Annotated in this window: 216 protein-coding genes and 4 pseudogenes (1 of these 220 cut by a window edge); 190 read left to right on the forward strand and 30 right to left on the reverse strand. The window is 42.4% G+C overall.

What is annotated here, in order from left to right:
• The first annotated feature begins 65 nt into the window (after positions 1-65).
• Both MKX35_RS14100 and MKX35_RS14105 read left to right on the forward strand, forming a co-directional pair.
• Positions 66-3,242: a GNAT family N-acetyltransferase gene (locus MKX35_RS14100; protein WP_076299324.1), complete on the forward strand. Its 3,177-nt coding sequence runs from the start codon at positions 66-68 to the stop codon at positions 3,240-3,242.
• Positions 3,229-4,104 (forward strand): amidohydrolase family protein, encoded by an 876-nt coding sequence (locus tag MKX35_RS14105; RefSeq protein ID WP_042189698.1) that lies wholly within the window; start codon positions 3,229-3,231, stop codon positions 4,102-4,104. Before MKX35_RS14100 ends, MKX35_RS14105 begins: the two co-directional genes overlap by 14 nt.
• A gap of 130 nt (positions 4,105-4,234) precedes the next feature.
• Here MKX35_RS14105 and MKX35_RS14110 read toward each other — a convergent pair whose 3' ends face one another.
• On the reverse strand, positions 4,235-4,789 hold the full coding sequence (locus MKX35_RS14110; protein WP_076299323.1) for a helix-turn-helix domain-containing protein: 555 nt from the start codon (positions 4,787-4,789) through the stop codon (positions 4,235-4,237).
• 124 nt (positions 4,790-4,913) lie between these two features.
• On the opposite strand from MKX35_RS14110, the gene MKX35_RS14115 reads away from it, so the two are divergent.
• The 3 genes from MKX35_RS14115 to MKX35_RS14125 all read left to right on the forward strand — a co-directional run bounded on the left by MKX35_RS14115 (position 4,914) and on the right by MKX35_RS14125 (position 7,906).
• The gene (locus MKX35_RS14115) at positions 4,914-5,495 is read left to right on the forward strand and encodes a LysE family transporter (protein WP_076286530.1); all 582 of its coding nucleotides are present in this window, start codon (positions 4,914-4,916) and stop codon (positions 5,493-5,495) included.
• 118 nt (positions 5,496-5,613) lie between these two features.
• Entirely contained in the window at positions 5,614-7,014 is a 1,401-nt protein-coding gene (locus MKX35_RS14120) for an ADP-ribosylglycohydrolase family protein (RefSeq protein WP_076299322.1), read from the forward strand.
• An 88-nt stretch (positions 7,015-7,102) separates the two neighbouring features.
• Entirely contained in the window at positions 7,103-7,906 is an 804-nt protein-coding gene (locus tag MKX35_RS14125) for a CAP domain-containing protein (protein WP_256716285.1), read from the forward strand.
• Positions 7,907-8,023: 117 nt separating this feature from the next.
• Here the strand turns inward: MKX35_RS14125 and MKX35_RS14130 are convergent, their stop codons facing one another.
• Positions 8,024-8,302 carry a hypothetical protein gene (locus tag MKX35_RS14130; RefSeq protein ID WP_076286528.1) on the reverse strand — a complete coding sequence of 93 codons (279 nt, stop codon included), beginning with the start codon at positions 8,300-8,302 and terminating at the stop codon, positions 8,024-8,026.
• Between the two features lie 82 nt (positions 8,303-8,384).
• Between MKX35_RS14130 and MKX35_RS14135 the strand changes: the two genes are divergently transcribed.
• The 9 genes from MKX35_RS14135 to MKX35_RS14175 all read left to right on the forward strand — a co-directional run bounded on the left by MKX35_RS14135 (position 8,385) and on the right by MKX35_RS14175 (position 19,686).
• On the forward strand, positions 8,385-9,962 hold the full coding sequence (locus tag MKX35_RS14135) for a spore germination protein (protein ID WP_076286527.1): 1,578 nt from the start codon (positions 8,385-8,387) through the stop codon (positions 9,960-9,962).
• Positions 9,952-11,133 carry a Ger(x)C family spore germination protein gene (locus MKX35_RS14140; RefSeq protein WP_076286526.1) on the forward strand — a complete coding sequence of 394 codons (1,182 nt, stop codon included), beginning with the start codon at positions 9,952-9,954 and terminating at the stop codon, positions 11,131-11,133. The genes MKX35_RS14135 and MKX35_RS14140 overlap by 11 nt, the downstream gene beginning before the upstream one ends.
• A 33-nt stretch (positions 11,134-11,166) precedes the next feature.
• Entirely contained in the window at positions 11,167-12,273 is a 1,107-nt protein-coding gene (locus MKX35_RS14145) for a GerAB/ArcD/ProY family transporter (protein ID WP_076299321.1), read from the forward strand.
• A gap of 92 nt (positions 12,274-12,365) precedes the next feature.
• A complete protein-coding gene (locus tag MKX35_RS14150) occupies positions 12,366-12,791 on the forward strand; it encodes a MarR family winged helix-turn-helix transcriptional regulator (RefSeq protein ID WP_042189684.1) in 426 nt (141 codons plus the stop codon).
• Between the two features lie 151 nt (positions 12,792-12,942).
• Positions 12,943-14,328 carry an MFS transporter gene (locus tag MKX35_RS14155; RefSeq protein WP_076299320.1) on the forward strand — a complete coding sequence of 462 codons (1,386 nt, stop codon included), beginning with the start codon at positions 12,943-12,945 and terminating at the stop codon, positions 14,326-14,328.
• Between the two features lie 166 nt (positions 14,329-14,494).
• Positions 14,495-15,895, forward strand: a complete 1,401-nt coding sequence (locus MKX35_RS14160) for an MFS transporter (protein WP_081382841.1) — start codon at positions 14,495-14,497, stop codon at positions 15,893-15,895.
• Between the two features lie 93 nt (positions 15,896-15,988).
• Complete coding sequence (hcp, locus tag MKX35_RS14165) at positions 15,989-17,281, forward strand: hydroxylamine reductase (RefSeq protein WP_076299318.1); 1,293 nt, start codon at positions 15,989-15,991, stop codon at positions 17,279-17,281.
• A 243-nt stretch (positions 17,282-17,524) separates the two neighbouring features.
• Positions 17,525-18,097 (forward strand): hypothetical protein, encoded by a 573-nt coding sequence (locus MKX35_RS14170; protein WP_076286522.1) that lies wholly within the window; start codon positions 17,525-17,527, stop codon positions 18,095-18,097.
• A gap of 380 nt (positions 18,098-18,477) precedes the next feature.
• Positions 18,478-19,686 carry a hypothetical protein gene (locus MKX35_RS14175; RefSeq protein WP_076299317.1) on the forward strand — a complete coding sequence of 403 codons (1,209 nt, stop codon included), beginning with the start codon at positions 18,478-18,480 and terminating at the stop codon, positions 19,684-19,686.
• Between the two features lie 175 nt (positions 19,687-19,861).
• Here the strand turns inward: MKX35_RS14175 and MKX35_RS14180 are convergent, their stop codons facing one another.
• Complete coding sequence (locus MKX35_RS14180; protein WP_076286520.1) at positions 19,862-20,335, reverse strand: hypothetical protein; 474 nt, start codon at positions 20,333-20,335, stop codon at positions 19,862-19,864.
• A gap of 270 nt (positions 20,336-20,605) precedes the next feature.
• Here MKX35_RS14180 and MKX35_RS14185 point away from each other — a divergent pair, with 270 nt between their 5' ends.
• The 13 genes and pseudogenes from MKX35_RS14185 to MKX35_RS14245 all read left to right on the forward strand — a co-directional run bounded on the left by MKX35_RS14185 (position 20,606) and on the right by MKX35_RS14245 (position 37,199).
• Complete coding sequence (locus MKX35_RS14185) at positions 20,606-21,883, forward strand: hypothetical protein (RefSeq protein ID WP_256716284.1); 1,278 nt, start codon at positions 20,606-20,608, stop codon at positions 21,881-21,883.
• A 122-nt stretch (positions 21,884-22,005) separates the two neighbouring features.
• A complete protein-coding gene (locus tag MKX35_RS14190; RefSeq protein ID WP_076299315.1) occupies positions 22,006-22,416 on the forward strand; it encodes a DUF6855 family protein in 411 nt (136 codons plus the stop codon).
• Between the two features lie 182 nt (positions 22,417-22,598).
• Positions 22,599-24,131, forward strand: a complete 1,533-nt coding sequence (locus MKX35_RS14195; RefSeq protein ID WP_076299314.1) for a flavocytochrome c — start codon at positions 22,599-22,601, stop codon at positions 24,129-24,131.
• Between the two features lie 156 nt (positions 24,132-24,287).
• Positions 24,288-25,895 carry a DcuS/MalK family sensor histidine kinase gene (gene dcuS / locus MKX35_RS14200; RefSeq protein WP_076299313.1) on the forward strand — a complete coding sequence of 536 codons (1,608 nt, stop codon included), beginning with the start codon at positions 24,288-24,290 and terminating at the stop codon, positions 25,893-25,895.
• Complete coding sequence (locus MKX35_RS14205) at positions 25,892-26,599, forward strand: response regulator (RefSeq protein ID WP_076299312.1); 708 nt, start codon at positions 25,892-25,894, stop codon at positions 26,597-26,599. The genes dcuS and MKX35_RS14205 overlap by 4 nt, the downstream gene beginning before the upstream one ends.
• A 178-nt stretch (positions 26,600-26,777) precedes the next feature.
• Positions 26,778-28,121 carry a 2-hydroxycarboxylate transporter family protein gene (locus MKX35_RS14210; RefSeq protein ID WP_076299311.1) on the forward strand — a complete coding sequence of 448 codons (1,344 nt, stop codon included), beginning with the start codon at positions 26,778-26,780 and terminating at the stop codon, positions 28,119-28,121.
• A gap of 70 nt (positions 28,122-28,191) precedes the next feature.
• On the forward strand, positions 28,192-29,382 hold the full coding sequence (locus tag MKX35_RS14215; RefSeq protein ID WP_076299310.1) for an NAD(P)-dependent malic enzyme: 1,191 nt from the start codon (positions 28,192-28,194) through the stop codon (positions 29,380-29,382).
• Between the two features lie 19 nt (positions 29,383-29,401).
• Positions 29,402-29,812, forward strand: a pseudogene (locus MKX35_RS14220) (MFS transporter); the annotation flags it as partial.
• A 442-nt stretch (positions 29,813-30,254) separates the two neighbouring features.
• Complete coding sequence (locus MKX35_RS14225) at positions 30,255-32,126, forward strand: SLOG domain-containing protein (RefSeq protein WP_076299308.1); 1,872 nt, start codon at positions 30,255-30,257, stop codon at positions 32,124-32,126.
• 108 nt (positions 32,127-32,234) lie between these two features.
• Positions 32,235-33,656 (forward strand): hypothetical protein, encoded by a 1,422-nt coding sequence (locus tag MKX35_RS14230; protein WP_076299307.1) that lies wholly within the window; start codon positions 32,235-32,237, stop codon positions 33,654-33,656.
• Between the two features lie 11 nt (positions 33,657-33,667).
• Positions 33,668-34,207, forward strand: coding sequence for a TIR domain-containing protein (locus MKX35_RS14235; protein WP_076299306.1), 540 nt, complete (start codon positions 33,668-33,670; stop codon positions 34,205-34,207).
• A gap of 1,657 nt (positions 34,208-35,864) precedes the next feature.
• Entirely contained in the window at positions 35,865-36,470 is a 606-nt protein-coding gene (locus MKX35_RS14240) for a YkoP family protein (protein ID WP_179086687.1), read from the forward strand.
• Positions 36,471-36,548: 78 nt separating this feature from the next.
• Positions 36,549-37,199, forward strand: coding sequence for a polysaccharide deacetylase family protein (locus tag MKX35_RS14245; RefSeq protein WP_179086686.1), 651 nt, complete (start codon positions 36,549-36,551; stop codon positions 37,197-37,199).
• 21 nt (positions 37,200-37,220) lie between these two features.
• Here MKX35_RS14245 and MKX35_RS14250 read toward each other — a convergent pair whose 3' ends face one another.
• Positions 37,221-38,060, reverse strand: a complete 840-nt coding sequence (locus MKX35_RS14250) for an AraC family transcriptional regulator (protein WP_076299305.1) — start codon at positions 38,058-38,060, stop codon at positions 37,221-37,223.
• Between the two features lie 271 nt (positions 38,061-38,331).
• Here MKX35_RS14250 and MKX35_RS14255 point away from each other — a divergent pair, with 271 nt between their 5' ends.
• From MKX35_RS14255 to MKX35_RS14295, 9 genes are all read left to right on the forward strand, one after another.
• Positions 38,332-39,204 (forward strand): chitosanase, encoded by an 873-nt coding sequence (locus MKX35_RS14255; RefSeq protein ID WP_076286561.1) that lies wholly within the window; start codon positions 38,332-38,334, stop codon positions 39,202-39,204.
• An 88-nt stretch (positions 39,205-39,292) separates the two neighbouring features.
• A complete protein-coding gene (locus MKX35_RS14260) occupies positions 39,293-41,881 on the forward strand; it encodes a metallophosphoesterase (protein WP_076299361.1) in 2,589 nt (862 codons plus the stop codon).
• A gap of 218 nt (positions 41,882-42,099) precedes the next feature.
• Positions 42,100-43,053 (forward strand): ABC transporter permease, encoded by a 954-nt coding sequence (locus MKX35_RS14265; protein ID WP_076286513.1) that lies wholly within the window; start codon positions 42,100-42,102, stop codon positions 43,051-43,053.
• Between the two features lie 43 nt (positions 43,054-43,096).
• A complete protein-coding gene (locus tag MKX35_RS14270) occupies positions 43,097-43,978 on the forward strand; it encodes a carbohydrate ABC transporter permease (protein ID WP_076299304.1) in 882 nt (293 codons plus the stop codon).
• 56 nt (positions 43,979-44,034) lie between these two features.
• On the forward strand, positions 44,035-45,666 hold the full coding sequence (locus MKX35_RS14275; RefSeq protein ID WP_042189649.1) for an extracellular solute-binding protein: 1,632 nt from the start codon (positions 44,035-44,037) through the stop codon (positions 45,664-45,666).
• A gap of 137 nt (positions 45,667-45,803) precedes the next feature.
• Positions 45,804-48,161, forward strand: a complete 2,358-nt coding sequence (locus MKX35_RS14280) for a hypothetical protein (RefSeq protein ID WP_076299303.1) — start codon at positions 45,804-45,806, stop codon at positions 48,159-48,161.
• 120 nt (positions 48,162-48,281) lie between these two features.
• Positions 48,282-50,087: a sensor histidine kinase gene (locus MKX35_RS14285; protein WP_042189645.1), complete on the forward strand. Its 1,806-nt coding sequence runs from the start codon at positions 48,282-48,284 to the stop codon at positions 50,085-50,087.
• 16 nt (positions 50,088-50,103) lie between these two features.
• Complete coding sequence (locus MKX35_RS14290; RefSeq protein ID WP_076286509.1) at positions 50,104-51,684, forward strand: response regulator; 1,581 nt, start codon at positions 50,104-50,106, stop codon at positions 51,682-51,684.
• A 138-nt stretch (positions 51,685-51,822) separates the two neighbouring features.
• Positions 51,823-53,658 (forward strand): hypothetical protein, encoded by a 1,836-nt coding sequence (locus MKX35_RS14295; protein WP_076299302.1) that lies wholly within the window; start codon positions 51,823-51,825, stop codon positions 53,656-53,658.
• 378 nt (positions 53,659-54,036) lie between these two features.
• On the opposite strand, the gene MKX35_RS14300 is transcribed toward MKX35_RS14295, so the two are convergent.
• A complete protein-coding gene (locus MKX35_RS14300; protein ID WP_076286507.1) occupies positions 54,037-55,386 on the reverse strand; it encodes a lytic polysaccharide monooxygenase in 1,350 nt (449 codons plus the stop codon).
• Positions 55,387-56,029: 643 nt separating this feature from the next.
• Here MKX35_RS14300 and MKX35_RS14305 point away from each other — a divergent pair.
• The 3 genes from MKX35_RS14305 to MKX35_RS14315 are packed head-to-tail and all read left to right on the forward strand — an operon-like array spanning position 56,030 to position 59,642.
• Positions 56,030-57,355, forward strand: a complete 1,326-nt coding sequence (locus tag MKX35_RS14305) for a glycosyltransferase (protein ID WP_076299301.1) — start codon at positions 56,030-56,032, stop codon at positions 57,353-57,355.
• A 45-nt stretch (positions 57,356-57,400) separates the two neighbouring features.
• Positions 57,401-58,501, forward strand: a complete 1,101-nt coding sequence (locus MKX35_RS14310; RefSeq protein WP_081382839.1) for an acyltransferase — start codon at positions 57,401-57,403, stop codon at positions 58,499-58,501.
• 4 nt (positions 58,502-58,505) lie between these two features.
• Positions 58,506-59,642, forward strand: coding sequence for a glycoside hydrolase family 18 protein (locus tag MKX35_RS14315; RefSeq protein ID WP_076299359.1), 1,137 nt, complete (start codon positions 58,506-58,508; stop codon positions 59,640-59,642).
• Between the two features lie 195 nt (positions 59,643-59,837).
• On the opposite strand, the gene MKX35_RS14320 is transcribed toward MKX35_RS14315, so the two are convergent.
• On the reverse strand, positions 59,838-60,731 hold the full coding sequence (locus MKX35_RS14320; protein WP_076285337.1) for a M23 family metallopeptidase: 894 nt from the start codon (positions 60,729-60,731) through the stop codon (positions 59,838-59,840).
• Positions 60,732-60,924: 193 nt separating this feature from the next.
• On the opposite strand from MKX35_RS14320, the gene MKX35_RS14325 reads away from it, so the two are divergent.
• Together MKX35_RS14325 and MKX35_RS14330 are read left to right on the forward strand one after the other, a co-directional pair.
• Complete coding sequence (locus MKX35_RS14325) at positions 60,925-61,299, forward strand: hypothetical protein (protein ID WP_060622951.1); 375 nt, start codon at positions 60,925-60,927, stop codon at positions 61,297-61,299.
• Between the two features lie 172 nt (positions 61,300-61,471).
• A complete protein-coding gene (locus MKX35_RS14330) occupies positions 61,472-63,112 on the forward strand; it encodes an alkaline phosphatase (RefSeq protein WP_076285338.1) in 1,641 nt (546 codons plus the stop codon).
• 131 nt (positions 63,113-63,243) lie between these two features.
• On the opposite strand, the gene MKX35_RS14335 is transcribed toward MKX35_RS14330, so the two are convergent.
• Positions 63,244-64,290 (reverse strand): DUF418 domain-containing protein, encoded by a 1,047-nt coding sequence (locus tag MKX35_RS14335; protein ID WP_076299300.1) that lies wholly within the window; start codon positions 64,288-64,290, stop codon positions 63,244-63,246.
• Positions 64,291-64,474: 184 nt separating this feature from the next.
• Here MKX35_RS14335 and MKX35_RS14340 point away from each other — a divergent pair, with 184 nt between their 5' ends.
• The 4 genes from MKX35_RS14340 to MKX35_RS14355 all read left to right on the forward strand — a co-directional run bounded on the left by MKX35_RS14340 (position 64,475) and on the right by MKX35_RS14355 (position 68,808).
• Positions 64,475-65,623 carry a VanZ family protein gene (locus tag MKX35_RS14340; RefSeq protein WP_076299299.1) on the forward strand — a complete coding sequence of 383 codons (1,149 nt, stop codon included), beginning with the start codon at positions 64,475-64,477 and terminating at the stop codon, positions 65,621-65,623.
• A gap of 152 nt (positions 65,624-65,775) precedes the next feature.
• Positions 65,776-66,543 carry an ABC transporter ATP-binding protein gene (locus tag MKX35_RS14345; RefSeq protein ID WP_042189627.1) on the forward strand — a complete coding sequence of 256 codons (768 nt, stop codon included), beginning with the start codon at positions 65,776-65,778 and terminating at the stop codon, positions 66,541-66,543.
• On the forward strand, positions 66,530-68,449 hold the full coding sequence (locus tag MKX35_RS14350) for an ABC transporter permease (RefSeq protein WP_076299298.1): 1,920 nt from the start codon (positions 66,530-66,532) through the stop codon (positions 68,447-68,449). The genes MKX35_RS14345 and MKX35_RS14350 overlap by 14 nt, the downstream gene beginning before the upstream one ends.
• A gap of 5 nt (positions 68,450-68,454) precedes the next feature.
• On the forward strand, positions 68,455-68,808 hold the full coding sequence (locus tag MKX35_RS14355; RefSeq protein WP_076285453.1) for a YxeA family protein: 354 nt from the start codon (positions 68,455-68,457) through the stop codon (positions 68,806-68,808).
• An 82-nt stretch (positions 68,809-68,890) separates the two neighbouring features.
• Here MKX35_RS14355 and MKX35_RS14360 read toward each other — a convergent pair whose 3' ends face one another.
• The gene (locus MKX35_RS14360) at positions 68,891-70,282 is read right to left on the reverse strand and encodes a sensor histidine kinase (RefSeq protein ID WP_076299297.1); all 1,392 of its coding nucleotides are present in this window, start codon (positions 70,280-70,282) and stop codon (positions 68,891-68,893) included.
• A gap of 6 nt (positions 70,283-70,288) precedes the next feature.
• On the reverse strand, positions 70,289-70,990 hold the full coding sequence (locus MKX35_RS14365; protein WP_076299296.1) for a response regulator transcription factor: 702 nt from the start codon (positions 70,988-70,990) through the stop codon (positions 70,289-70,291).
• 188 nt (positions 70,991-71,178) lie between these two features.
• Between MKX35_RS14365 and MKX35_RS14370 the strand changes: the two genes are divergently transcribed.
• The 13 genes and pseudogenes from MKX35_RS14370 to MKX35_RS14430 all read left to right on the forward strand — a co-directional run bounded on the left by MKX35_RS14370 (position 71,179) and on the right by MKX35_RS14430 (position 84,482).
• Positions 71,179-71,352, forward strand: a complete 174-nt coding sequence (locus MKX35_RS14370; protein ID WP_179086685.1) for a hypothetical protein — start codon at positions 71,179-71,181, stop codon at positions 71,350-71,352.
• Positions 71,330-71,670, forward strand: a pseudogene (locus tag MKX35_RS14375) (MMPL family transporter); the annotation flags it as partial. The gene MKX35_RS14370 and the pseudogene MKX35_RS14375, both read left to right, overlap by 23 nt.
• 304 nt (positions 71,671-71,974) lie before the next feature.
• A complete protein-coding gene (locus MKX35_RS14380; protein ID WP_060622962.1) occupies positions 71,975-72,838 on the forward strand; it encodes a MurR/RpiR family transcriptional regulator in 864 nt (287 codons plus the stop codon).
• Between the two features lie 571 nt (positions 72,839-73,409).
• Positions 73,410-74,315: an N-acetylmuramic acid 6-phosphate etherase gene (murQ, locus tag MKX35_RS14385; protein WP_076299295.1), complete on the forward strand. Its 906-nt coding sequence runs from the start codon at positions 73,410-73,412 to the stop codon at positions 74,313-74,315.
• Between the two features lie 57 nt (positions 74,316-74,372).
• Positions 74,373-75,827 carry an ABC transporter substrate-binding protein gene (locus MKX35_RS14390; protein ID WP_036688723.1) on the forward strand — a complete coding sequence of 485 codons (1,455 nt, stop codon included), beginning with the start codon at positions 74,373-74,375 and terminating at the stop codon, positions 75,825-75,827.
• Positions 75,828-75,931: 104 nt separating this feature from the next.
• Positions 75,932-76,834, forward strand: coding sequence for a carbohydrate ABC transporter permease (locus MKX35_RS14395; RefSeq protein ID WP_060622964.1), 903 nt, complete (start codon positions 75,932-75,934; stop codon positions 76,832-76,834).
• A gap of 18 nt (positions 76,835-76,852) precedes the next feature.
• Complete coding sequence (locus tag MKX35_RS14400; RefSeq protein WP_036688719.1) at positions 76,853-77,713, forward strand: carbohydrate ABC transporter permease; 861 nt, start codon at positions 76,853-76,855, stop codon at positions 77,711-77,713.
• Positions 77,713-78,933, forward strand: coding sequence for an anhydro-N-acetylmuramic acid kinase (locus tag MKX35_RS14405; RefSeq protein ID WP_076299294.1), 1,221 nt, complete (start codon positions 77,713-77,715; stop codon positions 78,931-78,933). The genes MKX35_RS14400 and MKX35_RS14405 overlap by 1 nt, the downstream gene beginning before the upstream one ends.
• On the forward strand, positions 78,934-79,905 hold the full coding sequence (locus MKX35_RS14410; RefSeq protein ID WP_076299293.1) for a GNAT family N-acetyltransferase: 972 nt from the start codon (positions 78,934-78,936) through the stop codon (positions 79,903-79,905). It abuts the gene before it with no gap.
• A gap of 2 nt (positions 79,906-79,907) precedes the next feature.
• On the forward strand, positions 79,908-80,615 hold the full coding sequence (locus MKX35_RS14415) for a PIG-L deacetylase family protein (RefSeq protein WP_076106428.1): 708 nt from the start codon (positions 79,908-79,910) through the stop codon (positions 80,613-80,615).
• A gap of 98 nt (positions 80,616-80,713) precedes the next feature.
• Positions 80,714-81,856 (forward strand): exo-beta-N-acetylmuramidase NamZ family protein, encoded by a 1,143-nt coding sequence (locus MKX35_RS14420; RefSeq protein ID WP_076141025.1) that lies wholly within the window; start codon positions 80,714-80,716, stop codon positions 81,854-81,856.
• Positions 81,857-81,873: 17 nt separating this feature from the next.
• Positions 81,874-83,436, forward strand: a complete 1,563-nt coding sequence (locus tag MKX35_RS14425) for a glycoside hydrolase family 3 protein (RefSeq protein WP_076299292.1) — start codon at positions 81,874-81,876, stop codon at positions 83,434-83,436.
• A gap of 128 nt (positions 83,437-83,564) precedes the next feature.
• Positions 83,565-84,482 (forward strand): N-acetylglucosamine kinase, encoded by a 918-nt coding sequence (locus MKX35_RS14430; protein WP_076299291.1) that lies wholly within the window; start codon positions 83,565-83,567, stop codon positions 84,480-84,482.
• Positions 84,483-84,578: 96 nt separating this feature from the next.
• On the opposite strand, the gene MKX35_RS14435 is transcribed toward MKX35_RS14430, so the two are convergent.
• On the reverse strand, positions 84,579-85,787 hold the full coding sequence (locus MKX35_RS14435) for a GNAT family N-acetyltransferase (protein WP_076299290.1): 1,209 nt from the start codon (positions 85,785-85,787) through the stop codon (positions 84,579-84,581).
• Between the two features lie 175 nt (positions 85,788-85,962).
• On the opposite strand from MKX35_RS14435, the gene MKX35_RS14440 reads away from it, so the two are divergent.
• The 4 genes from MKX35_RS14440 to MKX35_RS14455 all read left to right on the forward strand — a co-directional run bounded on the left by MKX35_RS14440 (position 85,963) and on the right by MKX35_RS14455 (position 87,585).
• On the forward strand, positions 85,963-86,157 hold the full coding sequence (locus tag MKX35_RS14440) for a hypothetical protein (protein ID WP_076299289.1): 195 nt from the start codon (positions 85,963-85,965) through the stop codon (positions 86,155-86,157).
• Positions 86,141-86,446: a MurR/RpiR family transcriptional regulator gene (locus MKX35_RS14445; RefSeq protein ID WP_256716288.1), complete on the forward strand. Its 306-nt coding sequence runs from the start codon at positions 86,141-86,143 to the stop codon at positions 86,444-86,446. Before MKX35_RS14440 ends, MKX35_RS14445 begins: the two co-directional genes overlap by 17 nt.
• A gap of 50 nt (positions 86,447-86,496) precedes the next feature.
• Positions 86,497-86,976: an SIS domain-containing protein gene (locus MKX35_RS14450; RefSeq protein ID WP_256716281.1), complete on the forward strand. Its 480-nt coding sequence runs from the start codon at positions 86,497-86,499 to the stop codon at positions 86,974-86,976.
• Positions 86,977-87,090: 114 nt separating this feature from the next.
• Entirely contained in the window at positions 87,091-87,585 is a 495-nt protein-coding gene (locus MKX35_RS14455) for a GyrI-like domain-containing protein (protein WP_256716280.1), read from the forward strand.
• A 72-nt stretch (positions 87,586-87,657) separates the two neighbouring features.
• On the opposite strand, the pseudogene MKX35_RS14460 reads toward MKX35_RS14455, so the two are convergent.
• A pseudogene (locus MKX35_RS14460) lies at positions 87,658-87,792 on the reverse strand (helix-turn-helix domain-containing protein); the annotation flags it as partial.
• Positions 87,793-88,148: 356 nt separating this feature from the next.
• Between MKX35_RS14460 and MKX35_RS14465 the strand changes: the two are divergent.
• Positions 88,149-89,237, forward strand: coding sequence for a DUF1648 domain-containing protein (locus tag MKX35_RS14465; protein ID WP_076299288.1), 1,089 nt, complete (start codon positions 88,149-88,151; stop codon positions 89,235-89,237).
• Between the two features lie 210 nt (positions 89,238-89,447).
• Positions 89,448-90,437, forward strand: a complete 990-nt coding sequence (locus MKX35_RS14470; RefSeq protein ID WP_076299287.1) for an aldo/keto reductase family protein — start codon at positions 89,448-89,450, stop codon at positions 90,435-90,437.
• 8 nt (positions 90,438-90,445) lie between these two features.
• On the opposite strand, the gene MKX35_RS14475 is transcribed toward MKX35_RS14470, so the two are convergent.
• The gene (locus MKX35_RS14475) at positions 90,446-91,345 is read right to left on the reverse strand and encodes a LysR family transcriptional regulator (protein WP_076299357.1); all 900 of its coding nucleotides are present in this window, start codon (positions 91,343-91,345) and stop codon (positions 90,446-90,448) included.
• 243 nt (positions 91,346-91,588) lie between these two features.
• Here MKX35_RS14475 and MKX35_RS14480 point away from each other — a divergent pair, with 243 nt between their 5' ends.
• The 7 genes from MKX35_RS14480 to MKX35_RS14510 all read left to right on the forward strand — a co-directional run bounded on the left by MKX35_RS14480 (position 91,589) and on the right by MKX35_RS14510 (position 101,477).
• Positions 91,589-92,431 (forward strand): sugar phosphate isomerase/epimerase family protein, encoded by an 843-nt coding sequence (locus MKX35_RS14480; protein ID WP_076299286.1) that lies wholly within the window; start codon positions 91,589-91,591, stop codon positions 92,429-92,431.
• A gap of 410 nt (positions 92,432-92,841) precedes the next feature.
• Entirely contained in the window at positions 92,842-94,341 is a 1,500-nt protein-coding gene (locus MKX35_RS14485; RefSeq protein ID WP_076299285.1) for a sensor histidine kinase, read from the forward strand.
• Positions 94,319-95,011 (forward strand): response regulator transcription factor, encoded by a 693-nt coding sequence (locus tag MKX35_RS14490; protein ID WP_076299284.1) that lies wholly within the window; start codon positions 94,319-94,321, stop codon positions 95,009-95,011. Before MKX35_RS14485 ends, MKX35_RS14490 begins: the two co-directional genes overlap by 23 nt.
• Before the next feature lie 149 nt (positions 95,012-95,160).
• Positions 95,161-96,672: an S-layer homology domain-containing protein gene (locus MKX35_RS14495; RefSeq protein WP_076299283.1), complete on the forward strand. Its 1,512-nt coding sequence runs from the start codon at positions 95,161-95,163 to the stop codon at positions 96,670-96,672.
• 141 nt (positions 96,673-96,813) lie between these two features.
• On the forward strand, positions 96,814-97,422 hold the full coding sequence (locus tag MKX35_RS14500) for an ankyrin repeat domain-containing protein (protein ID WP_081382836.1): 609 nt from the start codon (positions 96,814-96,816) through the stop codon (positions 97,420-97,422).
• A 203-nt stretch (positions 97,423-97,625) separates the two neighbouring features.
• Positions 97,626-100,706, forward strand: coding sequence for an ATP-binding protein (locus tag MKX35_RS14505; protein WP_341044282.1), 3,081 nt, complete (start codon positions 97,626-97,628; stop codon positions 100,704-100,706).
• A 174-nt stretch (positions 100,707-100,880) separates the two neighbouring features.
• Positions 100,881-101,477: a DUF1349 domain-containing protein gene (locus MKX35_RS14510; protein ID WP_076299280.1), complete on the forward strand. Its 597-nt coding sequence runs from the start codon at positions 100,881-100,883 to the stop codon at positions 101,475-101,477.
• Between the two features lie 4 nt (positions 101,478-101,481).
• On the opposite strand, the gene MKX35_RS14515 is transcribed toward MKX35_RS14510, so the two are convergent.
• The 4 genes from MKX35_RS14515 to MKX35_RS14530 form a co-directional block, all read right to left on the reverse strand.
• A complete protein-coding gene (locus MKX35_RS14515; RefSeq protein WP_256716279.1) occupies positions 101,482-102,018 on the reverse strand; it encodes a CDP-alcohol phosphatidyltransferase family protein in 537 nt (178 codons plus the stop codon).
• Positions 102,019-102,137: 119 nt separating this feature from the next.
• Positions 102,138-103,817 carry an ABC transporter substrate-binding protein gene (locus MKX35_RS14520; protein ID WP_076299279.1) on the reverse strand — a complete coding sequence of 560 codons (1,680 nt, stop codon included), beginning with the start codon at positions 103,815-103,817 and terminating at the stop codon, positions 102,138-102,140.
• A gap of 105 nt (positions 103,818-103,922) precedes the next feature.
• Positions 103,923-105,533, reverse strand: coding sequence for a response regulator transcription factor (locus tag MKX35_RS14525; RefSeq protein WP_076299278.1), 1,611 nt, complete (start codon positions 105,531-105,533; stop codon positions 103,923-103,925).
• Between the two features lie 4 nt (positions 105,534-105,537).
• Positions 105,538-107,349, reverse strand: coding sequence for a sensor histidine kinase (locus MKX35_RS14530; RefSeq protein ID WP_042189548.1), 1,812 nt, complete (start codon positions 107,347-107,349; stop codon positions 105,538-105,540).
• Between the two features lie 155 nt (positions 107,350-107,504).
• Here MKX35_RS14530 and MKX35_RS14535 point away from each other — a divergent pair, with 155 nt between their 5' ends.
• The 15 genes from MKX35_RS14535 (at position 107,505) to MKX35_RS14605 (ending at position 122,670) form a co-directional block, all read left to right on the forward strand.
• Positions 107,505-108,455 (forward strand): ABC transporter permease, encoded by a 951-nt coding sequence (locus MKX35_RS14535; RefSeq protein ID WP_042132288.1) that lies wholly within the window; start codon positions 107,505-107,507, stop codon positions 108,453-108,455.
• 15 nt (positions 108,456-108,470) lie between these two features.
• A complete protein-coding gene (locus MKX35_RS14540) occupies positions 108,471-109,343 on the forward strand; it encodes a carbohydrate ABC transporter permease (protein WP_076285371.1) in 873 nt (290 codons plus the stop codon).
• A 209-nt stretch (positions 109,344-109,552) separates the two neighbouring features.
• A complete protein-coding gene (locus tag MKX35_RS14545) occupies positions 109,553-110,905 on the forward strand; it encodes a sodium-dependent transporter (RefSeq protein ID WP_076285372.1) in 1,353 nt (450 codons plus the stop codon).
• Positions 110,906-111,148: 243 nt separating this feature from the next.
• Entirely contained in the window at positions 111,149-111,820 is a 672-nt protein-coding gene (locus MKX35_RS14550; protein WP_076299277.1) for a GntR family transcriptional regulator, read from the forward strand.
• A 20-nt stretch (positions 111,821-111,840) separates the two neighbouring features.
• Complete coding sequence (locus MKX35_RS14555; protein WP_076299276.1) at positions 111,841-113,001, forward strand: amidohydrolase; 1,161 nt, start codon at positions 111,841-111,843, stop codon at positions 112,999-113,001.
• A 46-nt stretch (positions 113,002-113,047) separates the two neighbouring features.
• Positions 113,048-114,091, forward strand: coding sequence for a methionine ABC transporter ATP-binding protein (locus MKX35_RS14560; RefSeq protein ID WP_076299275.1), 1,044 nt, complete (start codon positions 113,048-113,050; stop codon positions 114,089-114,091).
• A complete protein-coding gene (locus tag MKX35_RS14565) occupies positions 114,066-114,725 on the forward strand; it encodes a methionine ABC transporter permease (RefSeq protein WP_042189536.1) in 660 nt (219 codons plus the stop codon). The genes MKX35_RS14560 and MKX35_RS14565 overlap by 26 nt, the downstream gene beginning before the upstream one ends.
• 31 nt (positions 114,726-114,756) lie before the next feature.
• Complete coding sequence (locus tag MKX35_RS14570) at positions 114,757-115,776, forward strand: uroporphyrinogen decarboxylase family protein (protein ID WP_076299274.1); 1,020 nt, start codon at positions 114,757-114,759, stop codon at positions 115,774-115,776.
• 11 nt (positions 115,777-115,787) lie between these two features.
• A complete protein-coding gene (locus MKX35_RS14575) occupies positions 115,788-116,615 on the forward strand; it encodes a MetQ/NlpA family ABC transporter substrate-binding protein (RefSeq protein ID WP_076299273.1) in 828 nt (275 codons plus the stop codon).
• Positions 116,616-116,633: 18 nt separating this feature from the next.
• Entirely contained in the window at positions 116,634-117,440 is an 807-nt protein-coding gene (proC, locus tag MKX35_RS14580; protein ID WP_076299272.1) for a pyrroline-5-carboxylate reductase, read from the forward strand.
• Between the two features lie 2 nt (positions 117,441-117,442).
• A complete protein-coding gene (locus tag MKX35_RS14585) occupies positions 117,443-118,207 on the forward strand; it encodes a VOC family protein (protein ID WP_076299271.1) in 765 nt (254 codons plus the stop codon).
• A gap of 428 nt (positions 118,208-118,635) precedes the next feature.
• Complete coding sequence (locus MKX35_RS14590; protein ID WP_076299270.1) at positions 118,636-119,820, forward strand: NAD(P)/FAD-dependent oxidoreductase; 1,185 nt, start codon at positions 118,636-118,638, stop codon at positions 119,818-119,820.
• 39 nt (positions 119,821-119,859) lie between these two features.
• The gene (gene sigJ, locus MKX35_RS14595; protein WP_076299269.1) at positions 119,860-120,723 is read left to right on the forward strand and encodes an RNA polymerase sigma factor SigJ; all 864 of its coding nucleotides are present in this window, start codon (positions 119,860-119,862) and stop codon (positions 120,721-120,723) included.
• 247 nt (positions 120,724-120,970) lie between these two features.
• Positions 120,971-121,933, forward strand: a complete 963-nt coding sequence (locus MKX35_RS14600; protein WP_076299355.1) for a helix-turn-helix transcriptional regulator — start codon at positions 120,971-120,973, stop codon at positions 121,931-121,933.
• 110 nt (positions 121,934-122,043) lie between these two features.
• Positions 122,044-122,670 carry a type 1 glutamine amidotransferase family protein gene (locus MKX35_RS14605; protein WP_076285381.1) on the forward strand — a complete coding sequence of 209 codons (627 nt, stop codon included), beginning with the start codon at positions 122,044-122,046 and terminating at the stop codon, positions 122,668-122,670.
• A 170-nt stretch (positions 122,671-122,840) separates the two neighbouring features.
• On the opposite strand, the gene MKX35_RS14610 is transcribed toward MKX35_RS14605, so the two are convergent.
• Positions 122,841-123,119 (reverse strand): GyrI-like domain-containing protein, encoded by a 279-nt coding sequence (locus MKX35_RS14610; protein ID WP_341044289.1) that lies wholly within the window; start codon positions 123,117-123,119, stop codon positions 122,841-122,843.
• Positions 123,076-123,270, reverse strand: a complete 195-nt coding sequence (locus MKX35_RS14615) for a hypothetical protein (protein ID WP_076285382.1) — start codon at positions 123,268-123,270, stop codon at positions 123,076-123,078. Before MKX35_RS14615 ends, MKX35_RS14610 begins: the two co-directional genes overlap by 44 nt.
• 529 nt (positions 123,271-123,799) lie before the next feature.
• On the opposite strand from MKX35_RS14615, the gene MKX35_RS14620 reads away from it, so the two are divergent.
• Positions 123,800-123,898, forward strand: a complete 99-nt coding sequence (locus tag MKX35_RS14620; RefSeq protein WP_139328621.1) for a sporulation protein YjcZ — start codon at positions 123,800-123,802, stop codon at positions 123,896-123,898.
• An 83-nt stretch (positions 123,899-123,981) separates the two neighbouring features.
• Here MKX35_RS14620 and MKX35_RS14625 read toward each other — a convergent pair whose 3' ends face one another.
• Positions 123,982-124,701, reverse strand: a complete 720-nt coding sequence (locus tag MKX35_RS14625; RefSeq protein WP_076299268.1) for a class I SAM-dependent methyltransferase — start codon at positions 124,699-124,701, stop codon at positions 123,982-123,984.
• Between the two features lie 402 nt (positions 124,702-125,103).
• Here MKX35_RS14625 and MKX35_RS14630 point away from each other — a divergent pair, with 402 nt between their 5' ends.
• Both MKX35_RS14630 and MKX35_RS14635 read left to right on the forward strand, forming a co-directional pair.
• On the forward strand, positions 125,104-126,096 hold the full coding sequence (locus MKX35_RS14630) for a hypothetical protein (protein WP_076299267.1): 993 nt from the start codon (positions 125,104-125,106) through the stop codon (positions 126,094-126,096).
• Between the two features lie 15 nt (positions 126,097-126,111).
• Entirely contained in the window at positions 126,112-126,372 is a 261-nt protein-coding gene (locus MKX35_RS14635; RefSeq protein ID WP_042189518.1) for a helix-turn-helix domain-containing protein, read from the forward strand.
• Positions 126,373-126,414: 42 nt separating this feature from the next.
• On the opposite strand, the gene MKX35_RS14640 is transcribed toward MKX35_RS14635, so the two are convergent.
• Positions 126,415-127,311, reverse strand: a complete 897-nt coding sequence (locus MKX35_RS14640; RefSeq protein WP_076285386.1) for a LysR family transcriptional regulator — start codon at positions 127,309-127,311, stop codon at positions 126,415-126,417.
• Between the two features lie 105 nt (positions 127,312-127,416).
• Between MKX35_RS14640 and aroA the strand changes: the two genes are divergently transcribed.
• The 4 genes from aroA to MKX35_RS14660 all read left to right on the forward strand — a co-directional run bounded on the left by aroA (position 127,417) and on the right by MKX35_RS14660 (position 131,477).
• A complete protein-coding gene (gene aroA / locus MKX35_RS14645) occupies positions 127,417-128,763 on the forward strand; it encodes a 3-phosphoshikimate 1-carboxyvinyltransferase (protein WP_076299266.1) in 1,347 nt (448 codons plus the stop codon).
• Positions 128,764-128,781: 18 nt separating this feature from the next.
• Complete coding sequence (gene aroC, locus MKX35_RS14650; protein WP_076299265.1) at positions 128,782-129,837, forward strand: chorismate synthase; 1,056 nt, start codon at positions 128,782-128,784, stop codon at positions 129,835-129,837.
• A gap of 117 nt (positions 129,838-129,954) precedes the next feature.
• Positions 129,955-130,872, forward strand: a complete 918-nt coding sequence (locus MKX35_RS14655) for a hypothetical protein (protein WP_076299264.1) — start codon at positions 129,955-129,957, stop codon at positions 130,870-130,872.
• A 77-nt stretch (positions 130,873-130,949) separates the two neighbouring features.
• Complete coding sequence (locus MKX35_RS14660) at positions 130,950-131,477, forward strand: DNA topology modulation protein (protein WP_076299263.1); 528 nt, start codon at positions 130,950-130,952, stop codon at positions 131,475-131,477.
• 329 nt (positions 131,478-131,806) lie between these two features.
• On the opposite strand, the gene MKX35_RS14665 is transcribed toward MKX35_RS14660, so the two are convergent.
• Together MKX35_RS14665 and MKX35_RS14670 are read right to left on the reverse strand one after the other, a co-directional pair.
• A complete protein-coding gene (locus MKX35_RS14665) occupies positions 131,807-132,481 on the reverse strand; it encodes an SOS response-associated peptidase (protein WP_076285391.1) in 675 nt (224 codons plus the stop codon).
• A 134-nt stretch (positions 132,482-132,615) separates the two neighbouring features.
• Positions 132,616-133,167 (reverse strand): MurR/RpiR family transcriptional regulator, encoded by a 552-nt coding sequence (locus tag MKX35_RS14670; protein WP_143759402.1) that lies wholly within the window; start codon positions 133,165-133,167, stop codon positions 132,616-132,618.
• Between the two features lie 373 nt (positions 133,168-133,540).
• Here MKX35_RS14670 and MKX35_RS14675 point away from each other — a divergent pair, with 373 nt between their 5' ends.
• The 3 genes from MKX35_RS14675 to MKX35_RS14685 all read left to right on the forward strand — a co-directional run bounded on the left by MKX35_RS14675 (position 133,541) and on the right by MKX35_RS14685 (position 136,254).
• Positions 133,541-134,188, forward strand: a complete 648-nt coding sequence (locus MKX35_RS14675) for a FusB/FusC family EF-G-binding protein (protein WP_076285393.1) — start codon at positions 133,541-133,543, stop codon at positions 134,186-134,188.
• 201 nt (positions 134,189-134,389) lie between these two features.
• The gene (locus tag MKX35_RS14680; RefSeq protein WP_076299261.1) at positions 134,390-134,863 is read left to right on the forward strand and encodes a MarR family transcriptional regulator; all 474 of its coding nucleotides are present in this window, start codon (positions 134,390-134,392) and stop codon (positions 134,861-134,863) included.
• Positions 134,864-135,018: 155 nt separating this feature from the next.
• Positions 135,019-136,254, forward strand: a complete 1,236-nt coding sequence (locus tag MKX35_RS14685; protein WP_042189497.1) for an MFS transporter — start codon at positions 135,019-135,021, stop codon at positions 136,252-136,254.
• A gap of 76 nt (positions 136,255-136,330) precedes the next feature.
• Here MKX35_RS14685 and MKX35_RS14690 read toward each other — a convergent pair whose 3' ends face one another.
• Positions 136,331-136,555, reverse strand: a complete 225-nt coding sequence (locus tag MKX35_RS14690) for a hypothetical protein (RefSeq protein WP_076285396.1) — start codon at positions 136,553-136,555, stop codon at positions 136,331-136,333.
• Between the two features lie 171 nt (positions 136,556-136,726).
• On the opposite strand from MKX35_RS14690, the gene MKX35_RS14695 reads away from it, so the two are divergent.
• The 7 genes from MKX35_RS14695 (at position 136,727) to MKX35_RS14725 (ending at position 143,007) form a co-directional block, all read left to right on the forward strand.
• Complete coding sequence (locus MKX35_RS14695) at positions 136,727-137,566, forward strand: DegV family protein (protein WP_076285397.1); 840 nt, start codon at positions 136,727-136,729, stop codon at positions 137,564-137,566.
• 196 nt (positions 137,567-137,762) lie between these two features.
• On the forward strand, positions 137,763-138,467 hold the full coding sequence (locus MKX35_RS14700) for a response regulator transcription factor (RefSeq protein WP_042189491.1): 705 nt from the start codon (positions 137,763-137,765) through the stop codon (positions 138,465-138,467).
• Positions 138,445-139,890, forward strand: a complete 1,446-nt coding sequence (locus MKX35_RS14705; RefSeq protein ID WP_076299260.1) for a sensor histidine kinase — start codon at positions 138,445-138,447, stop codon at positions 139,888-139,890. The genes MKX35_RS14700 and MKX35_RS14705 overlap by 23 nt, the downstream gene beginning before the upstream one ends.
• A 16-nt stretch (positions 139,891-139,906) precedes the next feature.
• Positions 139,907-141,016, forward strand: a complete 1,110-nt coding sequence (locus MKX35_RS14710) for an AI-2E family transporter (protein ID WP_042189487.1) — start codon at positions 139,907-139,909, stop codon at positions 141,014-141,016.
• Between the two features lie 35 nt (positions 141,017-141,051).
• Positions 141,052-141,402, forward strand: coding sequence for an Asp23/Gls24 family envelope stress response protein (locus MKX35_RS14715; RefSeq protein ID WP_042129003.1), 351 nt, complete (start codon positions 141,052-141,054; stop codon positions 141,400-141,402).
• A 79-nt stretch (positions 141,403-141,481) separates the two neighbouring features.
• The gene (locus MKX35_RS14720) at positions 141,482-141,862 is read left to right on the forward strand and encodes a hypothetical protein (protein ID WP_076299258.1); all 381 of its coding nucleotides are present in this window, start codon (positions 141,482-141,484) and stop codon (positions 141,860-141,862) included.
• A gap of 128 nt (positions 141,863-141,990) precedes the next feature.
• Positions 141,991-143,007: a S66 family peptidase gene (locus tag MKX35_RS14725; RefSeq protein WP_076299257.1), complete on the forward strand. Its 1,017-nt coding sequence runs from the start codon at positions 141,991-141,993 to the stop codon at positions 143,005-143,007.
• Positions 143,008-143,054: 47 nt separating this feature from the next.
• On the opposite strand, the gene MKX35_RS14730 is transcribed toward MKX35_RS14725, so the two are convergent.
• From MKX35_RS14730 to MKX35_RS14745, 4 genes are all read right to left on the reverse strand, one after another.
• Complete coding sequence (locus MKX35_RS14730) at positions 143,055-143,339, reverse strand: YxcD family protein (protein ID WP_076299354.1); 285 nt, start codon at positions 143,337-143,339, stop codon at positions 143,055-143,057.
• Positions 143,340-143,347: 8 nt separating this feature from the next.
• Positions 143,348-143,776 carry a membrane protein gene (locus MKX35_RS14735; protein WP_042194151.1) on the reverse strand — a complete coding sequence of 143 codons (429 nt, stop codon included), beginning with the start codon at positions 143,774-143,776 and terminating at the stop codon, positions 143,348-143,350.
• Between the two features lie 200 nt (positions 143,777-143,976).
• On the reverse strand, positions 143,977-144,537 hold the full coding sequence (locus MKX35_RS14740; protein ID WP_042189481.1) for a beta-class carbonic anhydrase: 561 nt from the start codon (positions 144,535-144,537) through the stop codon (positions 143,977-143,979).
• Positions 144,538-144,558: 21 nt separating this feature from the next.
• On the reverse strand, positions 144,559-144,894 hold the full coding sequence (locus MKX35_RS14745; RefSeq protein WP_076299256.1) for an iron-sulfur cluster biosynthesis family protein: 336 nt from the start codon (positions 144,892-144,894) through the stop codon (positions 144,559-144,561).
• A 163-nt stretch (positions 144,895-145,057) separates the two neighbouring features.
• Here MKX35_RS14745 and MKX35_RS14750 point away from each other — a divergent pair, with 163 nt between their 5' ends.
• From MKX35_RS14750 to MKX35_RS14790, 9 genes are all read left to right on the forward strand, one after another.
• On the forward strand, positions 145,058-146,575 hold the full coding sequence (locus MKX35_RS14750) for a carboxypeptidase M32 (RefSeq protein WP_076299255.1): 1,518 nt from the start codon (positions 145,058-145,060) through the stop codon (positions 146,573-146,575).
• A gap of 56 nt (positions 146,576-146,631) precedes the next feature.
• Complete coding sequence (trhA, locus tag MKX35_RS14755; RefSeq protein WP_042189474.1) at positions 146,632-147,279, forward strand: PAQR family membrane homeostasis protein TrhA; 648 nt, start codon at positions 146,632-146,634, stop codon at positions 147,277-147,279.
• A gap of 149 nt (positions 147,280-147,428) precedes the next feature.
• Positions 147,429-147,785 carry a YlxM family DNA-binding protein gene (gene ylxM, locus MKX35_RS14760; RefSeq protein WP_036688609.1) on the forward strand — a complete coding sequence of 119 codons (357 nt, stop codon included), beginning with the start codon at positions 147,429-147,431 and terminating at the stop codon, positions 147,783-147,785.
• A 20-nt stretch (positions 147,786-147,805) separates the two neighbouring features.
• Positions 147,806-149,191, forward strand: coding sequence for a signal recognition particle protein (gene ffh, locus MKX35_RS14765; protein ID WP_042189471.1), 1,386 nt, complete (start codon positions 147,806-147,808; stop codon positions 149,189-149,191).
• Positions 149,192-149,238: 47 nt separating this feature from the next.
• Positions 149,239-149,511, forward strand: coding sequence for a 30S ribosomal protein S16 (rpsP, locus tag MKX35_RS14770; protein WP_036688604.1), 273 nt, complete (start codon positions 149,239-149,241; stop codon positions 149,509-149,511).
• Between the two features lie 22 nt (positions 149,512-149,533).
• Positions 149,534-149,764: a KH domain-containing protein gene (locus tag MKX35_RS14775; protein WP_042128982.1), complete on the forward strand. Its 231-nt coding sequence runs from the start codon at positions 149,534-149,536 to the stop codon at positions 149,762-149,764.
• Between the two features lie 92 nt (positions 149,765-149,856).
• A complete protein-coding gene (gene rimM / locus MKX35_RS14780) occupies positions 149,857-150,381 on the forward strand; it encodes a ribosome maturation factor RimM (protein WP_076299254.1) in 525 nt (174 codons plus the stop codon).
• Positions 150,381-151,163 (forward strand): tRNA (guanosine(37)-N1)-methyltransferase TrmD, encoded by a 783-nt coding sequence (gene trmD, locus MKX35_RS14785; protein ID WP_042194150.1) that lies wholly within the window; start codon positions 150,381-150,383, stop codon positions 151,161-151,163. Before rimM ends, trmD begins: the two co-directional genes overlap by 1 nt.
• A gap of 221 nt (positions 151,164-151,384) precedes the next feature.
• On the forward strand, positions 151,385-151,519 hold the full coding sequence (locus tag MKX35_RS14790; protein WP_256716277.1) for a hypothetical protein: 135 nt from the start codon (positions 151,385-151,387) through the stop codon (positions 151,517-151,519).
• 307 nt (positions 151,520-151,826) lie between these two features.
• Here MKX35_RS14790 and MKX35_RS14795 read toward each other — a convergent pair whose 3' ends face one another.
• Positions 151,827-152,003 carry a hypothetical protein gene (locus tag MKX35_RS14795; protein WP_156113147.1) on the reverse strand — a complete coding sequence of 59 codons (177 nt, stop codon included), beginning with the start codon at positions 152,001-152,003 and terminating at the stop codon, positions 151,827-151,829.
• 206 nt (positions 152,004-152,209) lie between these two features.
• On the opposite strand from MKX35_RS14795, the gene MKX35_RS14800 reads away from it, so the two are divergent.
• Positions 152,210-152,437, forward strand: coding sequence for a hypothetical protein (locus tag MKX35_RS14800; RefSeq protein ID WP_042189469.1), 228 nt, complete (start codon positions 152,210-152,212; stop codon positions 152,435-152,437).
• Between the two features lie 57 nt (positions 152,438-152,494).
• Here MKX35_RS14800 and MKX35_RS14805 read toward each other — a convergent pair whose 3' ends face one another.
• Positions 152,495-153,445, reverse strand: coding sequence for a hypothetical protein (locus tag MKX35_RS14805; protein ID WP_076299253.1), 951 nt, complete (start codon positions 153,443-153,445; stop codon positions 152,495-152,497).
• Positions 153,446-153,859: 414 nt separating this feature from the next.
• On the opposite strand from MKX35_RS14805, the gene MKX35_RS14810 reads away from it, so the two are divergent.
• The 11 genes from MKX35_RS14810 to MKX35_RS14860 all read left to right on the forward strand — a co-directional run bounded on the left by MKX35_RS14810 (position 153,860) and on the right by MKX35_RS14860 (position 163,232).
• Entirely contained in the window at positions 153,860-154,150 is a 291-nt protein-coding gene (locus tag MKX35_RS14810) for a hypothetical protein (protein WP_042189467.1), read from the forward strand.
• A gap of 147 nt (positions 154,151-154,297) precedes the next feature.
• Complete coding sequence (rplS, locus tag MKX35_RS14815) at positions 154,298-154,642, forward strand: 50S ribosomal protein L19 (RefSeq protein ID WP_042128973.1); 345 nt, start codon at positions 154,298-154,300, stop codon at positions 154,640-154,642.
• A 296-nt stretch (positions 154,643-154,938) separates the two neighbouring features.
• Entirely contained in the window at positions 154,939-155,547 is a 609-nt protein-coding gene (gene lepB / locus MKX35_RS14820; RefSeq protein ID WP_042189466.1) for a signal peptidase I, read from the forward strand.
• A gap of 29 nt (positions 155,548-155,576) precedes the next feature.
• Positions 155,577-156,437, forward strand: coding sequence for a ribosome biogenesis GTPase YlqF (gene ylqF, locus MKX35_RS14825; protein ID WP_042189465.1), 861 nt, complete (start codon positions 155,577-155,579; stop codon positions 156,435-156,437).
• Positions 156,438-156,700: 263 nt separating this feature from the next.
• Positions 156,701-157,312: a ribonuclease HII gene (locus MKX35_RS14830; protein ID WP_076299252.1), complete on the forward strand. Its 612-nt coding sequence runs from the start codon at positions 156,701-156,703 to the stop codon at positions 157,310-157,312.
• A gap of 72 nt (positions 157,313-157,384) precedes the next feature.
• Complete coding sequence (locus tag MKX35_RS14835) at positions 157,385-159,541, forward strand: hypothetical protein (RefSeq protein WP_076299251.1); 2,157 nt, start codon at positions 157,385-157,387, stop codon at positions 159,539-159,541.
• Positions 159,538-159,846 (forward strand): EscU/YscU/HrcU family type III secretion system export apparatus switch protein, encoded by a 309-nt coding sequence (locus tag MKX35_RS14840; RefSeq protein ID WP_042128964.1) that lies wholly within the window; start codon positions 159,538-159,540, stop codon positions 159,844-159,846. The genes MKX35_RS14835 and MKX35_RS14840 overlap by 4 nt, the downstream gene beginning before the upstream one ends.
• Positions 159,843-160,229, forward strand: coding sequence for a YraN family protein (locus MKX35_RS14845; protein WP_042189462.1), 387 nt, complete (start codon positions 159,843-159,845; stop codon positions 160,227-160,229). The genes MKX35_RS14840 and MKX35_RS14845 overlap by 4 nt, the downstream gene beginning before the upstream one ends.
• A gap of 153 nt (positions 160,230-160,382) precedes the next feature.
• A complete protein-coding gene (locus tag MKX35_RS14850) occupies positions 160,383-160,796 on the forward strand; it encodes a hypothetical protein (protein ID WP_139328534.1) in 414 nt (137 codons plus the stop codon).
• Between the two features lie 38 nt (positions 160,797-160,834).
• Positions 160,835-161,344, forward strand: a complete 510-nt coding sequence (locus tag MKX35_RS14855) for a metallophosphoesterase (protein ID WP_076299250.1) — start codon at positions 160,835-160,837, stop codon at positions 161,342-161,344.
• Between the two features lie 190 nt (positions 161,345-161,534).
• Positions 161,535-163,232: a YifB family Mg chelatase-like AAA ATPase gene (locus tag MKX35_RS14860; RefSeq protein ID WP_076299249.1), complete on the forward strand. Its 1,698-nt coding sequence runs from the start codon at positions 161,535-161,537 to the stop codon at positions 163,230-163,232.
• A gap of 311 nt (positions 163,233-163,543) precedes the next feature.
• On the opposite strand, the gene MKX35_RS14865 is transcribed toward MKX35_RS14860, so the two are convergent.
• A complete protein-coding gene (locus MKX35_RS14865) occupies positions 163,544-163,972 on the reverse strand; it encodes an organic hydroperoxide resistance protein (protein WP_042189459.1) in 429 nt (142 codons plus the stop codon).
• Between the two features lie 142 nt (positions 163,973-164,114).
• Between MKX35_RS14865 and MKX35_RS14870 the strand changes: the two genes are divergently transcribed.
• The 66 genes and pseudogenes from MKX35_RS14870 to pnp form a co-directional block, all read left to right on the forward strand.
• A complete protein-coding gene (locus MKX35_RS14870; RefSeq protein WP_305953481.1) occupies positions 164,115-164,603 on the forward strand; it encodes a MarR family winged helix-turn-helix transcriptional regulator in 489 nt (162 codons plus the stop codon).
• A 351-nt stretch (positions 164,604-164,954) separates the two neighbouring features.
• Positions 164,955-166,115, forward strand: coding sequence for an ADP-forming succinate--CoA ligase subunit beta (gene sucC, locus MKX35_RS14875; protein WP_042128955.1), 1,161 nt, complete (start codon positions 164,955-164,957; stop codon positions 166,113-166,115).
• Positions 166,116-166,177: 62 nt separating this feature from the next.
• Positions 166,178-167,107: a succinate--CoA ligase subunit alpha gene (gene sucD / locus MKX35_RS14880; RefSeq protein WP_042128953.1), complete on the forward strand. Its 930-nt coding sequence runs from the start codon at positions 166,178-166,180 to the stop codon at positions 167,105-167,107.
• A 221-nt stretch (positions 167,108-167,328) separates the two neighbouring features.
• Positions 167,329-168,447 carry a DNA-processing protein DprA gene (gene dprA / locus MKX35_RS14885; protein WP_076285410.1) on the forward strand — a complete coding sequence of 373 codons (1,119 nt, stop codon included), beginning with the start codon at positions 167,329-167,331 and terminating at the stop codon, positions 168,445-168,447.
• Positions 168,448-168,483: 36 nt separating this feature from the next.
• Positions 168,484-170,583: a type I DNA topoisomerase gene (topA, locus tag MKX35_RS14890; protein ID WP_076299248.1), complete on the forward strand. Its 2,100-nt coding sequence runs from the start codon at positions 168,484-168,486 to the stop codon at positions 170,581-170,583.
• The gene (gene trmFO, locus MKX35_RS14895; RefSeq protein ID WP_143759400.1) at positions 170,583-171,965 is read left to right on the forward strand and encodes an FADH(2)-oxidizing methylenetetrahydrofolate--tRNA-(uracil(54)-C(5))-methyltransferase TrmFO; all 1,383 of its coding nucleotides are present in this window, start codon (positions 170,583-170,585) and stop codon (positions 171,963-171,965) included. The genes topA and trmFO overlap by 1 nt, the downstream gene beginning before the upstream one ends.
• 129 nt (positions 171,966-172,094) lie before the next feature.
• Positions 172,095-172,637: an ATP-dependent protease subunit HslV gene (gene hslV, locus MKX35_RS14900; protein ID WP_042189455.1), complete on the forward strand. Its 543-nt coding sequence runs from the start codon at positions 172,095-172,097 to the stop codon at positions 172,635-172,637.
• 33 nt (positions 172,638-172,670) lie between these two features.
• Positions 172,671-174,071 (forward strand): ATP-dependent protease ATPase subunit HslU, encoded by a 1,401-nt coding sequence (gene hslU / locus MKX35_RS14905; RefSeq protein WP_076299246.1) that lies wholly within the window; start codon positions 172,671-172,673, stop codon positions 174,069-174,071.
• 378 nt (positions 174,072-174,449) lie between these two features.
• A complete protein-coding gene (gene flgB, locus MKX35_RS14910) occupies positions 174,450-174,857 on the forward strand; it encodes a flagellar basal body rod protein FlgB (protein ID WP_076299245.1) in 408 nt (135 codons plus the stop codon).
• Between the two features lie 6 nt (positions 174,858-174,863).
• The gene (gene flgC, locus MKX35_RS14915) at positions 174,864-175,313 is read left to right on the forward strand and encodes a flagellar basal body rod protein FlgC (protein WP_042189452.1); all 450 of its coding nucleotides are present in this window, start codon (positions 174,864-174,866) and stop codon (positions 175,311-175,313) included.
• A gap of 92 nt (positions 175,314-175,405) precedes the next feature.
• A complete protein-coding gene (gene fliE / locus MKX35_RS14920; protein WP_042189451.1) occupies positions 175,406-175,717 on the forward strand; it encodes a flagellar hook-basal body complex protein FliE in 312 nt (103 codons plus the stop codon).
• A 35-nt stretch (positions 175,718-175,752) separates the two neighbouring features.
• Positions 175,753-177,339: a flagellar basal-body MS-ring/collar protein FliF gene (gene fliF / locus MKX35_RS14925; RefSeq protein ID WP_076299244.1), complete on the forward strand. Its 1,587-nt coding sequence runs from the start codon at positions 175,753-175,755 to the stop codon at positions 177,337-177,339.
• 4 nt (positions 177,340-177,343) lie between these two features.
• Positions 177,344-178,360, forward strand: coding sequence for a flagellar motor switch protein FliG (fliG, locus tag MKX35_RS14930; RefSeq protein ID WP_042128934.1), 1,017 nt, complete (start codon positions 177,344-177,346; stop codon positions 178,358-178,360).
• Complete coding sequence (locus MKX35_RS14935) at positions 178,353-179,201, forward strand: FliH/SctL family protein (RefSeq protein ID WP_042189449.1); 849 nt, start codon at positions 178,353-178,355, stop codon at positions 179,199-179,201. Before fliG ends, MKX35_RS14935 begins: the two co-directional genes overlap by 8 nt.
• Complete coding sequence (gene fliI / locus MKX35_RS14940; protein WP_279306853.1) at positions 179,170-180,507, forward strand: flagellar protein export ATPase FliI; 1,338 nt, start codon at positions 179,170-179,172, stop codon at positions 180,505-180,507. Before MKX35_RS14935 ends, fliI begins: the two co-directional genes overlap by 32 nt.
• 9 nt (positions 180,508-180,516) lie before the next feature.
• Positions 180,517-180,960: a flagellar export protein FliJ gene (gene fliJ / locus MKX35_RS14945; protein WP_076285416.1), complete on the forward strand. Its 444-nt coding sequence runs from the start codon at positions 180,517-180,519 to the stop codon at positions 180,958-180,960.
• Between the two features lie 18 nt (positions 180,961-180,978).
• Positions 180,979-181,920 (forward strand): MotE family protein, encoded by a 942-nt coding sequence (locus MKX35_RS14950; protein WP_305953480.1) that lies wholly within the window; start codon positions 180,979-180,981, stop codon positions 181,918-181,920.
• Positions 181,921-181,945: 25 nt separating this feature from the next.
• Entirely contained in the window at positions 181,946-183,421 is a 1,476-nt protein-coding gene (locus MKX35_RS14955; protein ID WP_076299243.1) for a flagellar hook-length control protein FliK, read from the forward strand.
• Between the two features lie 32 nt (positions 183,422-183,453).
• Positions 183,454-183,951 carry a flagellar hook capping FlgD N-terminal domain-containing protein gene (locus MKX35_RS14960; RefSeq protein ID WP_076285418.1) on the forward strand — a complete coding sequence of 166 codons (498 nt, stop codon included), beginning with the start codon at positions 183,454-183,456 and terminating at the stop codon, positions 183,949-183,951.
• Positions 183,948-184,334, forward strand: a complete 387-nt coding sequence (locus MKX35_RS14965; protein WP_076299242.1) for a TIGR02530 family flagellar biosynthesis protein — start codon at positions 183,948-183,950, stop codon at positions 184,332-184,334. Before MKX35_RS14960 ends, MKX35_RS14965 begins: the two co-directional genes overlap by 4 nt.
• A 103-nt stretch (positions 184,335-184,437) precedes the next feature.
• Complete coding sequence (gene flgG, locus MKX35_RS14970) at positions 184,438-185,256, forward strand: flagellar basal body rod protein FlgG (protein ID WP_076285419.1); 819 nt, start codon at positions 184,438-184,440, stop codon at positions 185,254-185,256.
• A gap of 89 nt (positions 185,257-185,345) precedes the next feature.
• A complete protein-coding gene (locus tag MKX35_RS14975; protein WP_042128923.1) occupies positions 185,346-185,570 on the forward strand; it encodes a flagellar FlbD family protein in 225 nt (74 codons plus the stop codon).
• Positions 185,567-186,034 (forward strand): flagellar basal body-associated FliL family protein, encoded by a 468-nt coding sequence (locus tag MKX35_RS14980; RefSeq protein WP_042189445.1) that lies wholly within the window; start codon positions 185,567-185,569, stop codon positions 186,032-186,034. Before MKX35_RS14975 ends, MKX35_RS14980 begins: the two co-directional genes overlap by 4 nt.
• Positions 186,035-186,073: 39 nt before the next feature.
• Complete coding sequence (gene fliM, locus MKX35_RS14985; RefSeq protein ID WP_076119558.1) at positions 186,074-187,072, forward strand: flagellar motor switch protein FliM; 999 nt, start codon at positions 186,074-186,076, stop codon at positions 187,070-187,072.
• Entirely contained in the window at positions 187,062-188,363 is a 1,302-nt protein-coding gene (fliY, locus tag MKX35_RS14990; protein WP_076299241.1) for a flagellar motor switch phosphatase FliY, read from the forward strand. Before fliM ends, fliY begins: the two co-directional genes overlap by 11 nt.
• A 26-nt stretch (positions 188,364-188,389) precedes the next feature.
• Complete coding sequence (locus tag MKX35_RS14995; protein WP_036688523.1) at positions 188,390-188,755, forward strand: response regulator; 366 nt, start codon at positions 188,390-188,392, stop codon at positions 188,753-188,755.
• 9 nt (positions 188,756-188,764) lie between these two features.
• Entirely contained in the window at positions 188,765-189,292 is a 528-nt protein-coding gene (locus MKX35_RS15000) for a flagellar biosynthetic protein FliO (RefSeq protein WP_076299240.1), read from the forward strand.
• Positions 189,289-190,053, forward strand: coding sequence for a flagellar type III secretion system pore protein FliP (gene fliP / locus MKX35_RS15005; RefSeq protein ID WP_042189441.1), 765 nt, complete (start codon positions 189,289-189,291; stop codon positions 190,051-190,053). Before MKX35_RS15000 ends, fliP begins: the two co-directional genes overlap by 4 nt.
• Before the next feature lie 21 nt (positions 190,054-190,074).
• Complete coding sequence (fliQ, locus tag MKX35_RS15010) at positions 190,075-190,344, forward strand: flagellar biosynthesis protein FliQ (protein ID WP_036688516.1); 270 nt, start codon at positions 190,075-190,077, stop codon at positions 190,342-190,344.
• A 9-nt stretch (positions 190,345-190,353) separates the two neighbouring features.
• A complete protein-coding gene (gene fliR / locus MKX35_RS15015; RefSeq protein ID WP_042194135.1) occupies positions 190,354-191,139 on the forward strand; it encodes a flagellar biosynthetic protein FliR in 786 nt (261 codons plus the stop codon).
• A gap of 22 nt (positions 191,140-191,161) precedes the next feature.
• Positions 191,162-192,256, forward strand: a complete 1,095-nt coding sequence (gene flhB / locus MKX35_RS15020; protein WP_042189439.1) for a flagellar biosynthesis protein FlhB — start codon at positions 191,162-191,164, stop codon at positions 192,254-192,256.
• A 17-nt stretch (positions 192,257-192,273) separates the two neighbouring features.
• A complete protein-coding gene (gene flhA / locus MKX35_RS15025) occupies positions 192,274-194,307 on the forward strand; it encodes a flagellar biosynthesis protein FlhA (protein ID WP_042189438.1) in 2,034 nt (677 codons plus the stop codon).
• Positions 194,304-195,665: a flagellar biosynthesis protein FlhF gene (gene flhF / locus MKX35_RS15030; RefSeq protein ID WP_076299239.1), complete on the forward strand. Its 1,362-nt coding sequence runs from the start codon at positions 194,304-194,306 to the stop codon at positions 195,663-195,665. Before flhA ends, flhF begins: the two co-directional genes overlap by 4 nt.
• Positions 195,662-196,543, forward strand: a complete 882-nt coding sequence (locus tag MKX35_RS15035) for a MinD/ParA family protein (RefSeq protein ID WP_076299238.1) — start codon at positions 195,662-195,664, stop codon at positions 196,541-196,543. The genes flhF and MKX35_RS15035 overlap by 4 nt, the downstream gene beginning before the upstream one ends.
• Before the next feature lie 33 nt (positions 196,544-196,576).
• Positions 196,577-197,908, forward strand: a complete 1,332-nt coding sequence (locus MKX35_RS15040) for a protein-glutamate methylesterase/protein-glutamine glutaminase (protein WP_076299237.1) — start codon at positions 196,577-196,579, stop codon at positions 197,906-197,908.
• Positions 197,909-197,942: 34 nt separating this feature from the next.
• On the forward strand, positions 197,943-200,015 hold the full coding sequence (locus MKX35_RS15045) for a chemotaxis protein CheA (protein WP_076299236.1): 2,073 nt from the start codon (positions 197,943-197,945) through the stop codon (positions 200,013-200,015).
• A 27-nt stretch (positions 200,016-200,042) separates the two neighbouring features.
• Positions 200,043-200,504, forward strand: a complete 462-nt coding sequence (locus MKX35_RS15050; RefSeq protein ID WP_076285425.1) for a chemotaxis protein CheW — start codon at positions 200,043-200,045, stop codon at positions 200,502-200,504.
• A 36-nt stretch (positions 200,505-200,540) separates the two neighbouring features.
• Complete coding sequence (locus tag MKX35_RS15055; RefSeq protein ID WP_371915738.1) at positions 200,541-201,134, forward strand: chemotaxis protein CheC; 594 nt, start codon at positions 200,541-200,543, stop codon at positions 201,132-201,134.
• Positions 201,127-201,624, forward strand: coding sequence for a chemotaxis protein CheD (locus MKX35_RS15060; RefSeq protein ID WP_076285426.1), 498 nt, complete (start codon positions 201,127-201,129; stop codon positions 201,622-201,624). The genes MKX35_RS15055 and MKX35_RS15060 overlap by 8 nt, the downstream gene beginning before the upstream one ends.
• Positions 201,625-201,626: 2 nt before the next feature.
• Positions 201,627-202,037 (forward strand): hypothetical protein, encoded by a 411-nt coding sequence (locus MKX35_RS15065; protein ID WP_305953479.1) that lies wholly within the window; start codon positions 201,627-201,629, stop codon positions 202,035-202,037.
• Positions 202,038-202,225: 188 nt separating this feature from the next.
• The gene (locus MKX35_RS15070) at positions 202,226-203,014 is read left to right on the forward strand and encodes a FliA/WhiG family RNA polymerase sigma factor (protein WP_042189430.1); all 789 of its coding nucleotides are present in this window, start codon (positions 202,226-202,228) and stop codon (positions 203,012-203,014) included.
• A gap of 28 nt (positions 203,015-203,042) precedes the next feature.
• The gene (locus MKX35_RS15075; RefSeq protein WP_076299235.1) at positions 203,043-204,446 is read left to right on the forward strand and encodes a DUF342 domain-containing protein; all 1,404 of its coding nucleotides are present in this window, start codon (positions 203,043-203,045) and stop codon (positions 204,444-204,446) included.
• A gap of 149 nt (positions 204,447-204,595) precedes the next feature.
• Entirely contained in the window at positions 204,596-204,907 is a 312-nt protein-coding gene (locus MKX35_RS15080; protein WP_042189428.1) for a hypothetical protein, read from the forward strand.
• 39 nt (positions 204,908-204,946) lie between these two features.
• A complete protein-coding gene (locus MKX35_RS15085; protein WP_076299234.1) occupies positions 204,947-205,525 on the forward strand; it encodes a hypothetical protein in 579 nt (192 codons plus the stop codon).
• Positions 205,522-206,130 carry an endolytic transglycosylase MltG gene (locus tag MKX35_RS15090; RefSeq protein ID WP_076299233.1) on the forward strand — a complete coding sequence of 203 codons (609 nt, stop codon included), beginning with the start codon at positions 205,522-205,524 and terminating at the stop codon, positions 206,128-206,130. Before MKX35_RS15085 ends, MKX35_RS15090 begins: the two co-directional genes overlap by 4 nt.
• A gap of 161 nt (positions 206,131-206,291) precedes the next feature.
• Positions 206,292-206,993, forward strand: coding sequence for a 30S ribosomal protein S2 (gene rpsB, locus MKX35_RS15095; protein ID WP_036688493.1), 702 nt, complete (start codon positions 206,292-206,294; stop codon positions 206,991-206,993).
• Between the two features lie 132 nt (positions 206,994-207,125).
• A complete protein-coding gene (gene tsf, locus MKX35_RS15100) occupies positions 207,126-207,776 on the forward strand; it encodes a translation elongation factor Ts (RefSeq protein WP_042189425.1) in 651 nt (216 codons plus the stop codon).
• A 105-nt stretch (positions 207,777-207,881) separates the two neighbouring features.
• Complete coding sequence (gene pyrH / locus MKX35_RS15105; RefSeq protein WP_036688491.1) at positions 207,882-208,610, forward strand: UMP kinase; 729 nt, start codon at positions 207,882-207,884, stop codon at positions 208,608-208,610.
• Positions 208,610-209,164, forward strand: a complete 555-nt coding sequence (gene frr / locus MKX35_RS15110) for a ribosome recycling factor (protein ID WP_042189424.1) — start codon at positions 208,610-208,612, stop codon at positions 209,162-209,164. Before pyrH ends, frr begins: the two co-directional genes overlap by 1 nt.
• Positions 209,165-209,242: 78 nt before the next feature.
• Positions 209,243-210,010: an isoprenyl transferase gene (locus MKX35_RS15115; protein WP_042189423.1), complete on the forward strand. Its 768-nt coding sequence runs from the start codon at positions 209,243-209,245 to the stop codon at positions 210,008-210,010.
• Positions 210,011-210,031: 21 nt separating this feature from the next.
• A complete protein-coding gene (locus tag MKX35_RS15120) occupies positions 210,032-210,835 on the forward strand; it encodes a phosphatidate cytidylyltransferase (RefSeq protein WP_042189422.1) in 804 nt (267 codons plus the stop codon).
• A 20-nt stretch (positions 210,836-210,855) separates the two neighbouring features.
• Positions 210,856-211,995 (forward strand): 1-deoxy-D-xylulose-5-phosphate reductoisomerase, encoded by a 1,140-nt coding sequence (locus MKX35_RS15125; RefSeq protein WP_042189421.1) that lies wholly within the window; start codon positions 210,856-210,858, stop codon positions 211,993-211,995.
• A gap of 248 nt (positions 211,996-212,243) precedes the next feature.
• Positions 212,244-213,518: an RIP metalloprotease RseP gene (gene rseP / locus MKX35_RS15130; protein WP_042189420.1), complete on the forward strand. Its 1,275-nt coding sequence runs from the start codon at positions 212,244-212,246 to the stop codon at positions 213,516-213,518.
• 25 nt (positions 213,519-213,543) lie between these two features.
• Positions 213,544-214,992: a proline--tRNA ligase gene (gene proS, locus MKX35_RS15135; RefSeq protein WP_042189419.1), complete on the forward strand. Its 1,449-nt coding sequence runs from the start codon at positions 213,544-213,546 to the stop codon at positions 214,990-214,992.
• 369 nt (positions 214,993-215,361) lie between these two features.
• Positions 215,362-219,690, forward strand: a complete 4,329-nt coding sequence (locus MKX35_RS15140; protein ID WP_076299232.1) for a PolC-type DNA polymerase III — start codon at positions 215,362-215,364, stop codon at positions 219,688-219,690.
• A gap of 199 nt (positions 219,691-219,889) precedes the next feature.
• A complete protein-coding gene (gene rimP / locus MKX35_RS15145) occupies positions 219,890-220,357 on the forward strand; it encodes a ribosome maturation factor RimP (RefSeq protein WP_042128863.1) in 468 nt (155 codons plus the stop codon).
• A 26-nt stretch (positions 220,358-220,383) separates the two neighbouring features.
• Complete coding sequence (gene nusA, locus MKX35_RS15150) at positions 220,384-221,481, forward strand: transcription termination factor NusA (RefSeq protein WP_042189417.1); 1,098 nt, start codon at positions 220,384-220,386, stop codon at positions 221,479-221,481.
• A 27-nt stretch (positions 221,482-221,508) separates the two neighbouring features.
• Positions 221,509-221,817 carry an RNase P modulator RnpM gene (gene rnpM, locus MKX35_RS15155; RefSeq protein WP_042189416.1) on the forward strand — a complete coding sequence of 103 codons (309 nt, stop codon included), beginning with the start codon at positions 221,509-221,511 and terminating at the stop codon, positions 221,815-221,817.
• Positions 221,810-222,131 (forward strand): annotated as a pseudogene (locus MKX35_RS15160) (YlxQ family RNA-binding protein); the annotation flags it as partial. The gene rnpM and the pseudogene MKX35_RS15160, both read left to right, overlap by 8 nt.
• Positions 222,126-224,771 (forward strand): translation initiation factor IF-2, encoded by a 2,646-nt coding sequence (infB, locus tag MKX35_RS15165; RefSeq protein ID WP_076299231.1) that lies wholly within the window; start codon positions 222,126-222,128, stop codon positions 224,769-224,771. The pseudogene MKX35_RS15160 and the gene infB, both read left to right, overlap by 6 nt.
• An 18-nt stretch (positions 224,772-224,789) precedes the next feature.
• A complete protein-coding gene (gene rbfA, locus MKX35_RS15170) occupies positions 224,790-225,137 on the forward strand; it encodes a 30S ribosome-binding factor RbfA (protein ID WP_042128856.1) in 348 nt (115 codons plus the stop codon).
• A 70-nt stretch (positions 225,138-225,207) separates the two neighbouring features.
• Entirely contained in the window at positions 225,208-226,185 is a 978-nt protein-coding gene (locus MKX35_RS15175) for a DHH family phosphoesterase (protein ID WP_042189414.1), read from the forward strand.
• Entirely contained in the window at positions 226,182-227,096 is a 915-nt protein-coding gene (gene truB, locus MKX35_RS15180) for a tRNA pseudouridine(55) synthase TruB (protein ID WP_042189413.1), read from the forward strand. The genes MKX35_RS15175 and truB overlap by 4 nt, the downstream gene beginning before the upstream one ends.
• Before the next feature lie 37 nt (positions 227,097-227,133).
• On the forward strand, positions 227,134-228,081 hold the full coding sequence (locus MKX35_RS15185; protein ID WP_042189412.1) for a bifunctional riboflavin kinase/FAD synthetase: 948 nt from the start codon (positions 227,134-227,136) through the stop codon (positions 228,079-228,081).
• Between the two features lie 148 nt (positions 228,082-228,229).
• A complete protein-coding gene (gene rpsO / locus MKX35_RS15190; protein WP_036656390.1) occupies positions 228,230-228,499 on the forward strand; it encodes a 30S ribosomal protein S15 in 270 nt (89 codons plus the stop codon).
• Between the two features lie 392 nt (positions 228,500-228,891).
• A protein-coding gene (gene pnp / locus MKX35_RS15195; protein ID WP_042189411.1) for a polyribonucleotide nucleotidyltransferase crosses the window boundary here: on the forward strand, positions 228,892-230,686 show its 5' portion. 308 nt of this gene lie beyond the right edge of the window; the window shows 1,795 of its 2,103 coding nt (coding positions 1-1,795); it begins with the start codon at positions 228,892-228,894; its stop codon lies off the right edge, out of view.

Here is a 230,686-nt window from a genome sequence, read left to right on the forward strand (position 1 = left end):
ACTCGTAGGAGTTATTTGAATAAAGTTGTATACATACTCTATTTGAGGGAGAAGGAGCTGAGAGCATGACTGTAAAGACTACAGCGGAACAAATCCGCATTATAGAATATGATCCTTCTTACGCTAAGGCGGTTGCAGAAATGTGGAACCGTAGCAACGAAAGCTGGGGTGGAGGCACCAATCAGAGAACAGAGGATACAGTGCGCCGCGAGATGGAAATCTCGTCCAATCTGAATGTGTTTCTCGCCGTTGATGGTGAGGAAGTGGTCGGCTTCTGCAGTTTTGCTCATTACCGTCAAGACGAAGGAGCTTTGTATGTCCCATTGTTGAATGTACGACCTGATTATCACGGATACAAGGTAGGTCGTAATCTGATTTTGAACGCTGTTCGCACAACAATTGAAGCGGGCTGGCCACGTCTTGATCTGTTTACTTGGGCAGGCAATACGAAGGCCGTACCGATGTATAAGAAATGTGGATTCTTTTGGGAAAAAAATGAGGATTACGTTCATCTGATGAACTTTATTCCGACGGTTCTGCAAACGGAAGCACTCGCTCCTTATTTTGAACAGCTGGATTGGTATGCAGATAGTACCCGTGAACTGCCCATTCAGCCGGATGGTCGCCGGGAGCGTGGTTTTGATTTCTTCGATTACACTTGGCAAAAGGGAGAACTCTCCTTACGTGCAGAATTCGAGAAGACCGGTCGCGGCCTGACGGCTCTTGATACACCTGACTATGAAATCTCCACGGAGATTGACGATCACGATCTTGTATTCGGTTCCACCTACAAGATTCGCTATCACATCAAGAATCGTTCGGCGTCTGATCTGGCTATTGAGATCAAAGGCCAAAATGACAAGAATATTCGTTTTGGCTTGTCTGCTGCACCAACACTCGCGCCAGGAGAAACAGTTATCGTAGAAGGTGAGTTCGAGCTTGATCCGATTCGTGAAGAGCAAAACGACAAGAAGACTCACCCCGTGGTTATGAGCAAATGGATCATCGGTGGCAAGCGCGCTGAGTTCCGCATAGGTGTTGCTCCTAAATTCCCGCTGAAAATGATGATGGAGTTGCCAACACGTGAGCTGTATCCGGGTCTTCCCGCTGAGCTATATTTGAATGTTGAGAATAATTTTGCAGCGGAAGCGGAATTTTCTTTTGATTTGCCAGAGGAAGAATTTTTGACGTGGGCGGATCGGACAGTAAGCTTCTCGGTTCCAGCTAAAAGTAAGGCTTCCATCCGAGTACCCTTTACCCTAAATTCATATGGCCTTTATTCACGGGATATTGAGGTGACGGCCGTTCCGGCTGGAGAGAAGGCAGTGTCCTTCATCAGCAAATTATCTGTGCTAATGAAAGGAACACATGGCCGCTTTGGTGGGGAAAACGGGGATCAGTGGGTGGCTGTAAACGGCACCTACTCCGTACATCTTAATAATAACGACAATGGGATGTGGATTGAATATCCCGGCTCGAGCCATAATTTCTGGTTGACCCATCCGAAGTTAGGTAAACCATTCGCCGAAGAATTCTCGAAGAAACAGGCTAAAGAAGTAAAGATCTATTCCGAAGGAGAGGGCCAAATTCTAGAGACTCTTTATGAATCGGATGAATTTCCGGGTCTGGAGATAAAAAGAGTGGCTAAGCTCTTTGCAAACGGAATCGCTGAGTTTTATAGCGAGGTACGCAATACTAGTAACCAAACGTTGGAAGAGGATATGTATCTGCTAACGAATTTCGGATTTTTTGGCAAACGGCTCATCCTGCCTTATCAGGGTCATTACGTAGATATGGGCGATGCTTATTCGGGTGATCCGAGTTATTGGGACAGCGCTCAAATTACGGAAAATTGGTTGTTTAGCAAGGAAGAAAATGTCACATGCGGCGTTTGCTGGGACCCTTCGCTGAAGCTGCTTCGTCCGGAGTATCCACTTGGACTGGAACATAATCTTGGTCAAATCGCTGCTGGAGATGTCGTACGAACAAAGGCGCTGGTGTTCGCTTTAAACACCTTCCTGAAGTGGTCGGATTTCCGCACCTTTGCCCGGAAGCAGCTGGATCCGATCACACCTGTGTTGGATGATCATCTTGAATTAACGCTCGGCGGTGGAAATCCGTTTGCGGCGGGGGCGCTTCATGCGGAGTTAATCGAACGAAAGATGACTCCGCTTAATGGAAGCCTCGAGCTGTATGTACTAACGGATAGAGGAGAGGAGCAGAAAGTCGCTGAGATGGAGCTGCAAAGAGAGCAGAATCTGCACTCCGCGGGCTTTGAGCTCTCACCTGAGGAAGCGGAATCTTCTTCAGAACACAGCCAATCAGGACAGAAGGTACGAGTCGTCTATCGTGGAGAGGATCGTATTCAAGAGCGAACCGGCCTCTGGTTCCCTCAAACGGAAACAGCGGCTGTTGTCTGTGGCACAGAAGAGGGACCAGCGGGTCCTATTTACACTGTGAGCAACGGAGTTCTTTCTATTGCAGCTGCTCCTGATTTCGGCAGTGTTGTGCATTCCCTGAAGCACCATGGAGAAGAATGGCTGGATAGCTCCTACCCGGAAGCAGCACCACGTTCCTGGTGGAATCCTTGGCATGGTGGACTCGGTGTAGGTATTTCAGGCATAGGTGGATTTAGTCGTTTGGAGGAGCCAAGAAGCGCAGCTTGGACCGAGCAAATGGATGTTCAGGGCAATGTATGGAAAGGATTACGTATCACTACTTCGATCGAGAAGCAGGAAAAGAACCGAGGGATTGTTGTTAATCAGCATTACCTTATGCTCCCCGGCGTCCCTGTGCTCTGTGTGTTGCATTCGGTGACCAATGACAGTGGAATGACCCTGCCGAATTATTCGTTGTCGGAGGAGAATTATATCAAACCTTCGCCAGTCTATGCCGAAGGATGGATGGAATTCTCCAAGGAGGGCAAATTCTTATTAGGAACGGTTGAAACTTATCTTGAGGCCAAGGGACTATTGCGAATTGGTGCATCTTCGCGTAAGGATATGCTGCATATGGTGAGCAGTCATCCGAATCAGAGTGCCTCGGCGTATGTGAACAATAAGGTATTTAATCACGGCGTGCATCATCATCTTCCGCTTCTCAATGGAGAAACCGTTTGGACACAGCCGTCCTTCCTGATCATGGGAGAACTCGCTCTGAATTCAGAGGATGTCCGCAGTCTTTTGAAGCTGACCTTTGCTAGACCTACTGACGAAAAGGAGATCTTAAATGCCGATCATTGATATTCACATTCATCTGTCGGACATCGACAGCTTTCATCAAACAGCACTGGATCTCTCCAAAGTCGATTACACTGCTGCCGGGCTCAAAGCGGAGTTTGATAAGAACGACGTTATTCTGGGCATTGGAATGGGGGTATCGGAGCAGACGAAGGGAGCTTTCCCTGACTCTACTTCCCCTAATCCGATGGGCCTTGACTTGGAAGACACTGTGCCGCCTTTCTTAATGGAATGCGTGGGGATCAATCCGAATATGCTCGGAGGCAAGGATGCTCAGGAGGAGCTCGACCGAATTGAGGCACGGCTGCAAGCGCCCGAGGTGGCTGGTATTAAGCTCTACGCCGGGTACTATCATCATTACGTTTATGACAAAATCTATTCACCGATCTATGAGTTGGCAGCCAAGTACGGCACGCCTGTCGTCATTCATACCGGTGATACGTACTCGATGAATGGATTGCTTAAGTATGCACATCCTCTTACCGTGGACGAATTAGCATTCCAACGACGTGATGTGAATTTTATGATTTGCCATCTTGGCGATCCGTGGGTGATGGATGCCGCCGAAGTGGTGGCCAAAAATCCAAACGTCTATGCCGATTTGTCCGGTCTTGTAGTCGGTGATCGGCCTCATTTTGAACGGTTCATGAATGAACCTCTGTTCATGGATCATTTTCGCCGGGCGCTGGTGTATTCCGACCACTATGAGAAAATGTTGTTCGGCACGGATTGGCCACTCGCTCCTATTGACCTGTATGCGGAATTTGTCCGCCGACTTGTCCCTGAGCAGCACCACGAAAAAGTATTTTACGAGAATGCCTTCGCCTTATTTCCACGCATCCAGCAGCGGATTGCGGCGCTCTAAGCATTACGAACAAGCCATCCTTTAGTTCTTCTAAAGGATGGCTTGTTTTTTGTAAAAGGACATTAACTCATCTAGCAACCCTATCATAGAGAACGTAGTCCCAAGTCTCAAGTGCCTTGGAATTTTTTTGCTAAGAGGGGTAGTATAAAATCATGCTTAACCGGGTTATTGTTTGTCCTGGATTATGATATACATGGGGTTTGTCTGCGAGGAATGTGATAGAATCACCTGATTTCAAGAGGTATTCATTGTTATTGACACGGAAAGACAATTCTCCGTCAAACACGGTGATTAATTCTTCGGTACCTTCCATATGAGAATTGGCATCAAGGTATCCACCCTTGTCTATCTCCACGGTATAACCTTCAAACCGTTTACTTTCTTCAAATGGAAAAGATAGATACACTCGATATTTTCCGTTATCTTCAAGCAGTGGCTGAATGTCACTTCTTAAGATTACTCTTGTGTCAGGCTTTGGGTAATCTATCAGCGCAGAAAATGAAATTTTTAAGCCATTGGCGATTTTCCAAAGGGTTGTAATGGTTGGTGTCGATTCGCCTCTTTCGATTTGACCAATCATTGTTTTGCTGACTCCTGTTAATTCCGCAACCTTTTCCAGGCTTAACTCTTTACTTTTTCTTATCTTTTTTATATTTTCCGCAATAATTAGATTTATTTCTTCCACTGTAATTACTCCTGTCTCCATTTACTTTATAACGATCGTGATATACAATAAAACGCACAAATGTACGTTATAACGTCTGATGGATACATTATAGCATACAAGCTGGAAGGGGAGATATAATTTAGTGTTTGTTTCTTTGTTTTTATATGCATTTGTTGCAAGTTTTACTCCGGGACCCAATAATATTATGGCAATGGGTTTTGCAAACCAAGTTGGGCTCAAAAAATCAATGAAATTTTGTTTAGGAGTGGGTACAGGATTTTTTATAATCATATTGTTATGTTCCTACTTTAATCTACTTTTGAATAATCTTCTTCCACAAATTAAATCTATTATGGCTGTAATAGGCGGAATCTACATGCTGTATTTAGCAGTTAAAATGATTACAAGTAAACAAGCAGAAAGTGATACAGCTGGAGATAAACACAATAGCTTTATTGCAGGAATGCTTTTACAATTTATCAATCCAAAAGGGATATTATATGGGATCACAGTTACATCGACATTTATCCTTACCTATCCTTCTTCCTCTTTTAGATTATTGAGTTATTCTTTAATTCTTGCTTTCATCGGTTATATGGGCACTTTTTGTTGGTGTTTGTGTGGTTCTCTTTTCAAAAAAATGATATCTAAATATAGAAGTCAATTTAATGTACTGATGGGACTGTTGTTAGTGTATTGTGCAGTTTCGATAGTGTTGGGATGAAGGATTATTAAGGGAAAATCAATATTCGACCAATACTTTTTTGTCTAGTTATTTTTTACTTCTAAAGCTTATGATATTGATGTATTGTGGATAGATACGAGGACAAAGGAGATGCAATATGCTACCATCACTCACATTTCTTAAACTTCAATTAGAGGGAGTTCTGCGTAATAAATTCGAGCAGGGGCATCAAACCTCCGGTTATTTAGCTAAGTTGGAAAAGCTCCCTGCAAGCTATGATGCCTATCTAGAATTCGCCCATAGCTTGGCTGTCATTCCAATGAGGGACAACTGGCCTTACTATGAGCCAAACGATTTAGATGAGATATGGCGGGAATGTGATCCGGCTCGACCTCTAGGTCAGGTCGGGATTTTGAATCTGAAGGATAGCTCAAAGCGTGTAGAGGCAGGTTTCCTTGCTTCAGTCTGTGGCTCAATGCTAGGCAAACCGATAGAGGTAAACCCCAGCTTGTTGGAATTACGTCAAGCGTTAACTTCTGTAGGGGAATGGCCACTGAATGATTACATTTCTGAAGAAACTCTCCATGCGCTGGATCGTCGTCATTGGTCTTGGTTTGAGACGACACGGGGGCGAATTCGTTATGTGGCACCTGATGATGATATCAATTACACATTAATGGGAATGATGGTGCTAGAACAATTCGGTGATGGTTTTACGAAAAGAAATTTAAGGGATTTATGGTTAAATCACCTTCCGATAAGTACAACTTGGGGGCCGGAAAGAGCTATTTTGATGCGATCAGGGATTAGCTATTTGGAGCATGATAAGGAACTATTCAATCATTCTGTAATAGAGGCTTGGCCTGATTTTATGGTGCAGGGAACGGAACTATGCGGTGCGGCGATTCGTGCAGATGCTTACGGATATGCCTGTCCTGGTCAACCTGCTCTGGCTGCTGAGCTAGCTTGGCGGGATGCAAGTTTTACTCATCGCCGGACCGGCATTTACTCCACGATGTTCATTGCTGCTGCGATTGCTGTTGCTCACGTGCAGCGCGATCCCATTGAAATAATCAATACGGCTCTGCAATTCGTACCTAAAAGAAGCCGATTCTACGAGATTACTAAAGATTGCCTTGAGATGGTAGCGAATGCAGATGACTGGCTGGAAGCGTATAAGAGCATTAACCATAAGTATGCGAATTATTGTCACTGTGATGTTTATCAGGAAATAGGCACCTTAATTAATACCCTGCGATTTGCAGACAATGTTGGTGATGGAATATGCAAGCAGGTGATGCAAGGAAACGATACGGATAGCTTTGGAGCAACGGCTGGCTCTCTGCTTGGGGTTTATTTCGGTCCTGATCACTTAGAATCAAGGTGGCTTAAACCTTTTCAAGATCGGATTCATACGGGGCTTTCTAATTTTCATGAGCAAAGTCTTTGTTGTTTAGCGGAACGGATGGGGCGTCTACCAGAGCTGCTGCAAACCGGTCGATATCAAGTTCAGCCTAGTGAGCTCTATGTGAGCAAGAATACGGATCTCGATACATAATAAGCTTTCAAAAAGTCCACAGCAACAAATGTTGCTGGTGGATTTTTTTGCTTTTTATTTTTTTGAATTAGAGATGAATAATTCAATCGTGCTTTACAAAAACTTTATTCGATTAAGTCACTACTTTGCCAAATCAGGAGGGGTCGTTATTAAACCATTTATCGTAATAGTAGCGCTATTGCTCGTTACAGCTTGTTCGGGTAATCAATCTGCCAACAACCAAATGACTACTCAACAAACGAAGGTTGGACATCATGCTGGCAAAACAGCTACAACAACAACCTTAACTCAAGCTTCTTCTATTTCCACAGAGAATGCTGGGAAATCAACGATTAAGGCTAAACAAGTACCCGGCGATGTAACGAAATGGCTGGATGGGTTTATCCGCACTACTCCACCTACAGGTGGTACAACAGGGGATCAAACCACTTATCCGCAAACTTCCGCTAATCCACAGCATTCTGCTAATCCGCAACAATCGGCCAATCCACAATATTCTGCTAATCCGCAAACATCCACCAATGCATCGGCATCTGTGCAGAAAGTGTTGGAACTGGTAAACAAAGAAAGAACAAACGCAGGCTTGAAACCCCTTAGTTTAAATAGTGAGCTGTCGAAAATGGCTTTGGCTAAAGCGCAGGATATGTCCGACAACAATTATTTTGACCATCAGTCACCAACCTACGGATCTCCGTTCGACATGATGAAGGCATTTGGGATCTCCTATAATACAGCAGGGGAAAATATCGCCAAAGGCCAGTCGAGCCCGGAAGAAGTAATGAATCAATGGATGAACAGCCCTGGTCACCGTGCCAACATCCTGAATAGTTCCTTTACTGAAATTGGAATAGGTTACTATAACAGTGAGTGGGTTCAAGAATTTATTGGTTAGTGTGATCAGCAATCTAAACGTCACATATTAAAAGCTAATTTTAAAACCCATGTCATCAGACATGGGTTTTATTTTTATAAAGGAGGGTAGTTAATTCCACATATGGCTGGATGATCACTATTTCGTCTGGGTTTTGTCGACATGCTCGGATGGTTGACCTTGCGATGATGGAGATTGCTGTGGCAGCCATTTTTGTACCAGTGGCCACATTAAATAAGTTATTGTGCCTACAATCAAGAAATTAAAGATGATGAGTTCTGAGGTACTCATGACGCGAAAAGAGGCCATTAGATTACGAAATGTTTCTTGTATGTTAAAGAGTGAAATGAAGTCAAGCAGAAAGGTCAGTGCTATTACTAAGATTAATAAGAGTATAGTTACGACGAATATTTTCATACTACTTCCCTGCCTTCATTGTTAATCTTCCAATAATATTTGCTGTTAATGGGTAGAATAATCACGCAAAGAGCAGCAAATAATGGAGAGAAAGGTGAAGGGCATGGCAGAGGATGGCAATGCAAGTAGCAAAAGTGCTGGAAGCAATCCACAATGGACCGTCCCTTCAATTCCGATTGATTCAACAGAATTAAGAGTCAATTTAGAGCAGATTCGCCAAAAGACAGGGAATAGTGGAGATATAATTATTCGAGAATTTACGATTGGGGGCTCGGAGGAGGAGCTTCAAGCCGCAATTATTTATGTGGATGGCATTGTTAACAATACAACCATTAATCAATTTGTCATGGAAGTCTTGCTGAACGTCATGCTGAGTAATGAACAAAGGACATTAAATGATCTGGTCCAAGTAATCACTGATAAAATTGTTCCAATCGGTGGTCTGAAGACGCTTGTTCAATGGGATGAACTCTATGATGCTCTGTTGTGGGGGCAGACTATTTTATTAATTGATGGATCGAATGAAGCCCTAGCGATTGCTACATCGGGCGGTGAAGTCCGCGCTATAGATGAGCCCGGTACGGATACTTCTATTCGAGGATCTCGTGAAGGGTTTGTTGAAAGCTTAACGACAAATATTTCGATGGTTCGGCGTCGCATAAGAAATCCTAATTTATGGCTGGAATCGATGACATTAGGTCAAGTTACACATACCAGGATAGGGATCATGTACATAAATGGGATCGCGGATGATAGCATTGTTGAAGAGGCGAAGCGACGTCTCCGCAAGATCAAATTGGATAGCATTCTGGAATCAGGATATATTGAGAAAATGATAGAAGATCAGAGTTTTACTCCGTTTCCAACGGTCCTACCTACAGAACGCCCAGATACCGTCGCTGCTAATCTTTTAGAAGGAAAAATTGCAATTATGGTGGATGGAACGCCCTTTATGCTAATCATCCCAGCCGTTTTTAATCAATTCTTTCAAATTACAGAGGATTCTTATCATCGGTATGATATCAGTGTTGCATTGCGGCTGTTACGAATCGTAATGTTCATCATTTCGATGATTGGACCTTCTTTCTATATTGCAGCAACAACCTTTCATCAAGAAATGATACCAACGCAGTTAGTGATTTCGCTTGTTTCACAGCTAGAAGCAACGCCATTTACCGCGTTTGTTGAGGCGCTATTAATGGAGGTTATTTTTGAAATTCTGCGTGAAGCGGGTGTTCGTATGCCAAAAGCAATTGGATCAGCAGTATCCATCGTTGGAGCACTTGTCATTGGGCAGGCAGCTGTACAAGCAGGTTTAGTGTCAACGGCAATGGTTATTGTTGTTTCACTTACAGCTATCTCTAGTCTAGCGACGCCTGTTTTCTCAATTGCTGTATCCGCGAGATTGTTACGTTTTCTCCTCATGATCAGTGCAGCAACGTTCGGTTTCTTTGGAATGATTCTTACCTTGATTATGATCATTGCACATATGTGTAGTTTACGTTCATTTGGTGTACCTTACATGGCTCCTTATAGTCCAATGATGCATGTAAAGAATAGTCAGATTCATGCACCTTTACCGATTTGGATGAGACATTTGATTCCAAAATTGATGAAGAAGCCTACAACAGAGCAAGTGGGTGATCAAGATGGGACGTAGAATGGCACGGTTTTGTTTGTCGATGGTTATGATTGCTCTCCTTACGGGTTGCTGGGATAGTCGAGAGTTAACGGATATCGGTTTTGTGGTTGCGATGGCGATTGATAAAGGAGAAAAAAAGAACATTAGGGTTACGGTTCAGATCGTGAATCCTGTAAATGTCTCAAGTACACAAGGAGGAGGTAGCCCAATGCCTTTACCTCCAACCACATATTCAGCAGAAGGAAATAATGTATTTGATGCCACTCGCGTTCTCTCACAAAAACTTTCTAGGCAATTGCATTATGGTCATGCGATAGTTCTCTTGGTAGGTGAAGAATTAGCTACAACACAAGGGATAAAGAAGCTTTTTGACGGCATTGAGCGGGATAGTGAGTTTCGTCCTTCCGCTACAATGGTTATCGCGAGGGGAACGACGGGAGAAGAAATCATTAAACAACGAACGAGTCTCGATAATTCACCTGCCATTAAAATTAAGAAAATGGTAGCTGAAACCGAGAAAGCATTTGGTGAAAATATTGATGAGAAAATATACCAAGTCATTCAAGCCATCGTCTCATCTGGTAAAGAACCTACGATTACTGGCATTCAACTCGATTCTACAAATAAAGAAGACAAATTAATGGCTAATGGGATTGCTACTTTTAAAGATGGAAAATTAATGAGGTGGTTAGACGGAAATGAAAGCCGTGGATTCTTATGGGTGTTAGGCAGAGTTAATTCGACATTGTTAACCATGGATTGGAATGGTCAGCCACATACAATCGGGATCGAGAATATACGAACCAAATCATCATTTCATTCAAGCTTTGATAAATCCGGTAAACCAATTATTGAGGTGAAGATTGGCGCGGATGCAAATATTGGTGAGGTTGATGTCCCAATTGATGTAACTAACCCGAAATTGTTCTTGCAAATTGAGCGCCTGTACATGCAAGCCGTTCATGATGAAGCGGTAGCCACGATTAAATTAATGCAACAGCAAAAGTCGGACATTTTTGGATTTGGAGAAGTGGTGCATCGTGATCACCCTAAGCAATGGAGAACGTTAAAGCGGGATTGGAACGATGTGACCTTTCCCACCATTGAAGTAAAAGTGAAAGTGGAGGCTTATTTGCGTAATACTGGGTTGCGTAATAGAACCATAATGGAAAGTATCGATAATAGCTGATAAATGAATTGTTCATAGAGAGAAGGAGTGACATTGGAAAAAGCAAAGATCAGTCCCCGTCAATTGCTTATCCTTGTATTGATGTTTGAAATCGTGAGTGCGATTATCTCCGGATTTGGTGCGGAAGCCAAGCAAGATGCATGGATCACCGCAATCCTCGGAATGCTCGGGGGAATTTGTTTATTTCTAATCTATCATCGATTGTTTTTATTTTATCCGGATCTTCCGCTCACGGAATATGCGAAAAAAATATTAGGGCCCGTTGTGGGTCGTATCGTCGCCTTGTTATATGTCGTCTATTTCTTGTTTAATGGGAGTTTTGTAGTCCGTGAATTCGCCTCAATGGCTGTATCCTTTGTTTTTACACAGACTCCCTTTCTCGTTATTATTGCCTTGATGCTACTTTCGGTTATGTATGTCATTGGAAAAGGTATTGAGGTGTTGTCGAGGACAGCGGAGCTCTTTTTTTCTGTGTTACTTCTTGTTACTGTAACCGGTCTAATTTCGATTGTTACATCTGGGAATGTAAATCTTCAAAATTTAAGACCTGTACTTGAAGAGGGATGGTTAACCGTACTGAGGCAATCGATTCCAAGCACCGTTGTATTTCCTTTTGGAGAGATTATAGTGTTCTTGATGTTGTTTCCCTATGTGAATAAACCGCAACAAGTGAAGAAAACAGTGATTACAGGATTATTGATCAGCGGATCTTTTATCGCGTTTGTTACGATGCTAAATGTGTCTGTCCTCGGTGCGGATCTATTTACAAGAACACAATACCCATTGCTGACAACCTCGGAGTTGATTGAGGGAAGAGCTTTATTAGAACGATTGGATGTATTGTTTCTCGTCACGGCTATTGTCGGTGGTTTTTTCCGTATCGGCATTTATTTATATGCGACGCTAATCGGTGCGGCAACATTGTTCGGTATTCCCTCCTATCGCAAATTAATGATCCCCGTGACTATGGTTATGTTTATTTGTTCCATTGCGATGGCAGGAAACTATGTAGAATTTATCTATACAGGATTACGTGTCGTCCGGTTCTATGTCCAGATTCCTATGCTGTTTATCATTCCACTAATACTTCTAGTGATGGGCTGGTTTCAAGAGAAGAAGAAGCTGAAATCTGCGAAATAAGGAGCTTATATTCTAGAGTTGCATTTATTAGCCTTTACAATTATACTCGTCATAGCAACTATAATCATGTCAATTATCTGGGGGCCATACCATTGGAATTAGAAAAATACATAGGCGTAATTGTACACCGGGCAGATTTAAAGCTGAATAACTATTATCAAAAAGTGGTAAATCCCTTTGATATTACGGTGGACCAATGGGAGATCCTCGTTATTCTTTGGGAGAGTGAAGGGATTACTCAAAAGGATATTGCTGAAAGACTCTATAAAGATCAAACTAACATTGCGCGTATGCTCTTCAAGCTTGAAAAGAAAGGCTTTGTTCATCGTGTAACCCATGAGACGGATAGAAGATCTTTACGTGTATATCTAACCTCTAAAGGGCGTGAAATAAAAGATGAGATTCTTGCTCCCTCTCTTGAAGCGTATAGAAAGACCATTGAAGGGTTAACTGAGGAAGAGGTTGAAACCTTTAGAAGGCTACTTTCTGTCATTCATAATAATGTAAAGGATTTATAGTAGATTTTGTTTGTAAAAAGAGAAGCTCTTCACGCCAATTAGTTGCTATAACGATTATCGTCAAGACCATTTGTTTTGAATCGTTTGTTTTTTATTACTTAATACTTGCTATAGCAACTAATGCTTCGACAATTATAAGGAGGATACAAAGATGAGAACAAGCAATAATAAAATCGGGATTTTTGATGCCCAGTACAGAGCGTTGACTATCGGTATTATTCTGGCAGTCACAACAGTAGCATTTGAAGGATTGGGGGTTACGACGATTGCACCAAAGGTGGCGCAAAGTTTGAATGCGATCCATTATTATGGTTGGATTTTTAGTGCATTTCTTTTATCCCAAATCATTGGCACAATGGTCATTGGACAGCAGATTGATAAGAATGGTGTATATAAATCATTTGTAGTTTCTATTCTAATCTTTGTTACGGGTATCGTCATTGCAGCAACTTCCTTCAATATTTACATGTTGATCGGCGGAAGAGCTTTTCAAGGTTTCGGAGCAGGTGCACTTTTAACTTGTGTATACTCCAGCATTACTTTAAGTTACCCTGACAGTCTAAGAACAAAAATACTTGCAGCTTTCTCTAGTGCTTATATTCTTCCAGCATTAATTGGTCCTTATATCGCAGGGCTTTTAGCCGAAAATCTTTCGTGGAGGTTTGTGTTCTGGCTTGTTCTGCCGTTCATTGTTCTATCTGTATGCTTAACGCTCCCATTATTTCGTAAGTTACAAACTGAAAATAATAATACTTCAACGACGAAAAGAGGGACGTATAAAGAAATATATGCAATTTTATTAACATTAGGAACAGGGCTGCTATTAGCAGGATTAGGATTTTTACCTTCTTGGAAGGGGATTGTGATTTCAATTGCAGGGGGCTTAATTATGATTCAACCTTTACGGAAACTGCTGCCTGAGGGTGCTTTAGTAGTTAAAAAAGGTTTGCCGGCAACCATTGTTACTAGAGGGCTGTTTGTTGCATGCTACTATGCTGTTGAAAGCTATGTTGTTCTAGCTCTAACAAATGTTAAAGGGTTATCGGCAGATATTGCGGGCTTAATCGTTGCTGCCGGGGCTATAAGTTGGTCAATAGCAGCGTGGATGCAATCCAAGCTTGATGAACAAGACCATGGGAGGGGCCGTAGACAACGGGTGACGATTGGCGTTGCTTTTATGATAGTCGGAGTTGCGCTGGTCATAACCGTGATAGGCATTTCAGGTAATGGAATTGTGCTCGCAGTGTTCTCACAAATACTTACCGGTTTTGGAATAGGGCTGGCACATCCAACCACGGGAGCCATTGCACTACATCATGCCGAAGATGGCGATGCAGGTTCAATTTCAGCAAATATTCAATTTATTGATGCGTTTAGTCCTGCTCTTAGCATCGGATTAGGTGGTGCCCTAATTACCATTAGTGAATCCTTTGGATGGGGCGTAATGAGAGGAATCCTCTTGGCCTTATCGATCCAGCTTCTTTTCGTAATTTTAAGCTTTATAGCTACTTTCCGAATTGCGAAGAAGGCAAGCTGAGGCAGATATAATATATGACTGTGAAAGCGAGGGGGAAGATAAGGCTGTACTGACTGGAGCCTATTTAAACATCTCATATCCCAGCTTTATGGGATTGGTCCTGGCAATGGATCTACTTATAATTGTTAGTAATTCTTAGACAAATATGAGTGGGGACGGGATCAGTATGAATGTTGCAAAAAATACAGAGCTAGCGGGCACCCGCAGGTGGCGGCTGGGTATGATGGCGGCTATTTGTATGGGAGCTTTTATTTCCCATTTTACAGCCGGAATTATGAATGTATCGCTTCCTTTTTTTATAAATCATTTTCAGACGGAGCTTGCAAAGGGTTTGTGGATCACAACAGGGTACCTACTAGTGATTACTGCGTTTCTCCCTGTGATGGGAAAACTGGGTGATCGTTATGGGTTTCGCCGCATTCATAATCTCGGATATGTGATTTTTACAGTTGGTTCGATCTTGGTCGCTTTTTCACCTAATCTGCCAATATTGCTTACGCTTAGAGTTGTGCAGGGCATAGGTGCTGCGATGTTCCAAGCAACGAATATTGCGCTCATCACTATCCATATGCCGAAAGAGAAAAGAGGACATGCACTCGGAATTCTGAGTACGGCAGTCGCACTGGGCGGGATGACAGGCCCTATTGCGGGAGGGTTGATTGCGGAGTGGCTTAGCTGGCAGTGGCTATTTTTGATCCATGTTCCTGTGGCAATTGTGGCTACAGTTATGGCTTACCGGTACATTCCGAGCCGTGTGCAAGATCGTAAGTCGGGAACTGTCAGCATCGTGGGGGCTAGCTTGTTCATGGTATGGATCACCTTGCTTCTTCTCGTGATAACAAATGGGAGCAAGTGGGGCTGGGTGTCTACGCAGACGATGGCGAGTTTGATGGGGTTTATCCTGCTGTTGGTCACGTTTCTATTATGGGAACGGAGGCAAAAGACACCTTTTCTACCTCTTCGGGCGCTGAGAATTCCTTCTGTGGCGGGTGGCTTGATCGTTAGCTGTGCCTCTTTTATTCTTTCTAATACCTTGCTTGTCCTTATTCCATTTTATTTGATGGGAGCAGCGGTTCAGTTTTCGTCCTCCACGACCGGTTACATTATGGCGGCTTATCCCATTGCATTGGCCTTTGCAGGTCCTCTTGCAGGCTACTGGTCCGATCGTTATGGTTCTCGTCGGCTGATGCTTATGGGGCTGAGTGCTATGGGAGGCGGGTTCGTCCTGTTGCTAGTATTTTTAGAGAATATCCCGGTCTATGGAATCGCTGCGATTCTATGTCTTATTGGACTTGGGATGGGGCTCATTGCTTCTCCGAATAATAGCTATATTATGCAGCAGACGCCTAAGGAACACGTAGGTTCAATTGGAGGAATAATTGCCTTAACACGAAATGCGGGGATGGTGTTTGGCTCAGCACTTGGACTTGGAATGGTGAGTGGAGAGTTAGGACAGGAGAGTCCGCTTCAGGCGTTCAGAATGGTTTTTGGGATTAATCTTTTCATTTGTATAGGCGTTATTATAATGATGGTTGTTATCAATAGACGGCCATTTAAATCTGCTTGATCTAAAAAAATGTGTGTGTAATCACAACTCAAGGTTTAGTGTTCTGTTACGTTGAGAGTAACGAAAGATTATCTAAATATGGAGGATAACGATATGTTTTGTTACCAGTGTGAACAGACACCGACTGGCGGTTGCACCGTTGTTGGAGTATGCGGCAAAAATGAAACCATTGCGAGTTTACAGGACACGATGATTTTTGCCTTAAAAGGAATTGCAGCTTATGCAACACATGCTCGGCAGCTAGGATATAGCGATCCTGAAGTGGATCGTATTACCCACGAAGCTTTGTACATGACCTTGACCAATTCCAACTTTAATACGCAGGAGCATTTGGAAATGGCGATGAAGGTTGGAGATGCGGCGGTTCGCGTCATGGATCTGCTGGATCGTGCGCATACGGACCGCTTTGGGATTCCACAACCAATCACAGTCAGCCAGAATAAAATTGAAGGTCAATGTATTGTGGTGACAGGGCATAACCTGTATGCACTCGAGGAATTGCTGCAGCAGACGGAAGGAAAGGGCATCAACATCTATACCCACTCGGAAATGCTACCTGCCCATGGCTATCCAGCGCTCAAGAAGTATAAACATCTGAAAGGCAACATCGGCAAAGCTTGGTACGATCAACGCAGACTTTTCGAGCAGTTTCCTGGTGCGATTCTTGCAACTACAAACTGTGTGATGCCGATTAAAGGTACGTATGCAGACCGCTTTTTCTCATATGAAGTTGCAGGACTAGAAGGTGTAGCGAAAATCACGAATGACGATTTCTCCCCCCTAATTAATCGTGCGTTGTCATTACCTGCGGCTGATGTAGAGTCAGATCTGGTACTTACGACAGGATATCATCATGAAACAGTAATCGGGCTGGCACCAGAGATCATTCAGGCTGTCAAAGATGGGCATATCCGCCGGTTTTTCGTCATTGCAGGTTGTGATGCGCCAGGTAAAGGTGGGAATTATTACCGCAAGTTGGCGACATCCTTACCGAACGATACCGTCATTTTAACCACTTCTTGCGGAAAATTCCGCTTTAATGACGTAGATTATGGAACTGTTGGAGACACAGGCATTCCGCGTTATATTGACCTTGGGCAATGTAATAATTCTGGTTCTACGGTGAAGATTGCTTTAGCTCTGGCTGAGGCATTTGATTGTACGGTGAACGAGCTGCCTGTCAGCATCGTGCTGTCCTGGTTTGAGCAAAAAGCGGTAGCCATTCTGCTTGGTTTGTTCAGTCTTGGCATTCAGGATATTCGTATCGGACCGAAACCGCCTGAGTTTATCTCGGATGGGGTGTTGGATGTGTTGGTAGAGCTCTTTGGGTTAAAGCTGATTACCACTGCTGAAGAAGATATGAACGCGATGTTGGCGTTGTCGTAGGTTTAATAATCATGTTATGTGGAATAGTTCGACAGAGGGTGTCCCAAAAGTCATAAAATGACGGAGGGACATCCTCCTTTTTTATGTGGGAGCGTAGCGGTCATTTCCAAAATTCAGGTGAAAAGTAGGTAGACTTAGGACAAGCGATCACTATAATGGAAATAAGATACATTCATAGAACCAATTTATAGCATATAAACAAGAATTCGGCTAAGTAAATAAGCGATTAGAGGAGGCCATCTCGTGGGAAGATCATTCGCAAATTTGCATATCAGGTCGAACAACCTTGAGAACACTGTCGAAGCATTAAGAAAGCTAAGCGAAAGGCATGGCGAAATATTAGGTAAGTCAAATAATGAGGCTACAGAGATCAAAGTTGTCATGTACGTAAGCAAAAACAACGAGAACTGGATCAGCGTGCTCCACGATTATTTTGTATGGGGTACGGTGAAGGAGATCGGCAAAACGTTGTCCTCGCTTATCGAGGAGCCAGTGATGACCGTCGGATATATGAATGAGGAAATATTCGAGTTGTCGTTTTTCGAGAATGGAAACCTTCAAGCCGAAAGAATCTTTTGTGAACAGTGGACGAGGGATGAATATGAACAACTCAAAGAAGAGCGTCTTAATGATGACTACTTGCGGAAAGCGTTGGATATCCGTATTGAGGATTTTGAGGACCTCATTAGTATTACGAGACCGGAACAAGCCGTAGATAAGCTGTCAGAAATCGTAAGAATGTCTTTATGGAGTGATTCGGAGTGGATCCCGCATGAAGAAACTCTCAGAGAACGTTTTGGGACATATGAATTTTGAAAAAAGTATGAAGGAATACCGGAATCATGTTTGCGTTAAAGTTTATCTGTTATCTGGGTATTGTTCGTATGCCATTGATTCTCTGTAAACAGGAGGAGTATTTATGTACATCGTATCCCGGCCAACACCGCCGTCTTTTATGAACAGGATGCTGGGCAGGCGTTTGAAGTTATGAAGCAGTGGCTCTTGTCGAAAGAGTGCGAAGAAGCGATTTCAGAAAATAACAGATGAACTGCTGCCATTAGAGGAATTAGAAAATACATGGAAGTCTCCTAATTTATTGATCAGACGATAGTTCTTTAACCGCGAATATTAGTTCAATTAGCAGTTAATTCACGTCGAATTGATCTTGATGTGTTTTAGTGGAAAGGATGATAGAAATGCCAAATGATAACCAAGCTCGTCCTTCAGCTGGTTCTGTTAGAGAAGTTGGTAGTTATCCTATCGATCTGACAGGTCCATGCAGTCACACTCTTGTCATTAAGCCTGGTGTGGGTAGTCTATCTATTGGTCCGTCGCAATTGGGGAAGAAGGCAGACCTTCATGTCGCGTCTGATGCGCAAATCGATTGGACCGTATTCGATGCCTTTGCCACGCCGGCTGGCTCTCCCTGGCCACGATTTCTACATTATACAGGCAGTGACCCAGGCTTTTTTGACTGGGCAAAGAAACGGCCCATTGAAGAGATGACGTGGACACCGATCCTGTCTGCAGACACGGTGGTGGACACCAGTCAGTCCAATTTGTATGGCTTGCATATCGAGTTGGCCCCATCCGGGAGTTCCCTTAGCCTAAAGCTTCCAAAGCGGTCTTTCCGTCTGAGTGTGTCCGGCGATCTAACACGCTTCTCGGCCACAGGCGATATGCCATCATCCCTGACACTAGCGCCGCGTACCGGCCGACGCAAGAATGATATTCCTTTCTTGCTGCCCGACCTGGGTGAGTTGCACCAGGTAACGAGCTTGACGCTACAGAACACACCGCTGGGACAGCCTATCTCGCTGGAGTGTCTAAATCGGTATCCAAACCTTAACTCATTGAGTTTGTGGGGGAACTTCTGCGACCTGGACATATTGGCTCAACATGCCAAATTAACGAATCTGGAGCTACGTTTCATGCCGGATCTGGGGGAGCTTCCTACCTTGAACGTCTGGCCGTTGCTTGACAGATTCATCGCCTACAATGTGGAAGAGATCGCTGGCAAGCATCTGAAACAGCAAATGAAAAAACGAGCTGAAGCACGCCCTTGGACCGACCATGCTTCAGTGAGCCAATTACGAAAGCCTGAGTGGTGGACGACAGAGTTCGGCCGCCCGTTCTCGTCCTGGCCTAAACGTCTGGCCAAGCTGGCTAATGAAGCTTATAACGTTGCACAGGCAACTTTGTCCGAGGCCCGAACCTTTGCCGAAGCCGAGGCAGCCATTTCTGCCTTCACCGCGCGCTTTAACAACCTCAAAGGCATCGAAACCACCGAACGAGAAGACCTTGCTGAAGCGGTATGGCAACTCAGCCAGTCTGATCATCTGATTGGTCAGCCAATAACAGAGGAGATGGCTCAACGCTGGTTCGATGCATCGCGCGATTACTGAATGAATTGAAAGTCATTACAAGCCTTGAACAGCTACAATCTTTTAAGAAAAGATTCAAAAAAATATGTAATTAGGAGCAATGGAAGGTAAGTAAAAGAATGTACTTCTATTGCTCCTTCTCTCATTTAACCCTCCCAATTTAAAGAATGCACTACATTATACTGGCGGGATATTGTTATATGATTAACCCCATTTCACGGAGTCTATCTTTAATTTTCTTTATACGAGCTTCTTTTTCGGTAGCTTCAGTTAATACCACCACAGATGTTTCGTTATACTTCTTTATAATCCTCTTTAAAGTTAATTCTTTAATATCCTTTTTACTCTGCATTGTAACACGAGGGACAATTGTATGGTTTTCTATGGTTTTGGGATCTGCAGAAATTCGTTCTAGTAAATTAAGTAGAAGCATCAGTCTTTTGTGTCCCAACCTCGGAACTTGGTATAGTTTTTTCCATGAGGAATTTAGTAGGTGATCAAGGTTTATATATCCCTTGGAGTATAGAGCATTTATGAGGCCCGTTAAATTTGGTCCCTGCTCTTCTGCATAAGCAACAGTTACAATACAAGCAATATCCTTACTATAAAGATGCGCTGGAAGTGGGAAAAATTGTATTAACGCCGCATTTCCATCGATGATGTCATTCATGATGATTTACCTCCAATAAAAATTTTTGGTCATTATTCACGTATAGAATTCTGGTGAAGGTTGTGCAAAATATTATTACACTCTGCATTATTAAAACCCAAGCTACTGATCATTTTCTGAACATCAGCAAAGCCCATTGCATGAGCATGTAGAATATTCAGAAGATTTTACTATTTAATAAGTAACAATCGACTCGAATATTCGCTGCTGCGCTTCGTAATCAACACTAAGTAATGGTATGATGTAGGCATCAATTTTATGGGGTGCACTATGATGGATATTCGAATCAAAGAACTGCTTGATGCTACACAGCAAAAATATGGATTGGACAACTACTACTTACAATCTCATGAAATTTATCGCGACGTTACGATACTGGGAGAGACCAACTATTTTCTTAGTATGGAATGGTTTCCTGCACATATGAAGGAAAGGAAGGGCGATTACAATCCGGAAGGAACTGCCGTCATCACGATTGACCTACAATCCCGCAACTATAAAAGTGTGATTTTTGTTGGCGGGATATCTTATGCGAATGGGACACCATTCCAAAATATAGATTTTAACGGAGTCATCCGGTGGATTGAAGATGAGGCAAGGATTGTATACGGTAAACAATTCCACTTAGAGAAGGAACAGATTGGAGAATATCATTTTATTGAAAAAATAGGTAGCATACCAGTCACTCCTGGTGGACGGATCGAGCTTCGCTTCGATGCGGAAGGCAGGCTTGTTTTTTACAGTGTATATGGCCAGTTTCCTTCCAGCTCCATTGTGCACAAAGAGAACTATACTCTCACACTTCAAACGATAGAGCCACAGGCGAGGAAACAACTACAGCTTATAGAATATCCGGTGTACGAGACGAAGCAACTCCTGCCGATCTATGGGATAGAAGAAATCTACATTTCAAATGACGGAACAACCACCATCCCATTTGAGTTTATATCAGGTACGAGAGCACGACTGAATATTGATCAAGTAATACATTGGGAGCAACAGAATACGGAGCTGGAGCCGTTCGAAAGGACGGAGATACGCCTACTTGAGGTAGTTTCCATTGAGCAGGCAATAGCTAGTGAGCCGCATCCGGACTCATTTCCTATCACAGACGCAGAACAAGCCGAATGTATAGCCGCAGTCGAAGCTGGTTTAAGCCAGCTCTTTCCGGATGAATCCGGAGAATGGATGTTGAAGACTTTTCAACGGGAAAGAGGACATATTCAGGCAACACTGAGGATGAAGGCGCCAAGTAATCGTATATTCCAGCGTAAGATCCTCCTGTTCATCGATGTGCAGAATTATAAGGTTATAAATTATATGGATAACAAGCCAATGCTCGATATGTTTGATGAGTTCAAGAGCGAAGAGGGGATTTCTGTAAGCCATGACGAAGCTTATGACAAGCTCAAGGGATGGTTCGAATTAACACCCGTCTATGTGTATGATCCTGGGCAGAAGAAGTATGTGCTGTGCGGGAAGTTAGATTGTAATTATGCTGTGAAGGCCACTAGTGGAGATGTGGTGGAGTTGAGTAGTTTGGAATGATAGTGCAAGCTTTCTTATACTGAGTATGACGAATAAAGGTAATGAAGTATAGTAAGGTGATGCAAATATAATAAAATGAGTAGAACTTACTAATTTTGTGAGTTACTTTGGGAGTTGAAAATATGACGACAGCTACAGGAACCAAGGAAAATCCTTGGAAGTTAAAGACACCACCGCAAACATCCGAGTATGAAATGTATAAGGTCGAAAAAGACGGTAAAGAAATTATAGTTTGCACTGTAAGGAAAACGGTTTTGCATTATGACTACCGCTGTATTGAAGATCTGCACGCCATGCTTATACAAAATGGTGATTGGATGGAGTTAGGAAGTGCTGATGAGCAAAAACCAGCAAAAGAAGGTACCGTTGAAGCATGGGGGCGTTCACCTGAAAACCCTGTCGGCGGTTGGTATGGATTAAAGAAGGGACTTCGGGGGCGATTCGGAATGTATATCCCACCGTTGCTCGAAGAATTGGGTCTTGCGGAAGTAGAGCATAATCCAAGAAACAATCGGATGAAAGCGATCTTGTAAACGAAGGAGAGCCTAAAGGCTCTTCTTTTTTTGAGCCATGCCCCTAACCGGTGGTCTTTCGTACACATTGCAGTGATTAATTTAGTTACAAAACGTTTTTTTTAGTTACATAAACTTTCAAGAGCAGGCCCTTTGCCGTTAAGCTGATTGTAAAAATATTCACAAGGGGGCAAAGCTATAACATGAATAAAAAAGTAACCACTGCTCTTATTCTCGTTCTCTCAGTCATGCTTGTTATCACAGGATGTGGCAACAGCAACAGCAGCAATGGAAACGGGAACAAGAACACCAGCAAGATCAACGAGACAAAGGAAACTGAAGCCGTTTCGGGAGCATCCAAAGCTAGCTATACACCGTACGATCAACTAAAAGATAAATATGACATCATCATTATTGGTGCAGGCGGTGCCGGAATGTCTGCTGCACTTGAGGCGAGAGCAAAGGGTATGAACCCGGTTATTTTTGAAAAAATGCCGGTTGCCGGCGGAAATACAACAAAATCATCTTCGGGAATGAATGCTTCTGAAACAAAATTCCAAAAAGAGCAAGGCATTGAAGACAGCAATGATCTGTTTTATGAAGAGTCCTTAAAAGGTGGCCATGATACGAACGATAAAGAGATGCTTCGTTTCTTCGTAGACAATTCCGCAAGTGCGATTGATTGGCTGGATTCTATCGGGATTAGATTGAATAATATCACGATTACAGGCGGGATGAACGAAAAACGCACACACCGTCCTGAAGATGGCTCTGCAGTAGGACAATACCTTGTCAAAGGCTTGGTGAAAAACGTACAAGAACAAGGCATTCCCCTTTTTGTGAACGCCAATGTCAAGGAAATTACCGAAAAAGACGGTAAGGTCAATGGCGTCAAAGTTATCTTTGACCAAACGGAAGAGAAAACGATTACATCGTCTGCTGTCGTGGTGACAACCGGCGGTTTCGGCGCCAATTTAGACATGATTTCAGGAGTCAGATCTGATTTGGAGGGGTACGTTACCACCAACCAGCCGGGCAGCACCGGTGACGGTATCAAGATGATTGAGAAGCTCGGCGGTACCACAGTCGATATGGATCAAATCCAAGTTCACCCGACTGTGCAGCAGGAAAAATCCTATCTCATTGGGGAGGCTGTTCGTGGGGAAGGAGCGATCCTGGTTTCAAGTGTAGGCAAACGTTTCACAAACGAACTGGATACAAGAGATAATGTCACCGCTGCAATCAATAAGCTTCCTGAGAAGTCTGCGTTTCTTGTATTTGATTCCGGCGTAAAATCTCGCGCTAAAGCGATTGAACAATATGAAAAAATGGGCTTCGTTATCGAAGGAGATTCGATCGAGGCTTTGGCAACAAAAATGGACGTACCGGCAGATCAGTTGAAAACTGCACTAGAGACCTGGAACAGCGCGGTGACGAATAAACAGGATGCCGACTTCGGCAGAACAACCGGAATGGACAATGACTTGTCCGGCGCGCCATATTATGCAATTAAAATCGGCCCGGGAATTCACTACACGATGGGAGGCGTGAAAATCAACACCAACACAGAAGTTTTAAATAAAGACGGACAACCGATTCCAGGCCTTTTTGCAGCAGGCGAAGTTACCGGAGGCTTGCATGGTCAAAACCGGATCGGCGGTAACTCTGTTGCGGAAATCATTATTTTCGGCCGCCAAACGGGTATGAAATCCGCTGATTTCGTAAAAGCTCAATAAGTTATCCCCCCTGTCTCTTTTCGGTTAGACAAACAAACGCTTGGGCTCATCTTAGCCATGCGTTTGTTGTGTTATTATGACGGTGTAGCGTATAAGGTCATAGCGATCCTTGCACGTATACGTTAGAATGAAGAAAAATTTCCGGAGGGACAGCTGATGAAAATTGGCAAACACACACTTCGGCTGCAAACTACAATTACTTTGATGATTGGTGCAGTTCTTATCATAATGCTGCTAGTGGTCTATGTGCTATTTAGTATAAAGGTTTCCTCACAAACAAAATCCTCGTTGGAACAAAAGGCTGTGATCATTTCCCGTACGTTATCGCGTAACCCTCTAATTATTGAAGCGTTAAACAAATCACGCAGCTCGTCTGAATTGCAAAGCTACACTGAGGAAATCCGATTGTTGAACAATGTGGAATTTGTTGTGGTCATGGATATGAATGCAATCCGATACTCCCATCCGGACAAGGACAAAATTGGTAAGCATTTTATCGGTGGCGATGAAGCTGCAGTCTTGCAGGGGCGGGAAAGTATCTCGGAAGCCGAGGGTTCTTTGGGCCCATCTGTAAGAGCGTTTTCACCTGTCTTCTCTGCAAGCGGGAAACAATTAGGAGCGGTGGCAGTAGGGATATCTCTGGGAAACATCAGACTTGCCATAAGAGAGAACGTGGGAATCCTTTATTGGGGATTGCTTATAGGCAGTCTAATAGGGGCTGCGGGAGCATTTCTGCTGGCACGTGTTATCAAAAAAATGATGTTTGGCATGGAACCGGCCGCTATTGCTAAGCTTTTGGAAGAGCGTAACTCCATGCTACAGTCAGTTAGGGAGGGAGTCATTGCCGTTGATAAAGAGTCACGTATTACTTTGATTAATACAGAAGCCAGGCGTTTGCTTGCAGCCATTGGCATGCAGGATGATCCCTTGAACCAGTCGGTAGAGAGCTTTTGGCCATCACTGCGGATGAATACAGTGCTCAAAACCGGTGAAGCCAGCCAGTACTTGGAGGTGGAGCATAGCGGTGTTACGTTACTGGCAAACGTGGTTCCCATTCATGTAAAGGGAGCTGTAGAAGGTGCAATTGCCACATTCCGTGATAAGACGGAGATCAGCATACTTATGGAAAGGTTATCTGGCATCTCCTTATATGCTGAGGCATTGCGTGCCCAGGCGCATGAGTTTATGAACAAGCTGCATGTAATATTAGGATTAACACATATGAAAAGGTATGATCGGTTGGAGGCGTATATAACAAGTACTGTCACAACAACACAGGCAGAGATGGGAACGGTGGTGAGACAAGTGAAGGACCCTGTGATGGCGGGATTTCTATTGGGTAAGCTGAGCCGGGCCAGAGAAGCCGGAGTTCGACTGGTGCTTCTGGAGGATGGGGTTCTGCCGGAGCCTAGCGATCCGGAACGCTCCTGCCAACTCATTACGATAGTCGGTAATCTTTTGGATAATGCAATGGAAGCGCCGGAAGGTAGAGGCAGCAAATATATTCATTTCAGCTTTCAATATCAGGATAAGACGCTGATAGTTACGGTTAGCGATAATGGAAGCGGTATCCCAGATGAGAAATTGCCGCTTATTTTTCAACAGGGGTATTCGACAAAAGGAAATGACCGAGGCATCGGCTTGTATCTGGTTGAGCGGAGCCTTAAAGCTATGGGAGGTAAGATTGTTTGTGAAACAGGAAAGGGAGAAGGGACTCGATTTACGGTTAGTTTACCCTATCGAGCAAAGAGTGATGGTCAATGATTAGTGTATTGATTGTAGAAGATGATCCGATGGTAGCCGAGATGAATAAATTCTATCTGGAGCAAGTGGAAGGTTTTCAGTGTAAAGGCTGGGCAAAATCAGTGGGTGAAGCTCTGATCAAATTGGCAGATGAGTCTTTCGAGCTGATTCTGCTGGATATTTACATGAAAGAGAGCAATGGATTGGAGCTGCTGTCCGCTCTCCGTCGAGGCAGTAAACGAATAGATGTGATTATCATTTCAGCTGCGAGCGATAAGGACAGTATCCGAGACGCGCTTCAGAACGGTGCAGTCGATTACCTTATCAAACCGTTTGAGTTTCAACGCTTTCTCGCAGCTCTTTCCGCCTACAAGGAGCAGCATTTTCTGTTCCGCAATCAGGATTCCCTGGATCAGTCTGAACTAGATAAGCTAACCGGGTATAGGAAAGAGCCCTCGGCCGTTCAGGATTTATCCAAGGGCTTTACCCGGCATACACTGCGGACGGTCTGGAAAGCGGTGGAGACCCATAATGCATTTTCCTTTAGCACTGAAGAGATTGCAGTTAGTTCCGGAATCTCGCGGGTTTCGGTTGGGAAATATCTTGCCGTCCTCGCGGATATGGGAGCGCTGAACAGTGAATTGACCTATGGCACCATAGGAAGACCTGTACAGCGATATCGCATGTCTTCCCGCGGCAGTTCTGTGATTTCTAAATTCATATAGCCTCTTGGAGTGGGCCGCCGGTTCCGTGTTTTAAATGGAATCGGCGGTTTTTGATTGCTTATTTTTGATAGCGCTTACTTTAATAATTTTTATAATTCAATCAATAATTACGTAAAAACAAAAGCGCTTTCATTTCCGCTACTATAAGGCTAGAAAAGAGTTTAGGAGGAAATGAAAAATGCAAAATACGATTCCATCACCTGTTTCCAAAGGAAAGGAAGGTCCCCTGCCAGAAAAGGCTGCCTTCATTCAAAAATGTAAGCAATTTAAGGTCGGTGTCTTTCCGCTCCCTGTGTATCTAGCTCTGGCAGTGGTCATTCTTCTTGCAAGTGTGGCGGGGAAGCTACCGAATGACATGATTGGAGGGTTCGCTGTCATTATGGTTCTGGGTATTCTGCTGAGTGATATCGGTATGAAGCTTCCCTTGTTGAAAAATATAGGCGGCCCCGCAATCATGGCCCTTATGATCCCATCCCTGTTAATTTACTTGAATTTGTTCAACTCTACTGTGACAGACGCTGTCACTACATTGATGAAAGAGGCCAACTTTCTGTACTTGTACATCTCCATCCTGGTGAGTGGCAGTATGCTCGGTATGCATCGCAAAACACTGGTAGCGGGTATTACGCGGATCTTCATCCCGCTGATCGTCGGGACGATTGCCGCAGTTCTGGGCGGATTACTGGTAGGAACGCTCACAGGTTATAGCATGTATCATACTTTCTTCTTTATTATCGTACCGATCCTTGGCGGTGGAATCGGTGAAGGCATTCTTCCTCTCTCCATTGCATACTCAAGCATTCTGGGTGGACACGAAGCGGGTTATTACGTATCGCAGATGATCCCGTCGGCAATTATCGGCAACGTATTCGCCATCATTGTGGCGGGCTTCCTGAAACGTCTGGGCGAGAAAAAGCCCCATCTAAGCGGTAACGGTACACTAGTCAAATCCGGTGACGATCTACAGCATGACAATCCGGATAACAAACCCAAAGATTTCATGATGATGGGTGCGGGACTTCTGATCGCATGCAGTTTCTTCATTGTTGGGGCATTGCTTGCAGATTATGTAGGGATACCCGGACCGATTGTCATGATTCTGATGGCCGTACTGATCAAATGTGTCAAGGCACTTCCCGAAAGATTCGAAAATGGGGCTTACCAGTTGTATAAGTTCGTTGCTGGTAACCTGACATGGCCACTCATGGTAGGTTTGGGCATGCTATACGTTCCTCTGAAGGATGTAGCTGCCATTATCTCTCTACCTTATGTGCTGACCTGCCTTGCCATCGTCTTCAGCATGGTGGTTTCCGGCTATTTTGTGGGAAGAAAAATCAATATGTACCCTGTCGATGCGGCAATTGTAACCGTCTGCCATAGCGGCTTGGGTGGAACCGGAGATGTAGCCATTCTCTCTGCCTCCAATCGTATGCAGCTCATGCCATTTGCCCAGATCTCCACCCGGATCGGCGGCGTCAGCACCGTTATTGTGGCAACTATTCTATTGCGGTTTTGGAGCTGATTAGGATGTCAAGCATACAGCCAGAAAGCTTATAGAGAAAAATACATTGCAATTAACAGGAGGAACAGTAATGAAAATAATGGATGAAGTAATGAAGATGCATGTTGGCGGCAAGCTGGAGACCGGCTTGAAGAACCCTATTCGAAGCATGGAGGATTTATCCAAGGTATATACACCCGGAGTAGCTAAAGTGTGTCAGGCTATCGCTGCAGACCAAGATAAAGCATACGAATATACGATTAAGAAAAATTCGGTGGCGGTCGTTAGTGACGGAACAGCTGTACTCGGACTTGGCGATATCGGTCCCAAAGCAGCCATGCCGGTCATGGAAGGCAAAGCAGCGTTGTTCAAACAGTTTGCAGATGTGGACGCTTTCCCAATCTGCCTGGATACAAAAGATACCGAAGAAATTATCGCGATTGTCAAAGCAATCGCCCCTACCTTCGGAGGTATTAATCTCGAAGATATTTCTTCGCCTCGTTGCTTTGAAATTGAAGCGAGACTTAAGCAGGAGCTCGATATTCCAGTCTTCCACGACGATCAGCATGGAACGGCGATTGTGGTACTGGCTGGAATTTTGAATGCATTAAGAGTATGCAACAAGGACATTAAGAATGTAAAGATAGTGGTCAATGGTATTGGAGCCGCCGGTATCGCCGTATCTAAGATGCTCCTGCATGCCGGTGCTGTAAATTTGATCGGTGTGGACCGCCAGGGTGCAATTAACCGTGCTGTCCATTACGATAAATCGCATTGGAGCGAGTTTGCACTAATTACGAATCCTCATCTGGAGAGAGGTTCCTTATCTGAAGTTATTCAGGGTGCCGATGTATTTATCGGACTATCCGCCCCCGGTGCCTTAAAGCTAGGTGATGTAAAAAGAATGGCTGCTGATCCGATTGTATTTGCCATGGCCAATCCTACTCCGGAGATTGATCCTGAAATTGCCGCGCCTTACGTCAAGGTTATGGCGACAGGGCGCTCCGATTTTCCTAACCAAATCAATAATGTTCTCTGTTTTCCCGGTATTTTTCGTGGAGCCCTTGACTGTGGCGCCACTGAAATCAATGAAGATATGAAACTGGCTGCTGCAGAGGCGATATCTTCGGTAATTGACGCCAGTGATCTTCATGAAACTTATATTATGCCGAATGCGTTTGATCCACGGGTAGTGGAGCGTATCCGGGAAGCGGTTATTCGAGCGGCGCTCAAGAGTGGTGTGGCAAGAATAGGTACGTTAATGGAAAGCAATAATACATGATGTTAGGTAACTCTGCCTTATGCTTGTTTCTCCATTCGCTGGAAGAATATCTAAGCATGTCGGCGTAGGTATAACGCTTCGCGGTGGATTGCTGCAAGCGATCATTGGTTTGGCGTCTATGGGGATGATTTCTAATCTGCCGCTTCTTATCGTGATGAGGATCCTTTTTGTGGGGGGGATCGCACTAGCCGTTCCTTCACTTGTTTCGCTTGTTGGGCAAGTGGGCGGCAAGATGCGCGGGATAGCTGTATCTGTATATACTTTTATATTGTTTACAGGCACAAGCTTTGGTCCGATTATCTCGCTTCAATTGATGAATCATGTAAGTTATTTAATTACGTTTCTTCTATTGGCATGTATTCTGTGCATTGGGTTGCTAGCAGCATGTCTTATTCATCATGAGGAGGCAGGGGAGTTAAACAGCCAGTAAATTTGTGATCAATAAACAAAAGACGATGAAATGACATCATAACGATTGTTTATTCAAGGTAACTTCTTTTGAAGTTACCTTTTTTATTCCTTGCTGAGATTAACGATTACTTATCTGATTTCAATTCTACAACTGGACAAATTCCAGGGTTCTTAAAGAACCTATTACCCATGTGATCTTTAACGAGGAATAATTTGTTTCAGTAAGATGACAAATTATTGAGATGATTCAAAAAAATACATTAAACAACAGCATTCGACATTAGGTGAAGGTTATAATGTTATGTAATTTGGCCTAGATATCTTGAACTAATGATGTTAGGGAATAAGGATTAATCATGCGGATTTTGAATTAAAAAGAGTTTTTCTTCGAAAACACCAGAAAAAATATTGAAACTTATTTAGCACGAAAAATAATTTTAAAATTAGAGCGGAGGTACAATATGGGCGCAGTTCTTATTAATCCAATTCTTACAATCGGGGATGATCCCGTCGCAGATGATTTTTACCATATAGTTCGTTCCGAGTTAGAAGAGTATACAGATGTAAGAAGTCTCAAAACAGCAATGCACTTACATTCAACTTCTTTGCAATCTGATGAAGTGCTGGTTATTTTCAATAAACAAAATGATGAATATTCCGAGAATGTTTTACAACTTTTACGTCATGCTTTGTTAATGAACTGTGTTGTCATTCCAGTATCATTATATAAAGAGTCACGTACTCCAGCTCCTATTATTTCTCTTATCCAAAGTTTTGAAGTAGTTGATCAATTGCGACAAAGAAGATTAACTCATAACAATATGGATACAGTTGCATTTGCGCTGAGTCGGTTAATTATGTCTAAAATTCAGCCAACCATGTCGGTAGATCACATGGACATTTTCATAAGTCATCGACGTATAGATGGGGAAGAGATAGCTGCAGGATTTTACAATGAATTTAGAAGACGTGCAGATGAAGTAGAAGCTTTTAGAGACTTAATTAGCATTAAAACAGGTCAAAATGCTCAGGAGGAAATAGAGAGAAATTTGCGGAATAGTGACGCTGTTATATTTATTGATACTCCTTTATGTGGAAAATCAGAGTGGGTGGAGAGAGAACTCCAAATGGCTCTAGGATTAAATCTACCAATAGTTTGGGTTAAGGTTGGCTCAACCTCCGGTAGAGTGACTCTCAAAGTTAAGCCGGCAGGCAGTCCACACTTTAGCTTTGAATGTTTGGAAATCGATGACCTTATACAGTCACCCAATATTGTCGAGGATATAATTCATAAGGCTTTCCAGATTAGTAGAAATAACGCTATGACTGTTATAGATCATTTTAATAGACTTCAACACCTTGCAAGTTCTAAAAAGATCAAACTCGTTTCTATTAACAAAAAAAACATGATTTATCGAGTGGAAATTCCTAGGAAATTCAATGAGTTTCAGTATTATCAGCGGTCTATAAATCATGTCCTTCAATTGTTTGGACGAAATCCAAAAACTATAGACAGAACTGGATTTGAACCATTAATCTCTGAACTTGGCTTTCAGGTACATCCGGACTTAGGTTATCACTTTGATTCGGGTCTGCTACTTGGTCCAAATACATCGTTAAACTCAACAAATTCAAGTGAACCTATTTGTGTTGATTCTATTGATGAATACGTAACATCACTTCAAAAATATCTGTCTTCTGATAAAATACAGATGGATAAAAAAGGGGTTGTCATATCTGGAGCCTTTCCAGATTATGAACCAGAGTTTCAACAACAACTCACAGATGCAGTTTTCTCTTTTGCAAAAGCTATACTAGATAAAGGTGGGATAATTATTTTTGGGAGTCACCCTACTTTTCAACATCTAATACTAGACTTAGCAAGAAGACAACGTCCGAATGATTATATAAATGCTGTCCATATGTATGTTTCGAAGTATTTTGTTACTCAAGCTACAATTAACGAGACGACGAATAGAGCAACTGTATATGCAACTGAAAATATTAACAATGATTGTGCGGAGAGTTTAACTGCTATGAGACAAGCAATGATCGCTGATGAGGACATAGCAGGTATTATTTTACTAGGTGGAAAGCAACACGCACATATTAAGTCTGGGATTGATGAAGAATTAGAATTAGCTCAGCAAAAAGGGGTGCCTGCATTCATTATTGGATCTGTAGGAGGCCGTTCTTCAGAGTTGGCAAGAGAAATTTCAGTGAAGGGAGGAGACCCAATCAACACTTTAACTGAGGAACAGAATAAAAAGTTATTAACGAGTTTGGACTTCAGATTATTAGCAGACGAAATTTTACAATCCTTGGGCTTTTAAATCAATACATAATGAATATCTTTATCAAACGCTTGCGATAATTACAGACTCTGGAACTACAATATTTCGAAATTAAGATGATAAGATAAAATATTGGATGAATGGAAGATGATGATGAATAAGCCGAAGTACGATATTACAAGGTATTTGTGTGCAGCAGCAGAGATTGGGCCTAAGTTTAGAACTAAAGTTTTTGATCAAATTATTGATAATACTATTCGGTATGTAGCACCATCTTACGGGGTTGATGTTCCTCTTGTTGCCAGACATTGTATCAGAGGACAGATTAGGGACTTTATAATCGAAACTTTATTGTCTATTGTTTTAGTTTGGACACTGTTTTCCTCATTTAACTCTTATGGAATTATAGGTGGGATTTTCCGATTTTTATTGACGTTATTTACATACCCCTGGTTAATTGCAATTATATTAAAATGGTCTAATTTGTATCTTGGTTATAAAACCGTTGCTAAGGACTTGAAGGAATTTGATAAGAAAGGTGATAATAGGTCATTAATCGAAGCACAGTATGAAGAACGTATTAAGGAATTGGAAGAACTTCAGGAAGGGAATGTTGTTTACTACAGTGGCTATAACCCCTTTGTTGGTTCTGGAAATCAGGTGGATGGGTGGTCCTTTGTATGCAGCACCAAATTAAAAGAGGGATTGGAATCTGATCCTAACAATCTTTCACTTTATGCACTGTATGATCTTATTGATAGAAATATGAACTCTTTAAAAATACCGAATTTAACTGTTCGAGATAAGCTTTTCGTTAATGGAAGGGAAATTCGGGAAGACGCTCGATTCCTCCCAAACCTCTATGAATCTCCTATTTCGCATGTTGCAGAGTCTTTAGTTGATGAATTTAAAGAGAAGTGGGAAGAAAATGTTCGCTATTACCAAACGGTACAAGTAGTTGGTTGGCAAGGGAATATTGTGTTTTCTTCATTTTTTAGGATTACTAAAAACGAAAAGCATCTGTTTGTTGAAGCCAATTATTTTGCTGTACCCCCACTTAAGTCTCAATTTTATGAAATAGATCAGTTAAGTTCATCAATTCCATTTGGACGAGTTATGAAGATGGGTGTAGTTTCTATTATACCGGCTATTTTACAATTGCCGCTTTCTCCCTTTCGTGCGATCAAGTATGGAATGGCATTTCTAAAAGGGCAGAAAAACAAAAAGGAATTACTACAACAAGTTGATATTAATCAAAAATTTGATTATGGGGCTTATGAAAGTATAAGAGAAATGGCAGCGAGAACGGATATGCAATATTTCTTTCAAACTACAGATTTGATGATGTATAAAAAGGAAATAGAACGTTGTTTTACTGACAGTATTGTTGAATATCTAGAGAGTACAGGAATTGATACTTCCGAATTTATCCAGCGCAAAGAATCGATCATCAATCAAGGGATTATGATAAACGGTGGACAGGTTAATGGGAATGTTGTATCGGTGGGAAGCATAAAGAATAACATTATAAATCAGGCAAAGAATACTTTTCAAAATAGTAATGTTTAGAAGGAGTCGCTATGTACATAAAACATAATAAAGGGATAGTAATTAATGGTGGGAAAATAAATGGAAATGTTACGTCTATTGGGAGCGTGAATTACAATCAAGACACATCTAAGGGCGATAATGTGACTAGTGATCCAAAACATAAATATGATGTTGCCATGTCTTTTGCTGGGGAGGATCGAAGCTATGTAGAAATAATTGCTAAGGAATTAAAAGCAAAAGACATCAACGTATTCTATGATGAATTCGAACACGTCACTTTGTGGGGGAAGGATCTCCCCACATACCTAGACCAATTATTTACAAATAATTCGTCATTTTGTGTAATGTTTATTTCTCAGATTTACATTACCAAAGCTTGGTGCAATTTAGAACGTGATAGTGCTTTGGATAGGCAACATAGAGATGGAGAATATATACTGCCAGTATGTCTAGACCAAACTTCTATTCAAGGTATTACTGATAGATATGGATATTTAGAAGCTAAGAATTTCAGCCCTGTTCAATTGGCCGAAACGATAATTAAAAAGTTAAGTGAGAATAAACAGTAATAATTAATGTTGAATTTGTTGCAATTCTTTTTTATTTGAATGTTTTTGAGTAGAATCGGTGGTGTGGATCTTGTTTTATCAGGTAGGAAATTGGTAGACTTTTGCTTGTACGTGGCAAGTTCTTAACTTTACGGCATTGCCTTTCTACCCATGATTATGGTTCAGTTTAAATGATGTACGCTGTGTCATGGCTTGTGTCTCGCTACGGAAATTCCAAAGTACTCATTAGTGGGATTCTTATTGTCATCATCGGTATGAGCTTTATGAGCCAGATTTCGACAGACTTAAAGTTTTAAATAGATAATCTGATTTTATTGATCGTACTGGGCTAGGTGTCGGCCTTTATTTATTCCATTTATATCCTTTGGTCTGTCTGGTGTTGATCCGCGTGATGCAGGTTCGGCACCGGGGCTGGTCAATATGGCGCATCAAATGGATGGAGTACTTGAATTGGCTGTCCTTACTGCGTTATTCGGATCGTTAGTCCGAACAGAGGTACCTACAAATTAGGAATTTACGGCTGCGATCTCTACAACATTATGGGATCGATTGAATTTTATTTCTACATCATCTATTAACATGCTTTTGCTACTAGATCAGGTAGCGACAAAGCAGATAGAATCGAGAGCGGAGATACTCATCATAGTGCGAAAATCGCCGCTACTCCCACCGTTGCATGATACATCTTTCAGTAATCTTGACATGACGAAGCAGCTTTTCCCTGAGCAGAGATTTTTACAAAGGGTAAAGCTGCTTTTTTCTTTAGAATTTTACCAAAAGAGGGCTTGGTTCAGGTGATTTTTTTCGAAAGCAATTTAAATTAAATCTTATAAGTAGTGATTAACTCGGCGATGTGAGGTATTAAGTTGCTGTTTTGATACTTAATTTGATTAGCATTTTAGCTGTAGACAGGATGACTTTTAAATAGATTTATGGGAGTATTTCAGGGAATGGAAATCGAGGTCTTATGGCATTGGCAGTAGGCTAACTTTTGTTCATCAACTTATTATTATATATAGGATTTTTAATTAGGAGGTTCAAATAGTAAGAACAGGAGCAAACTCGTTAATATTACACTCCCATTAACCTTCATACTTAGTTTTTGAATGATGATCATGTAAGAATCATCTGAATTTCATTCGATATCTGAAAATCCCAATGGATTTATTAACAGCAAAGACTCGGTAATGTATCGTTTTGGTTGGGTTATTTCTGCTATTGCATATCCTCATAATAATGTGAATTGCTTCCCGTTATCAGAAGAAGTTTTTGAAAATTGCCAAGCGCGACAAACAAATCTATCTTTCTTTATTTTGGGTATTGCTAGTTTTGACACATATGTACCTGCCATTGATGGGAAGTTCGTGTGAATCAATTCTTATAAAATCTCGTTTTGTGAGGTCAGAAAAAGATTTTTTAACTAGATACCCAAAATGTATGTCCTAATGAAAATAGTTGTATAAAAATTTGATATACGCGCAGAGAAATTCCGGTGAATAGCGTCAAATAGAAGTGGACGTTAAAAAGATTTAATTTGGTTCATTATGTTCCTTGTTACAGTCGAACAGTTCTTAAGCTTTTTGTAAGAATCCGATAAGAAAAAAGAAAGTTCTGTTATGTACAATGTATGAAATGAGAGACTATAACTGTATTAAGGATGGTGGATGAGTTGGGTTTCAAAATACGTAAAACCACAGTGCAATCCGTCTGGATGATGTGGGAAAAAGCTTTTGCGTTGCTTTCACATTTTCGCGGATCGCATAAGTCGAGTTTTGGTATATGTACCGTGATGCTAAAAAAACACCGGGGGCAGCCAATTGTATGCCAGGACGCCACGGTCATCAACCAGGGGGAGTGGGTGGGAGAGCTCCACCTCGATAATGGAAGCATCCTGAAGTTGATCCAGTCCGAAGGATCGGATCGTGCTGCACTCCAAACGGCTCGCATGCTGCGTAAATCAATGCAGCAAATCAATGAAGCCTTCGAATCGCAGTCCGAGTTCAGGCAGGTCAAGGCTTTATTGGGGATTACACTGCTCCATCGGGGATTAACACACGGTCTTGGTTTTGAACAACAAAATATAAAGTCCGGTGTTTTTGAACGCATCACCACCATTTATCTTCGATTGCTGCTGTCTGCTATGCATCCGGAAGGGAGACAAAGAATCAGTCGGCGAACCGAACAACTGGTCCCGATGTTACTGATTCATTCACGGGCCTCACTGAAGAATCGCTTCTCACCCGGACAGAACTATTCTGGATAAGTCGTAAGTTTGTTATATGGAGGTGTAATTATTCTTACATATCTTATAGGAGGAATACTATGTACCGCCACTCTTTACATGTTTATTCCAAGTTTGATTACGCGAGTGAGCGGCTTTGGTGTCTTTCGCAAAGGAACGGTAAAAAAACAGGTGGCATTCACTTTTGACGATGGGCCACATCCGAAATATACGCCGATATTGCTGGATTTATTGAAGTTGCATCAAGTGAAGGCTACTTTTTTCGTGCTAGGATCGAGAGCGGAGCAGTATCCAGACCTGATCAGAAGAATGGATCGGGAAGGCCATCAGATTGGCATCCATAATTATTGTCATACCTCTAACTGGCTGATGCTGCCCCGTACTATTAGGCGAGAACATCTGGACCGCTCTGCTGATATTATAGAGTCTATTGTCGGAACCCGACCCAATCATTACCGTCCACCCTGGGGATTAATCAATCTATTTGATTTCTTTCGATACAAACAGTATCGAATTGTTCTATGGTCGCTGAAGGCAGGCGACTGGAACACCCGGGTCTGTCAAACCCGGATGCAGGCCACTCTGTTAAGTGGAATCACCGATGGCTCCGTTGTTTTACTTCACGACAGTGGTGAGACTGTGGGCGCGGACCGGCATGCTCCTTATTTTATGCTGCAATCTTTAGAGGAAGTGCTAAACCAACTGCAGGCAAGAAACCTGCAATTTGTTCGTCTTGACGAAATGTCATGACGTATTCCAGTGTTTTTGCTGTTAAGACTTAAATTGTTTGCGGAAGCAGAGCGGCGAGATGCCCATCAATAATTTGAAGGTTCGTCCAAAATGGGAGGTGTTATCAAACCCAACCATTCCCGCAATTTCAGTAACATTAAAAGAAGAGCCAACCAGCAAATCACGCGCTTCTTTAATGCGGATGTTATTGATATATTCAATGAAGCTGAACCCGGTGGCTTCTTTAAAAGTTCGGCATAAGTAGGAAGAGCTTATGTCGAATTTCTGTGAAATCTCACAGAGCTTAAGCGGTTCCATATAATGTTGATTTACATAATTAACGATGTCCAGGACTTTCTTATGTGTACGATTGGATTCCACTAATGGGGTTACACGGCTGTCAAATAGTTTACGATTAAGATAGAGAAGCAACTCCACCAATATTATTTGTTGGTATTGTTCATATCCGCGAGCTTGCTTCTTTCCCTCCTGGATCATCTTCTGAAAAAGCTGTTCGATGAAATACTGATCCTTCCCGGTCATCTTCAAAGCGCGGTAATCACTTTTGAACAATTCGAGCAGTTCCTCACATTGACCGCCGGTGCAGAAATGCTGCAGGAATTCTTTTTTAAACAGCAGTGTAACCCGTTCATACATATTGCAGCCGGAATTAACCAGTTTGTGCATTTCGTGAATATCCATAAATAGCAACGTACCGCCCGCAACCTGGTAGGTTCTGTCCCCTATAAAATAATAAAAATCCCCGGATATTAAATACAGAATCTCATATGCATCATGATAGTGTCTTGAAGGCATGCTGGTGTATACCTGTTTCTTGCGGCTGATCTCAAAAAGAGTAGACTCATAAAATACCGGTTTCATTCAGCACCTCCTAAGAGGATTGTAGACTTAATCTAGGGGTTATAGCAATATATGTATAAAAATTAATAATTACAAGAAAATACGTGCTGTTTGGACAAACTTTTTGAGATAAGCTTAAATTGAATTACCAAGTGTTGGAAAAAGGAGGGCTGTCATGCTCAGCTAGGTTGGGGATAAGGTTCGCTGCCACTCAAAGTTAAAGCGCTTAAACTATTTAATCAAAGGAGAGATTGCGGTGCTTAATTCAACGAATAGTAAGGTTTCCAAGAAGATGAGATTTTCATTGATGATCCTGCTCAGTTTTTCAATGATTTTTTCTTATGGCTATCTGTCCAGTGCATCTCAACAGAAAAGTTATGCGGCAGGGAACCCTGATTCTAATTTCTCACCGGCAACACTTCAATTCTTGCGCGACAACACAGGTCTGGATGGTGAGCAGTGGAACAATATTATGATGCTTGTCAACAAACCGGAGCAGGACGATCTGAACTGGATCAATTTTTACGGATATTGTGAAGATATTGATGATGACCGCGGATATACGATTGGAATATTCGGTGCGACTACAGGCGGCTCAAATGATACCGGTCCCGACGGTCCGGATCTGTTCAAGGCATATGATGCTGCCAAAGGCGCGAGTAATCCTTCGGTTAAAGGCGCATTGGCCCGGATCGGTGTCAAGGGTTCGATGAAAGGGAAGATCCTCGAAATCAATGAAAGCGAAGAGAGCTTCTGCAGAAAAATCGGCAATTTGCAAAATGATCCCGAGTGGAGAGAGGCTATGTGGAAAACGTTCTACAATATCTACATTAAATACAGTGTGGAGCAGGCCCGCAATCGCGGCTTTAACTCGGCATTAACTATTGGTTCCTTCGTGGATGCAGCGCTGAACCATGGAGCTACCGGCGGTTCCGAGACTCTTCAAGGGCTTTTGGGTAAATCAGGAAGCAGCACGGATGAGAAGACTTTCATGACCAAGTTCTATAAAGAACGGACCAAGATTGTAGATACTAATGAGTATAACGATCCGCCAAACGGCAAGAACCGTGTGAAGCAGTGGAGCAATTTGCTCAACATGGGAGAGACAGACCTGAAGGGTGCAGATTCGGCAGTCCTTCAAGTCACCGACTGGGAACTCCAATAACAGGAATGCGAGAGTAGACAAAACCGCCGTTCTTCTTGGAGACGGCGGTTCGATGATAAGTGAGATTAATGAAGAGGGAGATGGTCGAATGGATAACCACCAATCTTATCTCAAAAACAGATTTCCCAAGGTAATCAGTCTAATGGTTATAGGTTTGCTGCTTGCCATGGAGTTGACCGGTTTTGTTTCAGCAGGAAGGGAGGGAAATGAGGAAGATCTTGCAAGCGAAGTAACTGCAGCTCAGGAAACGATTGCCCAGTGGATTTTTAAAGACAAAGGCGAGAACGGAGTATTTCCGGCTACAGGCGGGGTATATCAAACGGCTTCATCCATTCGTGATATAGGAACAAATACGGATGCATACACCTATGAGCCCAGTGAGAACAGCGTACGCAACCAGGGCTGGCATGAAGGAACGGGCACTAAATACTGGCTTGCCACGCTTTCTACCCAAGGCTTCGAAGGTATCTTCCTCTCTTCACAGCAAACTTCTTCAAGTACAGGACCTAGGGATTTTAAGGTGCAATACAGTATAGATCAGCAGGAATGGACAGATGTTGCGGGCGGCAACCTTGTTCTAGCCCAGAACAATTTTAATTGTTCCAATAATTCCTGCAAATTAACGAACCTCGTTTTGCCTGCGGGAACTAACAATCAAAATGTACTCTATATCCGTTGGGTGGTTAACTCTACGAAAAGCGTAAGCGGGGGAACAGTGTCCAGCTCAGGCTCAAGTAGAATCAAAGATGTAGTAATTAAAGGAACACGTAGCAGCGGCGAACCTGGGGACACTCCCACACTTGAGGTAAGCAAAACTCCCGCTTCAGGGGCTGGAGATGTTTCCCTTAATGCAGAGATCACTGTGAAGTTTAATAAAGCCATCAGTCTCGACAGTGGTTATCAAGTTGAAATCACAGAAAACAATGTTCCTCTTAACAACATTTCTGCTTCGCTTCTCGGTCAAGACTCGGTCAAAGTCAGCCACCCTAATTTTACTGCCGGCAAAACTTACAAGGTGAACATCCCTAAAGAGCTTGTTAAGGGGACTACGGATGGCCGGTCACCGGAGAACGATATTACCTGGAGCTTTAAGACGAAGTCTCCGGATACCGGCAACAAAACACCAACGCTGCTGAACATGACTTTTAATGGGGACCCAAAGACAAGTATCGCCTTTGACTGGTATACAGCCGAAACCGTCAGAGGTACAGTAGTGCAAGTGGTGGAGGCCTCCAATGCGGGAGGAAGCGAGTTCCCGGAACAACTGGCAACTTCTTATGAGGGCAGCTCAACAGTTATTGAAACCTTAATGACATCAGGAGACAGAAGTTCCAAGAAGTATAAAAAGTTCGCCAGCCACAAGCTTATTGCAAGCGGTCTTATGCCTGGAACTAAGTATATCTACCGGGCCGGTAACGGTGATGCAGACGGTTGGAGCGAGGCGGGTTCTTTTACCACGGACAAGGCGGATAATCAGGATTTCCATTTCCTCTACGTAACCGACACCCAAGGCTCAAGTAAATCGAATTTCGATCTGTGGCAGGATACTTTTAAGAGAGCTATTGAGAAAACGGTAGATCCCAAGTTTGTTCTTCTTACAGGGGATCTAACGGATGACGGTGATCTGGAGCAGCTGTGGCAGTGGTTCTTGGGTGTGCCGAAAAAAGAATTTGCCAATGTGCCATTTGCACCGATTATCGGCAACCATGAGATAGAGGATTATCCGAATAATAACTTCTATAACCATTTTAATCTTCCAAAAGATGTCGGGACGGGTGCTCATGACGGGTCTGTATATGCTTTCGAATACGGTGATGCCCTGTTTATGCAGATCAATTCCCAGTACGAAGGGGAGGTTACGCCGTATAAAGCGGATATTCAGTTCACGAAGCAATTGGAATGGATGCGGAATCAAGTGGCAAAGACCGACAAGAAGTGGAAATTCGTCTCGATGCATAAGGGAGCGTATTCTTCAGGGGATAATGCTTCGGCAGAAAGCGACCGGGTAGAATTTTACCGGAAATATCTGATTCCTGTATTTGATGAGCTGGGTGTGGATATGGTGTTTGAGGGACATGACCATATGTATATGAGGTCTTTTCAAATGCTGAACAACGTTCCGATTAAGAATGTCATTACCGATGAGCAAGGAAATGTGCTGAATCCCAAAGGGACCGTGTATCTAATGGGCAACTCAGCCGCTTCGAAATTCTATGCTATTAATCCAGACGCTGACACTTTTTTTGCAGCAAAAAACGATCAGCCCAACAAGAAAATGTTCGTGGATGTTTCCATTACAAACGATGTGCTGAAATTTACATCCTACACAGCAGTTAAAGATAAACCCCTTGCCGTCTATGATGCTTACAGTATCAAGCGGACTGACGTCAAACCTGGCATTGTCGAAAATCCAAGCGCAGTAAGACAGTCAGGGAACCGTGCTGTTCTTTCGTGGAAAGCACCAGCAAATAGCTCTGAGCCGGTGCGAGGTTACCGGATTTACGAGAAGAATGATAAAGTCAGCACGAATTGGAGCATTTATGTGCCGGCGGTAAGCGGTCAGACGAGTTACAGCTATACATTAAACGGCATAGATTCTGCTAAATCCTACAATTTCGTGATTAAAGCAGTGGGGACGAGAAATAATTCGCTTCCAGCAGAGGTAGGAATGCAATGAATCCTCGAAAAACAAAATTACTAACCGAATGTACCCTGGTTAAAAGACACTAGCTCACGCTAGTGTCTTTTTCCTTCCAAGGGCAAAGACCTATAAATATTGCACCTTATGTATATTTTATCTGTGTTTCGGAATTTTAATCCCCTTTATAATAAGGTTTGTAACAGGGTTGGTAGGCCGGCCGAGCTTTACAAAACGAAAAAGAAGAGGAAGCTACAATGTCAAATGAAGCAGGGAAAAAAATAAAGCTTTCACGAATCGGAAATTCGCTAAGGCAACAGAAATATCTTCAACTTATGGTGCTACCTGGTCTTATATGGCTAATTGTTTTTTGCTACATCCCTATGGTCGGACTTTTTGCAGCATTTTTTGATTATAATCCTTTTCTGGGAATTCTAAAGAGTCCATTTGTAGGCTTCGCGCACTTTAAAGAACTGTTTCACGATGAGTTGTTCTGGAATTCGGTAAGAAACATGTTCGGGTTAAGTTTAACGAAGACGGTTTTTGCCATCATCATGCCGATTTTGTTTGCCTTAATGCTTAACGAAATCAAGAATATGACCCTGAAAAAAATCGTTCAGACGGCGAGTTATCTTCCGCACTTTATCTCGTGGGTAGTTGTTGCAGGACTGTTTATTATGTGGCTCAACACCGATGGCATTGTCAATCATGTACTGATGTCGCTTGGTTTCACCAATGAGCCCCAAGCTCATCTGAATTCTCCCGGAGGCTTCTGGATCTGGATGGCAATTATTGACACCTGGAAAGAGACCGGGTGGTGGGCGATTATATATCTCGCTGCCATTGCTGCGATTCCTGTAGAACAATATGAATCTGCTGTGGTGGATGGAGCAAGTCGCATCAGAAGAATGATTAGCATCACTATTCCGTCCATTAAATCCACAATTATGATGGTAGTTATCCTTAGTATTGGAAGCATGATTTACGGAGGACTCTCCGGATCAAATCTGCAGCAATCTCTACTCTTTGGGAATTCGCTCAATTATGACAATTCCATGATTTTGGAAACCTATATCGTAAATATGGGGCTTTCCCAAGGTCGCTTCTCTTATGCTATTGCTGCAGGGTTAATCTTATCATTGTTATCGTTTGTGCTGTTCAGTGGAGCAAATGCAGTCAGCCGTAAGTTAACAAACACCAGTTTATATTAACAAGCAAATTCCCGTATAAAGTGAACCGTCAGGAGCGAAGGAAATGAAGGGAAATACAGAAGACAAAGTCATCAACATAGTTCTGTTTATTCTTATGTCGATTGTCACCCTGGTAACGTTGTATCCATTGTACTACTCATTCATCATATCCTTGAATGATGCCAATGACATCGCCGAAAAAGGCTTCATCTATTTATCTCCAAGAAAATTCACACTTGAGAATTTCAAGATTGTTTTTACAGAGAGCAAGTTAGCTCATTCATTCCTAATTACAGGGGCGAGAACGATTTTGGGTACAATTGCAAGCGTATTGTTTACTGCTTGCGTGTCTTACCCCTTATCTAAAAAATACTTGGCCCTTAGAAGCTTCTATATCCGGACGGGTGTAATCACCATGTATTTTTTTGGTGGAATCATTCCAACCTATCTGCTGCTCAACTCACTTGGATTAATTGATACCTTCTTGGTGTATATCATACCTTCCCTGTATTCATTTTTTAATGCCATTTTGTTTATTAACTTTTTTTCCTCCATTCCCGATGCGTTAGAGGAATCAGCCAAGATAGACGGTGCAAATGATTGGCGTGTTTTCTGGAAAATAACCCTTCCGTTGTCTGCGCCGATTCTGGCCACCGTGTCGTTGTTCTATGGAGTACAGCAATGGAATTCATGGTTTGATGCAGCCTACTACACCAATTCACCAGACCTGGCCACCCTGCAACTGGTTCTTTATCAGATCATCAGTCAATCGGAAGGAGCCGCGATTGCTGCAAATTATCTCGGAGCCGGTAAGCAGAATATTAACATTATTGATTCCATGAAGTATGCAACTATGGTTGTGTCCGTCGTTCCGGTAGCTCTCGCGTATCCATTCCTGCAGAAATATTTTGTCCAGGGCATGATGGTGGGCTCTGTAAAAGGATAATGCTCGATATCTAGGTCACTTGCCTTGATATACACACAAAAAAAGGGGGAAAGAAGATGAGTAAGGGAAAAAGGATTGTGTCAATCTTTATGGCAGTAATGATGGCTGTTGTTTTTAGCGGGTGTCAATCGAATAAGGATGCGGAGAGTTCAAGTCAGCCAGCAACGGGTACAGAAGCAACTGCGGGTTCGGAAGAATTGACGCAGGAACCTCTAGTTATCAAGCATTTCTATAATTATGACTGGTTCAATGTCGATTGGACAAGTTCGCCCTCCGGTCAGGAAATTCAAAAGCAGGCCAATGTAAAGATTGAATTAAGCAAAGCAACTTCTGGTGATAATACCAAGCTAAATATGATGGTTGCTTCCGGTGACATTCCTGATTTGATTACAACCAACAAGGATGATCCCGCCATCGATTTAATGATCAAGAATGGCATGGTTTTGCCGATTTCTGATTTTATTGATCAATATGCGCCTGAGATTAGGGAGCAGAGTGAACCAGAGGTCTTTAAATACTACAACTATAAGGATGGAAAGCAATATTTCTTCCCGTCGTTTCTCGTTACCCCATATGACCTTCAACAATCAGATTATAATACGGTTAGCGGAGGTGATGGAGTAAGCGCTATCAGAAGTGATGTTTATGAGGCAATCGGAAAACCAGATATGTCAACGCCTGACGGATTCTTTAATGCAGTGAAAGCAGCAAAGGAAAAGTTTCCTAAGCTTACCGGCTGGTATTTCGGGGCTTTCAACAAAGATCTGACCTTCTTTAAAGCAGGTGAATTTCAAGGTTATATGTTCCCTGCTACCCAATTCGGCATCCATGTATATGATGTAAACGCGGATGGAAAGCTCACATCGGGTGTGCGTAATCCGAAATTCACTGAATTCGTAAAGTTCATGAATAAAATGTACACGAATGGATTAATGTCCTCTGAATCATTCGTAGATGCGCAGGATATTAAAGAAGCTAAGAAACAAAAAGGGGATACGATCGTATTCTCAGGGATCGTGAATGATTTTAACGAAACGATCAAAACTCAGGATAATCCGGAAGTGGGCTGGGAGCCTCTACCGTATTTCCCGGATGGTAAGTATTTCAAAGATGGCTCTGGTTGGACAGCTACGCTGATCTCCAAGAAAGTCGCTGACCCTGAACGGCTGGCTAAATTCATCTCTTTTATGACTTCTCAAACAGGTAGAGAGCTTGATGCTTATGGGGTAAAGGGCGTTCATTGGGAGATGAAGGAGATCGATGGGAAGCAAGTACCAAGACGGACTCCGGAATTCCAGACCTTATACGAAACCGACGGAAGCAAATATCAGAAGGAAACAGGGGTATCCACCTACTTTGCTTTCTCGGATGACTATATCCATGGCAGAATGGCTGCACTTACCGATTCCGAGAAGACAGATTACAGAAAGAACTTGGAGAGCATTGTCAAGCCGCACAAAGAAGCGGATATCGCATTGGGACTTATTCATCCATTGTCCACTTCTGAAGAAGGGATTATCCAAAATAAGCTCAATGAGCTCTCCAAAGCGTACTACCCTAAAATGGTTATGGCCAAGAACGAGGGTGCCGCTTTAGATACCTATAATGAGTTTGTGAAGAAGGCGGAAGACACCGGTTTGGCAAAACTGGAGGCTGCTTGGACCGCTAAGTATGCGGAGTTTAAATAAGTCAGCTTAGCAATAAAATAATGTTAATCAAAGAAGTGGATGAGTGTGACGAGAATCAGGCTCATCCTTCTTCTTTTCGCAAGGAAAACTCTTAAATCCACTACAAATCCGCGTTATACGTTTATTCGGGGGATACAATGAAGGAAACCATTAAAATCTGCAAAAAAGGGTATGACATTGTCATCGAGAAAGGTTCTGGCTGCATCAGGGAATTGTATGACAATAAAGATGCTAACCGGGTGAACCTTGTTGACCGCAACAGGCGATTCGGGAGCTTGGCCGCAACCTTTAAAGACAAGAAATCATACCATACAGAAATAAGCCATGTCGCAGAGTCCAAGAAACACATCGTTATAGATGACCAACTCATCACCCATTCTTTTTCTTATCTGAGAGGTTCCTGTGCCGTTTTTACCAATTTCGAATATAACTCCACCTTAAAATACGAATTTATGGACGAGTTTTTTATCCTTTCCATTGAAGCTGCAGACACGAATATCAGCCAATTCGGCATGAACCTTGATTTCAATTTTTTAGGGAAGTTAGGCACAGGATATGAGGATCAGGTGATCCCGACATCCCCCTATACCTCAGCAGACGGCAAAGCCTCCTATTATCTAATGACAAGGCCTAACGGCAGATGGGTTCTGGTTACCTCACCTCAACCCCTGGCTGGGTGGCGACTGGAGTATTCTCCCAATAATTTTGGACATTTTATTCTCGGATTGAAGATGTTTGAGAGCTTTGATGATGTTTTTGTTTCAGATTCAGGCACGAAACAAAAACATACGATAGCCCTTAGGATCGACTTTCCCGACACGTACAGGGAGGCCATGTCGCTTGCGAGCTCCGCCTTGGGATCCCCTGTTCCCTATTTTCCGGTTGCAGGGGGAACATTGGGGACAGAGCTTCCCATGACTATTGAAGGAGTATATAACAAAATTATCCTTCATTCACCATCAGGTAACAGCACGGATATTACAGAGCATGTAGTAGAAGATAGCGGCGGATATCAGGTTTCAATTAGGCTTTGTGAAGAGGGATTCTACAGGGTTGAAGCATTTGGAAATTCCCTGAACAGCCTGGACTGTGTATTATTCAGCTTCAGCGGTTGGAACGAGCTGTTCCGCAAGGCGAGCAGTACTATCGAACAACCCTATCACTGTGATGAGAATCTTGCTGAGGGAGGGGTGTGGTGCTGGGCTCTGTGTGAACATATCAAGCGGTTTGGGGTGGACCCGCAATTGGCGGACAGGGTTTTAGAACATATTGATCATAAAATATTGAATCTGTCCGGAGTCTCCCCTACGCCAGGATGCTCCATCGTACCTTATCCGCACAGGTTTGAGGGTCGGGAATATGGGCCTTACCATATCTTCGAGTCAACCCGAATACAAGAGCAGTTTTTTGGGGTGTCTATTCTTCTATCTGCTTATCAAGCATTTGGCAATTCAAGCTATCTGGAGTATGCGATTGATACCTTGCTGAACCTGCTCCATGAGCATATTGCCGAGAATGGGGCCATCCTGTGTTATGAGAAAGGAAGAGAGATCGATTATACCACCGTATGCGCCCCTGTAATTGCAGTGGTGGATATGGCGAAGGTGCTTGGGGAGAGGAGAGATCCCAGAGAGGCTGTCTTTCAAGCAGCAGCCGTGAAAATTGCGGATTATCTGCTGCAACGGGGATTTCATTTCCCTACGGAGGGGGATCAGGAATACTCACAGTCGGAGATGGAGGACGGCTCGATCTCCTGCACGGCATTATCCGTTCTGTATGTTTGCTTTCACATTGAATTCAAGCATGAATACATTCGATTTGCCGAAAGTATTCTACGGCTTCATGATGCCTGGAAGATGTACACGCCTGATGCCCGGATGTACCAGTCATCCTTCAGATGGTGGGAGACCATCTGGGAAGGCGATCAGGACGGCCCGTGCATCAATGCAGGACATGCCTGGACGATCTGGCGGGGAGAAGCCGATTTCTATTACTCACTCCTCACAGGGGATATGAACAGGCTGCTCTCTTCCTACAATGCTTACCTAACCAATCTCAGCAAGATTCAACAGGATGGCACTGTATATGCCTGTTATATTCCGGATTATATTCCTTATAGCACGGAACCTGGGGTGCTGGTCCACCGATACCCGCTGAAGCCAGACCATTCTCTCTCCAGGTATGTGTGGCCGCGGGCAGTGGATACCTGGTTTAAATCGAGCGGCATTCACAGCCAGAAGGGTAAGCCGATTGCTTTGAATGGTGAAGTTACGTTTCATGAAAATTGCCTGGTTTTTATGAGCACGGCTCCCGAGTTTAGTTATTTTTTTGTTGGTGATATAAGGGGAAGAATCAGGCTTGCTACAGAGAAAAGAATCACAATCATATCTCAAACGGAGTATTTGTCAGTATACCAGGGTCGTATTGAGGCTGCTCAGGGAATCCGTTGCGAGATTACACCGGAGAACAAATGGATTGAAATTGAATTAGGGTAATCTCCCATGTAAGAGGGCAGTAAAGCTCGAAAAATGTTCATTTTTTGTCGATTTCAGTAAGTATTGATATAATAAATACGGTCGCGGCAGTGGATATTGAGGGACAGAGAGGGACGAGTTATGTTAAGAATGCTTCGGGGACCCGTAAACACCAGCTATACTTGGAAGATCATGATTTCCTTTGTGCTTGTCCTTCTCATACCCGTAACCTTGTCGGCTGTTTTTATCTACATTCGGTCTGTCCAATATGTGGAGGATCAGTCTAAGACCGCCCTCAAGGAAGCCTTGGCAAAAGAAAAAGAGAATGTGCATCAAATTTTTAACGATTACCGAAAACTCGGGAGCCAAATTGCGCAATACCCTTTGCTGATTTCATATTTTGATGATTTATATATGTCCGATACCAACAAGATTGATTTTTCCTATCATTACCTCAATTCTTTTATGGATTGGGTCCGCAGCCTGGAGACTACGGAGTATCACTTCCGGTTCTTTACTGCGAATGACAACACCTTTCAGAATGAATGGATTTACCATTCTAAGCCTTACGGTAACGAAGCATGGTTTGAAGAAGCGATCCAGGCGACCTACAGCGCTCCATACTGGGAGAATCTCCACAAAGCCCGTATTTTGGATTATGACAAAGTCAAAAACCCAGCGATTCGCGATCAGGAAATCTCCTTGTTCGTGCCTATGTTATCCTATACAACCAACGATAGAAACACGCTGCTGGAAATTTTTATTGCACCTGACGCTATTTTTGGTGGTCTCGGCAAGATGGAGGAGTTCAAACAGGGAGCCGTGTTCGTATATGATAGCGTAGGTCAACTGGTCTATGAATCCAATCATCACCCGGCAGGTGTTCTCTCACAGCTATCCTCCCAATTAAACAAGGCTGAACAAAGTACATCCAATTTCGTTACGAAGGTGGGAAGCCAGTCCTTTCTGACGGAAATCCAGACATTAGAGAATCCTAACTACAGAATTATTGGAATGTTTCCTCAGAATCTGGTTATCCAAGAAACCACGAAAGCGCGAAACACCTTCGTAGTTTGTCTCGTAGCCGCACTTATCTTGATGATTCTCATCTCCTATGTTTTTTCCAGAAAACTGATGAAGAAAATAAAAAGGCTCGTAAAGGTCATGAGGAGCGTCCAGAAGGGCAACCTGAATACCCAAGTGGTAATTGAAGGAAATGATGAAATTGACGAGCTCGGCAAGGATTTTAATAGAATGCTTAACAGGATAAATGAACTGATCGAGACGGTATACAAAACGGAAATTCTTCAGAAGGATGCGCTGTTGAAAGCGCTTGAGAACCAGGTGAATCCCCACTTTCTGTATAATACGCTGGAGACCATCAAGATGATGGCCGAGATCAACAGGGAAAGGGAAATCTCCGATGCGTTAACCTCATTGGGCGCTATGGTCCGCTACAATTTGACAAAAGACAACAGGCTGGTCCTGATAACGGAAGAAATCGAACAAATCAGGAGCTATTGCAGTTTGCAGAATTTGATGATGAACGGCCGATTGGAGCTGGTATGCTCGATTGCAGAGCAGATATATTCGTTAAAGATGCTGAAGCTGATCCTTCAGCCGATCGTAGAGAATGCAATCCTCCACGGGTTTCGCAACTTTGATGGTCAATGTGTCATCAAAATTTCGGCCGAGGTATACCAAAATAATATCCGATTCACAATTTGCGATAATGGGAACGGCATTGAGCCCGGGAAGCTCAGAGCCTTGAGAGAACGGTTGGAAAACAACCATAAAAACAGGTTATCCCCAGGTGAGAATGGAATCGGTCTGTCCAATGTCAATGACCGGCTTAAGCTGGCGTATGGAAGCTGCTATGGTATAGAGATTGAAAGTGAAATGAGGGAAGGAACCCGAATTTATATCAGCATTCCGGTTATTGATTAACCAAGGAGGGATGAACGTGTATTCATTATTGATCGTAGATGATGAGAACATCATTAGAAAAGGGTTGCGAGTGATTATCGACGATCTTGGGTTCTCGTTCAGGGAAGTGGTGGAAGCCGAAAATGGAGTCCAAGCTTTGGCAATATATGAGAAACACAAGCCGGATATTATTATAGTCGATATTCAAATGCCTCATATGGACGGTATTGAATTTCTTAAAAAAATAAGGGATATAGGTGCTGATAGCCGGGTTATTATTTTCAGCGGCTACAGTGAATTTGAATATGCCAGGGAAGCTATTCGTTTTAAGGTTACCGAGTATTTGCTCAAACCGATCAAGAGACAGGATCTGGAGGCTGCCCTGAAGAGGGCTTTGGACGATCTGGACCAGGAAAAGGGAACGGAAGAACTGCCTCCTGGGAGCCTCTCCGAGACAGATGGGAATATGCTTAAAGATATGCTGCTAAGCGCTGGTGGGAGCGATGAGGTCTTTCAAATGTTTTTATCCGAACGAAGGATTGAAATGCCTTGCCCGCATTTCATCATTTTATATGCACAGTTTACCCACCTGCAACTTTTTTCAGATGCCGGACAGGGAAGTATTCTCCCTGCAACTATGCTCGGCAGTAAGCTGGTGGCAATGTTTCCTCAGGTACTGTCTGTTCCGCATGTGAAAAACAGTGTGATCTCTATCATCAACATAAAAAAAGGAGACGGTTTGAGAGAACTTCGAGCCTCCTTAAACGAAATAAATGAATATCTCCGGGAAAAAGGGCTTCGAGTAAACTGGGGAGTCAGCGGTATTAGCAGTAAATCTGTGCCTCTGTACACGCTGTTTAGGCAGGCCAAAGCCGCCTTCATGGAAAAATTGGTATACGGCGAAGGGAATATTTATTTTGCAGATGAACTGCCTAAACTCGCTGACAGGTTGCACTTTAACGAATCTGATATTACCCAAATGATATCCATGCTCAGAATGATGGACACCGGGAGGCTGGAAGTCTTCATCAATCAGAGGTGCAATGAGACAAGTATAAAAGGAATGGTAACGGTGAAGGAATACCAGGACAAGCTTTGCAGCTTGCTTATACAGGTGGGGTCCGGTATAAACGGTTCCGAAAAGGCCGGTGTTTTTATGGCTAATAACATCTATCAATTCGTGGAGGAACTGGAGGAATGTACTTCTTTACCGGCGGCCAATAAGCGCTTTATTGATACTTTAGTATTGATAAGTACCTATGACCATAAAGAAGGAACAAAATCAGGAGACAATAAATCAATTGCTCTTGTCAAACTATTCATCCAGAAGAATTTCCACAAGGTAATCAATCTCGATATGCTGGCAAATCAGGTTTCCATGAATCCTTCCTACTTCAGTGTGTTGTTCAAAAAGGAGGAGGGCATATCCTTAACCGATTATATTGTGAATGTCAGAATAAACAAGGCAATGGAATACCTAATAGATCCCCAGTTCAAAGTGTACGAGGTCGCAACCAAAACCGGATTCAATGATGAGAAGTATTTCAGCAAGGTATTTAAGAAAAATGTGGGAATTACACCTAAGGAATATAAAGAAAAAAGCATATTCCACATGTAGGGTTATTTTTAACAACAATAAATGCGATTTCAATAAATATGGCACGCTTTCTTGAAATTTTCCATTCTTTTTTACAGGCAGTGTTGCTAATATTCAGATTGTAGTCCCCTACAACACAAGTTTAGAGGAGGAGAAAAAATGACTTGGGCTAAGAATAGGTTTTATTGGATGTTTTTTTTATCTTTTTTGGTAGCGTTTACAGTCGGTTATGTCCGGCATGCCGAAGCAGCAGGAACTAGTACAGTCTATCCGTTTCCGGCAAGTCTCGCTTCAAACAGTGATTTTCAGGTGTGGGTCGAAAACACTTCATCACCCGTATGGACTGCACCGGGAATGGCCGCTACCCCCAAAGCAGTTACCAGCTTCGCATTCACGGGTACGGTGACTGTTAAGGTACAGTACAAGTCCAATTTCACATCAGCTAATATTATGCCTTCCCAATACGGAATAACGTATACTAAACCGGCGGCCAACCAGCTTCAGTTCACGTTAAACGATTATAAAAAAAGCAAAATTATTATTCAGATCGACAACGATCCGAATAAAGAGCTTTTCTTGTTCGGGGATCCGCCTGTAGCGACGCCTCCTGCCGGTGCAACCGTCTATCAAGCAGGGGCGCATTATCCCGCTAATAATGAACTCACGATGCAGGACAATCAGACGATTTTCCTCATGCCGGGAGCTGTTCTGCATGCCAGAATTGATACCGCTAACAATTCCAACCTAAAAATTCTGGGCCCAGGAATTGTTGTTGCCTATGATACAGGTGTGAATCCGAATGAATCAGAGTTTGAAAACAACATGGTATTCTATAAATCCAACAATGTCGAGTTGCGGGATTTCATCCTGGTACGAAATTTTAACGACAATCTGATCCATCAACTGGTTGTACGTAATACGGACAATGTGTCCATAGACAATGTTAAAGTTATTAGCGATGCTAGATGCTCTGACGGTTTATCGCTTGGTGGAAATAATGGGGTAGATGTTAAGAATTTCTTCAGTGTATCCGGTGATAATAATCTTGTCATTGGCTGGTGGGGCAAAACCGATAATGTAACGATCGATAATTACATTGCTTATTTCCCCGAACATGCCGGCATTGCTCAAACTTCAGCCATCTTCGCTCAGGGAATTGAGGGAACTAAGCCGGGCGAGGATACCAGCTCGATTGGAACTGTTCGCATTTCTAACTTCTATGCCATAAAGCAAACAAATGTACTGGGAAGCATATGGGGTAAAATTCAGGACAATATCGATAATTTTACGATCGAAAATCTCTATACCGAGCCGGGTTCGACTAGGGACAACTTGCTGTATTTTGACCTGAATGTATCCTCCAATAAAAATTTCAACCTGAAGAATGTATACTTTGATAAAACCACTGGAGGCTATCTTAGTGATAAATATTATGTAAGATTTGACAACGTATATTATAAAGGCAATTTGGTCGCCAATACTTCCGCTGCTAATGTTACAGGCTCTGGGAAAGTTCAAGTGTTGAATGGGACATCCGGGAAGCACTATGAATTTGAAAATGGTCAATTGAATGGGCCAATTGCCGCCAATAAGAATTATGCATCCTTTGGAAAAGCTGTGGCCGTTATGAACAGTGTAGGGAGTTTCGCGGAAGTTACAATAGATGTGCCTGTAGCCGGAGACTATATACTGGATATTGCCTATGCGAACGGATCGGGGGCGGATGCCGCCCAAAGCGTCTATGTAAATGGAATTTACAAGTTCCAGGCATCATTCCCCAAGACAAATGCTGGATGGGACCAGTCTGCCTCCTCATGGAAGAAAGTATCTGGCGTCGGAACGGTAAACCTGCAAGCGGGGACCAACAAAATTAAAATCCAAAAGGATTCCAATGACCTCTACACAGCAGACCTTGACTATCTTGAGGTAACTTTAAAGCCTATCCATGTGGAGATGGAAACCGGAACCGTTGAACCGTTGGTGGAGGCGCGCTGATTATAAACAAGTACTATGCCTCCGGATTGAAGGCTGTAGGGGTTATGGATGCTGTAGGAAGCTATATCAATCTCACCGTAACCGTTCCGAGTGTATTTGTTTTACCAGGCTCAATTGGTTCCATTTGAGTATAAATGTTTTCATGTATTCCCTCCGATTTTAATATGGAAATATTACTAAGCCCAGCCAGCAGTTGTAATGAGGTAAGTTAATATTTAACGTTAGTTTATCATGAAAATTGTCGGCCATGTACGAGTGCCAAAATTTGTGAAAAGGTAATTGAACGATATGATCGAAACAGTAAAAAACCACGAGATACAGTTTCACTGTATCTCGTGGTTTTTTAAGATTTAGGTATTTAATGTTTTTATTACAACATTACTTTAACAACCATAGCGCCGGGGAATTAGCAGGCTCCCAACCGGTTAACGATGTATGGGCTTGACGACATTCATACACAGAACCATCGTAGGTTACCAATGTACCGACTGTGTAAGGGGTATTGGGTGCCCAAGCTGGGGCTGTAGAGGCTGTAGCGGTTGTGCCATTGATGGTGCTGGCCACTGATTGATTGCCTGCGGCGTCGAAGGCATGTACATTGAACGTATATGTTGCACCGGCGCTAAGACCTGTTACCGTATAATCCGTTGTGGAGCCAGGTACAGTGGTGATTAATGTCGTTCCTCTATAAATACGGTAGCCTGTAACACCAACATTATCCGTTGACGGATTCCACATTAACTGAATGCTGGAGGATGTTGGGGTCCCCATAACATGTAAGCCGCCGGGGGCTGTGGGTGCTTCCGTATCATTACCAACGGGTGCATTAGTAGTAACACTGACGGAATTGCTTCCATTTGAGACATTTCCAGCAGCGTCTTTTGCCTTGACACTAAAGGTATAGGCAGTATTCGCGGTTAATCCAGATACGGTGTAATTTAATGTAGTGCCGGATACGGTTGCAACCAATGAAGTTCCGTTAAATACTTGGTACCCTGTTACACCGGTATTATCCGTGGATGCGTTCCAGGCCAATGAAACGCTGGTGGATGTTTTTGCAGTTGCCGTCAAAGCTGCTGGTGCGGAAGGAGCTTGGGTATCGACAGGGTTGCTTCCGCTAAAGTTGACATCAATGACATTATAGAAGGCGTTCGGAGTATCTGCGACTTCCCACACAGCCAAGATGACGTGGTATCCACTACGTTCCGGAACGTTAAACGTGTCTGAGTAAGTGAAGGGTGGCTGTACACCTCCATAGTTCACCGAATAGAAAGGAGTAAGGTCGAATGAGTCCCGAGTAAGAGCGGCGTTAGGATTCCAGTCGGGCTTTGTAATATAGTATTTCCAGCTGGCCGTCGAATGAGCGGCAGTCAATTTCCAAGTGAATGTATTTTGTCCGGCAGAGATGTTGACTTTAGACCAGCGTGTAGCCGATTGTTCATCAAGCTTGGGAAAAGCTCCGTTAGCACTTGCAATCTTCCCGTCTGCTGGCCCTGCAGCAGGGAACCCCTTAGGTGCCTCTAGACTTTGGGGCTCATAAACAATCGGGCCACAATCTGTATTTTGTCCTGATTTACAGAGTGCAGCCCGGCTAGCAGGTCCTTCAACATAACCGTGAGAAAAGGATCTTTCCGGGAATAACATTACAACCAATGAAAAAATCAAGATCATACTCCCATAAGCTAACAACTTTACCCTAGGTGAATGAGAAATACGGATAGATGACATTTTACTCCTCCTTTTTATATAAAAATATGCACTGCGAACAAATGATGCATTCAGTCCCGAACGTTTTGTCTCAATTACAACTCCTTTCTTTGTTGAACGTATTTATATAAACTCATAAAGAGCTCATATATCGACATGAAAGGTAAGAGAAAAAGGTGCGTAGGGCTAAATTCATTGAATGATAACAATTTTTGTAACACCATAGTGATTATATGCAAATAAATGGTATTTGTCTACCAAATTTAGAAAGAATATGCTATTTTTTAGTATGAAAATTCTCCCTCGGAACACGATCTATATTCCCCTTATCGTTCCATATAATTCTTGGAATTTGAAAGATTCATTTAGAATGATTAAACGACAAAATATATTATTTTCTTAATTTCTCTCTCTTTCTTTTCTTTTTTTTTGTGATGAAAAATGAAAAATACTGTATGAAAAATAAAGCGGTAAATTATATATTATTCAGAAAATTACAATAACAACGCTTTCAAAGGTTGCTATTTTTGGTTTTATTTACTATTATTAGTTGGAATTACTTACAAAGGATGTAAGTAATTGATATTAGTGTGGGATTAACTGTCTGGAGAACAGTTCAATTCATAGAATTATAAGCTTTAAATAGATAAAAAGGAGTGAGGAGATGCAATACTTTTTTTATTTGTCAACCTTCATTTTTATTGGGTTTCAAATTCTTTACACAGTCATCCCTTTATTTTTCAGTAAAGTTAAGAAATTGAACAACGATTGTGCTGAAAAATCGATCTCCGTTTTAGTTCCTGCTTATAACGAGGAGCTCACCATTAAGAATTGCATAGATGCAATGGAGGGCCTAAATTACAGTAACTATGAAGTCATTATTATTAATGATGGTTCGAAGGATCAGACGTTTCAAAAATTAAATGAGCTTTTGGACTTATCAATAAGTGACAGAGAAGCAGAGGGCAAGCTTACATACGGCGCTATTAAAGGGATTTATCATTCGGAGAAATATGAAAAAATATTTGTAATTGATAAATTCAACGGCGGAAAGGCAGATTCTCTCAACGCCGGCATCGATTGTGCGAATTCTGATATTGTTATTACGCTGGATGCGGATAGCATGCTGGAAATAAACTCGCTTAAATATGTAAATCAATATTTTCAAGATGATAAGATCATCGCTTTAGGTGGGACTGTGAAGATCGTACAGGGTGCTGAGAAAAGAAATGGAGTTATCCAAGATAAGTTTACTGGTAAAGGGATTATAAAAAGCCAAGTTATCAGTTACATCCATGGATTTTATGTTAGAAAACTAACACAATCTGTTTTTAATTCAATCGTAGTTATTTCAGGCGCATTTGGTGCCTTTTATAAGAGTATATTGGTGGATGTTAACGGGTTTCGTAGTACTGTAGGAGAAGATATTGATATTACCTTAAAAATTCACGAGTTTATTAAAGCGAATAACTTAAATAAGAAACTCGTATACGCGCCAGAAGCTGTATGTTACACGGAATGTCCAGAAAACTTAAGTAACTTTTATAAACAAAGAATACGCTGGCAAAAAGCTTTTGTAGATTGCATATTAATCTATTGGTCCAAATTATCACGAAAGTTTAGCGTTGGCGTCAGTCTCTTTTTTGCTATAGATGGTTTTATCCTAGGTACATTAACAGCATTTACAAGCGTTTTTTATCTTATACAATCGCTCTTTCTGGGTACCAATTTATTTCAGGCCATTATTCTCTTGTTGTCTGTTATCGTCATTAATGCGCTGCAAATCGGGATTTCTCTCTATTTATGCAAAAAATATGGCAGCAATTATTCAGTTAAAGATTATATTCGGATGTTTGTGTTTAGCCAAGTTGAATTACTAACCTATCGAAATCTGCTGCTTTATATGAATATCGTAGGCACGTTTAAATATTTTGATAATGACGAGGGCTGGGGATTCGTTGAGAGAAAAGGGGTTTCAAGTATCAGCTAGTCTCCTAACTGTAGCTATTAACAAACTACCCATCCGGAGGTACTTATGAATCATATATTGAATGATAAACGAATTATATTTATAGATGTATTACGAATAATGGCCATCGTTGCAGTCATCATTCTGCACTACACTGCAGACTTGCTTACAAGGACAAATGATTTCAATACAACCGCTTGGTGGATTAGCAACTTTTTTAATTCGATATCCAGATTTGCTGTGCCCGTGTTCTTTATGATAAGCGGTGCGATGATCCTTCGAGTGGAAGTGAAATCATATCGGCAGTTTTATATTAAAAAAGTACTTCCTTTAATCATTTCCTTAGTTAGCTGGTCACTCATTTATGCCGTTTACACCCAATATTTCATTCAAAAAAGCAGCATGGGCGTTTATGATTTTTTCATTCATTTTTCGTATGGTTTAATCTTTGATAAGAATTATATACATTTATGGTTTCTATACGCGATTATTGCGATCTATATAACAGTTCCTTTAATTAGTAAACTTGTAAAAGTATGCAGTGAAAAGGATATAAAATATTATCTGCTGATATGGTTCTTGATAAGTGTGGTTTATAAATTCATCTCTGATCTTGTATTCAGATTGACCTCCGAATATATCAATATTCCTATAACCAATATCCCTTTGTTCATGGGTTATTTAGGATATTTTATCCTGGGATATTATCTCTTTAACTATACGATATCGATGAAAGCCAAAAATCTTTTCTTTAATTTAGGCATTATATCCTTTTTTGTAACGCCATTAGCGACCTATTTTTCTTCCTTGTACAGTGGTGTGCTAGATGAAATGTTCTATGGAAACTATTCACTCACGACATTTTTTATGGCTATTGGAACGTTTATCTATTTTAAAGAAAAAGAAACCGCCATTAGCGAGAAGTTAAATTACAAAGTCAAAAAAATAATCAGCTCCATTTCCAAAGCTAGCTTTAGTATCTACTTAATTCACTTGTTGATTGAAATATTGGTATCCAGAAGAGCAGAAATACAAGCTACTCTACTCCAATCTATAGGCAACCTTACTTTTAATGTCATTATTGTATTCTTAATTAGCTATATCACGGTTAAAGTCTTAAATCTAAATAAATATATTACACATGTATTATTTGGGGGAAGAAGTTAACATGATGAAAATAAGTATATATACAAAAGTCTTCCTGGCTATATTAGCTATAGGCATGGGAATTTACTATTACCATCTCAATGATTCAGACAAAAAAATAACCTCCGTGTACATACCGTTATGGAAAGATTTTAAAGATCTTAAGCTAAAAGACAAAAACATTGATATTGCTATTCTCGCCTTTGCCAAAATTAATAAAACCAATGTATATTTTGATCTAGACCCTGCTAAAAATGAGATCATTAAAGAAAATATAAAGAAACTGCAAGCAAATAATAAAAAAACGAGTTTCATACTTGGTGTTGGTGGGTATAAAGCGGACGGATTCTCCGATGCTTCATTGGATGAAAACCGGTACTCCTTTACTGAGAGTATGATCGCAATGGTTAAGGAGTTAGATTTAGATGGGATCGATATAGACTGGGAATATCCAGCCTTTGATTCCTGGAATACGACTAAAGCCCGACCTGAGGATACCAAGAACTTTACTAGTCTAATGAAGGAACTTGATGAAAAATTGGATAGACTCCCGCGTAAAAATAAAAATTACTATTTAACCTTTGCTGCAGGGAATGAAGAGTGGTTCTTCAAAAACGTTGAAGTTAAAAAAGTAGAAAAGTATGTGGATTTCATTAATGTCATGAGCTATGACTTGACTGGAGCTTGGTCAGATACAACAGGGTATAATTCGAATTTATTTATAGATAAGCATAAAAAGAGCAAAACCAGCGTGGATCGTATTATTCATTTATATTTAGATCGTGATGTTGATCCGAGCAAGCTTCTCCTAGGTATTCCAGCTTATTCCTACGGATGGGAGAATGTTAAAAGTGATGTGAATAAGGAGGCCTCATTTTTACTGGGTAAACCTATCAATATCGACAAAGTAGATTTAAGCTACAAGACGATAAAAGAAAAATATATGATCCAAGATGGATTTAAACGATACTTTGACGATACAGCGAAGACGGCCTATTTATATGATGGTGATACTTTTATTACGTATGAAGATAAAGAGGCCTTGCAGGCAAAAGTTAAATATATCAAAGATAAAAAACTGGCTGGTGTCATGGTGTGGGAGTATTCTCAAGATTCTGACGACGGCATTGTTAAGTACTTATCTGATAATCTGAATAAGTAGCAAGTGCTAAATAGAAGAGGAATAGTCTGAAGAGGCTTATTCCTCTTTTTTGTGTTTTCTTTCTTTAGCTATCCTAAAGCTGATTTGAAGTCTATGCCCGAAGTCGTCCGCATCTTTGCTGAACATCATCGTTGTTAAAGCTGTTCATTCCTCCTACGGTAACTCCTCCGAAAGACAGCTTCACTCTTCACCAGATCATGGTTCATTGCGCATTGGCGTGACTTCTGTTCCTTTTAACGGCATAGCCTTTGCATTTGTATCTTCAAAGTATAACGGCAGTCCTTCTGCTAGAATAGGCAAAAGGGTTTGGGTTGGGTCTTGGCGCTGATGATGAATATGCAGGTGGGGTTCTGATGTGGAACCACTATTTCCTACATGTCCAAGCACTTCACCGGCATTGACGTGATCTCCAACTGCAACGGTAACACTATCTTGTTTGAGGTGATTAAGTAATAAGTAGGTTCCCGTCGCATCAATCCTGAGATAAACGTGATTTCCTTCCATGGAAATGAATTTTTCAGTACCTGGCACAATATCAGATTCATCGTCAAAAGCTGCAATAACCGTTCCAGATACCGGTGATAGGACCTTTTGCTTCCAAATTCCGTAATCTTCCAGACTAGTACTTCCTGTATTATAGGGTTCCATGACTAAATCATAGGCCCAACGTTCCGAAGGCCAAGTGGCATGAGGCAGATTATTGTCGGTGGAATCACCACCCCAGCCAACAATTGCTTGCTCAGAAAATGGCCATTTAACAGTGACTGAAGGGTGGACGTTGATTATACGTACAGGATATGCCAACTGTATAATATTCATGGTTAGGAAGAAATGTGAAGCTAATACAGTACATAAAACGAGAGGCATCCATTTATCGGAAATTCTGTTCTTCTTGATAATAGAAACTAATATTAAAAAGATATTTAATAATACTCCTACGAAACCTAGCATTGGGATGATAAATTTAAGTGCCATCCATGCATAGACACCAGGTAAGCCATTAATCAAAAATACGCAGATCCATGACAGTAATGCTGCAGTCAAAATTGTACTACCTAAATACCCGAATGCTTGAATTATTCTTTTCATATTCGCTCCTAACGTATAAGAAAGTATATAGTAGTTAGACGAATATAACTGGAAAATCACTTCGACTGCTATTTTGGATAATATCACCGCAGGGAAATCTGAAAAACAAACATTTGTACAACTATATTTGTCTTGTACCGTTCTTTGAAGTTGGTAATAGACTATATCAATCTCAGAGAAGGAGTTGATTTAGTTGGCCAACAGTGATGTACGTCTTGCTCTATGGTCGGGTACTAATTTTACCAATCGCCGGATTCGATTCAGACGTGGAGGAGTTGCGGTTCGTGATCTTGGAGCGTTTCGGTTTAACAACGTTCTTTCGAGTTTCCGACTCAGAAATGTTGTGGAGAGCTCTCAAGTAACGCTTGTACTATTTTCACGCATTAACTTTCAGGGATCGTTCCGTGTGTTCCGTGGCAGCCAAAACGTAGCGAACTTGAATAATTTTAACTTTAACAATGTCACATCTTCGTTTATATTGGTAGGCCGTATCCTTACAAGCTCCGAAATTTCCCAAATTCAAAGCACTGGTAGAGCGCCTCGAGATATCCTCGTAATAAGACAATAATAATGCAAAGGGTGCCCCTAGGGCGCCCTTTTTTTTGCAATTATCAGTAGCACAGGTCAAGACAAAATATGCATAGAATTTAATATATAACAAGAGAATAGGTGCTGTCCCGCAAACAATCCTCCTTTAAACTAGTAACGTACTTAACAAAATCTGCTAGAGGAGGATTCAAATGCGCAAAAAGGTTATCGGGAGAATTTGCAGTACCGTTATGGTTTGTAGTCTGCTTGCAGCAGGCAACGGAACGACCTACGCCAGTGGCGCCAATAACTCTGATGCTCCTACCAACAAATCGGTCAAGAACGTGATCCTGTTTATTACGGATGGGATGAGCTTATCCGATGTGAACTTGGCCAGATGGTATCAAGGAGGGCAGGCGCTTGCGATGGATAAGTATTTCAGTGGGCTGGTGAGAACCTATTCTACGGATTCACTGACCACAGATTCCGCTGCGGGAGCTACGGCTTATGCCACAGGACATAAGGTTAAGAGTGAGACCGTATCCATACTACCCGACCGAATAACGATGCCGTTTGTGGGTGCAGTTAAGCCAGAGGACGTGAACAAACCTCTGCCTACCATTATGGATGCAGCGAGAATGGCAGGGAAAAGTACAGGAACGGTATTTACTTGTGAATTAACGGATGCGACGCCGGCTACATTTTTAAGTCATGCATACACGCGTGACAATGCGCAGTCTATAGCAGAACAGATGGTCTACAGTGGCGTAGATGTTCTTCTCGGGGGTGGGTCCGGGTATTTGGTACCCGGCAAAGAAGACATTAACCGTAAGGACGGAGAAGATTTAACCAAAATCCTGAAATCAAATGGGTATGAATACGTAACGGATAAAGCAGGTTTAATGAATTCTAAAACGAATAAAATCTGGGGTCTGTTCAACCCTGAAGCACTGGATGCTGATTTTGATCTGAACCCGCAAAAGCAACCGAGCCTTGCTGAAATGACCAAAGTAGCGATAGAGAAGTTGTCGCAGAACGATAATGGTTTTATTCTGATGGTCGAAGCAAGCCAGATTGACTGGTATGGTCATGATAACGATCCGGTGGGGATTATGAGTGAGACATTAGCGTTTGATAAAGCCTTTAAAGCCGCTGTTGACTTTGCAGAAAAAGACGGAAATACAGCAGTCTTGTCCGTTTCGGATCATGCTACTGGCGGGCTCAATATGACGAACTATGATTCCACCAAAGACCTAGTCTCCGTATTGAAGAAAGCGAAACACACCAGTTATTACATTGAAGGCAGTATTAATGAGCACAATTTCAAAAAGGTCCTAGCGGATAATTATGGACTTAGTGATTTAACCAAAGAAGAAGCGGATCAAGTCAGATTAGGAATGAAAGATAACCTTTCGCCGGTCATCGGTAAAATCTTGGGGAATAAGATAGGCGTAACCTTCTCTACGGATGATCACACATCGGAAGAAGTTGGATTGTTCGCCTACCATCCGGCTAATTATAAACCGACCGATTTCGTGAACAGCGGTGTAATCCAGAATACGGATGTGAATAAGTATATTCAAGAAGTGACCGGACTCAATCTGGCGCAGCTTCAAGATACACTGTACGTATCCAGTGATAAATTCAAGGCCAAAGGAGCTACGATCACCCTAGACAAGACCGATAAGACTAATCCGGTGGTTGTAGTGAAAAAAGCAGGCCAAGTTCTCAAGCTACCTATAGATAAAAACATCGCCATTCTGGATGGTAAAACAACGAAACTCAATGTACTGACAGTAATGATTAAAGATAAAGTGTGGATTTCACAGGATGCATTAGACTTGATTCTCTGAATATTCGAGTTCATGGTATGATTCTTCGACTAAAAGTTAAAGCGCTTAAACCCAAAAACCCCTTATAAAAAAGGGGTTTTTGGGTTGGGAAAAGAAATTTCGACTTGTATTGAGAAAGGAAAGCGAAGCTTTTATCGTTTTGTTGCAGGCTTTGTTCCATAGGTCATCAAGCGCCAAAGCTTTTCTAAGGGTCCCATGGAAAAGAACTTAAACCAGATGGTGCTAAAAATAATTTGAATCATATAAATCAGAACAGCGATGTAAAGAATATCTTTTGGTGAAACGACTTCGAGACCTATCATTGAAATGATTGCCGTCCCTATAATGCTTTGAGCTACATAATTTGTAAATGCCATTTGACCCACCCGTGATATGGGTGTCAGGAATTTCACCATTTGTTTGTTTTCTAATAGTAGAAATAATGTTGTTAAGTAAAACAAAGTGGTTGGAAGTGATCCTAAGCCCGTAACTGAATCTACATTGCTGCTCCCGCTTTGAGAAGCGTTCCAAATCCATAATGAGAAACCAACGAACAAAAGAAATGATGCCATTTGAATCCATCTAATTGGTTTTGATAATTCTTGTATATGTGTCAGCCAACCTGACTTTGCAGTTAAAAAACCGGCTAAAAACATAATAAAGATTTGCATAGCGTCATTAGAAAAAATATCAAGGATAGATGAGACTGCCCCTTGAGACGGTAAAAATATTTTTACCATCAAGGAAATGATGTAAATGGATGTCATACCCATAAGCCACTTTTTAAGTGTAGAAACCGTTGTGTGATAAAAAGGGATCAGAAACAATCCGATAATGGCGTATACGGGTAGAATGGTTCCCCAAAAGATAAATACATGAATGATTCCCAGCAGCAAGAGGATTAGTAAACGTCTAGCCATACGCCATCTAGGTCGATCTCCCCGGCTTTCGGCTCTTGAGGCGAAAATGTATAGACCTACACCAAATAGGAATGAAAAAATAGAAAAGAACTTTTTTTGTACGAAGATGATTATCAAAGTATTGATGATTCCATTAATGCCACTATAGTCTGGTAAGGGATCTCCTTCCATAATAACTTTAAAGGCTCCAACATTTATCAGCAGAATGCCAAAAAGAGCAAGCCCGCGAATGATGTCGAGTGAAATGATTCTTTCTTTTTGTGAAATCGAGGGATTCATTAATAGTTCTCCTTTGAAAATAGTTTCATTTGCTTAGAAGTCAGTATAAGTGGAGAACCTTACATTAAATTGATGCCAACATTACAGGATCCTTAAATTTGATAAAATGTTCCAACTCCAGTTGAATTAGAATCCGTTTTATGGTTAATATGAATACTAAATAATTATAGGGTGTGAACTAGAAATGTCAGCATATACTCAACCAATCTTTGTGGCGGCGATCTTTTTTGTGGTTTTAGCATTTGCCTTATTTGTTCCATGGCTCATTTATACCTATAGAAAGTATAACTATCTGCCATTTTCTACCACGTTAATTTCATTTTCGTTTATTTTTTACTTTCTAGCAGCGTTATTTTTAGTCTTGTTGCCGTTGCCAGAGATACGCGATACTTGTTCACTACAAAAACCGGGCACACAACATTATTCACTTATGCCATTTCAATTTATAGTGAGCACCTTAGGGAATAGTGGTATCGTGTTATCACAGCCTGCAACTTATAGACTGTTATTTAGCCAACCCTCATTCTATCAAGCGTTTTTTAATTTCTTGCTATTATTACCTTTTGGTGTTTATTTGCGATATTTTTTTCAAGACAAGAAACACTGGAAAAAAGCGCTAGCAATCACGTTCTTATTAACATTATTTTATGAGATAACACAGGTAACAGGTATTTACGGGATTTATAATTGCCCTTATCGTATTTTTGATGTGGACGATTTATTGTTGAATACTACCGGCGGGGTACTGGGCTTCTTTATTGCTCCAGCTGTGTTGGCGTTATTCCCATCAAAAAAGAAAATTAATGAGAAAGCAGATAGATTATTGGCTCTTGATGAAGTAAGAGGGATGTCTGTGTTGCTGGCTGTTATTATTGATATATTTATCAGCAACATAGTAGTTAAAGTTGTGCTGAGTATGACCAACGTTAATATGGTTAGTGAATTTATTGTGAGCACAATTACACTTTCTGTAACCTTGTTTATTATTCCATGGATTTGGAATGGATCGACAATCGGTACGAAAATAATGCGTTATCGCTATGACAGTAAAATAAGTCGAGTGGAAACGAACAAGCGATTATTTAAACGCTTTGGTGCCATTTATGCGATGTACTTCATAACAGTCATTGCGAATACTTTGAATAACGTGGAACTATCAATGGATTCTCCATTTTATAAGGCATCTATATTCTTAACGTTAGGTGCAGCATTGACCTCTATCATCTTAACGATCGTGTTGTTCATTCATGTTATATTAGTCGTGTTTGGCAAACAAAAACGCCGCTTTTACTTTGATGAAGCTTCTGATTTATATACAACGAGAAAAAAATGAATTTTTTTCAATCGTAAAGGGGTACTCCGTAGTCTTAAATGGCTACTGGGTACCCCTTTTTTTGGATTTAAGCTTATTGTAAGGTTGGCATGAATTTGCTGTAAGGTTCACAGCCTATAGTATAAGTATCAGCAAATTATGAGGTGAAATGAATGGAACCATTATTAAAAGTAGAAAACATAAAAAAAGTGTACGGGAAGTTAAGTGCTGCATACACAGCCTTAGAAAACGTGTCATTTGACATTCATGAAGGTGAGTTTGTAGGGATTATGGGACCTTCGGGCGCTGGAAAATCAACCTTGCTAAATTTGTTAGCAACTATTGATTCCCCAACTGAAGGGAAGATTTATATGAAGAACAAGAGTATTCATGATATGAAGGAAGCAGCCTTATCAGACTTCAGACGTGAACATCTCGGCTTCATCTTCCAAGATTACAATTTACTCGATTCCTTGACTGTAAAGGAGAACATATTGCTTCCTCTGGCGATTGCTAAAATTCCAGCGAAGAAAATCAATCACCTCGTGACTCAGATTTCTAAAGTATTTGGGATTGAAGATCTACTGGCAAAATATCCTTACCAAATCTCTGGTGGTCAAAAGCAAAGAACCGCTGCGGCTAGAGCGCTCGTGACAGAGCCTGCACTGATTTTGGCTGATGAACCAACAGGTGCGCTTGACTCTAAATCAGCAACAGATTTATTGGAAAGCTTAAGCACTTTAAATGAAAATAACAATTCGACCATTATGATGGTGACTCATGATGCCTTTGCCGCAAGCTTCTGCCGCCGGATTATTTTCATCAAGGATGGTTCATTTTCAACAGAAATATTTCGTCGTGATCAGACACGCAAAGCCTTCTTCCAAGAGATCTTAGATGTTCATGCGGCCATTGGGGGTGAGGTAGATGACGTTATTTAGTCTAGCAAGAAAAAATATAGCCCGAAACTTTTCACAATATTTTTTATATATTGCATCGATGGTGTTTAGTATCATCATTTACTTTACATTTGTGACTTTGAAATATAGCGATACTATAGCAGAACAGACGGCTTCATCCCAAAAACTAGGCTCACTAATGAGTGGGGCGGCAGTCATTCTCATCTTTTTCGTGTTCATATTTATTGCTTATTCCAATTCATTTTTTATGAAAAAACGTAAAAAAGAAGTCGCATTGTATGCGTTGCTAGGGGTACGTAATCGTCAAATAGGCTTTATGCTCTTTTTCGAAAATTTATTGTTAGGATTATTCTCTTTAGTAGTAGGAATTGTACTTGGGTTCCTATGTTCAAAAGGATTTATGACGATTTTAATTCATTTAATGGGTTATGACGTTGTAGCACCCTTTACATTTTCAGCGGCGGCAGCGATGAACACGGCTATCGTATTTCTAGTTATATTTTTAGTAACATCGTTTCAAGGCTATCGCTTGATCTATCAATTTAAGCTGATTGATTTATTTCATGCTTCCAAAAAGGGAGAAGTGGCGCCTAAACCATCTATGATAGTAGCTGTTCTTGGAGTGTTACTCATTGTCTTGGGTTATTGGCTTGCAATGCAGGACCTTTTCACTTCTAAGGTATGGGAAAAAATTGGATTCCCCTTGACTGTATTAATTATTTTAACAACGGTTATTTTGGGTACATTTTTATTGTTCCACAGTGTGACTGGCTTTGTGTTAGCAATGATTAAGAAAAATGAAAGGTGGCTTTGGAAAGGCCTTCATGTCATTACTATTTCGCAGCTGCTCTATCGTATTCGTGGGAACGCACGTACATTAACTGTGATTGCCGTGTTGAGTGCTACGACAGTAACTGCCGGTGGAGCGGTCTATGGCCTTTATTACAATACGAATGACTCGGCGAAAACGATTAATCCGAATACCTTTATGTATCAATCCACAGATGCAGAAATGGACAAGCAAGTGAGTGCTGTAGTATCAGATACAAAATACGATAAAAATATTGAAGCACTATCCATTACGTTTCATACGAAAGAGTTAAACTCGCCATCAACATTCGATAGCTCTGATAAAAGAGAATATACAGTTATCGATGAAAAAACATACAACCAATTAGCAAGTCTACAACATAAAGAAAAATTAGATGTAAAGGACAGCTACGCGGTTATTTTAGATATCGGATATGACAAAAGGTTCTCACCAATATATACAGGGAAAACTATAACAACAGGCAACGGCCATCCTCTCACATTCCAAAGCTTTAAAACGCAAAGCGTATTGAATGTAGGTACAGCAGGTATAACCGTGGTAGTCTCGGAGGATCAGTATAAAGTGTTGCAAAATGATGGGGAAGTGCTGCACTATCGTGTTCTTGGGGTAGATGATGCTTCTGTAGATTTATCTAAAAAAATTGCAAACCAATTACCTGAAGAAGCGTTATTTTCAAGTGGTCCACAAGATTACCAAACAAGTTTGGAAGGTGTGGGGTCTCTACTGTTTATCGGAAGTTTCCTTGGTCTAGTATTTCTGGCTGCTACAGGCAGTATCATTTATTTTAAGGTTTTAACAGAGGCAGAAGAGGATAAATCACAGTACAATATGCTGCATAAAATGGGTGTCAGTGCAAAAGAAATGCGAAAATCAATTGCGTCACAGGTATTCGTTATCTTTGTTGTACCGCTTGTAGTAGGGTTATTGCATAGTGTAGTGGCTTTAAAAGCATTCTCTAGTCTACTGATGATAGATTTAGCAAAACCTGTGTTGCTCTGGATGATTGCTTATACCGTAATTTACGGGTTGTATTATTTCTTAACCGTAGCTTCTTACAATCGTATTATCACACTAAATAATAGAACAGAAGGATGATTGAGATGAAAAAATTTCTAATTACTATGGGTATTTTGTTTGTTATTGGAGTTGTAGGGGTCTTTGCTATAGCCAAGATTGATTTCAATCGCTTCAATGCCGAAAATTACTACTTACAAATCACTGAGGATGGGGAACCCCATGAATATAAACTGAGCGATGGTTCGGTCATGACCTCTTATTCTTATACACTAGAGGCTACAAATGCCAAAGGTACTACAATTCCACTGGAATTTAATGCACAAAAAAATCTTCGTAAAGGCGCCTACTTGAAAATGTATGTAAAAAAAGGTGATCAAGTCTCCTCATACGATGAAGTGAAATTAGAGGATATTCCGCTAAAAGCACTAAAAAACTAATAAATTGAAGAAGGGCTGTCTCCAATAAAGTAAGTGGAGAACAGCCCTTTTCTCTGCCTAATGAGTAAGTAAGTCATCTGTATTATAAAAGTATAGTAATGGTGGTACCGGTATTTTCATCGCTCGTCAAATCGAGGTTCCCCTCATGAGCCCAAATAATGTCTCTTGCGATGGCCATACCTAACCCAGTTCCATGCTTACTCGTTGTGTTTGTACCCCGATAGTAGCGTTCGAAAACCTGTTCCAGATCTTTAGCTGGAATACCCTGGCCATTATCAGAAATTGTAATTTGGGTATGCGGACTAATGGTTTCCACTCGAATCTTCACCACAACATTTTCATCGTTATGCACCAGCGCGTTGTAGATAAAGTTAAGGATCGCTCGTTTTAGTAATTTTTTATCTACTTTATGTACGGCTTTAACCACATTTGCCTCAAACTCTATCTGCCGTTCACCAAAGGTCGGGTCATTTAAAAGTTCAATCGTCATTTCTCGTAGAAACTGAACGAGATTCACCTCTTCAAATTGCAGGGATAGCTGGTGATTACGCAAACGTGTCGTTAAATTGAGGTCATCTAACAGATCTTTCATATACATCGATTTACTCTTGATAATTGACGTGTATTCCTGTAATTCTTGGGCTGTTAAATCTGTGGCACTGTCGTTAATAAATTCTGCATAACCTTGAATAGAAGCAAGTGGTGTCTTCATGTCATGTGAAACATTGCTAATCCATTCCTCACGCATTTGATCGAGACGTTTACGTTCCTCTTCATGTCGATCGAGCTTTTCAGATAGTTCATTCATATTACGAAAAACATCTTCATAAACACCTTTGGGAGTAGGCATTTTCTTAAAACGTCGTTCCCTGAGCTGTTGAATACCCTCTATTAATGTATGAAGGGGTGCAGTTAACTTTTTCCCAAATAGAAATCCAATGAGGATTACAATAAGCACATCAACGATTAAAAAAATGAAAAGAAAAACATTAACATCTTTGAAAATTTTAGCGTAGTCATAGGTCATTACGTACCGGCCTATTTTTGGATTATTAATCCCTAAAAAGTAACTGAAATTTTGGGCTTCGCTGACAAAAACCGTCGTGCGTGCATCTAATTCTTTATATTTATACATTTGTACAATTTCAATAGGAGAATACTCTGTTTTCAATTCTTCAGGGGTATAAAAGGCAGCTGCTTGCTCCCCTTGGTCATTCAAGAATTGTACCCAGGCGCTCATTTCTTGTAGTTTTTTGAGACCTTCTTCATTCACAACAGGTTTGCCGGCCTGTAATTCTACGTATTGTGAAAAGGTCCGGCTAAAGGTTTCTGCAGATGCTTCTTCAGTGCCAAAGTTATTATTATTTACCTTTATAACGAATAAGGAAAGGAACAAAATCGCGTTTACAATACCAACGATCACAACAATAGTCATAACCGATCTTAAAAAGCGGAGTGTCAATTTCCATTTCAACTAGTCTCACTCCTTGGTATTTAATTTATAACCTAACCCTTTAACCGTCAAAATAAAGGAAGGATTTGAAGGGTCGGCCTCAATTTTTTCGCGTAAGCGCCGAATATGTACCATCACTGTATTATCGGAACCAAAAAAATCTTCACCCCATACCTGTTCAAACAAGGTTTCTTTGCTTATGATCTGATTCGGATGATGCATGAAACAGCTCATTAAACCTACTTCTTTGGCGGTAAGTACAAGGGGTTCGCCATTCTTTTTTAATTCTGTCTCATTGGCACTAAGCTCAAAGGGGCCAACTTGCAAACTTTTCGGAGCCTTTTTTTCCTCTGTAAAGCCAGCTCTTCTCAGTTGTGCCTTTACCCGATAAGCGACTTCTTTTGGACTGAATGGTTTAGTGATATAATCATCGCCACCTATCGCCAGTCCTAACAGCTTATTAATTTCCTCATCCTTTGCAGACATAAATAAGATCGGTGCATTTGATGTTTCCCGAATTTTTCTGCATAAGTCATATCCTTCACCATCTGGTAGCATAATATCTAGCAAGATAAGTTCAGGATTATACTCCTGAAACTTGTCCCATCCCTCTGCAACTGTCCCGGCAGTTACAACGTCTGCAATACCTTCTTTATGTAAAACTGCCTTCATCAGACGAGCTAAATCATCTTCATCGTCTATGATTAATACCCATTTATGACTTGCCATTTGTTTCCCTCCAAATCCGTCTTTATGTACATTATTACATTATAAAGGACTCTTTATTTCTTGCGCAAAAAAATCGCAAAAGAAAGGCTTGCATGAAGATGGGTATTACTTAGACGAACATAGCAAAGCAATATTCGGTGATTTATTAAAATTCATTCTAGATAGCCAAATCAGGTAAGTAGGAGAAATTGTTACGCCCCCTGCCTTCCATGGCATTGATCTGCGCTGTATATGGCCCTTTGAAGATGTTCGCTAAAATGATGGAAGAAGGTGAGTTACTGTATTCGCTTGAGCTCGAAGAAGAACTTGCAGACAGCTTTTGGAATGCCATTAGATGGCTTGATTGCAGCCCTGGGCCTTGATTACAGCATATTCCTGATGATGCGGTATAACGAGCTTGAAGGGGATGTTGGATCAAGAATTGAGTGGCATCACGTTATATGGTTGGTGTAGTATTGTCTGCTGCCTTTATTCTAGGAGGCACCTGCGCCGCGTTGATTCCTTCGGGCGTAATGACACTTATACAGGTAGCATTCGTATTAATCATTGCACTATTATTACTAAGTGTAGCGGCCATGCCGGTGTTCTTAACTGCATTAAAGCAGCTTGCTAGCAAATTAAATGGTTCAAGCAACGGTGCTACATCAAAGAATGTAGTTGACAAATCGAGTCATATTTAGCCGCAGTAAAATTTAAAAATACATGCGTATTACGTATGCTGAGAACAATAGAAAGAATCTTCGGGGACCTTTGTGGTCCCTTGTTTCACCATATCAGAAAGTATATAATTATCGACTATACCTTACAACTTTATTACGCTATAATCAACGTAAAGTCACCAGATGATCTAAGAGTAGGATGATTTTAATAGATTAATTAATATTAGCTTTTGATATGCCAAAACGTATTTTGTTATTGAAATAGGTTGTTTATATTGTTTATGATATTATTAAAGGTGTTAATTAAATCTAGAGTAGGTAGATTATGAGTCTAAATGACAACGTATTAATTAAAATTCGTGAGATGCGAGAGAGTTTTACACCAGTTGAACGATTGGTCGGAGATTACATTTTAGAAAATACGGAAGAGATCCCTCATTTGTCGATTAAGGAATTGGCTCAATCGAGTAAGACAAGCGATGCATCTGTCCTTCGTTTCTGTAAGACGATGGGTTACAGCGGATACCGCAATTTTATTGTGAGTATATCGGCATCTTTGGGTTCTCGTGATGAGGATTCAAAGGCTCAATATACAGATATTCAGCCAGGTGATGATCTCTCGACAATTATATCAAATATTTCATTGAATAATTGCAAGTCCATTGAGGATACGCTTAGTGTTATTGATCGAAAAGAAATTACAAGAGCTGTAGAATTACTATGTCATAGTAAGCGAATTGTTTTCTTTGGAATAGGTGCTTCGGGACTCGTTTGTATGGACGGGGAACAGAAGTTCTCGCGAATTAATAAGATGTGTCATGCCTATACAGATGGTCATAGTCAGCTCACGGCAGCAACTTTACTTGAGAAAGATGATGTTGCCATTTTCATTTCTAACTCTGGAGCAACTAGTGATATTATTGATGCACTGGAAATTGCCCAAAAGAATAGAGCGAAATGTATTGCGATTACGAAGTACAATAAAAGTGAGCTTGCGGAGCGGGCGGATATTGTACTGAGCATATCCACACCTGAAATAACAATCCGCAGTGGGGCTATGGGCTCGCGTATTGCGATGCTTACGATCATCGACATATTATTTGCTGGTGTCGCAAGTGCAGAATATGAAGAAGTAAAAACCTACTTAACAAAAACGCATAATATATTAAAGAAAAAACTTAGAAATTAGGTTCTGATAGAATGAATGTGGAGGAAAGCATTGATCATGGATCAATGCTTTCTTTTTTTTTGTATTTCATTCACTTCGTATACTTAAATATACTATTTATCAATCCATGTCAGATTATCTACATGATGAATACGTTGATCTAATGAATATAATAAGTAGTTTAATTCAATAATTAATAGCTTGGCACACAATTATGAGGAAGAAAATGAATGGAATCGAAGACGAAACATCATCCGGTTGAACACGGATGATGTAACTTTATGTTTCATTTGGAGCGACAATCAGCAAATAATACATTTTTTTAAATCGATTTAACCTTAGAGCCATAGCGATCAAAGCAATTGGTAAAAATTTAAATTGCATCTTGTAAGCGCTTTATAAATGTGGTATAACATAGTGTGTAAGTAATGAAATAAAACATCAGAATTTATTTTCTTTATGAAATTATATTTCAAAATCTATTGACGAAGCGATGGTGTTGTATTAGTATAAGAACATAATAATTGTAAGTTAATCTAACGCGTTTTGTTAATTACATGACAGATTAAGGCTGGGAAGAAGGAGGATGGCTATGAATGACTACCTTGCGGGATTGACAACAGAGGCTGTGAATCCAGACACATTAATGATTGATGAATGTACTACGGAAGAAATGATCCAGTTAATGAATCAACAAGATGCACTGGTCCCCAGAGCTATAGCTGAGGAGATTCCGCAGATTGCAAAGGCGGTAGATATTCTACATCATAGGTTGTCTAATGGTGGAAGAATGTTTTACATAGGAGCTGGCTCATCAGGAAGATTAGGTGTTCTGGATGCTTCCGAATGTCCTCCTACCTTTGGTACAGATCCTTCCTTGGTGCAGGGCTATATTGCTGGTGGTGATATTGCTTTGCGTACTGCGGTTGAAGGCTGTGAAGACGATATGGATGAAGGGATCGCATTAATCGAAAGCATTGGTGTAACAAACAAAGATGTACTTATTGGGATTTCGGCAAGCGGTAGTGCAAACTACGTTATTGCAGCTTTAGCGAAAGCAAAGGAACTTGGAGCAGCCACTATCGGTGTTTGTAACAACAGAGGCTCAAAGTTCGATCCCATTGTAGATGTTTGTATAACACCTGTTGTAGGACCTGAGGTCATTAGCGGTTCGACTCGATTAAAGGCAGGAACTGCTCAGAAGTTGGTGCTTAATATGCTGACAACATGCACAATGGTCAAGTTAGGAAAAACGTACAACAACTTGATGGTTGATCTGAAGGCTAGTAATTTTAAGCTCGTAGATCGCTCGATTCGTATCATCATGAACACGACTGGTGTAGATACATCAACCGCCGCAGAAATACTTGAAAAAGCATCTATGAACTGTAAGCTGGCAATTATGATGATTAAATCGGGGTTAGATGCAAAAGAAGCAGAACAAGTACTTAACGCAAACGGAGGACGCTTGAAACAGGCAATCGCATCATTGGTTTAGGTGTGAAAAGTGGAATAACAGGATGGATGCTATTAATAATTGAGGAGGCTGTTTTCGATGAAAAAAAGATCACGTGGATTAACTCTGTTTTTGTCAGGAATCATGATGGTATCACTATTATCGGCTTGCGGAGGAAACGGAAATAACGCTCCAGCTTCTACAGATTCCGGTAACACAGGAACTAGTAACGGTGGTTCTGAGCCTAAAAAGGATACGATTACAGCACTTTTACCTCCGATATCAGCGAACTATCAAACACGTTTTGCTGATATGGAAAAAGAATTTAATACACTACATCCTAACTTGACTTTGAAAATCGAGCCAGCGAGCTGGGAAGATATGACGCAAAAACTTGATACTCAAGTAAATGCAGGTTCTCCTCCAGATATTGCTTTTATCGGTGCTTCAGGAATTTCGAAATATGCAGCACTTAATGTACTAATCGACCTTAACGGTGCCCTTTCTGATGAAGCCAAGGCAGATTATGACGAAGTTCCATTGAAATATTTCCAACTAGGTGACGCTCAATACGGCCTACCAGCGTATATGGAAATCCACACTATCGGTGGTAACAAACAATTCCTTGAAGAAGCCGGAATTGATTGGAAAAGCATTCAACAAAACGGTTGGACTTATGAAGAGTTCCGTAATGCAATTTCTAAAGGCGTAGTGAAAAATGATAAAGGTGAAACTACTCGTTATGGTTTCGTGTTCGCAACATCTGGTGTAGCATCTAAAGACTATCTAGCTATTCTTGCTAAAACTGCAGGTTTACCAGATTACTTCGATAAAGATCTTAAATATACGTATACAAGCAAAAACTTCTTGGGTCTACTTACATCTATTCGCGAAATGATCAACGATGGTTCTATGCCTAAAGAGCTAAGCTCTATCGATGCTGGTAAACGGTGGAACATGTTCCTAACGGGTCAAACGATGATCACAGGTAAAGGTTTATCTGCATTTGAAAACTCTGCTCGTCTAAACAATGAGAAGATTAAAGCGAACGATGGTTCAGCTGTTGCAGATTCTATTGAAGTTGATTATATTTCACTTCCAGTCCCAACATTCAACGGTGCCGATTATGTCCCTACTTCAATCGTTGATGGTTATATCGCACTTCGTGGTAAAAAAGCTCCATCTGAAGAGCACATCAAAAATATTGCCCTAGCAACGAATTTCTTGTCTTCTGGTTCAATTGCTGCTAACTACAGTAATGAGCTGTTCTTATCACCAATTACTGAATCTGCACGTAATGCAGAAGTACTTGAAAAATTCCCTCGTAACGAAGATAACGTTGCTGCAGGTAAAGCTATGATGGCAAAAGCGCTTCCGGCTCGTACAGATATTCCTACTGATCTGGCTGCTGAAGCATTAAAAATTGAAACAGAAGTTATTATTCCTAAACTACAAGCCTTACTTGCAAATGAGATTGCTCCACAAGAAATGTATGATGCAGTTAAAGCTGCTGCAATTAAATCTTTCGGTAAAGATGGTATTGTAGTTGACTAGTCTGTCGTAGGCTGACATGTGAAAGCTGTGCGTAGCTAGAACGTACAGCTTTCCTTCTAAATTAGCTAGAGCTTGTACTGTTTTTAGAAGAGAGGTGCGACCCAATGAATCAAACGTTGACTAAAAGAAAAAAATTGAAACTCGAAAGTGACTCAGGTTGGGGATACGCGTTTATCGCAGTAGCACTTATTGCGTTTTCTTTATTTACCGCATATCCAGTCATCAATGCTTTTATTATCAGCTTACAAAAATATGGTCCATTAGGATCCACTTTTGTTGGCATGGATAACTTCGTTAACTCGTTTTCAGATGAACTTTTCTGGAAAGCACTGAAAAACACGTTAGTATATACGCTATTAACTGTTCCGTTTAATATTCTTCTATCATTTTTAATTTCAATTTTGATTATTCCTTTCAAGAAAAAAACACAAACGATCTTTAAAGCACTATATTACTTGCCAGCCGTAGCATCTGGTGTAGCGCTTTCTGTTGTGTGGCTGTGGATCTTCGATCCGTTAAAATCAGGTATTGCCAATAAGCTCGTGAGTTTTTTAGGTATTGAAAATCAAAACTGGCTTGGTTCCAGTGCAACTGCAATGTTCTCACTTGTGTTAATGTCATGGTTATCAAGTCATGGTACAGCAATTATTATTTATATAGCCGCATTACTCGCTATTGATAACAGCTATTATGAAGCAGCTGAAATTGACGGCGCGTCTTTCCTGCAAAAGCTTTGGTTTATCGTTGTCCCTTTCCTTAAGCCAACAACGCTATTCCTACTTGTTACTGGTGTTATTGGTTCCTTCCAAGTATTCCAAAACGCTTATCTTATGACAGGCGGTGGACCAGACCATGCAACAACAATGGTAGGTTTGTTAATCTTTAACAATGCGTTCACATATTTTGAGTTTGGTGAGGCAGCGGCACAATCATTAGTTCTAGCAGCGATTATCGGATTTATATCATTCCTTCAATTCAAGTTTATAGGTAAAGATGTAGAATACTAGGAAAAGGAGCAGAATACTATGGGTTTGTACAACAATAGCTTAAGAAGCAAAGGGTATCTGTTTATACGTAATGGTGCAAACATTACGTTCCTTATCCTATTTGCCGCAGCTACCATATTCCCGATATACTTTATGGTCATCTCCTCGTTCGGTGATCCGGTAGAAGCTGGTGCAATGAGCTATTCTATCTTACCATCGAAGATTTCATTTGAATCTTATAAATTCTTCTTTAACTTCAGCCCACATACATGGGACTGGTTATTGAACTCCTTTATAGTGGCAGCGTGTATCACGGTATCTAACGTATTTTTTGCTACACTTGCTGGATATGCTTTTGCAAAAATGAAATTTAAAGGGAAAAACATTTTGTTCGCTATTTTGCTGGGATCTATGATGATTCCTGTTCAAGTCACTCAGGTTCCACTATATATTTTGATCGTAAACATTTTTGAATTACAAAATACGTACACAGCGTTGATTATGCCGAGCATAGTAACGGTATACAATATCTTCTTGGTTAAGCAGTTCATGTCCTCCATTCCAGGTGAAATTATTGAATCTGCTAAAATCGAAGGTTGTTCCCAGCCTAAAATCTTCTGGTATATCATTATGCCTCTATCTAAAACAATTATGGCAGTACTAGCAATCCTAACGTTCATGGCGGCATGGAATGACTTTTTCTGGCCGTTCCTAGTAACGAATACGATGGATATGCAAACCATTCAGGTCGGCTTGAAAAACTTTCGCTTTGCGAATACAACTTACTTTGCACCGATGATGGCGGGGGCAACCATTTCAGCAGTTCCAATGTTTATTTTGTTCTTCAGTTTACAAAAATACTTCCTTGAAGGGGTAACAGTTGGAGCGGTGAAAGGTTAATGGACAAACAATCAAAAGTTGATGCAACATACTTAGTTGGCTTGATGTCCGGTACATCAGTAGATGGTATTGATGCAGCAGTAGTTAAGCTTTTCCCATCAGCCGAAAAAGAACATGGAGTAGAGATTGAATTACTGGCTTTTGAAAACACACCTTTTGAGATGCAAGTTAGAAACTCCATATTTGAGCTTTTTGATCCCGTTAGCGCTACGATTGATAAGGTTGGCGCAATGAATATGTGGCTTGGCGAATTATACGCCCAAGCCACATTATCCGTTATAGGGAAATGCGGCCTTTCGCCTTCGCAAATATTCGCAGTAGGATCGCATGGTCAAACAATCTATCATGCTCCGGATGAGAATGTTATGGGCGGTTATAATCTGCATTGTACCGTTCAGATTGGGGATGGTGCAGTTATCGCCAATCGCACAGGAATTCCTTGCGTATCAGACTTTCGAGTTGCTGACATGGCAATGGGTGGACAAGGAGCTCCGTTAGTACCATTTACCGAATACTTATTGTTTAACAATCCAAAGAAAACACTTCTGATGCAAAATATTGGCGGAATAGGCAATGTGACTGTTTTGCCTGTAAATGCCTCACCGGATGAGGTATTTGCTTTTGATACGGGTCCTGGAAATATGATTATCGATGGCCTTGTATCGCAATTATTTGCACCAATGACAATGGATGTTAATGGCGAAATTGGTGCGGGCGGTCAAGTGATTGATGAGCTATTGAAATGGATGCAGCAGGATAAATATTATACGATGCCGTTACCAAAATCGACAGGCAGAGAACGGTTTGGCCAACAATACGTGGCACAAATTATTGAAATGATGAAGGTTAATAACTGGAAAGCAGAAGATGTTGTTGCAACAGCTACGTACTTAACTGCCTGGAGCATCGTCGATAGCTATGAACGGTATATTGCACCGCAGCACCAGGCTGAGCAATTGTTAATTGGCGGCGGTGGAAGCTATAACAAGACGCTTTTGCGTGATTTACAGCACTTATTTGCACCGCATAACGTGCAGGTGCTGACGCAGGAGGATATCGGTGGTAATAGTGATGCTAAGGAAGCAATTGCTTTTGCTCTGCTAGCGTGTTACACGATGGAGCGCTTACCAAACAATATCCCGCTAGTAACTGGAGCTTCACAGCCAGTAGTAATGGGCAAAATTTCCTGGCCCTATATTGGACGTTCACAGGAGGCTTAAATGTTGCAAATCAGACCCTTTTCAATTGAAGATCACTCTGCAGTTGTAGAGCTTTGGAATCGTGAGGCTACAAAATATGATTATAAGCCATTTACAGATCGAGAGTTTCAAGATACATTCATCGACCATCCTTATTTTGACGCTGACTGTATATGGGTAGGCTGTGACGAAAAAGGGATTGTTGGTTTTGCAGCTGGCTGCTGCGGTGACGATCTCCCTCTTGGAGATGTGGCCGGTTATATTACGAGTGTTATTATAGATAACCATGTGGCTTCTCTGGAGCTTTACGATGCTTTTCTATTGCGTTTAGAAAAAAGATTCCAAGAACTTGGGAAAAGACAAGCGGATGTATTGTTTTTCAACCCTGTTAAGCTGAAGTGGAGTATACCAAGTGCACCTCAGCATGAGCATAATAATGCCCCGGGCATCAGTAAGGACCAGCCATTATATGAAGCTTTAATGGCTAGAGGCTACGAAGATCGAGCGACGCAATGCGGCATGTATTTAAAACTCGGAAGCTTTATAGTTCCCGAAGATATTTTAGATAAGGAAACCAATGCAAATAGCAAGGACTATTACATTACGTCCTATGTCCCTGATTTACATACAGGGCTTGAAGCAACGCTTGCTGCCCTGCAAAATCCGCAGTGGAAGAACGATATTGTTACTTATGTGAAGGTTGGCGCACCACTTGTAGTAGCTGTGTACGGCAACGAGGTTGTGGGCTTTGCAGGTCCAATTATTTCACAGCCTGATGGAAGAGCATTTTTTTGCGGTATCGGAGTGCACCCAGAGCATGAGGGTCATGGCCTTGGCAGTGTATTATTTTTCAGAATGGTTGAAGCTTTTCAAAATGTGGGCTGTCAATATATCTCTCTATTCACTGGAAATAATAATCCGGCTCTTCGAATCTATCAAAAAGCGGGCTTTACTATTGAAAAACAATTTTCTATATTGCGGAGGGAACTTTAAAGATGAGCGAAAAATTCACAGTATTAGCAATTGGAGCGCATGTTGGTGATGTGGAGCTAGCTTCTGGTGGTGTGCTCGCTAGTCATAGTTTAAAGGGAGATCGCATTGTGACACTAGCGTTAACTGCGGGTGAACGAGGGGTCCCGGCAGGACAGGATATGAAGGAATATCGTCAGCAAAAAGTGAAAGAGGCACAGGTTTTTGCGGATATGCTAGGCGGTGAAGCCATTGTATTCGATGATTATTGTGACGGAGAGTTGCCTGACAATCAAGAAATTCGTATGGAGGTTTGTGATGTAATTCGTCGCGTGAAGCCTAACATTATTATTACACACTGGAAAAACAGTATGCATAAGGACCATGCGCTAACGCATCATATCGTAAATGATGCCCGTTTCTTCGCAAGTCTATCATCCTTTGAACGAGCGCTCCCCGCGCACTTTGCAGCAAGATTATATTACTCCGAAAACTGGGAGGATGCGGTTGATTATGTCCCTTACGTATATGTGGATTTCGATCAAGCGGCATTTGATCTATGGATAGATGCTTTAAGCAAGCATTGGTTTGTGACGAATAGCAAATCTTTCAAATACATGGATTACTATAAAGCACTAGCAGTTGTTCGCGGCTGTGAAGCAAGAAAGACATATGCAGAAGCATTTATGGTGCCTGCTGAAACGGTGAAGGTTAGGCAGTCTAGTCTTTGGTAACTATTCAACTAGCTAAGAGGGAGTGTTTCTATGTATAGCAGGAAACATTCCCTTGTTCTATCCATTTATGCGAAAAAGCAGCTAGGAGGCAGCTTCATATGGTGTTAAATGGGATTGATTCTATAACGAATTATCGTTATTTGTTCGAAGGTAAGCGCGTAGGATTGATTACAGCGCCGACAGGTCTTACGAAGGATTTTGCATCAACGATTACTATATTACATGAAAATTTTAATCTTGCTGCGATGTTTTCACCTGAGCATGGCGTTCGCGGAGATTTGGATGCAGGAGCAGTAGTAGACACTTACATGGATCCTTTTACGAATGTTCCAGTCTATAGCTTGTACCGTAAAGACTCCAAGCGTTTAACAAAAGAAATGCTGAATGAAGTAGACATCATTGTATACGATATTCAAGATGTTGGTGTACGCTATTACACATTTATTTATACGATGCTGTATGCACTTGAAGATTGTGCAAATGCAGGTGTAGAATTTGTTGTTCTTGATCGTGTTAATCCGCTTAACGGGGTAACGGTAGAAGGGAATGTCTTGAAGCCCGGCTTCAAATCATTTGTTGGAAATTACGAGCTAGCCGTGCGATACGGCTTAACAGCAGGTGAGGTAGCAACGATGGCAAATGATCAAATGAATTGGAATGCATCGCTGCATGTCGTTCGTTTGGAAGGCTGGGAACGGAGCATGTCCTTCCCGGATACAGGATTAACTTGGGTTCATCCTTCACTTGGAATGCCACGATATGAAACAGCTTTATTATATACAGGAACATGTTTATTTGAAGGCACGAACTGCTCGGAAGGACGAGGCACAACGTTCCCGTTTGAAATGATTGGTGCTCCGTTCATTCAAGCGCAGCAATTGGCAGATGAGATGAATGCAAAAGGTATCCCGGGTGTGCTTTTTCGTCCAGTTCATTTCAAGCCAACGTCATCTAAACATTGTGGCGAGCTATGCGGCGGGGTACAAATTTACATTACAGATCTCCAAGTGCTGAGGCCTTTAGAAGTTGGGGTGACCTTATTATTTACGATAAGAGATTTGTACGAGCAATTTTCATTCCTGCCTCCTGTGAAGGAGGGCTCTCGTCCATTTATCGATTTGCTGGGGGGAGACAACATGTATCGTACGGAAAATATGCAAGCCAAGCAGCTGCTTGAACAGTTTGCAGCGGAAAGCAAGCAATTTGCAGAAATAACACAGCAGTATCATTTATATCGCTAGAGGAAGGTGAATAATTGATGAGAACAATAGAACATATGAGCTTGCGCGAAAAGATTGGACAAATGTTCGTAACAGGCTTCCCTTCAACCGAGATCACTCCTGAGCTGAAGGAAGTTATTGAGCATTATAAAGTCGGCAATATTATTTTATTCTCACATAATATCGACAATAAATATCAATTAGGCGAGCTTGTTACTGAGCTGCAGCAATGGTACACGACACATACCGGTATCCCGGGTTTTATTACGATCGACCAAGAAGGCGGTCGAGTCACTCGTATGCCTAAAGACGCGACCAATGTTGCTGGAGCCATGGCAATTGCTTCTTCAGGACGACCTGAAAATGCGTATGCAGCAGGCAGAATGACTGCCAGAGAATTGAAAGCATTAGGTATTAATTTTAATCTAGCTCCAGTTATGGACGTTAACAATAATGCATTGAATCCAGTCATAAATGTTCGTTCCTATGGTGATTCTGTTGCAACAGTATCCCAGTATGGAATTCAAATGATGAAGGGATTGCTCGATGGAGGCGTTATGTCCTCACTTAAGCATTTTCCAGGTCATGGAGATACAAATGTCGATTCACATATTGGCTTGCCTACCATTGAAAAAACACTTGAGGAATTAGAGCAGCTTGAGCTGCTGCCGTTTAAGGCCGCAATTGAGCAAGGCGCTCAAGCGATTATGAGTGCACATATTTTATTTCCGAAAATTGAAAAATCCGGTGTGCCCGGAACTATGTCTCATACCATTATTACAGAGATATTAAAAGGAAAATTAGGATATAAAGGGTTAGTTGTATCGGATTGTTTAGAAATGGACGCGATCAAACGATACTATGGTACGGCAAAAGGAGCGTTAGGAGCTGTTAAAGCAGGTATTGATTTGGTATTCATTAGTCATACTCCTGAGACAGTGAAGGAAGCGATTCATTTGATCGAAGAAGCTGTAGCCACCGGTGATTTGGATGAAGCGCTAATTGATGCAGCTGTTACAAAAATTTTAGCTTATAAAGCACAATATGCGACGATTGAGGAGCTAGATTATGAACTAGTTGGCTGCGATGTACATCGCCGAGCAAATGAGCTAATGCGTACGGAAACGATCTGCCTCATTAAAGGTGAGCTCCAGCCCATTCATACCGGTGACGAGCAAGTGTTATTTATGGGTTCCTATTCATACCGCACCGATCTTGCGTCCAGCAGCTTGAATCAAGCTCTTAGCTTTCCGCAATATATGGGGGAGCATTTTAATACAGCTTATGAGATTATCGACATTGACCCGAGCGAGGAGCAAATCAACGCTGCGCTGCCAAAGGTACAAGGCTACAAGCATATTGTTATCGGCTTGTTCAATGCGCGTGAAAACAAAGGTCAGCTTGCGCTTGTTCAGAAGCTGCTGGCAGCAGGCTGCAAAGTAACGGCCATTACATTAGGTCGCCCGTATGATTTACCGTTAATCGAAGGCGAGTTCTGCGGAATTGCGGCATTTGAGTATACACTTGATGCATTCAAATCACTCCTTCCAATCCTAAATGGTGAGGTTGTACCCACCGCCAATATTACGATACAGATGTAGACAAGCATAAACGCCTTCGGCGTCCTTTCAAGGACGGCAAACGTTTATGAGAGAAATATAAGGATAATATATCGCGTGAAACATATAAATTCTTATCTTTGAAAAAAGTACAACAAGGGGACATAGGTATGGCATTTATCGTTGGAATTGATGGGGGTGGCACGAAAACAGCTGTCACCATTACGCATGACCAGGAAGACTCTTTATTCACCTTTACTGTAGGGCCTATTAATTATAACGGTGGTGATGCTGATGCTATTGCCGCCTCCTTTGAGGAAATTTTTAGTCAAACGAGGCTCTACTGCGGTAATTTACAAGAAGTTGCTCATATATGTATAGGTGCGGCAGGAATAAGTAATCCGCTGGTCATCAATTTTTTGGAGCAGCATGTGAGAAATAACGGTTATATCGGGCCATTAACGATTACAGGCGATCAAGAAACCGCATTATACGGGGCACAAAATGCGATGCAAGGCATCATTCTCATTGCCGGTACAGGATCGATTTGCTTTGGGGTCAATGAAAAAGGAGAGCAGCATCGCACAGGAGGCTTTGGTCATCTGATTGATGACGAGGGAAGCGGTTATAGCATTGGGCGCGATCTATTATCTGTATTAGTTCAAGTGGAGGACGGAAGAATAAACGATACGGTCATCCCAGCGATGGTATATGAGCACCTTGGATTAAGCACTGTGAAAGAGATTATTGGCTTTGTTTATGATAAAAATACGACGAAAAAAGATATTGCGCAGCTCGCACCGATTATGACGACCGCATGCGAGAAGGGCGATGCACATGCAATAGCGTTAGCGGAGAAATGTGCAGCCAATCTATATGAGCTTGTTGTGCCTGTTATTGAACGGCTTAAGCTATATGAAAGTCCGATTGCGATTGCAGGAAGTGTGCTGCAAAAGTCTCGCTTTGTGAAAGAAGCCTTGGAGCGAAAGCTCGCACAGAGCTACACGCAAACAAAGCTGATTTTGCCGATTAAGGATGCAGCCTACGGTGCTGTCCTGTTAGGAAGATCAAAAATGAACAACGACTAGTTTTTGTCGCTATGGAAAAATAAGCGTGTGTCATAAGTCCGAGCAGTTGGACTTGCGACACACGCTTATTTTAAAATGGTAGGAATCAAAAATGGCTTAAAATTTATCGGTCAAATAAAACACGGCTTGTTGTTTCGGAAATAGAGCTTGAAGGATGTTAGCGTGCTCAGTACTGTCCTTTGCTGCGCCTGCTTCATTATAGCCGAACATGATATAAGTCATTAGCTCACGTTCATCTACTTCTATTGAAGTATAGGGATTGGTATGATTACTAGTATCGGAAACAGTAAGCCGCTTTTGCTTATAATCCAAGTAGATACAGTCCTCATTGCTGCGAAGTGCAATATGCAGTTCCTGGTCTGCAATTATGTTGCTACGGTTTAGGCGATCTTCTAATTCAGGCTGAAGCTTATGGAAAGTTGAACTGAGATTGATCATTTTCCACATCGCCATATTGATTTGAATTGAATTTGCTTGATGTTGTTGGTAATAGGAATATAGCTTATGGTCCTCTGGGAGCATCGCTAATATTTGCTTTGCATTTTGGCGCAGCTGACATAAGGCATGAAACAAAGCTTCAACGCCGTTTTCGGCTTCGTTCAAATACAATAATTCATTAATAAATACTTGTTCAGTATCTTTCTTTTCAATGATGCCATAAGCGACGATTTTTCCATTTCTGCGAAGGAGCAAGCAGTCAACTTTCTTCCATTCCGGCCAGGTCAATAAATCATTCCAATACGTTCTACTTCGGATCACGGTGTAGGTACGATTCTTATTGAATTGTTCATAGATGAAACGGATATCATCGAGATAACATGCTTCAAAAGGAATGATTTCATCACTGTTTTGCTGCTGCTCCAAACTTGCTGGTTTTTCAATTGCGAAAGCAGTCTCCGGAATAAGTCTCCAGCCAGCCTTTTCATAAAACGCATGCTTGCTAGCCAAAAGCAAGCTTATATCATAATCGGTTTCTTTCATATAGTTGGTCTGCGCATGAAGAATTTTGTGTGCAAGCCCCAGCCCGCGGTAATTTAGATCTGTACCGACACTCCCCATTGCACCCGTTTTCAAGATCGCTTGACCGACTCTAATATGAAACGGAAAAATTTGTACATTAGATGCAATCTTATCGTCAACCATCGCAAACCATGTTGTATCTGGATCATATGTGGTGTCTAGGTCTAATCTTTCTTGGAAAAAAGCTCGGCCTACGGAAAAGCATTCATCTAAAATATCGTAAATCTTTTCAAGCTGCTCTCTAGTTGGATGGTTCATTACGATGATGTTTGGTGTCGTCGTCATCTTTCATTTCCTCCTGCGCCGTAATGTTGGGATAAATTTAATAAATGAAAAAAACGGTTTTTTTGAAATTTAATTTCTTAACTTATAGTTTAATGTTGAAAAAAAAATTCGTCAATAATGGAACGTGTGGAATCATAGAAGTGATACAAAATTTAGATTGCTCAATATAGTCTAAATGAGTATTAGGAAAATAGCGACTTCGGCTGAGCAATTACAAGCACAAAGCGCACAAATGAAGGCGCAGCTTAAAAAGAAGAATGATAAACCGTTCAAGAACTTTTTGCGAAAAATCGGAAATAATTTCATACCAATGATTCCTGCATTTGTTGGAGCGGGTTTAATTGCAGGGAAGTATGATTTCGCAAATTGAGCTAGACTTAAATGAATTGCCAGAATCAGAGAAAAAAGTAGCGGAGTACATTCTTGCAAATGCTAAAGAAGTGCTGCATATGACCATACATGAGTTAGCGACAAAAGCGGAGGCAAGCAGTGCGGCGGTTGTTCGTTTTTGTCGGTCGCTTGGAATAGAGGGCTTTCCAGCGCTGAAAATCCGTTTATCCGCGGAGGTAGAGAACACGCCGCATGTTAGATACTTTGATGTTGAATCGAATGAAACGTTGATTCCATCATTGATAAATTTCTGTCGAACACCATACTGACCTTTCAGAATACGGCCAGTTAACTCGACGCACAATCTATAGAGCAGGCAGTGAGCCTGTTACAACAGGCAGAAGTGATTTATGTTTATGGGATAGGTGCCTCATTTATTATTGCAGAAGATGCAGCACAAAAATGGCTTCGGCTAGGCAAAAATGTATATGCGATTTCAGATCGTCATTTATTGGCGGCAGCCATGGCTACGAAATCAGAAAATGCCGTCTTCTGGGGGATTTCGTATAGCGGTGAAACGAGAGAGGTTATTCAATTATTAAAACGAGCTAAGGAACAGGGGATAAAAACAATCAGCCTCACTCGTCCTGGTAATAACAAGCTCTCTCAGCTTGCCGATGTTTCTTTATTTACATCACGTGCGCCGGAAACGCAGCTTCGTAGTGCGGCAACAAGCTCAAGATTTGCGCAATTATTTGTGCTCGATATTGTCTTTAGCGCATATGCATCTGCTCAGCATGATTTTACTGTGGAGCAGCTAGCGAAGACAAGAAAAATGATTGAAATTTTGAATGATTAAATTGCGATAAGAAGCTTCTACCAGAGTATGGTGGAAGCTTTTTTATTGTAAAGTGCTTTAAGTAGATCGAACTATTCTTCCACTTAATAGTATAATCAAATAGTATTCCTTATTTTGAATGGAGGAGATTTTCTGGAAGCTAAAGTAGTAACATTATCCCCTTTTCATGTTGTAGGTTACAAAATTGAAGCAGATATTAATGAGTTTGAGTCTGGTCTTGGTAAGAACATTTATGATTCGCTATTTGAAAGAAAAGACGAAATTCAAGACAAGAAAAATGAGAATGTAATCTTAATACAGATTTATCCTATGGAGCCCGATTTTAATCCTCAGGTTGACAGGTTTACACATATTCTTTGTTATGAAGTAAGTAAACAAGGTGATGTTCCGTTAGATATGATAGGTCATGCTGTCGGTGAGAGTAAGTATGTTACTTACACACATCAGGGACTTGAATCCGATCTCAGTCGTTCATATGACTATGTATATGGACAATGGATTAGAGAAACTGGAAATGAACCAAAGGATTATGATTTTGAAATTTGGGATGAAAGATATAAACCAGAAAGTCTAGAGAATGAGATTGATTTGTTTGTAGCATTGAAGTAATTATTTATGCTTTAGCCTAGACGTGAACAAGCTCCTGTGAATATCACAGAAGCTTGTTTGTGTTGCGGATTATTAATTATTGCTGGGATAGCGCTTAGGGTTATCTGTCTGACCCAAAATATAGTCGATGCTTACTTTATGGAATTTAGCTAGCGTAATTAAAACGGCGCTGGGAACATCCAAATTTCCATTCTCGTAGCGGGAGTATCCGAATGAGCAAGTATTATATTAAGCATGGACGGACTTATTTATACTCTGACGCAGTAATCCGCACCATTGCAGATACGAGGCGAGTCCTTTACCTACATAGAATTTCAAACAGATGTACTTGCCATAATTCAGTTGTCAGATGAGTAGCTCTGCGTAGCGAAAAAACTGGATAAATTGTTAATTTCACCCCAATAGTCACTAAAATCGATTATAATAAAATTTATGTTCAAGTCGATTACCTATCCTAAGTTAATAGGATAATCATACGCAAAAAGGCATAGTGATCAATCGCCTATGCTATAAGGGTTATAGAGTTTTGAATACACACTTATATATAAGAGGAGGCGAATGATATGACGATAATGCCTGTTATAGTAATGATCTTTGTATTTGTACCTGCCATTGTACTCATGGTAAGCATGCCTTATTTAACAAGAGAGACGATTAGTTTTGGGGTCACCGTCAGCCCTGTACAATTCCATAGTGAGCCTCTGCGCCAGATGCGGAAGTCATATGCTAGGATTAGTGCTACCTTGCATACCATCCTATTCATGGTTTGTATCATCTGTCTAATATACGGTGATGAACATTCCAAGCAACAAAGTTGGATCATTGTCACTTATTCACTCGCCATGGTCGTAATCTCCCTAGTCATAAACATTAGCTATCATTTCAAAATGAAAAGTTTACTACCTATGCTGCCTATTGCTCTGGAACCATCGATCATGGCAGTGGACACTGGATTTCGGAAAAGAAACATTGGCTTGTCTAATAATTGGTTCCTCATTCATGTTTTAATTACTGTTGTTAGTATTGTAACTGTGCTATACAACTACGATCTGATTCCTGATCAGATTCCGATCCATTACAACAGCAGTTGGAACGTAGACCGCTATGCAGCTAAATCTTTTAGTTCTGTGTTTATGCCTACAATAATGCAAGTGTTCATAACACTTTTGTTCATATTTGAGAATTGGAGTATTCGCAGAGTAAAGCAGCAGGTTCAACCCAATGATCCTAACCGTTCCATCAGACAAGACGCAACTTACCGCCGTACTTGGTCATATTTTATGCTTACAGCAAGCTTCTTAATGGTTATCCTGTTTTCTGTCGTGCAACTAAACATGATATCTCTGCTTAACATGAATTTCGCTATCCCTATTATCCTAATCATAATAGCCCTTATTATCCTATACGCCTTGGCCTTAACGTTCTGGGCTGGTCAGGGCGAAAGCCGCTTGGAGCGATCTGCCGATAGCTCCAATGTCAGACCTGTCCATGATGATGATAAATGGCGATTTGGTATGATTTATTTCAATCCCAAAGATCCAAACCTAATCGTCAAGAAAAGGCTCGGAGTCGGCTGGGGATTAAATTTCGGTCACCCATTAAGCTGGCTGTTTTGGCTCGGAATTATTGTACTGTTAGTTGTGGTGCGGTAACAAGGCTTGGAGGTTAATACTCACCGGAGTATAGGCGAAGTTAGAGTTTCAAAACAAAATATTTACCGAAAAAAACGCCTAAAGGGCGTTTTTTATTATCTTTAAGTATCTCAGTAATATCTTTTTTGAATTAAATCGCATATCAAAGAGTATTTCTCGTATTAATATCTCTTTGTTACAATCAGATTGTTATCTAAAGGAGGGTATAAATTGAACTATCGCAAATTAGGAACGAGTGGTTTACATCTAAGTGAGATTGCTTATGGTAATTGGATTACACATGGTGCTCAAGTGGACAATGATACTGCCCATGCTTGTGTTCTCGCTGCATTGGATGTAGGGATCACAACATTTGATACTGCAGATGTATATTCCGATACGAAAGCTGAGATGGTGCTGGGCCAAGCATTAAAAGGAGTGCACAGAGCTGATATCGAATTGTGTACCAAGGTGTGCCATCCCACAGGGACGGGACGTAACGCAAGAGGTCTGTCTCGCAAGCATATTATGGAGGCGTGCCATGCTTCACTGAACAGATTACAGACCGATTATATTGATATCTATTATGCGCATCGCTTTGACGCAACAGTATCCCTTGAAGAGACCTTCTTGGCTTTTTCGGATCTGGTGCGTCAAGGTAAGGTTCTCTATGTCGGGATAAGTGAGTGGACGGCGGATCAGATAGCAGAAGGTGCTGTTTTGGCGAGGGAATTGAAGGTGCCATTGGTGGCTAGTCAACCTCAATATTCGATGTTATGGCGCGTAATGGAGACGGAGGTAGTTCAAGCTTGTGAGCGGGAAGGGATTGGACAGGTGGTCTGGTCACCGCTTGCTCAAGGGATTCTTTCAGGCAAATATATGCCAGGGCAACCATTGCCAGAGGGTTCTCGTGCTTCAACAGCTGCGGGCTCACCTTTTATGAATAAATTGGCGGGTCAATGGCTTCGGACTGAGGTGCTTGAGGCGATCTCGAATCTCTCTACCATCGCCAGCGAAGTTGGGTTGACGCTTCCGCAATTGGCTATAGCATGGGTGTTGCAAAATCCACAAGTCTCATCTGCAATTATTGGGGCATCCAAGCCTGAGCAAGTAATAGAAAATGCCAAAGCTGCGGGAGTTCGTCTGGATAGGGAAGTTATGATGCAAATCGATAGGGTGCTAGAAGGGCTCGTTGAACGTGATCCTAGAAAAACGGGCTGAATATTATATCATTCACCATTAATAACTTCTGAACTCATTTGTCCTATGATCTCTAGTAACGCGGATAAGGAGGCACGATCGGAATCGGTTCTCCAAGCGGCATAAAGGGGAATCGATGGTGTGCTTTCTTCAAAGGGACGAAATACGACACCTTCGCGCTGAAAAATAGCAACTGAAGAGGGCACAATGGAAACTCCAAGATTAGCAGCTACCAAGTTTACAATGGTGTACATCTGAATGGCTTCCTGTACAACATTCGGATACATGTCGTGTTGGGCGCAGAAGCTCATAATGAGGTCATGAAAAGGAGCTCCTAAATGACGTGGGAACGATATAAACGGCTCTAAAGCTAAAGAGCGAATGGATAACACCGGTAAATGAGCTAGGTGATGCTTCTCTGGCAAAACGGCAACAAGCGATTCATTGACTAAGGGACGATGGTCGATATGCTTGCCCGACTCTGTATAACGTACAAATCCAATGTGAATCGTTCCTTCATGTAAAGCCTGCCACTGCTGAGCAGATGTCATCTCATGTAATGTGAGTTGTACTTGTGGATAACGTTCCCGAAACATTTTTAACATATCGACCAATACTCCACCAGCTGCAGAATCTATAAATCCAATGTTCAAATGTCCGATAATTCCTTGATCGACTAATTGTGTTGTTTTAATAGAGCGTTCCAGTTGAGATAGAATGGATTTAGCCTCCTCTAGAAATACCGCCCCCGCTGGCGTTAGACGAACTTGTCTTTTGTTCCGTTCTAATAGTTTCACACCAATCTCATTCTCCAGAGCTTGAATTTGCTGGCTTAAGGGAGGCTGCGTCATATTCAGCTTCTCTGCTGCACGGTTAAAATGCAGTTCCTCTGCTACTGCGATAAAGTATTGCAATTTTTTTATGTCCATACTGTTCAATCTCCCTTGAAATGCTTCTCCAAGCAAGTATAAGGATCTTTGAACGAAAATGAAAGGAAGGGCTTGTCGTCCCCCCATAAGCCTCCTACCCCATCTTAATTTTTGACAAAAAACATTATTGCAATTAGATCGTAGAATTTGTTAAAGGGGACTAGAGATGGTTTTATTCGAGTGCACGATGCGCTAGACTAGATATGACGAACTGTTAGATTGGTCATAAGGGGGAGAACGACGATGATAAGAGGATTAACAACAGCAGGTTTGGGTGAACTCAGTTCTAATGAAGAATATATCAGACTTGCGAGCCAATTCGGCTTTCAGTCGATAGACGCAAATCCATTGGAGTTAGTGCAGCAGTATGGTAAGGATGGGGCTGTTCAATTGCTGGAAAGCCATGGCATCATGCTAGGATCATTTGGTTTAGTGGTAGATTGGCGCACAACAGAGGAAAGCTTTAGAGAAGGGTTGAAATCGCTTACCCAAATGGCTGAGGCCGCTGCTGCATTAAATTGTACGACATGTTGTACATATATTTTACCTTCGACAGATCTTCCGGTCGCAGCTTTTATGATTGCAGCCACGAGACGTTTAAGACTATGCGCGGAAATATTAGGCGCTTATGGAATTACATTAGCATTAGAGTTCGTAGGCCCTCATCACTTACGTACACAATGGGCAAATCCACTGATCTGGACGATGCAAGATACGTTGAGCTGGATGGAGACGATTCAAGTAAGGAACATCGGATTGTTATTGGATTCTTACCATTGGCATACGAATGGATTAACGAGTGAGGATCTGCTGAAATTACAACCGTATCAAATTGCATATGTCCATATTAATGATGCTAAACCTCTATCGACAGAGGAATTGTTAGATTTCGATCGATTGTATCCAGGAGAAGGTTCTATTGATCTCACAGGATTCTTGGGAAGCCTGAAAAAGATCGGGTATGCCGGTGTGATCGCCCAAGAAGTTCTGGCGCCAGCTTCCGCGCAAAGTTCATCTGAATTATTTTCTCGTTCTAAAGCAGGCTTCGATAAAGTATTCTCATCACTGGAAAACGTACCAATATAGAATGAACTTGAAAATATTCAAAAAAGGGAAAAGTGGTGGAAGGGAATTTTGGAACTGTAGGAGCGGTAGCGTCCGCCCGAAAGCTTACCGTAGGAAAGCTCGCTTCGAAAGCATAGGCAGTCTGCGGATTTCAACCGTTAAGAACGGTATAAATCAAGAAATCTGCAGACAACAGCGGCCGGAAGTCCAAACATTCTCTGGAGTCGCGACCAACCCGAAATAGGAAAATCATCAGATCAATCTATATAGCATTTGATGATCTCGCGTAAATTAAGTTCTATAAAAACTTCTGCCGAAGTGTTGGTAGAAGTTTTTTTCTGTTAGCAAACGCTCTCCCCATGTGATAGTATTTCACTAAAATACGGAGATGACTATTTAGCGGATCCAATGTTAGTGAGAGGGGAACAGTCGTGTCGATTCGGATAAAATTACTGTTATCTTATACGGGAATGCTAGTCGTTAGTTTACTTATCATCGTAATGACGGCAGCTTTATTTACAATTGCATCAACTGGAGATGTTCATAGTCTTAGGGATTTTTATAAAGTGCACTATCAATTAAATCCGTTGTCGGAGCAAGAAGAGTCGATTTTTTTAGAATTAAAGTATTTAGCCAAGCATGACCCGGATGAATTGCAGAACAAGGATTTGTTACTGGAATATGATTTTAAGCTAAAGACAGAGAAAGCGGGACTATTTGTAAGGCGAGTAAATGACCCTGTGTTTGAATCGCGCACCTTCAATCAACCTGAATTAAAGGATGCTTTACCTCCTTACGATCTCAATAACTATCAGATTCGTAACACGTTTAATATTAAAGAAAGATTTTATGGCTATGCCAAATTTGACTTTAAATATTCGGATGGGGCGAAAGGCAGTGTTTTCGTCATCAAAGAGCATAGCCCTTTTGCGGAACTCACACGGAGGCTGCTACCGATCTTTTCATTGATATTAATTGGCGTTCTTGTGGTTGCGAATGTACTATTATATCGCTGGATTACACGAAGTGTTATTAAGCCACTGAACAAGTTAAGGGATTCCGCAGAACGAATTCAAGAGGGTGACCTTCAATTTGAACTTAACCTGCAATCCAAAGATGAGATTGGGGAGTTAAATAAAGCGTTTGAGACGATGAGACAGAGGTTACAAGAGTCAGTGAGCCTTCGTCTGCAATATGAGGAGAATCGGAAAGAATTAATCTCAAATATTTCACATGATTTACGTACTCCGATTACGAATATTAAAGGGTTTATTGAAGGCATACGAGATGGTGTCGCCAATACACCTGAGAAGATGGACATGTACGTCGACATTATTTATAACAAAACCATTGGAATGGATAAATTGGTTGATGAATTGTTCCTATATTCCAAGCTGGATTTGAATCAGGTCCCATTTTCGTTCGAAGCTGTGGATATTATTGCATTCCTTGAGGATTGTATCGAAGAGATGCGCTACCATAACGAAAATAAAGGAGTTTCATTTCAGCTAGACGACCATAACTCCGAGCGTATTGAGGTTGTTGCAGATTTAGATAAATTAAAACGGGTATTACTGAATGTAATTGGAAATGCGCTGAAGTATATGGACAAGCCGGACCCTTTCATCCGTTTTTCTCTGCAAGTGGATAGTGAATGGGTGACTGTTGAAGTGAAGGATAATGGAATGGGTATTGATGCTGAAGCACTTCCACATATCTTTGAACGGTTTTATCGTGCAGAGCCTTCTCGGAATCTATCGACAGGCGGTAGCGGACTTGGTCTTGCGATAGCTCGTCAGATTATTGAAGGGCATGGTGGGTCGATATGGATGGAAAGTGAACCAGGTGTGGGATCAAGCTTGTTCTTTACTTTAAAGCGAACGACCGATGAAGGAGGATTTCATTCGCATGACACGGATTCTGATTATTGAAGATGAGGCAACGATAGCGCAATTGGAAAAAGATTATTTTGAACTGAACGGTTTTGCCGTTGATATATGTCATACAGGTTCTGAAGGGCTTGGGCAGGCTCTTGAAGGGGATTATAATCTTATTATCGTAGATTTGCAGTTACCTGGCATCGATGGCTTTGAATTATGCCGCCGTATTAGGGAGGCTAAGGAAGTGCCGATCTTTATCGTATCTGCGAAGAAAGAGGAGATCGATAAGCTTCGGGCGTTTAATCTCGGAGCGGATGATTATATTACGAAGCCCTTTAGTCCAAGTGAATTAGTGGCAAGAGCGAAAGCGCACCTAACGAGATATGAACGCATGCTCAGCAAGCTAGAGCCAATGGAGAAGCATGAGATCCAAATCCGTGGAGTTCATATCGATAAAAATGCCCGCAGAGTGTATGTACGTAATCATGAGGTTTTGTTTACCGCTCGGGAGTTCGATGTACTGGTCTTTTTAGCGAGTCATCCGAATCGGGTATTCAGCAAAGATGATTTATTCGAACGGATCTGGGGGATGGACTCCAGCGGAGATATCGCAACGGTTACGGTTCATATTCGCAAAATACGGGAGAAGCTGGAAGCGGACCCCTCGAATCCACAATATATTGAAACGGTGTGGGGTGCGGGATACCGGTTTACGGTGTAATGGCGTTTTTCTTTAAGGTTTTCGATAATTTTAAGCTCTAGTTAATACTTTATTAATAAATCGTTTCTGGGGAGTTTATTTCTTTCCTTTATCATTCAGTTATAGACATGAGCAACAAATAACTTAATGATTTTAGAGGGGGAAATACAGTGAGAATCGTTTCTAAAAAAGCAGCAGCATTAATGATCGCAGCAACACTAGGCGCAACCTCTTTACCCTTTGCCGTGTTAAATGTACAAGCAGCACCTACATCAGGCAACATAGGAATATCCGCAGCTGCATCTAAGTTATCAGATAAAGAAATTCAAGAAGCCGTTGAAGTACTTGCGGGATTAGGTGTGTTACAGGGTTATGCAGATCATTCGATGGGTGTGAACAATCCAATCAATCGTGCAGAATTAGCGAAAATGGTAGTATTGACTTTTAAATTACAAAGCACTGAAGAGAACACTGCCCCATTCACCGATGTGAATTCGAACGTATGGTATTACAAATATGCGTCAGTACTTGTTGGTTTAGGGATAATGGAAACGGAAGATGGTAAATTCAGCCCTAATAAAACGGTAACGGATGAAGAAATCGTGCAAGTTGTATCGAAGGCGTTGAAGCGTGATGTCTTATCGGTTAACTACTGGGCTAATAAATTGAAATCCACTTCTGGACCTGTAACACGTGGCGAAACAGCGGCCTTACTGAATACAGCACGTAAAGCAATGCCATCCGATAAAGCTCAAATTACAAGTGTGAAATCGATCAATGAAATTACATTAATCGTAACCTTGGATGCTCCTTTGACAGCTGAGAATGAGGTGTTTGCTAAAGCAAAAGAAGATTTTGTATTCAATGACGGTCTAACCTTAACGAATATGCCGCGGCTGAAATCGGGTTCTGTTGCAACGTACATTGTTCCTACATCGGTGCAAAAAGCTGGAACAACCTATAATTTAACGTACAAAGGTAAGAAGGCAGGATCATTTGTAGGAAACGCAGCCAAGGTGGATATGACAGCAACCACTCAGGTAACCAACGACACCTTTGAGATTGAAGCACTGAAAACAAATGGCGTCATTGACTATGGATATGTCATCTCTGCATACAGTGGTGGACGTGGTGCTAACGCATTTGTTTTGGATGAGAACAACAGATCAAATGGCATCACGTATCAAATCATTCCTTCCATGCAAGGTAGACAAGTAACGATTACCCCAGAAGGTGGAGAATCCATCGTTGCCAAGTATGTTCCATTTACACAATCGACAGATGGTAAGATTGAGCCGAAATTCCGGCTTCCTGAAGGACAAGTCTTGAAACCAGGTGTGAAATATACCGTAACATCCGACTGGGCCAATATATCAAATCCTTCATTCGAAGCAAAAGAAATAGCGCCACTGCAAATCTCTGGCGCTGAAGCTGTCAGCGATACATCCATCAATGTATCCTTGGCTCAAGACCCTGGTGATGAATTGTTTTCGGGTCGTAGTGTACAACTAACCGCTCCAAACGGAGACAAATGGGTTGCAACCTATAAATTCTCCAGTCGTAAAGGTGCCGTAGGTGTATTCGATATTACGGATAGCGGTAAATTGGCTGCTGGGACAGTGTATACTGTGACACCACTAGGCGCATGGGCAACCTCTCAAGCCACATTCACTTCGAAATAAGGCGAGTCTACATGAAAGGTGTTGAATGTCATGCGCTTTCTCGTCTTAACACTCTTACTCTTTATATCAGGATGTCAGACCGATGATTTCAAGGTGTTAAACAACCAAGGGCAGCAATCAACTCAGGAGGTGAACAATGAAATGGATAAGCTGAACCAAGCACTGTTAGCAGCGACTCGTCAAGGAGATAAGGAGCTTATAACAAAACTATTAACAGACGGTGCAGATATTGATGTTACAGATAATGAGGGTAGAACGCCCGCTTTAATCGCTGTACACACGAATCAACTGGATATATTCAAATTATTGCTTGAAAAAGGTGCCAACATCAATATCCGCGACAATCGCTCGGATAATCCACTTCTTTATGCAGGCGCTGAAGGAATGCTTGATTTTGTGAAGGTATCTATTGCTGCAGGTGCTGATACCTCAATTGTGAATAGGTTTGGGGGGACCGCACTCATCCCTGCTGCAGACCGTGGTCATGTGGATATTGTGGAAGAACTTCTTACAAGTTCTGACGTCAATATTGATCATGTCAATAATCTGGGTTGGACTGCATTACTAGAAGCTATCATACTAGGCGATGGGGGCAAAGAACATCAAGCTATAGTGCAATTGTTAATACATCATGGTGCTGATATTCAACTTGCGGATTCTAATGGAATTAGCCCCTTACAGCATGCGCAAAATAGGGGTTATCAAGAAATGGTAGAAATGCTAATGAACAAGAGTAGTGATTCGATATAATTTTTAAAAAGGGAACTCCGCTCAAAACGGAGTTTCTTTTTTTTGTCCTTTGAAACTAGGATTACCCACCTCTATAAACCTCATAATATAGTATAATCAGACTATAATATTCAATAGTGGAAGATGGGAATATAGCACTATTAAATTTATCGAAGAATGAGGCGTACATGAGAACTTCGGAGAATAAAATTAAGTTGAGTCATATGTTATACATAGTAGTATTTATCGGTCTTTTAATTATTGTACGTTGGGGCTGGTATAATCATTTTTCGTTATCCAATCCTCCTGCTGTGAAGCAAGGCGTGTTAGATTTACGTGGGGTGGACATTGAATCACTAAGCACCTTTCCGCTGGATGGTGAATGGGAATTCTATCCTGAACAATGGGTGAACGCTACCAATATTAACAACGCTACGAAATGGCAGAGGCTTCAGGTGCCGGGTAACTGGACTTCTAAATTCAATCCGGCAGATCAAGAGAAGGCATATGGATACGGAACTTATCATTTGCGTATTCTGCTGGATCAACCCTTATCTGAGCCGCTTAGCTTTTGGTTTCAATCGGTCTATACTGCTTCTGAGGTGGAGATTAATGGAACAGTCCTCTCACGATTCGGTAAGTTATCTGAAGAGAAAGAAGGCCATGTTTCTGTCACGAAGTCATTCTTGATCAGTTATGTACCGACAGATCAGAACCAAATGGATCTATTTGTTCGAGCGTCAAATTACGGGTCTCCGTTAAAAGGAGGCATTGTTAGGTCTGTAGAGTTTGGCATTCAACACGAGATAGATACAGTCTACTGGAATTCCATTGGCTTGCAGCTAGTTGTAGGGGTATTGCTTTTGATTCACGGGCTCTATTTACTGATTATTTATTTGATGGATGTGCGAAAAACAGAGTTGATTATTTTCTTTTCGATGATGGTCGCAGCAGCTGTATCTATTGGGGTTGAACATAATGGACTATTGTTCCGGTTTCTTCAAGTTGATTTTGCCTGGACATTGAAGCTAAAGGTTCTTTCATACATAGGGTTTTGCTTGTTTCTGTTCCTGATGGGAAGAGAGCTCTTTGGGAACCTGCGGAAAGGTAAGGCTTTTTATAGTTATATCCTCTCACTCCTCGGTTTTACCCTATTTATAATCTTTGGTCCAGAAGAGACAGTGCTGTATTCGATCGAAAAAGGGGTCTATATGATCCTGTATTACATTCCAGTATTTTGGACGGCTTATTATTTTATGAAAATGGTATTTATTCAAGCTGAGGGAGCTCTATTTTTATTATGTTCAGTGCTAGCTGTGATTAATAATATAATGTGGGCATCTGTCTATTACGCAGGAACCTCACAATTTATGTTTTATCCAGTTGATTTAATTGCTGCACTTGCTGCTTTTTCTACCTATTGGTTTAGGAGATATTTTCATCAATCCCATCAAAATGTGTTACTGAATGCTCAATTGGCTGAATCGAACAAATTAAAGGATCGTTTTTTGGCCAATACATCTCATGAACTACGGACTCCTTTGCATGGGATTATGAATATTGCTCAGAGTGTGCTCATAAGAAAGAAACATGTACTGGATGAAGAGAGTCAACGTGACATGGAACTGCTAATAATGGTCAGTCGGCGGATGTCGCTCATGCTGAACGATTTGCTAGATGTAGTGAGATTGCAGGATAAACGGATTGTGATGAACATCAAGGTGGTGCAAGTAAGGTCCTTGGCTGAGGGCGTGCTGGATATGTTACGCTTCCTGACCGGTGGGACTAAGGTGGAGCTTCGCATGGACATTAATGAGGATTTGCCGTGTGTATATGCTGATGAGGAACGATTGGTACAGATTCTGATTAATCTAGTTCATAATGCGCTTAAGTTCACCGAACAGGGAAGTGTTGTACTGTCAGCAGAACAAGTGGATGGGCAGGTATGGATCCATGTTACGGATACAGGAATAGGTATGGATGAGGCATTGAAGAAACGTGTCTTTATGCGCTATGAACAAGGGGCTTACGGGGAAGGTGGTATTGGACTGGGACTTAGCATCTGCAAGGAACTGGTCGAGCTGCACGGGAGTGAATTATTGCTGCAATCGCAGCCGGGTCAGGGGAGTAAGTTCAGCTTCAAATTACCCGAAGTAAATGAGAGTGTACAGTCTTCCATTTCTGATATTCATATAGAAAAAGATACGGACCCATTGTCACCTTTCAGTGAATGGATCACTGCTGAGGTATCTACTATGGTGGCCGCCACATACTCCACGAAGGAAGTAGAGCCACTCTTGAATACAGACGCTGATATTATTCGTGTTCTGGCGGTTGACGATGATTCGGTCAATCTAAAAGTTTTGCAAAATATTTTGTCAGATGGAACATATCAGATGGTGACTGCGACTTCTGCACGTGAAGCGCTGGATAAGTTAAACCATGATCGATTCGATCTGATCATCGCTGATGTGATGATGCCGGGTATGTCTGGTTACGAAATGACTAGATTAGTCCGCGAGCGGTTTACGATGTATGAATTACCTATTATTCTACTGACTGCACGCAGTGAGCGGGAAGATGTCTATGCAGGCTTCTTGGCTGGAGCAAACGACTATGTTACCAAGCCGGTAGATGCAATGGAGTTGAAGTATCGTGCCTTATCACTTTCATCTATGAAGCGAGCGGTCAATGATCGGTTGAGGATGGAGGGTGCTTATTTACAAGCGCAGATCCATCCACACTTTCTCTTCAATACACTGAATTCGATCATGTCCTTAAGTGACTTTGATACTGCCAAAATGAGAGAGTTATCAGATGCGTTCACAACTTATCTGCGCATAAGTTTTGACTTCTTAAATGCAGGCAAGCTCGTTACGCTGTCACAGGAGCTTGAGCTGGTGGAGAATTATATATATATCCAGCAGCAGCGTTTTGAGGAGAGACTCCATGTGGAATGGAAAGTAGATGCAAATCTTGAAATGTTGATGCCTCCGCTTACGATTCAACCACTAGTTGAGAATGCTGTTCGACATGGGGTTTTAAGTCGGGCTAAAGGCGGAACACTGCGTATTCACATTGAGACACGTGCGGATGCTGTTCATTTTAACATTGTAGATACAGGGATTGGAATGGACGAAGCACAAGTCAGCATGCTGTTAAATCCGAATGGCTATAAGAATCAAGGTATTGGACTGCTTAATACGGATAGAAGATTGACACAACTATATGGACGTGGCTTGCAAATTCAAAGTATCCCTGGTTTGGGAACTACGGTGTCATTTATCATTCCTGATAAAGATTAATTGTGATCATGGGGGAACTCCTTGGAGTTATCCCTTTTTGGTGTTTTCTTTAGAAAATTATGTGAATATTTCACTATTGTTGCATCATTGATTGTAAAAATAAAAGCTACCTGCCATTATTACAGAGAAAGGAAAATTTGTGATCAAAAAACCATTCATGATAGGAGAATTAGAATGACTAATAACTTATTTGTAAAAGAGACAAGAGAACAACTGAGCTGGATGAATTGCCCCGAGCGTTGGGAGTTTACAGACTTAGATGAGCTTACAATAATTGCACCACCTAAATCGGATTTTTTCCAAGACCCGGCAGGTAAACATTTCGCAAGTTCAGCGCCATTCTTATCCACCCCTGTGGGTACTTCCTTTGAAATGACGACCAGAATTAGTGTCAATATGCGGCATAAATATGATTCAGGCTGCCTCATGTTTATGATGGACCATTATAACTGGGCCAAAATTTGCTTTGAGTTTGACGGACAGTATCCCATAATCGTGTCTGTGGTGACAAGGGAAGGGATGTCAGATGATTGTAACTCCGTACAAGTTGCTGTAGACAATCCGTATTTGCGTATTACCAAACAAAATCATTGTGTTACCTTCTCCTATTCAGAGGACGGAGCGAATTGGACACTGATCCGATATTTTGGAATGAAGGAAGGTGCTGAATGCGTAGCAGGTGTTGTCGCACAATCTCCCCAAGGTGAAGGCTGCTCAGTGAAATTCGACTATTTGAGTTTGTCGGAATCGAAGGGTGAAAGCCGCTTCTAATGGATCAATTTTTAATGAACAATCCTTTTCGGTCTAACTGTAATTGTTTTGAAGTGAATTGGATGATGAATTCCTCCACGGCGGATATGGTAGCAATGATACATACAAAGACATTCCAAATGGTGTGATCGATGTGGAGAAGCCATAGAGGAGTTATAAATAAGAGGAGTCCGGTCAGTTTATTGCCATAGGTGTGAATGCTTGCGTAAGTTTTGAATCTTCGGAGGGCAACCCCTATCGATGTTAGACGGATGACCGCGATCATGAAGATCCATATCATGATTTCGAGCGTAAGTCCCAGAAGCGGATATAGTGTAAATAAGGAGACCGCTATCAGTATCGTGTCGGCTGCGGAATCCAGTTTTGCTCCAAGGCTACTTGTTGTGTTCGTCATTCTAGCAATAGGTCCATCGATCAGATCGGTGACCCCGCAAAGGATATAAATTACAAGGAAGGCCAAACTTAGCGGATCGAGGAATAATAACAACATTGCCAAAATGATTCTGCCAAACGTAATTCCATTGGGTATTCTCTTCATCATTCAATCCCACCTTTGTATACGACCTTATCTTATTTCTATTTTACCAGAGGAGTGCAAATTCTATAAAAAACAAGCCGGAGCGAATGCTCGCTCCGGCTTGTTTCTATGTTTGTTAAAGCTTATTGCGCGGATACAGACTTGAACCATTCGTTAACTTCTTTAGTGATTTGGTCACCGCCATTGGATTTCCAATTGGCAACGAATTGGTCAAAGGAGTCTACTGGCAGTTTGCCATAAATAATTTTGTTGAAAGTTTCCATTTCGGACTGACGAAGCAGGTTCCATTTGGAAACCATCGTTGGTGTAGCAGCACCAGTAAAGTAGTTTTGTTTACGAACGTCTAGTTGTGACATAACCACTTTTCCTGCCGCCCAGTTTTCTGGTTTACGGAACTCTGCCATTTGTTTTTCATAAGGTGTTACAGGTGTCTCGCCGTCAGCAAGTTTAACCAAAGTTTTCATAAACAGATCAGGAATACGGGCCGGACCTGTTAAGAATGGGAACTCATTGGAGAAGTCTTTAATCTTGTCTTTATCACTTGTTGGTTCTCCATCAATCATATCCCAGTCGTAACCTTTAGCAAAGCCATATTCATATTGACTGCCTGCAGCAGGGTTAGCTAAGTTATCAAGCAAGTAGTTATAGTACAAGAAAATAGCTTCTGGATGCTTAGCATCCTTGTTAATCATGATACTAGCATTTACACCGGAATTCTGCCATTTGGTTCCAATCAAACCATCTGGTCCTGCTGGAACCGGATAACCTTTAATCTTCGCTCCAGGTACATTCTTCATAAGATCGGGAGCAGGCCAGTCTGGAACCCAGTTGGCGCCTGGCAGAATACCAGCTGCACCTTTCGTGAAGCTCTCAGCGGATTTACCTTCATCCCAAAGGGCGGAGTCCGTGTGAATATATCCTTTATCCATCCATTCGCTAAGCTTTGCGAGTGCTTGCTTAGCACCTGGGTTAATGGAACCATATTCAAGATTGCCATCTTTATCTTTGTTCCATTGTTCCTCAATTGTACCGTATGCCCCGAATAACCAATCTAGTTGGCCCATCCAGGTATTTGTGTTGTTTTTCAAAGAAATTGCAAGCGGGTACACATCTTTAGGCGCTAAGCCATCAGGGTTTTCGTTCTTAAATTTGTCCATGATGTTCTCAAGATCGGCGATGGTCTTAGGCGCTTCCAGCTTCAGCTTTTCCATCCAATCTTCACGTAACCACAAGAGCGTATCATCATTGTCGGTATATTCAAGGATCGGCAGATTATATTTCTTACCGTCTTTAGTGAATGGGTACCAAAGTTCTGGATGTGCTGCAACGTGATCTTTCAGAATTTTGTTTGCATACTTATCAAACAACTCATCGATAGCGATGAACTGACCGGAATCAATAAGCTGATTGGTCAATACTGCGTTAGTTGGTGCAAAAACGAAATCAGGAAGCTTTTCGCCGGAAGCAATGGCAAGTTGAAGCTTTTGTCTGTATTGATCGTCATTTGCAGGATACCAAGTATCTTTATGCTTCATACCCAATGTTTCAAGCATCCAGCGATCGTGAACGTTGTTTTCTTTGGTATCACCTTGAACATACTTCTTAGGCATCAATACGGCACTGAACTCGATCGGTGGATCGTATTTGCCTTTTGCGAAAGCAGCATCTGCTTCGGATTGGGTATTATTGGTAGCGTTACCATTTTTGGCATTCTCATTAGATGTGCCGCTACTGCCACATGCTGTGAGAGTGATAAGTGCTGTGACCGTGAGAAGCGACCACATTTTCTTGAACTTGATCATTCTTCAATTCCCCCTACTGTGTATGATCTTTACAAGTGTAACTTTAACAACTTGTCGGGGATGTCATCTATATGAGATTTTTAGTTTCGATAGGACTCTATCATGTTATTTGTTAGTATCTCTATATTCCTGCGGCGTTACCCCAAACTGCCGTTTGAATACTTTGATAAAATAAGCAGGGTCCATATATCCAATCTCCATGCTGATTTCATAGACTTTTTTATTGGTGGTCTTCAGCTTATGACAGGCACGATCCATCCGCAAGCGCGAGATATAATCGCTAATGCCTTCACCTGTTTCAATCTTATAAATTTTTGATAAATGGGTCGGATGGAGATTTACATGGTCAGCCAGAACACGTAATGATACATCATCATGCAAGTTCTTATCCGTATAATCTTGAATTTTCTTTACATACTCGGAACGTATGTCTTTGATTTCGTTGGATGTGCCTTCTTTTAGATTGGCTAGAACACTTAGCGACCATTTTCTTAGTTTACTAATGCTGGTAAAAGCATCCCCACTTTGCAACGCTTCTATATCGGTCCCCATTAAGTTTGCTAGCGTATGACCATTGCGATGTGCAAGATTCGTGAAAGAAGCAGTAATTAAAAAGCCAGCCTCCATGCAATGCTCCCACGATTCAGACCATTTCTCATCCAGTTCGGCACAGACGGCAAGCAATTTCTCTTCAGCCGCATCCCAATGTCCACTCTCCAGTAGATGAATCAAAGAGGGTGGGGTATAAAGAGCGTCTAAAGGTCCTTGTGTTGAGGGAAGCTCCAAGTCACTGACCCGCATAATGAATTCTCGCTCATCTCCGACAATTTGGCGGAAAGAGGAGGAGGCCTGATGAAAACGATTCGACAGCTGCTCAGGAAACTTGAACCACTCCGTGATTACAATGGATAGTGAGCCTTTCAGAAATTGCTTGACCTTATATTGAAGTTGTAAAGAAAGCTTCTCTAATATGGATTCTTTTCCAAGGTCAGTTCCTTGTTCTTTAAGCTGGAGCAGAAACACAAGATATCCATGTTCCTCTTTAACGCCCCAGACTTCCATAAATTCTCCCATAATCTCTTCAGCCATATTAATAATCGCATATTCAATCAAGGTTTGATCGGTATTATCAAATTCTCTGAATTCTTCTTCCATTCGTACCAGCATCAATGCGGATTCTCCGGATTGGAAGGGCAGATCGTAACTCACGAGCTTCCGTTCCCATTCACCGGCTTGAAAACGATGACCTTGTAAAGCATCCAGTAGCAAGCGCCCCCGTAAAACAGGGAGGTTCTCCCGGAGGGTAAACTGGGTTCGTTTAAGAGAACTTATAAGCTCCCATTCAGCATTCAATTGATTGATCGCATTTTTGACTGCTCCGAGCAATTCATCATCAGTCGGCGGTTTAAGCAAGTAATCCACGGTCTTGTTCTGAAGTGCTTTTTTGGCATAATCGAATTCTGAATGGCCGGATAATATAATACATTTAATTTTTTTGTTATGTTTTCTTATCCGCTCTATCAATTCGATTCCCGTCATTTCTGGCATTTGAATATCTGAGATTACTATATCAATGGGATGCGTATCGATAATTTGTAGCGCTTCACGTGCGGAATAAGCTTTATGCACATGTTCAATTCCTAGCGTATGCCAGGGTTTAGTCATGGAAAGATTATCTACCCAGTGTGCTTCGTCGTCTACTATGATCATCTGCATGTTGTTAGTCTCCTTGATGTTCCTTTAATTTATAACTATCATCCTCAGTTGGGATTTCCCAGATAATTTCTGTTCGGAATCCACCGAGAGGGGAAGGCTTGAAGGTAAGACTTGAATGATTGCCGAACAGGTGAATGATCCGCTGATTTGTATTCCAAAGACCACAACCCATTTCCTCCTGCAAAGGCTCCTGCATTTTACGGTTTAATGCTTCTAGCTGATCCGGATTCAAGCCAGGACCATCGTCATCGATATAAATTCTACAGAAGCCGTTTGACTTCTCACCACTAATCTTGATTTCGCCTGATGAATAGGACTTCGCTACTCCATGAATCACAGAATTCTCCACCATAGGTTGTAGCATTAGGCGAGGTACAGATTGGCTAAGCATATCCTCAGGAATATCAATATGATAATCAATTCTGCCATTGCGCAGTTTCTGGATATCTAAATAGTTGACCAAGAGCTTGATTTCTTCCTCCAAAGAAGCCGTCTCCCGTTCCATACGGGTGGTATAACGATAGTAAGCACTTAGATTATAAGCCATTGAGACGACTGCGTCCTCATCTTTCATCTGGGCCATATTGATAATATAACCAAGACAGTTATAGAGAAAATGCGGATTAATTTGCGCTTGAAGCTGCTTCAGGGTAGCTTCTCGAGCACGGATCTTTTCATTAAATACATTTTCTATCAGGTCTTGAATTTGATGGGACATATCGTTAAAACGACGGAACAGAAACGAAAACTCATTTTGCTCATTGCTATGAAGCCGTACGGAGTAATCTCCTTGCTGTACGCGCTGTAAACCACTGACTAGTTTTTTAATCGGATATTGAACGTTTCTATATAGCAGAATGGAAGAGGATACTCCCACAACAAACAGCAGAATCATTGTGATATAGAATAAATCTCGACTAAGAGAAATCGGTTTGAGAATTTGATAAAGGGGGACAACATCTACTAAATGCCAATCCAAAGAGGCTGATTTCACAGAACTGACCAAATAGTTCTTCCCATTTAGTTTCACTACATCCTGAGTTGTATTCTCCGGAGAGTGATTATCCAGGTAATTAACTAGTTCGTCGGATAGCTGCTTGTCCGCGCTACGGTTGAGGATCGGTTTCTCCCCTTTGTGATAGAAGAACGGATCGCCTTGCCCACCTGCTTTGTACGAATCGAGCATGTTCTGAATGTTCGTATAACTGAAGCTGGCTTCAATGACTAGGCTACTTCCTGTTAATGTCCCCGGCTGAGCTAAGGAATCCGTTAAGAACCAGTAAAATGATTTTAAATCGCCTTGAGATTCCACACCATGATCACCATACGTCCATCTTCCGCTCATATTTGCTTTTAAATAATCCTCATCATACCCGATGGGTCTGTCGTAATTGGCGATGACATCTTTATTCTGCTGTGAATGAACGGCGTATCTGGTCGGCCAAATATCTGTAACCCCAGCTTGAAGCACCATCTTTTCCTGGAGAATATATCTGGTCTGCATCTGATCATATCGATCTTCCCATACATTTAGTCCATTGAATGCCCTGACGTTGGGATCTCTTGAAAGAATAAGGGTGAAGTCCATCATCTGATTAATTCGAGAATCGATCTGATTGGATAAAAAAGTGAGTTGTTTCGTATTGGACGTCTGCAACTCTTTGCCTACAACCTCGAAGGTGACGTTATTTGAAAAGGTATACATGATAATGATGGGAATGAATAGGAGTATGATCAAGCTGTTTATTTTGGCAAACAGACTAAATCGAGATTGTAAGTTTCCTCTAAGTATTGTAAAGCGCTTCCATAAATTCATAAATGCCCCTCCAGATGTTGTCCTAATAAAACCCTATCAAGCCTAACAATGTTATATAGTCAAACCTGAGAAACGCCTGATACTATTTATAGCAGAGATCCCCATCACACACAAAATATTTTTTTTGGGAACAGGAGAGAGCTATGGAGGCTAATATGGAGGTTAACTCGATACCACAGGCGAGCCTAGAAAGTCAGCCGAGTAAAAAAAGAAAAAAAGGCTTTAATCAACCATGGATTCTCCATTTTATGGTGTTGCCAGCGGCAATCATGGTTTTTATTTTTTCTTATATTCCGATGTCCGGAATTCTTATGGCATTTCAAGACTATAAACCTGCACTAGGTTTTTTTGATTCCGAGTGGGTCGGACTTAAGCATTTCAGGTACATGTGGGAGAATGATTATTTCCTGTCCATTACGTGGAATACGTTATTTTTTGCTTGCTCCAAAATTGTTTTGAACTTGATTATTCCGTTTATCTTCGCCTTATTGCTTAATGAGGTAAGAAGAATGGGCCTTAAAAGAACTATTCAAACACTCGTTTATCTTCCGCACTTTCTGTCTTGGGTTACACTTTCAGGGATTCTCATTGATATCCTTGCTCAGACAGGTATTGTCAATCAATTCCTCACATCTGTATTCGGCATCAAGCCGATTTTCTTCCTAGGAGACGGCAACTGGTTCAGGTTCACTATCATTGCTAGTGATGTTTGGAAAGAGTTTGGTTTCAATACGATTATCTTTTTAGCGGCACTTTCGGGTATCAATCCATCACTTTATGAAGCTGCTGAAGTGGATGGGGCGGGGCGTTGGAAACAAACGATGTATATCACAATTCCTGCGTTAATCCCAATCGCTATCGTAATCGCCACCTTGGCACTGGGTAATGTGCTCAACGCAAACTTTGACCAGATCTTTAACTTGTACAGTCCATTGATCTATCAGCAGGGAGATATCATTGATACTTTCGTGTATAGAGAAGGTCTACTAAGCGGACAGTTCAGTTTCGCAACCGCAGTTAATCTATTCAAATCGTTAATTAGCTTAGTCTTAATCGTAGTCTCTTACCGACTTGCTTATAGATTTGCAGGGTACAGAATTTTCTAGAAAGGATGACAACTGATGTACCATAAAACAATTCCATATCGAATATTCAGTATTATCAATAATGTGTGCTTGACTATCCTTTCCGTGCTCTGCCTGCTACCTTTGTACCACTTACTCATGGTATCTCTTAGTGCATCCGCACCTGCTAATGCTGGATTAGTCACATTCTGGCCGATTGGCTTTACCTTTGAAGCCTATGCAAAGACGTTTAATAATGTCAATTTCCTTAACTCCTTGTGGGTGTCTGTGGAACGGACAATACTCGGAACAGGACTTGCGCTGGTGGTAAATACGGTTGCAGCTTATGCGCTATCTAAGGAAACAAGAGTCTTTCGTGCTAGAAACGTCTATCTTTGGTATTTTGTTGTCACCATGCTGTTCAGCGGTGGTCTGATACCGGGTTACATTCTAATTCTGAAGCTTGGTCTTATGAATTCATTGATGGCACTTATTCTTCCTGGATTAGTTGCTGTATTTAACATCATTTTACTTCTGAATTTCTTCCGTACCGTACCTAAAGATCTTGAGGAAGCAGCTTTTATTGATGGGGCAGGACACTTTCAGACCTTTGTGAAAATATATTTACCGGTCTCCTTACCTGTTATTGCAACCGTCTCTCTATTCCTTATGGTAGGACACTGGAACGCTTATTTTGACGGTATTATTTATATCAGAGATGCAGACAAGCTTCCGCTAGCGACGTTTATGCAGACGATTATCGTTCAAGCAGATATGTCTAAGCTTGATCCGGCAGCCGTTGCTAATTTATCACAACGAACCATCCGGGCCTCGCAGATTTTTATAAGTGCTTTGCCAATTCTATTGGTTTATCCTTTCCTGCAACGTTTCTTTGTAACTGGGATTGTGGTAGGTGCTGTAAAAGAATAATCTCTTTTTAGAAAAAGAGTTTGAAGAAGGAGCTACGGTTCTAGTCCAAGACTAGAACCGTAGCTCTTTTTTTATTTAGATGGATTTCATGGCTAAACTGGATAATTATTGAAAACAATAAAAATATTCAGAAAATTTTCATATGACGATCAAGCTAACATAGGCTATAATGAGGTCTAAAAAAGAAAAAAAGAAAACGGGGCATAAGAATGAATCAATTTAAAGGTGAAAAAAATCTTCTCACAGAGAAGAAGGAGCGGTTCTCTTCCGCCGGCTTTATTTTCGCAGCTATCGGGAGCTCAGTAGGACTGGGGAATATGTGGAAATTTCCGTATATCACTGGGGAAAATGGGGGAGCGGCTTTCTTCCTTCTTTTCATTGTATGTTTAGTGTTGATCGGTTTACCCGTATTGTTGGCAGAGTTGGCCATCGGTCGTAGCGGACGTGGAAGCGCGGCTACTGCATTTGTACGAGCCGGAGGCGGGAAGAACTGGATGGCCGTCGGATTTCTGCAAGTCCTTGCACCATTTTTAATTCTTTCCTTTTACATCATTGTTGCAGGATGGACGTTGAACTACGCAATGATTGCCTTCAATGGACAATTGTTCAGTTCCAGTAATTATGCAGGTGAATTCAGCTCCTTTATATCTGGACCTATGCCAATTGTTTGGCAGGGGATAGCAATCCTTATAACGGCGGGTGTTGTTATTCTTGGAGTATCAGGCGGAATCGAGAAATTTAATAAGGTATTGATTCCTGGTCTGGTTGTTCTCCTAATTGTATTGATGATTCGTGCGGTTACCTTACCAGGTGCAAACGAAGGAGTAGCCTTTTTCCTAAAACCAGACTTTTCGGTGCTGACGGCGGAATCTGCGCTAGTCGCTTTGGGACATGCTTTCTTTTCATTGTCGCTTGGGATGGGAATTCTCCTGACTTACGGCTCATATGTGGATAAAAAACAATCGCTAGGAACTGCTGCACTCGCAGTCGGAGCAGGAGATTTGTTATATGCGTTTATCGCAGGATTGATTATTTTTCCGACGACATTCTCATTTGGGATTGCTCCTGATCAAGGTCCTTCGCTAATTTTCATTGCTTTGCCAGCAGCTTTCTCAGCAATGCCATTTGGTGCATTCTTTGGTGGTTTGTTCTTTATCTTGCTGGCGATTGCCGCTTTAACTTCTGCCGTATCTCTGCTTGAGGTGCCTGTATCTTTCGCGATGGAGCGCTGGAATTGGAGCCGGAAACGTTCAGTTTGGATTTTGTCATTAGTATGTTTCCTCCTCAGTATTCCTTCGGCGATGTCACTGGGAATGGTCCCTGAGCTATCGTTTGGCGGCAAAGCGTTGTTCGATTGGGTGGATTTTGTAACTTCTAACATTATGTTGCCACTAGGCGGTCTGTTGGTTACCATCTTTGCCGGTTATTTCTGGAAAGGGGCAGCAGAAGCGGCTGGGCTTAAGGCAGGTTGGTTCCGCGTTTGGTTATTTATGCTCCGGTATGTTGCGCCGATTCTGGTGTTCTTGGTATTGCTTCATACTTCAGGGATTATTAAATTTTAATTTAATTCAATTTCTAAAAAATCATCAAAAAAAGCTCTACGACCCTTGTGGTTGTAGAGTTTTTTTTGATATTGAAGATAAATACATTATTCCTCTAAATCCTACTTGACTAGGTGGATTAATTGGAATATAGTATAAAAAAAGATTGAACGAATCAATTCAAAACTAATAATTGTATACAATTATACAAATATATTGTTGAGGCTCTTGCCCGACAGATTATCGATGAGGAGCTACATAAATATGGCGATACGATCACGGAGGTTGTCAAAGGATAATACCTATGATGCATTAAAACAAAAAATTATTGATAGTGAATTAGAGCCGAATCAACCTGTACATGAAGAAAATTTGGCAGCGTTACTAGGGGTTAGTCGTACTCCACTAAGAGAGGCAATACAGAGATTGGAGAACGAGGATTTTCTCATTCGACAGCCAAATGGAAGACTGCGGGTGGCTTCTGTGACACTCAAAGAGGTTGAAGAAATATTCCAAATTCGCAGCATGCTTGAAGGCTATATCGCAAGAAATGCAACTAAGCATGCTACAGAGAACGATATTGTTAATTTAACGACGATGATTACAAAAATGAAACACTCCTTCCAACTTGGCGACAATCAGAATTTTGTAACCTATGGATTTGAGTTCCATGATTATTTATCAGAAATCAGTGAACTAAAAACATTCGAGAAAGTTCTGAATCAATTAAGAGATCATTCCCTTCGCTATTGTCGATTCGTCTCCATGCATGGAGATTGGAATACACAGGCGGATGAAGAACATGATCTTATCTTGCAAATGATCGCTGACCACAATGAAGATGGCGCTGAAAAAGCAATGCGAGATCATATTTTAAGCAGTCTAGCTACTGCACTTGACCGGATTAAAGGTATTGAAGAAAAGTTGGAAGCATAAAGAAAGGGGAGCACTTTACTATGAATATACTTAATGAGGTTGATCAAGCATTAGCGAATCAATTAATTGATGTTCGTAGAAACCTACATAGAGAGCCTGAATTAGCTTATGAAGAATTTAAGACCACAGAGAAATTACGGGAATGGCTGACCCATGCCAATATTCATATTCTAGACCTTCCTTTACAAACCGGACTTATCGCAGAGATCGGACAAGGTAATGGACCTGTTGTAGCTATTCGCTGTGATATTGATGCACTTCCGATAGAGGAACAGACTGGATTATCTTTTGCTTCTGAGATTCCTGGAAAAATGCATGCTTGTGGGCACGATTTTCACACGGCTACGATTCTAGGAGCTGCCTTATTGTTAAAGGCACGTGAAAGTGAATTGCCTGGCAAGGTTAGAGTATTGTTCCAACCAGCAGAAGAAACAGGGCATGGAGCGGAGAGTGTCTTAGCATCAGGAGGACTCAAGGGTGTTGACGCTATATTCGGTTTACATAATTCACCAGACCTGCCTACAGGAGCTTTTGGAACAAGAACAGGAGCTTTAACAGCAGGTGTTGATCGGTTTGAAATTACGATAAAAGGTGTCGGCGCTCATGCTGCTTATCCTGAAAAAGGTGTGGATTCCATTGTCACTGCGGCTCAGATCATTACCTCGCTACAAACCATCGTAAGCCGTCAAAACAGTACCACTGAACCGGTTGTGTTAAGTGTCACCAGAATTAATGGGGGCTTCACATGGAATGTCCTACCGGAAAAAGTGGAATTAGAAGGTACGGTGCGAACTTACAATGAAGAGATTCGTCGCCAGATTCCAATCCAAATGACCCGAATCATCGAAGGAATTGCTGCAGCTGCTGGGGCAGAGGCTAAGCTACATTGGTATCCAGGACCACCAGCAACGATTAATCATGGCGAATGGGCTGACTTTACCAAAGAGGTCGCTTCAGATGCCGGATATATAGTACATGACATCCCACCGCAAATGGGAGGAGAAGATTTCTCCTTTTATTTACAACAGATACCGGGTGCTTTTGTAAATATAGGATCAGGCCCAGCCTATGCTTTACATCACCCTCAGTTCGATGTGGATGAAGCTGCGATTTTACCCGCTGCGAAGTACTTCGCTTTATTGGCAGAACAAGCGCTGGTGAAGCTACAAGTCAAAGCTTAATTAATCTCCTAGACCTAAATCCTAAAGATGATTGAGAGGAATGTATATGATTGAACTAAAACAGGTTTCCAAAACGTTCACTCGGAAAGGAATCACGATTGATGCGCTTAAAGGGATCGATTTAAAGGTCGATAAAGGCGATATCTTTGGCGTTATCGGCTATAGTGGTGCGGGGAAAAGTACATTAATTCGTTTAGTCAATTATTTGGAAAGACCTACTGAAGGACAGGTCTTCGTTGCTGGGCGTGATTTAGGAACCTATAACGATAAAGAGTTACGGGCGGCTAAGAAGAATATCGGCATGATTTTTCAACATTTTAATCTATTAGAATCTAAAAAAGTATTTGATAATGTAGCGATTCCTCTAGTTCTCTTAAAAAAGAATAAGAATGAAATCCGCCAGCGTGTACAAGAGTTGCTAGAGTTTGTTGGATTAAGTGACAAAGCAGGGAGTTTCCCTAGTGAATTGTCAGGTGGACAGAAGCAGCGGGTCGGGATTGCCAGAGCGCTTGCCTCGAATCCATCCATCCTATTATGTGATGAAGCGACTTCTGCCTTAGATCCACAGACAACACATTCTATTTTACAGCTATTAAAAAAAATCAATGCAGAGTACAACATTACTGTGATGATCATTACACATGAAATGTCTGTCATTCAAGAGATTTGCAACAAGGTGGCGGTGATGGAAGAGGGCCGAATTATTGAGCAAGGAAGCGTTCTGGATGTATTCGGTAGTCCGAAGCATAAGACGACACAGAATTTTGTGAAGACGGTTATTCAAAATAGCATTACGCCAAGCGTCCAAAAATCCATCAAAACAGAACCCGGAAGTGTCCTTTATAAACTTAATTTTGTTGGAGAAAGCGCCTCTGAGCCTATCCTGTTCGAGATGATTCGATCCTTCGATATGAAGGTCAATATTTTATTTGCGAACACGACCGAGATTCAGGAAACGACACTGGGTACAGTAATTATTCAATGCAGTGGAGATACAGCTGAGATTAACAATGCGTTATCTTTCTTAAAACGTCATGGAGTCGGTGTAGAGGAGGTAGAATCTAATGTTTTCGACCACATTAACAGGTGATCAATTTCTGCAGGCGATTATTGAAACGATTCAGATGGTTGGCGTCTCCTTGTTTGTTGGCTCATTGATAGGGATACCCTTTGGGATATTGCTTGTAATCACTCGTCCTGGTGGGGTTTTGGAGAACAAAGCGCTTTACGCCATACTAAATCCGATCATCAACATTATACGCTCTCTGCCTTTTATTATTTTACTTGTAGCGATTGTACCTTTCACACGTTTGATTGTTCATACTTCGATTGGGACAAGCGCAGCGATCGTACCTTTAATTATCTACATCGCACCTTATATTGGGCGTTTAGTAGAGAACTCCTTGCTTGAAGTAAACCCGGGAATTCTTGAAGCTGCTGAAGCGATGGGGGCTACGCCATTTCAAGTGATATGGTACTTTTTGTTGCCAGAGGCGGTTGGATCATTAATTCTGTCTTTGACAACGGCGACGATCGGGTTGATCGGTGCAACTGCAATGGCTGGAACGGTAGGGGGCGGCGGTGTCGGCGACTTGGCGATTGTATATGGATACCAACGTTTTGATACGGTTGTCGTGGTAGCTACTGTTGTTATTCTCATTATTTTAGTGCAAGGCATTCAATCTTTAGGCAACACGCTAGCAAGAAAAATTCGCCGTTATTAGTCATTACATATTCCGGGAGGGAGTTTGGCAGATGAGTGAATGGAGCAAGCAAGATCGATTTAAAGCGATATTATCTGGAGAAAAGGCAGATCGCCCAATTGTAAGTGGTTGGCGGCATTTTATCGACAAAGAACAAACTGCAGATGATTTAGCGCAAACTACAATTTCTTTTACGAAACAATATGATTGGGACTGGGTCAAGATCAATCCTAGAGCAACTTATTTGGCGGAAGCTTGGGGCAATCAATATGATTTTACGGATTATCAGACTGTATTTCCAAGGCAGCAAACAACAGCAATTTCATCAGCGGTTAATCTATGGGATATCGAAGTTAAAAAGGCGGTGCATACAGCTTCCTTGGCAGAACACTTAGAGGGTGTTAGAAAAATTCGTCAAGGACTACCTGATACCCCACTAATCCAAACGGTATTCTCTCCATTGACTGTATTGCTATTTATTGTAGGGCGTTCTGCTTATGTTACAAAAACAGTGTTTGGCATTGAGCATCCGGTAACTTTGGAGTCGTTATTTAAGGAGCATCGTGCGGCAGCGCACCATGCGTTACATGCGATTTCATTAACCTTAGCTGATTATGTACAAGAGCTGCAGCAAGTGGGTTCTGACGGTTTGTTCTACGCTGTGACAGGCACCGCTCACCCAGGATTATTTGATGAAGCCATGTTTGACGAGTTCTCCAGACCTTATGACTCTATTGTCTTAGAAGCTGCAAACTACGGCAAAAACATTCTTCATACTTGTGGGGCTTATGCCCAGCCTGAGAAATTTAATGATTATCGAATTGATGGGATCAGCTGGGATACTGTAGCCGAGGGGAACCCTGGTTTAGAGGCGGATCTTAAAGCTACTAAAGTAGGTGGCGTCGATCATGGGCTGTTCGCTGTAAACGATATCGCACAAATTAAGCAGCAGGCTAAAGAAGCACTGACATTAATGAAAGACCAGCCTTTTATTCTTTCTCCAAATTGCGCTATCCCACTTAATGTGACGGATGAGGCGTTAGCACAACTAAAACAATCTATATTTGAATAGGAGATGAAGTTATGAAAAAGTTGATAGTAGTGTTGATGATAGGGGTTCTAGCGGTGTTGACGGCTTGCGGGAATAGTCAATCCGATAATTCTGGAGATAAGAAGAAGCTTACCATTGGATTTGGTGTGGGAACCTATGAGGAACAATTCCGCCAATCGATCCTTCCGATCCTAGAGAAACAAGGCTATAGCGTTGAAATTAAGTCCTTTTCGCAAAACATGCAGGTCAATCCTGCGATGAAGGAAGGCTCCATTGACGCAAGTATCTTCCAAAGCACAGCATACATGGAGGCAATCAACAAAGAAATCAAAGCAGACATGGTAGGGATTGCTTATGCGCCTGGTGCACCACAAGGTCTTTATTCCGTAAATCATACTACACTTGACGATGTTAAAGATGGTACAACCGTAGCTGTTCCGAATGATCCGGTGAACCAAGAGCGTGCACTGCGTATCCTGGAAGAATTGGGTTGGATCAAGATTAAAGATGGCGCAGGCGTAGCTGATTTTAACATCAACAGCATGGAACCGGATAAATATAACATTGATATTAAAATATTGGACCCTGCTCAAATCCTAGTTTCACTGCAAGATGTTGATTACGGCGTTGTAAACGGGAATTATATTGCTAATTCAGACAGAAAGATTACGGATGCCTTGAAAATCGAAAATACGCCTATGGAACACAGAATTATCGTATCGGTTAATAAAAAGGATGAAAATACACAGTGGGCGAAAGACTTGAAAGCAGCTTATGAATCTAAAGAGTTCGAAGAATATATTCGTGGAATAGAGAAATATGATGGTTTCATTCTGCCTGAAGCATGGGACAACAATTAAGTAAGGAAGTGAACGCAAGTGACACAAGAAAAGATTCATTTTATTGGTGGAGGACAGATGGCGGAAGCGATCATTCGCGCATGTATACCCAACAACACCCTGTCGGTAGATCAAATTAGTATATCTGACATTAATGAAGCTCGTCTTCAGTTTTTGAGTACCAAATACGGAATAGATACGAAGAGCTCACAGGAGCAAAGCCTATCTACTGCAGATCTGATTGTCGTTGCGGTGCGTCCACAGGATGATTTAACTACACTTGGACAAATCGTACAACAATTCGCTTCACCTACCGCAGTCATCGTATCGATTGTGGCAGGTGTGACGAATGTCCAATTAGCTGGTTATTTTGGAGCTGAGAGGTCCATTATCCGTGTCATTCCAAATACATTGACGGATACAGGCTACGGATATAGCGGTGTAGCATTAAATGCTTACGCTAGCCGTGATCAAGTGGAGCATTTCTTACTCGGATTTGGTAAAGTGCAATATCTGGATGAGACATTAATGGATATTTTCACTGGATTTGGTGTGGCTGGCCCCAACTATATTTATTATTTCATTGAGTCTTTTGTAGATGCAGGTGTGCTTGCCGGATTGCCGCGTGAGCAAGCCTGGAATGTTGCACTGGAGAATATGATGGGATCGGTAGCTATGCTGCAGCAGACAGGGCTGCATCCAAGACAACTGCTAGATATTAATAATTCACCTGGCGGAGTTGGGATGCATGGCTTGTACGAATTAAATAACAGTGATTTCGCAGCAGGTCTGCAAAGAAGTGTTCTGGCAGCTGTGAAGCGTACTACTGAGCTAGGAGTGAAGTAATCATGGCAACAGTGAAATGGGATCACTTAGTACACTACGTCAATGATCTGTCTAAACCGGTTGAAATCTTTAGAGCTCATGATTTGGTTGCTTTTAAGGGAGGTTCTCATAAAGATTGGGGAACCTATAACGCATTAAGTTATTTCGGGCTAACCTATCTAGAATTTCTGGGCATTGAGAATCTTGAGTTGGCAAAGGCAACTGAACATAATCTAGTGGTGAAAGACGCTGTAAAACTTCTGCCGGAGCATGAAGTCTTGAGCAGAGTAGTCATCCGGACAGATGATATTGAAGAAGTAGCGGATTCCCTTAAGGCAGCGGGTTTATCACTATCTCCAATCATCGATGGGAAGCGTCTAGATAACGAGGGAAGATTAATCGAGTGGCGCATGATGACTATCGGTGGTGACTTTCAAGGCCTAGTCTATCCGTTCATCATTCAATGGAGCGGGACAGATGCAGAGAGGTTAGAAAGATTATCATCGTCTGGAGTCATCCAGCCTCATCCTGCAGGTCATGTTGAAATCGTGCGCGCTGTATTCCATGTCTCCGATCCTGCAGCTACCGCTAAACACTGGGGATCGATATTCGGATTGCCTGTAACAGAGTCAGAGGACGGTACTTTTATCCTTACGATTGGAGAAAAGTCTTTTGCTTTCGTACATGGGGACGAGAACCAGTTCAAACAGGTGTTTTTTGAAACGGATTCGTTAGCGCTGAAAGGGAAGACGATTCAGATCGGTGACGGGGAGTATGTTTTTGTATAAGGCATTAGTTTCTATATAATTTAAGATGAAAAGACTTGCTCGAAGGTATTGATACCTCGAGCAAGTCTTTTTGCTATCCATTGATGTGATCTTTTTGTTTTAATCAATTTGTAAACCAGATGAAATTCCATTTTATAGTAAGATAACCATGATAACCATGATAACGAAGATTGAAAACCTCGAGTATGCAGTTAAGAGATAACTTTCAACGGATTAATTCATGTACCAAAAGTATAGTGTCCACATTGATTGGGATTGCAATTGAAGAAGGATGTATCCCTTCTGTTGAGATTACTTTGAATAACAAATGTTTTTTGCGATGATAACTTTTTCAAGTACAGATAATCGGCAGTCATCGAAATATCGTTGTTGTCACAAAACGACTCCTTATCTCGTTTTATATGCAGACGGAATAAGGAGTGGTTGCAATGAAAGAATTGACATGCATCGTTATTGGCGGAGGATATGCAGGTATTAATGCAGTTAAAGCGATTCGGAAAACATTTAAGGGGCAAGCAAGTAAACGAACACTCCGACTTATTTTAATCGATAAGAACACTTATCACTTTCGCAAAGTATTGCTTTTTAAGCCCGCGGTCGGAGATGAAGAGATTACTATCCCTCTGATTAGGTTATTTCCCGAGGGGGTTGAATTCGTTCAGGCTACTGTAACGAAAATCGAATCAGGGGAAAGAAGGCTACTTTGTCAGGATGCTGTAGGAAATAAGAATTCGATAAAATATGACTTCCTCGTTTTGGCGGTGGGCAGCGTCGTGCGGCAACCCGACCCTGATCAAGGAGGTATGGCATTAGCGAGTTTAGACGCTGCGTGGAAGATCCGAGAGGCATGGCGCGCGAATATAAAGAAAGCTGTAAAGGAAAAAAGCTCGAAAGAACGTCAGAGATTAATGACCATTGCCGTTGTTGGAGCGGGCATAAGCGGCATCGAGACATCTGCCGAACTAGCTTATTTTTTTCGTGATGATGCGGTATCATTGGGACTTGACCCGAATGCTGTAAGGATAAATTTATTTAACGCGAATAAGAGACTTTTCCCAGAAGGCCCGGCAAAAGTAGGGCTTAAACTGGAACGTTCACTTGACGCTTGCGGAGTAACTACCTTACATGGAAGTAGGGTATTACAGGAGAAAGAGGGAGTGCTAACCTTATCTAACGGCGAGACGATGTCCGCTGGCCTATGTGTCTGGACGCTGGGGCTGTTACCCAACCCAATGCTGCAAAGCATCGGGTTACCGATGACTCCGGAAGGATACGTGATCGTAGATGCAAGTTATCGGGTTCAAGGGGCCCAGGGTGTATACAGTATCGGCGACTGCGCGCGAATCGTTGACCCTGCTAGCGGACGGGTGGACGGGAAGACGTGTAAGGAAGCGACCGCCCAAGCAGCAAGGCTTGGAAAGATTTTATCGGCGGATATTGCAGGGCGTCCGGCACCCATGCATAAGGAATTTATTGACTTTTTTTGTTTTGCCTTAGGTCCGGAGCAGGGAATGGTATGGACACATCAATGGGGGTTAGATATTATTTTTACAGGAAAGCTGGGTTGGCGAATAAGGAAATTCACATGGGATTCGGCAAGTCTGTTAAAATAATGTAAACAGAGGGTTAGTGGAAAAGGGTGGAATTTTAAGATGCAAGAGTTATATGAGCATTATAAAGGGCTGCTTTTTACGCTTGCCTACCAACTGACTGGATCGGTCTCCGATGCGGAGGACGCTGTGCAGGACGTATTCCTGAAGTTGTATGATGTAAAGCTGGATCGATTGGTTGAACCTAAAGCATATTTGTGCAAAATGGTAACTAATCGCTGTCGGGATTTATTCAATTCGGCGCGTAAGCGGAGGGAACAGTATTTCGGGCAATGGCTTCCTGAGCCTCTTCTTACTCCGAATGATGAGTCGTTTGAATCGGTTGTTCAAGGCGAGCTGCTGTCTTATGCTATGCTCGTATTGCTTGAAAGGCTGTCCCTTACGGAACGGGCAGTGTTCGTGCTTCGTGAGGCGCTCGGCTTTGAATATGCTAATATTGCTGAGCTCGTTGGCAAAAGCGAAGCGAATTGCCGCAAGCTGATCAGCCGTGCGAGAGGAAAAATGGGGATTACCCCCGATGAACCAGTCAATCCCGAAGCTGCAAGCGAAGAGTGGGTCCGTCGACTCCTAGCGGCTCTCGAACAGGGTAACGTGGATAGGGTTGTATCCATGCTCGCCAAAGATGTCGTGTTGGTCTCAGATGGAGGGGGTAAAGCCTTCGCCGCCGTCCATCCTATTGAATCGCGCGATCTCGTCGCCCGTTTCCTTCTCGGCTTAACTCGTAAGGCTCCTCATTACGAAGGAGGCGTGCATGTAGAAATGAGGGATATAAATGGCCAAACAGGACTCGTTGTCCGTTCAGGAGATGGCATCGTAACTGTTGCGCTAATGCATGTCGAGAGAAATTCGATTCGCAACTTATACTTTGTTAGGAACCCAGATAAGCTGAGGCATTTATTGAAATGAAAAGAGGATTTGAAAAAAATCGCCGTTTAAATAACAGCTGAGAAAGGATCGAGCAAACTTAGAGGAAAAAGCACCTTGTCCTTCACTCCGGTAACACTAACGGAGTTGATTAGTAATAACAAGGAATTCAGGAGTGTATCAACACTACTAGGATAAGAATAAAGGAATACAGTGGATTAGCAAACAAATCACTTAAAGTGCTTGTTAGAAGTTAAGTATAGTGGTAATCAAAGGTGAGGGTTATGTTATGCCAAAAAATGATAATATGCTAACAATTCTATGGATGTTGAATTCGGGAGAGAAATTGACTGCAAAGCAAATATCGGAAAAGTTAGAGATAAATATAAGAACAGTTTATCGGTATATTGATGCACTATGCGTCAGTGGCGTCCCTATCATATCCGACACAGGGCACAATGGAGGGTATAGCTTGCTGCACAATTTTATCAAATCTCCTCTACTATTTAGTATTGATGAAAAAAAAACACTGCTTCATGCTGCCCTATTTGCAAAAGAAGCCGGATATCCTTTGAGTGAGGCATTAGAGAATGCAACATCCAAGTTGAAAATGTATTCGAATCAGGAGCAGGAAAGTATACTAAGCCATCATTTAGCCGGATTTGAAGTAATAAACCGCAGGGGATACCCCGCTGTTCAGCCGGTATTGCAGGAATTGGAGCACGCTGTAGCAAATGAATGTTCTGTAGAAATTTCTTATCGTAACAGTCATGAAGAGCAGTCCCCAAATAGGGTAATAGACCCCTATGGCGTGGTTAATTGGAACAATAAGTGGTACACAATTGCATTTTGCCACCTGCGGAATGAGATCCGCAGCTTTCGGGTAGAACGAATTCTGAACATCACACGCACGCCATTCTCATTTAGGCGTCCCAATGATTTTTCAGCGCGTACTTTTTTTATGAAAAATCTGTTACCAGATGTAGTAGGTAAATCCGAATTAATTTCTTTAATTATTGGTGGCAGGGCAGAGGCGTTGGATGATTTATGCATACATTGGTTTTTGGAGCATCATTTGCAGGAGCGGACATCAACGCAAGCAATTTTTTTACTTGAGGAAGAATCACTGTATACATATGTTCCGTATATAATTCTTCCCTATGGGAAATCCATTCAAGTTTTAGAGCCACAGAATCTAAAGAATAAACTTGTGGCGGTTGCTTCAGAGTTAATGGAATATTATCAAGTTTAACAACTTCACTGACAGCAGATGTCAGTGAAGTTGTTTTATTATAATGATAACCACTCATTAAAGATGAATGGTTGCTGTTACCTAATAAACTTTATGAGGAGCACTTAGAAATGAATAATACAGTATATCTTTATGTGTTTGATACCATGTCCGATTGGGAAATAGGTTATTTAGCCGCCGAACTGAACTCTGGAAGACACTTCAGACAGGGGCTGGCTCCAGCAAAAATAGTCACCGTTGGGATAGAAAAGACTCCAGTAACTACAATGGGCGGATTGAAAATAATGCCTGACATTAAAGTGGATGAGTGCAGCATTAAAAGCGTAGATGCACTGATTTTACCTGGTGGAAATACATGGACAGAAGCTATTCACGTGCCCATATTAAAAATTGCCGAGATGTGTTTAAAGGAAGGGATAGTAGTTGGAGCAATTTGCGGTGCTACCTTAGGACTTGCTCAAGCAGGATTGTTAGATTCACGTTGGCACACAAGCAATGATTTGGCCTACCTTAAAATGATTTGCCATTCTTACACGGGCGAAGAATATTACAAAGTGGAATCTGCTGTCACCGATGGGAAATTGATCACCGCATCCGGAGTAGCTCCATTAGAATTTTCTGTTCATGTTTTAAAAGCGCTAGATGTATTTTCTCCAAAAACATTAGACGCTTGGTATCGACTTAATAAAACTCAGGAACCTAAATATTTCTACGAGTTAATGAATTCAATCCAATGACAGTATAGGGATATTAGGCATGTGGAGTGCTGTGTGTTGTTGATTCACTAATAATGTCTGAAGACCACATTTACCTATAAATAGAAGCCCAGGCGTATTCAACGCTTGGGCTTTTGCAGTTTGCTCTAAGCCGCGCTATCATCCAATAATTCTCTAGGGGGTCATGATTTTTATTTGATCGGAATGTACAGATCTACTTTGGAATCAGGATGATCATATCCTAAATATCGTTGATCGTATAGCTCAAAATCCTCACGCTCGTCCAGTTCCTCTTTCGTGTTAAGGAACCACGTTCCCCAAATATAATGGAACGTTTGGGGAAGCGTGCGCAGTGTACCAGTGTGAGTGAATACGGCGTAACGCCCCTCTGGAATTACCTTTTGTACAAATTTTGCAGGAAGTCCTTCAAAAGAATCCACTTCGATGCCAGCGACCTCCGTAAATAGCACCGTCTTTATATTCTGTTAAACCAAAGCCTTCGAGTTTACGAGTGTAAGCAATCTTATGTGCTGTATTTTCTGAAATAATATTGCCTAGCTTATACCCAATTTCATAGCTTGTTCCTTTCAAATCCAGTGTATGAACGGAAATCGTTAACATCCTGTTCCCTCCTTTTTTCTACAGTTTAAGGTGGAAAGGGAAGCAGTGCATGATATTTTGTGCTGTTTTTTTCGCTCAATACCAAAATAAGTTTTTTTACCGCATAACAGAAGTTAATGGAGGATATAACAAAGGTCCATCATATCTTATCGGATGGGCCTTTACTGGGGTGACTGTTGCAATTCCGCCGTTTATTCTACCTCACTAAGAATCTTTTCAATTTTTTCGATGCGGGTTCGAATTTGCGACAATTCCTTAGATGATTTGTCTTGTCTATGAGAATTCCGAATCCGAATGCCATTCCGGAATAACCATATAAACTTCCGCTGTCTTGATTCATGGATAGACCTCCTATTATTCATCATCTATTTGAGAAACTTTGGCACATAATGTTGGGGCCAATTTCGTAATTATTTCCGGCGTGAGTAGGAATTTAAAATCCGTCAGCTCATGTTATTTAGGTGATAGTCCATACTTTTAGAATAGTGGCGCATATTATATTTTAGGAAGTAAAAGGGAGGGATAATCAATGAGCTGTGGAGTTGGAGGCAGATTTACTTCTACTGGAGAAATTTTGGTTCTTTATATCTTATTGGTAATTATATTATCTGCTTGTTTCTTTGTATAATAGCAGGCTATCAGAAAGAACAATAGCCACTGTTCCAAGGCTATTGTTCTTTTTTTGCAAATGTTGATGGACATGCCAATCCTTTATTTCGTTCCAATAACGAGAATAAATCCGATGTATTCATGATAACGGTCCATTATACTGTTGTACTTACTGATCACTTCCCAAATCGTGTGGTCAAGAAAGGAATCAGTGTCCATTTGTTGATAATGGTCTGGATGCTCTGTAAGATCCTCACTTGATTTAGGAAACAAGAAGGGACCATCTATCTGTGAATGATAAAATCCCATAGTGTTTACTAATGCTGACCATTTAGTAAAGTCCCATAGATTCTTTACATGATAAAATGTACTAATCATTTGATTAATTTCTGTAGACATAGGTTTATATTGAATCATTTCTCTGTCAAAAAGCTTGCCTCCAGTCCGCAGAACCCTATAATATTCCGAGAATGCCTTTTCTGTATCAGTGAAAATGGATACAGACTCAACAAGAATCACATCAAATGACTCGTTAGGAAAAGGAAGCGAACTTGCGTCACCTACTAAGAATTGAATTATAGATTTCTCTTTTTCAGCCCGTATTTTTGCTTTTGAGATCATATCTGGGTGAATATCTATACCTATTACATCATGACCTTGTGCAGCTAAATAACAAGATGTTCTGCCAGTGCCACAACCAACTTCAAGGATTCGGGAAGCAGGTGGTAGTGGATATTGTTCAAATTGCTTTAAAGTTGCAGTAAACCCTCCAGGATGAGCATTTCCAACACCTAATTTAGCAAGCATATTCAAATATTCCATGAGTGTAAATTCCTTTCACTGCGGGTCTTATTTTATAATATGAAAAAAAAATAACTTTGTACCGCAGTGCTAAATATTAATGACTTAAGAACATACATAAAAAGAAAATGTTGGTTTATTTTTAAATTAAAAGCCAGGTCGTCAAGCAATGTGCGTAATTGCTTGACGATCTGGCTTTTTTTGCTAAAAAGGATATGATTGTCCGTTCTTTTAGTAGTCTCCGATTACAAGTTGGGGTTTTATTTAATTTATTCAAGAACACTTGAAAATAATGTAAATGTAGAGTATTGTAAGTGATAAGTAGTAAGTAGTAAGTAGTAAGTAGTAAGTAAATCAAAACGCTCACCATACGGAATAAATATCATCCAGTAAATACGAATTTATGGATAGGGGTGGATGGTTATGATGGATTTAAAATTAGCACCGAGTTTTTCAGTGATCGCGCTTAATGCACAGAGAAGTCTTCATATGACTACTGTCAAGAAAGTGTCTTTACGCTGTATGGCAGCAGCGGTTATATTGGAGCTTTACTTAGAGGGATGTTTTACGCAATCAGAGAACAAGTTAACTTTGCCCAAGGAAGGATTTGATCAAGTTCATTCAGCACTTTATAGAGAAACGGTTCTACAGCCCTTGCTTCATAAACATGCTGAAGTGAAGGGTGATCTTAATTGGTGGGTAAAAAAGGCCTCCATGCTGTCTAACAAACAATTAAAAAAGTTCGAGACCGCGATTTCAGATTATCTTAAAGCAATGGATTTGCTTGAAGATATCCCAAGTCTGTTAGGGAGCGACATGTATTTTGATACTGCCGAAGTTGAAGTTAGAGCGTATCGCAGTAATATGGAGGCGTACACAAGCATTACAGAGAACATTCGCGCAGAGATTTTGGAAGAGGGTTCAGTAACGGATGAGGTCATTTGTATGCTGTGGCTGCTTCGTGAATGTGGATGCATGCATGATTTCTTCTCGCTAAAGGAAATAGAAAAGGTAAATATCAAACTACATGATTTATACCAAAGTAATTTATGGGCAAAGGCATTGCTTCCAATACAAATTCGCCATGGAATTGAGTTGGGAATCAAACGCTTTTTAGAATTGAAGACAAAGTTTGCGAAGACTTTTATTGGTAGTAGCATCAATCTTGTATTCCCTGCCCTAGAGCCATCGCGAGCTGTCTTTATAGAAACAGAGTCTTGGTTTGATAATTCTAATCAAAGACTAGACGCAGTTATTACAAGATTATTGTCCTATGGACATGAAGTTAAGGTGATGGAGAGAGGATCGATTGCGACCCTTAAAATTGATAATTTGTTATACGATGCGATCCCGCATTTTGTAATGATGAAAGTGCCAATCCAAGGTGTGCGTCTTGTTCCGAAGCGCCCGCTGTAAAGGAGTTGGTAATCAATGTCTAGACAACGCTCCATGGAGAATATTTTGGCTTCAGAGTATGTATCTATAGGTGAATTGGTAAGAATCACAAACTCTCGTTATAGTACACTCAAACATTACACAGAAGAAGGCATGCTTCCCTTTGAACAGGCCGAGGAGAATTTAACACGCAGATATAAAAGAGAGGAAACCGTCGCACGCATTCTTTGGATCAAAGAGATGAAAACAAACGGTTTATCTATCCCGCAAATTAAAGAAGCTTTAGGAATGAATTAAACATCGGGATTCCCGGTGTTTTTTGCTTTTTTAGTCAAAGAATTATAAACCCTCAGATAGCCGTGCCCCAATCATCTGAACAAATTGCTCAGCCGCAATAGACAGCTTTCGATCCCGTCGTACTGCAAAACCTATACTGCGAGGTAAAAGCGGATCTTCTAACTTCAACTCATGAAGCTTTCCACTATGAAGATCCTCTTGCACGAAAGAACGGCTGATAAAAGCTGCCCCATACCCTAATCTAGCGAACTCTGCTAGCAGTTCTATGCTCCCCAATTCAATATCTGGAATTACCGATAATCCCTTAGTCGCAAACCATTGTTCAACAAATACTCTAGTACTGCTCCCTTGAGAAAATAAGATTAAAGGCAGCTCTGACACTTCTCTCATGGTAAGTGAACGACTAGCTAATTCTTGATAGGCTTCACCTACTACAAAACAATCCTCTAACACAGCCAGAGTCTGTATATTTAGCAGTGGATCGTGAAGCGGCATATGGACAAAGGCACAGTCGATCTCACCATCTTTTAAACGCTTAGTGATGTCTGGCGTCTTCCCATGAGAGAGACGAATTCGTATACCTGGGTATGTGCTATGAAAGGTATTCAACTGCGGCAACAAAAGGTGCTTGATCAGATAATCACTGGCTCCGATTCGTATTTCTCCCTCATTTAACTGCTTCAAGCTCTCCAGATGCTTCTGTGCAGAATCCAGCATGGAAAAGGATTGCTCCACATATTCAAATAGCGCTCGTCCTTCTTCTGTAAGCTCTACACCTTTGGACAGCCTGTGAAACAGCTTCAGCCCTAAGGCTTCTTCCATTTGTTTAATGGCATAACTCACAGAAGGCTGTGTAATATGAAGTTCCCCTGCAGCTTTTGTTAAATTTCGATGACGTGCCGTTTGCCAGAAAATACGATACCACTCCAAGTTGAACATGTGGTATAGATCACCTCTATATCATTATGGTAAAAATCCAATTTCATTTATTTCATTTCATTCATTATAATCAGGCTAGAGGAATAATTCAAAGGGGTGGATGAAGTGGAATCCAATCAACCGGACTTAGAAGCACGTTCTCCATGGTCAACGAATAGCGATAAACACATAGTGAAGATTAGCCCAGCGAAAGCGGTAATCAATGGGACGATAACCATATCAGGAAGCAAAAGTCTGACGAATCGGGCCTTGGTAATCGCTGCTTTAGCTGATGGACGTTCAGAAATAAAGGGAATATTAAGAAGTGATGACTCTTACTGGTGTATTGAATCATTAAAAAAACTGGGGATTCCCGTTGTGATAGAAGAAGAGACAGCTGTTGTGGATGGATGTGGCGGCAACTGGCCGAATCCGACTGGTGAGCTATATGTAGGAGCGGCAGGTACGGTTGCGAGATTCTTACCGGCTGCACTCGCGGCAGGGACTGGCACTTGGACAATGAATGGAAGTAAACGGCTTTGTGAGCGACCACTCGCGCCATTACTCAATGCATTAACAACCCTGGGTGCACAATTTGAGTATAAACAAGCCGACCGTTGTTTACCTTTTACATTAGAGGCAAAAGGTCTGCAAGGAGGAAAGGCAACCCTGCCCGGCTCCACTTCAAGTCAATTTATAAGTGGATTACTGCTAGCCGCACCGTATGCCAAAGAACCGGTAACCGTGTATATTGATGGAGAAGTTGTGCAAAGAGACTATGTAGAGATGACCCTTACTATGATGGCCTCCTTTGGTGTAAAACCAGAAGCATCTCAGGACGGTCAATCGATAACGGTTCCTGCAGGAAAGTATCAAGGTCACACGATCAATTTAGAGCCTGATGTATCCACATGCTGTTACTTTTGGGCGGTAGCTGCACTTACGGCAGGACGTGTACGAATTGAAGGGATCAATGCTAGCAATACAAGTCAACCTGATATCGAGTTCTTAGACGTTCTGGAGGTAATGGGCTGTACCGTTGTTCGTGGGGAGAACTTTGTTGAAGTACAAGGTGTCCCACGGCTTAAGGGTGGATACACAGTGAGTATGAAGAAGTGGTCGGATCAAACACTAACAATGGCTGCTATGGCTATTTTTGCAGATGGTCCAATCACTCTAAAGGATGCCGCACATATCAGACATCATGAATGTGATCGGATAGCCGCGATATGTGAAGAAATAAGTAAGCTCGGAATACGTGTGGAAGAGTTTGAGGATGGTCTAACGGTATATCCGGGTCAGCCAATCCCAGCTTTACTAAATTCTCATGACGATCACCGGATGGCTATGGCGCTTTCTTTAATCGGCTTGAAGATTGAAAATATTCAGATTATCGACCCTGGTTGTGTCTCAAAGACCTGTCCAGATTATTTTGACCGTTTGTCAGCGTTAGGCGTACAGGTCCAATACTAAATAAGGAGTGCATATATAATGGCAGGAAATACATTCGGTGAAGTGTTCAAAATTACAACCTTCGGTGAGTCACATGGTGTGTCGGTAGGGGTCATAGTGGATGGTGTAACACCAGGCGTCGAGATTAACGAAGCGTATATACAGAAACAGATGGATCGGAGAAAACCGGGCCAATCTTCAGTGACTACTCCTCGTAAAGAATATGATGTTGTCCACATACAATCTGGAGTATTTGAGGGGAAAACAACAGGTACACCGCTCTTTGTAGTTCTTCAAAACCACGATATGAGACCAGAAGCGTACAGCGAGATCCAGGACGCTTTTCGTCCGGGCCATGCCGATTTTACTTATTTAGAGAAATACGGCATTCGGGATCATCGTGGTAGTGGACGTGCTTCAGGTAGAGAAACTGCGGCAAGAGTGGCCGGAGGTGCGATAGCTCGTAAGTTGTTAGAGAGAAGAGGCGTACAGGTAGTAGCGTACACAAAAGAAATCGGAGGCATAAGATGTGAATCCTTCGATGAGGGTGTGATTGAACAAAACGCTGTCCGTGCCTGTGATCCAATTGCAGCTGACAAAATGATTAAAAAAATTGAGGGGTTAGCCGAGATTGGGGATAGCTGTGGTGGCATTGTAGAATGCCGTATTCGTGGCGTGGTTCCGGGTCTTGGAGAGCCGGTCTTTGATAAATTGGATGCAGAACTGGCGAAAGCTATGCTGTCCATTGGCGCTGTTAAAGGGATAGAATTTGGAGCTGGCTTCGAAGCGGCAACGATGCTGGGGAGTGAGCATAATGACGCGATGAATAGCGATGGTTTTCTTACTAATCATTCCGGAGGAATCATCGGGGGGATTAGCACCGGACAAGAAATCGTATTTCGGATTAGTGTAAAACCGACCTCATCCATTTCTGTACCACAGCAAACGACTAACATCAAAGGGGAAGAACAAGAGATACGCACCGAAGGTAGACATGATCCATGTATTTGCCCGAGAATCGTCCCTGTTGTAGAGGCTATGGCCTGTTTAGTGCTGGAGGATCAGTACAAACGCCAAGCCGCTATGCTTGGATAATTCTAGAGCGGCATAATGGTGATGTTTGATTTTGACATGATCATTGAATTATTTTCCATTTAATGATATTTTTAAGATCGAATCATTGTCTCAGTCTACCCTGGAAGGAGCTGTACCATGGAACGATCAATTTTTATGAAAAGCATTGCTGCCCCTCTCGGCTTAATCCTGTTCTTGACCAGTATCGGTCTTGCCATTTCCTTTGCCTTCCCACAGCGGTCAAAAGCAGCGGTTGTTAAGTCTTCTGCTGCTTTTAGTTTGTTTGAGCAAAGAGTGAAGAAACCTTCATCTCTCAGTCTGGCCCAAGCCACCTTAGTCAATCGTATTGATGAGATGACGCTAGCAGAGGCTAATTTAGCCGTTTTACATTTGGAAAATGCCCTGAAAGCTTATCTACCTACAGCTATCAAACGAATGAATACGCCTGCTATTCAACAAGATATCAAAGATATTTATACTCCAGGCATGTCAATGGTGCTGGCTCGATCCAAGGTGAAGCAGTCCCAGACCCGTGTTGTTCTACAGGACTTGACTGCCATGGACTATAAGCTTGTATTGGGTGGCGGACGCTTTTATCCAATCATTCAATACAAAAGCTTCAAAGTGTTCAAACCTTACGTCTCCAAAGATTTGCAAGCCTATATCGAGCTGATGGCTACTGAGTCTGAGCAACCCTCTGCTGTGAACGGAACTTTGCTGATCAACTGGTACAAGGTCATAGAACGGGCTATGGCATATGAAGATTTTTTGTCAACCTATAAGTCTTCCAACCGTACAATAGCTATTAAGGAAGCCTATAACGTAGCCAAAGAATATGTGTTTAACGGTACCCAAAACTCTCCGCTCTTTGATAAGATAACGCAAGTGATGAGTGAAGAAGCGGCAATTGCATACGAGAATACATTGTCAGAAGCGGGGCCAGAGCAGATTGAAGCCAGCCCACTACTGATCCAGCTTGAAGAATTTTTGATGCTACTGGAGAAGAACGGGGATAAGAAGACGCAGGCTGTTAAGGATTTTCTGAAATCGATTTAAGCTATAAAAATTTCAAAATAATAACTCTTGGAAGGCACTAACGTCCTGTTAGTGTTTTTTTTGCGAAAGGAGAACCTATGAACCGAATACTAGTCATTGGATCTGCTGGATCGGGCAAATCTACCTTGTCTCGCAAACTACATTACATACTTGATCTCCCTGTTGTACATTTGGATACCTATTACTGGAATGCCGACTGGGTTCCTAAACCAAATGAAGAGTGGAATAATATTGTCGAACAATTTATCAATGAAGAGCATTGGATCATGGATGGTAACTATTCAAGAACGATGGATATCCGAATTAACAAAGCCGATTTAATAATTTTCTTAGATATGCCTAGACTTCTATGCATCTACCGAATTATCAAACGACGAATTATATATCACAAGAAATCCAGACCGGATATGAATCAAGAATGCCCAGAAAAATTAGATTGGGATTTTGTGAAATGGGTTTGGAATTATAGAAAAAAAGGTCGAGTGAACACTATAAAGAAACTTGAGCAGATTAAAGGACGTAAAGAGGTTGTTATTCTGAGTACGAGGAAAGAGATGGATGAGTTTATAGGGAAGGTGGAGAAGGAAGGGGCTGGTCTGGGATGACTTGCAAACTGTTAGTTCAATCTGTAAATAAGTCATTAGAAATTGTTGATTTGTACTTTGTACAAGGATGGTGTAGATACTATCACAACGGGTCATCCTGCGGTTAGAAAGTTTAACAATTCTAAGTTATGAGATGATCCTGAATGGGTGGATGGTGTTTTTGAAAAGCTTGAACAATATAAATTCGAACTGAACTCTTGAGCATGTAATTGGATGAAGAGCCAATAGAAATGATAAGCAATTAAAGCAGCGATGTGCTAAGGTTTTAATTCTCAGCCCTAGCACCGCTGCTTCATTTTTAGAGCATCTAATCCAATTCTGCTATCATCTCAAGGCTTTACCCAGGATCCCTTCAGATCCATTTCTCGAATACATTCAGCCGAGTCGTTCCTGTTGTCGTTAATCATTGGTGTGACCGGGTACACCTGCATTTCATCTGCTGAATAAGGCCGCAGAATCGGATTCAGTGCTTCCAGATCATTTGTCTCCTCATCAAGCCATCGAGTGATATCCTGTGGGGACAAAATCGCCGGCATCCGGCTCTCAAATTCGCTAATCAGTGGATTGGCATCTGTCATGACCAGAGAGCAGGTGCGAAGAGGCTCCCCGCGCGTATCCCGCCAAATTTCGTATAGACCAGCCACTCCGAACATACTGCGGTTATTCATGACTACCCGAACGGGATAAGTCTTCTTGCCTTCTTTTTTCCAATAGTAAAATCCGTTGCACGGAATAATACAGCGCTGCTTGTCCACCATCTTGCGATAGGTTGGATTCTGATGCACATTTCGGAGATCCGCATTGATCGCATCTTTACCCCAATAAGGAACGAAGCCCCAGCGGAACTCATCCAGAATTCGCTCACCATCTTGCTGTAATACGACAGGCATATCCTGTGTGGGACTAATATTATAGCGGTCTTTATAGTAGTACATCACCCGTTTGATTTCAAAATGATCCCTAATGTCTTGTAGTTCGGCCGCCAGAGAAAAACGTTGACACATGAAACATCAGCCTCCTTTTGTTTCGTAGTGTTTGTAAAAGGAGGTAAATTATTCATGATTTCCGTAGTCATTCATTCGCAATTTTTACAGTTGGCGCCTATTTTAGCGATCACTCCGTTTCTCCATGGCTTAACCTAGCTCCGTGGAAGCTTCCCTCCATACTGCGCTCTTAGCTGCTGCAATTTGTCTAATTTGCTTAGACTACCATCCCTATTTGCTAAACCTACCCCAAGGATCAGATTCTCAATAATATAAATGGGACCGACCATGGAGTGAAACTCCCAAACCTCAACTCTCCCGGCATAAAGTACAATATCTGCATCTTGGGATCGAGGATACACGAGTCTGTCGGTGATCAGAATGACCTGGTAATTAGCTTCACGTGCATGGTCCAAAATCACTTCGATTTCAGGTAACAGTTGAACAAATCCAAAGACAAGCAATACATCTTGTTGATCAGCATGCATTAAGGTCTCTAACAGCTTGTGTCCGCTGGGGGCCATTTTTTTCAGCTGTAGTCCGAAGCGCGCCATTCGATAGATCATCAGCTCCGCTAGTCCAGCACATGGACCGGGGCTATATACATAAACAATGCGAGCTGTAAATAGTGCCTCTACTGCACGTTGCAGCGCTTCGTCGCTCAAATAACGGCGTGTCTCTTGCAAATGATGTGAGCAATTATCCAACCATTAAGCAAGGCAACTACGAAATTGTGCTTTCGCCTTGTCTTCACACCAAAGTGAAAGCTTCGGTCATGATGAAGAAACTTTTGAGGAGCTCATTGGTGAAGCACCTTCCAGAGAGGATGCAGAGGTTGGTAACCTGGTCTAGCCGATTCCAAACATTCCTGTTATACTTTTTTCGTGAATGTAATCGGAGGTGGTACTGTGCTAATGTTGGTTTGCCCATTAGCTAGAAGTTCCTCACGCAAAGCCTAAATTAGGGCGATACTTTGCGTGAGGTGCGATAGGATGGATGATCGCCCAAACTAAATATTATCGTTTCTAATAATTGGCTTTGCACCTTATGAAATTTCAAAATATAAGGGGCTGAAGAGCAATGAATACACCATTTATTAGAAACCATCAATATAATTTTATTAAAAAACAAACAGACTTCCTTCTAAAAACACTGCGAACTGTAGCGGATCGAAGAGTCTTGGAGACGGTAAGATATCGTTCATCGTTGAATGTAGTAGAAGCTTTTTCAACACTAAGTGATAGTCAGCAACAGTTGCTGCAACAAATATCTGCCTTTGAGACTGCATACGATTTTCAGAAGTATCTTAGTGGATTAGAGCCTTATTTAGAACCTTTTCCACAGATTACACCGAAACAGATTCAGAAGCTATTCCCTAAGAATAAGAAGCTGAAGGTACCTGATTTATCAGTAATTGATTTTCGATATATGACATATTTGAGCTGGATAGATATTGCTACCAATAAATTATTTATTGTATATCCGTTCGAAGGGCAGTTTATCGGTATTGAGGGTAGAATGACACCAATGAACAAGAAGGGGTATTGCCTGTTCTGTAATCGGCAGCAACAGCTCGCCTTCTTTACGGTCAAGACCAGGCTTGCAAAATCTTCGCCGGATGATTACTCCTCCATTGGCCAATATATTTGCATAGAGAGCCAAGAATGTAATCATAGGATTACGGATACAGCAGCGTTAGAGAGATTCATTCTCTCCACTCGTGCATAATGTTAGGGTTAGCAAAGGCTGCTGTTGTAGGTAGCTTCAGACTATAGAGCAATAGGGTTTTGAAACGAATGATTTCCGTTTCGAAACCCTATTTACTGTTCGTTCAATTCTGAATTAATTTTTTTGAATATTGTTGAAATAGAAACAAAAAAATAATGTGATATAATATTGTTAATGCAAGAGTGGGTGGGAGGACAGGTCATGAACAAAGAAGATCAGATCCTAATGGGTGTCAGGGACCTATATAATAAGATTGTTTGGCTTAACAAAGATAAGATGGAGGCAAGTCTTAAGGGTTATACATCTTCCGAAGTACATTGTATTGAATACATTGAAAAAAATGTAGATTCCAACGTAACAAAACTTGCGGAGTCCTTTTTTATGACTCGCGGTGCCATAAGTAAATTAACTAAGAAACTCATAGAAAAAGGCCTGATCGAAAGCTACCAGAAGTCTGATAACAAAAAAGAAATCTATTTTAGGCTTACTGAGCAAGGAAAAGTAATTTATAAAATCCATGAGGACCTTCACAAAGAGTTTCAAGAGCGGGATAAAGCCGTCTTTGCGCAGATAACCGAGGAACAATTTGATAGTATGCTTAGTTTCGTGGAAAAGTATAGTAGTCATTTGGATGCGGAAATAAAGAAACAGGGTAAAGATATTAAATCGGAATAAAATTTCAATAATGAAAATGAAACCACATGCAGTCGGGCTCTATGGAGAACGGCTGCATTTTTATTGTTATTATTTTGTTGACAAGGAAACAAAATGGCGATACGATAAACATGTTTCCTAGGAATCAAAATAGTAACTTTAAGGAGTGAACATAAATGTCCATATTTAAATCACACAATGAACAGAACACAGGACAATCCGTAGATAAACACGCATTAATATTCGGTCTTATCTCTGTGTTTCTTTGCGGAATAGGCTTTAGTATCATAATGCCTGTCGTCCCATTCTTAGTGCAGCCTTATACAAGCAGTCCTGGAGAACAAGCAATAGTTGTTACGATGCTGACCTCGGTATATGCAGTCTGTGTATTTTTTGCAGCCCCCGTACTTGGAGCTTTGAGCGACAAATATGGCCGGCGTCCATTACTCTTAGTATGCCTGTTGGGTTCCGCCGTCGGGTACTTGGTTTTTGGCATAGGAGGGGCTCTATGGGTACTATTTGCTGGACGTATAATCGAAGGGATAACAGGCGGGAGCATAAGCACAATCTTTGCATATTTTGCAGACATTATTCCTTCGCAGCAGAGAACCAAATACTTCGGATGGGTAAGTGCAGTTGTAGGTGTAGGCACCGTCATTGGCCCAACGATAGGCGGATTACTTGCTAAGTTTGGTTATTCTGTTCCCTTGTATTTTGGAGCAATCATAACTTTATTGAATGTTGTTTATGGATTCTTTTTTATGCCAGAGAGCCTTGCCAAGAAGAATAGACTGAAGGAGATTACCTTTGTAAGACTGAATCCATTTTCACAGCTTGCAAACTTACTTTCCATGAAAAACTTAAATAGGCTGCTAGTCTCAGCGTTTTTACTCTGGATTCCTAACGGATCTTTACAGGCAGTATTTTCTCAATTTACGATGGATACTTTCAGCTGGAAGCCAGCACTAATCGGACTTATGTTTTCGATTATGGGTCTCCAAGACATCATTTCACAAGGTTTGATCATGCCAAAGCTTTTGAAGAAACTTAGTGATAAACGTATAGCAATTCTTGGAATGGCTTCGGAAATTATCGGTTACAGTTTTATTGCGTTATCTGCGTTGTTCTCATTCTATCCTCTTTTTATCGCTGGAATGTTTATATTTGGCTTTGGGGATTCGATCTTTGGGCCTTCATTTAACGGGATGCTTTCCAAGTCTGTCGATTCTAGTGAACAAGGTAGGATTCAAGGAGGTAGCCAATCTATTCAGGCTTTAGCAAGAATGATTGGGCCTATCATTGGAGGTCAGATTTATGTATCACTAGGCCATGCCGCACCCGCATTTATGGGGATGATCCTTATAGCAGCAGCCATACTCGTTTTGTATAAGCGTCCGGATGTAATTATGTAAACTACCTACGTTTAAGAACATATAAAAATAGGGTTTCAGAACTCAGGGACAAGTTCTGAAACCCTATTTGTCATAGTTATTGTTTGTTTTTGGAATCTTTATTGATAACCCGTGCAGGACGAGTTACCCAGTTCGTACGATTCATCGGCTTAACTGTATCAATTCTGGCATTTGACGGTTCATTTGAAGCTTCAGTCGCTTCTGTTTCAGTAGATGTTGTAACTTCTTGATCCACGCTTTTTTTCCTTGATAGTCCTGTTCCATCATGCTTGCCTCGGTTCCATACTCTTCCCTTACTCATACATACACTCCATTTCTATACGCTTATTCATAAACCATATCATATTAGGACAAGTTAAGGAAGAATGACATAAGCACAAATTGAAGGATTTTTCAAGTTATATTGGTTACTGGAGATTTCATTTGGCGATAGCTATAATAGTACTGATATTGAAAGGAGAGTACTTATATTATGGCAATCAAGATCATAACAGATAGCGGTTCTGACCTACCCCTTGACTACATGGAGAAGTATAATGTTTCCGTGGTCCATCTACCGGTTCATTTTGGGCATGAGTTAATGCCTGCGGATACGGATACGAAAACCTTTTATGCTAAAATGAGTGAATCCAAGGAGCTACCTACTACGGCAAGTCCAAGTCCAAACCAATTCCTTGAGACATTCAGGCAAGTAGAGGAAGGTACTGACATTATGGTCATTTGTATGTCCTCTAATATTAGTAGCACTTATCAGACGGCTATGATCGCTATGGAAATGTACCAAGAAGAAGGACACACCAATGCGATAGAGGTTATAGATTCCAAGACCTTTTCTGGCGGGTTGTCGCTGATCGTGGGCCTTGCGGCGAAGTGGTCACAGACTTGTTCAAGTCTGCAGGAACTGAAGGACAAGGTGCTTCAGCAAATGGATGAAGTTCGCGCATATTTTACACTGGATACACTTGAGAATGTAATGAAGGGCGGACGTCTAAGCCGGATATCAGGAGCGGTTGCTTCCGTGCTAAATATCAAACTACTGCTTAAAATCAGCGAAGAGGGTACTGTTGAGGTAGTGGAGAAGACCCGGGGTCTTACAAAGGCATTAAACCGGCTGCTTGCGCATTTGGATGAGAAGCAGCATGACTACGAGAAGGCTGTTATCGCTATAGTACACAGTAACTGTGAGAAGCTTGCGCTTGAGATTAAAGAACGCATCTTACAAAAGCACCCGTTCAAAGAAGTTTTACTCTCAAGTATGGGACCTGTAATGGGAACCTATGCGGGTGAAGGTGGAATTGGTGTTGCTTTTTAATAGGACTCCGAGGGCGTTTATATTTGCCAGCAGATGTTCAGATTTCTGGAATTATACGATCGTACATGGGACGAGTTCCTGTGTGCGATTTTTATTTAAATATAAGAATTTGATGGATGTAATAATTTAGCTATTCTTTAGATTGCGTTTAGGTGGGTTTAATAATCGAAGATTATAGTTAGATGGGGTGATTACTGTGTATACAATTCTAATCGCAGATGATGAAGCAGAAATTGTGGAATTGTTGAGATTATATTTAGAGAAAGAGTACAACATTGTGGAAGCGAACAGTGGGACTGAAGCGTTAATGCAAGTGCAGAACCAAAAAATTGATTTAGCGATTCTTGATATTATGATGCCTGGTCTAGATGGACTGCAATTATTGAAGAAAATTCGTGAGTTCCATCATTTCCCGGTGTTATTTTTATCTGCAAAAAGCGAACATTACGACAAAATACTGGGACTTGAACTCGGTGCCGACGATTATATTTCCAAACCGTTTAATCCTTTGGAAATTGTAGCTCGTGCAGGAGCTTTACTGCGGCGGGTACATCATTTTGACGCACAGATTATTGAAGAAAAGGCAGCTGAACAAATTGTATTGGGAGAATTGAGACTGGATCAAAGCCAGTGTCTGCTCTATCGTTCAGGAGAGCCCGTCGTTCTTACCTCTACTGAGTACAAAATTCTGGAATTAATGATGAAACAACCGGGTCGGGTCTTTACACGAAAAAAAATATATGAGGCGGTATGGGAAGATTTCTATGTGTACGAAGATAATAGTATCATGGTACATATCAGTAATATCCGGGAAAAGATCGAGGAAGACTCCAAAAAGCCGGTTTATTTAAAGACTATTAGAGGGCTGGGATACAAAATTGAAGCGCCTATGGAGCAATAGAGATCAACGACCTTTACAATCATCGCTGACGCTGGATTTTTTGTTATTCATCTGCATTTTGTTTTTTCTTGTGATTGTTTATTATTTGTTTATTAACCTTGATGTGACCCATATGTTCGAAAAAAATAAAATCGCTGATCCTGATTTGAAGGTTGAAGCGAGTGCCTATCGAGATAATCTGGAGCATGGGATAGAAACCAAACGGCTTCTGCATAGCGGTGGGTGGATTGAGATCTTGGGTCAAGACAAGAAGGTCATCGACGTAGTTGGAGAGAAGAAGGACGATGTAACACAATATACCGACAATCAGCTCTTAAATAACCTGGAAAACGGAGAAGATCAGGCGTACTTCTACTCGTTGACTACACGTAATAATGAGAATGAATCTGAGTGGCTGCTTTTGAAAATCCCTAGAGAAGTTATCGACATTTCAATTAATAGTGATCCATTAGTTGAATACTTCAACCACTCGCTTTCATACTATGTTTTTTTAGGAGTTGGAATGGTTCTCTTGCTTATTATCGTGTACAGCTATTGGGTGGCACGAAGAATCAGGAAGCCGCTGCGTATTATTACGCTTGGTTTGAAGCAGATGATTGAAGGAAATTATGATACTCGTATCTCGCTATATGCAGAGAAAGAATTTTCGCAAATTGGGGAGACTTTTAATTATATGGCGGACGTAATTGAGAAGACAACGAAAGAAAAACGTCAAGCAGAAGAAAGTAAGAAACGTATGATGGTTGATCTTTCTCATGATCTGAAGACACCCATTACGAGTATACAGGGGTTTGCACAGGCGTTGGTTGAAGGTCGTGGTGAGGACGAAGAACGCCAGAAACGTTATTTAACCTATATCTATAATAAATCCTCGCAAGTGACCAAGCTGATTCAAAATATGGTGGAGCTACTTAAAATAGATTCCCCAGATTTTTTACTACGAATGGAGCGTCATGAATTGGGCGAGTTTATTCGTGAAATCGTTGCAGACTCCTATGGTGAGATTGAACAAAAGAACTTCATCCTGCAGCTGAATGTTCCTGAACAGGAAGTCTTCGCAAGCTTCGATGCGGAGCTACTCTCGAGTGTAGTTCATAATTTGATCTCCAATGCTTTGACCTATAATCCGCCAGGCACTCATCTGCGAGTGGAGGTTATCCCCTCGGAGAGCGAGGTTACCATTGAAATTGCAGATACCGGAGTAGGCATTCCTGAAGAGCTTTGGTCAACGCTTTTTGATCCGTTTGTTCGAGGAGATAAAGCGCGGTCAACTACAGGTGGAACGGGTCTTGGTTTATCCATTGCTATGAAAAATACAGAGAAAATGGGTGGAACGCTTCATCTCAGTCGCGGAAAGAAGGAACCAACGGTATTCACCATACGTATTCCCAAATATAACGAGATGAAAGACACCCGAAAATAGAAGATAGGAGAGAACTATGGCTAAACTGAACACATTCATTCGAGTTTGTATAGCGATCCTTTTGGTGTTAGGTATCGTATTTTTAGGCTCACAAGTTAATTTTATTTTCAGTCCAATCTTGTCCTTGTTCAATGTTATTATCGTGCCCTTAATGTTGGCAGGATTTTTCTATTATTTACTCCGACCTCTAATCAATACTTTGGAGAGATATAAACTAAATCGCTCTGTTGCGATCATCATCGTATATGTGGTCATTGCATTGCTCTTGTTTGGTTTTAGTATTGGAGTATGGCCTTCACTTCGAACACAGCTAATTAATTTTGTAGATAATATGCCAAATCTGATCGCAGCCGTGAATCAGCAGTTATTGAGGCTCGAGGACAGTGGATTCTTGGCTTCTATTATCCCAGCAGATATGGATCTTGCTTCCCAATTGACTGAATATTTAAATAAAGGATTTAATCTGATTTCGAACTACGTAACGGGTCTATTCTCCTTTGTTTCAAATTTCGCGATTATTTTATTTACCTTTCCTATTATGTTGTTTTACATGCTTAAGGAAGGTGGGAAATTTGGTCGTAAGATTGTAAGTTTCTTTCCAAAGAAGTATCGTGGAGAAGGGACTACAATGATGAGTGAAATTGACAGTGCGTTAAGTGGATTCATTGTTGGTCGGGTATTAGTCAATCTGGCACTTGGTGTTCTGATGTATATTGGTTTCCTTATTATTGGACTACAGTATGCATTGTTGTTGACAGTGATTGCTGTTGTGATGAATTTTGTACCTTTCATTGGTGCAATTCTCTCCAGTATCCCAATTTTCATTATCGGATTCATCCAATCGCCGTCCATTGCAGTATGGTCCATCATCATCGTTCTTGTAGCTCAGCAAATTCAGGATAATCTGATTGCTCCCTACATTTTTGGGAAAAAGCTTGATATTCATCCGCTGACAACGATCATCTTAGTGTTGGTTGGTGGAGATATAGGCGGGATTATTGCGATATTGCTGATTATTCCATTGTATATGATTGTGAAAATCCTCTTGACCAAAGTGTATAATTTGTTTGTTAAGAACCACAGGGCAGAGTCAGAGGTAGAAGTAGAGGTAGAGGAGAGCCTTTAATATCTCTTAAATTAACAAATATGGAGGTTGTTTATGTGAATGAAGGAACGGAGCAAGGATTAATTCATATCTCAGATGATGTAGTCACATCGATCGTTGGACAGGTGGTTCTGGAAACGCCAGGTATTGCCGGGATGTCAGGAAGTAATATTTCGGATAACTGGGCCAAACGTTTGGGCGGTAAAAATGTGAAAAAAGGATTGTCTGTAGAAGTGAAGGAAGTAGACGTTGCCATCGACCTGCGGGTTATTGTTAATTACGGATGTGTGATTCAAGAGGTCTGTTATATGCTGCAAAAAAATGTGCGTAATGCTGTGGAGAATATGATGGGCTTGTCCCTTGTTTCGGTAAATGTGAAAGTTGAGAAGGTAGCCCTTCCAGTATAAGGATATCTCTCAAATAGGCACCGTGATATAGGCTTCTGCATAGAATGGAGCAAATCCATTTACGGAGGTCAGAGCATCCATGTCGACATATAACACTGGGCAAGAGCAGAATGTGATTTATCAGGCCGATCCTACGGTGATCCGGCACCTGCACGGTGTCCGTGATTCCTTGCATCAATCTTGCAAGCCCTACCTAAACCATAGGGTGAATGTACAGACTTTAGATGGCTTAGTGCATGAAGGCACTATTGCCGGAGTAGATAATAAACATTTGTATTTGAACGTTGCAGTTAATGGGCAAATGCCGCGCGGATATTATAACCCTTACCAACCGTATCATCCGGGTCCTGGTCATGGTCATGGTCCGTATCCCGGCCCGGGTCCTTACCCAGGTCCTCCTAATAATAATGTGATCTTGCCGCTTGTGTTGTTCGAACTGCTAGCTATTTCTTTACTCTAAAGTTGAATTCTATTGAATAAGAGCATGTACTGGTTTTGCGATCGTACGTTGACGCGACTAGTCATGTTCTTTTTTTGTGTAATTGATGTGTACTCTTGATATAATTGCTGTAATACTGGAGGTGTCATATGATTAGATATCCGATTTTGAACAAGAATGCGACAGTAGGGGTGACAGCACCTTCATCTGGAGTAGGCGCTCAAAATGCAGAGTTAATTAAGTTGGCTTCAAGTCGTTTGGAATCTAAAGGATTTAATATGATTTGCGGGGATACGGTATGGACGCAAGAGAAGGCTAAATCGGCACCGGCCAAAGTTCGTGCTCAGGAGTTTAACGAGATGATGAGCGCTGAGCATATTGATATCCTTATTCCGCCTTGGGGCGGGGAGCTGTTAATTGAGGTTCTTGAGTTTATTGATTTTGATACCATGAAGGACAAATGGATCTTAGGTTATTCAGATATTAGCGTGCTGTTGTTTGCAGTTACTTTAAGAACAGGGATTGCCACGGCCCACGGGACTAACCTTGTTGATTTAAGAGGAGAGTATTCAGATGATACCACAGCCATGTGGGAAGCGGTTCTAGAGACGAAAGCAGGGGATTCTATTGTCCAGCATTCATCGCTTAAATATCAGGGGGAATGGCAACATGATGCTCCTACGCCTTATGTATTTCACTTGACAGAAGATACCCGTTGGAAGACAGTATCCTCTGGTCCTGTAACTATGAAAGGGCGTCTGCTAGGGGGATGTATAGATGTAATTAGGCATCTGATTGGCACACCATTTGGCAATCTGCGGCATTTCCAAGAACAAATGATTAACAATGAACCGATCCTATGGTATTTGGAAAACTGCGAACTGAATACGGTTGATGTACGTAGGTCATTAGTTCAGATGAAGCTAGCAGGTTGGTTTGAGAATTGTTCTGGCATTATGTTTGGCAGAAGTCCTGCTAATCGACCAGTAGAGAACTACACGGCCGAAGACATCTACGCAGAGCTTTCTGAGGAACTCCAGGTACCTATTGTGTATGATATCGATTGTGGTCATATTCCACCGCAAATTACGCTTATTAACGGTGCGTATGCTGAAGTTGATGTGACGGACGGAGTAGGAACGGTAAAGCAATTTTTCTATGAATAAATGCATACAAAAAAAAGGGACAACCATTTGGGTTGTCCCTTTTACTATTAGTTCTGTGTATTTACAATTGCAGTGATTTCCTCATCCAGGTCTAGCCTTACATCTTCGCGGTATGCACGAATGCCATATTCGCTAAGCATGTAACGTAGAATCGCCTCGATCATGTTGGACTCAACTAAATATTGACTACGTCCCTGTACCCAAACCTCAGCAGAGTATCCGGTGTCTTCGTCCCAGCTCAGTTCTACTTGAACATCTTCAGGGCGAACCGCTTTACGTTCAGCCATGTGTAGGCAGAGGGCATTGATGATCTCATCCATGCTTAGAACCATTGTTGACATTAGTAACGCCCACCTTGATCTTCTAAGCGACGACGTTCTTTTCTGCGACGGAAGAAGGACATCACGAGCATTACGAGCACATAGATAGCAAGCATATTAATGACGAATCCTAGAATGTTACCAAAGGCACCCATACCGGCGAACATTCCGCCGAACAGTAACCCAGCCAAACCACCGATCATCATACCTTTCATTAAGCCACCACCGCTGAAGAATCCCCGTTTCGTATTCGCAGTAGATCCTGCTGTGGAGCTTTTAGTGCTATCGCTTTTTCTTACGTTATCGGTTGTTGATTTTTTTGGAGTTGTTGAATAGCTGCGAGTGCCGGATTTAAATCCGCCACCACCTCGCTTCGCATCCACAAAGTTCGGGGTAGCTACGGCGAAAAATAGAGTAAAGGCCATTACAATCATCATTACGCGTTTCATTGGTTTCATTTAGTACGAAAACCCTCCTGTGAGTATGAATTTATGTGCATGTTCAGTATTACGCAGCTAGTCTTACTAGGTTTCAATTTTTATTTAAAATATAAGAAAGTATATGCTTGTCATAATTTATACTTTTTAATTACAAAAAAAGCGTGGATCCAGGATCCACGCAAACAGCAGTCAGAGAGCTGTAACTTAAGTTATTTATATCCATCAACGACAAGCTCAAGCGCTCCGGTAGCCGGATCGATGATCATGCCATGCACTGGTACATTTGGGGGTAGTAATGGATGCTTATTGATCAGATTCACAGTTTGGGATACCCCTTCTTGGATATTGTCAAACCCGCGCAGCCATTTGGTAAGCTTGATCCCGGAATTCTCCAGCGTGTTTAACACCTCTTCGGATACTCCGCGTTCTTTTATGGAATTGATCATATGATCTGCATTGAGGGAAGCCATACCGCATTCATAGTGCCCAACTACGATAACTTCCTCCGCGTCAAGTTCATATAACGCAACCATGACACTACGCATAACACTACCAAAGGGCTGAGAAATAACCGCTCCGGCATTTTTGATGATTTTGACATCACCGTTCTTAAAGTTCATCGCTTTTGGTAATAGTTCAACCAGACGGGTATCCATACAAGTGATAATCAACATTTTTTTATCTGGATAGCGACTTGTTAAATATGCTTCGTACTCTTTATTCTCTACAAAACTCTTATTAAAGTTAATAATATCGGATACATGGCTCATGACTGTTTTTCCTCCCTAAAATCACTGAATTGTACTTGCATTACGCATATCTCTTACCAGGATATTTTTTCCGTAAATCTGTGAATCACTGTCTAGCTTAAAGGAAGAGAATCTTTCCTCGGCATCCAGACGCATCTTGTCCTCATAAAAGATTTCCTGCTGGCGGCTTACGATAAAGGGAAGGGAATCACTTTCAATCCTAGAATCGCCGTCCTCCACTTCTGAAACAATTAGTAATACATTAATTCCGTCACACCCGCAGCCTTCCGTATCATAAAAGAGCTTGAAAAATCCTGGCCGATCTTCAAGCCTTTCCTTCAACTTCCTTTCTGCGAGAGGTGTAACTTGAATCATCATAGCCTGTTCACGCTCCTTTGAATTTTGTGCGAAGCAAGATCTGCTTCTTATGTAACCCATTGAATATTTTAAATTAGAGATGTTATCTCTGAAGTTGATTATACTCATTCAAAAAAGTATCATCAAGAGGAGTCGGCAAAACAGAGAAAGCAGGTGTAATAAAATGGAACAGCAAGTGAAGGAACAGTGGGAGAAATTTAGCGAGTTATTATCAAAAATAAGTGGATATTCAGAGGCCATAGAATTACTTCACTGGGATTTACGCACCGGTGCGCCACGTAAGGGAGTAGAGGTTCGTTCGGGTACGATTGGGATGCTGAGTGGAGAACTGTTCAGACTCGGAGTTTCGGAGGAAATGGGAGATTTTACAGCATTTTTTACCCGTCCTGAAGTGATTTCCCAGCTATCACATGATCAGAAGAAGATCGTTACCGATTGCCGTAAAGAATATGAGCGCAGCAAGAGCATCCCTTCCAAAAGATTTGAGGAGTACGCTGTCCTGTCCGCACATTCCCAAACCATCTGGGAAGAAGCCAAGGAGAATGATGATTTCGCTACTTTTGAACCTTACTTAAGCAAGATAGTTGCTCTAAAGCAAGAATTTATCGATTATTGGGGTGTAAAAGGAACGCGGTACGATACGCTTCTTGATATGTATGAGCCTGATCTTACGGTAGAAAAAGTGGATGAAGTATTCAGCCGCCTGCGCAGCCGTTTGGTACCATTGGTAGAAGCTATCGCTGCTTCGCCCAATAAACCGGACACAAGCTTCTTACAGCAGATCTTCCCTAAAGAACAGCAGGAAAAGTTCGGCAACTTTATTTTAGAGCAAATGGGCTACGATTTTGACGCAGGTCGTTTAGATGAGAGTGTGCATCCTTTTGCAACAGGATTGAATCCAGGCGACGTTCGTATTACAACCGCTTATCTGCTTGATAATGTGACTAGTGCCATATTCAGCTCACTACATGAAGGTGGTCATGCGCTTTATGAGCAAAATATCAGCAAGGATTTTGTTGGAACACCACTGGCACAAGGTGCATCGATGGGGATTCATGAATCTCAGTCGAGACTATGGGAGAACATGATCGGACGCAGCCGGGCTTTCTGGCAACGTTATTACGGGGATCTTCAGCAACAATTCCCGGAGCAGCTTGCAAATGTGGAGTTGGAAGATTTCTACCGGGCGATCAACAGCGTGGAGAACTCATTTATCCGGATTGAAGCAGATGAGCTTACATACAATCTGCACATTATCGTACGTTATGAGATCGAGAAGCTTATTTTTAATGAAGGCCTTTCTGTAAAAGACTTGCCTCAAGTATGGAATGCTAAGTATCAAGAGTATCTGGGTATTACTCCGCCATCTAACGCACTTGGTGTGCTGCAAGATGTCCATTGGTCTGGCGGGGATTTCGGATACTTTGCTTCCTACTCCTTAGGTAATATGTACGCTGCACAGATTCTGAATACACTTCGCAAAGAGTTACCGGAGTTTGATGAGTTAATTGCTGCAGGGAACCTGTTACCTATTAAAGAGTGGCTAACCGATAAGATCTATCGTTTCGGCAATAGCTTAACGCCTTCACAAATTATTGAGCAAGTAACGGGGGAACCACTGAGTCCAGATTATTTAGCTGATTATTTAGAAGCGAAGTATACGGAGATTTACAAACTGTAATCCAGTAGGGTACGCGTGGTATAATAGAAAGAAAGCTTAGACGGAAGGATATGGATATGGCAAATACTCACACCTACAGCCGGAGAGAAGAAGTCGCGAATGCGATTACGCACGGGATTGGAACGGTATTAAGCGTGGCTGCACTTGTTCTGCTTGTTGTTTTTGCAAGTCTGAAAGGAACGACATGGCATGTGGTCAGCTTCTCCATCTATGGAACGACAATGCTGCTTCTGTATCTGAATTCAACACTAGTGCATAGTCTCAAAGAGGGTAAGGCGAAGGATTTGTTCGAATTTTTCGATCATTCCGCTATTTATCTGTTTATTGCTGGCACGTATACCCCCTTTTTGTTAGTCGCCATTCGGGGAACGCTTGGATGGAGTTTGTTCGGCGTTATTTGGGGAATCGCAGTGTTCGGCGTTTTCTTCAAGGCATTTTTTGTTAAAAAGTTTCTGTTCATGTCCACCATATTCTACATCGCAATGGGCTGGCTAATTGTAATCGCTTGGAACCCTCTTTCGGCTGTTGTAGCAGACGGAGGAATGATCCTGCTGATGGCTGGAGGTATACTCTATACATTAGGTACTGTTTTTTATGTATGGAGAGGGTTTCCATACCATCATGCGATTTGGCATGTATTTGTCCTTGCGGGTAGTGTCACACACTTCTTCGCCGTATTGATTTATGTACTACCGATCCAATAATTTCAAGCGTATTTATTGCGTGAAAAAGGGATTTTTAATAAAGAAAGAGATGACAAGCAAAAATGCTTGACATCTCTCTTTCTTTTAGGTATCATAAGGGACGTTGTGAAGGTGTAAAGTGTTTTTCCTTGACGAAGGGAGTGCCCTTAATGAGTCAGGAGAATAGGCTCGAGAAAACGAATCGTATCAATCTGCTTTTTGCCTTTTATGAACGACTGCTTACAGATAAGCAGCAAACGTTTCTTAAATATTATTTTCACGACGATTTTTCCTTGGGAGAGATTGCCGCTGAATTTGAAATCAGCCGCCAAGCCGTTTATGAACATATTAAACGGGCGGAGCAAGTCCTAGAAAATTATGAAGAAAAACTTGGTTTATTAGTGAAGCATGAGAGTCGTACCAAATATTTAGAAGAACTGCGCAGACTGCCGGAGAATGGGATGCTGCCTGAGCAATATAAACTTCGGTTCGCGGAGATCGTGGATCGCTTGCAGAGGTTAGAGTAGCATGAAGGGAGAAACTGCATATGGCGTTTGAAGGTTTAACCGGAAGATTGCAGAATGTGTTCAGCAAGCTGCGCGGTAAAGGTAAAGTATCCGAAGATGACGTAAACGAAGCTATGCGCGAAGTACGGTTGGCCCTTCTGGAAGCCGACGTTAACTTCAAGGTAGTTAAAGAATTCGTGGCTAAGGTGAAAGAAAAGTCTATTGGCACAGAAGTGATGGACAGCTTTACACCTGGGATGGTCATTATCGACATCGTTAACAAGGAACTAACCGAGCTGATGGGCGGAAGCCAAGCGAAGCTGGCCAAGTCGAACAAGCCACCAACTGTCATTATGATGGCGGGTTTACAAGGGGCGGGTAAGACAACCACTTCGGGTAAGCTGGCGAAGCTGTTACAAAAGGGCAATCATCGTCCATTGCTTGTTGCGGCAGATATTTATCGCCCTGCTGCGATCAAACAGCTTCAAGTACTTGGAGAACAAATTAAAGTTCCAGTATTCTCGCTAGGTGATCAGACTAGTCCGGTAGAGATTGCCAGACAAGCTGTACAACATGCGAAGGATAACGGACTTGATTATGTAATTATTGATACTGCAGGCCGCCTGCACATTGATGAAGAATTGATGGAAGAACTGAAGCAGATTCACAACATTGTAAATCCTGATGAAGTTCTGTTAGTAGTAGATGCAATGACCGGTCAAGATGCCGTGAACGTAGCTGAGAGCTTTAATAAGCAGCTTGAGCTTACAGGGGTTGTATTGACGAAGCTTGACGGCGATAGCCGCGGTGGTGCTGCACTATCCGTCAAAGCCGTAACTGGTTGCCCGATCAAATTCGCTGCGCTAGGTGAGAAGATTGACGCATTGGAGCCGTTCCATCCGGAACGTATGGCTTCGCGGATTTTGGGTATGGGTGACATGTTGTCGCTGATTGAGAAAGCTCAAGCGAACATTGACACTGATAAAGCTAAGGAAATGGAACGTAAGATGCGCAATGCAGAATTTACGTTTGATGATTTCCTTGAGCAAATGGATCAGGTGAAGAAGCTTGGCCCGATCGATCAAATTCTTGACATGCTGCCTGGCATGAACAAAGCCAAGGGCATTAAGGATTTGAAGGTTGACGACAAGCAAATGGGCCGCGTTGAAGCCATAGTTCATTCTATGACTAAGACGGAAAAGCGTCAGCCCGAGATCATCAACCATAACCGCCGCAAGCGTATTGCTGCTGGTAGCGGAACTTCGGTTGCCGAGGTCAACCGCCTCATTAAGCAATTTGATGAGATGCGTAAGATGATGAAGCAATTCTCAGGCATGATGGGCGGAGGCGGCAAAGCCTCTAAGAAGAATGCGATGAAGCAGCTTAAAGGTCTAGGTGGAAAAGGTATGAAGTTCCCTTTTAAATGATCTTGCTGTTCTAATATCTCGAAACTATTATAAGGAGGTGATTTTTCGTGGCAGTACGTATTCGTCTGAAAAGAATGGGAGCGCATAAAGCGCCTTTCTATCGTGTAGTGGTTTCCGATTCCCGGTCCCCTCGTGACGGTCGTTTTATCGAGGAAATCGGTTATTATAATCCGATTGAACAACCGGCAGTAGTTAAGATCGATGAGGAAAAAGCTCTTAAATGGCTTCAAACAGGTGCGCAAGCATCTGATACAGTACGCAACTTGCTTTCCAAAGCAGGCGTAATGAAGAAGTTTCATGAGCTTAAGCAACAGAAATAATGACTGATTGCGAGGGTCCTCTATGGAAGAATTAGTTGGAGTAATTGCTAAGGCTTTAGTGGATCATCCAGAAGATGTGACGGTACGAGCGGTGGAGAAGGATCACCTAATTGTCTATGAACTGTCCGTACATCCTGATGATGTTGGAAAGGTCATTGGCAAACAAGGAAGGATCGCTAAGGCGCTCCGTACAGTAGTCACATCTGCAGCAGTCAAGAGCGATAAACGCGTAACTGTAGATATTTTATCTTAAATGATGCGTACAATGAGGGGCTAGGGATAGTATATCCCGGCTCCTTTTTGTTCAAATATAGATTAGATGAAGCTTGTAAAGGAGAGGGTTGTATGACAGAAGAGTTAACCGTAGGCAGACTTGTGAATACGCATGGTATTCGCGGGGAGATTAAAGTACTATCCCATACCGATTTCCCTGATGTTCGTTTTGCTGCAGGTAAGAAGCTGCAGGTGATCCCTGCAGATGGCAGTTCTAAATTCGAAGTAACTGTAGAATCCGCTCGTGAGCACAAGGGTATGTTCATCGTTAAGCTCAAAGGGTATACGAACATCAATGAAGTGGAAAAATATAAAGGAAGCCTCCTGAAGGTTCCGAGTAATGATCTGGTGGATCTCCCTGAGAACGAATACTACTTCCACCAAATCGTCGGTTGTGAGGTATACACGGATGAAGATGAAAATAAACCACTCGGTACGATTACAGAAATCTTACAGCCTGGTGCGAATGACGTATGGGTTGTTAAGCCTGCAAAAGGACAAGACATCCTAATTCCTGTAATCAACGATGTGGTCCTGAATGTGGATATAGAAGCCAAACGAATTGTTGTCCATTTGATGGAAGGGTTATTGCCATGATGAGAATTGATGTGCTTACGCTCTTTCCGGAAATGTGCGAAGGCGTATTCAGCACAAGTATTCTTGGTAAAGCACGTGAAAAAGGAATCGTCTCCTTAAATGCTGTGAACTTCCGTGATTTCTCGGGAAATAAGCATAATAGTGTGGATGATACACCGTATGGCGGTGGCGGGGGTATGGTGCTCAAGCCTGATCCGATTTTTAATGCAGTCGAGCATGTGCTTGGTATTACACCGAACGAGGAAGATCACAATCGATCTGATGAAGTGGGCTCTGTGAAGCCGCGTATCATCCTTATGTGCCCACAAGGAAAAACTTACAATCAGAAGATTGCAGAGGAACTGGCGCAAGAGCAGCACCTAATCTTCATATGTGGGCATTATGAGGGATATGATGAGCGGATTCGTGAGCATCTGGTAACTGATGAACTTTCAATGGGTGATTACGTGCTAACAGGTGGAGAGCTGCCTGCGTTGACGGTTATAGATTCCATAGTCCGGCTTCAGCCAGGAGCACTTGGAAATGAAACCTCTGCGATATCTGACTCGTTCAGCACTGGACTGCTAGAATATCCACACTACACACGTCCTGCCGAGTTTCGCGGCTGGAAGGTACCAGATATTTTGCTGAGTGGTCATCATGCTAACATCGACATATGGCGGAGAGAGCAGGCACTGCTGCGCACGTTGGAACGCAGACCGGACCTGCTTGAGACTGCAGAACTTACATTGAAAGACAAAAAGACACTGGAACGTCTAAGAAATGTGGACAAACCGGAGTGATAATTTAATGAAACAGGTATATTTGACGTCTTTTTAACGTATCTTACGTTGAGGAGGCGTTTTTGTTATGTGTACCTGAGAACAAATAAAATAATAGTTTTCAAAATAATATGAGTATTGGTGCGTTAAAAGCTTCTTTTTAGGGTAATGAATAGAGGTGCCGCACTAATATATGCAGCTGATAACGCAGCAAGCTTAACTATTGAAGGGAATGAACTGAAGTGACTACGAAGACGCATGAAGAATTCAAGCCTAACGTGGACACAATCCACAAGGAAGCGGAGCCGCTCCGCACCGTGAATGATATTATCGATTTTTATACAAATCGCAATGCCCATTCGCCATTTAAAGAGTGAACATATAAGATTGAATGTTAGGCTTAATAAAACCATTAGATACAGTGAATTTTGTGTTCGCTGTCGCTAATGGTTTTATTCTTTTAGAAGGTAACAAAGCTTGAATCCTATTACTCCGGTTAAACTGTAAATAACCACTTTCCGATGAGATCTAGTATCTCAGCGAAAAGTGGTTATTTTTGAAATTATAAGAAAGTATAAGTTTCACGATATACTTTATTCTTATAATTCTCGCACAAACGCTTACCGTCCTTAAAAGGACGCCGTAGGCGTTTTAGCTTGCTATAAAAGTTCGTGGAGGCACATGTTATTCTTTGCGTAAGATTTTGTGTACTCCTGTAAGGAGTGAGTACAGCGCAACACATACGAGAACAGTAACAGCCCATGCGTAGTTGCGAACGGTGTAAGTAAGTGAAGCTAAAATAACGAAAATGGTGATACGCAGTACGCCTTCTTTAATAAACTGTTTTCTTTCTACATTCATGAGATTGGCCTCCTCGAATGGATGGGATATTGCGGACTGCTAGCCGTAGATAGGTCTTACATTATCTATAGCCTTGAGGAATACGAAAGATACAAGGATCGAAAAAAGTAAATATTGACCCAAAGTCCGACCTATGTAAGTTCGCCGTTACCGACCTGTACTCCTACACATAGATTATATCATTACGAACAAGGAGGAGTACACTAGTGGAAGCTTATTATAATTGTTTGCGTTGTAAGGATAGAAGGGTGCGGATTCTGACTAGAGACGGTAGACAGCATGAAGGCGTTATTACAGATGTAGACAGATACAATGTTTACTTAAGAACTGACAATGGTTCTGTGCATACTTCTGCTTTTTGGGGAAATTCTTTTGCCGGAAATCAGATCTTAACTTTAAGTTTATTCACTCTGCTAGCCATCGCATTAATCTAATCGTTAGGAAACAAAAACAGACCGCCCGATTATCCCGGACGGTCTGTTTACTGCTGATTACTGTACTGTAATTGCACCTATATTTGAGCTTAGGGACAATAAGGGGCCGCCCCCATTGATATCGGTCTTTCCGCCTTCTACACCTTTGATTTGCCCGAGATCACTATTGGCTTCTAAGCTGCATTTCATACCATCGGCTAGGACAGCACTGAGGCTGCCGACCTCTGTTTTGGCTTTTAGGCTGCTATCATCCTTCATCCCTGCTATATCCATTCGTATGCTGCCAGTATCGGATTCTATAGTGGATTTGCCAGTGATTTTAGCTCTTTCAATATTGATCGCTCCAACGTTGCTGACGATTTGATAATTCCCCTCTAGATTGTGAAGACGAATTTGACCTACGTTATTTGTGATTTTATATTTATTCATGCTGGCGGGGAGCTCTATATTATAGCTTATGCTAAAATCTGAATATCCATATTTGTCTTGCGCCCATGTCCATAAGTCCTTTTTAGGACTTGATTTGGAATGCGTGGACACCTTCAACGTATCACCACTGACCTCTACTAAAACTTCAGCATCATCTATAATCTTTTGACGGTCAGACGCATGGAGAGAGCTGTTGTGGGCTGAGATCGTTGCATTTACATGGATCAGATCTCCTGTAACAGCTGTAACTTCTATTTCTCCTACTGCATTGTCCATGCTGAGTACGGATGCTGAACCGATCGCTTGAGATACGGAGAGTTCTTTGCTAATGCTGTCTGCTTTAACTTCGTCAACTACCTTAGTAGCTGTTTCCTCAACGGCTTGCTGCACAGTTGCAGCTGCTTTTCCTAGCTCTTGCTTGACAACTTCACCAATGTTCTGGTGCACATTCTCAGAAATACTCTTTTCAACCTCATTTTTGGCAGATTGTCTGCCTGGTAATTCAGTGCAACCGGCCAAAAGTACGATAGATAATACGGCTACTGCTGCTAATACACTATTATTATTCCTTTTCCTCATTGAAAAAACTCCTCCTCATATATGGGTGTATGTGATCTGACATATGTGATTTCGTTATGTACTTCTGTAAGTATAGCTTATGGAATTTATCTGTAAAAACGGCTGGAGGCGGGTTATTATACTGGACCAAAGACTAGGTCTCAAAAGTGTTCACTACACTTCGATTTTTAATTGTGCTAAAATAAATGAAAGATCACTCGCTGAATAAATACGATACGGGTACATATTTAAAAGTGCGCGGAAATCCTCATATAGAACCTTCAGCAGCTACTGGAAATCGCTTTTTTCGGATAGAAGTGCATAGGTGTGCTAAGGCTACATTGTATACAGATATAGACCGTTACCTCACTTGCAGAACAGGGCGGTCTTTTTACTTTCTTTCTTTAATAAATCTTGAAGGGTGGAGGGAGCCAAATGAAATATGTAGCCATTTTGCTTGCCTTAGTAGTTTTGACAGGCGTATATTTTTTAGTCTGGAAACGGAAAATAAATACTACAAAAAATTATCCGCGTACCACTCAGAGCAATGTAATCTCAATGGATAGTCATCGTAAAGCCAAACAGAGCCCAGGGGAGCAGCCTTGCTCTTCTTGTAAGAAGAAGAATGGAAAGCTAGTCTTCTATGCACAAGATAATGGAACTGTGGTTGGTCTATGTAAAGATTGCCAATCGAAGGCGAAAAAAAGAGATATGCTACCGCTTTAAATAGAAAAAATAAGTTGTATTAGCCCGTCCTTTATGGTATTATTATCTCTGTTGTGTGGAATACGGTGGTCCGCTGCGGATAATGAGGGAGAGCAAAGATCTCTCCGGAAGAGGCAAGAACACCTGTACGGAAGGAGGAAGTCCTTAATGAATATCCTACAAGCTATTACGCAAGAGCAACTTCGTAAAGATATCCCGAGTTTTCGCCCGGGTGACACTTTGAAGGTGCATGTAAAAGTAATCGAGGGAACTCGTGAGCGTATCCAGTTGTTCGAAGGCGTTGTAATCAAACGTCGTGGCGGTGGAATCAGTGAGACTTTTACGGTTCGTAAAATTTCTTACGGTGTTGGTGTGGAAAGAACATTCCCAATCAACTCGCCTAAAATCGAGAAAATCGAAGTGGCTCGTCGTGGTAAAGTGCGTCGTGCTAAACTTTATTATCTTCGTGAACTACGTGGTAAAGCAGCGAGAATTAAAGAAATTCGTCGCTAGAATAGTGACAAAGGAAAGGGGCTTGAATTCAAGCCCCTTTCGTTTTATTATTTTATGAAAATATAGGAAAGCATCAGTTTCACGTTATACATTATTCTTATATTTCTCGTATAAACGCTTACCCGCCTTAAAGGACGCTAAGGGCGTTTTAGCTTGGCATACAATGCGTGCGACATATACGCTTGGGGATCAGCTTCTCCGAAAAGGCCTCCTGAAGGAGTATCTGTGGAGGGGTTTTTGGCAGGAGCTTTTTTGTGTTGTATAGTAAGAGTAGTATTAAGAGAGGACGGTGAACTATGCAGCAGGAACAAAGTGAAACTTTGGAATCAAGCGCGCAGAACCCACGTAAACCTAAAAATGAAGTCTTGGAATGGGTCAAGGCCATTGCGATTGCTTTAGTGTTGGTTTTTCTGATTCGCTGGCTTTTGTTCAAGCCTTTTATTGTAGATGGACCTTCCATGCAGCCTAATTTCCATACTGGTGAACGTGTTATCGTAAATGAGATTTTGTACGATATTAGATCTCCGCAGCGGGGCGAGGTTATAGTATTCCACGTGCCATCTGAGGGTAGAGATTTTATTAAACGTGTAATCGGTGTCGCTGGAGATACTGTGAAAGTAGAAGGGGATGTAGTTACAGTTAACGGGGAAGTTGTTAATGAGACCTATATCCAAGATGCAATTGATGCAAAGCATAGTATCAACGCTCTGTATAATAATAAAGATTTCCCTAATGAAGAGTTCCCAGATGGTACTGTACCTGAAGGACATGTGTTCGTTATGGGGGATAATCGCTCGGATAGTACGGATAGCCGAATGATCGGTTATGTACCTCTGGGGGATATTGTAGGCCGTGCAGATTTAATCTTCTGGCCGATAAAGGATATTTCACTGATTAACCATTAAGTTGACAGAAGTCAAAGGAGGTGACGGCAATGGCCATTCAATGGTTTCCTGGTCATATGACGAAGGCTAGGCGGCAAATCGAGGATAAGCTGAAGCTGATTGATGTTGTGATAGAATTGCTCGATTCCCGTCTGCCGCTTTCCAGCCGCAATCCGATGATTGACGATATTTTGCGGGATAAGCCAAGATTGATTATTTTGAACAAAGCGGATCTGGCAGATCCAGAAATTACACGGAAATGGCTAGCGTACTTCAAGGCACAAGGGCATGTTGCTTATCCTGTTGATGCATCTACTGGAACAGGTGTAAAGGATATTCCAGAGCAAGTCAAGCTGCTGCTAAAAGAAAAGATTGACCGGCAGATTGCAAAAGGAATGAATCCGCGAGCGATGCGTGCATTGATCGTTGGTATTCCTAACGTTGGTAAATCAACACTCATTAACCGGATGGCTGGTAAGAGTATTGCTGCTACTGGTGACCGCCCAGGGGTAACCAAGGGTCAACAGTGGATTAAGACAGGCGGCAACTTGGAGCTTCTGGATACCCCAGGTATTTTATGGCCGAGATTTGAGGACCAAGAAGTAGGTTATCGCCTAGCGGTAACAGGTGCAATAAAGGAAGAAATCCTGAATATTGAGGACATCGCCTTTTATGCAGTGAAATATTTGGTGAAGGACTACGGCTCTAGATTTCAAGAACGCTTTGGCATTGAGAAGCTTCCTGAGGATCTGGAGAATCCAGATGAGATCGTAGCTGTTATGGAAGCCGTGGGTCGTAAACGCGGTTGTCTAATCAGCGGTGGACGTGTAGATCTGGAAAAAGCTTCGCGGGCCTTGTTGCATGAGCTACGGGCAGGTAAGCTTGGACGCTTTACGCTGGAAACGCCTTAAATGGTGTGAATTCTGTGTTTAATGGACTAGGTATGGAAGAGCCATCCGAAATTTCGGAGGCTCTTTTTTATGTTTGGGTCCTCGACAAAGTACCTGAGTACGCCTCAAGCTAAGCCCCACTTTGTGGGGATATTTTATGGGAATGGATTAAATTGGAACGTCTATTTTAAGATGACCATGTAAGCTTTACTATGATAAGCTGACTTATATAGATCATAGAATAATTCATAATTGGCGGTGACAAATTAGTGAGTTCGTTAGATATGTTGGCCTATGAAAAAGAAGGCTGGGAACAGTCTTATCGCCGAATAGCAGGCGTAGATGAAGTAGGAAGAGGTTGCTTGTTTGGGGATGTCGTCGCAGCAGCGGTGATTTTGCCAGAGGGGCTTATTATTGATGGAGTGAATGATTCCAAAAAACTTACAGCTAAAAAGAGAGATGCTTTATACGAGATTATAATGGAGCAAGCGCTGGCCGTGGGTGTGGGGTACGTAGACTCTACTGTCATTGATGAGATTAATATTAAGCAAGCTTCACGCCTGGCCATGAAAAAGGCGGTTGAGAGTCTAGAGCACACTCCTGACTATATGCTGATCGATGCTGAAAAGGTAGACCTCCCATTGCCACAACATGCAATTATTAAAGGAGATGCTAATAGTCAGTCCATTGCAGCAGCTTCGATTATCGCTAAAGTGACACGAGACAGGTTGTGTGAAGGTCTGTGGGAGGAATTATACCCTGATTATGGGATTGCGATACATAAAGGTTACGCGACCAAGCTTCATCGGGAACAAATTACGGCTCTAGGTCCAACACCTATGCATCGGCGCAGTTTTATTGGGCGGATTCTCGCGGAGCAGCAAACGTTATTCTAGAAGCAATGCTTAAAAAAGTAGGATGAATACCGATATAGTAAGAAGAGAGAAAATGGAGGGAGGAGAAACGGTATGAATATCGGAACATTGATCCGTGGATTGCTTGGAGAACAAAAACCGGGTGCAGCGAAGTCTTTAGAGTTAAAAGAAGGGCAAGTTGTTCGTGGTGTTGTTCTCTCTGTATCGGATTCAGGCAAAGAAGCGGTTGTGCAAATCCAAGGTACACCTGTTCGTGCAGAATTAGAAACACCATTACTGCCTGGAGAAACCTTGAATTTACAGGTTGGATCACCCGGAGAAGGTGGATTACCCGTATTGAAGCCGGTCTCCCTCGGTGAAACGGCGTTAGTCACTCCCCAAAGCATGGGTGAGGCCTTGGAGTCGCTCGGATTAGCTGATTCCAAAGCAGGTCGAGAAATTGTACTAGCGATGCAAGCAGGAGGCGTTCCACTTACAAAAGAGACAGCGGCTTTGCTGGATGCGGTAATGAGTGCAAAACCAGCTGGTGTGCCTGCTTCAGAGTGGCTTGACGCAGCTGTCATTTCTGTAAAGCGGGGACTACCCGTTACAGCTGAGAGTGTGAGAGGATTGCAGCAGGCTGTATTTGGCCCGCAGCTGCATCAGCTTTTATCAGCACTGGAAGATCAGATTACTATATGGGCAGGTCAAATTGCTAATGAAGAAACAATGACCGCAGAATCTAAAGCTGGAATGGGTACATTTACTGGAAAACTCGAACCCTCGGTAACTGCAGGTGCTGGAAGTGGGAATAACATGGGTGTTGTTGAGAGTGATGTCACAGAAGCTGACCCTATACAATTGGCAGCTAAAGGAAATGGACAAGCTACAACTAAAACTGCTGAAGGCACTATTGCTAGCGGAAGTACGGCTCTTTCAGAAGGAGCAGCTGAAGGTGCTCTGAAACCGGTTGAACAAGGTACGCCAGTCAAGGTGACTCTTAATATAGCTTCTGATAATGAAACGGGGATTGAAACTGGCAAGCCAGTTGTAGTTGATGAGTCAGGTGAAGGAGCTCAGATCTCGAAGGGTGGTATTGTTACAGAGCCTATGGCTGGTAAATCAACACCTGGCCTGACATCCGGCGCTCTAAATAGTGCTTTAAGCGCTCAAGCTGATAGTGCGGTGAATAATCCTATCCGTTCCAGTGAAGTTGAGATTCAAGGTAATGCCTTGAATTTGAATAAGGATGGGGCATTGGATAGTGCTATACAGGCAGATAAGAGTCGGGCTGCCTCGATGGATAAGAGCGGGGCTATGCCGGGTGGCGCGAGTGTGAGCGCCGAAGGAACTGCTGCTGGTGCGGCGCCCCACGCAGCAAGTGGTCCCGCCCTGCTTGCGAAGCTGCAGGGCGTGCTCACCGAGCTGCGCGGCAGCTTGCCGCAGCTCGCCATGGTCCCGCCCGCTGACGCGGCGGGAGCAAGCCCTGCCCCCGCGGCTGCTGCGCCGCGCGGGGAGGCCCCGGCTGCGACGGCTTCGCCGGTGCAGCCGGACACCGCCCCACCCGCGGACGCGGAGTCGTGGGTGGGGCGGGTGCTGAAGCTGCTCGGTGCGGAGCACGAGCAGCAGGCGGTGCGCGGCGTCGCAGTAGCCGCCGCTGAGACGGCCCGCGCGGCGACAGGTACGGCCGCGCTTGGCAGTGCGGGTGTCGGAGGCGAACAAGCCACCGACACCTTGAAGGGCGTGCTGCTGCAGATCATGAGCAGCAGCGAGGTGCCGCCCGCGGTAAAAGAAGCCGCGAGCGGACTAGTGCAGCAGCTGACAGGACAACAGCTGCTGCTCAATACAGATCGAACGGCTCCTTTCGCGCAAGTAACTTTGTTCTTGCCGCTGCAGGGTCCAGATGGGCAGGAGACAGCTTCCGTTCATATTCAGTCGCGCCGGGGACGCAAGGGTGAATTAGATGCTGCCAATTGCAGGCTCTGGTTTGATTTGGATATGAAGCAGATCGGCCAGACACTGGTTGATGTGCAGGTTGTTGATCGAATCGTTAGTCTTAAGCTGCATAATGATCATCCTTGGGTGCTTGAGCTGCTGGAACAGCGGCGTGATGACATTAAAACGGCAGTAGAATCTATTGGTTATCAGTTGTCGGGATTAAGAACTGAACCTTTACCAGAACTAAAGCTATCTACAGAACTTGCCAATCCCCATAGTAAGCTTGTTGATTATGTTCCTGATGCTTATAAAGGAGTGGATTACCGTATATGAACGAGAATGAGCCTGTACCTCCAATTTCACAAGGGCTCAAAAAAGCGGTCGCTCTCAAATATAGCCCAGGACAAAGCGAGGCACCTGTCGTTGTTGCCAAAGGACAAGGGGCGATAGCGGATCTGATTCTGCAAAAAGCTAAAGAGAGTGGGGTTGCTGTCCAAGAGGACGCAGCTCTCGTAGAAGTTCTTTCAAAGCTCGATCTAGATCAACAGATTCCATCTGAACTTTATCAGCTAGTGGCTGAAATCCTCAGCTTTGTGTATCAGAGCGACCGTTCCGCCGGTGAACGGAGACCGGAATGAAAGAGCCATACACAAGAGAACGCTACAACCGCAAACAGAAGGGAGCCGCTGCTGAAGACGGGGCTGTGCAGTACTTATCTACTTGTGGGTACAAGATCTTAGAACGAAATTGGCGTTGTCGAACCGGAGAACTTGATATTATTGCGGAGAACGAAGGCTGTATTATTATTGTTGAAGTTCGCAGTCGTAGTGGAGAGCTATATCAAGGGACTCCGGAGGAATCAGTGAATACTCGAAAAATACATCAAGTGCGAAATACAGCACAGGTTTATTTGCATATGAAAGGTTATGATGATCGAAGAGTAACTTTTGACGTCATTAGCATTTTACTGAATGAAGATTTAAGCATCGCTTCTTTGGGGCATATACGTGAGGCTTTTTAAGCTGCACCCCATATTCTCACGCCATTCATTATGGGCACTAGCATTCTTATGAAAAAAGTCTTTACATAGCCTCCGCACAGTGGGTCATTTCTCAAAAGAAATGGGTAAACATTAGAGTAACTTTTTAATGTCATCATGAGGAGGGCTGTTTAAGTGAAGAATAAACCTTTTGAAATGCAGGTTAGTTTTGCTTGCCAATATTGCCAGCAGAAGATTGAAGTGAAATTTACCGCAGAGCCAGTATCCGTTGTCTGTTGTGCAAATTGCAATAAGAACTTCACGGTTATGCGGCCCACTATAGCTGAGGAAATATTAATCGATTGGAAAAATGAGGCGCTATTTCAAAAAATCCGTGCTGATAAATCACAAAACAGCAATAGCAGTCTCTTAGCGCTTGTTATAAAAGTCATAGAGCTTCTTACATGGCGTGATAAAGGAAATGGACAGGTGGAAGCGATTAAAGAGATGCGTGGCTGGCTCATTGAGAATGAAGAGACTCCCCCTCTAGCTGAACTCATCCAGAGCGATAATAAAAAACGATCACATAAGCGGCGTGACTGGAGATAATCATACAAACTATGATCAAAAAAGAAAGAAGGGTGAACATGGCTAACGTTTTTTTTACATCCGACCATCATTTTGGACATAAGTTGATTATTGATTTTGAATCCAGACCCTTTATAGATGTGGGGCAAATGAATGAAGCCATGATTGAGAGTTGGAATTCGGTAGTAAATCCGGATGATAAAGTGTTTCATTTGGGAGACTTTTCATTTCTTAATAAAGAAGCGACACATGCTATAGTGGAGAGGTTACATGGCTATAAGATTCTAATTCTCGGCAATCATGATCGGGGACGCGGTCGGGATTGGTGGCTTGAAGCAGGTTTTGACGAGGTTAGTGAATATCCGCTGATTTATAAGGATTTCTTTTTTCTCTCACATGAGCCTATGTATATGAATAAACATATACCTTACGTAAATGTGCATGGTCATATTCACGGCCAAAAATATGAAGGAAAGAATTATTTTAACATTTGTGTAGAGCATTGGAACTATAAACCGTTGACCTTTGAACAGATTAGGGACTCTGTCATAGTGAGTGAAGAAGGTTAATGTGGGTCTATGGGATTATTTATGCGTATTTATGCAATTCGATGTTTATTAATAATTCTTGATTACGCAAAGATTCCCTATATATAATGAGATATAATAGCAAATTTATTACCGGAAAATAAGGAAGCACCTTTTATCTTGAAGATGTGACACCCAAACAGGGGTGTATTTCAGGAGATGAGGTGTTTTTATGTATGGAAAAATGCATAGTGCATGTCTGTATGGAATTGAAGGGGTAATGATAGGTGTAGAAATTGATCTTGCGAATGGATTGCCACAGACGAATATCATTGGTCTGCCTGATTCTGCGATTCGTGAGGCAGTAGAACGAGTAAGAGCCGCTATTAAGAACTGTGGTTATCGGTATCCCCAGCAGCGCATTACGATAAATCTTGCACCAGCCGACTTACGCAAAGAAGGCTCTGCTTTTGACCTTGCGATTGCCCTGGGGATACTGATAACTAGTGGTCAACTGATAATGCCCTCAGCCAATGAGGTGCTTTTTATTGGAGAGCTTGCGCTTGACGGTAGTCTGCGTCCAGTATCAGGTGTTCTACCAATGGTGGAAGCTGCGCGCAAAAATGGATTTAAGGCTGTACTGCTTCCTGAAGGGAATGCTGCTGAGGCAGCTTTGATCAGTGGTATAAATATATACGCAATCGATCATTTGTGCGCATTACCGAACCCGGAAGAATCACTGTCCAATTCAGCAAAAGGTGAAGACGAACAGAACCAAAGGAATGGGGGAGTTTCCGAAGATATGCCTTCTTTATCATCTCTTCCTTTTCCTGTAACTGTGACCAAGGGGATAGATGCTAATGACCGACCTCCGGTTCTTGTCCTTTCTTTGGAACATCTTAAATATACCCCAGTTTACGGTACTTCTGAGGACTCCTCATTTGGAATGAACGAGATGATGGATGATTACAGTGATGTGCTAGGGCAACAACATGTAAAAAGAGCCCTAACCATTGCGGCAGCGGGTATGCATAATATATTGCTCATCGGTCCACCCGGTACAGGGAAGACGATGCTGATTAAACGCCTTCCAAGCATCCTTCCGAAATTGTCTGAGAGTGAGGCACTAGAGGTAACCAAAATATTTAGCGCAGCAGGAACTTTAAAAGATGCCCACAACGGCTTACTGCGTAGTCGTCCTTTTCGCTCTCCCCATCATACGATATCGGCCGCAGGCCTTATTGGGGGTGGAGGCATTCCAAAGCCGGGTGAAGTTAGTCTTGCGCATCGAGGGATTCTCTTTTTAGATGAGTTGCCCGAATTCTCTCGGAATGTACTTGAAGTGTTACGCCAGCCGCTCGAAGACGGGGTTGTTACCATAAGTCGTGCTCGAGCTTCTTTTACCTATCCTGCAAAATTCATGCTGGCCGCATCGATGAATCCCTGTAGCTGCGGTTATTTTGGGAGTAATCTTTCTCAACAACATTGTACATGCAGCCCCGCCAGGATTGCTCAATATCGCGCAAAGATATCAGGACCCTTATTGGATCGTATTGATTTACAGGTGGATGTTCCTCGCCCAAAGGAATGGGATCGTCAGGGGCATGTTCTATCTTCGGCTGAGATGTATGCAGAGGTGATGGCCGCACAGACGATACAAGCTAAACGGTTTAAGCGTTTGCCTATTTCTTGGAATAGTGAACTTTCCGGCGCTTCCCTTCGGAGATATGCAAGTCTTAGCCGTGAAGGTGCCCAATTGCTGTATGACATTCTGGAGAATTTAGGTTTAAGCATGCGAGCGCATGATCGAATTATTAAGCTATCCCGTACAATAGCTGATCTGGAAGGCGCACCGGATATTACTTCCGCGCATCTTGCGGAGGCTGTGCAGTACCGTAATTTAGACCGGCAGGCGATGACAGAAGAATAAACTAAATAGAGCAGCGATTCCCGTTATTGGCGAATTGCTGCTCTGTTTTTGGGTTATTGATTTCACCCGCGAAATTGTTAACGTCTCTGGAATCTTATGGACCCGAAAGACGTGATATGGGCATTTTTAGCTTTTGGAGCGTGCTTTCGGACTCCAGAGACACTATTTTTTTAAAAACGGCCCAAATATAGTCTTTTTTTATCAATAGCGTCGATGGGGCTCATTAATATTCAAAAGTGGACGTATGTTGCATTTAAAATCATCTGTATCCGTTAGGGCTTCGTTTGAGAAAATAATTCTCTATAGTTCCTTTACAGCACATTCAATTCTACAGCGATATTGCCGCGGGTTGCGCGGGAGTATGGACAAGCGCCATGAGCAGCCTCTACTAAAGAGGTTGCGGTTTCTCTGTCAACGCCTTTAACTAGCACATCAAGTTTAACTGCTATGCCAAAACCTCCATCTTCAACTTTACCAAAGCTGACTGTGGCCGTTACTTCGCTACCTTCAATTTTCACTTTTCCGAGTCGGGCAACCATGTTCAGTGCACTATCGAAACAAGCGGAATAACCAGCTGCAAATAATTGCTCAGGATTTGTACCTTCGCCACCGGCACCTCCCATTTCGCGTGGTGTGCTGATTGTAAGATTGAGCTTAGGGCTTTCTGATTCGATAAAACCGTTTCTTCCTCCTACGGCTTTAACAGTGGTTTCATACATTTTTTGCTGGATCGTCATCATTGTGTATCTCTCCAATTCCTAATTAGTTTGTGTACAATCTAATTTATCACAATTAACTATAATGTCAAATTATTTTTTCCTATTAACATGATGTTATGAGTGAATTATGATAAAATAAGGGTATAAGGCAGGTGATTAAGATATGAAAATGAATGAAGAAGATATGCAAAAGATGACGACTACACCTGAGCTGCTGATTGAGAATCAACTCTGTTTTACGATTTATGCTTGCTCTCGTGAGATCACAAAGCTGTATCAACCTTATTTGGATAAGATCGGTTTAACATACTCGCAATATCTGGTAATGCTTGTGTTATGGGAACGGCAGCAATGTACGGTTAAAGAAATTGGTGAGGCGCTATTTTTGGATTCGGGTACGCTGACACCTCTTTTAAAACGCCTACAAGCTGCAGGGTTGATCGTGCGTGAACGTTCGACACAAGATGAGCGAAAAGTTCTGATTTCACTAACGGAACAGGGCTGGGCACTTCAAAGCAACGCGGCTTGTATTCCCGGGAAAATGATGGAAGAAACGACTATGTCCGGCGATGAGACTGTAGAGCTGCTTGAGCAGTTCAAAAGCTTGCTAAATCGTGTTCATGATGCGAACACTCAAGATAGTAAAAAGTAAGTATAATCAGGAGTCTGTGCGATCGTTCGCATTCCGGCATGAAATCAAGCGAAAAAATGTGTACAAATCATGAATATATTTAAGGAAAGCGTTTTAAAAACATGTTACACTATTCTGGGTTCCTTTATATGGCATATAGGTAAGTATAAGCTTAGTCTTATAGATTTACTCAATGTCTCTCACAGAAATAAGGCCATTCTTTTACGAGTGGTAGAGCAGTTTCTGTTGGTTCCGGAATAGTGCTGCATGTTTAGCATCAGCCTATCCCTAACCCCGCGGCAATCAAAACGGAAGGCGAGATGACAACAGGCTGCCTGTTAAGTCACCACGCTACTTTAGGAGGCTACCGCTATGAATATCCACGAGTATCAGGGAAAAGAAGTGCTTAAGAAGTACGGTGTGGCCGTACCGAATGGAAAAGTAGCTTATACAGTGGAGGAAGCGGTAGAAGCCGCAGAGTCACTGAGTACACCGGTTGTTGTAGTTAAAGCTCAGATTCATGCAGGTGGACGAGGTAAAGCTGGAGGTGTAAAGGTTGCTAAGAATATCGATGAAGTGCGTACTTACGCAACCGAAATTCTCGGTAAGACTTTAGTTACTCACCAGACTGGTCCGGAGGGTAAGGTAGTAAAACGGCTGCTCATTGAAGAGGGCTGTCAAATTGTTAAAGAGTATTACATCGGTATCGTTGTTGATAGAGGAACTGGTCGAGTGGTTATGATGGCATCTGAAGAAGGTGGCACAGAGATTGAAGAGGTTGCAGCTACACATCCGGAGAAGATTTTCAAAGAAATCATTGATCCGGCAGTAGGTTTGCAGACTTTCCAAGCTCGTAAATTAGCTTACAGCATCTCTATTCCTAATGAACTGGTAGGCAAGACTGTGAAATTCATGCAAGCGCTATATCTAGCTTTTGTGGATAAAGATTGCTCTATTGCCGAAATTAACCCATTGGTAGTTACTGCGGATGGGAATGTGATGGCTCTAGATGCTAAATTGAATTTTGACCCCAATGCCTTGTTCCGTCACAAAGATATTCAAGAGCTTCGGGATCTAGATGAAGAAGATTTGAAAGAAATCGAAGCCTCTAAGTATGACCTGAGCTATATTGCACTTGATGGCAATATTGGTTGTATGGTGAACGGTGCAGGCCTAGCGATGGCAACGATGGATATAATTAAATATTACGGAGGCGAACCCGCCAACTTCCTTGATGTAGGGGGCGGTGCAACTACCGAGAAAGTTACAGAAGCCTTTAAAATCATTCTATCGGATGAAAAGGTAAATGGAATTTTCGTTAATATTTTCGGCGGTATTATGCGCTGTGACGTTATTGCTAACGGTGTTGTGGAAGCGGCAAGTCAATTGGGATTGACTAAACCGCTTGTTGTACGTCTTGAAGGAACAAATGTTGGATTGGGTAAGCAAATCTTGGCTGGATCGGGACTTAACATTGTAGCTGCTGATTCTATGGCGGACGGTGCCCGTAAGATTGTATCTCTTGTGCAATAATGGCTCGGAATTTGAAGCCAGTTATCGTATTTGACAATATAAGTAGGGATGTGACTTAAGGCATGAGCATTCTTGTAGATAAAAATACGAAAGTTATCACGCAAGGTATTACGGGAGCAACTGGCTTGTTCCATACTAAGGGTGCGCTTGATTATGGAACTCAGATGGTTGGAGGAGTAACGCCGGGTAAAGGTGGAACGACAGTTAATATCACCCTTGAAAATGGCAGTGAAGTTAGTCTTCCGGTATTTGATACAGTCGCAGCTGCTAAGGCAGCTACTGGTGCAACTGCTAGTGTGATTTATGTACCGCCAGCATTTGCGGCAGATTCCATCATGGAGGCTGTAGATGCAGAGCTGGATTTGGTTATCTGTATTACCGAAGGTATTCCTGTGCTTGATATGGTAAAAGTCTCACGTTATATGGAAGGTCGTTCTACAGTGTTGATCGGTCCAAACTGTCCGGGTGTTATCACTCCTGGAGAGTGTAAGATTGGAATCATGCCTGGCTATATTCATATGCCTGGTTATGTAGGAGTGGTCTCGCGTAGCGGAACGCTAACCTATGAGGCGGTTCATCAGCTGACCACGCGTGGAATTGGGCAATCTTCGGCTGTAGGTATTGGCGGAGACCCGGTTAAAGGCTCTGAGTTTATTGATATTTTGAAGCTGTTTAATGAAGATCCGGGTACGAAGGCAGTTATTATGATCGGAGAGATCGGTGGAACTGCAGAGGAAGAAGCAGCAGAGTGGATTCGTGAACACATGACCAAGCCAGTTGTAGGCTTCATTGGAGGAGCAACTGCACCTCCAGGCAAGCGTATGGGGCATGCTGGTGCTATCATTTCTGGAGGGAAAGGTACAGCAAGCGAAAAAATTGCCGTACTGGAAGCTTGCGGAATCAAGGTAGCCCCTACACCTGCTGAAATGGGTTCAACACTCGTAAGTGTGCTTGAAGAGCGCGGTATTCTCAATGCTTTTACATCGCACTAATTAGTGAAGTTAAGACAGAGAAATCACTCCGCGTAGTGAGGTTATTTCGTGTATAATTAATTAAAGAGGTAAGCAACCTTTTGTTCCTATTTAGGGATGAAAGGTTGCTTTTTTTATTTTAAATAGAAATTTATTGAATTTAAAGAAATGCTTGCGTTTTCAAGAGGTGTAACACAAAATAGGGAAGGCTAGGCCTTCCATGTTAAGGGGCGAAAAATGATATGGAAGAACGGGAACTACTATTCGGCTTTAATGAAGTGGAAGGCATTGGCTGGAAAACTATCGACAAAATTCGCAGAGCTGGGCTTTTGTCAGAAAAAGCATTTTCTTGTAGCTCAGAAGACTGGGAACAGGTTGGATTGAGCGAGAAAGTGTCGATTCAACTTGCTTCAATATATACGTTGGAGTGGATAGCAAACCGCCGCTTACTAATGGAAGAAAGTGCTGTAAACATGGTTACGATTTTTGATGCAGACTATCCCCATTTATTGAAGGAGACGGCTCAGCCACCATGGATTCTTTATTATCGTGGGCGTTTGAATCTGTTATCGACACCCAGTGTAGCGATGGTCGGTACTCGTGTGCCAACAGCTTATGGACGGAAGGTAGGGGAGATCCTCACGAAAGAGCTTAGTGAAGCAGGTCTAACAGTGGTTAGCGGATTAGCTAGGGGGATTGATAGCGTTTGTCATGAAGCTGCGCTAAGAAGCGGTGGAGGCACAATAGCGGTAGTGGCTACAGGACTTGATCGGGTCTACCCGCCTGAGAATAAGGAGCTTGAACGATTGATTTCCCTTGATGGGTTAGTGCTAACAGAGTATCCCCTTGGAACCAAAAGTCATCCAGGGTTATTTCCGCAGCGCAATCGAATTATTGCAGGCCTCACATACGGGACAGTGGTCGTAGAGGCGGATAGTAGAAGTGGATCACTCATTACAGCAGATGCTGCCTTGGAGGCAGGACGGGATGTTTTTGCTGTCCCTGGACCTATTACGTCTCCAAAAAGTAGAGGTGCTCTTGATCTGATTAAACAGGGGGCAAAGCTGGTAACCGGTGCACTAGATATTTTAGAAGAATACACTTCTTTTCTCCCGGCAAACCTCTCAAAAACAGGTGAAAGCGGTCCCTCTAAACAGGTAGCTGACGATTTGTTAATTGAAAAGAAATTGACAAATGAGGAGTTACACCTATACCATATACTGCATCAAGGCCCCTTTATTTTGGACGATCTGCTTGTGAGGACAGGATGGGATTTTGGACATTTGCATTCAGTTCTGTTATCTTTAATCATAAAAAAAGCGGTAGCACAATTACCAGGAGCTATTTATAAGGTAATTTAATATAGAGGTACGAGTGTTAACGAGGAGGAAGAGTCTATGGCAGATGCATTGGTTATTGTCGAATCGCCCGCGAAAGCGAAGACAATTGGCAAATATCTAGGTAGTAAGTATATTGTAAAGGCATCTATGGGACACATCAGAGATCTACCGAAGAGTCAAATTGGTGTTGAGGTGGAGAATGATTTCAATCCCAAATATATTACGATTCGTGGTAAAGGTTCTATATTGAAGGAATTGAAAGACGCTAGTAAAAAAGTGAAAAAAGTCTATCTCGCAGCTGACCCCGATCGCGAAGGAGAAGCGATTGCTTGGCACTTGGCACATGCCCTGGATTTAGATAATACACAGGAATGCCGAGTTGTATTTAATGAGATCACCAAACAAGCGGTGAAGGATGCTTTTAAGACGCCACGCAAGATTAACATGGATCTTGTGAATGCACAGCAGGCAAGACGTATACTGGATCGGCTAGTAGGTTACAAGATTAGCCCCCTATTATGGAAGAAAGTCAAAAAAGGGTTATCTGCTGGACGTGTTCAATCTGTAGCTGTAAAGATTATAATGGATCGTGAGAATGAAATCTCCGCTTTTGTACCTACTGAATATTGGAGTATTACAGCTAAACTTGGGATTCGAGATTCTGTCTTTGAAGCTAAGTTTCATAAGCTGAATGGTGTGAAGAAGGAACTTAATCAGGAAAGCGATGTTCAAGAGGTCCTTGAGGCAATCAAGAACGCAGTTTTTAAGGTAAGTAATGTGAAGGAGAAGGAAAGACAACGGCATCCTTCGGCTCCTTTTACAACAAGTTCCCTTCAACAGGAAGCAGCTCGTAAGCTTGGATTCCGTGCAGCTAAGACAATGTCTGTTGCCCAGCAATTATACGAAGGTGTGGAACTAGGCAAAGAGGGAACCGTAGGTTTGATCACCTATATGCGTACGGACTCGACACGTTTATCTGTCACTGCACAGGATGAAGCTAAAGAGCTGATTACTGCTAAGTATGGTGAAAAGTTCTTACCTGAAGCCCCTCGCCAGTATTCAAAGAAAGCGGCTGGAGCGCAAGAAGCGCATGAAGCGATCCGACCAACTTCAGCACTTCGTGAACCGGAAATGGTCAAAGAGTTCTTAAGCCGGGATCAATTCCGTCTTTACAAGCTGGTGTGGGAGCGGTTCGTATCCAGTCAAATGGCTTCGGCTCTTCTTGATACACTCTCGGTTGATATAGAAGCAGGTACAGCCACATTCAGAGCGGTGGGTTCGAAGGTTTCATTCCCAGGGTTCATGAAGGTTTACGTGGAAGGTAACGATGATGGAACTACAGATGAAGATAAGTATTTACCGCCTCTTGAAGCGGGAGATGCTTTAAATAAGCAAGAGATCGAGCCGAAGCAGCATTTTACACAGCCACCACCGCGATATACAGAAGCAAGGCTTGTAAAGACACTTGAGGAATTAGGGATAGGACGCCCAAGTACGTATGCACCAACGCTTGAAACGATTCAGAAGCGTGGTTATGTAGCGATTGAAGAGAAGAAATTTATGCCTACAGAGCTTGGAGAACTTGTCATCGAGCAGATGGAACAATTTTTCCCGGAAATATTGAACGTAGAGTTTACGGCTAATATGGAAGGCGATCTTGACCATGTGGAAGAAGGCTCAGAAGATTGGGTGAAGGTTCTTGCTGAATTTTACGAGTCTTTCGAGAAGCGCTTAGTGTTTGCCGAAGAAGAAATGAAAGAAATTGAGATTGAAGATGAAGTCTCTGATGAGATCTGCGAGAAATGTGGTAAACCACTTGTATATAAATTAGGACGCTTTGGGAAGTTCCTAGCATGTTCTGGCTTTCCAGATTGCCGAAATACGAAGCCGATTATCAAAGATATTGGTGTAACTTGCCCTAAATGTAATGAAGGAAAAGTTGTAGAGCGTCGTAGCAAAAAAGGGCGTGTCTTCTATGGCTGCGATCAATATCCTGGGTGTGATTTCGTCTCTTGGGATAGACCATCCACTAAACCATGTCCATCTTGCGGGGCTTGGATGATTGAGAAACGCAATAAGCAAGGCACCAAACTGCAATGTACGTCTTGTGACCATACAGAGGCAGTTTTAGACAACGAAGAAGAGTTAGCAGAATAATAGTCTCTACAGGAGGAAATAAGACAGTGACAGATACAGCAAAGGTAACAGTAATTGGAGCAGGTCTCGCAGGAAGTGAAGCGGCCTGGCAAATAGCCTCTCAAGGCGTACCGGTAAGATTGTATGAAATGAGACCAGTGGTGAAGACGCCAGCACACCACACCAATCAATTCGCAGAACTAGTATGCAGCAACTCCTTGCGTGCAAATGGTTTAGGCAATGCGGTGGGTGTATTAAAGGAAGAAATGCGACGTTTAAACTCTCTTGTATTAGGTGCGGCTGATCGCCACGCTGTACCTGCTGGCGGTGCACTTGCCGTGGATCGGGATGGTTTCTCGGGAGAAATTACGAGTACATTGCATAATCATCCGCTTGTGGAAGTCATAAATGAAGAACTTACGCATATACCGGAGGAAGGGATTGTTGTTATTGCAACGGGTCCACTAACTTCCCCTGCATTATCTGCTGAAATTAAGGGTCTATTAGGTGAAGAGTATTTCTATTTTTATGATGCTGCAGCACCGATTGTTGAGAAGGACAGTATTGATATGAATAAAGTGTATCTGGCTTCCCGTTATGACAAAGGTGAAGCAGCATATCTGAACTGTCCTATGACTGAAGAGGAGTTTGACGTGTTTTATGACGCGTTGATTTCTGCAGAGACGGCGGCACTCAAGGATTTTGAGAAAGAGATATACTTTGAGGGCTGTATGCCTATCGAAATCATGATGAAGCGCGGTAAGCAAACTGCATTGTTTGGTCCGATGAAGCCTGTTGGGCTTATCAATCCGCACACAGGTAAGCTACCTTACGCGGTAGTACAACTTCGTCAGGATAACGCTGCTGGAACGCTTTACAATCTGGTGGGCTTTCAAACGCACTTGAAATGGGGCGAACAGAAGCGGGTATTCTCGCTGATTCCAGGTCTTGAGAACGCTGAATACGTTCGGTATGGGGTAATGCACAGAAATACCTTTATTAATTCTCCTAAACTCTTGCATCCTACTTATCAAATGAAGGGTAAAGAAAGGCTGTACTTTGCTGGACAGATGACTGGTGTGGAAGGTTATGTGGAATCAGCAGCTTCAGGTCTGATTGCCGGCATTAACGCTGCTAGAGCCGCACTTGGTCAAGAAGGACTGATCTTCCCACAAGACACGGTGCTTGGTAGTATGCCTGCTTATATCACTTCCGCTGATCCGGAGCATTTTCAGCCTATGAATGCCAATTTTGGTCTTCTGCCGAAGGTGGAGAAGAAAATCCGTAATAAGAAAGAAAAGAATGAGATGTTAGCGAATCGTGCACTAGACAGTCTTGCCGAGTACGCCAATGGTACGGGCCTTGCTTATAAAGAGCCGGAGGCTATCGACAACCAAGAATAAGCGCCTTGGGCGTCCTTATAAGGATGATAAGCGTTAGCGTTTAAGTGAGAAATATAAGGATAATGTATAACGTGAAACGTATACTTCTTATTTTTGAACAAAGCCCATCTTAAGGAGGTAACTACAATCATGGTACCCAGCTTTCATGCGACTACAATTTGTGCTGTAAGACATAACGGACAGGCAGCTATAGCAGGTGATGGTCAGGTTACATTCGGAGAGAGTGTAATTATGAAGACGACGGCCAGAAAAGTTCGTCGCTTATACAGAGGACAAGTAATAGCAGGGTTTGCAGGATCTGTGGCCGATGCTATCACTTTGTTCGAAAAATTCGAAGGCAAGTTGGAGGAGCATCATGGAAACCTGCAACGGGCAGCCGTAGAATTGGCGAAAGACTGGCGTCAAGATCGTATTCTTCGAAAACTTGAGGCATTGATGATTGTTATGGACAAGGAAGGAATGCTCTTGATCTCCGGAAATGGTGAAATTATCGAGCCAGATGATGATGTGCTCGCTATTGGTTCCGGTGGTAACTTTGCACTTGCTTCCGGTCGCGCGCTCAAACGTCATGCTCCAAATCTTGCTGCTGCGGATATCGCTCGTGAAGCTCTTCAGATTGCATCAGAAATATGTGTGTATACTAACTCCAATATTATTGTTGAGCAATTATAGGCTCAGTGCCATAGAGACAAGGAGGAATTCACGATGGTGAATCAATCGCTAACACCCCGTCAAATCGTAGCTGAATTGGATAAATATATTGTAGGTCAGAAACAAGCTAAGAAATCGGTAGCTGTTGCCCTTCGTAATCGTTATCGGCGCAGTCTGCTGGCTGAGGAACTGCGTGATGAAGTTGTTCCTAAGAACATCTTGATGATCGGACCTACTGGTGTAGGGAAAACTGAGATTGCTCGGCGTCTAGCTAAGCTCGTTAATGCTCCGTTCATCAAAGTGGAGGCAACCAAATTCACTGAGGTGGGTTATGTAGGGCGAGATGTGGAGTCTATGGTGCGTGATTTAGTTGAGACCTCTATTCGTATGGTGAAGCTAGAGCGTACGGAAAAGGTGAAAGACCGTGCAGAAGAACTGGCTAATGAGCGGATTGTCTCTATTTTAGTGCCTTCGTCTTCAAAAAATAAATCTCAGAAGAATCCTTTTGAGATGATTTTTGGCGGGAACTCTTCACAAGAGGATTCTAAAGAAGATTCCGAACCAGATGGAAGCTTAAGCGAACGCCGTCGCGGGGTTAGATTTAAGTTGCTTGCTGGTCAATTGGAAGAAGATATCATTGAAATAGATGTTGAGGATACAGCGCCATCTATGCTGGATATGTTTGCAGGGCAAGGGAACGACCAGATGGGGATGAATATGCAAGAAATGTTTGGCAGCTTGCTTCCGAAGCGGACGAAGAAGCGCAAGCTTCCTATCCGTGAGGCTCGTAAAGTGCTAATTCAGGATGAAGCAACCAAACTGATTGATATGGATGATGTCATTCAGGAATCTGTGACACGCGCTGAACAATCGGGTATTATTTTTATCGATGAGATTGATAAGGTTGCAAGTCAAGGTAAGGGTTCGGGCCCTGATGTATCACGTGAAGGTGTGCAAAGAGATATCCTTCCAATTGTAGAGGGTTCTACAATCATGACAAAATACGGTCCTGTGAAGACGGACTACGTGCTCTTCATGGCTGCCGGGGCTTTTCATGTTGCTAAACCTTCTGATCTGATTCCAGAGCTTCAGGGGCGTTTTCCGATTCGCGTAGAACTAAGCAGTCTGACACTGGAGGATTTTGTTTCCATCTTAACAGAGCCAGAGAACGCTTTGACGAAACAATATGTTAATTTGTTAAAAACCGAGGACATTGAAGTGGAGTTCCAGAAAGATGCTATTTATGAAATTGCCAAAATAGCTGCTTCAGTGAATCAAAATATGGAGAACATAGGTGCTCGGCGTCTTCATACGATTTTGGAGAAGTTATTGGAGGATCTTTCTTTTGAAGCACCTGAGCTGACGCTGGACACTATGGTTATTACACCAGAGTATGTGCGTGAGAAATTGGCAAGTATTGCACAGGATCGTGATCTAAGTCAGTATATTCTTTAATGCGACAAATTCTATTCTTTTGGATTTGGGCATATTGAATTAGAAAATTACAATTTAGTGTCATTAATAGGTAAAAAAATGTAAAAAGATGCAATTAAAAAGATAATTTTGAGTTAAAAAAGGAATAAAATAGCAATAAAGTGCTAAAAGCCCTGTCTTTTCTAAAAAGATAGGGCTTATTTCTTATTGTAATAATATACAAATTAAATGAAAATCAATGTATGTGAAAATACTAATAAGTTATACTTTGCGACAAGGTTCGACGTAGAAACTGATAAATAGAGGACTTTTATACTTTATTTGTCGAAATCAAGCAGGTTTTTTAAGGAAAGTTGTGGAATTCATTTCATTATGATAGCTTTGAAAGGAGGAATTATCTTGGGATTGCTGAATAGTGTCAGTTTTCAACGATTGCAGGGAGGCATTGATGCTGCCTACAAACGACAAAATGTTCTAGCGAATAATGTGGCTAACGAAGATACGCCAAATTTCAAACGTTCTGATGTTTCATTCGAAAGTTTCCTTCAGCAACAAGAAAGTGGAATAAAACCTACACTTAACGCGAAGGTAACGGACTCCCGACATTTTCAATTTGGTAGTAATAGAATTGTACCAGCAGCTGTCGTTAGTACGGATGAAACTACCTCGATGAATAATAACGACAACAATGTGGATGTAGAACGAGAAATGGCGTTAAGTGCTGAGAACCAACTCAGGTATAGTTCTTATGTCGAGCAGATCAACAGTCAAATTTCGATGATGCGAGCTGTAATTCAAGGAGGATAAGATTGCATGAACTTTGGGAGTAGTTTTGGGATAAGTGCATCAGCATTAACAGCTCAACGATTGCGGATGGACGTGATTTCCTCCAACGTGGCCAATGCGGAAACTACAAGAGCATCGGTGGTTGATGGCAAAGCCGTTCCTTACCGTCGAAAGCTTGTTGTTATGGAAGCTACCGAAAGCAATAAGTTCTCGAATATACTAAATTCGAAATTAAACGGTAGTAGTAGTGAAGGTGTAAAGGTGCAGTCCATTATAGAAGATACTTCACCGTTAAAGCCAGTTTACAACCCAAGCCATCCTGATGCGGATGCCGAAGGTTATGTCTATATGCCAAACGTAGATATTACTAAAGAAATGGTAGATATGTTATCTGCATCACGTTCTTATGAAGCCAATGTCACGATGCTGAATGCATCTAAAGCTATGGTAAGTAAAGCACTCGAAATTGGGCGCTAAACGTAATTAACACAAGGAACGCTTCCACAGTGAGTTTTGTACGAAGTGAATCTAGGAAGCATATGCTTACAAAACTTTTAGGAGGGAAACAGTTGATACAGAATATCACTAATGGGGTTCAAGCTGTACAGCAGCTTGCCATGAAACCAACATCTACCGAAGTTTCATCCACTCCTGCTAATGCCATGGAGAGCTTTGGTTCTTATCTTGAGAATGCACTCACTAAAGTAGCAGATCAGGAACAACAAGCAAAGGATATGAGTAATAAATTTGTATTGGGAGAAGTGAACATAGACGAGGTGATGATTTCTTCCCAACAGGCTTTACTGAGTTTGCAGTTGACTACACAAGTCCGGAACAAAGTGATAGAAGCCTATCAAGAAATTATGAGAACTCAAATTTAATTAATTCCTAGCTTAGTTCCGGATGGGGTGACACTGTGAATGAAAGATTTGCCCAATATCGGGAGAAGGTGACCCTGTATTGGAACAGATTTAGTGGTAAACAGAAGATTTTATTCTTTTCTACATTGTTTATCATTCTAATAATAATCGTAGTATTAACCATGCAGCTTTCAAAGACAGAATATGAAGTAGCGTTTCAAGATTTGGACAGCACAGATTCAGCTGGAGTAATGAACTACTTGGATACAGCAGGTGTTTCATACCGATTAAGCCAAGATGGAAAGAGCATCTCCGTGCCAAGCACAGAAGCGGCTCGAATAAAGGTGGATATCGGTTCTCAGGGGATTGTTCAGGGGGGCTCTATCGGTTATAAGGTCTTTAATGAAAATTCGTCAATGATAGGGACGACAGATAGTGAGTTTAATGTGAAGTATAATAATGCATTAAACGGTGAAGTAGAACAGTTAATGAGACGTATGCAAGGAATTAAGGATGCTAAAGTGCTGATTAATCTGCCTAAAGAAACAGTTTTTGCTTCCCAGGCTGACCAAGAGCAAGCATCTGCATCCGTTGTGCTTTCATTTAATCCGGGATTCAGACCCACTCAAGATAATATTGATGGGTACTTTAACCTTGTAAAGACGGCTGTTCCAAATCTACCAATCGATAACATTACGATTGCTAATAATGAAGTCGAGTTAATGCCTACGGCCAAAGGTGGACAAGCTGGAGTTTCCAGCCAAGTCGAAGAGAACTTCGCTCTTCAGAAGAAATTCGAAGAAGAAGTAAAGAAAGATGTGAAACAATTCCTTAGCACTCTTACGGGTCCAGATAAAGTTGATGTTCTTGTATTTTCGAAGCTGAACTTTGACAAGGAAAACCGGAAGGAGAATCTCGTAACCCCTGTGGATACAGAGAACATGAAGGGGATTGAGATCAGTTCACAAATCATTAGTAATTCGTATTCGGGTCAAGGAAATACAACTGGCGGAGTGGCAGGCACTGGTTCACAAGATGTAGCGGGCTATCCTTCACAAGCCGGTACGGATACTTCTACTTCGGAAGAATCTTCTGAAACGAGGAACTTTGAAGTAAACCGAATTACAAAGGATGTTATCGCAAGTCCCTTTACTGTTAAAGATTTAACCATAAATGTTGCAGTTGAACCACCTACAGGACAAAATACTTTGGACGCTGCTACATCAGCAGCAATTCAAAATATTTTGGTAAATATTGTTCGTGCTTCGCTCGCAGATTCAGGTACTACATATACAGACGCTGATTTAACCAAAAAGGTTTCGGTGTATTCTCAACAATTTGGCGGAACCGCTGCTAATACAACACCAGGTGGTCTTGCCACATGGATGTTATGGGCTATCGGAGCAGCTGCATTGCTGGTTGGAGCAGGTGGAGGATATCTAATCTATCGGAGTCGTAAGAAGACTGTGGAAGAGGAAGATGAAGACATTCCATTGCAGGTTCCTACCGAATTTCCATCTATTAATTTGGAAAGTGTGACGAATGACAGTCAAGTTCGTAAGCAATTGGAAAGTTTGGCTAAGAAAAAGCCAGACGAATTCGTAAATCTGCTGCGTACATGGCTTGCAGACGAACAGAGGTGAACTAATGGCAAAGGCTAGTCAGCAGGGGCTTAGTGGCCGTCAAAAGGCCGCGATCCTGCTTATCACACTAGGGCCCGAGGTATCGGCGCAAATATTCAAACATTTAAGAGACGAGGAGATTGAACAATTAACTCTTGAAATTGCCAATGTCCGTAAAGTGGACAGCAGTGAAAAAGAGTCGATCATGTCTGAGTTCCATCAGATATGCCTCGCCCAGGAATATATATCACAAGGCGGTATTAACTACGCCAAAGAGATTCTGGAGAAAGCACTTGGTTCCGCAAAAGCAATGGAGGTCATTAACCGTCTGACTGCGACTTTGCAAGTAAGACCTTTCGATTTTGCACGCAAGGCTGATCCAAACCAGATTTTGAACTTTATTCAGAATGAGAATGTCCAGACTATCGCACTTGTATTGTCTTATCTGCAATTCGAACAAGCCGCAGCTATTCTCTCCTCATTACCTCAAGAGAAGCAGGCGGAGGTGGCTAGAAGAATTGCTGTAATGGACAGCACCTCTCCGGAGGTCATTACACAAATTGAACGAGTGCTGGAGCAGAAGCTTTCTGCTACAGTAACTCAGGATTATACAAATGCTGGCGGTATCGAATCAATCGTACAAATCTTGAATGGAGTTGACCGTGGGACAGAGCGTACAATTCTGGATTCTCTCGAAATTCAAGATCCAGAGCTCGCCGAGGAAATCAAGAAGCGGATGTTCGTATTCGAGGATATTGTCAATGTGGATAACCGTTCGATTCAGCGTATTATTCGTGATATTGATAATGCGGACCTGCAGCTTGCCCTTAAGGTTGCAAGCGAAGAAGTACGAGATGTTATTTTCCGGAATATGTCCAAACGTATGGCAGAGACATTCCGAGAAGAAATGGAGTACATGGGTCCTGTGCGGTTGCGTGATGTAGAAGAAGCGCAAACGCGTATTGTAGGTACGATCCGCAGACTCGAAGAGTCTGGAGAAATTATCATCGCTCGTGGCGGAGGAGATGACATCATTGTCTAAGCTGATTAAGCATTCTCAGTATGTTCCAGTTGATGTACTGAAAAGATTGGAGCAGGCCCGGCACTATGCGGGCCTAACTGAGGAGCCCGTTCCAGAGGAGACTGTAAGCGAGACTCACTATCATGATCCCGCTCGTGAAGAGGCTGAAGTGGCACGTAAGCAAATGCTTAAAGACGCCCAAGAATTTGCTGAAGAGCAAGTACGGAATGCCTCTCTTGAAGCGGAACAGATTGTTGAATCCTCAAAAGCGGAGGCTGAAGAGTGGTGGAAAGAGCGGCGTGAGCAGGATGAACATTTGGTTGAGGCCGTCAAAGCCGAGGCTTATCAGCTAGGGTATCAAGAAGGTGTTTCTCAAGCTGAGCAAGAGATGAAGCTCAAAATTGCAGCGATGATGGATGAAGCGCGTGCTGTTTTAACTGAAGCCTATAAGGCAAGGGATGTCATTATTCAGGAAGCTGAACCTTTCTTGGTTGAGCTAAGCTGTGATATTGCGGAGAAAATTGTGGACAGACAGTTAACGGTTGAGCCGCAGTTTGCAATGGATTTGATTCGGAAGAATCTAGCTCGTAAACGTGAGCAGGGGCTGATCTCACTGTGTGTATCACCTGCGCAGTTTGCTTTCGTAAACGCAGCAAGGGAAGAATTGTCATTAGCGGTTGACTCGCAGGCTGAACTACAGATCTTGCCTGACTCGACTGTGAAAGATCAAGGTTGTGTAATCCGCTCCTCCTTTGGCAGCATAGATGCCCGAATTGATACTCAGCTTGCAGAAATCAAGAAAGAGCTGGTTAGAATCGCGCTGGACACCGATGAGCAGAGAAATGGGGAAGAAGATGCTTGATAGTAACCGTTATAAGGAGCAACTTCGTAATCTCGATCCGGTGAGGATCAATGGGAAAGTGACGCAGGTTATCGGTCTTATGGTTGAATCGGAAGGACCTGATGCTAGCATTGGTGATGTGTGCTATATCTATCCTTCTAAAGGAAATAAGCCGCTGCAAGCTGAAGTCGTTGGTTTCCGTGACAACAAGGTGCTATTAATGCCACTTGGAGAACTGCAGGCCATTGGACCTGGTTGTGATGTAGTGGGAACAGGCAAGCCGCTTAGTGTTCAGGTGGGTTCAGAATTGCTGGGTAAGGTACTGGATGGTCTAGGGCAACCGCTTGATGGTTCCCTGATCCCAGCTCGAATGCCACATAGTTCGACCTTTAACATTCCGTCCAATCCACTCAATAGACCACGAGTGCAAGAACCTATTAGCATCGGTGTAAGAGCGATAGATGGTTTGCTAACAATTGGTAAAGGTCAGCGGGTGGGGATTTTCGCTGGTTCAGGGGTCGGCAAAAGTACGCTCATGGGAATGATTGCACGTAATACATCAGCAGATGTTAATGTTATCGCTCTGATTGGGGAACGTGGCAGGGAAGTACTGGATTTCATCGAACGCGATTTGGGACCTGAGGGTTTGCAGAGGTCAGTCGTTATTGTCGCTACATCTGATCAGCCTGCATTAATTCGAATTAAGGGAGCACTTATTGCTACTACGATTGCTGAGTATTTTCGGGATCGTGGACTTAATGTGATGCTGATGATGGATTCGGTCACTCGTTATGCTATGGCTCAACGTGAAGTTGGACTTGCAGTCGGAGAACCACCAGCTATGAGAGGTTACACACCATCTGTATTTGCAAGCTTACCTAAACTACTAGAACGCGCCGGAACTGGTCCTACAGGCTCTATCACAGCTTTTTACACTGTATTGGTTGATGGTGATGACATGAATGAGCCGATCGCTGATGCAGTGAGAGGAATACTCGATGGACATATCGTCCTTAACCGAAGTATTGCGAACAAAGGACATTTTCCAGCAATAGATGTGCTTTCCAGCATTAGTCGTGTAATGAAGGATATTGCGCCAGAAGAACAAATCGCCGCTGCAGAGAATGTTAAGCGACTAATGGCCGTGTACAAGGATTCAGAAGATTTAATTAATATCGGAGCGTACCAGAGAGGCTCCAATGCTCAAATCGATGAGTCGATGGAGTATATAGACAGTATATGGGAATTCACCAAACAAAGAGTGAATGAAAAAGTTACGCTGGCTGAAGTTCAACAGTCTTTAATTTCACACTTCTCGAGGAGTTGATTCAGTATCATGAGATTTCATTATACTTTTCAAAAAGTCGTTGACTTGAAGGGCAATGAGAAGACACAGGCAGAATGGATGCTCTCAAGCGCGCTTGGAGAATTGCAGGCACAAGAAAGAAGCCTGGATGAACTCACCTTTCAGCGGAGCGCTATTATGTTATCTTTACAAAATGCCGCAGAACAAAAGGCACCTATGGCGAAGATTCGTGAAATGCAAGAATATGTAGAATACCTGGATATATGCATTGCCCGTAAACATACGGACATTAGAAGTGCACATCAGGAAGTCTTGAAGAAGCAAGATCAGTTAAGCACAAAGGTATTAGACGAAAAAGTATGGTTAAAGGCAAAAGATAAGGCTGAGACACAGTTTCAGCAAAGTATGATTTTACGGGAACAAAACGAACTGGATGAGATGGCAACCGTCCGCTTCGCGATGAAATCCCTCTAACCCGGGAGGTTTCCGCTAGTGGCTAAAATTGATAATGACATGGAACTTGAAAATGAAGGGTCAGCGGGGAAATTTGAGCGGTTCTTATTTCTAATGATACCGATTATCTTCACGCTAGTACTGCTTGGAGTACTGTTGACGCTTTTTAATATGGACATTCGTAATAACGTGCTTGAAGTTGCGAATAAAATTCCGATTCTGGAAAAATGGGTTCCTGATCCGCCAACAGATCCTTCTAAACCGAAGGAAGAAAGCAAAAAGCAGGAAGTGAGCTCAAACTCAACGATTAAGGAGCTCAAAGCTCAGCTTGCCCAGCAGGCAGATGAGTTGAAGAAGGTCACAGATGAAAAAACAGCCCAGGATACCAAGGTTCAGGCGCTAGAGTCGCAAATTGAGGGAATGAAGACGGAAGCTGCTGCAGCTGCTGAAATAAACACGGAGGAAACAGAAGACCCTTATCAGAAGCAGGTTACTGATCTGGCGAAGCTGTACGCGGGCATGAAAGCTTCCAAAGCTGCACCGATTATGGAGAACTTGACTACAGAAGAGATGGTGCAGATATTCAGCGTAATGAATAAAGCGAGTAAAACTGCGATTCTGGAAAAAATGGATCCTCAAAAAGCGGCAGATGTGACGATTAAGTTGAAAGAAACTACCTCTTCGGGTGATATGGCAATTGCTGCTCTTCAATCTAGATTGAAAAAAGAAGCTGGCACTACTCAAACGACTAAAACTAGTACAAATCTGGATAAGGAAAAGTTGAACCAAACCTTTAGTTCAATGACGCCTGCCAATGCAGCTTCTCTACTAGGAGAAATGTACAAGATTAGTCCTGATAAAGTAGTAACGATTATGAATACCGTAAGTGATAGTGTTCGCTCTTCGATTTTGGGGGAAATGACTAAAAATGATAGTGCGCAAACCGCGAAGATTGTTAACCGTTTGATGGGTGCTAAATAAATAGTGAAAGGAGGTGAAAAATAATATGAGTTTAGTGGTTCAATCGCTTGTGAGCGCAAATGCTACAGGCGCAAGTGGTAGCTCATCGACTTCTACTGGCACAACAGCTGCTGTACCTTTCGCGCAGACTTTAGTGCAAACTATGGGAGGAAACACAGCTAACACCACATCGGTACCTACTGATCCGCTTCTAGGAAATCTAGCCTCTTTATTGCAAGGTCTTTTAAAGGAAGTGCAGACAACTGGAGAAGATCAAGGGGGACAAGATACGCAGAATTCTGATCTTATCGAGAAGCTAACTGCTGATGTTGAAAATCTGGATGAAAGCATCAATAGCGATCCTGCTGTGCTGGTAGCTTTGCAAGCTTGGCTTCTTCAGGTATCAGCTCTTCTATCAGGAAGTCAAGCGACTGAAGGTGATGCTACATCTGATACGGAGTCGGCAGGAAGCTTGTCGCCGTTAGCTAAGCATGCGGATACACTGCGATTTGCTGTTCAAGATGATTTGCAAAGTTTAGTTACTATGATTCAGGAAGCTGCTGTCAGTGGGAACGAAGAAGCTGCTAGTAAAGGAATAAGCTTGTTAAATAATTTCACAGCAATACTAGAACAGTCCTCCGCTAACACTATTAAGGGGAAGGGAAAGAACTCCAGTATAAATGAAAATTCTGGTGTATCTGTACAACAACCTATAGTGACTGAAAGCAAAGGTAATACGACGGACAAAACCATTCAAAACCTTAGTAATCGTGCTGGAGAAGCAGCTGCAATTAAGAATGAAGCAGTCCTAACTTCGCCTGTGACCTCAGGAACTGTTCAAGATCCTGAAGCAGAGCTTACCGCTCCATTGATTAAAAGCAGTGCAACTGGAGAAACAAAGCAGGCAGAATCAGCTCAAGATTCCACATCAGGAACTACTATCATAGAAGGAGATCATGAGGTTGTAACTGCTGGTCAACTAGCTCTTAGGGGAGGAATTACTGCTCCGTTGAAGGCTGAGGTTCCAGTAGCTCCTGTACCCGTTCATCAGTTTGCACAGGAAATGACCGGTTTTATCACAGGTAAATTGGAGATTGTCCAAAAAGGCGGAGTAGCTGAGGCTACGATATCACTCTTTCCAGAAAATCTCGGACAAGTAGATGTTAAGATTACTATGCAAAACGGCCATCTGGTTGCACAGTTTATGACTGAACATTCCGGAGCTAAGGATATGTTGGAACAGCAGATGAACCAGCTTCGAGCGGCATTGCAGTCTCAAGGCCTCCAAGTAGAAAAATTGGAAGTCACACAAAATAATACCCCCCTCAATTCAGGGTGGGGTCAAGAAGGACGCCAACCTGGTTCTGGAAGTGGTCAGCAGGGAAGACGCTCCAAAGAAAGTCGTGAGGAAGCTAATGATGCCATTCTTGCCGCAGAGCTAAATGGTGAATGGAAAGATTGGGTTTCAAACGCAGGGCAAGAAGATGATAATCAAGGGAACTCCTTCTCTGCCAAAGCTTAAACTTATCACAAGTGAAAGAGAGGTGAACGGTTATGACGACAACAACAACTCCTCCTGTTTCTACCAAAGACCAGTGGAATTATACAACTCCTGAATCTACTAAAACAACAGGGAATTCTGTGTTGGGTAAGGATCAGTTTTTGAAGATTTTGATCACTCAGCTGCAGAATCAAGATCCGATGCAGCCGATGCAAGATAAAGAATTTATTGCTCAAATGGCACAGTTTACATCTGTTGAGCAGCTGATGAATATCTCTACACAGCTTACATCAATGAATCAATCTCTTGGATCAGTATCCGGCTTGATTGGTAAAGATATCACATGGACGGATACCGCCACAAATCTACCTAAGACAGGGAACGTTGAATCAATCGTTGTCAGCAAGGGGATTCAATATGCGGTTGTGGGGAAAGACAGAATTGCTTTAACCGATATTACACAAATTCAGAATCCCGCAACAACAGAGAATGGTTCTGGTACAGATAGTAATACTCCGGAGAATAACGGAGGAAGCGAGGCGACAATATGAGTGACAGGCTGACCATAGGCCAACTGTATCCTGCGTCGTCCCTACATTCCTCAACGTTACAGCGATCTTCGATACCGAAGCAGGCTGTGACTGGAGAAGCCACCTTTGAGAGCGTACTGCAACAGAAGCTACTAAAATTCAGCAATCATGCTGCTAAGCGTCTTGAACAAAGAGGAATTGAACTTGGAAGCAGACAACTGGATCAGATTTCTTCTGCTGTGGATAAAGCTGCTGCCAAAGGCAGTAAAGAATCCTTGATATTAATGAAGGACTTGGCATTTATCGTAAGTGTCCCGAATCGTACGGTTGTAACCGCTATGGATGGGAATTCGATTAAAGATAACGTGTTTACGCAAATTGATAGTGCAATTGTGATTTCATAACCGGCTGGTCCTAACGGAAAGCCGAGGCGGCCGCTGACCGACTGACGCGGTCCCATTCACTTAGTAAGTTATTAGGACTCTATAATCTGGGAGGACAACACAAATGTTAAGATCTATGTATTCAGGGGTTTCAGGGATGAGAGGCTTTCAGACTAAGCTTGATGTAATCGGTAATAACATTGCCAATGTCAATACAATTGGTTTTAAATCAGGACGGGTTATGTTCAAGGACATTATGAGTCAAACTGTTTCTGGTGTAACTGCTCCTAGTGATGATGGTGCAGGTGGTATGAATGCTAAACAAATCGGACTAGGCGTAAGTATCGCTTCTATCGATACACTCCATTTACCCGGTAGTGCTCAAACTACTAATAACCCGACAGATTTACGCATTGACGGAGATGGTTTTTTCCTAGTAAAGCTATCAGAAGATCAAGAAACACCCTTCTTGACTCGTGCAGGAGATTTTCATGTAGATGCTGCACGTAATCTTGTAACTTCTGACGGACTTCATGTGCTAGATTCCGATGGTGGACCCATTCAACTGGGTGATGATGTAACAGCGTTCTCCATTTCCAATGATGGAACGATTGTTCAGACCATGTCGGATGGAACGACTCAAGGCGGAGTGAAGATTGGTGTAGCCAAGGTTACTAATCCATCTGGTTTAGAGAAAATTGGTGGTAATCTGTACCGTATGTCACTTAATGCGAATGCAGAAGGCGAACTTGTTCCGACTACAGCGAATAATACAGAAGATGGCACTGGCGCTATCATTTCTGGTCAACTCGAAATGTCCAATGTGGATCTTACGAATGAATTTACAGAAATGATTGTATCGCAACGTGGATTCCAGGCGAACTCCCGTATCATTACGACTTCTGATGAAGTGCTGCAGGAAGTAGTTAACCTGAAGCGTTAATTTTATTAATAATTTAATATCTTTTTTAAAGATTAACGCGGAGTCGTGGGGGAGGTACCCCTCCCCCTATTTTTGTTAGGAGGCCTGTTATGATATCGGTAACGAGATTAAATGGAACACCGATGTGGATCAATGCCCTACTGGTAGAAATGGTAGAAGAAAGCCCGGATACATATATTACGCTAGTAACCGGAAAAAGACTGATCGTGCTTGAAAAAGCTGATGAAGTTATTACGAAGATCCGGGATTATAACAGGGACATAGGCACATATGCTGCCACCATTAAAGTCCAGTCAATGGAGGAGCTAACATGAAGAAGATGCTGCCATGGTTACTTACGATTTTACTTGCGATTACACTTATCGTGATCGCCGCATTTTTATTAATGGACAAGATCTTTCCGAAAGATTCGAATGATGTAAATGCTGCGGTTCAGAGTGTGGAAACCAAGTATTTAACTGCAGATGAAATCGTCGAATTAACGGCAGAGATCAAAGATATCAAAACAAATCTTGCTGATCCCGATTATATCGTTCAAATAGATTTCGCCTTCCAACTGAATTCTGCGAAATCAAAGGAAGCATTCGAAAAAATAAAAGAGATCAAAATCAAACCGATTATTATCAAAACGCTTGCAGATACCAAACCTGAGGAGCTTAATGGAGCAAATGGCAAAGACCAGCTTAGCAGCAAGCTTGTTAATCTGATCAATAAGACATTGACCGAAGGCAAAATCACTCAGATCGAAGTCACCAAATACCTTTTGGCTTCTATGTAGCTTCAGGCATGATAATTCTTTGATAGGGGGGTGATTGAATTGGTTGATGTACTATCACAAAACGAAATAGATGCTCTACTTGCTGCACTTTCTTCAGGTGAGATGGATGCCGATGAACTTAAAAAGGAAGAAACTCAGAAGAAGATCCGATCTTATGACTTTAAACGGGCTGTTCGATTTTCTAAAGATCATATTCGTAGTCTTACAAGGATTCATGACAATTTCGCACGCTATCTTACAACGTACTTTTCAGCCCAATTACGCACCTTTGTGCAGATTAATGTCGTTCAAGTAGAGCAGCTCCCTTATGATGAATTCATTCGTTCCATTCCGAAAATGACAATACTGAACATTTTTGAAGCCGAACCTTTAGAAGGTCGAATGGTAATGGAAGTTCATCCAAACATCGCTTTCGCTATGCTGGACAGATTGCTGGGCGGTTTTGGGACTGCGCCATCTAAGATTAATGCTTTAACTGAAATCGAAACAACGATTATGGAGCGTATCTTCAGCAGATGTTTTGAAAGTTTGCAGGAGGCTTGGAAGACTGTGCTGGATATCCATCCGCGCATGGAAGCGCTCGAAACGAACCCACAGTTCATGCAAATTGTATCGCCAAATGAGACCATTGCATTGATCTCGTTAAGCACCAAAATTGGAGATACAACAGGTATGATCAATCTGTGCATACCGCACGTCGTTCTGGAACCAATAATGTCTAGACTATCTGTTCACCAATGGTTTGTAACAGAGAAGAAGACGCGGGATGCAGATGAACTTGAAGCTATTAAAGCTAGAGTTCATAAGGCGAAACTGCCGATTGTTGCTGAACTTGGAGAATCGAGCTTATCTATATCTGAGTTTCTTGGGCTTAGCGTCGGTGACGTGATCTCACTAAATAGGAATGTAGATACTGGACTCTCGATTAAGGTAGGGGAGAAGCTTAAGTTCATCGGAAGTCCTGGAATGGTGAAAGACCGGGTAGCCGTGCAAATAGACGAGATTGTCAGTGAAGGAGTTGAAGAATTTGACGAGTAAAGATTATTTATCCCAAGAAGAAATCGACGCCCTTCTGAGACAATCTGCGGAAGGCTCATTGGCTCCTTCAGAGAAAACGGTAAATGACTATTTAACACCGTTTGAACAGGATGCTTTGGGTGAAATCGGTAATATAACGTTTGGTAGTGCAGCGACAGCTCTTTCCACTTTACTGGGGAAAAAGGTTGATATTACAACCCCTCAAGTTTCCATCATTACACGCGGGGAGTTTGAAGTGGCTTTTCCTAAACCACATGTAGCTGTACACGTGGAATATGTAGATGGATTTCAGGGTATTAACTCACTTGTTATTAAGATTAGGGATGCACAGGTCATCGCAGATTTAATGCTTGGTGGGGAAGGCGAACCTAAAGATGAAGAATTGAATGAAATACACATTAGTGCTGTGCAGGAAGCTATGAACCAAATGATGGGTTCTTCTGCCACATCAATGTCTACGATCTTCAATCGATTTGTTAATATTTCGCCTCCGGGTATCGACATTTTAAACATGTCCAGTGGTGAAGGTGTAGGCAGCTTACCCAATGAAGAAACCTTAATTCGAATTTCGTTTCGACTTAAGATAGGAGATTTAATAGACTCTACTATTATGCAGCTCTTGCCTGTCCAGTTTGCTAAGGATATGGTAACGATGCTTCTGGGTGATGTTAGCCCTGCAGCGCAGGAGGCTGCAGTTACGTCGACAGAGACTCCTGCTAAGCCAGCTCAAGAGACGCCTCCTGTAGCTCCTCCAGTGCAACAGGCGCCTTCACAGCCCGTAGGAGAAACACCTCCGCCGTACCCGCCGCAGGGGATGCCTGGTTATCCAGGGATGCCAGAAGGCGGATATTATTATCCTCCAGCAGGAATGCCGGCGTATGGCATGCCAGGGATGCCACCCTACGGAATGCCGCCTCAAGGCATGCCTTATGGGCAGACACCACCGCTTAGTCCTGAAGCGAATCGCAATGTAAATGTACAGCCTGTACAATTTGCTAACCTTAACGGTGGAGCTTTTGGTCATATTGATGAAAACAATTTAAATTTATTGATGGACATACCGCTTAGAGTAACCGTAGAATTAGGAAGGACCCAGAAGCAGATTAAAGATATTTTAGAAATGTCTCAAGGCTCGATCATTGAGCTGGACAAGCTCGCCGGTGAGCCTGTAGATATTTTGGTTAACAACAAGCTTATTGCCAAAGGTGAAGTCGTAGTTATCGACGAAAACTTCGGCGTACGCGTTACGGATATCGTCAGCCAGTGGGACCGAATTCAGAAATTACAATAAGCATACTTAGGGAGGATTTTGTAAAAATGGCTAACCGAATTCTAATCGTGGACGATGCAGCATTTATGAGAATGATGATCCGTGACATTTTGTCGAAAAACGGATTTGAAGTAGTGGGCGAAGCTCAGGACGGTTCTCAAGCTATAGAGAAATTTAAAGAACTGCGTCCGGACCTCATCACGATGGATATAACTATGCCTGAGATGGACGGAATCGCCGCCCTGAAAGAAATCAAGAAGGTAGATCCGGCTGCTAAGGTCATCATGTGTTCAGCCATGGGCCAGCAGGCTATGGTTATCGATGCTATTCAAGCGGGAGCAAAAGACTTTATTGTGAAGCCTTTCCAAGCTGACCGAGTTATTGAAGCTATCAACAAAACGTTGGGTGTGTAGGAAAAAGACATGCCCCTCAATTCAGAACCGCTCGGGAGCAATAACACCCTGCTGAATTTGCTTAACGTTATTATTGTCCTTGCGGTAATCATTGTACTTATTGTGCTGCTGATCCGTTTTCTTGGACGTCGTAATCAGACCTTTATGAGCGGGCGCTCCATTCGAACGCTTGGTGCTGTAGGGCTGGGACCTAACAAGTCGATGCAGGTTATTGAACTGGGAAGCAGCCTTTACTTAATCGGGATTGGTGAGAACATATCCATCTTGGATAAAGTCACTGATCCGGATGAGGTAGCTTTGATCATTGCAGCATTTGAGGATCAGTCCTCCAACCAGAATAATTTTCTCGCACCGCTTATTGCCAAGGTTAAGGTTAAGCTGCGTGGGGAGGTTCCATCAGAAGAAATCGAGCTTAGTGAAACATCATCTTTTTACGAGACACTGCAATCCAAGCTTCGTTCTGCACCAGAGCGAAAAGAGAAAATGGAAGAGCTGTTACGGGATGATGCTACTAAGGATGAGTCGAGGAATTTATGAAAAAGAAGCTAATTCTTGCTATTCTGCTGTTCGGGTTCATTAGTATAGTTATGATGCGGCCGATACATGCTGATCCTATACCTAATGTTAATATTCAGGTCGGTAATGAAGATGGTTCAAGCGGTGGTACCAGTTCCATATCAATTCTTCTTCTCGTTACGGTTCTGAGTATTGCTCCGGCGTTTCTAGTTCTTATGACCAGTTTTACTAGAATTGTAATCGTGCTCGGTTTTGTTAGAACCTCACTTGGTACTCAGGCCATGCCTCCGAATCAGGTGCTGGTAGGGCTTGCTCTGTTTCTGACCCTGTTCATTATGTCGCCTACTTTGGCGCAAGTGAATGAAACGGCATTACAGCCGTATATGAAGGGGACGATTACCCAGACTGAGGCTTTTGATAAAGCTGCTGATCCGATGAAAGAGTTTATGTTTAAACAGACCAATTCCAAAGACCTTTTGTTATTTATGAAATATACCGGTTATACGGGATCAGCTAAACCGGCTACATACAGTGATATTCCACTGACGGTGATGGTGCCAGCTTTCGCAATTGGAGAATTGAAAAAAGCTTTTACAATGGGCTTCTTAATTTTCATTCCATTTCTGATTATTGATATTGTTGTGGCGAGTACGCTGATGGCCATGGGGATGATGATGCTTCCCCCGGTCATGATTTCATTACCTTTTAAAATTATGCTCTTTGTACTGGTAGACGGCTGGTACTTAGTCATTAAATCACTACTTCTTAGTTTTAACACCTGACCTTAAGAGGAGGCATGAGGATTGAGTACGGAGTTTATTATCGGTCTAGCAAGCCAAGCCGTATATTTAGTGCTGGAAGTCAGCGCTCCCATGCTGATTCTTGGTCTGGTGGTAGGGCTAATAATCAGTATCTTTCAAGCTACGACACAGATTCAGGAACAGACGCTAGCGTTTGTTCCAAAAATCGTCGCAGTACTGCTGGCTTTATTGCTATTTGGACCGTGGATCATCACGAAGCTAATTGACTTTACTAGCCAAATTCTAGGAAATCTCTATATGTATATTGGTTAACCAATGAACATGGATACCTTATTGCAAAGTTTACCCGTCTTTTTGCTTATTTTTTGTCGAATTACAGCCTTTTTTGTTGTCGTTCCTGTATTTTCTTCTCAAGGGGTACCGACAACTTTTAAGATTGGCATATCTTTTTTTGTAGCATTGGTAGTCTTTAGTGCTAATGGAACAGGGATTACGATTCCGCAGGATTTTAGTTATATTTTGCTGATTATGAGAGAAGTATTAATAGGTTTATTGCTAGGTTTCATTGGATATTTGATGTTTATGGCGATTCAGACAGCAGGTTCTTTCATTGATATTCAGATTGGCTTCGGTATTGCCAACGTCATTGATCCTATGACAGGAACGTCAGCACCTATTCTCGGTAATTTCAAATATATGATAGCCCTGCTAATGTTTTTGAGTATGAATGGACATCACCATTTACTAGATGCCATTGTGTACAGCTATAAATGGATTCCTATGAATAATGATTTATTTCTACGCATGGTTGATGGTAGTTTGTCAGAGTTTCTGGTCCGAACATTTGCGCAGTCGTTTGTATTAGCTTTTCAAATGTCGGCTCCATTAGTAACTGCACTGTTTCTGACCGATGTTGGTCTTGCTTTTTTAGCGAGAACGGCTCCGCAATATAATGTATTCGTTATAGGGGTTCCTCTAAAAATCATCATAGGTATTGCACTTCTTTTAGTGCTGATGCCAGGTCTGGCTGTGTTGTTTCAGAATCTCTTCGAAATCATGTTCGAATCCATGGAGAATTTACTGGGTCTCATGGGGAAGAAGCCGTAGGTGACCGTAAGGGGAGAGTATTATGCCTAAGACGAAGCGTTATAGACTAGATCTTCAACTCTTCGCCGGTGAAAAGACGGAAAAAGCAACCCCGAAGAAACGGCAGGATGCTCGTAAAAAAGGCCAAGTAGCCAAAAGTGCTGAGCTGTCTGGTGCGGTTGTATTGCTAGCTGCGGTAGTTAGCTTGATGATGTTTGGTGGTTTTATGAAAGAGCGTTTTATGAAGCTATACACGGACGTATTTCAGAATCGAATGATGCTGGACGTTACGCCTGAGAATATAACGCTGCTATTTAATCAGTATGGCTTGCAAATCTTGATTTTGCTAGCTCCATTACTTGGAATTACGTTTGTTATGGCACTTGTTTCCAACTTGGCGCAGGTGGGCTTTATGGCTACAGGAGAGGGGATTACTCCTAAATTCAGTAAGATTAATCCGATAAAAGGATTCAAAAATATTTTCTCTATGCGTTCGTTTGTAGAATTCCTGAAATCAATATTTAAGCTTCTAATTATTTCTTATCTGGTATATAGCACATTATGGGGAGAAAAGAAGAACTTTGCATCCCTGTCGCATATCAGTGCGGAGGGAATTTTTAAGTTTGCGGCCAAGCTGACGATGAGTCTTGGTTTGAAAATAGGGGTTGCCCTGCTAATTATGGCTTTTCTAGATTTTATGTATCAGAAGTACGAGCACGAAAAAAGCCTGAAAATGTCTAAGCAGGATATCAAGGATGAATACAAAAAAATGGAGGGCGACCCTCTAATTAAAGGTAAGATCAGGGAACGCCAACGCAGAATGGCCATGCAGCGTATGATGCAGGAAGTTCCTAACGCGGATGTAATTATTACAAATCCAACTCACTTTGCTGTTGCGCTAAAATATGATGGTTCCAAAATGGAGGCGCCACAGATTATTGCAAAAGGGCAGGATTATGTAGCACTTCGTATACGGGAGCTGGCTAAAGAACATGGCGTCGTGACTATGGAAAACAAACCGCTGGCACGGGCATTATTCCAAAGAGCAGAAATTGGAGATGTCGTTCCAAATGATCTGTTTCAGGCTGTAGCTGAAGTGCTGGCATATGTATATAAACTTAAAGGTAAGAGGAAATAAGGCGGGGGGTTAGGACATTGAAAGCTAAAGATTTAACAGTTTTGCTAGGCATCATCGGTATTGTGCTTATGATGATTCTGCCTATCCCGTCCTGGCTTTTGGACGTTTTGCTAGTTATTAATATTTCTATAGCATTAATTATCATATTAGTTGCTATGAACACGAAGAATGCGCTCGAATTTTCAATTTTTCCTTCATTATTGCTTGTTACGACATTGTTTCGTCTGTCACTAAACATTTCGACAACGAAATTGATCCTGACTTACGCAGATGCCGGTTCCGTGGTATCTACTTTCGGAAGCTGGATCGCCGGTGGACAAATTGCCGTTGGATTTATCGTGTTTCTGATTTTGGTAGTGGTTCAGTTTATTGTTATTACTAAAGGTTCAGAGCGTGTAGCTGAGGTAGGGGCGAGATTTACCTTGGATGCGATGCCCGGCAAGCAGATGAGTATTGATGCCGATCTTAACGCAGGCATGATTAATGAAACACAGGCACGTGAGCGTCGCCGCAATGTTGAACGGGAAGCGGATTTTTTCGGAGCCATGGATGGTGCGAGTAAATTCGTTAAAGGAGACGCGATTGCGAGTATCATTATCCTGTTGATCAATCTTATTGGTGGTTTTATTATCGGTATGGTTGTGCACGGAATGGATTTCTCCACTGCGTTATCTACTTATTCTGTATTGACGATCGGGGATGGTCTAGTCAGCCAGATTCCTGCTTTGCTCATTTCGACTGCAGCAGGTCTTATCGTTACTAGAGCTTCATCGGAAGGTAATCTGGCAGAAGAATTAACAGGTCAGTTACTCTCCTATCCAAAGTTATTATATATTGTTGCAGTTACTGTTGCTTTTCTAGGTCTCTTTACACCTATACATATGATTACTACGCTCCCGCTAGCTGGTTTGCTGGCTTTTGCAGCCTATAGTATGGGACAAAATTTAAATCGAAAACAGATTGCCGAAGAGCAGCTTGTTGAAGAGAAACAGATTGAAGAGGTACGAAGTCCGGAAAGTGTAATTAATTTACTCTCTGTAGATCCTATTGAATTCGAGTTCGGGTACGGTCTTATACCTTTGGCAGATACAGGTCAGGGTGGAGATTTACTAGATCGTATCATCATGATTCGACGGCAATGTGCACTTGAAATGGGTCTTGTAGTGCCTGTTATTCGCATTCGCGACAATATTCAACTAAAACCGAATGAATATGTCATAAAAATTAAAGGAAATACTGTCGGCGGCGGTGAATTATTACTTAATCACTACTTAGCCATGAGTCCAGGCTATGATGATGAATCTATAAACGGTATTGAGACCATTGAACCATCTTTTGGACTTCCAGCGTTGTGGATTGACGAATCGGTTAAAGAGCGGGCTGAATTGTCCGGCTATACCGTGGTAGATCCACCATCCGTTGTTGCAACTCATTTGACGGAGCTGATTAAGCGTTATGGACATGAGTTGTTAGGACGACAAGAAACTAAGATGTTGGTGGATAACCTAAGAGACAATTATCCAGTGCTTGTTGATGATCTTATTCCTTCGGTATTAGCGATTGGGGATGTGCAAAAGGTACTTGCCAAGCTGCTGCGCGAGAAAATATCGATCAGGGATTTGGTTACTATTTTTGAGACGTTGGCGGATTACGGGACGTACACCAAGGATCCTGATATTCTTACCGAATATGTTCGTCAATCCTTGTCCAGACAGATTACTCAGCAATTCTCGCAAGTTGGAGAGACTCTGAAAGTTATTACGGTAGGACCTAACCTAGAGAAGAAAATTTCTGAGAGTGTGCAGCAATCTGAACAGGGCAGTTATTTGGCATTGGATCCAGCATCGACTCAAACGATCTATCAGCGGTTAAGTGAACAGATCAATCGACTGCTGCAGTCAGGACAACAGCCCATTGTACTCACATCACCAACCATTCGTATGTATTTGCGGCAGGTGATTGAACGGACAATGCAGGATATTCCTGTACTGTCTTATAGCGAACTAGAGCCTAACATTGAAATACAAAGCGTCGGAGTGGTGAATTTATGAGAGTGAAGCGTTATGTGGTCGATACGATGCCTGACGCCATGCATTCCATTCGTAGTGAGCTTGGAAGCGAGGCTGTAATTTTAAGTACTAAAGAAATTAAGATTGGCGGATTTTTAGGATTGTTTAAAAAGAAAAAAATAGAGGTAGTAGCGGCTGTTGAAAAAGCTCAAAAGGAGAGTGCTCCTGAAAAGCCTGTGAAGCCTGCGATGAACATTCCGCGCAGCGCTGTCCCGCAAGCTTACCAAAAAGCTTCATCTTCATCATCTGCTTCTACTGTAACGTTGGAAAAGCCGGAAGAGCCTCGGTCCTTTGCGGAAATCGCCGCTGCCTTGTCGGAAGCTATTGATGTAAAAGAATCGATAACCAAACATCCAGAGCCTGATCAGAAATCGCTTGAATCCAATCCAGATGAAACTACCTCTGTATCAGCCTTATATGAATCTTTAGGGTTAGATCAAACGCCAGAGGTTGCCTCGGCGCTGGAGAATGATGTTTTTCGTGAAATTAGAGATATGAAGCTTTGGATGGAACGAATCGCGAGGCAGTCTTCAGGGGCAAGAGAATTACCGGATAGTCTCCAGCAGCTTAGAGATCTTTTGATTGAGCAGGAGATGGATACTGTCCTTGTTGAGGAGTGGATCAGTAATATCTCCGAACGTTGGGCGGATGAAGGGCGTACTTGGGGACCTGAGAAATTTCAGGAGTCCTTAAAAGAACAGCTCGATGGATTCCTGTCAGGGCGAATCGCTGATGGAATTGCACCTGATACCCAAATCGTATATATTGCAGGGCCCACAGGAGTAGGAAAAACTACTACCATAGCCAAGCTTGCGGCTGAACAGCTATTCAAAAACGGACGCAAGGTTGGTTTTATCACCTCTGATACGTATCGAATTTCAGCTGTGGAGCAGTTGCGTACATACGCAGCTATCCTGAATGTTCCGCTAGAGGTTGTACAATCTCCCGGAGATTTACAAAGAGCACTCTTTCGATTGGAGAGTTGTGATCTTGTAATTATGGATACAGCTGGACGGAATTATCGTAATGATATGCTTGTAGCAGAACTGCAAAGCTTGCTAGCGAAGGAATTAAGAAGTGAGACCTATCTTGTACTCAGCTTAACTTCGAAAAGCCGTGATATGAAATTGATTGCAGAGCATTTCGGCAGGTACAAGCTGGATAAAGTTATTTTTACCAAGCTAGATGAGACGGGAAGTTATGGACCACTCTTTAACGTCCTGAATGATTTCCCTCTCACATTATCTTATATGACCAATGGTCAAAATGTACCTGACGATTTATTGATGGCTTCCAAAGAACAACTTAGTGAGATGCTTCTTGGAACAGGTGAATCATGATGGATCAGGCACAATCCTTGAGACAGCTTGTATCCAGTCAGGAGCCTAAACTAGCTGAAAAAGGGGAAACATCCGCCCGTATCATTACTGTTTGTAGTGGTAAAGGTGGCGTAGGGAAATCGAATTTTACACTTAATTTCGCTTTAACTTTAAAAGCAATGGGAAAGAGAGTATTGCTGTTCGATGCAGATATTGGCATGGCTAACATAGACGTGTTAATGGGCGTGTCGGCGAAGTATAACCTATATCATCTGTTAAAAAGAGAAGCGGATATTGAGCAGATTATTCAGTTAGGACCGAACGGGCTACCTTTTATAGCTGGTGGATCGGGCATGGATGAGTTATTTTCTCTTTCGGAATCGGACCTTAATTATTTCACAGCCCAGATAGCCCTTATTGCGGACAGCATGGATTATATTTTGTTCGATACAGGTGCTGGATTATCTAAGGAAACGTTGAAGTTTATAACCTCTGCGGACGATTGCCTAGTAGTTACAACACCAGAGCCAACTGCTATAACAGACGCTTACGCATTAATGAAGGTTGTGAATCGGACGTATCCGGAGATTTCTTTTAAACTGATTGTGAATCAAGCGGGTGATGAGAGAGAAGCATCAGTGACAAGTGATAAGATCCGTATGGCGGCCAGTCGTTTTTTGCAATTAGATGTTTCCTATCTTGGTCATATAAGCTCAGATGCCCATGTAGTGCAGGCTGTCAAAAGGCAGACGCCATTTTCATTGGCTTTTCCAAACAGTGTTGCTGCAAAAGATATACATCGGCTAGCCCTAAGTTATTTGACCATAGATGGTAAAAAAGAAACAAAAGTTCAAGGTATTAAAGGCTTTATCCATAAATGGTTAAAGCGAAGTAAATAATTGTTCTGAATCTGGAACAGAGGTGGAAATGATATGAAGCCATATAAAGTTTTGGTTGTTGATGATTCTGCATTTATGCGCAAGATCATTTCCGATTTAATTGAAAATGACGCTGACTTTCAGGTGACGGCAACAGCTACAAACGGTCGCGAGGCTATCGAGAAAATAAATAAACTTCGGCCGGATCTAGTTACTATGGATGTGGAAATGCCGGAGATGAACGGCCTGGAAGCGCTGAAAATAATAATGGCGTCAGATCCGCTGCCAGTGATTATGCTGTCAGGCATCAATGAAGAGGGCATGAAGGAAACCATTCTTGCACTGGAATGGGGCGCTTTTGATTTCATTCGTAAACCTTCAATATCAAATTCCCAGGATATAACGGGCGTAGGGGAATCCCTAAGAGAGCAAATGAAAGAAGCTATGTTGGCTCGAGAGCAACGTGAAGCGCGAGCATCTGCTTTTAGGATGCCTGACATCACGCCTTTAGAGCCATTACTGCCGACTGCACCTAGATTGTTACCGGACAAATCCAAGGCAGCACTTAAATCTTCTCTCAAAGATGAAGGAATGAGAAAACCTCGGGGGAAACAGCCAGTAGATAGTATTATCCCTAAAAAGGCAACCAAACCAATCATCTCTGATAAAACACCGTTAATCGAAAAGTCTAAACCAAAGACTAAAGTAGAGAATAAACCAATTCCGCCCAAACCGGTGATAGAGTCTTTAGTGGAGGTATCTTCTGAGCCTCCGGGACTTTCTCCGGATCGAATGGTTGGTAGCAAGAATTTGCACAAATTAGTTGCTGTCGGTTGTTCTACAGGCGGACCTCGTGCACTGAAGGTACTCCTGGAGAAAATTCCAGCGGATTTTCCAGCTCCTATTGTCATTGTGCAGCATATGCCGCCTAACTTTACGAAATCACTAGCCCAGCGTCTGAATACATTCAGTCCGCTAGAAGTGTTAGAAGCAGAGCAGGGGATGATATTACGAAAAGGAGCAGCCTACATTGCGCCTGGAGGCTATCATTTACAAGTTACCCCAACATCTAAAGGGCAATATGCAGTTGTACTCACGAAGGAGGAGGCGCGAAATGGCCACCGACCTTCAGTGGATGTTTTATTCGAATCATTGCTTCCACTCACATCTCTAGATCGGCACGTGTTGCTGATGACAGGGATGGGTAGTGATGGTGCTAGGATGATGAAATCTCTCTATGACTCAGGGGTTACCTCAACATTTGCTGAAAGTGAAGAGACCTGTGTCGTTTACGGGATGCCGCGATCTGCGGTGGAATTGCAGTGCGTCAAATATGTACTGCCTTTGCAAGAAATTGCTCCAAGGCTAGTGCAAGCCGTTAAATAACGGAAAAGCGAACTCGAAGGGGAGGTGCTCTACTATGGACATGAACCAATATTTATCCATGTTTATTGATGAGTCGAATGATCATCTGCAGTCATTGAACGAGAGCATGATGGGGCTGGAAGCGAATCCTGAGGATCTTAGTATCGTACAGGTCATATTCCGCTCTGCGCACACTTTAAAAGGTATGGCAGCGACTATGGGCTTTGAAGATTTGGCTTCACTTACACACCAAATGGAGAATGTGTTAGATCTTGTACGTAATAACAAGCTGCGCATGCAGGATTTCATTTTTGATACGTTATTCAAAAGTTTGGATGCCTTAGAGTCTATGGTTGAGGATATTACTAGCGGTGGCGAAGGTAAAGCAGATGTATCAGCCATTGTCTCATCCCTACAGGCTATCGTACGGGGTGAGATTCCTGTTGAAGGCGGTACAGCATCTGCTGCTAATATACCTGCTGCACAAGCAGCTGAAACTCCGATTCATTTAGATGAGTTCCAATTTTCTGTTCTAGAACAATCGATTCAGGAAGGGCATCATGCATTGTATGTGGACGTAACGATCCGTAAGGATTGTCAACTTAAGGCTGTACGTGCATACATGGTGTTTGATCTGCTCGAACGTTCGGGGGAAGTAGTTAAATCCTTCCCATCCGTTCAAGATATAGAACAAGAGAAATTTGACCAAAGCTTCTCACTCTATTACATAACCCAAAAAAACGCTGATCAGATTCAGGCAATGATTATGAATTTGTCTGAGATTGATAAAGTAACAGCAGTAGCACTAGATCAAGAATCCTTGAAAATGCTTGGTCAAGAAACGGCAGCTGCCGTGTCAGAGGTTGCCGCAACAGCCACTGTAGAGGAAACAGCTCCAGCTGCTTCAGTAGCATCTAAACCATTGCCTACCAAAGATGAAGCTAATAAGCCGGGAGCAACTAAAACAGGAGGGGCGCCTTCACGTACGATTCGTGTAGATATCGAACGCTTAGATGTGCTCATGAATCTATTTAGTGAACTTCTGATTGACAGAGTTCGTTTAGAACAGCTGGCTTCTGAGGTTCAGAATGGTGATCTTACGGAAACTGTCGAGCATATGGGCAGAGTAAGCGGAGATCTCCAGAATATTGTGATGAAGCTTCGTATGGTTCCAGTAGATACCGTATTTAACCGGTTCCCACGTATGCTTCGTGATCTAGCTAAGTCGCTGGACAAGAAAGTAGATCTAATTGTAACGGGTGCCGAAACAGAGCTTGACCGGACGGTAATTGATGAAATTGGTGATCCACTTGTACATTTATTGCGTAATGCGGTTGATCACGGAATTGAATCCATTGCTGACCGTATTGCTGCTGGTAAACCAGAGACTGGGACAGTTCATCTACGTGCTTTCCACAGCGGAAATCATGTCTTCATTGAAATTGAGGAAGATGGAACAGGCATTTATCCAGAGAAGGTTTTGAAATCTGCTGTGAAAAAAGGCGTGATCACGCAAGAGCAAGCGAAGAATATGACGGATGATGAAGCTTATCAATTACTATTTGCACCAGGTTTCAGCACGGCAGAAGTTATTTCTGATGTCTCAGGTCGTGGCGTAGGACTGGATGTAGTAAAATCTAAGATTTCTTCCCTGGGTGGTAATGTAACGATCTATTCTTCACCAGGCAAAGGTACGAATTTTTCAGTTCAGTTGCCACTTACTCTATCTATTATTGCAGCCATGCTTATTCGATTGGGTTCTGAGAAGTATGCCATTCCTTTATCCTCTATTGTGGAAACTGGAATCGTGCAGAACACTCAAATCCGTACGATTCATGGCAACAAAATGATAGAGTTCCGGAATTCTCATATTCCACTAGTTTCTCTAAGTCGTCTATTTTCGGTACCTGATTATGATGAGAGTACTGAAGAAGAGACAGAGATCGTAGTTGTACGTAAGGGAGAACGTCTTGTAGCCTTAGCTGTACAGGATTTTATTGGTCAGAACGAGATCGTTATCAAGAATCTGGGTAAATATTTACCTGAAATTCAAGGGATATCTGGCGCAACGATACTTGGAGATGGCCAAGTCGCACTTATTATTGATCCGAACGCTTTTATTAAATAACTAGGATAGAACAGGGAGGTTCGTTCCATGGCTGAAGATATTAAAGTGATAGTGTTCAAATTAGGTTCAGAGGAATACGGTATCGAAGTTGAGAAGGTACAAACCATTGAGCGCATGATGCCAATAACTCGTGTGCCTAAAACGTATTCGTTTATCAAGGGTGTAATTAATTTACGTGGTGTTGTTATCCCTGTGATTGACCTTCGAGGCCGCTTTGGGATCGAAGAGGCGGAGCAAACAGATCAATCACGTGTAATTATCGTATCTGTTAATGAAATGGAAGTAGGTTTCATTGTAGATTCAGCAAATGATGTAATAGATTTGAACAGGGATTCTATCGATACACCTCCAGATGTTGTTGGCGGCATCAAAGCGAAGTATTTAGATGGGGTGGCTAAGATAGGTGAAGAGCGCTTGCTGATTATGCTTAATCTGTCAGAAGTGCTTAACAAAGGCGAAATCGTTCAATTAGAAAGCCTAGAGGGCTAACCTGTGGAATTATTTAAGCACTATAAGGATTTTAAAATGGATGTGCTTAAGGAAGTCGGGAATATTGGAGCTGGGAATGCAGCCACCGCATTATCACAGCTCTTGAATAAGCCGATTGATATGGCTGTTCCCAAGGTACAGCTTCTCAACTTTGAAGAGATTACGGACAAAGTTGGTGGAGCTGAAGAACTAGTATATGCAGTTTTCTTACGTGTGGAGGGAGAAGCTCCGGGCAACCTGTTTTTCATACTTTCTCCGGAAGCCGCTTTGAACTTACTCAGTCGCATTGCAGGCATCGAGATTTTGAGTGACCAAGAACTTGGAGAAATGGAACTTTCCGCGCTGAGTGAAATTGGAAATATATTAGCAGGATCGTACCTATCTTCTCTTGCAGACTTTACCTCACTTTCTATGTATCCAACAGTTCCTGCACTTGCTATGGATATGGCTGGAGCCATCCTAAGCTACGGTTTGCTGCAATTTGGGCAAATGGGTGACGATGCATTGTTGATCGATACTACTTTTTTTGAGGGGAAAAACGAAATTGAAGGGCAATTTTTCCTTATTCCCGATCCGGAATCATTCCCGAAAATCTTCAAATCGCTAGGAGTTCCGTTTGAAAATGATTGAAGAACAAAGCATCATTAAAGTAGGGATGGCAGATCTTAACATTGGAAGCCAGGATAGTTTGATTCGTACAACGGGTCTTGGCTCCTGCGTGGGATTGACATTGTTTGACCCTGGAAAAAAACTCGCGGGAATGGCGCATGTGATGCTCCCTACTTCTGAGATTGCTAGGGAAGGGCAATTAAACATCGCTAAGTTTGCAGATACTGCAGTGCCGGAGCTCTTATCCCGTTTGCTGGAACTTGGTGCGGTTCGGAGTCGGATCGTAGCCAAGATGGCAGGAGGATCACAAATGTTTGCCTTTGCCGGGGGGAGCGACACCATGAGGATCGGGCCTCGTAATGTTGAATCTTGTAAACTTGCTCTTGAGCATTTGAAAATTCCGTTAATTGCGGAAGACACGGGCGGTAATTATGGCCGTACGATAGAAATTGCCTGCAACACTGGTGTATTGTTCATCCGCAGTGTGCAAAAAGGCGCTAAGGAAATATAAATATGAAGATGATAGGAAACATTTTTATAAACTTGCTGTTTGGTTTGATAGGTTTTGTATTCACTTTTTTTGTAACCTACAGTAATAATGTTCTCGGTACTAGTTTATTACGAAGCCTATTAGGATTTATCATCTGGTTTCTGCTTGCTTTCCTCCTAAGATGGGTATTGGGTTTTATCGTGTATCAATCATCACCTCTGGATGAACAGGATGTTGAGGGAGAAGAACTTGGTGCAAAGCTAGACATCAGTACCCCTAATGAGGATGAAGAGTTAATTAATCTACTCAAACCGAAGCCAGGACAAGGGAGTGGGAACAGTGAGGGGTTCAAGCCGCTCACACCCCCAAAACTAGTCTCTATGAAAGATCCTGAAGAATTGGCCAAGGCCGTTCGTCACCTGAAAGAAGAATAAGCGAGCGCTGTGGCGGAATCGGTTATCTTAAATATAAGAAAGTATAAGTTTCACTTTATACATTATCCTTATATTTCTCGCTTAAACGCTACCGTCCTCATAAGGATGTCGAAGGCGTTTATGCTTGTGACTAGGCAGGTTTCGCCGCGACAAGCTCTCTGACTAAACTTTGGGAAGGGTGAAAGCTATTGAACGAGCGTAAAGCTTCTCAATTGGAAACTGACGAGCTATGGGAACAGTGGAAAGAACACAGTGACCCTGAAGCCAAAAAGAAGCTGATAGAGAGTTATCTCCATATTGTTGATTATGTATCCAGCCGTTTGGCTGTGGGATTGCCCAAAAATGTATCTAAAGATGATTTAGCCAGCAATGGAGTAATGGGATTAATTGATGCGATTGAAAAATTCGACTACAAACGGGGATTGCAGTTTCAAACCTATGCTTCCTGGCGCGTACGTGGTGCGATTTTAGATTCCTTACGTCAAAGTGATTGGGTCCCTAGATCTGTGCGAGAAAAAGCTAAAAAAATCGAGGACGCTTATCAGCAGTTGGAACAGAAGTATTTGAGATCCGTTAGTGATGAGGAAATGAGTCTATACCTGAATATTAGTGTAACTGAATTTCAAAATATGTTGCAGGATGTGGCTGTAATGTCACTATGTTCACTGGAAGACCCGATTCGTGAAGAGGAATCAGAGACCCGAATGTCCATACTGGTGGACGATAAAGCTAAGAATCCTGATAGCAAGGTAAATGAGTTCTACTTACGCGAAGCCCTCACCAAAGGTATTGAGAAATTAACGGTGAAAGAACGGACCGTTGTGTCCCTTTTATATTATGAAGATTTATCATTGAGCGAAATCGCAGAGGTCATGTCACTATCTCCTTCACGGATTTCGCAGCTTCATTCCAAGGCTATTTTGCGGCTGAGGGGAACGCTTGAGAAGAATCGCGATCTACTTATGCAGAACGATTAACCGTTAGTGGTGACAAGGGGGAGCAAAATTGATCGGTCAAAATGCTTTGGATCAGTACTTAAGTATTACTTTTTCGGATGACAAAGGGATCGCGTACTTGCAGTTCTCCAAAAAGGATGAGAATTTTTCCTGCTCTCCTACAGAATTGGAAAGCTTCCTGCACAGTCACAATATTCGCTACGGGGTCCAGCGTGATATTGTTGGACGTATTTGTAGTCATCCGGAGGAGTTTTTTTGGAGTAAAGTCGCTATTGCTACAGGCGAACCTGCAGTAAATGGAGTCGACGGAAGTATTATGCTTACTGTTGATCTGGAAGAGGATCGCAAGCCGCTTGAAAAAGCGGATGGTAAGGTGGATTATAAGGATTTAGTTCGGCTTCGTAACGTCCTCAAAGGAAAGCTGATAGCTAGAATTATCCCTGCTCAGCCTGGTAAGCATGGTAAGACTGTAACTGGTGATGAGCTTGCTTTCAGAGCTGGAAGGGAAGCTCATTTTAAAGTGGGCAAGAACGTACTCGTTGATAACAATGGAACCTCGATGTATGCCGCAATTGACGGTCTTGTTACTTTAACCGATAGCGGTAAAATCAATGTATTTCCTGTCTATGAAGTGAATGGTGATGTGGACTACAGTACTGGGAACATTGATTTTGTAGGTACCGTTGTTATTCGAGGAAACGTACTTTCAGGATTTTCTGTAAAGTCCGCCGGTGATATTCGTGTAGTTGGTGGAGTTGAAGGAGCGGAATTAATCTCTGGGGGATCTATCGAAATTACAGGTGGAATTATCGGCTATAACAAAGGACATGTAACTGCTGGGAAAAATGTTAAGGTCTCTTTCATTCAAGATGGTAATGTAACAGCTGGTGAAGATGTCATTGTATCCCAGAGCATTATGCATTCTAATATTCGTGCGGGCAGAGACGTTCTTTGTAACGGAGCTAAGGGATTGATAGTTGGCGGAACTGTACAGTCTGGGGAAAGAGTCGTAGCACGTACCATAGGCAATACCATGTCCACAGCGACTTCTATTGAGGTAGGAGTAGTACCTGAGCTCAGAAATGAGATTAACGAGCTACGTCAATCACTGCGTCAATTACTTGAAAATGAGGACAAAACGTCTAAAGCGTTGTATCTATTAAATCAATTGGCAACGAATGGTCAACTCCCTGCAGATAAAGTGGCACTTCGCGTTAAATTGAATGCTACCAAACAGTCTCATCAACGTGAGGAAAAAAGAATTAAAGAACGTGTACTAGAGATTGAAAGAATGCTAGAAGATACAGGCAGAGCTAGAGTTGAAGTGATCAAAACGATCTATGGCGGATCCAAAATTATGATCGGTAGATATACACGATTTGTAAAGGACCCCACAGAACGAGTTGTGTTTGTTTATAGTGAAGGTGATATATCCTTAACGCCATACAATTAATCGGGCGGGCAGCAATAGCGGCCGGCCATTCTTGAAATATAAGAAAGTATAAGTTTCACGTTATACATTATCCTTATATTTTTACGAGAAACGGTTATCGTCTTCATAAAGACGACAACATCGTTTCTTCTTATGAGAAGAGGGTTATGATGAGCCTAAAACCAGTGGAACTGCAAATTGCACTACCTCGGACTACGGAAGCGGGTAAGGTTCAGAATGAATCTCAGCAGCGCCCCGCTATTGATCAGCATCAACTGGCCGGACAAAATGTGAAACAAAGTCAGGAAATGACCATGCGAAGCGCTGAAGTGGATGAATCTTCTGAGTCTGCTTTACGCGATGGCGGAGATAAAGGCAATCATCATTCCGGAGGGAATCCTTCCTCGGAGAAACGTTCGAAGTCAGGCACTCGTGATGCGGAACATCCTTACAAAGGACAGCGCATTGATCTGAGTCTTTAATAAGTAATTATATTTGATATGTAAAAGGAGATAAGGCACTTGCAACCATGGGTGTATATTGTGCTAGTAGGTGTCGCCGCTATTCTTTATGCCCTTTTACTTCCGGCGCGTATGAAGGAAGGAAAAGCAGAGCAGCAAAGCCTCAAAGAAACGGAGGCAGCGCTTGAGCTATATATGGCTGACATAGAGCGCGAGAATGAAGAGCTAGCACAGTTGGTCAGCAGTATTAAACAGCAATCACAAACTAATCATGTAGCAATGCAAGGGCAGATTAGTGATTTGCAGCATCAATTGACAGAATTACAGCAAAGCTCTTTATTACTAGAAGGCCGAGTAACTAACGAAGAAAAGCGGTTAAGAGAGTTGGAAGTTTCGGTTGAGAAGGGTTCGTATGCTAAGGTTGCGGCGATCGGAGACTCGTCTGCCGGAGCTGAATTGAGTTCAATACAACCAGAAGTGAAAGCGAAACCCATTAGTTCTATTAAATTGCGGTATCCAAGATTATTTGAACTACATGAGCAGGGGAAATCGATAGACTCCATTGCCAAGACGGCTGGACTTCAGCGGGGAGAAGTGCAACTGATTCTGCAACTCGCCAAACAGGAGGAATCGGTATGATGAAGAACCGTTCTTTTTTGTTCGGTCTTGGCACAGGGCTAATTGCAGGCGCACTATTACTTCAGTTAATGATATCCGGTGGAGCGGCTCCACTCACCAAGGAACAGGTAATACAAGGTGCTGAGAAATTGAACTTGAAGGTTATCGACGAATCTACTGAACCTCCTTCTGATGAGTCTGCTTTGGAGGACGCTGTTCAAGGTGAGAAGACATACGGCGTTAATGAGGGAAGTACGGAGAATGTGGAACCTTCTAAGCCTACAGTATCTGATAACCCCAATAAGGTTGTCCCTCCTAAAGAGCCCTCAACGCCTAAAGAAGGCACTATTGAGAAGCCAGAGGTCACTACTGCACCATCTGCTGTTGCACCTGATAAGCCTAAAGCCACTGCGAATGCAGGGGTTGTTGTTCGTATACCTTCAGGTAGCACACTGACAAAAACAGCAGATATTTTGCAGAAGGCTGAAGTCATTAAGGACAAGGCTAGTTTTCTTAAAGCCGCCAATCAACGTCAGATCAATACGAAGATTCAATCGGGTTCTTACACCTTTAATAAAGACGAGAGTCTAGATTCTATACTAGAAAAATTAATAAGTTTTCAATGATCGTTGCATACACTAATAAAATATGGTATAGTAATTGACGGTGTTAAAACACACGCCGGTTGATTTCGACAAGGGGTGCTTTCTTCTGAAGAAAGTCTTGCTGAAAGATGACGCACGGCGGAGGAGACACACAATAAACCAAACTTAGGAGGTGTGTGAAGATGGCAGTAATCTCCATGAAACAGCTTCTAGAAGCTGGGGTACACTTCGGTCACCAGACTCGTCGTTGGAACCCAAAGATGGATCGTTATATCTTCACTGAAAGAAACGGAATTTACATTATTGACTTGCAAAAAACAGTCAAGAAGGTAGAAGAAGCTTACAACTTTGTGAAAAGCGTCGCTGGTGACAACGGCACAATCCTATTCGTAGGAACAAAGAAACAAGCACAAGATTCCGTGAAAGAAGAAGCAGAACGTTCCGGTATGTTCTTCATTAACCAACGTTGGTTGGGCGGAACTCTTACTAACTTCCAAACTATCCAAAAACGTATTGATCGTTTGAAGAAATTGGAATCTTGGGAAGAGGACGGCACTTTCGAAGTTCTACCTAAGAAAGAAGTTATCCTTCTTCGCAAAGAGAAAGATCGTCTTGAAAAATTCTTGGGCGGTATCAAGAACATGAAAGGTCTACCAAGCGCGTTGTTCATCATTGACCCGCGTAAAGAGCGTATTGCAGTTGCAGAAGCTCGCAAATTGGGTATTCCAATCGTAGCTATCGTTGATACTAACTGTGATCCAGACGAAATCGACTACGTAATTCCAGGTAACGACGACGCTATCCGCGCCGTGAAATTGTTGACTGGTAAAATGGCAGACGCTGTTGTTGAAGCTCACCAAGGCGAAGACACAACTACTGCTTAAGTAGCGACTAACACATACAAGAACTTAAATGAAAAGGGTGGTTGGCAGGTGGATAACCTCTCACTGCCCTTTTTTTAGGATAAAAGCCTTGAATAATGTAAGAAAACGACAATTACCTGGAGGGAATAAACAATGGCAGTTGATGCAAAAGCAGTAAAAGAACTTCGTGAAAGAACAGGCGCTGGTATGCTTGATTGTAAAAAAGCGCTTGAAGAAGCTAATAACGATATCACTAAAGCGGCTGAATTGCTTCGTGAAAAAGGTTTGTCCGCAGCAGCAAACAAAGCAGGACGTATTGCTACTGAAGGCGTTGTAGAATCTTACATCCACGCTGGCGGCCGTATTGGTGTACTTGTAGAAATCAACTGCGAAACTGACTTTGTAGGTAAAACAGATTCCTTCAAGGATTTTGCTCGCGATATCGCTATGCAAATCGCTGCAGCAAACCCACGTTATGTTCGTCGTGAAGAAGTTCCACAAGAAGATGTAGAAAAAGAAAAAGAAATCCTGAAAGCTCAAGCTTTGAATGAAGGTAAGCCTGAGAAAATCATTGAAAAAATGGTTGAAGGACGTATTGGTAAATATTACGAAGAATATTGCTTGCTTGAGCAAACCTTCGTTAAAGACCCAGACAAAACGATCTCCCAATTGCTGAACGAAAAAATCAGCACAATCGGAGAAAACATCTCGATCCGTCGTTTTGCTCGTTTTGAACTAGGCGAAGGTTTGGAAAAGAAAGTGGATAACTTTGTTGAAGAAGTTATGGCACAAGTAAATAATTAATATCAGCTTCATCATAAATGTGAAGAATTGAATAAAGGCAAGCATCAGAAGAGCGGAACACGTACACGTAGTGTTCCGTCTTTTGCAGAAAGTGAGGGTATACATTTGGAACAGCCGGTATTTAAGAGAGTAGTCCTTAAGGTAAGTGGAGAGTCTTTGGCAGGACAAAACGGATATGGTATTGATGCCGACATGATTATTTCCATCGCTGAACAGATCAAGGAAGTTGTAGAGCTTGGCGTTCAGGTTGCGATTGTTTGTGGTGGAGGTAACATTTGGCGCGGGATCGCTGGTAGTGCAAGTGGCATAGATCGCGCTACTGCAGATTATATGGGCATGCTGGCAACAGTAATGAATTCACTTGCTCTTCAGGATGCATTAGAACAAATCGATGTGCCAACAAGAGTGCAGACTTCGATCTCGATGCAGCAAATTGCTGAACCATACATTCGTCGTCGTGCGATTCGCCACTTGGAGAAGGGCCGTGTTGTTATTTTTGCAGCAGGCACAGGTAACCCTTTCTTCTCTACAGATACTACTGCAGCACTTAGAGCAGCAGAAATCGAAGCAGAAGTTATTCTGATGGCGAAGAACAAGGTTGATGGTGTATATTCAGCAGATCCGTTTAAAGACAGCACAGCCGAGAAATTTGAACAGCTCACTTACATGGATGTTCTAAACAAAAACCTTGGTGTTATGGATTCCACAGCTTCATCTCTATGCATGGATAATAATATACCGCTCATTGTATTTGCCATTACTGAACAAGGCAATATCAAACGTGTCGTTCTCGGTGAGAAGATCGGAACGATTGTTAAAGGGAGTGTAGATTAATGCCACAATCGGTCAAAAAAAATGCCGAAGAGCGTATGGAAAAAGCGATTTCATCGCTGAAACGTGACTTGGCAACATTGCGTGCAGGACGTGCAACAACATCACTGCTAGATCGCATTCAAGTTGAGTATTATGGTTCCCCAACTCCAATCAATCAGCTGGCGAACATCAGTACTCCGGATTCCCGGACACTGTTAATCCAGCCGTGGGACAAAACATCGATGTCTGACATTGAACGGGCGATTATGAAATCGGATATCGGTTTGACGCCTGCTAATGACGGCACAATCATTCGTCTTTCTATCCCTCCGCTGACTGAAGAACGTCGGACGGATTTGGTGAAATTGACGAAGAAATTTGGTGAAGAAGCGAAAGTAGCGATCCGCAACATTCGCCGTGATGCCAACGATGATATTAAGAAGATGGAGAAAAACGGTATCTCGGAAGATGAGTCCCGTGGCCATCAGGAAGACATTCAAAAGACAACGGATAAGTTCATAGCCGAGGTCGACAAAGTGCTTGTATCCAAAGAAAAAGAGATTATGGAAGTATAAAGATATTCTAGAGACTTAAGGCCCCTCCGTTAATGGTGGGGTTTGTCTCTTTCTGATAAGAGCTTGGAGGAAACGGAAATGATCAAACGGGTTCAAGCGTGGCTGAGCCGTAAAGACAGGCAACAGCCAGTCGAGATTTCACCGGATAACATTCCCCGGCACGTGGCTGTTATTATGGACGGCAATGGGCGTTGGGCTAAGCGTCGCGGGTTGCCGCGCGTTGTGGGTCATCAGAATGGCATGAAGGCTGTTAAACGTGCTACAATCGCTGCAGACGAACTGGGTGTTGAGTTTTTGACGATGTATGCGTTCTCGACAGAAAATTGGAAACGACCAAAGGAAGAAGTCGATTATCTGATGCGCTTGCCAGTGGAGTTTCTAGCCATTGAGCTTGATGAACTGATTGAGAAGAATGTCCAAGTACGTATGATGGGGGATACTGATGCACTACCTTCATATACACGCAAGGCTATGGAAGAAGCGGTTTCCCGAACACAGGGCAATACTGGACTTATATTGAATTTTGCTCTTAATTATGGGGGACGTAAAGAAATTGAGGACTGCATGCGCAGCATTGGTAAGGACATCCAATCAGGGGCTTTGTCACCGGAAGATATTACGACTGATCTAATCGATAGCCGAATGTTATCTGGTGGGTTACCAGATCCGGATTTGCTTATACGTACAAGCGGAGAAATGCGACTTAGCAATTTCATGCTATGGCAGCTTGCTTATAGTGAGCTGTGGTTTACTGATGTGTATTGGCCTGAATTTGATAAGGAGCATTTGCATCAGGCAGTTGCTGAATATCAACGCCGTACACGCCGTTATGGTGGACTGAAGTAGCTTGATAGGAGATGGAAACCTTTGAAGCAGCGATTGATTACCGGAATTGTTGCCGGAGCACTATTTTTAGGCTTATGCGTGTTGGGAAACTGGCCATACCAGTTGTTACTTACTGCCATGGCTTTTATCGGGTTTTATGAATTTGTGAAAATGATAGGGATACCTGCGCTTTCCGGTTCTACCGTTCTTGGTTATGCAGCCATTCTAAGTTTTATGATCCCTTGGAATTTGCTTGGGATCTCTGCACCCTTATCGTGGGAACAAGGAATTTGGATTCTGCTGCTGTTGTTCCTTTTAGTTACAGTTTTTACTAAAAATAAATTAGATATTCGAGTAACAGCCTTGCTGTTTACTGGTATAGTATACATTGGAATGGGTTTTTCTTATATGGCCATGGCTCGTGCATCGGATGACGGACATGGTTTGTTCTGGACTTTTTTACTCCTTTTCTGCATTTGGGGTAGTGATGCCGGGGCTTACTTTGTTGGAAGAAGCATGGGGAAGAACAAACTTTGGCCAGCCATCAGTCCCAACAAAACGGTGGAAGGTGCAGTAGGTGGGGTACTGATCTCGATGCTAATCGCGATCGTGTTTGCAATATTTGCTCCTGAACATCTAGCGATAGGACGAGCGCTGCTTATAGGGCTTTCTTGTGCGGTCTTGGGTCAGCTTGGTGATCTTGTGCAATCTGCCTATAAACGTGCGTATGGTATCAAAGATTCAGGCACACTTCTGCCAGGTCACGGTGGTATTCTTGATCGATGTGACAGCTGGATTATCGTATTTCCATTCGTACATATCCTAACGCTCATGCCTTACTATTAACGGAAGGAGAGGGTATAACTATGAAAAAAATAAGTGTTCTTGGTTCCACAGGTTCGATCGGCACTCAGACTCTAGATGTCATCGCTATGCACCCAGACTCTTTTCAAGTAGATGGCTTGGCAGCTGGAACGAATACAGCGTTATTGCTGGAACAAGTTCGTCGGTTTAATCCTCGTCGTGTTTCTGTTGCAACAAAGGAGTTGGCAGATGAGATTAGATCCAGTCTGCCTTCTGGCATACAGCTATACAGCGGGAATGAAGGTCTTGTTGAGGTGGCAGCTGGTGGAGATGCCGAAATGGTCGTAACGGCTGTTATGGGTAGTGTAGGCCTCCAATCCACGTTAGCTGCGATCGAAGCAGGCAAACATATTGGACTAGCTAATAAAGAGACTTTGGTAACGGCAGGACACCTCGTCACTGATCTAGCCAATCGTAAGGGTGTTAAGTTGTTACCTATTGATAGCGAGCATTCTGCTATTTTTCAGTGCTTAAATGGTGAGAATCTCGCGGATATTGCTTGCATCACTTTAACGGCTTCTGGTGGATCCTTCCGGGATTTCACTCGTGATCAACTCAAGAATGTAACAGTAGAAGATGCACTTCGTCATCCGAATTGGAGCATGGGCGCGAAAATCACGATTGATTCTGCTACAATGGTGAATAAAGGGCTTGAGGTGATTGAAGCGCATTGGCTATTTGGTCTACCTTATGAACAAGTAAATGTACTTTTGCATCCAGAGAGTATCATTCACTCATATGTGGAGTTCCGCGATAGCAGCATTATTGCTCAGCTTGGTAATCCCGATATGCGTGTCCCGATTCAATATGCGCTCACGTATCCCGAACGCTGGGAATCGCCGGCACAGCGTTTGTCGTTAGCTGAAGTTGGACGTTTGACTTTCCGAGAAATGGACTATGAACGATTCCCTGCGCTTAAGCTAGCCATGGATTGTGGAAAAGCTGGAGGGACAGCTACTACTGCTTTTAATGCTGCGAATGAAATTGCTGTTGCTCGTTTCTTGAGTCATGAGATCCCATTCCTGCGCATTGAGGAGATCATCGGTGAAGTGCTGCATCGTCATATTAACGAGGACAATCCGAATTTGGAACAAATTGAATCCTGTGATAAGCGTGTTCGTGAGCTGGCAGCAACGCTGTAGAAGGTAGAAAGATCTCTTTTTAAAAATATAAGAAAGTATAAGTTTCACTTTATACATTATCCTTATATTTCTCGCGTTAAACGCGTACCGTCTCCTTAAGGGACGCCGATGGCGTTATTGCTTGACTGGAAATACTTACTTTGCCCTAAAAATAGGTTGGGACAGTTGATTCTCTTGTGCCTGATCGGAGAATAATGATAAATTAAGAGGACATACTTCGGTCTTACACCTAAAGGGGGATGATACGTTTGGAAATGGTTCAAGTCGTTTTATTAACGGTGCTCATGTTTTTTGTCCTGGTGACTGTACATGAATGGGGTCACTATTATTTTGCCAAACGCGCCGGTATTCTCGTGAGGGAATTTGCTATCGGTTTCGGTCCGAAACTGTTTTCTTATAAACGGAATGAGACACAGTTCACTTTGCGTTTACTGCCTTTTGGCGGTTATGCTCGGATGGCTGGTGAAGATCCAGAAATTATTGAAATTGGCTCAGGACAGACCATTGCAGTAAGACTCGGTCAGGATAACAAAGTGAAAAATATTTATCTGGACGCACTGGATACACGTAAAAATGTAATCCGTGGTGAGGCTTTGCATACTGATCTTGAAAATGATCTGCAAATCCGCTTGGATGTGGATGGCGAAGTTACTACTTATGATGTTCATCCTCAAGCGATGATGATTAAAGGAACGCAACAGACTCAAATTGCGCCTAAAGATCGTCAATTCGGTAGTAAAACCGTGGGTCAGCGTGCATTGGCTATTGTTGCGGGTCCTGTGATGAACTTCCTGTTAGCCTTTGTTCTGTTTGCCATCCATTTGCAAATGGTTGGAATTCCGGTGGAGAATCCTACTTATGTTAAGATCGGTGATGTCTCTGAAGGAATGCCTGCACAAGAGGCGGGATTGCAGAAGGGTGACATTATTGTCTCCATCAACGGTGAGAAGATTGGTGCCGATTACCAAAAAATGATTGACTTAACCTCGGAGTCCAAAGGGAAAGAAATGAAATGGATGCTTCAACGTGGTGATGAGACCCTTAATGTGACTCTCGTTCCTCGTAGCATGGAGGGACAAGAAGGCGGTAAAATCGGGATTACACCTGAGCTTCCTACCCGCAAAGCAGGGGTTGGAGAGACGTTGACAGGTTCAGGTAAAGCTATGGTCGATACGACGGAAGCTATCTTTCTGGGCTTTAAGCAATTGATCAATAAATTCAATATGGATGATATTGGAGGTCCGGTTCGTACCTTTGAAGTAACCGGTCAAATTGCCCAACAAGGCATTCAGTATCTTACCTATTGGGCTGCTATCCTAAGCTTGTATCTGGGGATTTTCAACCTATTACCGATTCCAGCACTCGATGGAAGCCGTCTGGCGTTCCTAGGTGTGGAGGCATTACGCGGTAAACCTGTAGATCCGAGTCGTGAAGGTATGGTTCACTTTGTCGGATTTGCACTGTTATTTTTATTAATGATTGCTGTTACGTATAATGATATTTTACGTTTGATCAGCGGCTAATTTTCTTCGGGAGGCATTCCATTACATGGCAAAAGATAAGCAATTCGTTACGGAAATCACGCCGCAAAGCGAGGATTTCTCACGCTGGTATATTGATGTTATAAAAAAAGGAGACTTGATGGACTACTCTCCTGTTCGTGGCTGTATCGTATTTAAGCCAGAGGGCTATGAAATATGGGAGCATATTCAGGAGGAAATGAACCGTCGCCTCAAGGAAACTGGGCATCGTAATGCTTATTTTCCAGTGTTCATTCCAGAGAGTTTCTTTCAAAAGGAAAAGGATCATATTGAAGGCTTTAATCCCGAACTGCCATGGGTAACTGAGGCTGGTGGAGACGTGCTTGAAGAACGTCTGGCTGTCCGTCCTACTTCTGAGACCATGTTCGGGCATATGTATTCCAAATGGATTCAGTCCTATCGTGACCTTCCTGTACTTATCAATCAATGGGCGAACGTGGTTCGTTGGGAGAAGCGTACTTTACCATTTATCCGCACTACTGAGTTTCTTTGGCAAGAAGGGCATACTGCGCATGAGAATGAAGCCGAAGCTCGTGAAGAAACCATGAAGATGCTGGATAACTACCGTGATTTTGCCGAGACATTCCTTGCCATTCCGGTGATCACTGGACAAAAGACACCTTCCGAGCGTTTTGCTGGTGCAGTAGATACGTATTCTATTGAAGCGATGATGAAAGATGGACGTGCTGTTCAGGCTGCTACCTCACATTACTTGGGTACCAAGTTTGCAACAGCATTTGAGATCCAGTATTTGAGCCGCGACAATAATTTAGAATATGTGCATACGACCTCATGGGGATCCACTACACGCTTGATTGGTTCGCTGATTATGGTGCATGGCGATGACCGTGGTCTTGTTCTGCCACCTAAGGTAGCGCCAACTCAAGTGATTATGATTCCGATCGGACCTCCTAAAACTCGCGAAGCCGTGATTGGACGGACAGACGAGCTGTTCAAGGAGCTGAAGAACGCAGGTGTTCGTGTACGTGTGGATGATCGTTCGGATGTAACGCCAGGTTGGAAGTTCAATGAATATGAAATGCGCGGTATACCTGTGCGCTTGGAGCTTGGACCACGCGATATGGAGAATGGCGTTTGCGTTATCGTATCCCGTGTCACAGGTGAGAAGAAGGTAATTCAGCAGGAGAACCTTGTTGAAGAGGTACAAGCAATGCTCGAGCAGGTTCATAATGAAATGTTCGAACGTGCCCTGAAATTCCGTGAGGACCATTTCTATTCTGTAGATTCCTTGGAAGAAATGAAAGCTTCAATGGAAGAAAAACGCGGCTTTGCACTAGCTGGCTGGTGTGGTTCCGAAGAATGCGAGTCCAAAGTTAAGGAAGAGACAGGTGCGGGTAGCCGTAACATTCCTTTCGATCCGGCGGAGAAGAAACAAGTCTGCATTTGCTGTGGTAAACCAGCTGAGCATACTGTGGTTTTTGCAAAGGCATATTAATCTTTTGGTACCGATCAACAGTCTTGTAGTATTTTAATCTAGCTTCTGGAGAGAGGAGTCAGCGGGCCGAAAAAACCCAATGCTTTTTGAATCCAGAAGCTTTTTAAAATATAAGAATTTATAGGCTTACGTAATAAATTATCCTTTTATTTCTCGCATAAACACTTACCGTCCTCATAAGGACGCCGAAGGCGTTTATGCTTGAAATATAAGAAAGTATAAGTTTCACACTATACTTTATCCTTATATTTTTACGAGAAACAGTTATCGTCTTTAAAAGACGACAACGTCGTTTCTTCTTATCATATTGTACTTTCACTGAATATCATTGATTGTGTTTTACGGAGTTATCAAAGGTGGGAGGAAAGCATGGAACAAAACCAGGAGAGAAGAAAAAGATTCGAGCTCTTGATGAAGCAAGGTGAAATTCCACCTGCAATTATGGATCCCTACTTTTTAGATGGATATATAGAGCGTGTAGAGATCAGCCGTGGTAACCGAGACTGGCAAATAGTGATTACGAAAGAAAGTCTGGTTCCAGCGCAGGTATACCGGACATTTTGCCTCAGAATGCGCGAGAAGCTACAGCATATAGCCAAAGTAAGCTTTTTATTCGTATATGATCAAAAAGTTAGTAGAGCAGAGCTAGTCCAAGAATATTGGGGATTGTTTCTGGAGTGGGTGACTCGCGAGATCCCTTCGGTTAATGGCTGGCTGACACGTTCTACCCAAGAGCTTAAAGATGACACTTTAATGCTGACGATGAGTGACTCCACTTCTATGGAGCTGGCTCGTAAAAAAGGCATCGATGGGGCAATTATTAAATTTTATGATAAGTATTTCGGTCTCTCCTTAAAAGTTAAAGTGCTAATGGCAGAGAACGAAAATAATAATGTTGAAGCATACGAAGAATTTCAGCAAAAGCTTCAGCAAGAACAACGCGAGATCGTTGAGCAGATGATGACTGCTGTAGAAACAGAAGCTCCTGCTGATGATAGCGATCCTAATGAAGTAATTAAGCTTCAGGTGGGGTATGAAATTAAAGAACAAGCTGTGCCGATTCTTGAAATTCAAGATGAAGAGAAGAAAATTACAATTCAGGGTACCATTTTTGGTCTGGATCGTAAGGAACTTCGCAATGGCAGTACTTTGTTCACCTTCAGTTTGACCGATTTCACGGATTCTCTACAAATGAAGATGTTCGCGAAGACTAAAGATGATCTGAAGGTTATGAGTCAGCTAGCAAACGGTAAATGGGTAAGAGCACGCGGAAAAGTTGAATATGACCGTTTTATGCAGATTCCTGAGCTAGTGATGATCCCTTCGGATTTAACGGAAGTTAAGGCACCGCCTGCGCGTAAAGATACGGCTCCTAAGAAACGGGTGGAATTCCACCTTCACACTACGATGAGTACGATGGATGCGGTCACTCCGATCACTACCTATGTCAAAACAGCTGCCCAGTGGGGGCATCCTGCGATTGCTATTTCTGATCATGGCGGAGTTCAGGCTTTTCCTGATGCGAACCATGCAGCTCATAAGCATAAGATAAAAATGATTTATGGCGTGGAAGCCAATGTTGTGAATGACTCTGTGAATATTGTCGAGAATGCTCAGCCTTTGGACTTGAAGACAGCTACCTATGTAGTGTTTGATATAGAGACCACGGGGTTATCGATTACCCGCAATAATATTACGGAGCTGGCGGCCATTAAAATGTGTGAGGGCAAAGAAGTAGACCGTTATTCTACTTTTGTTAATCCGCATGAGAAGATCCCTTATCATATTCAGCAATTGACCAATATTACGGATGAAATGGTTAAGGATGCTCCTGATCTTGAACCAGTGCTGCGTAAGTTTGTTGAATTTGTGGGTGATAGTATCCTTGTTGCTCATAACGCCAGATTTGATATGGGTTTTATTCAGGCCTCGTTACGTAAAATAGGTGAACCTGTGCTTCCGAATCCATCTCTTGATACGCTTGAGCTCGCTCGGTTACTATATCCAAGCATGAAGAATCACAGGCTGAACACATTAGCCGATAAATATAAAGTTCTTCTGGAAAGCCATCACCGTGCGATTGATGATACCATAGCGCTCGGCGGTATATTAACAGGATTGCTCGCAGATGCTGAAAAGATGAAGGGCATGACCCGCCTTGATCGACTAAACGATTATGTGGGTAATGATCTTTCGAACACAAGACCATTCCACTGTAATATTTATGCACTTAATCAAGTAGGCAAAAAAAATCTCTATAAGCTCATTTCCATGTCACATACGGAATATTTCAAACGTGTACCATGTATTCCGAAATCCAAGCTGGAAGAGCATAGAGATGGACTGCTCGTAATTTCCGGTTGTGAACGTGGAGAGTTTTTTGAAGCAGTACTCAACAAAACGACTGAGGAAGCCATGGAGGTTGCTCATTTTTATGATGTGCTGGAGATTCAGCCATTGACCATGTACATGCACTTGGTGGACAAGGGCTTTGTAGCAGGCCCTGATGAGCTTCGCGATGTAGTCCGCAAGGTTTGCGAAATAGGGGAACAGTTGAATAAACCTGTTATCGCAACGGGGAATGTGCATTATCTTGAACCCCGGGACAAGCTGTATCGTGATATTACGATTAATGGGATCACAGGCTTTAGTCCGCTTAAAGACCAACGCAAACCGGATGCACACTTCCGCACAACGGATGAAATGCTGTCTGAATTCGAATTTCTCGGTGCTGAAAAAGCGATGGAAGTCGTGGTTACGAATACAGTTGAGCTGGCAGAACGTTTTGAAGAGCTGGAGCTATTTCCAGATAAGCTATTTACACCAATTCTTGAAGGGGCGGACGAAGAAATTCGCGAGACCTGTTATAACACTGCCAAATCCATTTATGGCGAAGAACTACCTGAAGTAGTTATTGCCCGTTTGGAGAAAGAGCTTGCACCGATTATTAAATTCGGGTTCTCTGCCAACTATTTGATTTCTGAACGTCTCGTTAAAAAATCAAATCGAGATGGATATCTCGTAGGCTCGCGGGGTTCTGTAGGCTCTTCTGTAGTAGCTACATTTCTTGGGATTTCAGAAGTTAATCCTTTGCCTGCGCATTATATTTGCCTAAACCCCGAGTGTCGCCATAGTGAATGGTTCCTGGACGGTAGTGTGCGGAGCGGATTCGATTTACCAGATAAAGTCTGCCCGGATTGCGGTCAGAAGCTCAAAGGTGAAGGCCAGGATATTCCGTTCGAGACCTTCCTTGGATTTAAAGGGGATAAAGTTCCCGATATCGACTTGAACTTCTCAGGGGAATATCAGCCGAATGCACATAACTTTACCAAAGAAATGTTTGGTGAGAAAAATGTATTCCGTGCCGGAACGATTGGTACCGTAGCTGAGAAGACAGCTTTCGGATTTGCAAAAAAATACGAAGAACTTCACCAGAAACGTTGGCGTGGAGCTGAAGTTGGCCGTCTGGCGGCCGGCTGTACAGGCGTTAAACGTAGTACGGGACAGCATCCTGGTGGTATAGTCGTTGTTCCAGACTATATGGAGGTAGAAGATATTACGCCAGTGCAATTCCCGGCGGATGATGTCAATGCCGAATGGAAGACCACACACTTTGATTATCACGCTTTTGATGCGAATCTGCTGAAGCTTGATATTCTGGGTCATGATGATCCGACGATGATGCGGATGCTGCAGGATTTGACAGGTGTTGATCCAACTTCTATCCCGATGAATGATCCGAAAGTAATGAGCATGTTTAACTCTACAGATGCGCTTGGAGTGAGGCCTGACGAAATCAGATCACCGGTTGCGACCTATGGTGTGCCCGAAATGGGTACCAAGTTCGTACGTCAAATGCTTATTGAGTCGAAACCATCCAGCTTTGCTGACTTACTGCAAATATCAGGTTTGTCTCATGGTACTGGAGTTTGGCTTGGTAACGCGCAAGAGCTTATAAAGAATAACACTTGTAACATTAAGACCGTTATCGGTTGTCGGGATGACATCATGCTCTTCTTAATTTATAAAGCGGGAATGGATGCGAGCTTGGCCTTTAAAATTACCGAGAGTGTTCGTAAAGGTAAAGGTTTATCTGACGAATGGATCGAGGAAATGAAAAAGTGCAAGGTTCCACAATGGTATATTGATTCTTGTCTGAAGATTCAATACATGTTCCCGAAGGCGCATGCTGCTGCATACGTAATTTCTGCAGTACGTACCGCCTACTTCAAGCTGTATCATCCTATTGAATATTATGCGACTTATTTCTCTGTACGTGCAGCAGATTTTGATATTGAATTGTGCTGTAAGGGATATGAAGCGATCAACCGTCAGATCGTAGAAATTGAGCAAAAAGGATTTCAAGCTTTGCCAAAGGAAAAGGCTATGTTGCCTGTCCTTGAGATGGCTTTGGAGATGACGGCACGTGGGTTTACATTCAAAAACATTGATCTTTACCGTTCGGAAGCGAATAAGTTTATTGTTGATGACAAGAGTTTGATTCCTCCGTTTTCCGCATTAGCGGGAATTGGTGAGAATGCTGCTATCAACATTGCCGCTGCGAAAGATGCCGGGGAGTTCCTTTCTATTGAGGATTTCCAGCAAAAATCCAAGGCGAGTAAGACAGTTATTGAGCTGCTAACCAATATGGGCTGCTTCCGCGGCCTACCGGAGAGCAATCAACTTTCCCTATTTTAAAGGCTTTAACAACACTTATTTCATGGCTAGAAAAGAGAGCTCCAAAGGGGGAGTCAAGGGCTAGCACTTGTCAGTCCAGACTCACTATGGTATAATTTCTTTGGTAATAATGAGATAAGTCCGTTGTGTAAAGAGTGGGGAAACCCACTCTTTATCTTTGGTATATAGCAAAAGACAAGTTCGTGGAGGTAATTTTCTTTTGAGCACACCCAAATCTAAAATTAAACAAACGGTAGAGCAGATGCTCGGGCCCTATCTCGACGACAATGGTTTCGAACTGGTGGACGTTGAATACGTGAAGGAAGGCTCCAATTGGTTTCTGCGTATATTCGTAGATAAAGAAGGCGGCATTGATATTGATGACTGCGGAAGCATTAGCGAATATTTCAGTCAGCAGTTGGATGAGAATGATCCTATCCCTGAGGCATATTTCCTTGAGGTTTCCTCACCGGGAGCAGAGCGTCCTCTCAAAAAAGCTGCGGATGTAGCTAAAGCGGTAGGTAAGGACGTGTATGTGACTGTTTATGAGCCGATTCAAGGACTCAAAGAATTTGAAGGTCGTTTGCTCTCGTTCGAGAACGAGGAACTGCTCATCTCCGCGGGCAAAAAAGAACATGTAGTACCGTATGCCAAAGTCGCAAGCGCGAGATTGGCCATTATTTTTTAACGTCTTGAAAGGGGGGCCGGAAATTCATGAGTATGGAGTTTATTGAAGCAATGAATGAGCTGGAAAGGGAGAGAGGCATCAGTAAAGATGTGCTGTTCGAAGCGATCGAAGCGGCGCTGATCTCTAGTTATAAACGTAATTTCAATGCAGCACAGAACGTGCGTGTTGACATGAACCGCAACACAGGTGTCATTAAAGTGTTTGCCCGCAAGCTAATTGTTGAAGAGGTCCTGGATACAAGGACTGAAATCTCATTGCCGGCAGCCAGAGAAATTAACCCGCATTTCCAGCTTGAAGACATTGCTGAGCTTGAAGTAACACCACGTGATTTCGGGCGTATTGCTGCACAGACTGCAAAGCAGGTTGTAACACAACGGATTCGCGAAGCAGAGCGTGGACTCATCTATAATGCCTTTATTGACAAAGAAGATGATATTGTAACAGGACTTGTACAACGTCAAGATATGCGGAACATTTACATTGATCTTGGTAAAATCGAAGCGGTCTTGCCGCTTAGCGAATTGATGCCAGGTGAGAAGTTTAAACAAAGCGAGCGTATCAAGGCTTATATCACTAAAGTTGAGAACACCACCAAAGGACCGCAAATTATGCTGTCCCGCAGTCATCCCGGATTGCTGAAGCGTCTGTTCGAACTAGAAGTTCCGGAAATCTTTGATGGTGTAGTTGAAATTCGTTCCGTAGCTCGCGAAGCTGGCTTCCGTTCGAAGATTGCTGTGTATTCCCGCAATCCGGAAGTGGATCCAGTTGGTTCTTGCGTAGGCCCAAGAGGAACACGCGTTCAAACCATCGTTACTGAGCTTCGTGGCGAGAAGATCGATATCGTCCGTTACTCTGATCTGGTGCAGGAGTATGTCGCTAATGCACTCAGCCCTTCTAAGGTGCTTGAAGTTCAAGTCTTTGAAGCAGAGAAAATGGCACGGGTGATCGTTCCTGATTATCAATTATCACTGGCTATCGGTATTAAAGGGCAAAATGCACGTCTTGCCGCTAAGCTTACCGGCTGGAAAATTGATATCAAGAGTGAAAGTCAAGCGGAGCAGGAATACGGTAGACCGAGAACTTCTATTGATGAAATGCATCAGGATTCCGTCTCCATTGATTAATTAACCTGCTTGACGGGAGGCGTATGTATGAAACAAAGAAAGGTGCCGCTGCGCAAATGCGTTGCTACCCAGGAGATGATGCCGAAAAAAGAGCTGATTCGAGTGGTTAGAACGCCCGAGGGTGAAGTACTGATTGATCTGACAGGAAAGAAGTCAGGCCGTGGTGCTTACATATGCGGCAAGCTTGAATGCTTTAAGCTGGCACAGAAGAATAAAGCACTTGACCGCGCTTTGAAATGTCAAGTGAGTCCTGAAATCTATGACCAGCTTGCCCGGGAGTTTACTTCCGTGGAAGAGCAGTTTCTAGCAGCAAAGGATAGTGAGGATAATGAGTAAGGCGCTTTCTTATTTAGGGCTTGCCATGAGAGCAGGCAAGATAGTCACCGGCGATGAGGCTGTACTCAAAGCTGTACGGTCTTCAGAGGCGAAGCTGGTCGTTCTGGCAGGTGACGCTTCAGATAATACCCAAAAAAAGTTCCGTGATAAATGCGGAACCTACGATATTCCACTAGTAATCGCATTTCACCGAGACAGCCTCGGTGCAAGTATTGGTAAAGACCAGCGTGTAGTACTGGCCATTACGGATAAAGGATTCGCGGAAATGATCTCCAAGCAACTCGGAGATACTGTCGGAGGTGGATTTATTGACTAAAGAAGAGAACAAAGATAAATTGCGCGTGTACGAATACGCCAAGTCACTAAACATGAGCAGTAAAGAAATTATTACAATTCTGAAGCGTTTGAATGTCCCTGTGAATAATCATATGAGTGTCATGGAGAACGGTTCCGTGAACAAAGTAGAGCAATTCTTCAAGGATATCAAGTCGAACGCTGCAGCCAAACGGGATACCAGCTCTAGCAGCCGTCCGGTGACAACCGGTGCGGTAACTGCCGAACCCCAAAGTGCTCAGAATGCCAACAAAAATCAACAGGAAAAGCAGGTAGGTATGAACAGTAACCAAAACAACAACCAATCGACGACGTCCCCAAGGCCCCAAAGCGGACAAGATTCCCGCAGAACAACAACAGGTTCAACGCAGAATGCACGTCCGCAACAAAGCGGAGCTCCACGTACTAACAGTACTAGCGGAAGCCGTCCGCAAGGAAGTAGCACAGGCGGCAATCGTCCACAAGGTAGCAACACTGGTGGCAGCCGTCCGCAAGGAAGTAATACTGGCAGCCGTCCACAAGGTAGCAGTACCGGTGGTAGCCGTCCGCAAGGTAGCAGCACTGGTGGCAGCCGTCCGCAAGGTAGTAATACCGGTGGTAGCCGTCCACAAGGAAATAATACTGGCAGCCGTCCGCAAGGACAAAGCAGTGCACCTCGCACTGACAGCCGCCCACAAGGTCAATCTGGCACTGGCGGTGGCTTCACACGCGGTGACGACAGAGGTCCTAAGAAGAACACAACTGGTGGTAGACCAAATACGAACAATAGACGGTTTGATGATGGCAAAGGCGGTAACTACCGCGGTCGTGGTGGTAAGAATGGCCGCGGCAAGAATCAGCCAATGGTTCACCGTGAGAAGATCGATAACACACCTAAGAAGATTATCGTTCGTGGTAGCATGACTGTTGGTGAAACAGCAAAATTGCTTCACAAAGACGCTTCTGAAGTAATTAAGAAGCTGATCTCTATGGGTGTTATGGCAACCATCAACCAAGAGCTGGATATCGACACCATCCTGCTACTCGCTGCTGAATTCGGCGTAGAAGTAGAAGTGAAGATTCCTGTTGATGAGGATAGCTTTGAAACTGTGGAAGAGAATGATGCTGAAGAAGAACTTCAGTCACGTCCTCCAGTAGTTACGATCATGGGTCACGTTGACCACGGTAAAACTACTTTGCTGGATGCCATTCGTTCGACGAGTGTATCTCTAGGCGAAGCAGGCGGAATCACACAGCATATCGGTGCTTATCAAGTTGAAATCAACCAGAAGAAAATCACGTTCCTAGATACACCTGGTCACGAAGCATTTACTGCTATGCGTGCTCGTGGTGCACAGGTAACAGATATGACTATTATCGTAGTTGCTGCTGATGACGGTGTTATGCCTCAGACCGTTGAAGCTATTGCACATGCTAAGGCTGCTGGACTTCCGATTATTGTCGCTGTTAATAAAATCGACAAGCCGGGTGCAGATCCTGACAAAGTGAAGCAAGAGCTTACAAGCTATGAACTCGTTCCTGAAGAGTGGGGCGGAGATACCATCTTCGTTAACCTTTCTGCAAAACAACGTATTAACTTGGAAGAACTGCTGGAAATGATTCTGCTCGTTGCTGAAGTAAATGAGTACAAAGCGAACCCTGACAAACGGGCACGCGGTACGGTTATAGAAGCTGAGCTTGATAAGAATCGTGGACCAGTTGCACGTGTTCTGGTACAGAACGGTACATTGAAAGTCGGCGATGCTTTCGTAGCAGGTAACTGCTTCGGACGTGTACGTGCGATGGTTAATGATAAAGGACGTAAGATCAAGGAAGCTGGACCTTCCACACCAGTAGAAATTACTGGTTTGACTGAGGTACCACAAGCTGGCGATCCGTTTATGGCTTTCGAAGACGAGCGTAAAGCCCGTGCGATTGCTGATAGACGTTCCACATCCCAACGTCAATCTGAGCTGAATACGAACACCCGTGTAACATTGGATGATTTGTTCCAGCACATTAAAGACGGCGAAATCAAAGACCTTAACGTTATCATTAAAGCTGACGTACAAGGTTCAGTCGAGGCACTTAAAGGTTCCCTGGCTAAGATCGAAGTGGAAGGCGTCCGCGTGAAGATCATTCACAGTGGTGCTGGTGCCATTACGGAATCCGATATTACACTTGCAGCAGCATCTAATGCTATTGTTATTGGCTTTAACGTTCGTCCGGACGCTCAAACTAAGGCAGCTGCTGAACAAGAAAAAGTAGATGTTCGTCTCCATAACATCATCTACAATGTAATCGAGGAAATTGAAAGTGCAATGAAGGGTATGCTTGATCCTATCTATAAAGAGAACGTTATCGGTCACGCTGAAGTACGTAGCGTCTTCAAAATCAGTAAAGTGGGTACCATTGCAGGTTGTATGGTAATTGATGGTAAAATTACCCGTAATGCTGAAATGCGCTTGATCCGTAGCGGAATCGTTGTATTTACAGGTAAAGTTGATACCTTGAAACGCTTTAAAGATGATGCCAAAGAAGTGGCGCAAGGTTATGAATGCGGCATAACTTTGGAACGCTATAATGACGTCCAAGAGGGCGACATTATCGAAGCGTTTCTTATGGAAACTGTAGAGCGCTAAGCGAAGAGGTGAATATAGATGTCTAAAATTAGAGCAGGACGAGTGGGCGAGCAGATCAAGAAAGAGCTTAGTCAACTTATCCAAAGCGGACTGAAAGATCCTCGAATCGGTTTTGTAACTGTAACTGGCGTAGACGTGACTAACGATCTGTCGCAAGCGAAAGTATACCTAAGCGTGTTCGGGGATGAAGAGCAGAAGTCAGGCTCCCTTAAAGCGATTGAGAAAGCTAATGGTTTTCTTCGCTCCGAGCTTGGCAAGGCGATACGCCTTCGGCATACACCGGAACTGATCTTCAAGATCGATGAATCTGTCGCTTATGGCAGTCACATTGAGAAACTTCTTGGAGAGCTTCATAAGAACGATTAGAAATAGGTACTAAAAGGAGTTCAAAATAGCTCAAGGCTATTTTGAACAACCTTTATAAAGGAGACGGCGAATGCAGAGCTATGAACAAAGTCTCCAGCAGACCCGTGAGTTTCTGCTGGAACACGACGATTACCTTGTAGTGTCGCATGTTCAGCCGGACGGAGATGCAGTCAGCTCCACCCTAGCGGTGGGCTGGCTTCTCTCATGTCTGGGCAAAAAATACACTATGCTGAATGAAGGACCGATACCGAAGCGGATGGAATATTTATGGCATTCGGATGAAATCATCAATATGGCCTCTAGTGAGCCGCCCCGTCAATACAGCAATGTGATCTGTGTGGATTGTGCTGATTTTCAGCGAGTAGGACTGACTCATCGCTATTTTGCGAAGGATGCTCTAATCCTGAACATTGACCATCATCCCACTAACAACGGTTATGGACTTGTGAATTTAATCAAACCGGATGCTGCTGCGACTGCGGAAATTTTGTTCGATCTGCTGAAGACGTTCGATATTGAATGGGACATTGATATCGCCACAGCTTTATACACAGGTCTTTTGACAGATACTGGTGGATTTCGATATACCAACACATCACCAAAAGTAATGGCAGCCGTATCTGAACTGCTTTCTTATGGCGTTAACGGTCCTGAACTGGCTGAGACATTACTTGAAGAAATGACATTGCCGCAGATTAAAATTTTAAATAAAGCGTTAAATACTCTTCAATTATCACCCGAAGGGGATATTGCCTGGCTCTATGTTACACCGGAGGATATGATTGAATGTGCTGCTGCTAATGAAGATTTAGAAGGTCTCGTGAACTACCCTCGCAATATTCGAGGTGTGGAGGTAGGGATTTTGTTCAAAGTCATTCATGAACATGCGGTTAAAGTTAGTTTGCGTTCTGCTGGTAAGGTGGACGTGGCTGATCTAGCGCAAACGTTTGGAGGTGGCGGTCATACCCGTGCTGCAGGCGCGCGTATAGAAGCTACACTCGAAACGGCAATATCGCAGGTGCTTGAGGAGGTAAGACGTCATTTATGAGTGAATTAGAAGGTGTACTGGCGGTTTACAAGCCGGCCGGCTTCACTTCACATGATGTTGTGGCCAAGGCACGTCGTATTCTCGGCATGAAACGGATCGGACATACGGGAACGCTTGATCCACAGGTAACAGGTGTGCTGCCACTTTGTCTGGGCCGTGCTACTCGTGTCGTGGAGTATATTCAGGAGTTGCCCAAAGAATATGTGGCAACACTGAGACTAGGGATGTCCAGTGATACTGAGGACTTAACTGGGACTATTATAGAAACTGTAGATGAGGTGCATGTAACTGAAGAAGAGATTCTATCAGTGCTCGCTTCATTTAAAGGGGTTATTTCTCAGGTTCCACCGATGTATTCTGCGGTTAAAGTTGACGGCAAACGTCTTTATGAGTTAGCAAGAGAAGGTAAAACCGTTGAACGTAAAAGCCGTGAAGTAGAGATTTATGAAATTGAAATGACGGATATGACTTGGGAAGGCAATCATCCCGATATCACATTCCGGGTGCTTTGCTCTAAGGGGACGTACATTCGTACGCTCTGTGTCGATATCGGACGAGCACTTGGACTGCCGGGTGTGATGGTGAAACTAGAGAGAACGATGTCGGCAGGGATTTCAGCCAGTCATTGTCTTACGCTAGAGGATATTGCGACTCACAAGGAAGCCGGAACATTGGAAGATCATTTAATCGCTGCAGACGAAGCCATTTCTCATATGCCAAAGCACACTGTAATGGATGAGAAAAAGAAGGCAGCATTGCAGGGGCAGCGTTTGTCCTCACGATTTATAGCTCCAGAGGTGAAGACGAACAGTCAATTTCGGCTATACGATCTTCAAGGTGGATTTCTTGGCATTTATGAATTGGAAGATACAGGTGCAATTGCTCCAGTGAAGGTATTTGCACAAGCTTAAATCAATTTTACCAAGTGAATTGTAGGTGAGAAACAGCGTGAGAACCGTAACGTTAACTTATCCGATGTCTCCGGAGACTGCTGCAGAGTGGGCTCAGCCTCAAGTGGCTGCTCTAGGGCAGTTTGACGGATTGCATCGTGGACATGCTAGCGTCATTACATCCGCTGTGGCCCTAGCCCGTAAACAAGGTGTGCCGGCCGCAGTCCTTACATTTCATCCACATCCTAAAGATGTTATGGGTAAGGGTGATTATGAAGGGTATTTGACGCCACCCGTAGAAAAGCAGGAGATTCTTGCTAGTTTGGGTGTCGATATCTTATATGTTATTGAATTTAACGAGCAGCTTTCCCGTGTAAGTCCACAGAATTTTGTCTCTGTTATGCTTTTGCCGCTACATATTGTAACTGCAGTTGTCGGCTTTGACTTTCGTTTTGGTTATCAAGGTGAAGGCGATGTTGAAATGCTTCGCAAGCTGGGTGAAGGTGTTATGAATGTAGAGGTTGCTCCCCCTTTTCTGCTAGATGGTGAGAAGGTCAGCAGCTCCGGCATTCGTAAAAGTCTCCAAAACGGGGATTTAGAGCTGGCAAACTCCTGGTTCGGACGTTGCTACTATCTGCGTGGTGAAGTGGGTCATGGTGAGAAGAGAGGTCGCACCATTGGTTTTCCAACGGCGAATTTGAAGCTCAGTGCTCATTTTGTCATTCCGACTAAAGGTGTATATGCGGTCCGAGTCTTTTATAAGGATAAAGTTTTGTACGGGGTCATGAATGTGGGCGTTAAACCTACCTTTCATGAGGGTGTATTGACGCCAAGCTTTGAGGTCCATCTGTTTGACTTCGAAGGTGATTTGTATGATCAAGAGCTTAAGGTGGAGTTAGTATCTTACATTCGTCCTGAACGAAAATTCGAATCCATTGGTGCATTGATTACTCAAATCGGTGAGGATGCAGAAACCGCGAAGAAGATTTTGGGGTATAATCTATAGTCATCCCGGACAAGCCGTTTACTTTTGTTAATGGAGATGCTATACTAATAAACGTTGCTGGCTTACAGCACCATAACCTTAGCTTGGTTGCACGTTCTCACCGACGGTGACGAGGCTAATGGCGATTATATTGAAGGAGGTGAACAGGATGGCATTAACTCAAGAACGTAAACATCAATTGATCGACGAGCACAAAACTCACGAATCCGATACTGGATCCCCTGAGGTGCAAGTTGCTATCCTAACGGAGAACATCGTTAATTTGACTGACCACTTGCGTACGCACAAGAAAGATCATCACTCCCGTCGCGGATTGTTGAAAATGGTTGGACAACGTCGTAAACTTCTGGCGTATTTGAAAAACAAAGACATCAGACGTTACAGCGCCCTGATCGAAAGACTGGGATTGCGTCGTTAATTTTCCATAAGATAACCCTTAAAGCAGCCTGGTTGTATACCGTATGTCCTTCTCGGAGCGACAGCGGGACAGCTGGGTTGCTTTTTGAAAATTTAGGGAAAACTTTATAGCAAGACTGATGAGATTATTCGTAAAAACGGCCACTTTACATCATCTGTAAGACTTAGCCGTTTCTTCTTATATGTATACAGAACAGGCTACATACCTTAAATTATAAGAAAGTATATGTTTCATGCTATACTTTATCCTTATAATTCTCGCATAAACGCTACCGTCCTTATAAGGACGCCGAAGGCGTTTTTAGCTTGGGGACAAGCCTTTCCGATTCATTAGATCGATATGTGAACCTGCAATATTTGACTGCGGGTCTACTACTATTCAAGGAGGTATTTATGGAAAAACGTGTAGAAATGCAGCTAGGCGGAAGACGCCTTGTGCTGGAAACGGGCCGACTAGCTAAACAAGCAAACGCAGCCGTTATGGTGCGTTATGGGGATACTTCGGTATTATGTACCGTTACGGCTTCGAAAGAGCCGAAGGACCTGGATTTTTTCCCGCTTACAGTTAACTATGAGGAAAGATTATATGCGGTAGGTAAAATTCCGGGCGGATTTATTAAACGGGAAGGCAGACCGAGTGAGAAAGCGATTCTGTCCAGCCGTTTGACTGACCGTCCAATCAGACCACTGTTCCCTGAAGGTTTCCGTAACGATGTTCAGGTATTGAACATGGTAATGAGTGTGGATCAGGACTGCGCACCAGATATTGCTGCTATGATTGGTACTTCAGCTGCACTTAGTATTTCCGATGTGCCTTTTGATGGACCCATCGGCGGCGTTGCTGTAGGTCGGATTAATGGAGAATTTGTGATCAATCCGGATATGGCTCAGCAAGCAATCAGTGATATTTATGTAGTGGTTGCTGGAACGAAGGAAGCAATCATGATGGTTGAAGCAGAAGCGAACGAAGTGACGGAAGATGTGATGCTCGAAGCGATTATGTTCGGTCATGATGAAATCCGTAAGATCGTTGCAACCATTGAAGAACTGGTCAAAGTGGCTGGTAAAGAAAAAATGGCTGTGAAGCTGCATGCAGTGAATGCTGACGTGAATACTGAGGTCCGTGCATTTGCTGAGGCTCGTCTGGTGGAAGCCGTTAAAATTGCTGAAAAACATGCTCGTCAGGAAGCGATTGATGTCGTTAATGATGAAGCGGTTGCGTATTTCGTAGAGAAGTACATAGAAGCACCGGAGCTTCTGAAAGATGTTAAAGAAGTCCTACATGATATCGTGAAGGATGAAGTAAGACGTCTAATCACGCATGATAAGGTTCGTCCAGATGGACGTAAACTTGATGAAATCCGTCCGATTGAATGTGATACAAGCCTGTTGCCGCGTACACACGGTTCCGGTCTGTTCACACGTGGACAAACACAAATCCTTAGCGTTTGTACCCTTGGAGCTCTAGGTGATGTACAAATCCTCGACGGAATCGATCCTACTGAAACGAAACGTTTCATGCACCATTACAACTTCCCGCCGTTCAGCGTAGGGGAAGCTCGTCCGCTTAGAGCACCAGGACGACGTGAAATCGGTCACGGAGCACTTGGAGAACGTGCATTATCCAAGGTAATTCCTAGTGAAACTGAATTCCCGTACACGATTCGTCTAGTATCAGAAGCGATTGAATCTAACGGTTCTACTTCCCAAGCAAGTATCTGTGCCAGCATTCTGGCTATGATGGACGCTGGTGTGCCAATCAAAGCACCAGTAGCCGGAGTAGCAATGGGTCTGATCAAAGACGGAGATCATGTCTCCATCCTGACGGATATTCAAGGTATGGAAGATCATCTCGGAGATATGGACTTTAAGGTAGCTGGTACAGCAGAAGGTGTTACAGCTATTCAAATGGACATTAAGATTGCCGGTATCGACCGCAACATTCTTCAAGATGCACTTCAACAGGCTAAAGAAGGCCGTCTGTTCATCTTGGACAAAATGAATGAAGCGATCTCTGCGCCAAGACCTAATCTGTCCAAATATGCTCCAAAAATCATTATTATCAACATCAATCCGGACAAAATCCGTGATGTTATCGGTGCTGGTGGTAAGATTATCAATAAAATTATTGAAGAAACCGGCGTGAAAATCGACATCGAACAAGATGGCCGTGTCTTTATCGGTTCTT

Origin of the sequence: Paenibacillus sp. FSL R5-0923, assembly GCF_038009145.1 — a bacterium.
In the GTDB taxonomy this organism is placed as follows: domain Bacteria; phylum Bacillota; class Bacilli; order Paenibacillales; family Paenibacillaceae; genus Paenibacillus_AQ.

Bases quoted from the DNA above. Each gene is read 5' to 3' on its own strand.
- sucD (WP_042128953.1), top strand. From the start codon at position 166,178: ATGAGCATTCTTGTAGATAAAAATACGAAAGTTATCACGCAAGGTATT.
- MKX35_RS14425 (WP_076299292.1), top strand. From the start codon at position 81,874: ATGAGAACAATAGAACATATGAGCTTGCGCGAAAAGATTGGACAAATG.
- rimM (WP_076299254.1), top strand. From the start codon at position 149,857: ATGACAGAAGAGTTAACCGTAGGCAGACTTGTGAATACGCATGGTATT.
- MKX35_RS14530 (WP_042189548.1), bottom strand. From the start codon at position 107,349: ATGAATTTATGGAAGCGCTTTACAATACTTAGAGGAAACTTACAATCT.
- MKX35_RS14380 (WP_060622962.1), top strand. From the start codon at position 71,975: ATGAGTCTAAATGACAACGTATTAATTAAAATTCGTGAGATGCGAGAG.
- MKX35_RS14140 (WP_076286526.1), top strand. From the start codon at position 9,952: ATGGGACGTAGAATGGCACGGTTTTGTTTGTCGATGGTTATGATTGCT.
- MKX35_RS15080 (WP_042189428.1), top strand. From the start codon at position 204,596: ATGAGCCTAAAACCAGTGGAACTGCAAATTGCACTACCTCGGACTACG.
- MKX35_RS15000 (WP_076299240.1), top strand. From the start codon at position 188,765: ATGCCCCTCAATTCAGAACCGCTCGGGAGCAATAACACCCTGCTGAAT.
- MKX35_RS14690 (WP_076285396.1), bottom strand. From the start codon at position 136,555: ATGAGTAAGGGAAGAGTATGGAACCGAGGCAAGCATGATGGAACAGGA.
- MKX35_RS14620 (WP_139328621.1), top strand. From the start codon at position 123,800: ATGAGCTGTGGAGTTGGAGGCAGATTTACTTCTACTGGAGAAATTTTG.
- MKX35_RS14355 (WP_076285453.1), top strand. From the start codon at position 68,455: ATGAAAAAATTTCTAATTACTATGGGTATTTTGTTTGTTATTGGAGTT.
- MKX35_RS14540 (WP_076285371.1), top strand. From the start codon at position 108,471: ATGTACCATAAAACAATTCCATATCGAATATTCAGTATTATCAATAAT.
- MKX35_RS14835 (WP_076299251.1), top strand. From the start codon at position 157,385: ATGAATATCGGAACATTGATCCGTGGATTGCTTGGAGAACAAAAACCG.
- MKX35_RS14640 (WP_076285386.1), bottom strand. From the start codon at position 127,311: ATGTTCAACTTGGAGTGGTATCGTATTTTCTGGCAAACGGCACGTCAT.
- flhB (WP_042189439.1), top strand. From the start codon at position 191,162: ATGCCTAAGACGAAGCGTTATAGACTAGATCTTCAACTCTTCGCCGGT.
- hslU (WP_076299246.1), top strand. From the start codon at position 172,671: ATGGTGAATCAATCGCTAACACCCCGTCAAATCGTAGCTGAATTGGAT.
- MKX35_RS14845 (WP_042189462.1), top strand. From the start codon at position 159,843: ATGAAAGAGCCATACACAAGAGAACGCTACAACCGCAAACAGAAGGGA.
- MKX35_RS15065 (WP_305953479.1), top strand. From the start codon at position 201,627: ATGAAGATGATAGGAAACATTTTTATAAACTTGCTGTTTGGTTTGATA.
- fliG (WP_042128934.1), top strand. From the start codon at position 177,344: ATGGCAAAGGCTAGTCAGCAGGGGCTTAGTGGCCGTCAAAAGGCCGCG.
- MKX35_RS14590 (WP_076299270.1), top strand. From the start codon at position 118,636: ATGAAAGAATTGACATGCATCGTTATTGGCGGAGGATATGCAGGTATT.
- rnpM (WP_042189416.1), top strand. From the start codon at position 221,509: ATGAAACAAAGAAAGGTGCCGCTGCGCAAATGCGTTGCTACCCAGGAG.
- MKX35_RS14710 (WP_042189487.1), top strand. From the start codon at position 139,907: ATGGCTAAACTGAACACATTCATTCGAGTTTGTATAGCGATCCTTTTG.
- MKX35_RS14840 (WP_042128964.1), top strand. From the start codon at position 159,538: ATGAACGAGAATGAGCCTGTACCTCCAATTTCACAAGGGCTCAAAAAA.
- rplS (WP_042128973.1), top strand. From the start codon at position 154,298: ATGAATATCCTACAAGCTATTACGCAAGAGCAACTTCGTAAAGATATC.
- MKX35_RS14490 (WP_076299284.1), top strand. From the start codon at position 94,319: ATGACACGGATTCTGATTATTGAAGATGAGGCAACGATAGCGCAATTG.
- MKX35_RS14105 (WP_042189698.1), top strand. From the start codon at position 3,229: ATGCCGATCATTGATATTCACATTCATCTGTCGGACATCGACAGCTTT.
- MKX35_RS14330 (WP_076285338.1), top strand. From the start codon at position 61,472: ATGCGCAAAAAGGTTATCGGGAGAATTTGCAGTACCGTTATGGTTTGT.
- MKX35_RS14130 (WP_076286528.1), bottom strand. From the start codon at position 8,302: ATGAAAATATTCGTCGTAACTATACTCTTATTAATCTTAGTAATAGCA.
- sucC (WP_042128955.1), top strand. From the start codon at position 164,955: ATGAATATCCACGAGTATCAGGGAAAAGAAGTGCTTAAGAAGTACGGT.
- MKX35_RS14585 (WP_076299271.1), top strand. From the start codon at position 117,443: ATGGCAACAGTGAAATGGGATCACTTAGTACACTACGTCAATGATCTG.
- MKX35_RS14625 (WP_076299268.1), bottom strand. From the start codon at position 124,701: ATGGAATATTTGAATATGCTTGCTAAATTAGGTGTTGGAAATGCTCAT.
- MKX35_RS15035 (WP_076299238.1), top strand. From the start codon at position 195,662: ATGATGGATCAGGCACAATCCTTGAGACAGCTTGTATCCAGTCAGGAG.
- rpsO (WP_036656390.1), top strand. From the start codon at position 228,230: ATGGCATTAACTCAAGAACGTAAACATCAATTGATCGACGAGCACAAA.
- fliI (WP_279306853.1), top strand. From the start codon at position 179,170: ATGAGCAGAGAAATGGGGAAGAAGATGCTTGATAGTAACCGTTATAAG.
- MKX35_RS14560 (WP_076299275.1), top strand. From the start codon at position 113,048: ATGATTGAACTAAAACAGGTTTCCAAAACGTTCACTCGGAAAGGAATC.
- MKX35_RS14420 (WP_076141025.1), top strand. From the start codon at position 80,714: ATGGTGTTAAATGGGATTGATTCTATAACGAATTATCGTTATTTGTTC.
- MKX35_RS14730 (WP_076299354.1), bottom strand. From the start codon at position 143,339: ATGGTTCTAAGCATGGATGAGATCATCAATGCCCTCTGCCTACACATG.
- MKX35_RS14405 (WP_076299294.1), top strand. From the start codon at position 77,713: ATGGACAAACAATCAAAAGTTGATGCAACATACTTAGTTGGCTTGATG.
- MKX35_RS14465 (WP_076299288.1), top strand. From the start codon at position 88,149: ATGACGATAATGCCTGTTATAGTAATGATCTTTGTATTTGTACCTGCC.
- MKX35_RS14565 (WP_042189536.1), top strand. From the start codon at position 114,066: ATGTTTTCGACCACATTAACAGGTGATCAATTTCTGCAGGCGATTATT.
- MKX35_RS14315 (WP_076299359.1), top strand. From the start codon at position 58,506: ATGAAAATAAGTATATATACAAAAGTCTTCCTGGCTATATTAGCTATA.
- MKX35_RS15175 (WP_042189414.1), top strand. From the start codon at position 225,208: ATGCAGAGCTATGAACAAAGTCTCCAGCAGACCCGTGAGTTTCTGCTG.
- MKX35_RS14550 (WP_076299277.1), top strand. From the start codon at position 111,149: ATGGCGATACGATCACGGAGGTTGTCAAAGGATAATACCTATGATGCA.
- MKX35_RS14295 (WP_076299302.1), top strand. From the start codon at position 51,823: ATGACTTGGGCTAAGAATAGGTTTTATTGGATGTTTTTTTTATCTTTT.
- MKX35_RS14955 (WP_076299243.1), top strand. From the start codon at position 181,946: ATGAGTTTAGTGGTTCAATCGCTTGTGAGCGCAAATGCTACAGGCGCA.
- hslV (WP_042189455.1), top strand. From the start codon at position 172,095: ATGGTACCCAGCTTTCATGCGACTACAATTTGTGCTGTAAGACATAAC.
- MKX35_RS14830 (WP_076299252.1), top strand. From the start codon at position 156,701: ATGTTGGCCTATGAAAAAGAAGGCTGGGAACAGTCTTATCGCCGAATA.
- MKX35_RS14265 (WP_076286513.1), top strand. From the start codon at position 42,100: ATGTCAAATGAAGCAGGGAAAAAAATAAAGCTTTCACGAATCGGAAAT.
- MKX35_RS14285 (WP_042189645.1), top strand. From the start codon at position 48,282: ATGTTAAGAATGCTTCGGGGACCCGTAAACACCAGCTATACTTGGAAG.
- MKX35_RS14520 (WP_076299279.1), bottom strand. From the start codon at position 103,817: ATGATCAAGTTCAAGAAAATGTGGTCGCTTCTCACGGTCACAGCACTT.
- MKX35_RS14445 (WP_256716288.1), top strand. From the start codon at position 86,141: ATGATTTCGCAAATTGAGCTAGACTTAAATGAATTGCCAGAATCAGAG.
- MKX35_RS15090 (WP_076299233.1), top strand. From the start codon at position 205,522: ATGATGAAGAACCGTTCTTTTTTGTTCGGTCTTGGCACAGGGCTAATT.
- MKX35_RS14340 (WP_076299299.1), top strand. From the start codon at position 64,475: ATGTCAGCATATACTCAACCAATCTTTGTGGCGGCGATCTTTTTTGTG.
- murQ (WP_076299295.1), top strand. From the start codon at position 73,410: ATGAATGACTACCTTGCGGGATTGACAACAGAGGCTGTGAATCCAGAC.
- MKX35_RS14675 (WP_076285393.1), top strand. From the start codon at position 133,541: ATGAATACACCATTTATTAGAAACCATCAATATAATTTTATTAAAAAA.
- MKX35_RS14475 (WP_076299357.1), bottom strand. From the start codon at position 91,345: ATGGACATAAAAAAATTGCAATACTTTATCGCAGTAGCAGAGGAACTG.
- MKX35_RS14365 (WP_076299296.1), bottom strand. From the start codon at position 70,990: ATGGCAAGTCATAAATGGGTATTAATCATAGACGATGAAGATGATTTA.
- tsf (WP_042189425.1), top strand. From the start codon at position 207,126: ATGGCAGTTGATGCAAAAGCAGTAAAAGAACTTCGTGAAAGAACAGGC.
- fliR (WP_042194135.1), top strand. From the start codon at position 190,354: ATGGATACCTTATTGCAAAGTTTACCCGTCTTTTTGCTTATTTTTTGT.
- MKX35_RS14740 (WP_042189481.1), bottom strand. From the start codon at position 144,537: ATGAGCCATGTATCCGATATTATTAACTTTAATAAGAGTTTTGTAGAG.
- MKX35_RS14270 (WP_076299304.1), top strand. From the start codon at position 43,097: ATGAAGGGAAATACAGAAGACAAAGTCATCAACATAGTTCTGTTTATT.
- truB (WP_042189413.1), top strand. From the start codon at position 226,182: ATGAGTGAATTAGAAGGTGTACTGGCGGTTTACAAGCCGGCCGGCTTC.
- hcp (WP_076299318.1), top strand. From the start codon at position 15,989: ATGTTTTGTTACCAGTGTGAACAGACACCGACTGGCGGTTGCACCGTT.
- MKX35_RS14635 (WP_042189518.1), top strand. From the start codon at position 126,112: ATGTCTAGACAACGCTCCATGGAGAATATTTTGGCTTCAGAGTATGTA.
- MKX35_RS14135 (WP_076286527.1), top strand. From the start codon at position 8,385: ATGGAGAGAAAGGTGAAGGGCATGGCAGAGGATGGCAATGCAAGTAGC.
- MKX35_RS14575 (WP_076299273.1), top strand. From the start codon at position 115,788: ATGAAAAAGTTGATAGTAGTGTTGATGATAGGGGTTCTAGCGGTGTTG.
- MKX35_RS14225 (WP_076299308.1), top strand. From the start codon at position 30,255: ATGGGCGCAGTTCTTATTAATCCAATTCTTACAATCGGGGATGATCCC.
- MKX35_RS14570 (WP_076299274.1), top strand. From the start codon at position 114,757: ATGAGTGAATGGAGCAAGCAAGATCGATTTAAAGCGATATTATCTGGA.
- MKX35_RS14255 (WP_076286561.1), top strand. From the start codon at position 38,332: ATGAGATTTTCATTGATGATCCTGCTCAGTTTTTCAATGATTTTTTCT.
- MKX35_RS15140 (WP_076299232.1), top strand. From the start codon at position 215,362: ATGGAACAAAACCAGGAGAGAAGAAAAAGATTCGAGCTCTTGATGAAG.
- MKX35_RS14660 (WP_076299263.1), top strand. From the start codon at position 130,950: ATGAACCGAATACTAGTCATTGGATCTGCTGGATCGGGCAAATCTACC.
- MKX35_RS14695 (WP_076285397.1), top strand. From the start codon at position 136,727: ATGGCAATCAAGATCATAACAGATAGCGGTTCTGACCTACCCCTTGAC.
- MKX35_RS15050 (WP_076285425.1), top strand. From the start codon at position 200,043: ATGGCTGAAGATATTAAAGTGATAGTGTTCAAATTAGGTTCAGAGGAA.
- MKX35_RS14995 (WP_036688523.1), top strand. From the start codon at position 188,390: ATGGCTAACCGAATTCTAATCGTGGACGATGCAGCATTTATGAGAATG.
- MKX35_RS14860 (WP_076299249.1), top strand. From the start codon at position 161,535: ATGTATGGAAAAATGCATAGTGCATGTCTGTATGGAATTGAAGGGGTA.
- MKX35_RS14735 (WP_042194151.1), bottom strand. From the start codon at position 143,776: ATGAAACGCGTAATGATGATTGTAATGGCCTTTACTCTATTTTTCGCC.
- MKX35_RS14515 (WP_256716279.1), bottom strand. From the start codon at position 102,018: ATGATGAAGAGAATACCCAATGGAATTACGTTTGGCAGAATCATTTTG.
- MKX35_RS14510 (WP_076299280.1), top strand. From the start codon at position 100,881: ATGACTAATAACTTATTTGTAAAAGAGACAAGAGAACAACTGAGCTGG.
- MKX35_RS14210 (WP_076299311.1), top strand. From the start codon at position 26,778: ATGCAAAATACGATTCCATCACCTGTTTCCAAAGGAAAGGAAGGTCCC.
- MKX35_RS14980 (WP_042189445.1), top strand. From the start codon at position 185,567: ATGAAGAAGATGCTGCCATGGTTACTTACGATTTTACTTGCGATTACA.
- MKX35_RS14415 (WP_076106428.1), top strand. From the start codon at position 79,908: ATGAGCGAAAAATTCACAGTATTAGCAATTGGAGCGCATGTTGGTGAT.
- aroC (WP_076299265.1), top strand. From the start codon at position 128,782: ATGGCAGGAAATACATTCGGTGAAGTGTTCAAAATTACAACCTTCGGT.
- MKX35_RS15125 (WP_042189421.1), top strand. From the start codon at position 210,856: ATGAAAAAAATAAGTGTTCTTGGTTCCACAGGTTCGATCGGCACTCAG.
- ffh (WP_042189471.1), top strand. From the start codon at position 147,806: ATGGCGTTTGAAGGTTTAACCGGAAGATTGCAGAATGTGTTCAGCAAG.
- MKX35_RS14235 (WP_076299306.1), top strand. From the start codon at position 33,668: ATGTACATAAAACATAATAAAGGGATAGTAATTAATGGTGGGAAAATA.
- MKX35_RS14720 (WP_076299258.1), top strand. From the start codon at position 141,482: ATGTCGACATATAACACTGGGCAAGAGCAGAATGTGATTTATCAGGCC.
- MKX35_RS15060 (WP_076285426.1), top strand. From the start codon at position 201,127: ATGATTGAAGAACAAAGCATCATTAAAGTAGGGATGGCAGATCTTAAC.
- MKX35_RS14605 (WP_076285381.1), top strand. From the start codon at position 122,044: ATGAATAATACAGTATATCTTTATGTGTTTGATACCATGTCCGATTGG.
- MKX35_RS15115 (WP_042189423.1), top strand. From the start codon at position 209,243: ATGATCAAACGGGTTCAAGCGTGGCTGAGCCGTAAAGACAGGCAACAG.
- MKX35_RS14480 (WP_076299286.1), top strand. From the start codon at position 91,589: ATGATAAGAGGATTAACAACAGCAGGTTTGGGTGAACTCAGTTCTAAT.
- MKX35_RS14505 (WP_341044282.1), top strand. From the start codon at position 97,626: ATGTTATACATAGTAGTATTTATCGGTCTTTTAATTATTGTACGTTGG.
- MKX35_RS14805 (WP_076299253.1), bottom strand. From the start codon at position 153,445: ATGAGGAAAAGGAATAATAATAGTGTATTAGCAGCAGTAGCCGTATTA.
- MKX35_RS14440 (WP_076299289.1), top strand. From the start codon at position 85,963: ATGAGTATTAGGAAAATAGCGACTTCGGCTGAGCAATTACAAGCACAA.
- trhA (WP_042189474.1), top strand. From the start codon at position 146,632: ATGGCAAATACTCACACCTACAGCCGGAGAGAAGAAGTCGCGAATGCG.
- MKX35_RS14205 (WP_076299312.1), top strand. From the start codon at position 25,892: ATGATTAGTGTATTGATTGTAGAAGATGATCCGATGGTAGCCGAGATG.
- MKX35_RS14280 (WP_076299303.1), top strand. From the start codon at position 45,804: ATGAAGGAAACCATTAAAATCTGCAAAAAAGGGTATGACATTGTCATC.
- MKX35_RS14630 (WP_076299267.1), top strand. From the start codon at position 125,104: ATGATGGATTTAAAATTAGCACCGAGTTTTTCAGTGATCGCGCTTAAT.
- MKX35_RS14810 (WP_042189467.1), top strand. From the start codon at position 153,860: ATGAAATATGTAGCCATTTTGCTTGCCTTAGTAGTTTTGACAGGCGTA.
- MKX35_RS14535 (WP_042132288.1), top strand. From the start codon at position 107,505: ATGGAGGTTAACTCGATACCACAGGCGAGCCTAGAAAGTCAGCCGAGT.
- MKX35_RS15040 (WP_076299237.1), top strand. From the start codon at position 196,577: ATGAAGCCATATAAAGTTTTGGTTGTTGATGATTCTGCATTTATGCGC.
- MKX35_RS14725 (WP_076299257.1), top strand. From the start codon at position 141,991: ATGATTAGATATCCGATTTTGAACAAGAATGCGACAGTAGGGGTGACA.
- MKX35_RS14230 (WP_076299307.1), top strand. From the start codon at position 32,235: ATGATGATGAATAAGCCGAAGTACGATATTACAAGGTATTTGTGTGCA.
- MKX35_RS14180 (WP_076286520.1), bottom strand. From the start codon at position 20,335: ATGAATGACATCATCGATGGAAATGCGGCGTTAATACAATTTTTCCCA.
- MKX35_RS14400 (WP_036688719.1), top strand. From the start codon at position 76,853: ATGGGTTTGTACAACAATAGCTTAAGAAGCAAAGGGTATCTGTTTATA.
- ylqF (WP_042189465.1), top strand. From the start codon at position 155,577: ATGGCCATTCAATGGTTTCCTGGTCATATGACGAAGGCTAGGCGGCAA.
- topA (WP_076299248.1), top strand. From the start codon at position 168,484: ATGGCAGATGCATTGGTTATTGTCGAATCGCCCGCGAAAGCGAAGACA.
- MKX35_RS15055 (WP_371915738.1), top strand. From the start codon at position 200,541: ATGGATGTGCTTAAGGAAGTCGGGAATATTGGAGCTGGGAATGCAGCC.
- lepB (WP_042189466.1), top strand. From the start codon at position 154,939: ATGCAGCAGGAACAAAGTGAAACTTTGGAATCAAGCGCGCAGAACCCA.
- MKX35_RS14975 (WP_042128923.1), top strand. From the start codon at position 185,346: ATGATATCGGTAACGAGATTAAATGGAACACCGATGTGGATCAATGCC.
- MKX35_RS14275 (WP_042189649.1), top strand. From the start codon at position 44,035: ATGAGTAAGGGAAAAAGGATTGTGTCAATCTTTATGGCAGTAATGATG.
- rbfA (WP_042128856.1), top strand. From the start codon at position 224,790: ATGTCTAAAATTAGAGCAGGACGAGTGGGCGAGCAGATCAAGAAAGAG.
- sigJ (WP_076299269.1), top strand. From the start codon at position 119,860: ATGCAAGAGTTATATGAGCATTATAAAGGGCTGCTTTTTACGCTTGCC.
- MKX35_RS14155 (WP_076299320.1), top strand. From the start codon at position 12,943: ATGAGAACAAGCAATAATAAAATCGGGATTTTTGATGCCCAGTACAGA.
- flgC (WP_042189452.1), top strand. From the start codon at position 174,864: ATGAACTTTGGGAGTAGTTTTGGGATAAGTGCATCAGCATTAACAGCT.
- MKX35_RS14410 (WP_076299293.1), top strand. From the start codon at position 78,934: ATGTTGCAAATCAGACCCTTTTCAATTGAAGATCACTCTGCAGTTGTA.
- MKX35_RS14310 (WP_081382839.1), top strand. From the start codon at position 57,401: ATGAATCATATATTGAATGATAAACGAATTATATTTATAGATGTATTA.
- MKX35_RS14680 (WP_076299261.1), top strand. From the start codon at position 134,390: ATGAACAAAGAAGATCAGATCCTAATGGGTGTCAGGGACCTATATAAT.
- MKX35_RS14665 (WP_076285391.1), bottom strand. From the start codon at position 132,481: ATGTGTCAACGTTTTTCTCTGGCGGCCGAACTACAAGACATTAGGGAT.
- MKX35_RS14430 (WP_076299291.1), top strand. From the start codon at position 83,565: ATGGCATTTATCGTTGGAATTGATGGGGGTGGCACGAAAACAGCTGTC.
- MKX35_RS14335 (WP_076299300.1), bottom strand. From the start codon at position 64,290: ATGAATCCCTCGATTTCACAAAAAGAAAGAATCATTTCACTCGACATC.
- proS (WP_042189419.1), top strand. From the start codon at position 213,544: ATGGCAAAAGATAAGCAATTCGTTACGGAAATCACGCCGCAAAGCGAG.
- MKX35_RS14100 (WP_076299324.1), top strand. From the start codon at position 66: ATGACTGTAAAGACTACAGCGGAACAAATCCGCATTATAGAATATGAT.
- MKX35_RS14960 (WP_076285418.1), top strand. From the start codon at position 183,454: ATGACGACAACAACAACTCCTCCTGTTTCTACCAAAGACCAGTGGAAT.
- MKX35_RS14750 (WP_076299255.1), top strand. From the start codon at position 145,058: ATGGAACAGCAAGTGAAGGAACAGTGGGAGAAATTTAGCGAGTTATTA.
- rpsB (WP_036688493.1), top strand. From the start codon at position 206,292: ATGGCAGTAATCTCCATGAAACAGCTTCTAGAAGCTGGGGTACACTTC.
- MKX35_RS14795 (WP_156113147.1), bottom strand. From the start codon at position 152,003: ATGAATGTAGAAAGAAAACAGTTTATTAAAGAAGGCGTACTGCGTATC.
- fliP (WP_042189441.1), top strand. From the start codon at position 189,289: ATGAAAAAGAAGCTAATTCTTGCTATTCTGCTGTTCGGGTTCATTAGT.
- MKX35_RS14195 (WP_076299314.1), top strand. From the start codon at position 22,599: ATGAATAAAAAAGTAACCACTGCTCTTATTCTCGTTCTCTCAGTCATG.
- flgG (WP_076285419.1), top strand. From the start codon at position 184,438: ATGTTAAGATCTATGTATTCAGGGGTTTCAGGGATGAGAGGCTTTCAG.
- MKX35_RS14190 (WP_076299315.1), top strand. From the start codon at position 22,006: ATGACGACAGCTACAGGAACCAAGGAAAATCCTTGGAAGTTAAAGACA.
- MKX35_RS14545 (WP_076285372.1), top strand. From the start codon at position 109,553: ATGAATCAATTTAAAGGTGAAAAAAATCTTCTCACAGAGAAGAAGGAG.
- MKX35_RS14390 (WP_036688723.1), top strand. From the start codon at position 74,373: ATGAAAAAAAGATCACGTGGATTAACTCTGTTTTTGTCAGGAATCATG.
- MKX35_RS14350 (WP_076299298.1), top strand. From the start codon at position 66,530: ATGACGTTATTTAGTCTAGCAAGAAAAAATATAGCCCGAAACTTTTCA.
- MKX35_RS14655 (WP_076299264.1), top strand. From the start codon at position 129,955: ATGGAACGATCAATTTTTATGAAAAGCATTGCTGCCCCTCTCGGCTTA.
- MKX35_RS14305 (WP_076299301.1), top strand. From the start codon at position 56,030: ATGCAATACTTTTTTTATTTGTCAACCTTCATTTTTATTGGGTTTCAA.
- dcuS (WP_076299313.1), top strand. From the start codon at position 24,288: ATGAAAATTGGCAAACACACACTTCGGCTGCAAACTACAATTACTTTG.
- MKX35_RS14300 (WP_076286507.1), bottom strand. From the start codon at position 55,386: ATGTCATCTATCCGTATTTCTCATTCACCTAGGGTAAAGTTGTTAGCT.
- MKX35_RS14775 (WP_042128982.1), top strand. From the start codon at position 149,534: ATGGAAGAATTAGTTGGAGTAATTGCTAAGGCTTTAGTGGATCATCCA.
- MKX35_RS14185 (WP_256716284.1), top strand. From the start codon at position 20,606: ATGATGGATATTCGAATCAAAGAACTGCTTGATGCTACACAGCAAAAA.
- MKX35_RS14855 (WP_076299250.1), top strand. From the start codon at position 160,835: ATGGCTAACGTTTTTTTTACATCCGACCATCATTTTGGACATAAGTTG.
- MKX35_RS14120 (WP_076299322.1), top strand. From the start codon at position 5,614: ATGCTACCATCACTCACATTTCTTAAACTTCAATTAGAGGGAGTTCTG.
- MKX35_RS14615 (WP_076285382.1), bottom strand. From the start codon at position 123,270: ATGTTAACGATTTCCGTTCATACACTGGATTTGAAAGGAACAAGCTAT.
- MKX35_RS14500 (WP_081382836.1), top strand. From the start codon at position 96,814: ATGGATAAGCTGAACCAAGCACTGTTAGCAGCGACTCGTCAAGGAGAT.
- MKX35_RS14250 (WP_076299305.1), bottom strand. From the start codon at position 38,060: ATGAAACCGGTATTTTATGAGTCTACTCTTTTTGAGATCAGCCGCAAG.
- dprA (WP_076285410.1), top strand. From the start codon at position 167,329: ATGGAAGAACGGGAACTACTATTCGGCTTTAATGAAGTGGAAGGCATT.
- MKX35_RS14215 (WP_076299310.1), top strand. From the start codon at position 28,192: ATGAAAATAATGGATGAAGTAATGAAGATGCATGTTGGCGGCAAGCTG.
- MKX35_RS14240 (WP_179086687.1), top strand. From the start codon at position 35,865: ATGGTGGATGAGTTGGGTTTCAAAATACGTAAAACCACAGTGCAATCC.
- MKX35_RS14395 (WP_060622964.1), top strand. From the start codon at position 75,932: ATGAATCAAACGTTGACTAAAAGAAAAAAATTGAAACTCGAAAGTGAC.
- MKX35_RS14600 (WP_076299355.1), top strand. From the start codon at position 120,971: ATGCCAAAAAATGATAATATGCTAACAATTCTATGGATGTTGAATTCG.
- flhF (WP_076299239.1), top strand. From the start codon at position 194,304: ATGAGAGTGAAGCGTTATGTGGTCGATACGATGCCTGACGCCATGCAT.
- MKX35_RS14525 (WP_076299278.1), bottom strand. From the start codon at position 105,533: ATGCAGATGATCATAGTAGACGACGAAGCACACTGGGTAGATAATCTT.
- MKX35_RS14160 (WP_081382841.1), top strand. From the start codon at position 14,495: ATGAATGTTGCAAAAAATACAGAGCTAGCGGGCACCCGCAGGTGGCGG.
- fliJ (WP_076285416.1), top strand. From the start codon at position 180,517: ATGAGATTTCATTATACTTTTCAAAAAGTCGTTGACTTGAAGGGCAAT.
- MKX35_RS14965 (WP_076299242.1), top strand. From the start codon at position 183,948: ATGAGTGACAGGCTGACCATAGGCCAACTGTATCCTGCGTCGTCCCTA.
- MKX35_RS14260 (WP_076299361.1), top strand. From the start codon at position 39,293: ATGGATAACCACCAATCTTATCTCAAAAACAGATTTCCCAAGGTAATC.
- MKX35_RS14245 (WP_179086686.1), top strand. From the start codon at position 36,549: ATGTTTATTCCAAGTTTGATTACGCGAGTGAGCGGCTTTGGTGTCTTT.
- MKX35_RS14345 (WP_042189627.1), top strand. From the start codon at position 65,776: ATGGAACCATTATTAAAAGTAGAAAACATAAAAAAAGTGTACGGGAAG.
- MKX35_RS14175 (WP_076299317.1), top strand. From the start codon at position 18,478: ATGCCAAATGATAACCAAGCTCGTCCTTCAGCTGGTTCTGTTAGAGAA.
- frr (WP_042189424.1), top strand. From the start codon at position 208,610: ATGCCACAATCGGTCAAAAAAAATGCCGAAGAGCGTATGGAAAAAGCG.
- MKX35_RS15045 (WP_076299236.1), top strand. From the start codon at position 197,943: ATGGACATGAACCAATATTTATCCATGTTTATTGATGAGTCGAATGAT.
- nusA (WP_042189417.1), top strand. From the start codon at position 220,384: ATGAGTATGGAGTTTATTGAAGCAATGAATGAGCTGGAAAGGGAGAGA.
- MKX35_RS14555 (WP_076299276.1), top strand. From the start codon at position 111,841: ATGAATATACTTAATGAGGTTGATCAAGCATTAGCGAATCAATTAATT.
- trmD (WP_042194150.1), top strand. From the start codon at position 150,381: ATGAGAATTGATGTGCTTACGCTCTTTCCGGAAATGTGCGAAGGCGTA.
- MKX35_RS14685 (WP_042189497.1), top strand. From the start codon at position 135,019: ATGTCCATATTTAAATCACACAATGAACAGAACACAGGACAATCCGTA.
- MKX35_RS14435 (WP_076299290.1), bottom strand. From the start codon at position 85,787: ATGACGACGACACCAAACATCATCGTAATGAACCATCCAACTAGAGAG.
- ylxM (WP_036688609.1), top strand. From the start codon at position 147,429: ATGAGTCAGGAGAATAGGCTCGAGAAAACGAATCGTATCAATCTGCTT.
- MKX35_RS14865 (WP_042189459.1), bottom strand. From the start codon at position 163,972: ATGATGACGATCCAGCAAAAAATGTATGAAACCACTGTTAAAGCCGTA.
- MKX35_RS14870 (WP_305953481.1), top strand. From the start codon at position 164,115: ATGAAAATGAATGAAGAAGATATGCAAAAGATGACGACTACACCTGAG.
- MKX35_RS14745 (WP_076299256.1), bottom strand. From the start codon at position 144,894: ATGATGATTCAAGTTACACCTCTCGCAGAAAGGAAGTTGAAGGAAAGG.
- MKX35_RS14320 (WP_076285337.1), bottom strand. From the start codon at position 60,731: ATGAAAAGAATAATTCAAGCATTCGGGTATTTAGGTAGTACAATTTTG.